This window comes from Marinomonas pontica (genome assembly GCF_036322735.1).
GTDB classification, from domain to species: Bacteria; Pseudomonadota; Gammaproteobacteria; order Pseudomonadales; family Marinomonadaceae; genus Marinomonas; species Marinomonas pontica.
The window spans coordinates 1235686-1466371 of record NZ_AP027271.1; the positions used below are offsets into that span (position 1 = coordinate 1235686).

Here is a 230686-nt window from a genome sequence, read left to right on the forward strand (position 1 = left end):
TGGTGATTGTCGAGCGGATGAATTTAGAGCGGCGCTTAGCTTAATTAAGTAAGTTAATTTATCTTGAAGCATCTGCTTTGTGGTTTAATTCAGTAATGGCTTTTATTGAGACTCAATACTTTTCCCTTTAGGCAGGCAGCATGAACATAGATAAATCTAAAAAGCGTATCGCGAAGAAAGTAAAAATGGGTTTCAAAGGTTATCCGCAGCTTTCCATCGCGTACTTTGGCGAAACAGCAGAAATCGCCACAGAGGTGATTGTGACGTTTACCGCTGAAGAAGGCGCAGAGCCACAAGATCAGCGTTTTGCTGGCCAAAGTGATGTACGCGAAGATGAAGTGATTCAATCCGCCTTGGTGAAGATCATGGAGCGTACCGATGCCAAAACGGTATTAGAAGTAGAAGGTGTTGCCATTAAGGGCTAAGGTTTTTTATTTTTAAGAAATAGGAAACGGATGCTTGACCTTGGAGTATGATCCAAGGTCTACACTCTTGTTATAGATTCATAACAGGAGAGTTGTATGCATCATTCATCAGGTCACCATAAAGAAAATTGCCAATCTCATTCTTCATGTCAGTGTCATCAATCAAAAGATCATTCATCACACGCACCTCAAGATACAAGCGGATCTTGTTGCTCGACATCGAGTGAGGTTTCCTCTTGCTGCGCAAGCGACGACAGCGGCAAGAAAGAAAGTTCGTGCTGTTCTTCTGATGACGAAGACGACGCCAGTTGCTGTGCATCGGCGGAAGCTAATGATATTCCTGCAGCCCAAGTAACCGGAAAACAAAGCTATAGTTGGCGAGTCAGCGGAATGGATTGTGCCAGTTGTGCACGTTCCATTGAGAAGGCGGTTACTTCTGTTGAAGGTGTAATAAGTGCCAATGTGGTTTTCTCTACTGAAAAACTTCGAGTGTCGGCAAATACTGATGTATCTGACAAAATCCAAGCAGCCGTAAAAGGCATTGGTTTTAGTTTGGCTTCTTTGGATAAAAGTGCTTTTAAGCAAGGTTCGAATCAAACCAATTCTGCTCAAACTATTTCAAATCAAAGCACGACCTCATGGTTTTCTCGCCAGCAATTAACGGAATACGGTCCAATTGTTGGATTGGCCTTATTGATGTTATTGAGCTGGGGAATAACGCAATTTAATCCTGTATTGGGCGAAACGGCGTTTATTGTCACTACTTTGGTTGGCTTAGTGCCTATCATGAAAAAGTCATGGCGCATGATACGCAGTGGTTCGCCGTTTGCCATTGAAACCTTAATGAGTGTCGCAGCCGTTGGTGCGTTATTTATTGGCGCTACGGCAGAAGCCGCTATGGTGCTGTTGCTCTTTATGATTGGCGAATGCTTGGAATCCTTTGCGGCAAATCGTGCGCGCAAAGGTGTCAGCGCGTTAATGGCGTTATTGCCAGAAGAGGCCTTGATTATCAAAAAGGGTGAACGTCAAAAAATTGCGATTGCGGATTTGCGTCCAGGGGATGAAATTGAAGTGTCGCCGGGTGAACGTTTGCCTGCGGATGCTGAACTTTTGTCCGAGATGGCAAGCTTCGATGAAAGCGCGTTGACCGGGGAGTCGGTTCCTGTTGAGCGATTGCGTGATGAAAAAGTTCCCGCTGGTAGCTTGTTGGCCGATCGAGTTGTGCGACTTAAAGTCGTGTCGCAGCCAGGGAATAACGCCATAGATCGAATTTTGCATCTTATTGAAGAAGCGGAAGAACGCAGAGCACCGCTTGAGCGTTTCTTAGATAAATTCAGCCGTATTTATACACCAGTGATTATGCTGATTTCTGTCTTGGTGATCTTGATTCCACCCTTGGCCTTTGCTCAGCCTTGGGATACGTGGATATATCGTGGTTTGGCGTTGCTATTGATTGGCTGTCCTTGTGCCTTGGTTATTTCTACGCCAGCCGCTATCACTTCTGGATTGGCCGCAGCGACTCGCCGCGGTGCTTTGATTAAGGGCGGCTTGGCGTTAGAGCAACTGGGTCGAATCAAAACCATCGCCTTTGATAAAACGGGCACACTCACGGAAGGTAAGCCTAGCGTGACGGATGTGGTGACTTTTAATGGCTCTGAGATTAATCATTCATTGGCAGTGGCAGCGTCTGTCGAAATGGGGTCTCATCATCCATTGGCGAAGGCCATTGTGGATTATGCTGAACAGCAAGGCGTTACTCTAGCTCATGCAGATAATCGTAAAACCTTGGCAGGTGTTGGGGTAGAAGGAAACTTTGCGGGTAAGAAAATCAGCATAAGCGCACCAAGTAAGTTAGAGCGAGCGCTGGATAATCGTATTCAACAGCAAGTGACTAACCTTGAAGAAGAGGGAAAAACGGTCGTGGTTGTGCTCGAAGAGGGTGAGCTTATTGCTTTAATCGCATTGCGAGATAAATTGCGTGACGATGCTAAGGCAGCGCTGAAAGACTTAGCCGATTTGGGCATTCATGGTGTAATGCTCACCGGTGATAATGCTCGTGCCGCTGCGGCGATTGCCGCGGAGCTGAACACAGATTACCGCGCGAGTTTGTTGCCGGAAGATAAAGTCACCGCGGTAATTGAATTGAATCAACAGCAAGCCACCGCTATGGTGGGCGATGGTATTAATGACGCACCAGCGATGAAAGCATCTACCATAGGTATTGCGATGGGAAGCGGCACAGACGTGGCGTTAGAAACCGCGGACGCAGCACTGACGCATAACCGCTTGCAAGGCTTGGCAGAGATGATTCGTTTGTCTCGTGCGACCAATGCCAACATTCGTCAAAATATCACCATTGCTTTGGGTTTAAAAGTGGTGTTTCTGGTGACGACTTTGTCGGGTATAACGGGACTATGGTTGGCGGTATTGGCTGACTCTGGTGCGACCGCGTTGGTCACAGCAAATGCTTTGCGGTTATTGCGAAATAAGCCGTCAAATAAAAACAATTAGCAAATATTACAGTGACTTAGGGGGATTAAAATGAACCCTAAGTCATGAATATTTCATTTATGTTAATGAAATGGGTAAGAAAAGATTAATCCACTTACAAAGCGCTAAGTTTTGTTTTGCAAGTGCATTTTTATAGAAAGTTGGTGGTAGGATTTCGCACCTTGTGTTTGATGTTGGTCGTAGAAAGGGCGTTATTGCAGGTTTTAAATCAACCAAGTTAATGCCCAAACTGCGGTTAGCCTATATCAATGTCTGATGATGACGAGGTGTTTTGGTCTGTCTATTCGAGAATAGGTAGTCAGCACGTCTTATCATCCAACTATAAAATAATAGATGTTGTTTGCTTTATGAAAAATCAAAATACAGCTCCTGAAAATTCCCTTTCTGCTCCGTTCGTTTATCCGAACATGAAAATCGCGTTTATTTTATTGATTACCTGTTTCGCTGCATGGGGCGTCGCTGCCAACATGACCGATCCATTGGTAAAAGTGTTTAGTAAAATCTTTACTATGAGCACCTTTGAATCCGCTTTAGTACAGTTTGCTTATTACGGTGCGTATTTCTGTTTGGCGATCCCAGCGGCGTTTATCAATGCTCGTTACTCTTATAAAGCGGGTGTGTTGACAGGCTTGGGCTTAGCTATTTTGGGTGCCTTGGCTTTTTATCCTGCCAGTATTTCGATGACATATGGCTTCTTTTTGGCTGCTTTGTTTATTTTGGCGGCGGGCTTGTCTATTTTAGAAACCTCGGCGAATCCTTTTGTGATGACCATGGGGCCAGAAGGCAGTGCGGCACGTCGTTTAAACTTGGCTCAGGCGTTTAATCCAGTTGGCACCAACATAGGTGTATTTCTTGCTGCGACATTGATTCTTCCTAATCTAAACACAGCTTCAGCCGAAGAAAGAGCTAGCATGGCACCAGAAATGCTACTGAGCATTCGTGCGGATGAATTAAACAGTGTGATGACACCTTATGTCGGCATGGCGTTTGTGTTGATGGTCATCTGGGCGCTTATCTATTTTATGCGTGTGCCTAAATCGGCCAATAAGGTCAATGTTGATGAAGTACAGAAGATTGATTTTGTGGCGACACTGGGACGATTGCTCGCTAGAAAACAATACCGTTGGGGTGTGGTTGCACAGTTTTTTAACGTGGCAGCGCAAACTTGTACTTGGACCTTTACCATTCAATATGTGCAAGAAACTCTAGGTGGCACCGAAGCCAGTGCGTCTGATTATTTACAGTACAGTTTGATCATTTTCTTGGTATCGCGCTTTGTGATGACGTGGTTGATGGGCTTTTTCCGTCCAGCTGTGTTGTTAAGTATCTTGGCTTTATTGGGCAGTGCTTTGTGTCTTTATGCTGTGATGGTGCCAGGAGTAACGGGTGTTTGGGCTATCGTGTCTATTTCTGCCTGTTTGTCTTTGATGTTCCCAACGATTTACAGTATCGCGTTAGATGGACTTGGAAGTGATACGAAATTTGGCTCGGCGGGTTTGGTTATGGCGATCTTGGGTGGCGCGGTTATGCCATTAATCCAAGGGGCAACGATTGATGAATACGGCGCTATCGCGTCATATTTAGTGCCTGCAGTTTGTTTCTTAGTGGTGGCCGCTTACGGTATGTTTTCGGTGAAAAATACAACTGTTTAATAACGGATTGAATGGGTAAGACAAAGCCTCGCGAATGCGGGGCTTTTTTGTAATCTGGGGTTATTGTGGACGTGCGATGCTTGTTTTCTTTGAATGTTCTGTCACTTGGAGAAACAGCAATGTTCCTGATACCGCGCCAACGCTTGCTAGCCCTATCCACACCCAAAAGTGGGGAAGTTGGCTTGAAGATAACAGCCAGCCGGTGCTTATATTGCCAGTAAAAGCATAGAGGCCGCCAATACACGAATACAATCCATAGTGGCTTCCTAGCTCTTTCGCGGAACAGAATTTAGGTACATACGCGCCCAGTAGCGGAAAAACCAACATGGATCCGACACTAAAAAAGAACCCGCAGAGAATAAATGGCAAGGCTGGTAACCAAGACAAGCTAAGGTTTAGCCATAAATAACTGGATCCCATGATGGTCATCCCTAGCCACATTCCTCGCGCTGTACCTAAGCGCGCTTCTACAAAGCGACTGACAGGCATTTGCATAAGAACGCCCGTAATCGAGGACGTCGCAAAGACCCAAGTGATGATGCTGACATCTTGAGTGACAACACGAATTTCATGAGGTACGGCAATGTAGAGTTGGTGGAACAACAGGTGATAAACAGAAGAGCACAACACAAATTGGATAAATGCTTTGTGTGTGAGCATTTGTCCCCACTGGTTCCAAAATCGAGAATGCGTGTGTGTTGTGTTCTGTTGTGACGCCAGTTCAGGAAGGAAACGCCACTGAATAATAAGCAATAAGGTAAATAGGCCCGCAGAAACGACACCGACGAGAGTGAAATCCACGTAAAGCAGAGACAATCCAAGCAATGGGCCAAGTAACATGCCCGCTTCTGATGTCAGGCTTTGCAATGCAAAGACTTTGTCTCGTGATTTTTGCTCTGGGTATTCAGACGCCAAATACGCTTGGCTACTCGGTGTAAAAAGAGCTCCGGCAAAGCCAGAAAAGAAGGCCCCTAGCATTAAAATAGGAACAGTTTGACCAAGGCCCAAGAGCGTAAAGCCGAGTATTCGAACAGCGCACCCTAAAAGAATAAGGCGCTTATAACCGAGCCTGTCCCCCAATGTTCCACCAACCAAAAACATGCCTTGTTGACTTAAGACGCGTAAGCCGATGATGACACCAACATACCAACCGCTAATGCCTAAATTATGTTGCAAATGATCCGCAAGATAGGGAAGCAGCATGAAAAAGCCGAGGTTGAACGTAAAGCCATTGATGACCAATACTCGCCCAGCAGGGGAGAGTATTTGCCAATCTCTTAAAAAATGTTTGGATAGCATGTTAAGAAGGTGTCAACCTTAAATCAGGAATTCAGCAGTCGGATTGAATACGCGTTGTTTTGTATTTTCAACGTGAGTTGATGTTGTCGTGTGGCGTCTGATGGTGCGAACAAATGGCACTCCTGACGCGTCTTTGGTTACGTCGGCATCAACATTGTACACGGCTTTTACCAAAGCAGGGTTGAGTATGTCACTTGGATGGCCACTTGCGATCAGTTGGCCATCTTTTAGCACTAGCAAATTGTCGGCGTATTGGGCTGCTAGATTGAGATCGTGAAGTACCATGACGGTAATCCAATCCTGTTGTTTGGTCTGCGTGTCTAGATGGTCCAGAAGGACATGCTGGAAGTGCAAATCCAACGCACTCACAGGTTCATCAAGCATGAGTATTTTGGGTTTGCGCATTAGTGCTTGTGCGAATAAGATCATTTGGCATTGACCTCCACTGAGCTTGTTTACATCGCGGTTAGCAAGATGCAGTAACCCAATTTTATCAAGCGCAGTTAAAGCTTCCTCAATCACGGTGTCATCTAAGCGAAATCCCAGTGTATTTAGTTGCCCTAGCAAGACCACTTCCAGAACGCTAAGCTCAACATCTAAGCGAATATCTTGTGGCATGTAGCCAAACTGCTTGCGCCATTGTGATAACTGTTTGCGTTGAAGTGTTTGGTTAGCGAAAGATATCTCCCCTGATTTTGCCTGAATATCGCCGAACAAGGTTTTTAATAACGTACTTTTTCCTGTGCCGTTCGGGCCAATAATGACATTAACCTTACCCGGCTCTAAGGTAAAAGACATGTTCTTAGCCAACACTAGTTCGTCTAAAACCACATTCAGATGGGTGACTTGCAACATAATTAACGCCTTTTACCTAAAATCAACCAAAAGAAGAAAGGCACGCCAATGATGGCTGTGACAATACCGATCGGGAAGAGCGCACCAGGAACAATTACCTTGGATAACACCGACGCACTAGATAATAAAAATGCGCCAATAATGAACGACAACGGTAAGAAAAAGCGCTGATCTTCACCAACTAACATTTTTGCAATGTTGGGTGCCACAATGCCGACAAAACCAATGATACCCACAAAACTTGTCACTGTTGCTGTCATTATGGCCACAATTAATAAGGTACGAAGTCTAAGTTGGGTGATGTTAACGCCAAGGCTTTTGGCTCTTTCTTCGCCTAACCTGAGTGCTGTGAGCTTCCACGCATCGCGAATCAAAAAAGCCATGCATACGACGGTTACGCTGATGATAATTATCAGGTTGGTCCATGATGCTTTCGACAGGCTGCCAAATAACCAAAATAAAATTTGTTGGCTCAGTTCAGGGGATGACACAAATTGTACAAGGGATAGCAATGACTGGAAAAGGAACAATAACGCAATGCCTGCCAATATCAGCTGGCCCGAACTGATGTGCCTCATGGTTGCCAATGCGAATAGAAATGTCGCCGCCAGCATACAACACACAAAAGCCCCGAGAGGTACTGCAATGTTGGTGTCTATACCTAGCGAGCCAAAGTACAGCATTAATGCTGCTCCGAACCCGGCGGCGGCAGCCATTCCTAGAGTATAAGGACTTGCCATAGAATTGTTTAATAGCGTCTGCATTTCTGCGCCGCCCACACCTAATACACCACCTACTACCACGGCCATTATCGCGATGGGTAGCCTTAAGCTGGCAACAATTACTTTGGTGGTTGGATCCACCTCGACAGGAAAGCCAATTAGATTCAGTAAGGCATTAGCAACGTTTTTTACGTTGAGCAAAGAAGGGCCTGTTGCCACGTCTAAAATGAAGGAACATACAAGAATGATAAGCAAGATGCCAATAACTGACCAACGACGTTTTTCACTGCGACGTTGGCTCGAAACGGCATCAGAAATTAAGTTTGACTGCATAAGTATGGTTTCATCAGCGCTAAGTGATGAATATTACTCCGTTGTGGTTGCGATGACTCTAGGTTGAAAGCCGTAGGCTCTGTTTAAGCAATGTTTTCCGAATTGGGTGGCAAAAAATAATTGTAAGATTTGAGAATTATTTTCGTTTGGCATATTACGGATGAAGGGGAAATTATCAAGAACTTTGTTGGGATTTAAGGTGTATTTAAGACGCATTATCGTCATTTGTTGCTGGACCACTTCATTTATAAGTTGATGTTTCCATGATGCAGTGATGCTTTTAGAACTATGGCGTCATCCTATTTTTGTCGGGCTAATCCACTTGAGATGAGTCAGCCAGTTCAATAGGTGCTCAGTAAAGTCTGGGTCGTTCCTTAAACAGTAAAACACCAAAAATTGATGCTGTACGGGCTGACAATATTAAGTTTGGACAGTTTAGGGAAATCACCGAGTTTTACCTTGCCCTGCTTGAACCGTGGTTTGATGCCGTTGATGCGTATTTTCTTCGATGTGAGTGAATCGGCGGTGATTTCAAAACGTTTTTTCTTTGATCCAAAGCCATGGCAATTCAAGATCTTTGGTGATGCTGACATATTAATAATCAATAAGGTGCATTTGCCTTCTTTTTTGGCACTGTGGCAGTATATTTGTACAAATGGGTCGTTGCTTTGCACGTCATACACGTCGGTTCCCATCAGTTTTCCCCATAGCCAACTGACCCAATAATCGGGGTTGGGTTTGAGTGTCTGGCGATTAATTAAGGCGTAATCACCGCCAATAAGGCTTTGTCTTACCATGACTTTTTGGCCGATTTTCGCACCGCGGCCTAGCTGGTCTGCCCACCAAAAACAGGACACAAATCGGTCGGACAATTTTGCCTGTCCGCCACACTGAGCCGATCCAGTTTCGCCAGTCCAGAGTTGCGCGGTTGGTTGGTATTGATCGCGTAATTGTTCGAGTTGTTTGGAGTATTTTTCAAAGTCTTTTAATGAATTCGGCGAGAGAATATTGTCCACGCTGGCGACTCGGGTTTTGACTGGAGAGCGTGTGCTTTGAAAGGGGTAATAATGCCAATCAACTATGTCCAGGGGCTCTTCTAAATAGTCTAAAAATGGCGCCGAGATGTTGCTCAGTGGTTTAATGGCTTCGCCAATTCTTGGCCAAAAAGCACTGCCAGGCCCAGCCACTTTGCTGTAAGGACTGTGTTGACGAATGCAACGTATAAAAGTGTCGTAATCTTTTGCCAAGTTTTTGGCGCTCGGCTGGGAAGTGAACCCATGAAAAGCCCAATACGCATTGAGTTCATTACCAAGCTCGCAAACGTCGATGGTTTGATGATTGTCATGGCTGTATTTCAGCAGTGCGATGACGTCATCGGCTTGCCATGAACCTTGCTGTCGTCGTTCAAACAATCCATATTTCATGGTGAACATGAGTGCCAAGTCGTTTCGTTGGCAAAAGTCATGCAGCTGATTCCACATTAACTGTGTCAGTAGTAATGCGTTATCACAGGGAGGTTGTGACTCTGTGCTGGTAAAGTAGCGAACTTTATCCGCTTCTGAACCACCAACGCGAACATAAGCAGGTCCCAATGCTTTGACCAACACATCGAGCTTCTCTTGACAGAGGTCCAATGCTTCGACGCGTTGGGTGCCTAAGCCTCGTTGCGTTCCTGTGCTGCCTTCCCACCAAAAACCACCTGCGAGTACGGAAATATCAATTGAGAAAGATAAGTATCTCGGCGCTATGCTGGCGATTGGGGTTGTACTATTTAATTGCACTACAATGGACTTGTTGTTTCTTTGGAGGTTAAGTCCTCGATTCCACGGACGTATTGATCTGGTACTGAACACGCTGTATTTCCCCACATTTACGGCATTTAGTAGACTGCAATAGAAGTGTGACATTTGTATGATGGCGGGCGGTAAACTATAAAACCTTGTAGGGTATTTGGCAGGATAAGCAAAGGGGTGTGTATGAAAGCGTTAGTTTGGCTAATCATGGTTTTTGTAGCGGGCTGTACCAGCGCTCCGAAAGATATCGATCCGGTGAAGCCGTTTCAAATAGAACGTTATTTGGGAACTTGGTATGAAATTGTTCGACAAGATCATGCCTTCGAAGAAGGGTTGTCGAATGTCACGGCAACTTATTCCATGCGTAAGGACGGTGGTGTTGCGGTATTGAATCGCGGTTATTCAGCAGAAGACAAAGAATGGCGAGAAGCCGAAGGGCGAGCCTATTTTGTCAATTCATCTAATGTTGGTCATTTAAAAGTTTCTTTCTTTGGGCCGTTTTATGGCGCCTATGTGATTTTCGAATTAGATAAAGATAACTATCAATACGCCATGATTTCTGGCCCAAGCCGTGATTATTTTTGGTTGCTATCGCGAACACCAACGATGCCGGAAGACGTGAAACGTCGATTGCTGGCCAAAGCGGAGGCGCTGGATTTTCCAATGGACAAATTAGTCTATGTTTCGCATTCCCGCAATGACTAGAAAAGTGAGCAAGTGATGGACTGCTTTGCACTGACTGTCGAGCAAACAGCGGCATAGGCTTCAGGGTCTTGAATCATAGCGTAATGGGCATTTGAGTCTCGGCACTGGGCGATGAAATTGTCATAACGTTGATTAAACTGTTGTTGGCTGAACTCAAATTCGGTTACGGGATCATCGCCATACCTGCCATCTTCCACTGAGTCTGCTTCGGCAATGTGTATTTGATAGGTTAATTCATTGTAACGGTGGCGAATTTGGTGGCAATAGGCGCTGTTTGGTGTGCTTTCACAGTCGCTCATTGACGTTTCTAGTTGGGCTTTTTGTTCTTTGAGTTGCTGTAGCCGGCCGATGGATGTGCGTGTTTTGCGTTGTGACTGTTCCGAACGGATGGATTTTTTATCGAGCCTTGCCTCTGCTTTGGCCAATGTTTCTTCTTTTTTTAAACAGGCTTTCCCAAAGGTGATTAGATCGTTGCTGTGCGCCATGCTGAAGTAGCTTCCTGCTAATAACAACACGCTGTATTTTATTATCGATGCCGACATACGCTGACTTAACCTATTTATCGTCTTCAATTTATTTTGTGGGTCAGGTGTAAATAAAGCAAGCATGTGGTTCATGATGGTAGAAATATTTATGTCGATACCTTCTCTAATGTGTGTAAGCCGTGATTTTTTTCATTCTGCTGATGGTATGCTTGGGATAGTTAAAAAAGTGGCAAAAACAAAATACTTTTATTCACCCTTAAACATCGGAACAGTACAGTGCACAAGGTCAATAACTCGTATGGATTAGAGGTGCATCCTTTACGTGATGCGCTTTATGCGGAGTTACATTCGCGCCCCTTTCAGGTGCTGCCTAGCCCAGCTAGAATCAGTTACCTCGCGGTCATTGTCGGGCCAGAGCAAAAGCGAGCCGAGTTCGAGCATTTTTACTCACTTTATTCGTCATTTTCAGGAACCGTCCCACAGGAAGATGGTGTGTGTATTGAAGTGGACTTTGGCCACTTTAAAATACGCCGGGATAAGCATTTAGAGTTCACTTCCTACATGATTACCCATAGCCAAGTTGACCATAGTCTTGGATTTTTTGATCAAAATGCGTTGTCTTGTTTGCCCGTGGATTGGTTATCGACGATTCCTGGAACGGTTTTGGCGGCATTTCATGTAGCCGTCGAAGATGCTCGTACTGTTCCTGAACCCGATTTGACCTTGGTAAAAAGCCATTTTGAAGGCATGCGTTTGGTGGGTAGCCGCCCTCAAAATGGTGATGCTCAAGTGTGGACAACTTTCCAATTACACAGTGATGGGTGTGGTCGCTTTTTGATCTACAACAAGAGCATGAGTGACAGTCAACTGGGTCGTATGGTTCAGCGAGTGGTTGAGATAGAAACCTATCGTCTGATGGCCTTGTTAGCCTTGCCTATGGCACGTCAATATAATGCTGAGCTTGTTATCATGGACGAACAGCTTGCCCGTACAACAGCCAGTTTATCGGATTCTAAAGAAACGCTTGATGAGCAAGCCATACTGAGTGAGCTTATTGATATGGCGGCGTGGGTAGAAGCAACGCGAGCCAAAACCTCATTTCGATTCAGCGCAACACGAGCCTATCACGAGCTGGTATTAAAACGGCTTAACGAGTTGAAAGAAGATGAAGTGTCTGGCCATTTAACCGTCACGGAATTCATGACACGCCGTTTAACTCCAGCGGTTAGAACGTGTAACACCGCAGGCACGCACCTGGAAAGCCTTTCAACTCGTATCGACAGAGTGTCAGATATGATGCGCACCCAAGTCGAAATGTCGATCCAATCTCAGAATCAACAACTGCTCACCTCCATGGATCGCCGATCGAAAATACAATTGGCTATGCAACATACGGTCGAAGGTTTGTCTGTTGCTGCGATCAGTTACTACAGCGTGGGCTTGTTGAAGTTCTTGATCGAAGCGGTATACGACAAAGGCGTGAATTTTGATAAAAGCCTAGTGATAGGTTTGTCAGTGCCTCTTGTGGTTGGCAGTGTGTGGTTGGCAACACGGAAAATCCATAAGCGGTTTTTGTTGTTAGCTAAGGCAAAAGAAGAAAAATAGCCGCAGCTTGCTGGCAAATTTGATGTGGATAGATGGCACTATTTTTACATATCACAAATAGTGCTATCTATCCTCGAACATTGTCTATACTATGGCGGCACAAGCTAGAAAGAAGTCTATAGTTATTAACTCTGCAATACGTTGTTTTATTCATAAAATCCTCGTCCTGAAAGTTTCTAAGTACCAGTCTATTTTTTGCACTCTCGGTCCACAAAGGGCCATTTCAAACTCAGGTGATTATTTATGTCTAATACAGTGAAAGGAACCGTTAAGTGGTTCAACGAAACAAAAGGTTTTGGTTTTATTGAACAAGCGTCTGGTCCAGATGTGTTCGCGCATTTTAGTGCTATCGTAAGCGATGGATTCAAAACATTGGCTGAAGGCCAACAAGTGGAATTCGTTGTGACGGCTGGCCAGAAAGGTCCTCAAGCAGAGAATATTACAGTCGTTTAATTCGCTACTCAGTATTGCTAAGAAAGGGTAAGTTCTTCGGAGCTTACCCTTTTTTTTGTTTTATCCTTTTCGTTAAAGTATCCGTTGAAACTTTTCCCCCTTTTTTACCGTACCTCTTTGTATGTGCTGAATTTGCTAACAGGATTCAGCCATTTTTTCTTTGGAGGTTTTGTTATGAATCGTCGACATTTTCTTACTCGAGCGGCCTGCGCAGCAGGTGTTGTTAAGTTTTCAACTATGCCAGCTACGGCTGCAGTATTAGCATCTAACTCACACTTTGAGGTATATCGAACTAAGCAACAGTGGAAAGCAAAGTTAAGTGATTTTGAATACCAAGTAATGCGAGAAGAGAAGACAGAAAGGGCTGGGAGTAGCCCTTTGCTGAATGAAAAGCGAGAAGGCATTTATCTCTGTAAAGGGTGTGATTTTCCTCTTTATCCTAGTAATACAAAATATGAAAGTGGTACTGGCTGGCCAAGTTTTTATGACAGTTTACCCAATGCCATTGGAACCAAGGAAGACAACGGCTTTTTCATGGCAAGAACGGAAGTGCATTGTCGTCGATGTGGCAGTCACTTAGGACATATTTTTGACGATGGTCCAGCCCCAACGGGATTACGCCACTGCTTGAATGGTATTTCTTTAGTGTTTCAACCCGTTTAGAACGGCATTTGAATAAAGGTTAGAAAATGTGAAACCTTTTTGAAACGACCTCGTATCTCTGTATAACCATGGCGAATTGTTATGGAAAAACAAACTGGAGAATAACAATGAAATTACTAAGTCTTATTTCTGCTGCGACCATTGTAACCCTTGCTGGCTGTTCTACGGGTGGGATGAAAAGTGCGGATGAACATACGAATCCAATGGTGGGCGGTGCACCAATGTATGCGAGCAAGAACATCATTGAAAATGCGGTTAACTCGAAAGACCACACAACGTTAGTGGCTGCCGTTAAAGCCGCCGGTTTGGTTGACACTCTACAAGGTCCAGGTCCTTTTACTGTTTTTGCGCCAACCAATGCGGCGTTTGATAAATTACCAGAGGGTGCTGTCGCCGTTTTGTTAAAACCAGAAAACAAAGCCGCTTTAACTAAGGTGTTAGCTTGTCACGTGGTAAAAGCCGACGCCTTATCTGGCGCGATTAAAACCATGATCGATGATGACATGGGCAAACACCCGGTGCCGACCATTGGCGGCTGTACGTTAATGGTCACTTATATGGGCGATAAAATTATGCTTGAAGATGAAAACGGCCGTGTTGCCCACGTCACTATTGCCGATGTTAAGCAATCTAACGGTGTGATCCATGTAATCGATACTGTGCTTTTGCCTAAGCAATAAGCGAGTACTAAAACATAGAGCTAGTCGAAAACCTGTATTTTAACTCATTAAGGTTGGCAGGCTAAACGAAGAAGCCAGTATCATACCCCTTTAGATACTGGCTTCTTCGTTTCTTAAGGTCAGCACTTCATAACCCGTTTCTGTGACTAAGATGGTATGTTCCCATTGCGCCGATAATTTTTTATCAGCCGTCACAACGGTCCAGCCGTCTTTTTTGGTCTTGGTTTTGGCTTTGCCTTGGTTGATCATTGGCTCGATAGTGAAGGTCATGCCCGCTTCCAGCACCATTCCTGTTCCAGTTTTACCGTAATGCAGTACTTGTGGTTCTTCGTGCATTTCTCGACCAATACCATGGCCGCAGTATTCTTTTACGACAGAATAACCTTTGCTTTCCGCTAGGGTTTGGATAGCTGCGCCAATGTCGCCTAGGGTGCCGCCGGGTTTTACTTTTTTGATTCCTGCCCACATGGCTTCGTAGGTGGTTTTTACTAAGCGTTTGGCAATAGGGTTGGCGTCACTCATGACATACATTTTGCTGGAATCGGCGATAAAGCCGTTTTTCTCTAAGGTGATGTCTAGATTGATGATGTCTTTTGCTTTGAGTTTATGACTGTCGTTCGGAACACCATGACAAACGACTTCGTTTATTGAGGAGTTTAAGGAAAAACCATAGTCGTATTGTCCTAAACTGGCCGGTCTTGCGTTCAGTTCATTGCGAATAAAGTCTTCTACTTTATCGTTGATTTCTAAAGTCGATACGCCTTCTTTAACGAAGTCATCGAGCATATGAAATACGCTGGCCAGTAGCTTTCCAGACTCACGCATGAATTCGATTTCAGTTGGTGTCTTGATATGAACGTGCATGCTACTTCACCGCTTTGAGAGGTGTTTCAGCGTTAGCGCTGGCCAGTTCGTTGGCAATTAACTCGGAAAAGGTGAGACTCGGATTAAGCTCGGCTAAGCGCCCCATTTTGATCCAGAATTCGGCTTGTGCATTGATAGAACGCGACATGACCTGGCAGCTTTTGCGAATGTCGTCGTGAAGTTCGTCGGAGATTTTAATAATACCCATGAGATATGATCCATATATAAATTATATATGGATCATATATTCACGGCTTTGGCTTTTCAAGCGCTAATTAGATGTTCGCTTCTCAGTGAAACAAGTCTTTTATCAGTTTAACGCCTGCTTCCTGCCCGCCTTGGTTGTACGCATCTAGTAGAGCAGAACCTAGAATCGCGATGTCAGCTTTGCCGATAAGTTGCTCAATCTGAGTGCGTTCACGCAGGCCAAAACCAACGCCCATTGGTGCGCTGGCGTGTTGTTTTATGTGTGCCAAATAGTCATCAAGTGATGTCTGCTTGGCTTTTCCTTCATGGGCAGAATGCCCCGTCACACCAGAGCGCGCCACGCAATATAAGAAACCGCTGGCTTGGCCTGCTAGCATCGCCAATCGATCAGGTGGCGTTACTGGTGTCACCAACCAAACCGGATCGATACCGCTGGTTTTACAAGCCGCTTGATAGGTCGCTGCTTGTTCAATCGGCAAGTCTGGCAGGATCAAGCCTAGAATGTTTTCTTCAGCCGCTCGCTTGGCTAGCTTATCTAAACCAAAGCGATACATTGGATTGAGATAGCTCATTAACACGATGCGGCTTTCAGGAAAGTCTTTCGCTAGTGTGCCTAATTGAGATAAGCAGGTTTCCACATCCAGCTTTTGTTCCAGTGCTTTATGGCAGGCTGCAACAATACTTGGGCCATCGGCCACAGGATCGGAAAAAGGAAATTGCACTTCGATAAAATCGACGCCTTCCTGCATTAATCTTTTCATCCAGCTTAAGCTTTCCTCAACACTTGGGTAGCCATAAACCACATGGGTCATCGATAAAATCGGCTTTTGCTGACGTTTTTCTGCAATAAAGGTGGCTAACTGGCTCATGCGTTTTGCTCCTCATTGTCGGCGTGATGGGTTGGATAAGCCGCAAGGTAATCGGTTAAGAATTGCGGGAAGGTTTCATCTTGTACGGCTTTCGCCACGTTAAAGATGTCCTTGTCGCCACGGCCAGAAAGATTGATCACAATCTTTGAATCTTTCGGCAAGTTTGGCGCGTCTTTAAAGGCACCAGCTAAAGCATGGGAAGATTCTAGGGCAGGGATGATGCCTTCTTTTTTCAGTAATAACGTACAAGCGGCGATTACATCATCGTCCATGGCATAGGTCATTTTGATGCGACCGATTTCCGCCAAATGAGCAATGATAGGAGAGACACCAACGTAATCTAAACCGGCTGCAATAGAGTGGGTTTCTTGTAGTTGGCCTGCGTCATCTTGCAGGAACATAGTTGCAAAACCTTGGGCAATACCTGGCTGACCAAGGTTATGAGAAAGGCGAATAGAGTGCTCGCCAAGTTCTAAGCCTTTACCGCCTGCTTCGACGCCGACCATTTCCACGTCTTTGTCATCAAGGAAAGGTAGGAATAAACCGCAAGCGTTCGAACCGCCGCCAACACAAGCGTATAGACGATCAGGAAATTGACCGAATTGCGTGACACTTTGCTCGCGAACTTCGTTGCCAATCACAGATTGGAAAAACGCCACCATTTCAGGAAAGGGCGCGCAACCACACGAAGTGCCGATTAGATAATGGCTTTCTTCATGGCTTGATGACCAGTCACGCAAGGCTTCGTCTAAGGCATCGCGTAAAGTTTGTGCGCCAGTGGTAACAGGCACAACGGTTGCGCCAAGCTGTTTCATCCAGAATACGTTCGGGTATTGGCGTTCAATGTCTTTCGCGCCCATGTAAATGGTACATTCCAGTCCTAAACGCGCTGCAACAAGCGCCGTAGCAATACCATGCTGACCCGCACCTGTTTCGGCAATAACGCGTTTTTTGCCCATACGTTTGACCAATAACCCTTGGCCAATCACGTTATTCATCTTGTGCGCGCCACTGTGATTTAAATCTTCACGTTTTAGGTAAATCTGCGCACCACCAAAGTGTTCGGTCAAGTTCGCACAAAACGTCAGAGGAGTAGGGCGACCAGAAAACTGCTGCCATTGTTTGTTCAGCTCAGCGAGAAATTTAGGGTCGTTTTTGGCTTCTTCGAACGCCTGTAAAATTTGCTGTTGGCTCGAATAAAGAATTTCAGGAATATAGCTGCCGCCGTATTGCCCGTAGAAACCGTTCTCGCTTTGCATGACTTGCTCCTAAAAAAGCTATTTATTTAACTATACCGTTTAGTTAATTTAATATAGCGTTTCTAATTCGTCAAGAGTTTGTTTAGGAAGGTTGCGAGGAATTTTTTAGTGCTTTAAATCCATTGATTGCAATGCATTTGCTTGTAGTTAGTGATACTTTACCGTCAACTATCCTGAAATGAATTAGGCGTTGTATGGCAAAGAATCTGGTATCTAAATCGTTGTTTTTAGTGTGTGTTTTACTTTCTTCTGCGGTTGTCTCAGCCCAAGAATGGATTATGCCGACGCCCTTTAGTGACCGAAATCAGCCAACTCAAATTGCCTACCAGTTCGCGGAAGACGTGCAAGCCTTTACAGATGGCGAGGTAAATATTCAGGTGAAATCGAATGGGCATGCATTACCGCATTTAGCAATACCGGGGGCAGTTATGGCTGGTAAAGTGGTGATTGGTGAGTTTCTACTGGGACTATTAGATAAGCAAAACTCGGTATTCCAACACGATATGATCCCCTTTTTGGCCAATAATTATGACGACGCTCAATTATTGTGGCAGGCCTCTAAGGCCGACACACAATATCAATTGCACAAGCTAGGACTGCATTATTTATATGTGGTGCCGTGGACGCCTTACAGCGTCTTCTCGGTTCGCAGAATAGACACTGTTGCCGATTTTGATGGCTTGCCAATCCGTGCATTTAACCAGACAGTCACCACATTGATTCAAAGTCTTGGGGCTTCGCCGGTGAAAATACCGTTAAAAGACGTAAAGTCTGCATTTGAACAGGGTAAACTAGAAGGGCGTTTTGCATCACTGTCTGTTGGTGAGGACAGTCAGATTTGGGATTATGCGCCGTATTTGAACGACTTACGAATTTGGATACCTAAAGAAATCGTTGTCATGAATAAGCGTGCTTATGATCAGTTGGACGAAAAGACCAAAGCCGCGATAGACAAAGCGTCTATAAAAGCCGAGCGTAATGGTTGGATAGAAACGAAAGAGCGTGTTGAGACAGATCTAGCTTCATTAAAAGACGGTGGTATTGTGTATAACCAACCGTCATCTTCACTTTTGAGAGAGCTTGAACGAATTAATCAACGAATGACAAAAGCGTGGGTCGAGCAAGATGAGAAGCAAAATGGCGGTATTTACCGAGCGTACAGAGAAGCACAGCGTCAGTCCCAAACTACTCATTAAGAAGTAAAAATGCACTACGAAGTAAGCAAGACCACACGATAAGTTGAGGCGTTTATGGCAAGAGGAAGACCCAGTAAAAAATCGCATATTGTCGAAGCGGCGTGTGAACTGTTTACCAAGCAAGGCTATCAAAGTACCAGTATTGATCAGGTGGTGTTGACGGCAGCGGTATCCAAGCCAACGGTATACAGTAATTTTCCGACTAAATTGGTGCTGTGGGAAACGGCGTTGTCGGCTTTGACTGAAAGAGCACAGGAGGAAATGGAGCAAGCGTTGTCTTCTCAGAATACGACCGCAGATTCAGACTTTGTTGCTGGGTGGATAGCCCTATGGTCCGAATGGATCGGAAAGCCAGAACGGTTAGCAAGTTACCGTATTTTGTTGGGCGAGCAACATAAAATGGCGCCATCGACCTTTGCTTTATTTGCTGAGTTTGAAGCCGTGCTTGAATCCACTTTATTGGCTTGGATGACCGTTTTCTCAGTCCCTAATGAACGCTTTTTTATTTTAAAAGCCGTGAGTAAAGAGGCTCTTTTGACGCCCGCACTGATGAATCAGACTATTACAGGTAAAGATGAGTTGAGGGCACAACTTGAAACACTTAGTTATTAATGTATTCAAATCGTGTGGTTTTTTTAACAGTTTAGGAGACACAGGTTGCGGTGTCTCCTAACAAAAAAGTGAGATATCTGCTATATCACGAAAACCCGTCACATGGCAGGTGCGTATTATTCGCCTGTTACGATCGTTTCGTATTTATTGAAGAATATATAAACGCTTGTAGACTCATGATACACAGAATGTACCTTTGTTATACCTCCATTTTTGCGTGCAGTGTCTTCTGAACAATCACCCGTTGCGATTAAACCAAGTACTGAAATACAAGAAGAGGTGCCTTTCTTCAAATCGGTAACACTGCTATTTTTAATGCCACCTGTGGACACACCTGAATGAGTGACTCCCGTGTATAAGCCACCGGAAACTGGGGAGTTAGTTGAACAGCCTGATAGCAGTAAAACCAAAGATGATAGAGCAATACCTAGGGATTTTTTCATTTTAAGTCCATTAAAATAGAGGTTAGTTTTTTGAGCGCTTGGATTATACTCAAAAAAACTAACTTCACAACTTCCGCTATTTACCCTCAAATTTTATATTTCATTGACTTCTTCTACTCTGCCTTTCTCTGCCCAGTACATAAGGCATAAGGCCAGCGTTCCCATGATGACAAACCCCCCAGAAATAGGCATTAACGTGTTGTTGTACATCTGGCCTATTACCGTGCCGATGCTCATGGACATAATGGATGAGACGGAACCGATTACCGCAGAAGCAATGCCGGCGACATGTCCCATGGGCTCCATAGCTAGAGAGTTTACGTTGCCAAACAGCAAGCCAAAGCAGAAGAATAAAATGGCAGCGTAGATTAAGAACATCCATAAGCTAATGGTAACAACTGCGTGCAAGGCAAAGAAGGCGATGGACGTAATCACGACCACGCAGATGGCTCTAAAAGCGATGTATTTTGCGCCATGTTTTTCGACAATGCGGGAGTTGATTAAAGACGAAAATCCCAGCACCAGCGCCAATAGCCCAAAGTAAAGTGCAAACAGGTTACCGGTTTTAAACTGCACCTGAAAAATTTGTTGTGATGAGTTTAAGTAACCAATAAAACTGCCAAAAAATAGCCCCATGCAAATGGTGTAACTTGCTGTGATTCTATTCGTTACGACTTCTTTAAAGCCTTCATAAAAGCCTTTTTGTGTAAAAGGAATACGATTAGATTTTGGTAAGGTTTCCTTTAAGCGCCAGCCAATCCAAACAATCAAGCAAGCTGCGTAGACGAGGTACATTTCAAAAATGCCACGCCAGTCTGATACAAACATAATGGCTTGGCCTAGTGTTGGGGCAATCGCTGGAACTAAGACGAAGATCATCATTACCAAAGACATGATGCGTGCCATTTGAGCGCCATGGTACAAGTCTCTAACCAACGAAATAGCCGAAATATAAGGGCCGGCCACACCTAAGCCTTGAATAAAGCGTCCCAACATGAGTAATTCCAAACTATCGGCTTGGTAGCACACAATAGTGCCAACCAAATACAGGGCAAAACCACCAAACAGAATGGGGCGACGGCCCAAAGAGTCCGACAACGGGCCACAAACCAATTGGCCTAATGCCAATCCCAAAAACAACATGCTGATAAGAAGTTGTGGTTGGTTTGCCGTCACCGCACCCAATTCGTTGCCGATAATGCCAAGGGCTGGCAATAAAGCATCAATAGAAATCGCGGTGATAGACATTAACAAGGCGACTAAAAGCGTGAACTCTTTTGACCCCATGCCGGAGGCAGCGGTGCTGTTGTGTGCATTTTCCATATAGCGTTTCCAAGAAAATAGGATGTTTAGAGGGAAGAACTAGGTCGGTCCCTAATAATAGCTGAGTATTATACTCAGGCTTTATATTGCTACGTTTACGAATGTGTGCATGAAATAAGGAAGTGATTGGATAATGTTTAATCTTTGTGATTCGTTTGCGTAATTTATAAGATGGCTTATTTCGTGAGTCGTCTTAGGGAGAAGGAGACAGTTTTATGCATAACAGTGAGCAAGAAAAAATAGAGCTTGAACATCAAGCGGCTAAGCTTTTTATGCGTTGTTATGAAAATAATACCGGCAAGCATATTCGTCATATTTGGCACAATGATCCAATACGTCCTGATGTGTCTTGTATGTTAGAAGGGGAACGCCTAGATCTGGAAATTGCGCATTTGTATGGTTCTGAAGAAGAGGCTATGGAGTTGTTGGGACGTGACTTAAGCCCGGCAACACGCGAAGTGCTTCGAACGCTAAAGAACGAACCTGCGGACGAACGCCTACTGCGAGCGCTCAATAAAATTTTGGAAAACAAAGCCAGTAAACGTTATGAAACCCATCGTGTTTGGTTGGTGATTCGTAATACTCACCCGGCGTGGACTCAATCTGACATTAAAGCGCTGGAGCACTGTATAACCATGCCGATCCCACATGCGTTCGAAAAAGTGTGGATTTTAGGCGACATTGAAGGAAAAAGCGGCATTGTTCGCTTGTACCCGTAGTCATCAATTATTTAGGCTGATTCTGATTGGCATAGGCGCGTTTTTTTGCACGTTCATTGAGTCGTATTTGTTCGGCTTTGTATTTTTTAAGAACGATTAACCCGACGATGAGTGCGGCACAAAAGAAGATAATGGCGAAAGCGCCAAGGGCGACGGTAGCAAGAGAATGCATAATATGAGTGCTCACTATTTGTGCTAAATTGAAAAATAATAGCAGTGATTATATAAAAAAATGACCACGTTCACAGAGATGTAACCTGGTCATTTTTGTATTTGCTAAGTTTACTTTGGATGGCTCTAGCGTTGATGTACGCACTTTCCTGCAGAATACGTCGCTTGGATTGCTCGGTCGTCGCCTATGGTCATGAAAACAAATAGGCTTTCTTCTATGTTTTTAGAAAGAGCTAAGCGTGATTTTAATAATGGCGTGGCTTTTTTATCAAGGAGGATAAAGTCAGCTTCACTGCCCACCGCCAAGTTGCCAATTTTATCTTCTAAGCGAAGCGCTCTCGCACCGCCTAGGGTCGATAAATACAAAGATTTGATTGGGTTGAGGTTTTCGTTTTGCAGCTGAATCACCTTATAGGCTTCATTCAGGGTTTGTAGCATAGAGAAGCTGGTGCCGCCACCGACATCGGTGCCAAGACCCACGTTCACTTTATGCTCTTCTGCTTTGCTTAATTTGAATAAGCCGCTACCAATAAATAAATTGGACGTTGGGCAAAATGAAATCGCTGATCCTGTTTCATGCAATCTATGGTATTCGCTGTCACACAAATGGATGCCATGAGCGAACACAGATCGTTCGCTCAGGAGTTTATGTTGATCATAAACATCCAGATAGTTTGTGCTTTGTGGGAATAGGTCTTGTACCCAAGCGCATTCGTCTTTGTTTTCGGATAAGTGTGTATGCATGTACACATCCTTGTATTCGCCTAACAGTTTACCCGCCAATTGTAACTGCTCGTCGGAGCTTGTTGGTGCGAAACGAGGGGTGATGGCGTAATGCAGTCGGCCTTTATTGTGCCATGTATCGATCAGTTCTTTGCTTTCTTGGTAACTGCTTTCTGGTGTGTCGGTCAGGTAATCTGGCGCGTTTCTGTCCATCATGACTTTGCCGCAAATCATGCGTAAGTTGTGTACTTCGCACGCTTCGAAAAAGGCGTCTACGGACACTTTATGCACGGTGCCAAATACAAGTGCTGTGGTGGTGCCATTGCGAAGTAGTTCGCTAAGGAAACGTTCCGCCACCTCTTTGGCATGAGCTTTGTCACTGAATTTACTTTCTTCTGGAAAAGTATAGGTATTCAACCAAGTTAACAGCTGCTCACCGTAGGAGCCAATCATGTCTGTCTGCGGGTAATGAATGTGAGTGTCTATGAATCCAGGGGTGATGATGGCATCAGGATGATGTTCTACGACGGTGCCTTGAGGAAGTGAAGAAAGTAAGTCTTTGGCGTGACCTAACGCATAGATTTTATCGTCTTCAATGACCAGTAAGCCATCTTCAAAGTATTCATACGCTGCACTGATGCCCACATCTTTTGGGTCGGCAATGCAGTGAACAATGGCGGAGCGCCACGCTTTTAAATGGCTCATATGTCTCTCTTAGCGGTTGTCGTGTGTTTTGAAAAAGATATTTGACCGAGTGGTTATACTTTATCAGGTCTTTTTTAGGCTTTCATCCATCCTTTGCGTCCGTTTCGAAAAAATCCATGCGCCTAGCTTGATGATTACTACTATGAACACGCCAAAAGCGTCGGCGTAAAAGTCCAGCCATTCACCATGTCTGTTCACATAAGGCTGAATTATTTCGACAACACCGCCCAAAAGAATGATCAGCATGGCGAGGCTTAAAAAGCGTTTTAAAGGCCCAAAGGCACACAATAAGGCCCATCCACCAAACCCGATGATGTGGTGAAGTTTGTCTGTACCAGGCACAGGAGGGAGTTGAGCGGCAGGGGTTAGAGTGGCAACAAGTATAATCACTGCACCGATGATAAAACCGACAGCTTGCGCTGTCGGAGTAAACCAGAACGATGTGGGTAAGCGCGTAAACATTAGCGAAGGATTCGAGCGCGAATGTTTTTGCCTTTGATTTTTTTGTTTTCAAATTCTTTAACAACGCTTTTGGCAACGGCGTTATCTATGGACACATAAGCATGAAAATCGAAAATATCGATTTTGCCGACTTGAGATTTGTCCAATCCTAGACCCGCGGTTAATGCACCAAGAATATCGCCTGGGCGAAGCTTGTTTTTTCTACCTGCGTCAAATGAAATGGTGGTTTTCTGTGGTATCAAACGATAGTGCGGATCGAGGGATTCCAATTCAATAAAGTTGGCGGTGATGCCAAACCGAGTTTCAATATCTCGCACTTTGTAGTCGTCTTTTGATGTTACAAGATTGACGGCAATACCTGCTGCGCCTGCACGGCCAGTTCGACCGATACGGTGTGTGTGCACGTCGGTATCACGAGTGGTGTCATAGTTCACGACAAGGTCGATTTCTTTTACGTCGATACCGCGAGCGGCTACGTCAGTGGCCACTAATACACAGCTGCTCTGATTACTGAAACGAACCAATACTTGATCGCGTTGCCTTTGTTCAAGATCACCGTGAATGGCTTGCGCAGCAACTTTGTGTTCCGCTAACCAATCTGCAACGACTTGAGACTCCGCTTTTGTGTTACAGAATACGATCGCTTGACGAGGTTCAAAGTGTTGTAACGCCGCCAAAAGCGTCTCGCATTTGTCTTTGTTTTCGCTGCGAACGAAAAATTGTTCTATATTTGGTTTAAGGTCTTCTTGAACTTCCACTTTGATACTAACAGGGGCATTTTGAAACTCTGTACTAATGGCTTCGATGCCATCGCCGTAGGTAGCCGAAAAAAGCAGGGTTTGGCGGTTATTTGGTGTGAGCTCAACCACTTCACGAATACTATCGACGAATCCCATGTCTAGCATTCGGTCGGCTTCGTCCAATACCAGAGTATTTAACGCGTTTAGCTTGAGAGTGCCTTTGCGTAAATGCTCCATCAAACGCCCAGGTGTCCCAACCACAATGTGCGCACCGTGTTCTAAAGACCCAATTTGTGGTCCAAACGGCATACCACCACATAAGCTAAGTACTTTGATGTTGTCTTGAAAACGAGCCACTTTACGAATTTCTTTAGAGACTTGGTCAGCAAGCTCGCGAGTTGGACACATAACCAGTGCTTGTACGCCAAAGAAACGAGGGTTGATCTTAAGCAACAGGCCAATTGCAAAGGCTAAGGTTTTACCGCTGCCCGTTTGAGCTTGAGCTAGGATGTCTTTACCCTCAATCATCGGCGGTAAACTTTGCTCTTGAATAGGCGTGAACGTAGTGAACCCCATGTCAGAAAGCAAGGCGGTTAATTTAGTTGGAAGTAGTGTATTTAAGGTGTGATTGAATTGGGTCACAAAAGGCCTGTCTATTAGAATAAATAATACGCGAAGAATACCAGAAAACAGCGGTAAATACTTTTCTTCGATAATTATTCCGTGTTGGTTTTATGGTTTTTAGGTAAAGTGACTAGGTAAGGTTCATAGAGGAACCGACGGCTTCATTTGAAACTGGTAAACATCCATAGGTAAACAATGATTTCATTAAGAAACCACGTGAAGAGTAAAAAGGCGCCTGCCAGTGTTTTTAGTGTTGTTTTTTTATGTGGTGTGATCATCAGTTTTGCGATGTATTGGGAAGAGTCTGAGCATGCCTACATCGACCAAAAAGCGCTTGGAACCCATTTCACAGAAAAGCTAAACAATACCTTAACGCAATACAAATCTGAGTTTTCGGCCGTCGTGGCTTTAATCGAGTCGAGTAAAGGAGAGGTGACATCGGAACATTTTGCCCGTTTTGCTCGTAATTTAGTAAGTACTCATGAGATGAGCTTGTACTCTGCTCAATATGTTCCGCTGAGCAAAAAAAATGAGTATGAAATTAAGCAAAGAATTTTGCTGGGTAACAGCGATTTTACGATTCACCCAGAAGGTGACAGAGCCGAATATTTACCCCTGACACTGGGGTACCCAGATAAGCTTGTTTATGGCTATGACCTTTTATACCCAGATTATAAATATGTAGCGTCTATTCAAGCGGTTCGTAATGCGTCGGATGTGGCTCTATCGCAACCCTCGTTATCACCTTTTGCAGAGGATGCGGAAAATTCTTTTCTGGATACCTTTATTTTTAGAGCCCCCATTTATCTTTCTGTTGATGTTCGCCCTTCTAAAATAACCGACAGTATTGGTTTTCACGGTATGGTAGGCGCCTATTTTAACGTGGACGATTTACTCAATCAGATTGCGCCATTGGTGAACAAAACCCTCTTTTACCGAATGGGCGATATCACAGAGGGCCCACCAATTTGGTTTGCTGATTCATCAAACAACGCATGGAAAGAAGGAGAGTACAATTCGTCAACGATTGCAATTGCTGGGCGTAAGTGGCGAGTCGATACACGTTACATTGAAAGCATTCAGAGTCAGTTGCATTGGTGGCTGATTTTAATGCCCGTATTGCTGTTTACCGTATTAGGGTTGTGTTTAGCATTTTATACAAGAAAGCTGGCGCTAACGTATTTTGCCATGTTGGACACCGTAAATAAGCGTATTGAAATTGATGAACTAACCGGGCTTTTCAGTCGTTATCAGATACAACATAGGTTGAGTGAGCTTATTGTTGGTTGTAAAAAGACCGACAAAAAATTAGCCGCTATGATCTTAGATTTGGATCATTTTAAAACCATTAATGACGCATTCGGGCATGGTGTAGGAGATAAGCTTCTCGTCAAAGTGTCTGAACGGTTAACGTCGGTCTTGCCTGAAAATGCCGAAGTGGGCTACCTAGGCGGTGACGCATTTTTGGTGATTTTGGTGCAAAGTGACCATCAAGAAATGCCGCAACTAAATACGCTCTCAAAAGACATTATTCATAAGATCAGTCAGAGTTATTTTGTCGATGGCCTGACATTGGACATCGGTTGCTCTATCGGTGTGGCTTTGTTTCCTGACTTTGGTTTAGATGCAGTGACCTTGATTAAAAATGCAGACATGGCGGTATATCAAGCCAAAACAGCAGGGCGTGCAACGTATCATTTTTACGACGGTGAAATGGGGCAGCGGTTTGCTCGCAATGTGCGGATAGAAACACGTTTGCGACAAGGGTTGCTAAATGAAAAGCTTGAACTTCACTTTCAACCCAAAGTCGATTTGATGAGCGAGCGATGTGTGGGTATGGAAGCCTTGTTACGCTGGGAAGACGAAGAATTAGGTGTTGTTTCTCCGGCTGAATTTGTTCCTATCGCGGAGCGAAGTGGGATTATTTTGCCTTTGGGGGATTGGGTATTTGAACAAGCCTTCCGCCACATTATAGAGTGGCAAGAGCAAGGTATTACTGTGCCACCCATTGCGATTAATTGTTCAGCGGCGCAGCTCAAACGCGTGGATTTCTTACCTAAATTAATGGCCTTGCTAGATAAATATAAGGTGGATCCCAGTTTGTTGGAAATAGAAGTCACCGAGTCTATTTTGATTGAAGATGCTGAAAGTTGTGCCGAACTGTTACGACAGATCAGTCGTCTTGGTATGAAACTGGCGATTGACGATTTTGGAACGGGATATTCCAGCTTGAGCTATTTGAAAAACTTCCCCTTTCATTATGTCAAAATAGATCAGGTATTTATTCGAGATATTATTGAAGATGACAATAACGCCGCATTAACAAAAGCGATTATTAGTCTGAGTCACAGTTTGGGTTTGAAAGTGATTGCAGAAGGTATTGATAGCAACGAACAGTTAGCGTTGTTGCGGGAATACGGTTGCGACATCGGACAGGGCTATCTTTTTAGCAAAGCGTTGGGCGCTCGTTCAATGGGAAGTGATCCAATTATGGTGGCGCTGAACGAGCAAGAACAGCATCTGTAAACCGAGATAATGATGGGTTAAAGTCAGTCGCTCGCGGTGGTTTAAAGTGATCCACTGCGAGCGATTTTGTGTTTTAGCGCTTCCCAAAATTGCGTTAGATTGGGGTTCTGATTGAACTTTGAACGGTACAACCGTATTTCTAAGGGGATGTGCCAGTTTTCTTCGCCCGCCAACGCCACTTTCCCGTAATTTAGGGTGTCTAACATGAGGCGTTTTGGGATCCAACCCACACCGTAACCTTCTTTTACCATGGCTTTGATGCTGACAGAGTGATAATTCTCTGACAGTGTTTGCAGCTGAGGAATGTCTCGTTGCCTTTGTAGGTGGTGGTGAATCACCGGTTGCAGGAATGAATTTTCATAATAGCCAATATAGGGTAATGGCTTACGTTTGGCGCCTGGCAGCGTGAACTTAGGCTCACCCGTTGCGTCGGTCGCGCTACAAGGAATGAGTGTTTCTTCGGCAATCACCAAATGTTCATACTGTTCATCATCAAGCGCACGAATGAAGTTAATCGCCGGATGCCAATAACACAGCATGATGTCGCATTGTTGATCCATTAATGAGTTCACAAAATCAATGCCCAACCAAGAACTCGACTTCATATTGATGTCGAGATCCATGTCGATACTTTGGCAAAAGGGTTCGATCACTTCTTTGTAAAAACTCAGGAATAGAGTTTGCGTTGTGACAAAGCGTACTTGGGATTCTTCCTGTTTGCGGATCTCTTGGCAACGCTCTTTCGTATCCCTTAATTGTCTTGTAATCAGCTCGGCGCTTTGCAGAAACACTTCGCCTGCAGGTGTTAATGACAGAGGCAATGTGTTGCGGTCAATAAGCGTGACGCGCATTTCTTCTTCCAGTAACTTAATGCGTCGACTAAACGTAGGCTGTGTCACGTTTTGTTCGTCCGCGGCCCGCGAAAAATGGCGCGTTTTCGCTAGGGCGATAAAGTCCTCAAGCCATCTTATTTCCATGAGGCCTCCTGACGAGCAGAAGAGAAAAAGGCGAGCATCATAGACGACCCTCCTCAATAGCGTGACATGCCACACTGCTGCCATCACTTTGTAACGTCATAGCGGGTGAGGATTCGTAACACCGCTGATTGGCATAAGGGCATCGCGCTTGAAAAACACATCCGATGGGCTTTTCCGTTGGGGTTGGTACTTCGCCAATGAGTCGAATGGGTTGCGCTGTGTTGCTGTCTAATCGAGGAATCGCCGATAGCAAGGCTTGTGTATATGGGTGTTTTGGTGAGCTGAACAAAGTGGCTGTGGGTGCCAGTTCACAGACTCGCCCTAAATACATGACGGCCACACGAGTGGCAAAGTGCTCTACAACCGCCAAATCATGCGTAATAAACAAGTAGCTCAGATTGCGCTCTTCTTGTTTGTCCATCATTAGATTGAGAACTTGAGCTTGCACGGACACATCCAAAGCCGACAAAGGCTCGTCCGCGACAATAAAATCCGGCTCTACGGACAAAGCGCGAGCCAAGCTAATACGTTGGCGTTGACCGCCCGAGAATTCATGAGGGTAACGGTCGGAACTGGACGCCGAGATGCCCACAGACTCTAGAAGTTCGTCAATTTTTTCATCCACATGAGATTGAGACAGTTGTGGATTATGGAAGGAAATTGGCTCGCTCAGCGTTTGATAGACCGTCATTCTGGGGTTGAGTGACGCGTATGGGTTTTGAAACACCATTTGCATACGACGACGGAAAAACATACGTTGACGATCGTTAAGTAGATCGATGCGTTGGTCAAGATAGTGGATTTCACCGGCGCTGGGTTTGGTTAACCCCATAATGACCCGTGCTAACGTTGATTTTCCGCACCCCGTCTCCCCGACCACACACAGTGTTTCTCCTTGGTTGACTGTAAGGTTCACGCCATTCAGTGCATGAACGCTGTCTTTGTGTCGGGTGAGTTTGCCTTGATGCAGGCGCCATTGTCCCAGCCAGCTTTCCTTGGTGGTAAAGGCTTTTTCGAGGCCGCTAATTTGAATAAGAGGCGTTGCCATTACAATGCCTCCTTTTCATTCTCTGAAAATTCATTCAACATGTCTTCTATAATAAAGCAGGCCACAGTGGACACACCGTTGTAAATAAACTGCGGTTGTTCTTGTCGGCATTTTTGTGTGGCGTAAGGGCATCGAGGATGAAATGCACAGCCGGATGGGCGCTCGGTCAAAGAGGGCATGCTGCCTTGTATTTGGTTGAGGCGTTGGCCAGGTAACGTCATCTGAGGCAAGGCGTTTAGCAATCCTTGGGTATAAGGATGCTGAGGATCATTGATGATTTCCAATGTCGGGCCTTCTTCTACTATATGACCGGCATACATGACTAGGGTTCGTTCAGCCACTTTAGAGACCACGCTAAGATCATGGCTGATCAAAATAAGCGCCACGCCGTTATCTCGGCAAATGGCCAATAACAGCTGGAGAATTTCGGCTTGAATAGTCACATCCAAGGCGGTAGTGGGCTCATCTGCAATAATAATATCTGGGTTCAATAAAAGCACAGACGCTATGATAACCCGTTGTCTCATCCCGCCAGATAATTCGTGAGGGTATTGATCAAAGCGCTTTTCGGGAGATGCAATTTGCACGTTGTGCAGTTTTTCAATGGCAATGTTACGCGCATCTTTGTACGAAATTTTTGTGTGGCTGCGGATGGTTTCCACCAGTTGATCGCCAATGGTCAAGACGGGGTTTAACGTCATCATTGGATCTTGGAAAATCATAGCAATGCGTTTGCCTCGCACTTCCTGAAGCTGGCGAAGGTTCATGGTTGTCAGTTCTTTGTTTTCTAATTTAATTGAACCTGATTCGATGTAACCTGGTTTACCAATCAAGTTGACTATAGAAAAGCCAAGAATGGATTTTCCTGCCCCCGATTCACCCACGATCGCAATTCGCTCACCGCGATTAAGGGTAAAGCTGACGTCAATCAGAGCAGCCAGTTCCTGCTTTTTCATGTGAAAGTTGACGTGTAGATGGCTGACGCTTAATAAATTCATATTAGTCTTTATACGTCCTTGGATTTAGATGGTCGCGCAACCAATCGCCCAGTAAATTCATGGGCAAAATGTGTCGAAACATAATGCGTTTTGAGCTGATTCCCATCACTCGCGCCGCATCGACATACTCTTGCTGCTTCTCCGCTAACACAGAGGCTCGAATGGTACGGGCAAAAAGCGGCCACTCGGTTAAACCAATAACAAGAATCAAGATGACCATGGCCAGTTGTTGGTAACGCGCCATACCAAACAAGGATTGGAAGATGGCTAAAAACACAATGGCCACCATCATATTGGAAAAAGACAGTTGAATGTCTGCACAGCGCATTAAAAAATTGTCGATACGGCCACCTAAATACCCCGCCACCAGACCAATGCAGATGCCTAAGGTGGCCTGAATCAAAACAGCGCAAATGCCGATGGTGAGTGAAAGTCGCGTGCCATATAAAATAACCGACAGTAGGTCGCGACCTTGGGCGTCTGTGCCTAATAGGAATCGGCTGTCTCCACTGATCCAGCTAGGGGCAATCTCGGAATTCATCAAATCCATAAACGCAGGGTCGACAATATCAAAGGGGGCAACCAAGGGAGCCAGTAGGGCAACAAGGCAATAGAAGAGAAAGATAATCAGCGCCAACATGGCCAGTTTGTCGCCAACAAAACCCGATAAAATATGGCTCCAGCGGCTGCCAGAAACCGGATGAATGAGGTCTTTTTTCGAGTACTTCATAGTCCATGGCTCGCTAAACGTACGGTGGGGTTTACTAAGCCGTAGATCAAATCCACTAACGTGTTGGTAATTACAAAAATTCCACCAACAACGATCAAATAGGCCGAAACCAGTGGCGTGTCTACCCGACTTACAGCGTCCATGAATAAGAATCCCATCCCTGGCCATTGAAAAATTGTTTCTGTCAAAATGGTATACGCAACCAGTGTTCCAGCTTGAATGCCACCGACCGTAATGACAGGCAGCATGGTGTTTTTTAAGGCGTGGACAAAATAAATTCGTGGCGCTGACAGCCCCTTTGACCATGCAAACCGAATGTATTCAGACTGCAACACTTCCATCATTTCGGCACGGATTAGGCGAACAAAAATAGGCATTAGGGCAATGGCAAGGGATAAACTTGGTAACAGTAAATGTTTTAAACCGTCTTTGGTGACGAGCCCACTTTCCCATAGGCCGAATACTTCGGTGGTTTGGCCCCGACCAAAGCTGGGCACCATGTTTAATTCTATCGAAAATATGTAGACCATTAGAATGGCGATGATAAAAATAGGCACGGAAAGCCCTATAGAACTGATGACCATCAGCAATCGAGATAGAATGTGTTTGGGCTTTATAGCAGCAAGAACGCCGCATGGAGTGGCCACAAGAATGACAATAATAATGGCGCAAAGTGCCAGTTCTAATGTGGCAGGAAGCTTTTCTAAAATCACATCAAGGGTGGGTTCTTTATAGTAATAGGAAGTGCCAAGATCGCCTTGAACAGCGCCCTTCGCAAACCGCCAATACTGAACAAAGAAGCCGTCATTTAGCCCCAGTTCATTGCGCAGTTTATTGCGTTCTTCTGGCGAGACAGTCATGGCCACCATTTGCTGAACGGGGTCACCTAATTTGTCTTGGATAGAAAAACTGATCACACTGATAATGACCATAACAAAGCAGGCTTGCATGAGGCGACGCAGTAAAAAAATCAGCATAAGGTGAGGGTGCTTCCACTGGTCAATAACGGGTTTTCTATCCGACTAAACACGCTCACAAGTTGACGGTGTTGATTATTCTTCAATGAATAAGTCTCCTATATGAGGGTAGTTTTGATCGTTCACGATGTCTTTGATTTTGACTTTGTCTTTTGCTGCCCATGTCAATGACTGCCAATACAGCGGCACGATGGCGGCATCCTTGTATAAGGTGCGTTCTATTTGCTGCAAAAGTCTAAGGCGCCGTTCGGGGTTCATCTCTCGGTTTGCTTGGCGAATGTCATCGTCAATGTTAGACCTACAATATTCGCTGGCATTATAAGCGCCCATGCCGGTTTTGGCATCTGTGCAGGCAATAATAAATTCAAATAAATTGTTGGAATCCATGGTGTCTGACTGCCAGCCGAGCATCATCATGTCGGCACTGCGGTTATCAAACTCTTTGAAGTATTGAGCTTTCGGTAGGGTTTTAAGGTCGACAACAATGTGGATTTTAGACAGCATGGCGCTGATTGCTTGTGCGACTTTTTCGTCACTCATATAGCGGTTGTTAGGGGCCATCATGCTGATTCTAAAGCCGTCTTCGTATCCGGCTTCTTTCATTAATGCCAAAGCTTCAGTGATGTTATATTCAGGCTCTAAATTGTTGATGTGGCCTAAAAAGCGGTCTGGGCTTAACTGGCCTGCAGGCGTTGCGTAACCTTTTAGTATTTTGTCGACAATAAGGGATTGGTTAATGGCAAGGTTAATGGCTTTTCTGACACGAATGTCTTGAAATTCTTTGCGGCGCTTTTGGTTCATGTGCAACAGTAAAATACGGGTGCTCGGCAGTGTTACTAGCTGGATATTGGGCACCTTTTTTGTGCGTTCGATATCAATGGGAGAAACAGGGAAAATAAAGTCTACGTCCCCTGACAGCAACGCTGCCAGTCGGGTCGAGTCAGTGCGAATGGGGGTTAAAATGACCTTGTCGACGTTACCAGCGGAGTCTTTGTCCCAATAATGCGGGTTGCGGTCTAGCTCCATGCGGCTTCCAAGCTCTCGGTTTACAAGAATAAATGGCCCCGTTCCAGAAACGTGCTGAGAGGCGAAGGTCTCACCGTACTTAATAATTTGATCTTGGTCTTGGTAAAACGTTTTATCCAACGGGAAAACGTAGGTCATGATGTTGAGCAGCAAAGGATTGGTATAGGTGGTGTGCACGTCAATGGTGTAATTGTCTACCATTGAAACCGTGTCTATCGTGTCGAACATGGCTCTAAAATCGGGAGACTTTTTTAAACGCTGTATCGTGTAAATGACGTCTTTGGCTGAAAATGGGTTTCCGGTACGAAAGGTCACGTTTTTACGCAGAAAAAAACGCATAGTATGGTTGTCAATTCTTTCCCATTTTGTGGCGAGTCGGGGTTCAAATTGACCATTTTGATCCCATCGTAATAAAGGGTCGAAAACAAGATGCGAAAATTGCAATGTGCTTTCAGATAGCTGTTCATGTGGGTCTAATGAAACGGGGTCGGTATCGAAAGCAATCTTAAGTGTGGTTGCCATGGCTTGGTTGCCTAAAGCGAATGCCAAGCAGCAGGCTATAATGACCTTTATTCTCATTTTCGTTGGTCTCGCGTTGGGTTTGGCTTTGTCGATGTCATGAATGTCATCCATACGCCGATGATTTTTATAGTGAGAGTATCTCAAGGGGCGTGAATCTTGACCATTAAGATGACAATTGAGCATTTTTACAAAAAATAGACTAAAAAGACAGCCAGTCCGCTGTGCGTTGACGCAATTGGATAACATTGTCTTTTCTCTTTTAACTGAGTTTTAACGATAAAGGCGTCTATGAATTATTTTGCACACCTTCACATTGCTTCACTTACTCACACCTCGTGGGTAGGCAATTTGTTGGGGGATTTTCCGGTCGATGCAGCACAGCTGGATGCGGATCTACTAATGGGGTGGCGTTTGCACCAAAAGGTGGACGTGATGGTGGATCAACATGATGCCAGTGTGCAGTTTCGTTCCATGCCAAGAAAAGGGCGTCGACGTTTTGCAGGAATAGTGCAAGATATCGCGATGGATTACTGGCTTATCCAGTATTGGGAACGCTTTAGCCAAACGCCTTTGGATGTTTTTTGCCATCAGGCGTTGACTGGGTTGGTTCGCGATAAAGAACGTAGCCCAGAGCGCTTGAAAAATATGATCAGTTCTTTAGAAAAGGAGAATTGGCTGTCCAATTTAGGCACTGTTGATGGGGTGGAAAAAGCGTTATTTTCGATTATGCGACGTTGGCGGCACGGTGAGCATTTAAAGGCGTTTGTAGACGATTTGGAGCCAGTGATTGAGCAAGCTAGATTGCCATTTTTGAGCTTATATCCTGATTTGCTGGCGTTCGTTAACGAAGAAATGAAAAAAGCCGAGGCCACACACAGCCTCGGCTAATGGACCTTTCGACTATCGAATCGATCGTCAGTCCAATCGAGAGAACAACCAGACTAAGCGGAGTAAGCTCGGTGCAGATTCCTTGCTTTGCTTAATCTGGAATGGATGAGTATAGAGTGTTTGCTATAGCTTGCCTTGACTTGCGTCAGAGTTGTCTCTCTCAGAAGGTCAAATTCAAAGGCGAAGGTTCGTTTCTTTATAAGCAGAGTATTTTCTCTATCTTGTATGAAGTTGTGGTAGAATCCGCCACCGAAAAAAGCTTGGTTAAAAGGGGAGAGTTAGGGTGAGCGTTCAGTGGTATCCAGGACACATGAATAAAGCGCGTCGTGAAATCGAAGAAGTTATGACGCAAGTTGATATCGTGATTGAAGTGTTGGATTCCCGTATTCCTGACTCCAGCCAAAATCCTATGCTTAATACATTGCGGGGTGATGTACCTGTGCTTCGTCTTTTGAATAAAAAAGACTTGGCAGACAAAGCTCGACTAGACTTATGGTTAGAGCATTGGCGCGGTAGTGAGACCGTTTTAGCGCACCCCTTTTCGACGTTAGACAAAGCCGATGTGGCGAAAATCAGTCAGTGGGTTGGTCAAATGGTGCCTCATAGAGGAAGTGCTGAAAAACCAATCAGAGCCATGATTGCGGGAATTCCCAATGTGGGCAAATCCAGCCTGATGAACGCTTTGTTAGGGCGACGGGTCGCAAAAGTGGGGGATGAGCCCGCAGTGACCAAATCCCAGCAGAAGCTTAAAGTGACGAACGGTTTTCAAATCCTCGATACACCGGGGATTTTATGGCCCAAAATTGAAAACCCCGATGCCAGTTATCGTTTGGCGGTAACGGGCGCGGTGCGAGACACGGCGATTGATTACGAAGACGTGGCGTTGGCCGGGTTGAAGTTTTTTATTGCGGATTATTTGGATGCCTTGGTGACACGTTACAAGTTAAAAGACGTATCTACAGACCCATATGAAGTATTGAAAGTAATTGGTTCTAAGCGCGGTGCGTTGCGCTCAGGTGGTAAAGTTGACATGCACAAAGCGGCGGAGGTTTTTTTAAACGACGTCCGAACGGGGGCAATTGGTCCTTATGTAATGGAAACGCCTGAGATGATTGCGTTGGAAGAACGTATGGTTGAAGAGGCGAAAGCAAAAAAAGAAGCGGAGCGCCAAGCCAGGTTAGCCGCGGCGATTCCACAGCGACAGCAAGCAAGCAACCGAGCTTATCGCGACAACCAAACACAACAGACAGATCAAGCTGGTGTTACTAAGCAAGATGAGAACAAAGATGACAAGCAGTGAGGTTCACGGTCATGGATTATGAAATTGCCTTTGATCAGGACGAGAATGTGTATCGCATCCATACAGGGTATGAGTTTGCCGCCATCGGCGAATGGGTGTCAGAGTACGTTCGTGATAAAGAAAGTATTCAACGAGTGTTGGTTGCTGCTCGACTGGCAGAGACAGAAAAAGAGACCACTGAATTTAAACATGGTCCTTTTGATGTAATATTCAGTGAAGAGGGTGTATCGGTTTCTCGACAAATTGATCTGGCGTCGGCAGAAGAAGAAATCAAAGCCATGTTTGATACCCAGGACAGCTTTTATCAAACGTCGACAGATGGGATTCAAGCCGAATGTGGCTTGGATGATCTGATTAACATGATTGAAAACTGGCACGACGTGCTGCAGTAGTTGTTCCTTGCGCTGGCTAGGTTTACACTAGCGATTGTTTATTTTTTTACGTTTTTTTAGGGAGCCGATATGCTCATCGAATTGGAAAAAGCCCGCACTCGAAACAATGTCGTTCGCATTTTTCGTGAAGAGTTGGACGGACCAGATAGCTGGACCGACGGTTTTGTTGTGGATGCCAACGAAGAAATGGTTTTGCTCCAATTGGTGGATGACAGTGTTCGTCTGAATGGTTATCAGATCCTGTTTTTGGAAGACATCAGCGACTTTGCTCATCCTGCTCCCTTTAATGATTTCCAGAAAAAAGTGTTGTCACTTCGTGGCGAAGAAGTTGTTGATCCTGAAGTAGAGCTCGATGACTTGGCAGTTCTGCTGATCGATATTAGTGAAGAATTTGGTCTTGTTACCCTTCATCGCGAAGAGATTGAGCCAGACAGCTGTGAAATCGGACGCGTCGTTCGTGCTGACGCAGTGACATACGAATTAGAAGAAATTGGTTCGGATGCGCGCTGGTTTGATGAAACCTTTGAATACGATCTTTATGATATCACTCGCATTGAATTTGGTGGGGCTTATGAAGAAGCTCTATTGATGGCCAATGACGATATGGGTGATGATGCTTATGAATTGTCGGATGAGTATCCTGATGACGGCATTGTAGACGACGAGTAAAAAGCCATAGCGTGTTGGTTTGTGTGTAAAATGCTGAAATAAAAAGCGCCGTTAAGGCGTTTTTTATTTTGTGCCTGCTGCTGATGAAACAAATGAATATTTTAATAATGCCGTATTGCGTTCTGTCTTGCTTTTGCGATGTTGCGTTCTAACAGAAAGATGAAATAAAAAAAGAGGATCTTTTTTATGTCTCGATGGCTGACGTTTGTTTGTCTGCTTACTTTGGTTTCTGGCTGTGCGGCTTATGCCACACATCAGTTTGATTCGGTATTCGGCGAACAAAATACAACCAATCGTGTTGTTGCTGTCAGCAATGAAGACGCCGCGTTTTATAATGACCAAGTTAAACCCATTTTGGACAGCCGTTGTGTTTCTTGTCATGCGTGTTATGACGCCCCCTGTCAGCTGAAGTTTACCGCAGTGGGTGGAATAGAAAGAGGGGGCTCCAAAGAACTGGTTTATGATGGAACTCGTTTGTTGGCTTCGTCCCCGACACGATTGTTTATCGATGCCAAAAGCACTGAAGAGTGGCGATCTAAGGGCTTCCACCCGGTATTGAATGAAAGAGAGCAATCTCCCGCTGCCAATTTGCAAGGCAGTTTGTTGTATCGAGCGATAGCATTGCGAGCCAAGCAAGGCGCTTTTGATCAGCCTGTTTTGTCTGAGGGTTATGACTTTTCTTTGGCTCGTGATCAGCAGTGCGTCAGTATCGAAGAATACAAGCAATTTGAACAAGATTACCCAAAATGGGGGATGCCATACGGTCTTCCTGCTTTGAATACGGAAGAGTACGATGTGCTGACCCGCTGGCTGGCAAAAGGTGGAAAAATGCCAGCAATGGCACAGATGCCTAGTGCAATGCAAGACAAGGTGGCGTTATGGGAGTCGCGTTTAAATGGTGACGACTTAAAAACGCAACTTGTCTCCCGTTATATTTATGAACACCTTTATTTATACAGTCTGTATTTAGATGGGGGTGAACAGTATCGTTTTCAGTTGGTGCGTTCTAAAACTCCGCCGGGGGAACCCATTGACCGGATCGCAACACGACGTCCGTATGACGCTCCGGGAGTGGATCACGTTTACTATCGTTTGTGGTTAGACCCTGAAGTGAAGGTTCAAAAAAACCATATTCCTTTGCAACTGGATGAAGCGAGATACGCTCGCTGGACATCGTACTTTTACGATGAACAGTATGAAGTAACCAGAGACCCAGGCTATGACCCAGAAGTGGCCACGAATCCATTTAAAGCGTTTCGGGAAATACCTGCCCATGCGCGATATCGCTTTTTATTAGACCATTCTCAGAAGACCATCATGGCGTTTATTAAAGGGCCAGTGTGTCGTGGTCAAGTGGCAGTGAATGTGATTAATGAGCAGTTTTGGGTTTACTTTATTGACCCTGAAGCGCTGTATGGTAAAGGGTCGACTGACTATTTAGAGACTCAGGTGCAGAATTTGGACTTGCCTGCGGTTGGATCTAGTAATACCTTGCCGCTGGCGTCATGGGTTATTTTCTCAGAGCAACAAAAATCCTATTTGTCTGCTAAGGCGGCGTTAATAGAGGCCGATTCGGGTAAGACACCGCTCAATCTAAAATTGATTTGGGATGGGGATGGGGAAAATGATAATGCCGCATTGACTATTTTTCGCCATTTTGACAACGCGTCCGTGGTTCAAGGGATGGTTGGGCAGCAGCCGAAAACCGCGTGGGTGATCGATTATCCGTTATTGGAGAGAATTCATTATTTGTTGGTGGCTGGCTTCGATGTGTATGGAAATGTTGGGCATCAGTTGGTCACGCGTTTGTACATGGATTTTCTGAGAATGGAAGGTGAGATGAACTTTCTTCTTTTCTTGCCAAAAGAAGACCGAGAGGCTATACGCAAGTATTGGTATCGAGACGCCAATCAGACCATTAAAGATTACATATTCAGTGATTACATTAAGGTCGATCGACAGTCAGAAGTGACATACACAACGGGTGATCACCAATCAGAGTTATATGAAAAGCTTAGAAGTAAGCTGACGGCCGTGTTGAATCATGGTTATGATTTGGATCAGAGTAAGCTACCTGCTGAACAAATAAACGCTTTGCATCATTTGCAAACGGTGCGTGGTGGTGGATTGGTGTATTTGCCTGATGTGGCTACGATATTGGTAACACAGCAAGGCAATCCCTTGGAAGTGATTAGTCTGATACACAATAAAGCACATGCGAATATCTCCAGTTTACTGGATGAAGAAGCGGCAAGGTTGCCGAACGAAGATGGGGTGACCTTGGCTAAAGGCGTGCTTGGAGACTATCCGAATGTCTTAATGCAGGTGGAAGTGTCTGAATTGTCGGATTGGGCAAACCAAGTGGCGGCTCTTAAAACACGAGCCGATTATTCAGCGTTACTTGATAGCTTTGGGATTCGCAGAACGCATCCTAATTTTTGGTTTGTCAGTGATGCTATTGCTAACCTGAATAAACTAGATCGGCCAAGAGAAAGTGGGATTTTGGACTACAACCGTTTGGAAAACAGATAAAAACTACTCTCGTCTTTTAAAGGCGGGTGAGCGCTTCTGCATTTTCTGCATGATTGCGGGCTTGCAGTGATAGAGAGAAGTCCCAAATAGTAGGCATAGTATTTATAGATAGGTAAATTTATGATCCCACTTTCGATTCTCGATTTAGCGCCGGTGGCTGATGGTCATTCGGTTGCTGAATCTTTGGCAATGAGCCGTAGAATGGTGATGGCTGCAGAAGAGCATAATTACGCTCGTTTTTGGCTTGCTGAACATCATGGTATGGCCGGTGTGGCAAGTTCTGCCACGTCCGTTGTGTTGTCTCATCTTGGTGCCGCAACATCAAAGATACGTATTGGTTCGGGTGGTGTTATGCTGCCAAATCATTCGCCTTTGGTCATTGCTGAGCAGTTTGGCACTTTGGCCGAATTATACCCAAATCGTATTGATTTAGGGTTGGGTCGAGCGCCCGGTACGGATATGCAAACGGCAAGAGCGTTGCGTCGCAATATGGATGCCTCCGTTGACAGTTATCCTGATGATGTTTTAGAGCTTCAGCGCTTATTGGGCGATGAGGAGCGAGGTGTCTTGGCTGTTCCTGGTCGAGGCACGCACGTTCCGCTATGGATGTTGGGCTCTAGCTTATACAGCGCCCAAGTCGCGGCTGAATTTGGTTTGCCTTATTCATTTGCTTCCCATTTTGCGCCAGATCAATTGATTCAAGCGCTTACCCTGTATCGTCGAAACTTCAAGCCTTCTGATCAATGTCCTCAACCTCACACCATGGCTGGCGTAATGGCCGTTGTGGCGGATACGGATGAGGAAGCACGTTATTTATTTACTTCCGCTCAACAGCAGTTTGTGAATTTGCGACGTAATCGAAATCGCCCATTTGCCAAACCCGTGGATACGATGGACGGCATTTGGACGCCCAGTGAAAAGCACATGGTTGAACACATGCTGCAATACGCTATGGTTGGATCTAAAGAGTCTGTGGCGTTTCAGTTGTCTAGCTTCATTGAATCAACAAAAGTCGATGAGCTAATCATTTCTATGCCGGTTCATAATGCGGATGCTAGGCTGACATCATTGCGATTGATGGCTGAAGTACGAGACAGTGTCTCTTAGGGGATGACTTAGTATAGGCTAGGATGGCGGAGATTAAGCCACTGAAAGTTTGTCTTTCAGTGGCTTTTCTTTATTTTGAATAAGGGCTTGGTGTGCCGGGGACCACTTGGGTTTTGAAGCGTCGGTGAGACCAAAAATATTGCTCTTTTTTGCTATTAATTTGAGACTCAATCAGTGCATTAATAGTGGTAGCGTCAGTGACTTCGTCGCCGGATGGATAATCTTCTAATTCAGTTAGAGAAAGAAAATAGCCTTTTTCAGTTCGACCATAGTCATACAGCAATATTGCCGCTTGGGTTGTTTTGGCTAACCGGCTGATGTGTGAAATAGTTGCGCAGTCACGCCCATAAAATGGGGCGAAAACTGAGTTTTTGCGGCCGTAATCTTGGTCAACGGCGTACCACACAGCTTTATTTTGTTTTAGTGATTTCATGACTTCTCGAACGTTGCTGCGTTCAATCGTTTTCGAAAAAATAGCTTGGCGCTGGCGCTCCATGACCCAGTTTATAACAGGGTTTCGTTGGAGCTTATAAATAGGGTGGACGTCAATGTATCGCGCCATGTGTGTACCGCAAAGGTCTATTGAAGAAAAGTGCGCGCCAATAATGATGCAGCCTTTTCCTTTGCTGAGGGCTTTTTCAATGACATCTTGGTCGTTAAACGCGACTTTTGAGGCGGTGTTGTTTCTGTCTTGAAACCAAGTCGCAAACATTTCAAATACGCCAATGCCCATGCTTTTGAAATGCGCCTTAGCCAGTTTGGTTCTTTCTTTATCGGTCATGTCTGGAAAGCAAATCTTTAAATTTACATGGCAGATATTTTTGCGGTTTGAACTGAGTGCGTAGTGCACGCTGCCTAAAAGGTTGCCAAGCCATTTTTGACCAAACCAAGGAAGGAAGCTGAGTAAATAGGCGATACCTATGCCGATCCATGTAGGCCAATGCTTTGGGCCCAAAAAGTGAGAAATATTTTTATCGAGAGTGCTTTGTTTAGCCATGGTATCCCTCCAAAAAAGCCAGCCATTGCTTTTCTGATACGCGAAAATTTGAATGTTTATTGGATTCTTTGTCGAGTGAGCGTTTTAAACGGTCTATATTGGATTGCATCCATTCATCTTGCTGGGTTCTCTGCTCACATTTGTCAAAATCGATTACCCAAATTTTATTTTGTTTGTCTATCATGATGTTATGGCAGTTTAGGTCGGAATGGTAAATGCCATTCTCATGAAAGCGTTTGATGACGCTTCCAATGGCTTGCCAATTAACGTGTTCTTGTTGATCGCTCTTTATTATGTCGAAGAGGTCTTTTGCATCGTCGATGGTTTCTGTTAAAAGCTGAGCCTGATAGAAACCGGTTGATACAGAGTATAGCCCTCCAATTGGCCGAGGCACAGGCAGGTTCAGCGCATTCATCTTTTCTAATAAGCTGAGCTCTAACCACGGGCGGGAGTTGCTTTTCCCAGTAAATAAAAAGCGACTTTTATTGAATTTGGCGATCAGTCCGCCTCTTCGGTATCGACGGAGCACAAAGCGACCAAATTCACTGTTGATGAACCATACTTCACCACGTCCATTTCCGGTGCCTGCAAGCGCATTCTTAGACTGCCAAAATGTAGGATCAAACCAACTTTCTGAGATCTGTAAGGCGGGATCGCTTGTTAGTAATACGGTGCTTGGCGATATGTTGATGGTTTGTGGCATGTTGCTCGCTTTGTCGTGGTCTTTAATTCGGCATAGTTTGCGACGTGTTTGCTCTCTAATGCCAATTCGGGGTGTGCCTATAAATTTGGACACATTCAAGAGCGACTATTCTATAATACTTGCCGAGTTTAAGCAGCCCTAGAGGAAGATATGCAGCAAGAGAATATTCAACATTTGGCCGTCGTTCGCTTATCTGCGCTGGGGGATGTGTGTCATGCCATGGCTGTGGTTCAATCTATAATGAAACGGCACCCTGCCATGTGTGTTACTTGGGTAACATCGCCTTTGGAGGCGAACCTAGTCCGTCTGCTTGATGGTGTTGAGGTTGTTGAATACGATAAAAAAACCGGTTTTACAGGTTTGTTGGCGTTGCGTTCTCAGCTAAAAGGACGCGTATTTGATGTGTTGTTGCACATGCAATGGTCTATTAGGGCAAGTCTAGTAACCCGTATGATCCGGGCGAAGAGGCGAGTAGGCTTTGCGCTGTCGCATTCGCGTGAAAAGCAGCATTGGTTTGTGAATGAATTTGCTCCAGAGCCAAAAGGTGATCATGTATTGGACTCCTTTTTGTCTATCGGAAGTGTGCTTGATGTCCATGAGCCGTCTTTACCCTGTGAGTTGGTGCTTCCTAAACCAGATTTGGGTCTACCCAACCGTTATGTGGTGATCAACCCGTCGGCTTCTAAAGCGGAGCGAAATTGGACGGTTGAAGGTTATCAGGCCGTATTAGACTGGTTTTTAAACAAAGAGATTTGTCCTGTCATAACAGGAGGGCCATCGCGCGACGAGCAACATTTTGCTGAGGTGGTTATCGGCGATAGAGGCGACGAAGTGATTAATTTGGTTGGCAAAACGCCGTTAAACAGTATGCTATCGGTGCTAAAAGGGGCGGAATTAGTGGTTTCGCCAGATACAGGGCCGGCGCATATGGCCACTTTGGTTGGAACGCCTGTGGTAGGTTTGTATGCACATTCAAATCCGCAGCGCACAGGTCCGTACCGAGACTTGGATAAGGTGGTCAGTGTTTACGGAGTATTGGCAGAAGAGGAATACCAAAAGCCAGTCTCAGAATTGCCTTGGTCAACCAGAGTGCATGACCCTAAGGCCATGCAACACATTCAGATTGATTCAGTGTTATCAAAGTTAGATGAGCTTATTTAGCCAGGGATTGTTCTGCTAATTTAAGGTCTAATGTCGCCTTGAGCAGTTTGTATAGCTGAATTGAGGCGTCAATTTCTTCTTTTCTATTGGTTAAGCTTTCGATATTCAAGCCAAGAGGAACGCCAAGTGGTAACGCTGTTTCGATAATTTGTTCTAGCGCGTTTCGACAGATTTTAATAGATTCTTCCAATGGTGCAGAAGCATCTAAAATACGGTGTTTGGTTGCGTCTGGTACTGAAATTCCTAACCATTCCATGAATTCAAGTGTTTTTGCACTTCCACATGGGGTGAACGTCAAAATAATACGTTTTGGTGCTTCGCCTTTTTCTTTGCATGCTCTTGCGTAGCGGCTGATTAGATCCGCCGTGGCTTGATGGTTGTAAACAGCCTGAGAAATAAAAAATTCGCATCCTGACTCAGATTTTTTCAATAGGCGTACATGTTCGTCGCCTTTTTTGGCATGACGCTCAGCAATGGTAACGCCACCAAGGTTGAAGTCGTGCGGTGATGCTTTTAGCGTTTCATAAGCTTGTGGTAACGGCAGTTTAATATCACCATTTGAAGAGGGTGAGCCAACCAACACCAAATCACGAATGCCATACTGTTCCCACGCTTCGGTTAACCAGCCAGAAAACTCCTCAGAGCTGCGTGATGAGACGGATTTGTATGTAATGACCGGCTTATCTGATTGCTGATGAAGGCGTTTTGACCATGCGCGTGGGTCGTGAGTTTCCATGAATGGAAACGGGCGAGGCTTGTCAATACGGCTTGTTTCGTCTTGTATGTCGTAGACAATTAAACCGTCTACTTCGATGTTATTAAGACGTTCAATCAGCTTCTGGCTTACTAGGCTTAATTGCTCTTCTTCTAAAGAAGATTTTGGCGGTGTTGTGCCGATGAAGTAGACGCCACGGCTTGGGTCTTGAAACTTAGTTGCTAATTCCGATTTCATAATGTCACACTTCTGAATAAGGTAAAGAGGACAGAGACTTGTTGGCTCTGTCACATTGTTTGTTGTGGCTATTCTAACAGTGAAATGCATTCAAGGCTTTGCCCTCAAGTTGAATAATATTGTAGTTGGTGTGAGGTAAGTTAATTCTGTTAGGTATCAACGCGGTGGCCTGCGAGCTCGGACTCATCATAAAGAGGAGGAAATAATCATGATGGATTTAAAAGGTTTACCAGAAACGACGGCCAGTTTGCCTCCTGTGCATACATGGACGCCGCCATTTTGTGGTGACATGGATCTTGTCATAAAGGCAAATGGTGAATGGATTCATGAAGGTGGCAAAATAAAACGCCCGGCGATGGTAACTATGTTTAGCCGTATTTTGTGGTTTGAAAAGGGCGAGTACTTTTTAGTAACGCCGGTTGAAAAGGTTCGAATTCAGGTTGAAGATGCGCCTTTTTTGGTGGTTGGTTGGCAGTGGGTCGACAGTGAGCTGGGTAAGGCTATTGAATTTGTTACTCATACAGACGACCGCCTGGTGTTGGGTGTTGGTTGTGATTTGTGGATGGCGTTTTTTCAGAATGAAGAGCGTCCCTATGTCTCAATGCGTTACGGATTGAAGGCGTTGGTGGGTAGAAATGTCTTTTATGATCTTGCTGAGTATCTTGAACCGGTAAAAACATCAGAGGGCGAGGGTATTGGCCTTATTAGTGCCGGTAAAAGCTACCTTTTAATGAAAGATGAATAACGAATTTTCACGCTCCTAGGTTATAATAAGTAGATTAAACGCAACGTTTTGTTTGTGCCGTATTTTTGTTTTAAAGGGGTATTTGTTTGTTATTCAAAGAATTTGGTTTTGATAATCGTATTTTAACGTCTATCGGTCATTTAGGGTTTGATGTGGCGACGGAAATTCAAGCTCGCGCTATTCCTGAAGCGATGGCCGGGCGTGATTTATTGGCGTCGTCAAAAACTGGATCTGGAAAAACACTCGCTTATCTTTTGCCTGCTCTGCACCGCGTTTACAAGAAAAAAGCGTTGTCTAAACGTGATCCTCGTGTGGTGATTTTAGTACCAACTCGCGAGTTGGCAAAACAAGTCTATGGTCAGTTGCGACTTTTGCTGGCATCCAGTCGTTTTACTTCCATCCTTATTCAGGGTGGGGAAAATTTTAACGACCAACATAAGTCGCTGCAAAAAGACCCTCATTTTATCGTCGCGACACCAGGACGTTTAGTTGACCATCTAAAGCAACGTCATGTGTTCTTAGAGGGGCTTGAGTTGCTTATTTTGGACGAAGCTGATCGCATGTTGGATCTAGGCTTTGCGGATGCGATGCGAGCCATCAATGATGCCGCTAATCACCGCCAACGTCAGACGCTGTTCTTTTCTGCGACATTAGACAATACCGATGTGAGCGCGATTGCCAATGAACTGCTAAGAGAGCCTTCTCGTGTGGCGGTTGGTCAAGGCTTTGACGAGCACACTGATATTTCCCAACATGTGTTTTTATGTGACCATTTAGATCATAAAGAAGCGCTTTTGAAGCATTTGTTAGTAGGGCAAACGATCAAGCAGGCGATTGTGTTTACTGCAACGAAAAGTGATACGGTACGTTTGTCTGAAATCATTGCAAGCTGGGGGCTGAGTACTCAGGCATTAAACGGTAATCTATCGCAAAGCGCGCGTAATAAAACGATGGAGAGTTTTGCAAAAGGTCAGTTTGATGTTTTGGTCAGTACCGATGTGGCATCACGCGGTTTGGACATTGCTAGTGTTTCGCATGTGTTTAACTTCGATCTGCCTAAGCAAGCGGAAGAGTTTGTCCATAGAACTGGGCGAACTGGTCGTGCCGGGTTTAAAGGTGATGCTTATTCATTGGTTGGTCCAAAGGACTGGGTAAACTTTAAAGCCATTGAAGCGTACTTGCAAAAAACGTTTTCGATTGAGGTGATAGACGGTTTTGAGGCGAAATTTAAAGGGCTGGTGCCGCCAAAGCCTGCTCGCGCCATTAACAATAAACCTAAGGCAAAAACAGCGCCGAAGTCACAGAAGAAATCACCGAAAAAATCGGCTGCTAAAGCACGTTTCCATGATAATCAGCAAGACGGTTTTGACGCCTTCAAGTTGCCTGCTAAGCGTAATACATCTGCCGTCGACTTGGGCGATGAAGACGAGTAACAGGTTAATATTGGACGATTTTTTAGAAGATATGATTTATTAATTGACAGATAAGTCATATTCACGTTATTGGTTAATCTTTCTTATCTATTGGAGATGAGCTTATTAATCGTTTGCCCCCGTTAAATTCATTGAAGTGTTTCGAATCTGCTGCTCGACATGGCAGTTTCAACAAAGCAGCCAAAGAATTGTCTGTAACACCTTCCGCAATCAGTCATCAAATCAAAGGCTTGGAAAGTTTTCTTGGCCTTGAGTTGTTTCGACGCACTAAGCGAAAAGTGATATTAACGGACGCAGGGGAGTCATACTTAAAGCCAATTAAAAGCATTTTCGAGCAATTAGAAAGCGCCACATCGGAGTTAAAGAGCAAACAAAAAAGCGGTTCTTTGCGATTGGCTGTGGCGCCTGCATTCCTAACGCGTTGGTTGATGCCGAGAATGGAGAGTTTCCAAGATCGCTACCCTGACATTCAAATTGAGATTAGCTCGTCTACTGGTTTGATCGACTTTTCGGCCAATGATATTGATATGGCCGTTTACTTTGGTAGTGGCGATTGGGAGGATGTTGAGGCGCATTATTTACGACCTGCACGCCTTGCTCCTGTTTGTAATCCTAGATTGATTAAGCCTGAACAGCCGATTGTTAAGCCAGAAGACATGCGCTTTTATCCATTGCTTCATGTCACCAAACGAAAGGATGAGTGGCATGATTGGCTTCAGCAGCATGATCTTGATCCGAAACTGTTTCGTCGAGGACTGATGTTTTCAAGCGGCTCGTTAACGGCTGGTGCTGCGGCCCAAGGCTTGGGCATATCGCTTACCGACCCAGAATTGATTATGCCGGAAATTGAAGCCGGAACGTTAAAAGTGCTTTTTGATCAGCATTTAATCACCAACCGATCTTTTTACCTTGTTTACGAAAAACGCCGCTCTGTGACCTCCGCCATGTTGGCTTTTAAAGAGTGGATCATCGAACAAATGGCAGGTAATAAGACTCAGTAGAATACGTAATAACGGATTGATCAAACTTGATATTGTACCGAAATTTATAACGAAAATGAGAGTTTATATATGAGTGCAGCGTTAACCGTAAACAGCTATTTTGATGAAAAAGTAAAATCCATTGCGCTAGACAATGCTGAAGGCACATCGACTGTTGGTGTCATGTCTATTGGCGACTATGAGTTTGGCACAAGTCAGAGAGAGTACATGACGGTCGTGTCGGGTGCGCTAACGGTTAAACTGCCAGATCAAAGTGAATGGAAGACATTTGTGAAAGGCGATACGTTTATTGTGGAAGCCAATCAATCTTTTCAGTTAAAAGTGGAAGAAACCACGGCGTACCTTTGCCGATACGAATGATGATTGGTTAGGTCAAACATAATTGTAAAAAAAGGGCTGATTGATCAGCCCTTTTTTGTGTGCGGTTGTGTCTGTGAAGGTGGTTGTTAACCACCAACCACGTTGACTAAGAGTGTGACTTTATCACCTGGTTGAACATATTTTTGGCTGCCAACTTTAGGGTTCCAATCTTTAATGTCATTGATGGATACTTTGAATTTATTGGCCACCACCGCAAGGGATTCGCCTGAACGAATGGTATAAACCACTTTTTTCATGACGCTGCGAGTGCCGCTTTCAGAAGGTTTTGGCTCTAACCACACAACTAATTTTTTGCCTGGCATCAATGGGTCGGCTAATCCCATATTGTTCCAGCGAGCCAGCGTTTTGCTGTCCGTGCCGTATTTATTGGAGATCAACCATAAACTGTCTCCCGCATTCACGGTGTAGTTGATTTTTATTCGATTGCGATTTGGTGCGCGAGACTGTTTCGCGAGCAATCGTTGGTGCGAGCTTAGCGTGTAGCTTTCAATTTTATTGCCCGCCACAGGAATCATAAGTTCTTGGCCAACTCGTATCATGGTGGAGGAAATCTTATTTACATCCTGAAGAACATTGACGGTTGTATTGTGTTGCTTTGCCACTAGCAATAAGTTGTCGCCGGCTTTAACGGTGTATCGAACCCAGGTGACGCGCTCATTACTTGGAATCTCAGCCAATTTTGTTCTAAATTGCTTGGCTTTAGAAATTGGCATTAATAAGCGATGAGGGCCATCTGGTGATGTCGCCCATTGGTTAAACCCAGGGTTCAACAAGTACACTTCATCGATGCTTATTTCAGCCATGTCTGCTGCTTGCGCTAAATCGAGCTGCCCGCCAATATTGACGACATCAAAATACGGCTTATTAGGAATGAAATAGGTCGAATAGTTGTACTTCTCTGGGTTCTTGATGATTTTAGCTAACGCAATCAGCTTGGGTACATAAGCACGCGTTTCTTTTGGTAGATCCAATGACCAGAAATCGGTTGGTTTACCTGCTTTTTTATTCTTTCTGATGGCTCTTAAAACGGTGCCTTCGCCGGAATTGTACGAGGCAAGGGCGTGCAGCCAGTTACCATCAAACATTTTATTAAGTCGCGTTAAGTAGGCAATAGCCGCTTGAGTTGAGCCAATGATGTCTCTGCGTCCGTCATACCACCATGTTTGGTCGAGGCCATACATTTGACCGGTTGACGGAATGAACTGCCACGGACCCGAAGCGCGCCCGTGACTGTAGCCAAATGGATCAAAACCACTTTCTACGATAGGTAACAAGGCTATTTCGGTAGGAATACCGGCTTTTTCTAGTTCATCTACAATATAGTAAAGGTAACGTTCCCCTCGTTTAGACACTCGATCCAAATACGATGGATGGGAGCTGAACCAGCGAAGTTGTGATGACAGACGTGGACGGTCAATATCTAGGTTAAGTTGATATCCGGCACGAATTCTTTCCCAAATGTCTGCTGGCGCTTTAGGCTTGGTGACAGCAACGACAGGTTCTTCTTCTGGAAGTATTTCTTCTTCTGCGCTGTTTACAGGAGGAACGGTATCAATAAAGCCAAGTTGTTCTGTGTCAGCCTCAACGATGTCTGTGTCGTCAGCCGATTCTATAGATTCAATAGGAGCGTCGTTTTTTTCTAATTTTGAGGTGGTTTGACATGCGCTTAGGGCTAGGCTGGCAAGACAAATCCAGAAAATTTTATATATCATGTAGGCCACAAATTTGAGTAAAGTTTGGACATTTTAAAGGTGTGACGAGAGAGGTCAACTAAAACTATCTTTGGCACGCCTTACCTGACTGAATGCCGCGACGTAATCATTGGCTGGAATCTCGTTAAGTTGTTGTGCTGCATGGTTTTTAAGTGACTCGATGTGGGTTCTTAAAAACGGGTTGGTTTTTTTCTCGAGATGCAGTGTGGTAGGCAGTGTTGGTTCGTTATTCGTGCGCTGTGTATGGCTAGTCAGGTTACTTTGAATTAAAGGTTTGTTTTCTGGTTCTAGAGAAAGGGCAAAACGATAATTGGCTAAAGTGTACTCGTGAGTTGCGTAAATGTAGGTGTGATCTGGAAGATTAGCTATCTTTTGCATGGCGTTGAGCATCTGCTCTGGCGTGCCTTCCATTATCCTTCCGCAACCCCCTTTGAATAAGGTATCACCACTAAATAATACAGGCTGATCGCCTTCTGAAAAATAACATAAATGGTCTAGCGTGTGCCCGGGGGTTGCGATGACTTGAAAGTCATTTGAAAATACGGTGATTTTGTCTCCATCTATCACGGGATGTGTCACCAGCTCTTTCAGGTGGCTAGGGCCGTAAACTGGGCAGTTTGTATGGTGTTTTAATACCGCAACGCCACCAGTATGATCTTTGTGGTGATGTGTAATCAAAATGCCTGTTAGTGTTGCGCTGTGCTGGGTGCAAAAATCCAAAACGACCTCGGCATCGCCTGGGTCTACTGCCCAGATGTCTGAACTATCTTTATCTTGGACTATCCAGATATAATTGTCTTGAAAAGCAGGAAGCGGAAAGATGGTCATAGGTTGTCAACTTTGTATAGGTTGTTATATTTCGTATGGCGTGCTTAAAAATAAATACATCGTCATGCCGTTATAAATAGAGAATTCATTGTATGTTGGATGATCAATCAAGACAATTTTTTCAAAATTGGTATAAAACAGACTTGGGTGAGAGTGTCTTAGAGCAGGAGCGAAAAGAGCTTGTTGCTGAGCTTGACTCAGCCGTGGGATATTACTTAGTCACACAGTCGCCACTCAAGGATCTTCCATTACAAAATCATCGCCTTAGAGAAAGTATTATCATTGCGCCAGTACTGGAATTTGGTGCGCCTAGCCATACTGTGGTTGCTAGGGCGAGTGAGCTGCCTTTCGAAGCGGATGGCGTGGATGTGCATATTTTTCATCACACCCTTGATATTTCTGCTACACCTCATGATGACTTGAGAGAAGCAACAAGAACGTTATTGCCAAGCGGTAAACTCATTATTATTGGTTTTAACCCTTGGAGTTTGTGGGGGCTGTGCCGCCTGTTTAGAAAAAAAGTAAAAGCGCCTTGGTGCGGTCAGTTTATTGCGCATCAACGACTTGAGGACTGGTTAAAAGTAGCCGGACTGACGTTAGATACAAAACGCTTTATTTATTACGAGCCGCCATTGCAAAGTGGTAAGTGGCGGTCTCGATTTAATTGGATTGATAAAATGCTAAGGCCGTTGAAGCTGCCATTTAGTGGGGTATATGTAATGACCGCGACTAAACAGGTAAGGCGTTTTATTCCATTGAAACCTCGTTGGTCTGGGGCTCGAGTTCGAGTGCCGCCATTATCGAAGCCAACAGTAAAAGAGATGAAAGAGTGAAAAAGGTTGTAATGTACACAGACGGTGCGTGCAAGGGAAACCCTGGCATTGGTGGTTGGGGCGCTTGGCTGACCTTTGGTGAGCATGAGAAACGATTGTGTGGTGGTGAGCAAGACACAACCAACAATCGTATGGAGTTGATGGGGGCCATTGAAGGGTTGCGTGCATTGAAAGAAAAGTGCTCCGTCACACTTTACACGGACTCCTCCTATGTTCAAAAAGGCATTACCGAATGGCTGGCGGGTTGGAAGCGAAAGGGCTGGATGACGGCTTCTAAGCAGCCGGTTAAGAATAAAGACCTTTGGCAAGCCTTGGATGAGCAATGCCAATATCATGACGTTACTTGGAAGTGGGTAAAAGGTCATGCTGGGATAGAGGGCAATGAAATTGCCGACCAATTGGCAAATCAAGGCATTGATCAATTAAGGGCGGCATCATGAGACAGGTTGTTCTTGATACGGAAACAACGGGCATCGATCCGAAGCAAGGTCATCGTATAATCGAGATAGGTTGTGTGGAGATGATCGGACGTAAATTAACGAAGCGTCACTTTCATGTTTACATCAACCCAGACCGAGAAGTCGAAGAAGAAGCATTCCGAGTACACGGAATCAGTAATGAATTTTTGGCGGATAAACCGCGTTTTCATGAAATTGCGCAAGAGTTCTTTGATTTTATCAAAGGGGCTGAACTGATCATTCATAACGCCCCGTTTGATATTGGCTTTATGGATCACGAGTTTGCTCGTATTGGTGGCTTCCCAAAAACCGCCGAGGTTTGTGGGGTCTTTGATAGTTTGGTGTACGCACGTAAAAAACACCCCGGTCAAAAGAATAACCTAGATATTCTTTGTAAGCGTTATGGTATTGATAACTCCCACCGCGAGCTGCACGGCGCTTTATTGGACTCTGAAATCCTTGCGGATGTGTATTTGCTGATGACGGGCGGTCAAACCAGCTTGGGTTTGGCCAGCAGTTCTGAGTCTGAGTCAAAAGAAGAAGGTGATGTGGAAAAAATACGTCGTCTTGCTGCAAGCAGACCTGCTTTAAAGGTAATTAGAGCCAGCGAAGAAGAGTTAAAAGTCCATGAAGAACGCTTGGATTTGATTGATAAAAAGTCTGGTCAATCGTTGTGGCGGATAAAACATTAGGTACTCAATTTTACAAGTTGAGTAACCCAAATTTAAAAAAGCCTTCAAATAACATGAAGGCTTTTTTTGTGCCTATGGAAGAGGCTACAGTAAGTACGTCACACAAAGGCCACCAACAATACTGAGTACTATTGTGTAAGGCAGAGCCATCCATACCATTTTGCCATAAGACAATCGCAATAAAGGTGCGATGGCAGATGTCAGTAAAAATAGGAACGCGGCCTGTCCATTCGGTGTGGCTACGCTTGGTAGATTGGTGCCGGTATTCACTGCGACCGCTAAGGTATCAAAATGCTCGCGAGTTATGGCGCCTGAATCCAGTGCGGCTTTGATTTCATTAATATAAACCGTTGCAACGAAGACATTATCACTGATCGCAGAGAGCAGTCCGTTTGCGATAAACAACATGAGAGGTTGGCTATCGGTGGGCATATTCAGCACAACATCAATGACTGGTTGAAATAAATGTTGAGAATGAATGACGGATACAACAGTGAAAAATACCACTAATAACGCTGTGAAAGGCAGTGATTCTTCAAATGCGTGACCGATACGATGTTCTTCAATGATGCCATTGAATGAGGTTAATAGGACGATAACCATCAAACCGACTAAACCAACTTCAGCAACATGGAAAGCAAGGGACAGTATCAAAACGATAGCGACAACACCTTGAACAATCAGCTGTGCTTTTGTTTTGTTGGTGTGTTTTTGGCTTTCCTCTTTTTCAAAATTATTTAGAATGTCTCGAACGGTATCTGGTAACTGTGCACCGTAGTCAAACCAAGCTGTTTTCTCTAAAACGATAACGGTTAGTAGTCCACAAATTAGGACCGGTATCGAAACAGGCGCTACATGAAGAAAAAATTCACCGAAGTTCCAGCCTGCGACTTTAGCAATGAGCAAGTTTTGTGGTTCGCCAACTAAGGTTGCGACACCGCCAAGTGCTGTGCCAACGGCTCCGTGCATAAGAAGATCACGTAAAAAAGAACGAAACTCATTTAAGTCCTCAGTGTTCACCGGCAAGATGGAGTCGTCTTTTCCGTGGTCGTGGTTTTTATTGGAGCTTTGGCCGGAAGCGGCCTTGTGATACACCGAATAAAAGCCGACGCCAACACTAATAAGTACGGCTGTGACGGTTAATGCGTCTAGAAAGGCAGAGAGCAGGGCGGCAGAAAAACTAAAGATCAACGAAATAACGATTTTCGATTTAATTTTTACAAGCAGTTTATTAAAGATAAATAGCAGCATGTCTTTCATAAAGTAGATGCCGGCCACCATGAACATCAAAAGCAAAATAACTTCAATGTTATGAGAAACTTCATTGTACACCCCTTCTGGAGAGGTTAGCCCAAGTACAACGGCTTCAATAGCTAACAAGCCGCCAGGTTGTAAGGGGTAGCACTTTAGAGCCATGGCCAGCGTGAAAATAAACTCAATAATTAATAGCCATCCTGCGACGAATGGCCCTAATACGACCAAAACGATAGGGTTGATGATCAAAAAAGCTAGGATTATTTGTTTGTACCAAAGTGGCGAAGCACCGAGGAAGTTTCTTCCAAATGATTGGGACAGTGACGGCGTCATTGATTGCTCCTTTATAGAAAGGCACTTAAATGTGCAAAAAAATTAACAGGATTTTTCTACTTTATTGAGGCAATCAAAAAAAATCTTGTTAGCTTTCTTATAATTATTTTTACTAGGAAGGCTTTTCAAAGTGTGCAGATAATAAGGCAAATACAAAACAGTATCTATAGCGTTATATCATTGAAAGAGATTGTTATTTACAAAAATACCCCCAGTATACCTAGAGCTTATGACTATTTAGGGGAAATAAAAATTGGAATTTTTAGCGGATTACGCGGGTTTTTTATTAAAGCTTTTGAGTGTGGCTTTGGTGATTGGTTTTCTTTTGGCGATGTTATCCAGTGGGAAGCGTAAATCCCAGCCAGGAAGTTTGTCGGTGGTTAAGTTAAATGAGCGTTATGACGCCATGAAAGAGGAGCTTGATCGCCAGTTACTGGACAAAAAGACGCTTAAAAATATTGAGAAAGAAAAGAAGAAAAAGGAAAAAGCAGAAAAAAAATCGCAGAAAAAGTCGTTTAAAAGCCCTGAAGAAGAGTCGAAGAAGCGACTGTATGTTCTGGATTTTGACGGTGATATCAAAGCCTCTGCGGTTGAGTCAATGCGAGAAGAAATTACCGCTGTTTTGAGTGTTGCTAAGCCGCAAGATGAAGTGGTGGTGCGATTAGAAAGTGGTGGCGGTGTAGTGCATGGTTACGGTTTGGCGGCTTCTCAGTTGCAACGTATTCGTGAGGCCAATATCCCGTTGACGATTTGTGTCGATAAAGTGGCGGCCAGTGGTGGTTATATGATGGCCTGTGTTGCCGATAAAATCATTGCAGCCCCTTTTGCAATTCTTGGTTCTATTGGTGTGGTTGCTCAAATCCCCAATGTGCATCGATTGCTTGATAAAAGTTTGATTGATGTTGAGCTGCATACGGCAGGTAAATACAAGCGTACCTTAACGATGCTGGGTGAGAATACCGATGAAGGGCGTGAGAAGTTCAAGCAGGATTTGGAAGACACTCATGGGTTGTTTAAGCGTTTTGTGTCCACTCAGCGCCCGCAACTTGATATTGAAGGTATTGCAACAGGTGATACATGGTATGGCTCTGAAGCGTTAGAAAATAAACTGATAGATCAAGTTATGACAAGTGATGCGTATTTGGTTTCGCATTACGATGCAGCGGAAGTCATACAGGTGGTTTATAAGCAGCCGAAAGGAGTGGCTGAGCGATTGGGCTTGTCATTTTTCTCAGCATTGGAGCAAAAAGCCGTGTCGTGGATTGGTCGATTGACTCAGACTCGAGGTTATTAATTCATCCAAGTTCCCATGAGATGAGAGTGTCGAATACAAAAAAAATGGGAGGTGCTTTGTATCTCCCATTTTTTATTTCTTAGCTGGCCAGCTCTACGGCTGTTTAGTTAGATAGCTCGTTGGTGCTTTCTAACTCTGTGTAATTCAAGCTTGCACCCGTTTCGGGGGCGACTGTTTGTAGGGCGATTTTTTCGATCGCGTCTTCCAGTTCGATCGGCTCAAAATACAGCAATGTGCCAATGGTTGGATGATCAAGATAATTTACTTTTTTGCTGGCGGTTTTGTTGCTTTGGTTCAGGGTTAGTACCAACGCTGGTTCAAACTCTTTAAATTCAGGTGCTGTGTTTGTGTTGGCTACTTGAAATGGTGAGGCACTCATTTCTGACAGTGTGTTGTGTGAGTCTGCTTGTACATAATCTGGAATGGTGAAGCTATCAAATAAATAATGTTGATAATGTATGTCTGATTCCAAATAACGGCCCAATTTGATGGCGATATGGCCTGTTAGCTCTGGGTAGTTGTCTTTTGTTTGTTGGCTGTAAAATTCTTTTTCAATTCGATCGCCGGGGTATTTGAAAATCAACGTCCAGCTTTTGTTTACTAAGATGTTCACATGTCTGCCAATCTTTTCCTCTATGTTGCCAAATGGTGCCGCGTTGTCAGTCTCTTGAGAAGCGTCGTTGGCCGCCACGTCTTCGTCTGTTAGTCTGAGCAACTGCTTCGTTGATAAGACGTTTTTGTAATCGACCTGTTCAGTCGATTGGTTTTCAGGCCAGGTGAATGTCACAAGATAAGCTTGGTAGGCTCTGGCTGTGTCTGGGTTTATTTGCTCTTCTTCTGCGAAAAGCGTGGTACTTATCAGGGAGAGTGATAAGGCGATCGTGAGTAAAGATTTCAATGTAATAGTTCCAATGTCATGGTGGTTTGTTGGAAGCGCTCTTCGGCACTGTTCATTGGTGTTAGGAATTTCAATGTGTCTGATCCGACTAACTTATAACGATCCGGTTTGGTTTGGATCAGTTTTATGAGTTTCATTGGATCAACGGGTGTTTTCGCGCTAAAGAATATTTTACCTTCTTTTGAGTTGGCTTCAATTTTGTTAATACCTAAGCTTTCGGCTTTCAACTTGAGCTCGGTTTGTCGGAAAAGGTTTTTCGTCGCATCAGGCAATAGGCCAAAGCGGTCGATCATTTCGACTTGAAGATCTTTTAATTCTTCGCTGCTCTTTGCGCTGGCTATGCGTTTATACAGGATCAATCGTGAATGCACATCGCCTAGGTAGTCTTCAGGGATCAATGCTGGGACACGCAGGTTGATGTCTGTTTGTGCTGGAGAAGTGATGTCGATGTCGGGCGACTCACCATTTTTAAGCGATTTAACGGCTCTGTCTAACATGTCCATAAACAGTGAAAAGCCTACGTGTTCAATGTGCCCACTTTGGCCGTCACCGAGTAACTCACCTGTTCCCCGAATCTCCAAATCGTGAGTGGCCAGTGTGAAACCAGCGCCCAGTGTATCTGCTAATGTAATGGCCTCTAGGCGTTTCTCAGCATCTCCCGTGACTTTGCGGTCGTTTGGGGTGAGCAGATAAGCGTATGCTTGATGATGAGATCGGCCGACTCGACCCCGCAATTGATGCAGCTGGGCTAAGCCAAACTTATCAGCACGTTCGATAATGATGGTGTTGGCATTTGGTATGTCGATGCCTGTTTCTATAATAGTAGAGCAGACCAGCACGTTGGCTCTTTTGTGGTAAAAGTCGGACATGACTTGCTCTAGCTCTCGCTCACGCATCTGACCATGGCCAACAATGACCCGTGCTTCGGGGATCAACTCTTCTAGTTCTTCAGCCGCTTTTTGGATGGTTTGAACTTCATTGTGTAAGTAGTAAACCTGTCCTCCACGATGCAGCTCTCGCAAAATGGCTTCTTTTATTTGGTGTTCGTCTTTTTGCTTAACGAACGTTTTTACAGACAGGCGTTTCGCTGGCGGTGTGGCAATAATCGACAAATCCCGAATGCCAGACAGTGACATGTTAAGTGTTCTTGGGATGGGGGTGGCGGTCAAGGTGAGAATGTCTACTTCTGCTCTCAGTGCTTTAAATTGCTCTTTTTGTTTGACGCCAAAGCGATGCTCTTCGTCGATGATGACCAGCCCTAAATTAGCGAACTTGACGTCACTTTGGATGAGTTTGTGGGTGCCAACAACAATGTCTGCTTTGCCAGATTCTAGTCGGTCAATTGCTGCGTTAGATTGTTTGCCGGAGCGAAAGCGTGACAAGAGTTCGACTTCAACTGGCCAATCAGCAAATCTGTCGCAAAAATTTTCATAATGTTGCTGAGCCAGCAGTGTGGTTGGCACTAATACTGCCACTTGCTTGCCATCTTGTACGGCGAGGAAGGCGGCGCGCATGGCGACTTCCGTTTTACCAAACCCCACGTCACCACACACCAAGCGGTCCATTGGTTTTTTCGAAGACATGTCTTTCATTACGGCATCAATGGCCATTTGCTGGTCTGGGGTTTCTTCAAATGGAAAGCCCGCAGCAAACAATTCGTATTGGTCATCGGGTTTGGCGAAAGCGTAACCCACACGGGCTTCGCGCTGGGCGTAAATTTCTAATAGCTCTGCGGCGGTATCGCGGGCTTTTTCAGCGGCTTTTTGTTTTGCGACACTCCACTTGTCGGTACCCAGTTTGTGCAGCGGGGCGGTGTCTTCATCTGCGCCTGTGTAACGAGAAATAAGCTGCAAAGACGAAACGGGCACATACAGTTTTGCGTCATTCGCGTAACCTAGAGTCAGTAATTCGGTTTCTTGTCCGTCTATTTCGAGGTTGGTTAGGCCTAAATAGCGACCTACACCATGATCAATGTGCACAACCGGAGCGTTAAGTCTCAGCTCGGTGAGGTTGCGAATAATCGCGTCCTCGCTGATGTTGTTGTGTTTATTCCGTCGGCGATGCTGAGAAACACGCTCGCCCAATATCTCACTTTCCGGAATGAGAACGATCTCGTCACCGATCACAAACCCACGACCTATGTTGCCTTCAGTAATGGCGAGGCCTTTGGTTGACTTTGTAAATGCGGCCCAGTTTTCAACGTGTTTGGGTTTGATGTTGTGCTTTTTTAGCAATTCTAATAGTGCTTCTCGGCGACCGGCTGATTCGGCAACAATCAATACTCTGGCCGTGGTTTGTGCTAAGAAGGTTTGAAGTTTGCTGAGTGGTTGAGCGGCTTTGGAGTCTATTTTGACGTTTTCCAAAGCCTTATAAATCGTGTGCTCGCCTTCGTTTGAGAAAATGACATTGGTATATTGATTTAGCAGCCCGAAAAGCTCGTCTTCTTTTAGGCAGATTTCGTCCGGTTTGAGAATGGGGCGCTCAATGTTGTAGTTCAACGATTCGTGTCGACTGCGGTAATCTAGCTGAATGCTGGCAAATTGATCGTTGAAATTATTGGATCGAATAATCAGGGTGTTATCTGGCAGATAGTCGAAGACACTGGCGGTTTTTTCAAAGAAAAGAGGCAGGTAATATTCAATGCCTGCCGGGATTATCCCGCTGGAGATGTCTTGGTAAAGGGGGCTAGACAGTGGGTCTGCGTCAAAGTGTTCTCGGAAAGCCTGTCTAAAGTGTTGGATGCCCTGAGGTGTGGTCGGAAACTCTTTGGCTGGCAGCATTTTTATTTCAGTGACTTTGCTGATGCTGCGTTGGGTTTCAGGATCGAACCAGCGAATGGACTCTATTTCGTTGTCAAACCAGTCAATTCGTATGGGGCTTTCTGCTCCCATTGGGAAAACGTCCATCAGTGCGCCGCGGATCGCATATTCGCCATGTTCGTGTACGTTGTCTACATTTAAGTAGCCTGCGTTGGTGAGCTTTCTGGAAAGTTGCTCTAAGGGTAATTCTTGTCCTTCACTTAAGTGAAAACGTTGGGCGTCAAGGTGTTGCTTTGGGCAAAGGCGAGTCAGGCATGACGCAACAGTGGTTAATACAATCGGGTTTTTCGTTTCTGTCAGTTTTGCCAGTGTTTCGAGGCGCTGCGAAATGATGTCTTGATGAGGGGAGAAAGCATCATAGGGGAGTGTTTCCCAATCACTAAATCGTAAAATCTCGCTGTTTTTTTGATTTAAAAACTGTATTTCGTCTTCAAGCTCGTTGAGTTCAGCAACGGTGTTTGCCATGAATAGAATAGGTTGTTTGTGTTGCGCCGCAATGGCTAATATTTGCAGCGCTGAACGACTGCCATCTATGCCATGGATTAGATTTTTGAAGCCGGGCTTTTGAGTGATTGAGACAGATTCTGACATGTTAGGCTTGTGGTTCTCTTGTGGCGGACAAGGTTAAGGACACGGAGTCGGCAAAGCGCAAAGCGTGTGGCTTAGCTACTTCGACCTTTGCAAAAGTGACGTGATCGGCAGACATACAAAGTGCGAGTAGGTCGGCGGTTAGCTTTTCGAGTAAAAGAAAGCGGTTGTTTTCAGTGTGCGCTATCATTTCTTTGCAGATGGTTCGATAGTTTACGGCTTTTTCCACGTTGTCGGTGTCGTACGCTTGGGTTGCAGGGTAATGAATCCATGCATTGATGATGACGTCTTGTTTGTTTTCTTTTTCTGATTCATTGAATCCTATATAGGTTCGTAAACGTAAGTTTTTAATGTGGATTTGAGCTTCAGGTTTGATCATCACTTTCTTCCGTGTTCTGGCCTACAAGTATTGAGGCGATATTGTGTCGTTTTAGATTGGGGATGGCAACTCACTATAGTACGAGGTGAAGCGTTGTTTGGATTGATTTACTTGAATTTTATGTATTCATGCTCGATCTAAATCTATTTTCGGGGTGTTTTTCGTAATAAAACAACAAACAAATGGTTTTTTTTGGGCCTGCAAGTACGGTAATAAGGACAAAGTAGTACTTTTAAATAAAAGTTGGTGCTTAAAGACGGCGTCATGAGCTGGTCAATGGCAGGAATGATCTTTATAATACGTCGGTTTTTTGGTGAAGTGAGTTTGCGTTTTACAATGTCTTTAATGTCGTTGTTCGTTCATGCATGATTTCCCGGAGGGGGGTGTGAGCAATTCGCATTACGCTTTTTGTGTTCAATTTATTGTTGGGCAGAACATATGTATAAAATTACAAAAGGCCTAGATCTACCGATCTCAGGTGCTCCCAATCAAGTGATTGAGGCGGCTGCTGTTGCTAAAACGGTTGCTGTTATCGGTCCTGACTATCATGGAATGAAACCCACCATGTTAGTTAAGGAAGGGGATAAGGTTAAAAAAGGTCAAGTTATCTTTACAGATAAGAAAACGGAAGGCGTGAAATACACGGCTCCTGCTTCTGGTACGATAACGGCGATCAACCGTGGCGAAAGACGTGTTTTTCAATCGATTGTCATTAATGTAGAAGGCAACGAGTCTGAAACCTTCGCTTCTTATTCTGGTTCAGAGTTGAAATCTCTAGAGCGCAGCAAAGTCGTAGATAATCTGGTTGACTCTGGATTATGGACCGCATTTCGCACTCGCCCATTCTCTAAAGTGCCTGAAATAGCGTCCGCGCCACGTTCCATTTTTGTTACCGCTATTGACACTAACCCTCTTGCTGCTTCCCCTGAAGTTGTGCTTGCAGATCAAGCCGAAGCATTTGCTGACGGCCTGACTGTATTGACGCGTTTGACGGAAGGTAAGGTGTTTCTATGTAAAGCACCTGGAGCAAAAATTCCCACTACGTCAGATGTGGCAGTAGAAGAATTTGCGGGTGTTCATCCAGCGGGTCTTGCTGGTACACACATTCATTTTCTTGATCCAGTAAGCGATAAAAAAACAGTATGGTCAATTAACTACCAAGATGTGGTAGCGATCGGCAAACTGTTTGTTACGGGTGAATTGAGTGTCGAACGTGTTGTGGCTGTTGCTGGTCCTCAAGTTAAGAAGCCGCGTTTGCTTCGTACTCAAGTTGGTGCCAATTTAGACGGTCTTTTGGCTGGCGAGTTAGCAGAAGGAGATAATCGAGTTATTTCTGGATCTGTGCTTTCTGGTCGTAACGCTAAAGGGCCTTACGCTTTCTTGGGTCGTTACCATAGCCAGGTATCTGTATTGCTAGAAGGTCGTGAGCGTCAAATGATGCATTACCTTCGTGCCGGTGTAGAAAAACATTCTATTATGAATGTGTTCTTGTCAAAACTCACTGGTAAAAAATCATTCGATATGACAACCACTACCAATGGTAGTGATCGTACTATGTTGCCGTTGGGTAATTTTGAGCGCGTTATGCCGCTTGATATTCTGCCAACTCAACTGCTACGAGCGTTGGTTGTGAATGATACAGAGCAGGCTCAAAAGCTTGGTGCGCTTGAGTTGGACGATGAAGATTTGGCTTTGTGTACTTACAGTTGCTCAGGTAAGTTCGAATATGGTCCGATCCTTCGTGATTGCCTAACTCTAATAGAGAAAGAGGGTTAATTCATGGGGCTTAGAAAAGTACTCGATAAAATAGAACCTGAGTTTCACTCAGGTGGTAAATATGAAAAATGGTATGCACTGTTCGAAGCAGTAGATACGATTTTTTATCGTCCAAGTTCTGTTACTAAAAATGGTTCACATGTTCGTGATGCGGTTGATATGAAGCGCATTATGATTTTGGTGTGGATGTGTACCTTCCCTGCGATGTTCTTTGGTATGTATAACATTGGCTTCCAAGCGAATACTGCAATGGAAGCGATGGGAGTGGCACCTGCCGACTCTTGGCGTCATGCCATTATCGGTGGCTTGACCAGCTACAGTGCGTCAAGCATTTGGGACAACATGATTTACGGCGCAATGTACTTCTTGCCTGTGTATCTTGTTACTTTTGTGGTTGGTGGCTTCTGGGAAGTGTTGTTTGCTTCTGTGCGTAAGCATGAAGTTAACGAAGGTTTCTTTGTAACCTCTATCCTATTCTCTCTTTCTTTGCCTGCAACTGTGCCTTTATGGCAGGTCGCTCTTGGTATCACCTTTGGTGTTGTCTTGGCGAAAGAGGTGTTTGGTGGAACAGGTAAAAACTTCCTTAACCCAGCACTAGCGGGTCGTGCTTTCCTATTCTTTGCGTACCCAGCATCTATGTCTGGTGATGCGGTTTGGACAGCTGTAGACGGATTCTCTGGTGCGACAGCGCTAAGTCAACTTGCTGCCGATGGTGTGGCAGGTCTTACCGTTGCTTGGTCTGATGCATTCTTTGGCTTTATTCAGGGCTCAATGGGTGAAACATCGACTTTGGCTATCTTGATCGGTGGCGGCGCATTGCTTGTGATGAGAATCGCTGCATGGCGTATTGTTGCTGGTGTTATGTTGGGCATGATTCTGACCTCTGCATTGTTTAATGTTATTGGTTCTGACAGCAACCCAATGTTTGCAACGCCTTGGTATTGGCACCTTGTTTTGGGTGGTTTTGCCTTTGGTATGATGTACATGGCTACGGATCCAGTATCTGCGTCAATGACGAACCGTGGTAAGTGGTTCTATGGTGCGTTGATTGGTTTGATGGTTGTGCTGATTCGTGTTGTTAACCCTGCATACCCAGAAGGTATGATGTTGGCAATTCTTTTCGCGAATTTGTTTGCGCCATTTATTGACCACTTTGTTGTTCAGGCAAACATTAAACGGAGGATTGCACGCAATGGCTAGCAGTAACGATAGTATTAAAAAGACCATTATAGTTGCTTTATCTTTGTGTTTGGTTTGTTCTATTTTTGTTGCGGCTGCAGCAGTAGGTCTTAAGCCTATTCAGAACACCAATAAAGATTTAGACCGTAAACGCAATATTTTATCGGCTGCTAGCATGCTTGAACCAGGCAAGTCAGTTGATGAGATTTTCAAATCGGTTGAAACTCGTATTGTGAACTTGCAAACAGGTCAGTTTGCGACACAAGAAGAGCTTCAGACTGCAGGGATCAATGTAGCAACATTTGATCAGCAAGCAGCGGCCAAAGATCCAAGTTTATCGGTTTCATTGAAAGGTAATGATCCGGCAGGTATTAAGCGCCGTTCAAACTTTTCTGCGGTTTACCTTGTGAAGTCTGGCGATAATATTGATCGCATCATTCTGCCAGTGCATGGCTACGGCTTATGGTCCACTATGTATGGCTTTATGGCGTTAAAGAATGACTTCAATACCGTGATAGGTTTTGGTTTTTATGACCAAGCCGAAACACCTGGATTGGGTGGTGAGGTTGATAATCCTAACTGGAAAGCCCTGTGGAAAGGCAAGAAAGTCTATGATGACCAAGGTGAGGCTGTTATTCAGCTTGCCAAAGGTGGTGTAGATAGCTCTGATCCTAAAGCCATGTACAAAGTAGATGGTCTATCAGGTGCGACATTGACAAGCCGTGGGGTGACTCATCTTGTTCAGTACTGGTTAGGTCAAGAAGGTTTTGGACCTTTCTTGTCTCAGCTGCGTAGCGAAGGAGTTCAATAATGTCTGATGTGAAAAAAGTCCTTTTTGGGCCGATTCTTGCCAATAATCCTATTGCATTGCAAATATTAGGTATTTGTTCTGCATTGGCGGTGACAAGTAGTTTGAGTGTCAGTTTGGTTATGGCAATCGCCTTAACTCTGGTAACGGCTTTCTCAAGCTTTTTTATTGCGATTATTCGTAGCCATATTCCAAACAGTATTCGTATCATTGTTCAGATGATCATCATTGCTTCTTTGGTAATTGTGGTAGATCAGGTTTTGAAAGCATTTGCTTACGAAATCAGTAAACAGCTTTCTGTATTCGTTGGTCTTATCATTACGAACTGTATCGTAATGGGGCGCGCAGAAGCGTTTGCGATGAAGAATGGTCCTGTCATGAGTTTTGTTGATGGCATTGGTAATGGTTTGGGTTATAGCGCTATGTTGATCATAGTTGCTTTCTTCCGTGAATTGTTGGGTGCTGGCAAACTTTTTGGCGTGGAAATATTTGCTACTGTTCAGAATGGTGGTTGGTATCAGCCAAACGGTTTGATGTTGCTTCCACCTAGCGCATTCTTCGTTATTGGTTTGGTTATTTGGGCTTTGCGTTCTTACAAGAAAGAGCAAGTTGAAGAGCCTGAATTCAAGATTGCAGCGAATTCTCGTTCTCAGGAGGCGCTATAAATGGAACATTTAATAAGTCTATTTGTTAAGGCTGTTTTTGTTGAAAACATGGCGTTAGCTTTCTTCCTTGGTATGTGTACCTTTTTGGCATTGTCCAAAAAAGTAGAAACGGCGATAGGTTTGGGCATAGCGGTTGTTGTTGTTTTGGCAATCACGGTTCCTCTGAACAACTTGTTGTACCAAAATCTATTGGTAGATGGCGCGCTTGAGTGGGCTGGTTTACCAGGTGTTGATCTTAGTTTTCTAGGTCTATTGAGCTACATTGGTGTTATTGCTGCTGTGGTTCAAATTTTGGAAATGACTTTGGATAAATACATGCCAGCGCTGTACAACGCGCTTGGTGTGTTTTTACCACTTATCACAGTAAACTGCGCCATCATGGGTGCGTCACTGTTCATGGTTGAGCGTGATTACAACTTTGGTGAAAGTGTTGTTTACGGTGTGGGTGCTGGTGTTGGTTGGGCGTTGGCAATTGCTGCGCTAGCTGGTATTCGGGAGAAACTTAAATATTCTGATGTTCCTGCAGGTCTACGTGGTCTTGGTATCACGTTCATCACTGTTGGTCTAATGAGTTTAGGTTTTATGTCATTTTCTGGTGTGCAGCTTTAATTGGCTGCGCATACAGGCAACCAAGAATAAGGTTTAACTAACATGGTCAACTTAGAGATTATTCTAGGTGTGGTGATGTTCACAGCTATCGTGCTTGCATTAGTGGCAATTATCCTTGCTGCTCGTGCGCGCTTGGTAAGTACTGGGGACGTAACAATCCGCATCAATGGTGAAAAAGAAGTAACGGCTCCAGCTGGTGGTAAGTTGCTTCAAACTTTGGCGAACAGCGGCATTTTCCTGTCATCAGCTTGTGGTGGTGGTGGTACTTGTGCTCAGTGTAAATGTAAAGTGACTAGTGGTGGTGGCTCTATGCTATCTACAGAGCAGTCGCACTTTACTCGCCGTGATGAAAAAGAAGGTTATCGCTTATCCTGTCAGGTTTCTGTGAAGCAAGACATGGATGTAGAGGTACCTGAAGAGGTGTTCGGTGTTAAAGCTTGGGAGTGTACCGTTCAGTCCAACCCTAACTTGGCCACTTTCATCAAGGAATTAACGTTAAAATTGCCAGAAGGTGAAAACGTAGATTTCCGTGCTGGTGGTTATGTGCAGCTTGAAGCGCCTGCCCACACTGTACATTACAAAGATTTTGATATCGAAGAAGAGTACCGTGGTGATTGGGATAAATTTAACCTTTGGAAGTTTGTTTCTAAGGTAGATGAAACCGTTATCCGTGCTTATTCAATGGCTAACTACCCAGAAGAAAAAGGCATTGTGAAGTTTAATATTCGTATTGCTTCTCCGCCTCCAGGGAAAGACGATTTACCGCCGGGTCAAATGTCGTCTTATGTGTTTAGCTTGAAGCCAGGCGATAAAATCAAAGTGTACGGTCCATTTGGTGAGTTCTTTGCCAAAGATACTGATGCCGAGATGGTGTTCGTTGGTGGTGGTGCTGGTATGGCTCCAATGCGCTCGCACATCTTTGACCAATTGAAACGCCTGAATTCGAAACGTAAGATTTCTTTCTGGTACGGTGCTCGTAGTGTGCGAGAAGCATTCTATACTGAAGAGTACGATAAGCTTCAGGAAGAAAACGAAAACTTTGAATGGCATTTAGCACTGTCTGATCCTCAGCCTGAAGATAATTGGGAAGGGAAGACTGGCTTCATTCACAATGTGTTGTATGAAAGCTACCTGAAAGATCACCCAGCTCCAGAAGATTGTGAGTTCTACATGTGTGGACCTCCAATGATGAACGCTTCTGTGATCAAAATGTTGGAAGATCTTGGTGTTGAAAAAGAAAACATCTTACTTGATGATTTCGGTGGCTAGCACCCAAATAAAGGCCCACCAATTGGTGGGTCTTTGTTTTATTGGCAACTAAAAAGACGATGTATGCGTAAAAAAATACTATTTTTTGCTGTTCTATTTGTAATGGTTGCGGTTGTTTACCGCATGTCTGTGTTCAGCCCTGAACTGGTGAGTTTTTCTGGCCCGACCATGGGTACTACCTACACAGTGAAGTTTTTTTCGACGGAAGAGGTAGACGGTTCTTCCGGTCTAAAAGATGATGTTGATGCTGCCTTGGTTAAGGTGAATAAATTGATGTCTACCTACGATCCGAACTCTGAGCTGTCTTTGTTTAATAAATTGCCTGCGGGCCAATCTGCTACGATTAGTGAAGATATGGCGTACGTTATTGATAAGGCGTTATTAATAAGTGAAATGAGTGGTGGTGAGTACGATGTTACTATAGGCCCGCTGGTGAATTTGTGGGGATTTGGGCCAGGTAAGCGGGAAGATAAAGTGCCTAGCCAAGCTCAAATTGATGAGGCTAAGTCTCTTGTTGGTTACCGACTTTTGTCTCTTGACGGTCGTCGTTTGTCAAAAGATAAAGACATATACGTGGACTTGTCGTCTATTGCGAAAGGGTATGGCGTCGATGTCGTCGCAAAAGTATTAGAAGCACAAGGTGTTGACAGCTATTTGGTAGAGGTCGGCGGTGAGATCGTTTCAAAAGGCATGAAAGCGGATGGTTCTCCTTGGAGGATCGCGATCGAAAGTCCTGCAGGCGGCCACGATATTGCTGAGCGTGTTATTGCGATAACAAACGTAGCGGTTGCAACGTCAGGGGATTATCGCAATTATTTTGAAAAAAATGGTGTGAGATATTCTCATACGATTAGCCCTGTAACTGGGAAGCCGATTACACATAAATTGGTTTCTGTAACGGTTGTCGAAAAGACCACTACTATGGCAGATGGTCTTGCGACAGCAATTACCGTATTAGGGCCTGATAAAGGGCTTGAGTTTGCGCAAAAAAATGGCATTGCAGCTTATTTATTAGTGAAAACGGATTTTGGTTTTGAGGAGCGTTCCTCGGACGCTTTTAAGCCTTATTTAAACTAAAGAAGGCTATTCATTTATTTTGGGGGTGACCTTATGTTAACGATAGTTATGGCGTTTGTTTTAATGCTGTTGTTGGTTACAGCAATGTCTGTTGGTGTGTTAATGGGGAGAAAGCCTATTTCTGGTTCCTGTGGTGGCATGAGTGCCCTAGGAATGGAGGTGGCTTGTGATATTTGTGGTGGCGATAAAGGCAAGTGTGAAAAAGAAACAAAGAAAGGTATGGCGGCTACGGTTTCTGATGACACGTTCTACGACGCATCCAAATAATTGAACAAAGAAGAGGGTATTATGACGACGAGACATTATGATGTTGTGGTGTTAGGCACAGGACCTGCTGGAGAAGGTGCTGCAATGAGTGCAGCAAAAGCAGGTAAACGAGTGGCTGTTATTGAAGCGAGTTCGCAAGTGGGCGGAAGTTGTACGCATTTAGGAACCATTCCATCAAAAGCGTTGCGTCACGCTGTTAAAGAGATTATTGCCTTTAATACAAACCCAATGTTTCGTGATATCGGTGAGCCACGCTGGTTTTCATTTCCTAAAGTGTTGGATCGTGCTAATCGTGTTATTGATAAGCAAGTAATGGGTCGTACTGAGTATTACGCACGCAACCGTATTGACATTTATTTTGGTCGCGGCAAGTTCAAAGATGCGAACACAATCGAAGTGAATACTTATGAAAAGGGTCCAGAGTTGTTGGTTGCCAAAAAAGTGGTAATCGCGACGGGCTCACGCCCATATAGACCTGCAAATATCGATTTTTCTCATCCACGAATTTATTGTTCAGATACAATTCTGAGTTTGAGTCATACGCCTCGCTCTTTGATTATTTATGGTGCTGGTGTTATCGGTTGTGAATACGCATCTATCTTTTGTGGTTTGGGTGTGCGTGTTGAGCTAATCAACCCCGCTAAAAAACTATTGAGCTTCTTGGATGATGAAATCACCGATGCTTTAAGTTATCACCTACGCGATGGCGGTGTTTTGATTCGCCATAATGAGACATATGAATCTGTCGAAACGACCGAGCGTGGTGTTGTTATGCACATGGCGTCAGGTAAGAAGTTACGCGCGGATGCATTGCTATTCTGTAATGGGCGTTCCGGTAATACTGATAATTTGGGATTGGAGTCCATCAATCTTGAAGCGAACGGACGCGGCCAGCTGGCGGTAAACGATACTTACCAAACGCAAGTTGAAAATGTCTACGCAGCAGGAGATGTCATTGGTTGGCCAAGTTTGGCAAGTGCAGCCTACGATCAGGGGCGTGCAGCGGCAGCGAATATGTTTGGTGCTGTTGGCGGCGAATTCATCAGCGAAGTGCCAACAGGGATTTACACGATTCCTGAAATTAGCTCAGTAGGTAAAACAGAAGCGGAATTGACGGCTGAGAAAGTGCCTTACGAAGTTGGGCGTGCATTCTTTAAGAATACAGCTCGAGCTCAAATTACAGGTGAAGCGGTTGGAATGTTGAAAATTTTGTTCCATCGTGAATCTTTGGAGCTGTTGGGTATTCACTGTTTTGGTGACCAAGCCTCTGAGATTGTCCATATCGGGCAGGCGATCATGAAGCAACCTGGTGAGCAGAACACGTTAAAGTATTTCCTGAATACGACATTTAACTATCCGACGATGGCGGAAGCTTATCGTGTTGCTGCCTTGAACGGTTTCAATCGGGTATTTTAGTCCTTTTGAATAGCGCATAAAAAAAGCCCCATTTTGTAATGGGGCTTTTTTGTAAGTGCTCGGTGTTTAGCTGCCTTTAATTGCGTAAATTCCTTTTAGATTTCTAAAGAAGCCTTTGTAGTCCATGCCGTAACCGAATAAAAATCTGTCGGCTACATCTTCACCTACATAATCGGGTGTCATGTCTGTTTTTCTGTCGTGTAGCTTGTTTATGACCGTTGCTGTGTATACAGCGGTTGTTTCTTGAGCTTCCAGCCATTTAGTAATTGCTTGAAGTGTGTGCCCTTGGTCAAAAATATCATCGACTACAAGTACGTGTCTGTTTTTTAGGTTGGTTTGCGGGTAGCTTAACCAGTTAAGTGTTGCGCCTTCTGTTTCCATTCCATAGCGAGTGGCATGAATGTAATCGACTTCAAGTGGGAAGTTTAGTCGTTCTATTAGGGCAGCGGTTGGTATCAATCCACCGTTCATGACGCACAGAACAAGAGGGAGCTTATCTGATAAATCGGTTGTTATTTGTGCGGCCATTTTGTCTAGAGCGTCATTAAGTTGTGCTTCGTCGACTAAGCAATCCGCCTCTTCTAAAATTTTGTTTAGTTCGTTGATTGTATTTGTCATGGTGAGCCCTATCTTAAAAATTTTCGGGATTTTACATTAATCCTGACCAGATGCTAAGTTTTTCTGTTGAGAGGTGCTTTTAATGTTGTGCAGGGTGGCGCACAAGCAAATGGAAGTTAATACGATCAGCCATGAGCTTTGTAACCACACCAGAAAAATAGGAATGGCAGCAAATGCACCATAAACAACCTGGTAGCTTGTAAAGAACTGCGCGAACGAGCCAAAAATAGTATTAAGCAAATATAGACCAATGCTACCAACCAGTGCGGAAATAGCCGCCCATTTTATCGATACGTCAGCGTTTGGCGTTAAGAAGTTGAGCGTTAATAGCATAAAAAAATACAACACGATTGTCGCAAGCTCTAGCAAGTGGTTTATCCATGCATTGACTGGACTGTCGTGTATTTGCATGGAAATTAGTGTGCCGTATAAGCTTAATGATGCTGCAAAAATAATGGGTCCTAGTGTCAATATGGCCCAATAGGTGAGAAGGCGTTCTCTTAGCTTGCGTGGCTTCTTAATCTCCCAAATGGATTGAACGCTGCTTTCAAAACTGTTTAACAGTAGTAATGCAGTTAGAAATAAGGCAATTAAACCTGCTATGGGGAGGTTTTTGGTCTGCGCTGCAAATTTAATGAGATAAGGGAGCATGACCTCACTAGAGCCGGGCGCTAAGTGTTGCTCGATAAGTCCGAATAGTTGAGATTGCATTGCTTCAAGCGCAGGGGTGAAGCTCAGAATGCCAGCAATGATGGTTAAAATTGGGACAGCAGCAAGGAGACTAGATAACGTGAGTTGTGCGGCTTTTTGAGACAGATTGCTGTTTTTGAAACGGCTGATTGTGAGGTGACTATAACGTTTAAATATGAGGTAAAACTGATTTATTCGTTGCGACATCTCGTCTATTGCTCTGGCTGATTTGAGTCTGCTTACGATATCACAGCTTTAAAAAAAATATGAGACTTCTTGTTTGTGCACATTGCACAAACACAGTGCAACGTGGTTTGTTTTGGCGCATTGAGCTTGTTTTTATGTGGATCTAATTGTATTATTTATCTCGTTCCTTTTGTGATATTTGTACTTCGGAGTAGTAGATCAAAGCTATTCTAGGTTCCTTGGTTGCAAATAATCATTTTAGCCCAGTTTTGCTGGGCTTTTTTATGTCTATTGGTTGACGATTGCTATTCCATCCCTATAATAGCCCACCACATGAAATGTAATGAGCTTAGTTCCGTTAGCTCAGTTGGATAGAGCAACCGCCTTCTAAGCGGTAGGTCACTGGTTCGAATCCAGTACGGAGCACCATTTCAGTACATTACTTTAATTAAATATTATTTAGGTTTTGTTGGTTTAAATTAAATGCGCGTCATTGTTAATGACGTAATTGCCAGCAAATTAAAGCAAGTTCCCGAGAGGAAGTTTTATGCAAGTTTCTGTAGAGACAACGTCTCCAATCGAGCGCGTTCTTACTATTAGTGTTCCAGCTGCTCGTGTTGACGAAAAAGTAAATTCTGAAGTGGCGAAAACAGCGAAAACAATTCGCATCGATGGTTTCCGTAAAGGAAAAGTGCCTGTAAGTGTTGTTAAAAAACGTTACGGTCAAGGTATTCGTATTGACGCTGTTGAACAGATTATGCGTGATGCTTACGTTGAAGCGATTCAAAAAGAAGCGATTCAACCTGCTGGAATGCCATCTATTGAACCTAAGAACTTTACTGAAGGTGCTGACCTTGAGTTTGTAGTAAAAGTAGAAGTTTACCCAGAAGTAACTTTGGCTGATAACTCAGCTATTAAAGTTGAGCGTGTAGTGTCTGAAGTAACAGATGCTGATGTTGACACAATGTTGGAAACGTTGCGTAAACAGAACGCTGAATGGACTGCTGTTGAGCGTGCATCTGCGGATGGCGACCAAGTAACAATCGATTTTGTTGGTTACTTAGGTGACGAAGCCTTCGAAGGCGGTGCTGCTGAAGGTCATAAGTTAGTGCTGGGTTCTAACACAATGATTCCTGGTTTTGAATCTGGCATCGTAGGCGCTAGCGCTGGCGAAGAACGCACTATCACTGTAACGTTCCCAGAAGATTACCAAGCTGAAAACTTGAAAGGCAAAGAAGCTACTTTCAAAATCACAGTTTCTGACGTTGCAGAGCAAATTTTGCCTGAATTGAACGATGCTTTTGTTGAAAAATTCGGTTTAGAAAATGCGACCATTGAAGGTTTGCGTGCTGAAGTGCGTAAGAACATGGAACGTGAGTTAAATCAAGCGGTAAAAGCTAAGCTTAAGAATGCATTGTTTGAAGGACTGTCTTCAATCAACGAAGTAGAAGTGCCTTCTGCTCTTGTTGATCAAGAAGTTGATGCACTTCGTAAGCAAGCAGCTCAGCAGTTTGGTGGTCAAGGTTTTGATGCTTCTCAATTGCCTGCAGAGTTATTCCAAGACGAAGCGAAAAAACGCGCTAAGCTTGGTTTGTTAATCTCTGAAGTTATTAAGAAAGATGATTTGAAAGTTGATGATGACCGCGTTCGTGCTTTCTTAGAAGACATGGCTCAAGCCTACCAAGAGCCACAACAGGTTATTGATTTTTACTTAAAGAACAAAGAACAATTAGCGCAAGTTCAATCTGCTGTACTTGAAGAGCAAGTTGTTGATAAACTGTTAGAATCTGCTCAAGTTACTGAAGTAACTTTGGGATATGAAGACGCTATTAAGCCAAATGCCCAAGCTGAAGAGGCTGGGGAAGAAGCATAAGACAAGTCTTATCTTTTTTAATAAGGTCGACATAGCATTTGCTATGTCGACCTTTTTGTTTTAAGGAATGCGATATGAATTTGATGAATCCAACTACTGGCCCTGTAGCAATCACAAGCAATGGTCTTGTTCCGATGGTCATTGAGCAAACTGCTCGTGGTGAAAGATCATTTGATATTTACTCGCGCTTGCTTAAGGAGCGAGTGATTTTTTTAGTTGGTCAGGTTGAAGATCACATGGCTAACTTGGTTGTGGCTCAATTGCTATTTTTAGAGTCTGAAAACCCTGATAAAGACATTCATTTGTATATTAATTCTCCTGGTGGCTCGGTCACCGCAGGGATGTCTATTTATGATACTATGCAATTTATTAAGCCAGATGTAAGCACAATGTGTATTGGGCAGGCTGCTAGTATGGGGGCATTGTTGTTGACGGCTGGTGCCGCAGGTAAGCGTTATTGCTTGCCTAATTCACGAGTAATGATTCACCAGCCATTGGGTGGTTATCAGGGGCAAGCCTCGGATATTGAGATTCACACGCGTGAAATTTTAAGCATTAAACACAAGCTAAATGAAATTATTTCTTTTCATACAGGCAAGCCAATTGAGCAGGTTGCACAGGATACAGATCGTGATAATTTCATGAATCCTGAGACGGCAAAAGAGTACGGCTTGATTGATGAAATATTGCAAAAACGAAAAGTTTAAAAAGGGTGGAATAAATGTCGGATGATAATTTTAGCCGTGGCGACCACTCCGATCGGTTATTGTATTGCTCTTTTTGTGGAAAGAGTCAGGACGAAGTAAAAAAGCTTATTGCAGGTCCTTCGGTTTATATTTGCAACGAATGTGTTGATCTGTGCAATAACATTATTACGCAAGAGCTGTCTCAAATTAATGAAGATGGTGAGGCAACCGATGAGTTGCCAACACCGGCTAAGTTAAGTGCGGCTCTGGATGACTATGTTATTGGTCAAGATAAAGCCAAGCGTGTTTTGGCAGTGGCAGTATATAACCACTACAAACGTTTACGTCATCAAGGCAAGACAGACACAAGTATTGAGCTTGGTAAGAGTAATATTTTGCTCATTGGTCCAACAGGCAGTGGTAAAACATTATTGGCACAAACGTTAGCGCGTGTTTTGGATGTGCCTTTTACTATAGCGGATGCGACCACGTTGACAGAGGCTGGGTACGTTGGTGAAGATGTTGAAAACATCATTCAAAAGCTGCTGCAGAACTGTGATTATGACGTAGAAAAAGCGCAGCGTGGTATCGTTTATATTGATGAAATAGATAAAATTTCTAGAAAATCGGATAACCCATCTATTACTCGTGATGTATCTGGTGAGGGTGTTCAGCAGGCTTTGCTAAAATTGATTGAAGGTACTGTTGCATCTGTTCCACCTCAGGGTGGGCGTAAACATCCTCAGCAAGAATTTTTGCAAGTTGATACGTCAAACATCTTGTTTATTTGTGGTGGTGCTTTCGCCGGTTTGGAGCGTGTTATCACAGACAGAACGGAGAAAAGCAGTATTGGTTTCTCAGCAACGGTAAAAAGCAAAGAAGAGGGTAAGTCTTTTTCTGAGGCTGTTCACCGTGTAGAAACTGAAGACTTGGTTAAATTTGGTTTGATTCCAGAGTTTGTAGGTCGATTGCCGGTTGTGGCAACGTTGTCTGAATTGGATGAAGAAGCATTGATGACTATCTTAAGTCAGCCAAAAAATGCTTTGGTTAAGCAGTATCAGCACTTGTTTGAGCTTGAAGGTGTTGAACTAGAGTTTACTCCTGAATCTTTGCGTGAAGCAGCCAAATTGGCGCTTGAGCGTAAAACGGGTGCACGTGGTTTGCGCAGCATTTTAGAGTCATCATTACTTGATTGTATGTATGAGCTTCCAACGCGAAACGATGTGGCGAAGGTGGTGATGGATGCGGCATCTATTCGTGGTGACTCTGCACCTCTGATGGTGCTTGAAAAAGAAGAGCTTGCTAAAAACGCTTAATTTTTCAAAAAGTGATAGCTATAAAGCCGAAATGAAGCATTGTTGCTGATTTTCGGCTTTTTTTATGGTGTTTCGTTTTAAAACACTGTGTAGACTAAATTCAAATGCTTGTGACGCTTGTAATTTCTGGCTTCGCCCCTATCTCTTTCCTAATCAATGTTTAAATATAAAAGTGCGCTTTTTTCTATGCGCCCGGATTGGAAAAAAATATGACAGATTCTTTGCTACTTCCAATGTTGCCACTTCGTGATGTGGTGGTCTACCCCCATATGGTGTTGCCACTATTCGTTGGCCGCGCTAAGTCCATTTCAGCGTTAGAGTCTGCAATGGAAAATGATAAGCATGTATTTCTTGTGGCCCAGCAAGATGCATCAAAAGACGACCCAGTACTGGGTGACCTATATTCTATCGGTACTACTGCTAAGGTGATGCAGCTGTTGCGCCTACCTGATGGAACCGTGAAGGTCTTAGTGGAGGGTGGTAAGCGTGCTCGTTTGGAAGCAATGGAAGAGTCTGATGGTTTTGTGCTAGGGCGCATTACCGAACTTGATATTCAAGAAGAAGACGACGCAGAACATAATGTCATTCGAAATGCCCTTTTGAAGCAGTTAGATGAATATGTTGCCGGTAGTAAGCGTATTCCTGCCGAGGTTGTGTCATCACTAAAATCCATCGATGATCTTTCTAAACTGATAGACAATATTACGGGTCATATGAGCCTAAAGCTTGAAGATAAGCAAAAGGTATTAGAAATTGATTCTTTGACTGGTCGTGGTGAATATTTAATTGGCTTAATGGATGGAGAGCTAGATATTGCTCACCTTGAGAAAAGCATTCGCAGCCGCGTTAAAAAGCAGATGGAAAAGAGCCAGCGTGAGTACTATTTGAATGAGCAAATGAAAGCCATTCAAAAAGAGCTTGGTGACATGGAAGACAGCGGTAATGAGCTGGATGCGCTTCAGGAAAAAATTTCAGAAGTAGGCATGTCTGATGAGGCGAAAGAAAAAGCAGAAGCTGAATTGAAAAAATTACGTATGATGTCGCCGATGTCTGCGGAAGCAACCGTTGTACGTGGTTATATTGATTGGTTAACGTCTCTTCCCTGGAAAAAGCGCAGTAAAGTGCGTAATGATTTAGCCTATGCTGAAAAAATTCTTAACCAAGACCATTATGGCTTACAGGATGTTAAAGAGCGCATTCTAGAGTTTTTGGCTGTTCAGCAGCGCGTGAAGAAAGTGAAAGGGCCTGTTCTTTGCTTGGTCGGTCCTCCGGGAGTGGGTAAAACATCCTTGGGGCAGTCTATTGCCAAAGCTGTCAATCGTCAGTACGTTCGTATGGCTTTAGGTGGTGTTCGTGATGAAGCGGAGATTCGAGGTCATCGCCGTACTTATATTGGTTCTATGCCAGGTAAGTTGTTGCAGAAATTGGCGAAAGTTAAAGTGAAGAATCCGCTCTTTTTATTGGATGAAATTGACAAAATGGGCATGGATCAGCGTGGAGATCCAGCGTCAGCGTTGTTAGAAGTGCTTGATCCAGAGCAAAACCATACGTTCAACGATCATTACCTTGAAGTGGATTTTGATCTATCTGATGTGATGTTTATTTGTACGTCGAACAGTATGAATATCCCTGGGCCATTGCTTGACCGTATGGAAGTGATTCGTATTCCGGGCTACACCGAAGATGAGAAGCTTAATATTGCAAAACGCTATTTACTGCCTAAACAAGTCAAGCAGGCTGGATTAAAAGAGAAAGAGATTCAGGTGACGGATGATGCCTTAATGGACGTTATTCGTTACTACACTAAAGAAGCTGGTGTGCGTGGTTTGGAACGTGAGTTAAGTAAAATTTGTCGCCGCGTGGTGAAAAAGCAGGCTTTAACTAAGGCAAAAGATACAAAAGCTGTCGAAGTAACGAGTGAAAATTTAGAAGACTTTTCTGGTATTCATAAATTCAGTTACGGAAAAGCAGAAGAAAAAAATCAAATTGGGCAGGTCACGGGCTTGGCTTGGACGTCAGTTGGTGGTGAATTATTGACCATTGAGGCGGCGGGTGTGCCGGGTAAAGGTCGTCATGTTAAGACTGGGTCACTAGGTGATGTGATGCAAGAGTCCATTCAAGCGGCTCTAACTGTAGTGAGAAGTCGAGCGGTCGGTCTTGGGATTGACGAAGACTTTCATGAAAAAACCGACCTTCATCTGCATGTGCCTGAAGGTGCAACACCGAAAGATGGGCCGAGCGCAGGTGTGGCAATGTGTACAGCAATCGTATCTGTCCTAGCTAAGATCCCTGTTAAGGCCTCTGTGGCAATGACTGGCGAGATTACGTTGCGCGGAGAGGTGCTACCTATAGGTGGGCTAAAAGAGAAGCTTCTGGCGGCTCACAGAGGCGGAATAAAAACCGTTATTATTCCGCAAGAAAATGCTCGTGATTTGAAGGAAATTCCTGATAATATCAAGGCAGACATAGAGGTCATCCCTGTCAAATGGATTGATGAGGTTTTGGATATTGCTTTAGAGTACATTCCTTCACCAAAAAAGGTAGAAACCTTACCTTCGAGTGAAAAAACTGTTGATGAACAAGAAACTGTAAGTCATCATTAAGGTCATATCCTGTGTTGACAGGGAGTAGGTCGGGCTTGTATAACTTCTCGCTCGGCCTTGTTGGTAGGTATTTATACTGCGCCGAAAAAATTTAAGGAACCACGAAAATACTGAAGGGGTACAACGTGAACAAATCTGAATTGATTGATGCTATTGCAGCGTCTGCTGATTTATCTAAAGCTTCTGCTAGCAATGCTCTTGACGCTACTTTAAAAGCAATTGAAGCGGCTTTGGCAAAAGGTGACCAGGTTACACTAGTTGGTTTTGGTACTTTTGCAGTAAAAGAACGTGCGGCACGTACAGGCCGTAATCCTCAAACTGGTGAGGAAATCCAAATTAAAGCAGCGAAGGTTCCTGGCTTTAAGGCCGGTAAAGGTCTTAAAGACGCTGTAAACTAATGTTTTTGGAGCAGTAGTTCAGTTGGTTAGAATACCTGCCTGTCACGCAGGGGGTCGCGGGTTCGAGTCCCGTCTGTTCCGCCATTAGACACAAAAGGTGTATTCCATGCGGAATGCACCTTTTTTATTGGTCATTTAATTCATTCATTTGGAGGCAGTAATGCTCCAGGATATAAGAGATAAGTCACAAGGCATTGTGGTAAAGATCATCGTTGGTTTTATCGTTGTGACTTTTGCTCTATTTGGCGTCGATGCCTTGGTTCAAAGTTTTAATTCATCCGATACGGTAGCCGAAGTAGACGGGGTTGATATTACCCGAACTCAAATGCTCCAAGGCGCAGAAACTCAACGTAGACAATTAATTTCTATGATGGGTGGGCAGGTTAATCCAGCGCTGTTAGAAGATAATGTATTGCAACGTCGTGCATTGGATGAGCTTGTGCAGCGAGTTGTTTTGACCAACCAAGCTAAGTCATTAGGGTTGGGAGTGTCTGACGCTCAAGTCAATGCTTATTTGTTGCAAGCAGAGCAGTTCCAAACCAATGGGCAATTTGATGAAAACAAATATCTAAACTTCATCCGTTCATTGGGTTTTACTCCGTTGGCGTTTAAAGAGCGCATCAAACAAGATGTTTTAATTCAGCAATCACGTAATGCTATAGCGGGTTCTGAATTCGTTCTGCCTTATCAAGTAAATGGCGTTTCAAAGTTGCAGTCTCAAACGAGATCTTATGATTACGTTACTTTTTCATTGGCCGACGAGTCTGAAGGAACCAGTGTTTCTGATGATGAGCTAAAAGCCTATTACGATGAAAATAAAGACAGCTTTAAAACACCTGAGCAAGTTAAATTAAACTACGTTGTGATTTCCAGCTCTGACTTTTATAGTAAAGTAAGTGTGTCGGATGCTGAATTACAAGATGCTTATCAGGCTTCTATTTCGAATTTAACTCAAGAAGAAAGATCTGCGTCGCATATCCTGATCGATACCTCGGATAGATCCGATGACGAAGCGGAAAAACGCCTTGCTGAGGTTCAAGCAAAACTAAAAAGTGGTGAAAGTTTTGCTGACTTGGCTGCCGAATTTTCCGATGATATTGGTTCGAAAAATGACGGCGGTAATTTAGGTTATGTTGAAAAAGGCACAATAGATCCGGCCTTTGATGACGCGCTATTTTCTATGAAAAAAGGAGAAATTAAGTCGGTTAAGACCCAGTTTGGTTATCACCTGATTGAATTGAATGATATTACCAAACCAGACGTGCCAAGCTTTGCCTCTAAGAAAGCAGAATTGGAGCAGGCTCTCATTGAAGACAAAGCAAGAGATGCATTGTTAACGGCTCATGAAGACATTACAGATTTAGCTTACGCCAGTGATAAATTGGACGCTATCGCGAAAGAGTATAATGTTGATGTGCTTCAAAGTGCGTACTTTAGTCGAGAGGGTGGAACGGATGATATTACCAGTAACGCCTCTGTTATTGCTGCTGCCTTTGGTCCTGCTGTATTAGAAGATGGTCAAAACAGCAGTTTGATTGAACTAAATGACGACCAAGTTGTTGTCGTACACTTGAATAACCTGCAGCCAGAAGCGTTTCAGACTTATGAAGAAACAAAAGAGCAGGTAACTTCGATTGTTGTACAGAACAAAGCGGTTGAGTCGTTGAAGACTAAAGCTGAACAGGCCAAAGTTTCCAAGACAACTTCTTGGAAGTCTGTGAGCGAAGCGAAGCGTGGTCAAGATGAAGTAACATCACTGGCTTTTTCTCTTCCGCATCCCGAAGCTGGACAACCTGTTGTTGAGATTAAAGGTTTATCTAACGGTGACTTGGCGTTGATTCGTTTGAATAAGGTAGGTAGCAGTGATGCTTCTCTTCCTGATGATCAGAAGCTCGCTTATGAGCGTTATTTGAATCAAACTCAGGCGAGTTTAAGTACGCAAGCCCAGCAAGACTTGTTAAAGAATAAAGCGAAGATAGAAAGATAGCATTGTGTTATTTTTGTTAAAAAGCCACTTCAAATTGAAGTGGCTTTTTTTTGGTATTTTTGTGGGCATTTTAGTGCGGGTTAGCAGATGAAACGTGTTATTTACCTGATCGAGATTCTAGCCATTCGTTAGACGGGACAAAAAATGCCTGTCCGGTGGTGGCTCGAGTGTATTTCATTAAGTGATCTGTATTTCCTTCTTTATCGCCTTTTACCATGCTTTCTAACATCAGGTTAAAAATGGTTGGTGTTTTGCTGTAACTGGCAAACATCAGTCCTTTTTCCGTTAATGACGCAAATGGCATGCTATGGCGTAAGATTTCCATCGAGTTGCCATTTTCATCTTTTAATGAAGTGCGTTTGGTATGGGCGTGTACCGACTTTTCAGAAGAGGGGTATTCTTGGTTGGTATGTTTTGTACGTCCATAAATATCTTCTTGGGTTTTAATGTCTTCTTTTTCCCACTTAGTGAGATCATGAACAAATCTGATGATATTTAGATAAGAGCCGTTTTTAAATTCGGGGTCATCTTCGCCAACAAGAGCTACTTGTTTACGTTGCTCTCCTTCAGGGTTTTCTGTGCCGTCAACAAATCCTGTTAAGTCTCGGTTGTCTAGGTATTTAAAGCAGCTGACTTCATCTACTAAAGTGACGGCATTGCCAAATGTTGCAAACAAGGCGCTGCCTAATAGGTAGGTCGCATCATGACGAGAAGAGCGAATGTGAAGGATCAAATCTACATCCGTAGCGACCATTTCGACCTCTTTGCCAATAATGTGAGGGAATGTAGAGAGGTGTCTTGGTCGCTGGTTGTCTAAATCATCCCATATCAATCGACTAAGTCCGATGGCTGCATGCAGTTGGGCGTCTGGGAATTGCGCTTGATGCTCTTCAATCAGAGCGGGCATAGCGGCGAGTGCGTTTTTAACGGCATTAATATCGGATCTATTCACGTTTAAGGTGATGAAAAGTGCGTCACTGGACGCTTCGGCAATAATGCCAGATTGAAATGAAGTCATCATGTTCGTCCTTTTAGAAATAGCGGTATCTTAAAAATTAGGGTAAAGCGTCTTTAGCTGACTGGCTTTTGACGGTTTGGTTTGGCCGCTGGTGTATTCTTCAAGAGCGTCGGCAAGAGGCTCTCCCTGCCATTCGTGGGCAGGGTTGCTGGAATACAGCATCAGTTCGGCTTCCATTAAAAGCTGAGTTATTTGAACGGTGGTGAGTCGCTTAATGTCGTCAATGCCACGAATTTCATCATCTCCCCAGCGATGTCTTGCCCATTCCAATAAGTGAGAACGCAACGCAGATAAGTTGTCTTGCTGACAGCATTGAATCAAAGAGGCATAAGCCGTTTGCTCATCACTGGTGTTCAAAGGGGCAAAGTCCTGCAATGTCGGAACGTCTAGTTCTGGGTCTTGTTTTGACTTCTTGCGTTTAAACCAAAGAGCCGCCCATGCCACCAGCATCAGCGTTGCCACAATGAGCAATCCGGCAATCAGGTAGTGTCTGAATGATAGATTGTCCTCTGTGTCATTTATAACAATGCGGTTTGAGTCCGTTGATTCTGATGGTTCTGTGGGTTTTTTAGCCAATGAAATTGGTGCAACGGAGCGTGTTTGTGCAGGCAATGGCTCGTTTATTGTTGGTGGATTGCTGGCGGTATTGTCAGGTAGTGTCGCGCCAGTTGGTAGTGGGGCAATACTGATGGTTTTGGTCGTTGCGCTGGCGTTGCTGATCGCTCTCGCTTCCGTATCCCAATAGGCTACATTGATGTCAGGCAAGGTTAATGGGCCTTCGGCCGTTGGTACCACTTCTACGATAATCGTTTGACTGCCAGTCACGCCATTTGCGGTTTTTTGATTATCAAATTTTGGAGGTTTTGGATAAAGTTTGTATTGGCGAGTGCTGTTAAAATCGAGTGTGGGTATTTGCTCTGGTAGGGCGCCTTCCGCTTTGATATTGATCGTCCAAATAAGCGTGTCTCCTACACGTGGTGACTCGCTCGTTTTGCTTAGTGTGGTTGACACTGAGACATTTGCACTAGGCAACCAGGCGTCGCCTGTATAGCTCGCAGGAATGGGAATGACCTGTAAGTTTAATGGCTCACTTTGTACTTTAATCATTCTTCGGCCAGTCGATGTATTGATCATGGCTTGTATGCTTTGCGGTGGAATCGTAAGTACACCGCTGCGCTGTGGAAAGGCCAAGTATTCGCGGGTGATGACTTGGTATTGGGTGCCATTGATGGTTTGGTAGTTCATCTGATCGTCTACCAACCTTTCAACGACAAGGTCTGGGTGAGACGGTACAGAGCGATTTGCATTTTGGAGGGCAACTGAGGTGTAAAGTTTGACGCTTAAGATGACTTCCTGCTGTAGGTATGGTTCCACTTCAGATACGTCTGTTTTGAGCATGACTGGCGGGTTGCCATTATTGTCCAGTAGTTGGGGGGAGCTTTTGACTACCAAACGAATAGGTTGAGATTCGTGATCGCCAATTTTGATGGCGGGAATTTCAACGGTACCAACAGACTTTGGCATTAATGACACGACCCAAAAATTCAGCGCAGTACTGGTGCCAAGGTTAAAACTGAATTGGCTGTTTTGACTTTTGCCTAGAATATCAAAATCGCGCTCTAGTGGGGTTAAGTCAGGACCATTCCCAGTATCGGAAAAATCGGCGCGCAATGTTAGCTGAACCACTTCGTTTTCGGTCGAGACACTTTTGTTAAGCGAGGCTGTGACGCTGGCGGCATAAAGATGACTGGATAAAGTGATAAAAAGCAGTGCTGTCATTAGGCAAGAAAGCAAGCGACTCAGCTTGTCTTGCGGTAGTAATGAAATGAAGTAGTGCTTTTTTACCATGGGTTTTGCCCATCCTCTTGTGAAAATCGATTTTCGTTGCGTTTTTCTTGATGTAAATACCAAAGCTTACGCTGTAATAACAAGCCGGGATCATCCTGAATTTGTCGTAGCCATTGGTTCAGTGCTTGTGTTTTTTCTTTGTCTAATGGCGGTTGTATTGGCTCGTTTTTGCTTTTTTCATCTGAGTGCTTGTCTTGCTTATTATCCTTAGGTGTTTCGTTTTTGTCTTGTTTTTCGTTCTTTTTATTGTCATTTTTTGAATCATTGGGGTCTTTTTCGTCATTTTGATCTTTTGAGTCTGACGGAGTTGACTGTTTATCTTGGTTCTTATCTTGCTGCTGTTGTTGGTTTTTTTTCTGTTCTTTTTGTTGTTGGTCTTTTTTTTGCTGTTCCTGTTGTTGCTTCTTTAAGTAATCAAGATTGTCTTTGGCCGCTTTTAATGAGGGGTCTTGTTCGAGTGCTGTCTCATAAGCTTCTATGGCTTTTTCTGTATCACCAGCTAGGGCTAATGCATTGCCAAGGTTGTAATTATCCGCGGCATTTCTGTTCATGTTCTGTAGTCGGTTAGCCGTTTCTGGGTACTTCTCTAGTGCATACGACGACGCCGCTTTCCATTCAGGCCGCTCGAAGTATTGATCCGCAGTTTGCCAGTCGCCTTGATCTACCGCTTTTTGGCCTTTTTGGTCTTGGGTAAGGAACCAATCTAGAGGTGATGCGTATGTCTTTTCGGAAGGGAAGGATAGCAGGCTCATCAGCAAGAGGAACAGCATGCCTTTACGGAACTGGAACGCCAGCCACAGCAAGAAAGGCAAAGCAAACCACTGACCTTGCTCAATCCAATGAATGCTTTTATTTTGCGCCTTTTGTGTTTGCGCATTGTCCAATGGGGTGTTGGTGATTTGCGCGATCTCTAATGGCGTTAAGCGTCCCTGATGAAACTGGCCGCCGAGTGACGCAGTCAATTTTTGTAATTCTTTTAGAGGCGTAATCGGCATGACATTTCGGCCGTTCTTTCGCAAAATCTGACCGTCTGGCAGTGTAATAGTCGAAGGATTGTCTGTACCGATCGCGACCAAATCCAAGCGAATGTTTCTGTCTTTCAGCAGGGAGGGCAGTTGGGTGGCGTCTTGTCGGCTGACGTCGTCTGTAAAAATAACCAGATGCATTGGCTCGGAAGGGTCTTTGCTCAGTGAAAGAGCGGTTTCAACACCGCTGCTGAGATTGCTGCCATACATCGGCATAATAATAGGGTCCAACGCGAGTAGGAAGTGGGTGATGGTTTCCCTATCTTGGCTAAATGGGCTGATAATAAAACCCTCACCAGCAAAGGCAACCAACGCAACATCGCCTTCTTTACTTTGTTCCAAAATGTCTCGAATAGTCTGCTTTAGTTGCGTTTGTCTGTTGGGTTTGATGTCGGTGGCGTACATCGACAAAGACTGGTCCACGATGAAAACGGTCTTCTGAGTGTTTTCAAACATAGTGGTAGGGGCTTTTGTCCAGCTAATACCAGCTAGGCCAATCCACAACACACACGCTGCAGCAATGCCCACTCTTTTATTCAGGTTACTTGTTGTATTTTTATAGACCAAATGAGGCATTAATGCTGGATCAACCACGTTCTTTAAAGGGCTTTGGCGAGACCGATTACGGCTGAAAAAAAAGGCCAATACTAAGGTGATGGGCAACATGATCAGCCAATAAGGACGTTCAAAATGCATCAAGTCGAACAACATCATGCTTGGTCTCCTTTGCGCGTGACGTCTTTTTTGAATCTATTATTCCATGCAATGTGTTTACTACTAAGCAAGGCAAGTGCGAAAAAAATCATGGAGCCAAGGCCAAGCCAATGGAATAAGCTGTTCAACGGGCGTTGCCAAATGTCTTCCGTAGGGGTGGGTTCTAGAGCATCAAGAGTTTGATAGATGCTTTGTAGATCTTCGGTGCTTTTGGCGCGAAAGTACTCACCCCCCGTTTGTGCGGCAATGTTTTTTAGTAAGGTCTCGTCTAGGTCGCTTGATGGATTGATTGCTTTAGGGCCAAAAAAACTTTGCACCACCATGCTGTCCGCACCGATGCCAATGGTGTGAATTTTTACATTCTGTGAGGCGGCGAATGAAGCTGCTTGTTGTGGTTGAACTCGGCCAGCAGTGTTAGCACCGTCTGTCATTAGGATAAGCACCTTTTTGTCGGATGGTTTGTCTTCTAGCCTTTTTATACCTAATCCAATCGCGTCGCCAATGGCGGTTTGTTCGCCAGCAAAGCCAATTTGGGTTTCTTGGACCAGCTGATTAATGGTCTTTGTGTCAAAGCTGAGCGGAGCTTGAAGATAGGCTTTGGAGCCAAAAACAATGATGCCAATGCGATCACCTCGGCGAGCTTGAATAAAATCGGATAGAACAGACTTTGCCGCTTCCAAACGGTTGGCGGGTTGATCATTGAGCGCCATGTCACTGACTTGCATGCTGCCAGATAAATCGAGAGCGATCAGTAAATCGCGTCCCGATGGTGTTACTTTGGTCGGCTCACCCAGCCAAACAGGTTGAGAAATGGCCAAAACCAGTAATACCCAAGACAGTAAAAGACAGACATAGTGAAGTGTTGGTCTTTTTACTGTTGTTGTCGTGTCATGTTTACTCAGTAGTTCGGTACTGCTTCCCCACCAGATGCCATCGCCTCTGGGCTTGGTCTGTGGCAAAAAATACATAATAAAAGGCAAGGGTAAAAGTAAAAGAAACCAAGGCCAAGATAGCTCAAGCATGATGCGTCCTTATCCAGTAGCAAGTGGTTTTGATCATGGTGAGTCGTTGCTCTTGGGTGAGATCTATGTGGCTTCGATAAGGGCCATCAACAAAATCGCTTCCAAGTGATGAAAACTGGCGCTTTTTAGGCATGGATTGGTCTAATTGTTCCAACAGGGTTTTGCTGGGAAGTGCGGCGGTTTCGCGTCGTCCTTCACTGATCAAACAGCGTCGCAGCACTTCATGGCACAGCAGAATGCAGTCTTTGTCACTGAGTGAGCTGGATGTGTGAGTAATGACAGACAACGCTTCACGTCGATAGCCGCGTTTTTGATGACGGCGGAACCATAAAACAAGCAGAGCAATGATGATGAGAAAAAGGGCCGCGACCAGTAGCCATGTCCACCACACTGGAGGCCACATAGGAACTGCCTGCGGCAACATATACGCTTTGTGCGGCAAGTCCATCGCTTGTTGCGCTGTGTTTGCAGTCGGCATCAGTGTAGCGCTCCTTGAGACAGTAAGTAGCGAGCGATTTTATCGGGTGACTCAGTGAGATCAAACGCTTGATAGCGAATGCCCAGTGAAGACAGTTTTTTGCGCATCTGGGTGTTTTGCGAAAAAAAAGAGTCTTTAGCGCGTTGCATACTCTGTTTGCTAATGGTGACTTGCTTTACGCCCGTTTCATCGGCCATTTGATATTGGCCAGGGGGTAAATTAAAGGCATTGCTGTCGATGATTTGAATCCAGTGAACGCTATTGTGTTGTGCGAGTTGCATTAAGGCACTTTCTTCACTGTCGTCCCAGTATTGTTTGTCGGTCAATATGATCACGTCTTTATTGTGTGTTTTATGTGTTAGTAGGGTGTTTGACCAAACGCTGTTGTTATTATTTGGGTGATTACGATTGTGGATGTAAGACGCATTTTTTAACTGTGTCAGCAGGGTTGGCAAGGTGTTCGATCGGTTACTTGCGTGGTCTTCTTTGCCAAAGGTTAATCGATACGACAAAGTATCGCCTTGTTGTTTGGCGCGCCACGCAATAAGACCTGCGAGCTGAATAAGCCGTGTCGATATAAACGTATGACGAGTGCCAAAATACGCGCTATTTGATAAGTCCATTAGCAATAGTCGCTGATGATCGTTTTCTTGCGCGTACAGCCGCGTGTGTGCCTGCCCAGTTCGAGCGGTGACTCGCCAATCTATGTGTCTTAAATCATCACTGGCTTGATAAGCGCGCAGTTCCAGCATTTCCATGCCATGTCCCTTTTGGCGCGAACGACGCTCACCGGTTTGAGAGGCGAAGCGAATCGCTTTGGGCGCTCGTCCTAGGTGCTTAGCGTAATGACCTAACAGAGCGAAATGGGCATCATCTAGCTCAGGCGAAACGGGAGATAATAATGGACTCATGGTACTCGAAGCCTTGTAATGCAATGCTTTGAATTAAAGGGCGGGAACGTGGCTGATCAACCGCTTGAGCAAATCGTCAACTGACAGCCCAGCCGCTTGCGCTTCAAAAGTGGTAATAATGCGATGGCGTAATACCGGCAGCGCAATGTGGCGGACATCGTCTGGTGTGACAAAATCTCGACCATTTAATAGGGCATTTGCCCGAGCGCAGCGGTCTAACGCGAGTGTGCCACGAGGACTGGCGCCAAACTCAATCAAGTGACTTCCTTTACCTGCGTCTCCAAGATAAAGCTCAGGCTGTCGTGTTGCCATGACCAATTGCACGATATATTGCTCGACGCTTTCGGACATATACAAGGCCAAGGCGTTTTGTTGCAGCTTAAGAATGTCAGAGGGTGTGCAAATGGGTTGTGGTTTGCTAGATGCGGTTTTATGTAAGTCTTGCTGGCGCACTAATCTTAATACGTCCAATTCACTTGCGGCGCTTGGGTAACCAAGATTGATCTTCATCATGAAGCGATCAAGCTGCGCTTCCGGTAGAGGGTAAGTGCCTTCTTGTTCGATAGGGTTCTGTGTTGCAATGACAAAAAAAAGATCAGACAGCGCATAGCTGTGGTTGCCGACTGTGACTTGTCTTTCGCCCATGGCTTCAAGCAATGCCGACTGCACTTTGGCTGGTGCGCGGTTGATTTCATCGGCCAACACAATGTCGTTCATGATGGGGCCGGGGATAAAGCTAAACTGCCCCGTTTCTTGTTGGTAAATGTCAGAACCGGTGACGTCACCAGGGAGTAAATCCGGCGTAAACTGAATGCGTTGAAAGCGACTGTCGATGGCGCTGGCGAGCGCTTTGGCGGCGGTGGTTTTTGCGATACCTGGAGGGCCTTCTAGAAGAACATGGCCATTGGCGATTAAAGCGACGAGTAATTCATGAGTGAGTTCGGGTTGGCCGACAACGGCGCGATTTAGGTGGTCTTTTAATTGCTCAATTACAGTTACCATCGAACCTAGGTTCCTTATACTTCTGTCAAAAAAAGTGTCAACGCAATATAATAGTCTTCATCTTATCGGATTCAAATCTTTACGCACAGAGCGTTCTCTGTAAGGGTAATGTAAGTACAGGACACGAAAATGGCAAAAATTGTATTAAATGTGGCTTTGCCCGCGTTTAAATATGAGGCTATGTATGCGGGAGCCGCTAAAAACCTAGTGGCGAGCAGCCTAGATGGACGTAAAGTTCAGTTGCCCTTAACGGCTTTTCAGCGATTTGTTACCCATCAAGGCATCCACGGGTTGTTTGAAGTCGAGTTTGATGACAAGAATAAATTGATCGCTGTGACTAAACTGACATAGCGTTCGTTTGGAAGACACGCATTAAATAGCACAAATCAGATTGAAAATTAGATAAATAGCACAGCTCAGCGAAAGCATTCACCAGACTTTAATAGCCTAGGAGCCCTAACAATGTACCAACTTGCTCGCTCGTTACTTTTTAAACTAGACCCAGAAGTATCCCACGAATTGTCTTTGGATCTTCTCGCAGCAAGCAGCCGATTGGGCTTAAATAAATTTCTAGGCGGATTGCCGTCCACGAAGCCAGTGGATGTGATGGGCATACGTTTTCCCAACGCAGTAGGTTTGGCGGCGGGGTTGGATAAAAATGCCGATGCGTTTGAAGCATTAGGCGCATTGGGTTTTGGTTTTGTGGAAGTGGGCACGGTAACGCCTAAAGGCCAAGCTGGTAACCCTAAGCCACGTTTGTTTCGTTTGCCAGAACATAACGCCATCATCAATCGCATGGGTTTTAACAACAAAGGCGTTGATCATCTTGTATCGCGCATAAAATCCCATCGTTACCCTGGTGTTTTGGGCGTGAACATCGGCAAAAACCTGACAACATCCGTAGAAGACGCCGCCGCCGATTATTTGGCGTGTCTAACACAAGTCATTCCTTATGCCGATTACATTACTGCCAACATCAGCTCACCGAACACGCCGGGGCTGCGCAGTTTGCAATTTGGAGACAGCCTAGCGCAACTGATAGCGCCGTTGACAGAGGCTCGTGATCGATACGAAGCAGAACATGGCAAGCGCGTACCGTTAGCGGTGAAAATTGCGCCTGATATGACCGATGACGAAATTAAAATGGTGGCCGACACATTGGTTGCCCAAGGGGTTGATGGCATTATTGCCACAAACACCACCTTGTCACGCGATGCGGTGGCGGGACACAAGTTTGAAAAAGAAGCGGGTGGCCTAAGTGGTGCGCCTGTTCGCGATGCGTCAACGCACGTTGTTCGTGTATTGGCGGAGCATCTAAAAGATACGTTGCCGATTATTGGTGTGGGCGGCATTTCCAGCGGTTCCGACGCCGTCGAAAAACTGCAAGCCGGAGCCCGTTTGGTGCAAATTTATTCTGGCTTTATTTACCAAGGTCCAGAATTGGTTAAAGAAGCCATTGCTAGCACAGACGCGTATTACCGAGAACGAGAATTGGGCATTTAATTCCTAACCACAACCCTAATGTGGCTAGCGCATTTTGTAAAAAGCAGGCCGAGACAAATCTCACCTGCTTTTTACCTTGAATATTCATTGAAATCTAAAAAAGTACTTAAAAATGAGCACGATATTACAGACAACTGATTCAGCAAGTCAGGTTTACGCACTAGAGATAACCTGTCCTCTTGGATTGGAAAATGTCTTGGAAAAAGAGTTGCACGCCGAAGGCTTGACGCAAACTCGATTGGGCGAAGCGCAAGTAAAGCTAACAACAGACTTAGAAGGCATGTACAAAGCCTGCCTTTGGTCGCGTGTTGCGACTCGCGTGATGTTGCCCATCGCCAATTTCAAAATGGAATCGGCTGACGATTTATACGATGGTGTAAAAGCGATTCAATGGTCTGACCACATGAAGGTCACAAACACCATGGCGATTGACTGCCACGGCACCAACCACCATATTCGTAATACGCAATTTGGTGCGGTTCGTGCGAAAGACGCGATTGCCGATTATTTTGTCGCCCTAACGGGTGAGCGCCCTAACGTCGAAAAAGAGCAGCCAGAAGTGCGTATCGCGTTACGCATTAAGCGTGATGTGGTTACCGTGAGTATCGATTTATCTGGTGAAAGTATGCACCGCCGTGGTTATCGCCAACATGGTGGTATGGCTCCTCTTAAAGAAAACTTAGCCGCTGGACTTTTGTTGCGGGCAGGCTGGGGAACGGATTGTGGCTTGACGCAATTAATTGATCCTATGTGTGGTTCTGGTACTTTCCTCGTCGAAGCAGCGATGATGTCTTTGGATATCGCGCCGGGCTTACGTCGTCCATATTGGGGATTCAAAGGCTGGAAACAGCACGATCATCGTATGTGGCAACAGCTGATGGATTTCGCTAAGAATCGTAAAAAAGACCCTACGACCTTGGGTATTCGATTCCAAGGTGCGGACCGAGAACAAAAAGCCATCGCGGCCGCGCGTGAAAACATCAAGCGCGCAGGACTATCCGGTGTGATTGATGTGACTATGACGTCTTTCCAAGAGCATGAGTTTGACATTACGCCAGAGATGCCCGGTTTGGTGATTACTAACCCGCCATACGGTGAGCGTATTGGTGACGAAATGGCTTTGATTGCCTTGTATCGTCAATTAGGTGAATGGGTGGTGAATAATGTGCGTGGTTGGCAGTTTATGATGCTGACCAGTAATGACCATTTGGCGCGTCAAATCCCTGTTCGTCCAGAGAAAAGTACACGAGTGATTAACGGTGGCATTGAATGTCGCGCTTACCGATTCCCCTTGTTGGACGGCAGTATTAAAGAAGACGTGGTCGCGCAAGCGGCGATGACACCGGGTGCGCAAATGTTCGCCAACCGTCTACAAAAGAATGCCAAAAAACTAAAAAAATGGGTCGAGAAGAATAAAATCCAATGTTACCGCGTGTACGACGCAGATATGCCAGAATACGCGGTTGCCATCGATATTTATCAGGATTGGGCGCACGTTCAAGAATACCAAGCGCCTAAAAGCGTCGATCCAGAAAAAGCCAAACAGCGTTTGTTTGAAGTCATGTCTGCGATTCCAACGGCATTGAATATTTCAGAATCTAATGTGATCTTGAAACAACGTCAAAGACAGACGGGCAAAGAGCAATACGAAAAATTTGATCAGACGAAACACGAAATGATCGTTGAAGAATACGGCTGCGACTTCATCGTGAATCTAAAAGATTATTTGGACACTGGCTTGTTCCTTGACCACCGTCCTGTACGTAAATTGATTCAAGACAAAGCCAATGGCGCACGATTCCTAAACTTGTTCTGCTACACGGCAACCGCGTCAGTCCATGCCGGCCAAGGCGGTGCTCGCAGCTCTTTAAGTGTCGATATGTCGAACACGTACACAGAGTGGGCGCGTCGTAACATCGAGTTGAACGAGTTCTCGGATTTGCATCATCAGGTAGAGCGTGCTGATTGTATTGAATGGCTAAAACAAAGCCGCGATAAATTTGACTTAATCTTTATGGACCCTCCGACGTTCTCGAATTCGAAAAAAATGGCGGATGTGTTGGACATTCAGCGTGATCACGGTGAATTGGTTCGTTTGGCAATGGCAAGATTGGCGAGAGGCGGGGAGCTGATTTTCTCCAATAACTATCGTCGTTTTGTATTGGATGAAGCGTTAGAGCAAGAATACGATGTGAAAAACATCACTCGTGAAACACTCGATCCAGATTTTGATCGTAACGACAAAATTCATCAGTGTTACATTATTAAGAATAAGTCAGCATAAGTGAGTGAAATCAGTATAATTTGCTGACGTTTTATTCAGGCTAAGCGTGTCGCTTCGCCTTTTTATTTTTAAGCGTTTTTAAGGTTTATAAGTTTTACTATGAGAAAGAAAACATTTCGACTTGTGATTAGTTGTCCCGACAGAGTGGGGATTGTAGCGGCGGTGAGTCAGTTCTTAAACGAACGCAAAGGCTCGATTATCGAAGCGAGTCATCATACGGATTTAGAGCAAAAATGGTTTTTCATGCGTCACGACATTGACGCAGAAAGCCTGAATATTGACGTCGAAACATTCCGCCAAGAATTCGCGCCAATCGCAGAAGAGTTCAACATGCGTTGGTATGTGAAAGACAGCGAAGACCGTCCGAAAGTAGTGTTGTTGGCGACCAAAGAATCCCATTGTCTAAACGACATTATGCATCGCTGGCACACGGGCGAACTGAATTGTGAAATCGTAGGGGTTATCGCTAACCACGAAGACCTGCGTTCTATGGTTGAATGGTACAAAATTCCATACTTCTGCATCCCAGTGCCGAAAGAAAACAAAATGCCAGCGTTTCAAGAGATTGAAGCCTGCATTGATCAGTCTGGTGCTGACACCATTGTACTGGCGCGCTACATGCAGATCTTCCCTGAATACTTGTGCGAAAAATACCGTCACAAAGTAATCAACATTCACCACAGCTTCTTGCCTTCTTTCATCGGTGCTAAGCCTTACCATCAGGCCGCTGTTCGTGGTGTGAAGTTGATTGGTGCAACCTGTCACTATGTGACGGCCGATTTGGATGCTGGTCCGATTATCGAGCAAGACGTGATTCGTGTTCGTCACAGCCACGCAGCAGAAGACATGGTTCGTCTTGGTAAAGACATTGAGAAATTGGTGCTGTCTCGTGGTTTACGCTATCACTTAGAAGATCGTGTCTTGGTGCATGGTAATAAGACCGTAGTGTTTGCTGAGTAACCTGCTCACAGTAATATAGTGGAAAGGGAAGGCGTGATGTCTTCCCTTTTTTTTAGGCATTTTATAAGCATTTTTTTATTTTTTTGTAATCTTGGTGCTGCAAAATTTTCGTTATTGGAAAAAGAGTCTATATTCTATAGTTATGTGTACGATAAATGATCAATTTAAGAGACGGCAAGGTGAGGTGAATTATGAAACTCAAATTAACGCCAACTCAAAACTTGTGCGTTGGGTATTTGGAGTCGGGGTTTAAGCTAATCCAATTAGACGAACAGTTTTACTTTATCAAAGGCGAGCGTCGACAAAAAGTGTTGCCAAAAACACTGGATGCGCTGGTTAATCGTGGCGCATTGGCTCACAACGAGCAAGGCGACTACATGCTGAGCGATGAATTTGTCGAGCACCGCAAACGAATGCGTCAAACCAACGAGCCGAAACAGACTCGTCATTGACAAAGTATCTACGACTACCTTGGCCCCATTTTTTCTACTCAGGTAAATGGGGCCTTTTTTATGGCGTCTTATATTGTAAACGCCACAGACTCTGATTCTTCTGTTTCTCTTCTTTCCTAATCACTCACTGCACCGATCTTGGTGTTTGCGTGAATAGGTGACTGACTGCTTGCGCCAGTGTTGGGCTGGCGTGTCCACTGCGAAGTAATGTCCAAAGCGGTTGTTTGGTTTCTGGGTGTTGGCTGAGTTCGGCGGCGATTTGTTTGAAGGCTATGTAGCCGTCTTCTCGATGTGCCAATTTTTCCATGATGATGCGCAGCAATTGAGGGTTTTGAGCCAACCAATGTGGGCATTTCGCCGCCAAAGCGGCGATGGCATGAAGGTCATCGTCTTTGCATTCTGTCAGGCTGCCCAATAATCCAAACAAGGGGAGCAAAAGTCGGTCGTCTAGGTCTGCTCTGGAAAGGGCGCGCAGATAGCTTGCTTGTAACAAAGGTTCTTGTTCTGTTTGCAGCTTTTCAATCAGGGTGTCTTGTAGGGCTTCCGGTAAATTTTCGTGTTCCAGTGCATGGCATAACGCGCTAACAACAGGATTGGCCGCATGGCGAATGGCATTGTTAATGAGTGCGCTATAGTGGCTGTCGTGCGCTTGGGTGGCCAATTCGGCTATGCCTTGTAACCCCAATGTTTGCCAGCTTTCATCTTGTTCTAGGTCGTTAGAAGAGAGGTATTTCACCACGGCATCGAAGTAATGAGAGGGTGTTTGGCGTAGGTCTTTGCCCAATATAGCATGCAGGCTGGCCATGCGTTCTTGGTCAGGTTTGAAAGCGTAAGGGCTGTCTTCAAGCGCTTCAGATAAACCAGCTTCTTCGCCTTTGTGTAGTATTTTATCGACGATGCTTTTGATGAAGTGATCACGAGTGCCGAGGTTTAGGCAGCCAGCTTCGTCTAAGGGCATTTTTATGAACCAGATTACGCTTTGCTCAGCGGCTTTATCGCTGTTTTGAGTTTGAGCGTTTTTCATTTTTAGTAGGCAAGCAAGCCAAGCGTGTTGACGAAATGGAAAGGGGTAGGCTTGCTGTTTGCGATCGAATTGGATCGCCTGTTGTGGGGTGATTTTGGTGATGTGACGACCGAGGTCGTAATAGTTTACATCACAGCCAACCATGTTGAATAAGTCTGCTAAAGATTCTATTTTGTTCATACTAAAGTTTGGGCTCATGCTGCCGATACAGGTTCAAATGAAGTGCTATCGGTAGGCTTTCATGTGTGAATTAAAGATGCGCTATCTTACCGTTTTTCATAGGAGAAATCAGGTTGAAAAAAACCTTTTCTGCCCATCATGTATTGGCGGATTTACTGATGGACTTGCAAATGGCAATGCAAGACGGTGGTGTTTGGGAATGCGAGACTCCTTCTGAACTAGCCCAGCAAAGCTCAGAACCTTTTTGTGTGGACACCATGGCGTTTGAGCAATGGTTGCGGTTTGTGATGATTGAGCGTTTTAAAAGCATGTTGGAAACGGGGGAGGCGTTGCCGGTGCGTTGTCATATTTCGCCGATGGCGGAAGATGCGTTTAAAGGACTGCCGGCCAATAAAGTAAGCCAAATTGTGGTGTGTTTAAATCGCATCGATCAGCATTTAAGCGGTGCGTTGTGACCTCACTGTCTCAGCGAGTTCAGCATCCTTTGGTTAGGGATCTTGCGTGGCTGGTGGAGGGACATTATATCGAGCGTGATTTTGCGTTGGAAACCTATTGGTTGCCAGATGTGACGGAGCGTGTGTTGGCTCTGGATCAACAGCCATCGTCTTTAGTTGAAGCCATGGCAGCGTGTAAATCGCATTTTCTTGGCAGTTATTTTGAGACGTTGTTTTCGTATGCTATCCGTCATTTGTCGATGCTAACGATTCATCTGGAGCATGTTCAGATTGTCGGCCAAGGCAAAACCTTGGGCGAGGTGGACATGTTGGTGGAAACGCCTGCCGGTGACCTACACCAGTTTGAAATTGCCATTAAGTTTTATTTAGAACGACAGGATTTGTACCCGAATCATTGGATTGGGCCAAATAAAAACGACAGTCTGCTTAAAAAAGTCACAAGAGCCAGAGACCATCAGTTACAAATTTTGCAAACGGAAGAAGGCGTCAGTGCCATTGCGGATGTGGCAAAAGGTCGTGTGCCGCATTCGAATTTATTGATTTTTGGTCGGCTTTATAAGCCTTTAGGCAATAGCCAAGATGGGGGCGAGTGGTTAACGCAAACAGAGTTTGGTGGTTGGGTTCGAGAATCTGAGGCGGCGACGTTGACGGCACAATTTTCGAAGTTTTTAATCTTACAAAAGCCGCATTGGCTGGCTTTTCCAAATGATAATGTGAATTTTTCTTTCAATTTGACGCAATCTGCCTACAATCTCGTAGGTAAAATCCTACATGACTCTCGACCTGAGCATGTTTTTTTATGGTCTTCTTCTGAACAGGAAGAAGCAATAAACAAGCATGTTTTTATTGTGCCTGATTTGTGGTGATGGTTTGACGACCCTTTAGTATGCAAAATGTATTGTAGTAGAACTTAGTAGATGACAGATTTATCGACACTGGTGCATGACAAAATGCCGTTGGCTGCTTGGATTATTGATATAGAGCGCTCAAGTGTGCCTTGGTGTAATGACGCGGCCGCTGAGTTGCTGACAGATTCTTTGAGCGATATAAAGTCAGGCCAACGTTTGATTTCAGAGGCGCTGCAAAAGCGCTTGTCTGTTTACATCGACGCGTTGTCGTTGGGCGATGCTTTGCCGTTTAAATGGCCTTATCTTGCGAAAGACGGTACACAATACACGGTCAGTGGTTCTGTGATTGCATTAGGGGAAGGGCGTCGAGGTTTGTCGGTTGAAGCGCACCCTGTGTCCGTTCTATTCAAACCTACTCCTGCCGTGATGGGCAACATGTTACCAGCGCAAGCGATCACCGCCAGCAGGTTACCTACCCAATTCAAAAGCCTTTCTGTTGCCGCTTTTGATCCTAATGGCGTTTATTTGGAAGCAAGCGACCGCTTTAGCGAACTGTTTGGCGATATTCAACATATTCGAGATCTATTTGCTGTGTCTGGTGCGGCCAATAGTTTTATGCGACGTTTAGAACTGAAAGAGTTGCTTTCCCAAGAAATCCGTTTGTCCAGTAAAAAAGGCGTTCGTTGGCATAAGATTGAAGTCTCTTATCATCCTTTAACAAATGACATTTACTTACTGACCCATGATATTCAAGAAGAACGAGATCATGACGTCGCGCTGTACCGTCTAAATAATTACGACAGCCTGACTCAATTGCCAAATCGCAATTTGCTGTACCAGCAGTTAGAAAGTGCGTTGGTCAATGCACGCAAGCGCCAGCGACATTTTGGTATTTTGTACCTGGATTTGGACGGTTTTAAAGTGATCAATGATAACTTTGGTCATCGTGTGGGTGACGAACTTATCCAACGTGTTGCTGAGCGCATTAAAACCTGTATTCCTTCACGAGCCTGTTTGTATCGCTTGGGTGGGGATGAGTTTGTGGTTGTATTGGAAAACACCGATTCCATTGATGAGCTGGAAGACATTGCAAAGGGCATTATGCAAAATGCCAGCGATACGTATCCGGTGGCCAAAATGGAAATGATGATTACTGCCAGTATTGGTATTGCGAGTTACCCTCAGCACGCGGATGACATTGATAATTTGCTCAAAAATGCCGATGCGGCGATGTACCGTGCGAAGTCCACGGGCCATAACATGTATTTTGTCTACGAAAATGACATGGCAGATAACATTGATGCTCACCTTACTTTGGGTGGTGGACTCAGAAAGGCCATTGAGGAAGAGCAGTTCATTCTGCATTACCAACCTAAGATTCGTCTGTGTGATGAAGTGGTGGTGGGAGCGGAGGCTTTGATCCGTTGGATTCACCCTGAATTGGGGATGATCAGTCCTGATCAATTTATACCTTTAGCAGAAGAAAGCGGTTTGATTCTACCGCTAGGCGAGTGGGTGATTCGACGAGCCTGCCGACAATTACAAGAATGGCGAGAAGCGGGATTTGCGCCGATAAAACTGTCGGTGAATTTGTCCAGCCGACAATTTATGCAGGCTGATCTGGTTGATATGGTGGAACGTGTGTTGGAAGAGACGGGTGTCGATTCTGAATACTTTGAACTTGAGTTAACCGAGAGCATGTTGATGGCGGATGCGCAACAATCTATCGATAAATTGCATGGTTTTCGGAAGCTGGGCTTAACCTTGTCTATTGATGATTTTGGGACAGGGTATTCATCGTTGGCCTATCTGAAAAAATTCCCGATTCAAACGTTAAAGATCGACCGATCATTTATTCATGACTTGGGTTTGGATTGCGATAACGATGCCATCGTTAAGGCCACTATTGCCATGGCCAACAGCTTGAATCTGAAAGTGATTGCCGAAGGGGTTGAAACACGCTCACAAGTGGATGCATTAAACGGCTATGCTTGCGAAGAGGTGCAAGGGTATCTGTTTTCTCGACCTTTATGTGGTGATGACTTTCTGTCCTATGTGAACGGACGCAGCGCCATCGTTTGACCGCTAAAGATAAAATACGCCATCAAATTAAGAAAGCATTATGGCTTTGGCATTTTTGATGTCTTGCGTGTTTGGAATAGGTTATCCTTTTCCTCACGCGAAAATTATTAAACGATGGGAACACTGTGTCGACGCTTGAAAATCTTTCTTGTCCGATAGACTCCACACCGCTAAGCCTTGTTGAACGAAGCTTAAAGTGCGATCAAGGACATACATTCGATCTGGCCAAATCCGGCTATGTAAATCTTCTTCCAGTACAAAATAAGCGTTCTAAAGACCCTGGCGATAGCAAAGAGATGGTGGTATCGCGGCAAGCCTTTCTGTCGCAGCAACATTATTTTCCCATTGTGAGTGCGATTTTATCTTCTTGGCCGGAACGTCATTTATACGACGGCGTGCGTATTCTCGATGCTGGGTGCGGTGAAGGCTATTATCTTGATGAAATTGGTAAGGCTTTGATGGCGCAAGAGACGAGTGCCGAGCGCACTGGGCTTGATATTTCAAAGTGGGCAATAGCGGCCGCGAGCAAACGAGATAAATCGGTCAGTTGGTTGGTGGGCAGCAACGCCAGCTTGCCTGTGCCAGATTCACGCTTTGATGCCGTATTGTGTTTATTTGGGTTTCCTGTTTTTAGCGAGTTTTCTCGAGCATTAAGCGACGACGGTTTGCTGCTTTTGGTTGAATCGGGTCCAGATCACCTAATCGAGCTGAGAAGAATATTGTATCCGACTATTCATGAGTACAAACCGACGTTTGCTGACGGTGTGGCGGGATTTGAGCTAATGCAGGAAAAAACAGAAACCTTTTCATTTACTCTTGGTTCTCAGGAAGACATACAGAATTTATTGAGTATGACGCCTCATATGCATAAAGCGTCTTATGACGGCCGTGAGGCTCTAAAGCAACTCAATTCTATCATTTTAACCGCGGACATTAAGCTTCGTTGGTATCACAAAAAGGCTAAGGAAGTGAATCATGTCTAACTATTTAGATGAACTTTTCAATAAAAATAGAGAGTGGGCCGCCAAAGTAACGGCGGAAGATCCAGAATTTTTTTCCACCTTATCTAAGCAACAACAGCCTGAATATCTATGGATCGGGTGTGCCGATAGCCGTGTTCCAGCAAACCAGATTGTGGATCTTTTGCCAGGTGAAGTCTTTGTTCACCGTAATATCGCCAACGTTGTGGTGCACACCGATTTGAATTGTTTGTCTGTTATCCAGTTCGCGGTGGATGTACTGAAAGTCAAACACATTATGGTTGTTGGTCACTATGGCTGTGGTGGTATCAAAGCGGCTATGGGCAACGAAGAGCACGGTATGATAGACAACTGGCTACGTCATATTAAGGACGTGTATCGTTTGCATAAAGACGAACTGGATGCCATTAGCGACGAACACACACGCTTTGATCGCATGTGTGAGTTGAATGTGGTTGAACAGGTGGCGAACGTTTGTCAGAGCAGCATTGTTCAAAATGCATGGAAAACGGGCCAAGAGTTACACGTTCATGGTTGGTGCTACAGTATTGATAATGGGCACATTACTGATCTGAAAAGAACCGTGTCGAATGCTGAAGAATCCGCTGAACAAATGCTAAACATGTAATGCGTGCTAGTAAGTAAAAGATAACACATAAAAAAACGAGCAAATTTGCTCGTTTTTTTATGTCTGAATGACCCGGGTGAACTACAGGTTGTTGTTTTCTGCAATGGTTTTTGCGCAGCCCGCAATCGTTGATCTCAGCCAAATGTGGCCAGGATCGTGTTGAAGCAATGGGCTCCAGAGCATTTTTAGTTCAACCGGCGGAATATCGAACGGCGGTGGAATCACGACAACGTTGGGGTTGTTCTTCATTAGGCGAGTGGCCAACGAAGGCAGTGTTGCGATCAATCCGAGCTGCTCTGTGGCGCGCATGGCAACGTTGTAATTCCGAGTAAATAAACGGATATTGCGCTTAAAACCAAGGTCAGCCAATGAGCCGTCAACCCAGCCTAGCTTTTGCACTTCTTCTGGCTGAATGCCCACACCCACACCAAAGCCGGTCTTACTGACCCACACATGTGGAGACTCTAGGTACGTCTCTAATGAAAAGTTCTTCGCGATGTCTGAATCCGCAGGCACCAAACAAGAGAAATGGTCGACCCAAACGGATTTCTGATGAAACGACTGAGGCAAAGTGTCAAATCGGTTGATCACCAGATCCACTTTACCCTTTTCCACATCATGAAAGCTCACATCGCTGGGGTTCATAACGTCTAAAATGACGTTGGGAGCTTCATCTTGTAGCTTTTTCATCAGCGGGGGGATGAGGGTGGCTTCCGCGTAGTCGCTGGCCATAATACGAAAAACACGGGAGCTGGATTCTGCTTCGAAACTTTGCCCTAAGTGCAATACTTCATCGACCGATTGTAAAATGCTCTGTACGCGTGGTTGCAGCTGTATTGCTAGGGCGGTTGGCATCATGCCATCACTGGTTCTGACGAGTAATGGGTCATGAAATAGATCTCGTAAACGTCGTAAACCGTTGCTCATTGCGGGTTGGGTGATACCCAGCTGATTGGCGGCGTGGGTCACATTTTGCTCCCGTAATAAGGAGTCTAAATAACGAAGTAAATTGAGATCTATTTTGTCTAACTGCATAAAGAAAGAGGCTCGCGTCCACTAACGTAGGGGGCTGCATCATACTTCATTTTGACAATGAATAGAATGATCCCCCTAAGTTAGTGTGGGATTTAGCCATGTTTGCTTAGCTGCTCGATGACTTCGTAACAGGCGCCCATGGTGTGATAGTCTGTTTTCCCAGCAGGGCTTTTGCAGTCATCATAGGACTGATTATCTTGGGTGAGAATACGAAACCAAGCACCATATTGGTGGTCGATCATGTGCGACCAGCTGTATTCCCAAAGCTGCTGATATTTTTCCCAGTAATGAGGTTGTTTGGTCATCAGTGCAAGCATGGCGGCAGCGGCAAACGATTCAGCCTGTACCCAAAAATATTTGTCACCATCGCATATTTTCCCTTTGGGGTCATAGCCATAGCAAAGCCCACCATGCGGATGGTCCCAAGCTTTTTCCCACGCTTGATCGAATAGGCGTTGCGCTGTTGGAATCAACCAATCCAAAGGCGAGCGTTGATGGATCAACAGAAGGAGTTTCGCCCATTCTGTTTGATGGCCAGGTTGGAAACCCCAAGGTCGAAACAGATGTTTTGGATCGTCTTTGTTGTACTCCCAGTCCACTTGCCAATCTGTGGTGTAATGTTCCCAAATTTCCCCATTGGCAAGACTGGCTTGGCGAATACAAATATTGTGTGCGAGCAAGGTTGCGCGTTCGAGAAAGTGTGCTTCTTTCGTGGCATCGTATGCGGCCAGCAGCGCTTCACAGCTGTGCATGTTGGCATTTTGCCCACGGTAAGGTGAAGCGTCTTGCCAATCATTGGCGATCTCGTCTTTGTATAAACCAAAGTCGGCGTCCCAAAAATGCGTTTCCATTGTTTCAAACGTGTCTTGAATCCATGGTTTGGCTTCTTCTATGCCCGCTTTATAGGCCGTAGCGTACGCCAGCATAACGAATGCAAAGCCATAGCAGTGGTTGGTTTCGTCTAGGTTTTGGTCTTTGTTCAATAACCAGACATACCCACCATTGTCACGGCGATGACGTTCGCGCAGGTAAGCTAGGCCATGACGTGTGGCATCTAAATACGCTTGGTCGCCGGTTGCTTGGTAGGCTTTGGCGTAGTTGAAAACAAAACGGGTACTACTGACAAGGTGACGAGTATCTGCATCGTAAATGTCACCATTGTCTTTGAAAAACTGATAAAAGCCGCCTGTTGAGTCGATACAACGAGGATGGTAAAAGGCCATGGTCGATTGAATGTGGTCGTTTAGAAACTCGGCGGATTGGAACGCTGGAAATGAAGTCATACTTCGTCCTTTGCTGCGGTCACTGTTGTATAATGTGAGCCTTATTATTTTTAGAAGATCCCTTGTCATTGGTTGAGCAATGTTGAGAGCGTTGTTTCATCTTAATGGGATATATATTATTAAATCAATTAGATTTATTAAAGAGCGATAGTTACATGACGTCATCTGGTAGTACCTCTGAACAAAGTCGTATTTATAACGAGAGGATCATTTTGCATTTGGTTCGACAGCAACCTGACATTTCGCGAGTCAGTATTGCAGAGCAAACCGGCCTAAGTGCGCAGACAATTTCGGTGATTACTTCTTCTTTGTTAGAGCGACAACTTTTGCAGGTCGCAGGCAAAGTAAAAGGGCGGCGAGGCCAGCCCTCGATCAAATTGAGCATTCATAAGCAAGGTGCATACGGGCTGGGTATTAACGTCGATCGAGACCATATTAGCGCCGCTTTATTGGATTTTAGCGGAGCGTGTGTGTTGCTGGTGGAGCGCGCGGTCTCATTTCCAACCGAAGAATTGGCCAAACAAATTGCCACCGATTTGATTGAAGAAGTAAAACTCACCTTAGGAGAGGATTGGAGCCGAGTACAAGGCATCGGTTTGGCCCGCCCTGATTATATGGACTCCTGGTTAGAGACCTTGGTGACAGACTCGAATCAGCGATCGAACCTCGATTATTTAAAAGAGTCACTTTCTTACTGGCGATCCAGCGCTTTCGAAGAGTGGTTGGCGCAGGCCACTGGTCTAACGTGCTTTTGTCAGAATGATGCCGTGGCGGCGGCCACCAGTGAATTGTTACTATCCCCCGAAATTCCCCCTAGGGAATTCTTTTATTTGTTTGTCAGCACCGCCTGTGGCGGAAGCTCGGTGACCAATGCGGAATGCCATTTTGGTGCGCATGGTAAGGCGGGCAGTTTTGGTTTGATACCAACGGCAACAGGCAAACATGGGCAATGGATTCTAGAGGCCTTGTCTTTGTCTTCCTTACGCCGTTTTTTATCTGCTAAGCAGCTGGCTTGGCCAGAGACGCAAGCCGCGTGGTATGACGAGCGCTACCATGCCGCCATAAGCGAGTGGTCTGCAGAAGTGGCTGCGGAAGTGGCGCCTGCATTGGTGTCTGTGATTGCCTTACATGACCCTGAAGCGATTCTGGTTGGCGGGCGTTTGCCTGCGGCAGTGCTACCATTGTTTATTCAACATGCTGAACAAATAATACGTTCGCAAAGTATGCTGCCGTTACCGGTAATTCGTCCCGCTCAAACTGGTCATACGGCGGGGGTGTTGGGTGCTGCGGTCTTGCCCTTGTATGAAACCTTTGCCCCACAACAAAACTTGCTACTGTTGAGCTCAAAAGGAAAACAATGAGAGTCGAAATACAATGCGAAGACAGAATCGGGATGGTGCGAGAAGCACTCGATTTGTTTATCCCCCACGGTATTGATATGCGGTTAGTGGAAGTGGATACGAAACGACGTTGTATTTATTGTGGCTTTCCAGATATTCCCTTTTCGAAACTGCAGCAACTGTTGGCCGATTTACGCCGATTAGAAAGTGTAGAAGACGTTAAAATTGTTATGTTTACGCCATCAGAGCGTGAGCACAATGCGCTTTATACTTTGCTTGAAGCCTTGCCTGATGGTGTGATTTCAGTAGATTTAAAGGGCAACATTACGATGGCAACAGAGCTGGCGGCGGAGGATTTGAATGTGTCTGTCACTGAGCTTCTGCATAAGCCGCTTCACCAAGTTATCAAAGGTTTTAACGTCACCAAAGACACATGGGCCAATCCGCGTGAAAGCATGAGTAAGCGGATTCGCATTCGCAACAAAACGCTGTTGCTTGAAATGAAGCCCATTTTTGTTGCGGATGACGATGGCGTGATGAACCCCGCAGGAACGGTGATTTATCTAAAAACCAAGACTCGCTTAGAACGCCAAACAGCCAGTTTAAAACACGCTCCAGATGCAGAATCGCATTTAGAAGCGTACTTTAAACCTGAGGTGATTAAGAGTGATGCAATGAAACACACTTTGGTTCAAGCAAAAGCGTTCGCTGATGTGTCGATGTCCCTTTTGGTTCATGGAGAAGTAGGGACGGGGAAGCGGGATCTTATAGAGGCGTTATTTCAATATTGGTATAAACGTCAAGGCGAGCCCGATGCTCGGTTAATTGCACGCAACGCGGGCGATATTACATGTGAAGAAATGGCTGAGTGGGAGCAGCTTTCGGGGTGGTTGGTCATATACGATATAGAACAACTGACGCCGAAGGTGCAAATCGAATTGGCCAAATGGCTAGTGCGTCAACCCTCCATAGGCACGAGTCTCGATTCAAACCTGAGAATAATTAGTGTGTCTTCTTTGGCACGCTCTCAGTTAGCCGATGGCGTGACGCTGAACAAAGATGTGTATTTCGCTTTAGCGACATTGGTTGTCAATGTCCCTGCATTGCGTGATCGTCGAGAAGACTTAGAAGGGCTGGTTCAGCAAATCATCCAGACCCATTCAGAACGATACCGTCAGCCAGCGGTCACCGTGTCTAAGTCGGCATTGATCAAGCTGTCTTTGTATTCTTGGCCGGGAAATCTGAAAGAGTTGCAAAATGTTTGTCTTCAGACGTTACTGACCGTAAAGCACACGGAATGGCATCCACAAGACATACATTTACCAGCATCGGATAACGTGGTGGGTGGGTTATTAACCTTGAAAGATGGATCGTTGGATAAAACGGTCAAAGAATGGGAAGCGGAGCTGTTAAAGCAGCTATACCCACGTTATCCAAGTACACGGCGATTAGCTAAAGCCGTGGGGATGAGCCACAGTGCTATTGCGAATAAGCTGAAAGAATACGGCATCAGTACCTGAAAAATTAGCCAGACGTCATAATAAACAGTCTGGCTAACAGAGATATTTGGAAAAGTGAATTAATTAATAAGGGCGTCTGTGTCGCGGTGTTGGACGTTGTGTTTTCTCGCGCTCAATTTTAATAGGCTGTAACTTTGTCTTTGGTTGAAAGACAGATTGCTGAACATTGGCGACCAAGAAAGCAATTGCTGCGCAAGCAGCGATGAATAGCAAAAATTCAAACATGGCACTTCTCCAAACTAATTATTCTTGTAACAATCATGGTTCATAATGATTGTTGGGTAAAGGCAATTATGTTGTCTTTTGGTTAAGGAGTGTACATGATGACACTTCAGACCTCGACTAACTCCTTAAATGGCCTTTTCTCAATGGGCTCAAGCCACATCGATCTTCTTATAATGGCGCTCGCTGGGTAAAAATCAACCCTTTCGTTTTCAATCCTTAATGATTGCCTTTTTATGACGTGCCTTGCGCAAATTACAAGTCATATCGTTTTCTAAGGTATCGAGCAACACCATCTTCATCATGATGGCCAATCACTTGTGTTGCGGCGTCTTTAACATGCATCAATGCGTTATCCGTTGCGAATGCTTCATCGGATTGAGAAAACATCGACAGATCATTGTCGCCGTCACCAAACACGATCAACCTTTCGGCACCAATCTCTGCTTTAAGTTCCATCAGTGCAGAACCTTTACAAACATTGCTGTGATGAATGTCTAACCAAAAAGCATCTGGGTTATAAATTCCACCCCCTGAATAGGCGGTTAAATGCTGATGCTTTTGCGTGTCTTGAATGATGTTATCAATAAATTCAGGGTGCCCCATCGCACTGATGTTGGTGATTCTGGCGTGGTGCGATAATTCACTGATTGGGTGCAGGCTCATGTTTTTGTGATTGCCCAATTCATTGGCAATATGATCGCTCAAATGCCCTGTTAACGGGGCGTGATAGACCTTGTGAGAGCCATCCTCATCCAAACAAAAAACAAATGGAGTGATTTGGTTTTCCTCAAAAGACGTGAGCAATTCAGAGATATGGCTTTGAGACAATAAGTTTCTATGACGGTAAAGATTTTGTTGAGGATCCCACCATTCGACGCCGTTTTTGAAAATTTGCCAGTTAGGAAATTGGTGTCCTGCAATGCAAGGCATGGCCGCAAAATGCGTTCGACCGGTGGCAACCGTATAAAAAATGCCAGCGGATTTCAAACGTTCCAATGTGTCGAGTGTGTAATCAGAAAGTCGTTGATGTCGATTGAGTAACGTGCCATCTAAATCAAATGCTACTAATTCCATAACTGCCTCTCATTCTGGGGTATCGACTATCGCATTGACCTAGCAAGGTGTTCAAGTGATATTTTCATTTTTGGGATGGTTTTCTTTCATGTTTTTTAGTCGTTTACTCAGCGCTGGTTGAGAAATTCCGAGCATTCTAGCGGCTAAGGATTGATTGCCACTTGCACGTTTCATTGCTTCTTCGACTAATAAATCTGCCATGTTACTTAACGTTGGCAGTGCTGCATTAGAAGGAAATTGAACGGTGTTTTCTGTAAAAATTAAATGGTTTTCTTTGGCGAAAAGGGGCTCGAAAGGAGCACAGTTGAGTTCATTTGATGTGCTTTGGCTGACAGCATCATATACCAGTGCCTTTAACTCACGAGCATTACCGGGAAAAGAGTACTGATATAAACGGATGGATAGGTTTTTGGGCACAGCTAAAGCTGCTTTATTCATCTCTGCGCACGCTAATTTCATGAAATGATCAATTAGCAAAGGAAGATCCCCTAAGCGTTCTCTCAGCGGTGGGATATTGATCATGTGAGTTTTTAATCGAAAGAACAGATCCTTGCGGAACTTACCTTCAGCTTGTAGCTCTTCTAATTTTTGGTGTGTAGCGACGACAATTCTAGCTTCCATTCTTTTTGGTTTATCACTTCCGACTGGATAATATTCGCCTTCTTGTAGCAGTCGTAGAAGCTTGATCTGAGACGCTAAACTGAGATCACCAATCTCATCAAGAAATAGCGTTCCGCCAGCAGCTTTTTCAACGAGCCCTAATCGTGTTTTGTCTGCGCCAGTGAAAGCGCCACGAGAATGACCAAAAAGTGTATCTGCAAAGACGTTGTCATCGACACCTGCCACGTTGACGCTCACAAGTGGACCTGAACAACTGCTTAACTCGTGAATAACATTTGCGATCAGTTCTTTACCGACACCACTTTCTCCTGAAATTAAAACCGGTTGGCGTGTACTGGCGATTGACTCAATGTAACGAAAGGCTGACCACATAGCTTGGTCTGAGGTAATTATATTCGCAAAGCTATCGGGCCTTTCGAGTTGATTAGACAGAATTTGTGAACGTAAGGCTTGGTTTTCTATTGTGAGCTCTTGAGTGCGTATCGCTCGTTTTAAGCCATCTATAATTTGGTTTTGATCCGAGGTTTTGACAAAGTAATCAAAGGCGCCTTGTTTGACACATTCCACAGCCGAATCAACTTGGTTTACACCGCTAATAATGATGACGCATACATTGGGGTATTCTTCTTTTAGCCATGACAGTACTTTCTGGCCTGATATTCTTGGCATGGTGAGATCTAATAGAACTAAGCCAATGTCTTCATTTTCCATTAAAGATGGAACTAGGCTTGGATCAGAACAGGTCGTCAGATTGTTATACCCCTGTCTTTCTAATGTTAATGACATGCTCCGAAGAAAAGCGACTTCATCATCAACTAATAAAATCTTAAATTGAGGGTATAGGTTGTGCTTCATGAAAGGCTCTTATTTTTTTATATATGATTCTAAATAGTCAGTATTAGTAAAAGTGCCTTCCATTGCATTGCTAGGTTTATAAACAGGGAAAGAAACGGTAACGTAAGTGCCTTTGCCCAATTCTGAATCAAAAGCTAATTTCCCATGGTGTGCTTTTATAATAGCAGAAGAAACTGACAGTCCTAAGCCCGTACCGCCTTGCTCTCGCTTTGTTGTAAAGAATGGGTCTGTTAAGCGAAGCATGTTGGCAGGATCGATACCTCGACCTTTATCTTCTATCACTATGAGTACGTCTTTTTCATCGAGGCTTTGGGTTGTTGTGATGCGGATGGTATTGCTACGATTTTCCAAAGCATCGCAAGCGTTGATGATCAAGTTAATAATTACTTGTTCCACCCGTTGTGCGCTCCCAATAATAATTGCGTTACGTTTATCTAAGTGAATCTCAAAATCATCGGTAACGTTTCGAATGGAGGTGTCGACTAACCGAATGGCCGTTGAAACCACTTCATTGATGTTAACCTCTTGGGTTATTTCATTTGGCTCTTCACGGGCAAAGTCTTTTAAATCATTCACAATGTTTCGAATTCGTAGTGTACTTTGATCCATTTCGTCCAATAAGTAAGGCAATTCCTGACTCAAACGATCAAACCTAAGCCCCGCTAAAGAAAAGTTAGGGTCGTCTTTTGCATGTTCAGCTAAATAGGGTAGGGCATCTTCCCACGCAGATTTTAGAATAGGAAGATTGAGCATCAGTAAGCCTGTTGGGTTGTTGATTTCGTGAGCAACACCCGACACAAGTACTCCCAATGAGGCCATTTTATCCGCTTGAATCAGTTGTTCCTGCTGCGCTTTTAATTGATATGATCGCTTTTCCACTTCTTTGCGTAACATAGAGTTCCATATTCCGATGACGCTGATAGCCAATAATAAAGCAATAATAATAGAGGCCGCATACAGCCCTAATTTTTTCCATGGAAAAGGAGCGGATTCTAATGTCCCAAACCATTTTTCGTGAATTTTTTGTTGTTTTCCTGTGTTTTTGAGAATGGCTAAGCCTTCATTGAAAAGGGCAATGAGCTCTTCATTTTTTGGCAATGCGCCATAGCCTAATCGTTGACCTGCAATAGGACTGGCTATGGCATGAATATTATTGAGTTTCATCTCTTTGCTAAGGTAAAGACTAGGGGAATTTGCGGTTAATGCGTAATCATGTTGGCCTGAAGCTAGTAAGCGCAACGCTTCAGCATGGGTTTTAACGGGAACTATGATGGCTTGGATATTATTATCAAGTAGGTACTCATGCATGATACTTGCATTTTGGATCATGACTTCTTTGTTTTTTAGCTGAGAGACCTTATCAACAGAAGGGGAGTTTTTTCGCGCAAATATAGAGTAATTAACAATTGAATGTGGAGAGGAAAAAAGAATGTTTTGCGCCCGCTCATCCGAATAAGCAATTCCTTGAAGTATATCAAGACGACCAGAATATAACCCTTCTAGTACACTTTGCCAATTTCCCATTTCGAACCTGACATGAACACCCATCACTTCTGCAATGGCTTTTGTTAGCTCTACTGTGTATCCCGTTGGCTCGCCATTTTCTCCTGCAAATTCGTAGGGTGGGAAATTATAGTCGGCTCCTACCACAATCACTCTTTTTCCAGAATACTCTTCAGAGCGATCTCCTGCAGATGACGTACCTGAAAGCGTACTTAGGCTTAAAAAAAGGCAAAGAATACACGTCAGAGTACGTAGGTGAAAAGAGCTCGACATCTAGGGGGAATCTTCTTTTGTTAATGTTATTAAGGCGAATACTAACGGTATCGGTCGAATAAAAAAAGCACGCTAACTGGAATTAAAATAAGGCTGAGTTGTTTGTTTTTTTGATCGCCATAACAAAAGTTATAGATATAGCTTTTGTTATTAAATGCACTGAGTGCGCTTGTATTACTGGGGTTTGCTGACAATTTCCTTACGCTTTTTGTTTTTCTATAACTTAAGTTATGGTTTTTGGTTGTGAATGATTCGGTGTTTTATTCAAATAATTTCAATAAATATCAATGTCTTAGGTTTTTATTTAGAACTTGGCATCTAATTTGCAATTACGCACCTGCTACATGACATTATTTTAAATACCGGAATGCTTGAGGATTCTATGATAATTAAAAAAACACTATTTAAAGCGTTGCTTGTACCTGCTTTTGCAGGCGCGTCCATGTTGTCTATGGCAGACACTCAATTTGTATCGATTGGTACTGGTGGTGTAACTGGCGTTTACTACCCAGCAGGCGGTTCTATATGTCGTATGTTGAACAAAGATCGCAAAGAGCACGGAATTCGTTGTTCAGTTGAATCAACGGGTGGTTCTGGTTACAACGTAAACAGTATTCGTTCAGGCGAGCTTGAGTTCGGTGTTGCCCAATCGGATGTTCAAACAGCGGCGTTAGATGGGACAGGTCAGTTTGAGGGCAATCCATATCCTGAATTGCGTTCTGTTTTTTCTTTACATCCAGAGCCTATTCACCTCATGGCGCGTGCAGATTCAGGCATTAAAACTTTTGACGATCTTGCGGGCAAGCGTGTGAATATAGGTAACCCTGGTTCAGGGAACCGTTCAATGATGGAACTGTTGATGGCTGAAAAAGGTTGGACGAAGGAAGACTTTGCTATTGCCGCAGAACTAAAAGCATCGGAACAAGCGCAAGGTATTTGTGATGATAAATTTGATGTGACCATTTATGTGTCTGGTCTTCCAAATGGTGTTGCACAAGAAGCAACAACTACTTGTGATATCAATGTAATCACAATGAATGATCCATCATCACTTGCTGTTATGCAGAAAAACACTGCATTTTCACAAGCGATTATTCCTGCAGGTATGTACACCGGAAATGATCAAGATATCCTGACGTTCGGTCCTAAAGCAACGATCGTTACGTCGGCAAAGGTATCTTATATGGTCCACCCCGCGATGCAAGATAAAGTTACTGGTGTGACAGAAAGATATTGCTTCCATATATCCGGCCTTTAGCTGAGGTTTTATAACCTCTGGCCCTGATGGAATTCGCTCGCCCCTACCTCATCAGATGATCGGCCTCTATGAGCCCTAGACCCTAGCAGGTTTTAGGAACGCAGGTCTTACCTTTTATGCCATCACTTGTACTTTATCCACGCAACTCGTTGCTGATTTACTTTGTTAACCGCTTTTCTATTTAACTTTTCTTTGAATCTCATACCCAGCACGGTCAGGATCAAGCTGCTGCCTGATAAGATTCTTTTTTACTTAATACTGCCCAGGCAATACGCGCATTTTTATTGGCAACCGCAACGGCTGAAACATTCTTGCCTCGGCGGTTATCAAGCTCCTTTACCCAACGATTGCGGCGATCATCATGTTTGTCAGCTACCCTGACAACTGTCCTGCCACCATGGATCATCAGGGTTCTCAGGTAGGTATCCCCGCGCTTACTGATGCCGAGCAAGGTGGGTTTTCCACCAGTGGAATACTGTCTGGGCACCAGCCCAAGCCAGGCGGCCAGCTCACGGCCGTTTTTGAACACGGCCACATCACTAATCGCCGCGATCAGTGCGGTGGCGGTCAGCAGGCCGACACCAGGAATGGTGAGTAAGCGTTGGCAATCTTCATGGTTTCTAGCGATGGTTGCCAGTTGTAACTCAAGTGCCTCAATCCGATCATCCAAGTGAACCATTTCATCGCTGAGTGTACTGAGCAACGCCCGGAATACGTCACTTAGGCCACTTTCGGCCTCTTCGAGGATAAGGGGGATGTGCTTTCGAACATAGGAGACTCCCTTGGGAATGGTAATGCCGTACTCCATCAGTAGTCCCCTAATCTGATTGGCTTGCGCCGTTCTTCGGGCAACCGCTTGGCTACGCACTCGGTGAATGCTCTGGATGTCTTGTTGCTCAATGCTTTTCGTAGGCACAAATCGCATACTTGGGCGTTGGATTGCTTCACAAATAGCCTCTGCATCCGCAGCATCATTCTTGTTCGATTTGACATAGGGTTTGACAAATTGAGGGGCAATAATACGAACAGAATGCCCCAAGGCCGTAAATTGACGACACCAATAATGTGCACCGCCACAGGCTTCAATACCAATGACGCAAGGTGGAAGATTAGCGATGCAAGGCAACAACTTACTACGGCTGAGCTTTTTTCTGATAACCGTTTGCCCGTGGCTGTCTACGCCGTGTAGTTGAAAGCTGGTTTTGCTCAAATCGACTCCGAGAGTACATACCTGACCTTTTTTGCTATGCTCGTTCATGGTTCGCTCCGTTTCTTTTGATGAATGACATTGTTTACACAACTCACTTCATCATGGCTCATTTGAAGCCGATATGGGGGCGGGGTGGACCATTCCATTAGATGAAGTGGTTTATCAACTGACTAAATCCGTTTTTGAAAACTTAGATTCTTTCAAACGACTACATCCTGCATTTGCTCGTCTAGAACCAATTGAAATGGTTCATACCTCACTTGTCGCGCCCTTGCACCCAGGTGCTATCCGTTACTACCGTGAGAAAGGTTACATCAAGTAAGCGTCCTTTTGCATGAAGCATCATGCACTTTGAATGAAGCACCAGTTCTTGACTGGTGCTTTTTGAGTTTTGTTATGAGTCGTCACTGTGAAGTGTGTGACTAGGAGTCTGTATGTCTATTAATACAACTACCCCAGCTTCACCAGATAAGTTAGAAGAGCTTGTCGCGGAAGCCGATACGGGTAAGCGCAACCCGGCAGGGAAGATTTCCATCGGTTTGCTTTTTTTAGTACCGCTAATGTGGTCATTGTTTCAGCTATGGACTGGCTCGCCGCTGCCCTCACAATTTGGCATAGGTTTTTTAAACGATACTCAATCTCGTGCAATTCATTTGGCTTTTGCTGTTTTTTTAGCGTTTTTAGCGTTTCCTGCTTTTAGCAAAAGCCCCACTCGTCATATTCCATGGCTAGACTATGCTTTGGCTTTTCTTGTGGCAGGTTGCGCTTCCTATTTGTTTGTTTTTTATGATCAATTGGCCATGCGACCGGGTTTGCCCACTACGACAGATCTTATTGTGTCTGCTGTCGGTTTGATTTTAACGCTTGAAGCCGCTCGTCGGTCTCTTGGTCCAGCATTGATGCTGGTCGCTTTGTTTTTTCTATTGTATGTGTTTTTTGGTGATAGTCCGGCTTTGCCTGAGATACTTCGTTGGAAAGGCGCTTCTTTTGAAAAAGCCATGAATCATATGTGGCTTACTACTGAGGGCGTATTTGGTATTGCCTTGGGGGTGTCCTCGGGTTTTGTGTTCTTGTTTGTCTTGTTTGGTGCCTTATTAAATCAAGCCGGTGCAGGAAATTATTTTATTAAAGTGGCATTTGCGCTGCTTGGGCACATGCGTGGCGGCCCAGCCAAAGCGGCTGTTTTGTCCTCTGCGATGACAGGGCTTATTTCAGGCTCTTCTATCGCCAATGTTGTAACAACCGGTACTTTTACCATTCCTTTGATGAAAAAAGTGGGCTTTAGTGCGGAAAAAGCTGGCGCGGTTGAGGTGTCTTCCTCCGTCAACGGTGTGATTATGCCGCCAGTGATGGGGGCTGTCGCTTTCTTGATGGTGGAGTACGTCGGTATTCCATATATTGATGTGGTAAAGCACGCTTTTTTACCTGCAACGATTTCGTATATTGCTTTGCTGTATATCGTGCATTTGGAAGCGCTTAAAGCTGATATGAAAGGTCTGCCTCGTTCTACACCAGCACGTACTTGGACGGCGCAATTGATTCGTTCAGGCATTGTTATTACCAGTATGCTGATTTTAGCGGGTATGTTGTATTACATAGTGTCGGCTTTGAAGTGGTTATTAGGTGATTTTTCGAATATCGGCTTATTAGTGTTTGTGGTCATTGGTTACTTTGGTTTGCTGTACATTTCTTCAAAAGCGGAAGATCTAGAAATTGACGCGAGCGATGAAGCAATTATTAAATTACCAGTATTCGCTGAGGTGTATAAAGCGGGTTTATATTACCTAGTGCCTTTGGTGGTGTTAGTGTGGTTTTTGATGGTAGAGCGCAAGTCGCCAGGTCTATCGGCATTTTGGGCTTGTATGCTAATGGCGTTTATCTTACTTACACAGAAGCCTCTCAAAGCGTGGTTCCGTAAACAAGATCAAGTTGTACATCAGGCGAAGTCTGGTTTTATTGATCTGATTGAAGGTTTAAACACGGGTGCCCGTAACATGATAGGCATTGGTGTGGCGACGGCTACGGCAGGGATCATCGTTGGTACCGTTACTTTAACAGGCATTGGTCAAGTCATGGCTGAGTTTGTCGAGCTCGTGTCTGGTGGCGTGTTAATTATTATGCTGTTGATGGTAGCCCTGATTTCTTTGGTACTCGGCATGGGGTTGCCAACCACGGCTAATTACATTGTTGTATCGTCTCTAATGGCAAGTGTTGTTGTTGAGTTGGGTGCTCAATCTGGTCTGATTGTACCTATGATCGCAATTCACATGTTTGTATTTTATTTTGGCATCATGGCTGATGTCACGCCCCCGGTAGGCTTAGCTTCTTTTGCAGCAGCGGCTGTTTCTGGTGGTGACCCAATTAAGACTGGCTTTACAGCATTTTTCTACTCAATGAGAACGGCCTTGTTGCCATTCTTGTTTATATTTAATACAGACTTGTTATTAATCGATGTGACCTTTGTTGAAGGGGTTGTTGTCTTTATTGTTTCTTTGGCTGCCATGTTGATTTTTGCGGCGGGCACACAAGGGTACTTTATGGACCGAAGTAGATGGTATGAAAGTGGGGCGCTGCTGTTGATTGCTTTCACTCTTTTCCGTCCTGGTTTTTGGCTTGATATGACGCAAGCTCCTTATCAAGAACGTCCAAGCCATGAAATGTACCGTTACATTGACCAGCATCCGAAATTAGATATGTTACGAGTATCAGTCGAAGGCGAGAATTTGGATGGTCGTTGGATTTCAAAAACGGTCCACATGCCTGTATCTTCGCAAGGAGATGCGGCAACGAGATTGTATCAAGGAGCCGGTATCGAGCTGCGAGAAGAAGAAGGCAAATATCTCATTGATAATTTATCGTTTGGCAGTTATGCCGAGCAGCAAAAGCTGGATTTTGATTGGGAAATAACGCAGTTTGAAACAGAAACAGATCGCCCTGCAAAAGAATGGTTCTATGTGCCTGCTTTCGTATTGGCTGTTTTAGTGGCTTGGCGCCAGCGAAAACGTAAAGCGAATCGCTTGTAATTGAGCATTCTCTCACTTTAATTTTTTCTAGCGTGATTGTTGGGCCGGTTGCTACAAAGCATCCGGCCTTTTTTACTATAGAGTGTCTTTTTTAACCAAAGCTGTTGTTTCGAAATAAATGCCATCCCAACCATGTTTAATAAACTGACGAATATTTTGGTGGTCTTCGGCTGTTGGGTTTTCCAATACATCTACACGGTAGAAGTCGCCAAATAACTGTAAGGTTTCGGCTTCGCTCAGTTGATGAATGGACGCAAAAGAGAAAATTTTGCATGAGCCATTGTTTTCATTGATGCCGTTATTTTGGCTACCGTTTGTAAACGCCATTGGTGTGAAGTCGTATTCGCGCTCGATTACATCAATGACTTCCTTGAACTGTACTTGTTCAGGTGAAAGTTTGATTTTTTCAATGAGCGTTTGTGTGCTTAGCATGAGAGCCTCTTATGGTCGATTGAGTGTAAAAATTTATTGTTCTGACAAGGATTCGCTGTAACGAACGGTCAGTTTGAAGCAGATGAAAGCAACAATACCACATGTGGCAATGGTGCCAAGCATTGGGACGAACGTGCCATTATGTAAAACACTGACGACGACACCGCCTAACGCGCCCATGGCAAAGCGGGATGTGCCGGCTAATGCGGTGACACTGCCATTATGATTGCCTGCATTTTTAAGAGCGCCAGCCATAAACCCACTGCCAAGAATTCCCATCGGGCCCATAAATAACATGCTCGAAACGATAATCAGCCACAACGGTGGGTGATTGAAAAACGTCAGGGTGATCATTAACAGGGACGCAAACAATGGGATAAAAATCGCGTATTTAGACAACACTTCCGTGCCAAGCTTCTCAACGTAACGTCCATTGATCGTCGAAGCGAGCATCATAGAAATGACGTTTAACCCCACTAAAAAGCCAAATTTTGCGGGGTCTACGCCATATACTTCGATATAAACAAACGATGAGCCCGTAATAAAGCTCATCATGCCTGCAAAGTAAAATGCCGATGCGACAACGTAGCCCATAACGGCTCGATTCTTCAGCAGCATGATGTAATTTCTGATGGCGTTTAACAACGAAAATGGCGTTCTTTTGTCAGCGGGCAGAGTTTCTGGAATGGTGCGCAAAAATAAGATCATGGCGAGAATGGCCAAAATACCTAAAAATACAAAAATGTAATGCCAATTAAGAATGGTCAAAATCGCCCCCCCAATAATGGGTGCAGCCAACGGCGCGAGTGCCATAACGAGCATGACCATCGACATAGCTTTGGCGAATTGATTGATCGACATGCCATCCTTTACCAGCGCAGGGACACAAACCGCCACGGCGGCACCACCAAATGCTTGAATGGCACGACCAACCAATAACATCTCATAGCTTTGTGTGATGGCACACAGAAAGCTACCAAGCGCAAACACCGTTAAGCCGCCAACAATGACTTTGCGCCGACCAATAGCGTCTGAAATCGGGCCAAAGACTATTTGTAATAACGCAAAAACCAGCAAATACATACTGAGTGTCATCTGGACCAAACCGATGTCTGTATTTAGGCTTTTTGAAATAGTAGGGATACTAGGAAGATAGGCGTCAATCGCCAAAGGGGTTAGCCCTGACAACAGACCAAGGACTAAAATAATAGGGAAAGTGAGTTTCATATAATCAGGTTTCAAGTGGGTTAGCCTGCTGTCATTCAGCAGAAATATTTTCATTTTATAAAGGGTGAGCAAATTATAATCGGTTTGCGTGATGTGAGAGAATTTAATTGTGCAAACAGTAAGTAAAGCTCAGGGGCATTGAATTTCAGGGTTGGATCTTTTCTGGTCTTACCTTATAGATCGTGGTTCAATTTCATCCCCTTTTGTCATCAAAATGCTGTTGGCCTAGTCTGGCTTTGTTTTTGGCGTTTTATTTTTCTAGCAAGTCAGCTCGAACGGTTTAATAAGGAACTTCATGTTACGTTTTTTTGAAAAATGGGTGCCTGCCTACCCAGATATCGAAGCCAAACAAGCACCTAATACGCTGTTTGCTTTTTGTCGCTATTATTCAAAAGGGGTTGAATTACCGCTTTTCCTAATGTCATTTCTCACCGCTGCTATCGCCATCTTAGAAGTGACCTTGTTTAGTTTTATGGGGCAGCTGGTTGATTGGTTGATCAATAAAGACCCCGAGACATTTTTTGCGGAAGAAGGCACGCATTTGCTGTGGATGTCATTGATGATTTTGGTGGCGATGCCATTAGTGACGTTTTTGCATTCCGCGATTATTCATCAGACGCTGTTGGGGAATTACCCCATGCGAATTCGTTGGCTGTCTCATCACTATATTTTGCGGCAGAGCATGTCATTTTTTCAGGATGAATTTGCTGGTCGGATTTCCACAAAAGTGATGCAAACATCGCTGGCAGTCCGTGAAACGGTGATGAAACTGCTCGATGTGTTGGTGTACATCGGCGTGTACTTTATTTCCATGGTGGTGTTGATCGCAAAAGCCGATTATCGATTGATGATCCCGATGCTCGGCTGGCTGGTATGTTATGTTTTATTGCAGATGTATTTTGTACCCAAACTGAAAAAAGTATCGGCAGAACAAGCGGACGCGCGCTCCACAATGACGGGTCGAGTCGTGGACAGTTACAGCAATATTTCGACGGTGAAACTGTTTTCCCATCATCAGCGCGAAGCCGATTACGCCAAAGACGGCATGGATGGGTTTTTGCAAACGGTGTACAAGCAAATGCGTTTGGTTACCTTACTGAATGTAGGGGTTCAAACGTGCAATTATGTGTTGGCGTTTTCTGTTGCCGCCTTATCTATTTGGTTGTGGACTGGCAGCATTATTAGCGTTGGTGCCATTGCCATTGCTGTCAGTTTGGCCTTGCGGTTAAACGGGATGTCGCAATGGATCATGTGGGAAATCAGTGCCTTGTTTGAGAACATCGGTATGGTGAACGACGGCATGAAAACCTTGTCTCGTCCTATCGAGATTGAAGACAAGTCAGGAGCGAGCTCGTTGAGCGTTCCAAATGGCATGATCGAATACGATTCCGTAAATTTCCATTATGGTAAACAAGACAGCAAGGTCATCGAGAACCTCGTTTTATCCATCAAGGCGGGTGAAAAGGTCGGGCTGGTGGGGCGTTCTGGTGCCGGTAAATCAACGATTGTGAATCTGTTGATGCGTTTCCATGACGTGGAATCGGGTCAAATTCGCATTGATGGGCAAAACATCAGCGACGTTAAGCAAGATTCATTGCGCGCTCAGATCGGCATGGTGACACAAGACACATCATTGCTGCATCGAACGGTTCGTGAAAACTTGCTTTACGGTCGTCCAGATGCGACGGAAGAAGAGATGATCGCCGCTGCGAAAAAAGCCGAAGCCCATGACTTTATACAAACGTTAACCGACCCCTATGGCAATGTCGGTTACGATGCCATGGTTGGAGAGCGCGGCATCAAACTGTCTGGTGGTCAACGTCAGCGAATTGCCATCGCGCGAGTACTGCTAAAAGACGCGCCTTTGTTGATTCTAGATGAAGCCACGTCGGCGTTAGATTCCGAGGTGGAGGCGGCGATTCAGGAAAGCCTGTACAAATTGATGCAAGGCAAAACCGTCATTGCGATTGCTCATCGTCTGTCCACCATCGCGGCAATGGATCGATTGATTGTATTGGACAAAGGCAATATCGTTGAGCAGGGCAGTCATGATGAATTGATTCAGCATTCCGGTATTTACGCCTCGCTTTGGGCGCATCAAACGGGCGGCTTTTTGGCTGAAGACATTGATCTAGAAAAGACATTGATCTAGAACGAAGACTGAAACGAGTGCAGTGAAATAAAAGGTCACTACGAACAGACGAGGGTGATGGCAAATAAGCCACGAATTAGGAGCGTGTTATGACGTATTTTTTATTGTTTTTGGCCATCTTGTCGGAAGTGGTGGCCACCACAGCGTTAAAGGCGTCGGACTCGTTTACTAAATTGGGTCCGAGCATTGTGCTAGTGGTCGGGTATGCCCTGTCGTTTTATTTATTGTCCGTGGTGATGCGCTCTATGCCAACAGGCGTAACCTATGCGATTTGGGCGGGATTGGGTATTGTATTGATCTCGGTATTTGGCTATTTATTCAACAATGAAAAGCTGGATCTAGCCGCCTGTATTGGTATGTCCTTGATCGTCACAGGTGTTGTGGTCATTAACGTATTTTCTAAAACCGTCCATCATTAGATTGTTTATGCTATTTGCTATGCCAATAAAAAACGCGACGTTATAGGTCGCGTTTTTTATTGGGGAACATTAGCTACTTTTCACTTTGCCCTTCTTATTCGCCAGCCAAACAAACTGATAAGGCATCAGGGTGACTTTGCCCAAGTGATCTTCATGTACTTGCCCTGAGACCAAGTCTGTCCAGTCGTCGGTGGCGATCAAGTTGAGTTCCGATAAATTGAAGCTTTGTGGTTGATCGGTCATGTTGTACACCGCAAACAGACTCTGCCTTCTGTCCAAACTTTGGCGCCAAAACGCAAACAGATTCTCACCCATGTGCAAGATGTATTGTGTCGCGTTGGGATGGAAGGCCGGTTGCGCACGGCGGATCTTGGTGAGCCTTGTGATATTTTGGAACACTTTTTGGTGATGGGTTGGCGTGTTTAACACATGATCCAAGTCCTCCATGTCCCAAATATGTCGGTTGATAGAACGAAACTGACCCGTGTTATCGACGCGATCTAAATCGTTTTCGGTGCCAAACAAACTGTGAATATAAAACGCTGGTACGCCTTCGAGTGCCATCATGACGCCTGCCGCGCACAGGAAGCGAGCAAATTGCCACTGATCTGGACCATGCAGTGCTGACCCCGAAAATGCATTCCATAGGCTGATGTTGATTTCGTAAGGTTTGGCTTCGCCTTGCGGTGTGGTGCGTGAACTTATTTTGCCGCCAAAGCGCTTCATGGTATTGATCAGGGTGTCTAGTTCCCATTCAGACAGTAATCCTTCTGTTGGGCGCAAGCCAATGCCATCGTGCGAGGCGAGGAAGTTCAAATATGTGGTGCCCTGCTGAGCAGGAGGCATGCTCATCAGCCATTGTTTTAAATGGCTGCAATTGCCTGTGACTAGGCTGTTTATCAGCAACGGAGGCAAAGAAAAATTGTAGATTAAATGCGCTTCGTTGGCGTTACCGAAATAGGTTAGGTTTTCTTGGTTTGGAATATTGGTTTCGGTAATGATGACAGAATCGGGCGCGTAATGTTCGATCATGAGTCGCAGCAAACGGATGATTTCATGGGTCTGCGGCAAGTTAATACAGGTAGTACCGGGGATTTTCCAAAGGAAGGCAACCGCGTCCAAGCGGAACCAGCGAATGCCTTTTTTCAGGTATAAATGAATAATGCGTAAAAACTCAAGCAGCACTTCTGGCTTTTCAAAATTCAGGTCAATTTGGTCGTGGCTAAAGGTACACCAAACGTGCTTTTCCCCGTTTTTGGTTTGTACTTCACGCAACAATGGCGACGTTCTGGGACGTACCACGGCGCTCAAATCGGCATTCGGGTCGGCTTCGTAAAAGAAATTCGCACCGGGGTCGACACCGGCTTTGAAGTTCTCAAACCAAAGGCTACGACTAGAACAGTGGTTAATCACCAAATCGCCCATGACTTTGAAATCTTGCGATAGATTCACTATGTGTTCCCAACGACCACACGACGGATTCACCGTGGTGTAATCCATGACACTAAACCCATCGTCCGAACTGTAGGGAAAAAATGGCAACAAATGCACCGCAGAAATGCAGTCAGACAGGGTATTTTTGACAAATTTATGCAAGGTTTCTAGCGGCGCCTCTTCTTCTTGTCGTAATGTATCGGCATAGGTAATTAACATAATGTCGGACTGATCCCATAGATTTCTATGGGGCCGAGGGGATTCCGTCATCGGATCTAACTGAAACGTAGCGAGGCATTTTTCCGCTAGATCTTTGTTGTCTAGGCTTGGGTAAATGACTTGGAGATGAGCAATAAGCCGTTGCTCTAAGTGCGACAAAGGGGCATTTTCCATTTTTACCTACCTATCTTTTTCGTAAGTGGGTGAAAGCAATGTGGCAATGCCTCTATATGACTCTCGTTGTAAAGAAAACCAGTAACAGAGGCATCGCCGATAACACAGTTTGCAGTGCTGTTATTTTGGACCAAATTCCGCCATGTCTAATTCAACCGCCTGAGTGAGTTGTGACATAACGCCAGGGAAGGCACTGAGTACGCGGTTCCAACTAGGAATAAAAGGAGTTTCCATTGGGTTGTCCAAATAATGGTTGCCCGCTTTCATGATGTTGCTCGCGAACAGTTCCACCGCTTGCTCTTCGGAATGTACGTCTAATTTTAAACCATTAATTTCTGCGTCGTTTTTGTAAGTTTCAATGAAATCCAATGCGACGCGGTAATACGTGGCTTTAATGGTGCGGAACGTTTCCTGATTAAAGATAGTGCCGTTTGTCGCCAGTTTCCGAAAAATGGCTTTGGTAATATCAATCGACATTTTAGACAAACCGCCATCGTCATTGTCTGCAGACAAGTCTTGGTGTTTGTGATCGTAAATGTCGGCGATGTCCACTTGGCAAAGGCGATTGGTCGAGTAATTGCGGTACATTTCACTCAATACGCCGATCTCCAATCCCCAATCGCTAGGGATGCGCAAGTCGGTCATGACATCGCGGCGGAAGGAAAATTCACCCGCCAACGGATAACGGTAGCTGTCCAAGTAATCCAAGTAATCCAAATGACCGAATACTTTCTTCAAAGAGCACAGTAATGGCGTGACTAATAAACGACTCACACGTCCGTTCATCTTGCCATTGGCGGCGCGCGCGTAAAATCCTTTACAGAATTCGTAGTTGAAATTTGGATTGGCGACAGGGTAAATCAGGCGAGCCAGCAATTCGCGGTCGTAAGTCACAATGTCGCAGTCGTGCATGGCGATGGATTCGGCTTTGCCGGCGGCTAAGTTGTAGCCCATGCAAAACCACACATTTCGGCCTTTACCCGGATCAGAAGGGGAAAGGTGTTCGCCTTTTAAAACCCCATCGATTTCTCTTAAACGAGGGCCGTCATTCCACAGCACTTTGACGTTTTGCGGTAAAACGCTGAAAAATTCCAACGCATGGCGATATTGGTCTTCAGTCGCACGGTCTAAGCCAATGATGATTTCCGATAAATAAGGTACTTTTTTCAAGTGTTCCAAAATATTCGGCATGGCATCGGTTTCGAGTTCCGAATACAAACATGGCAGAATAAGAGACATTGGGCGCGTTTTAGCAAACTCACACAGTTCTTTTTCCATTTCTTCTAACGGGCGGTGTGCCAAATTGTGAAGTGTGGTGATGATACCGTTCTGGTGAAAGTCGCCCATAATAATTCTCCTAAATAATCGAATGGTTCGTTTTATTGTTCTTCTCGCGTGTTACAAAATACCTTGTTTGGTGAGCAGTAAATTAATCGCTTGTGCCCAGCCTTCTGGACCATAACCGTCGCTTAACCAAGCGTCGCTACGGTTGGGTACTTCTGGTGGTGCATGAACCGGAGAGCGAATGACCACTGGAATGTCTGCTTTGCTCAACATGCCAATGTCATTTTCCCCATCGCCCAATGCCATGGTCGTTAACGCATCGTCGCTTTGCATGGCATAGACCTCAGCCAGCCACAGCATTGCGTTTGCTTTGTCACAGTGTTGTCCCATCAAATGCGCAAAACGGCCGCCTTTCTGTATTTGTACGTCAAAAGGCGCTAAATATTCGCGAAAGGCATTCAGTGCCGTGTTCGAATCCGTCCACACCATGGGCTCGGTAAACTCACGTTGCATAGACAGCTTGGCGTTTGCTTCGCTTAACCCTGTTATGGACATGAGTTCTTGGTGCGTCATGTCGCTGTAACGTTTGAACGTGTAATGGTCTAATTGGCTGTCGGTCAGTTCGATTAAGCGTTGACGTTTTGGGCCAAATGACTTGCGCCAATAGTCGCCGCAGTCTTCTAATATTTCGTCGACAAACAGCGTGCTGTGTTTTGGGATATATACCGCAGAGCCGTTTTCGACGATAAAAGGATCTTGGTGATGTAACTCTTTTCTAAGGGAAGCAAGCTCGGCAAAGGTCTTGCTGGTATTGATAACGCAAGGAATAGAAACGGTTTTTAGTGACTGTAGAGCGGCTTGCGCAGGCTTGAAACTGTACGTGTGATGGTCAAGCAAGGTGCCATCTAAATCGGTAAAAATTAAAAACGATGTCATGTAGGTTCCTTTTTAGGTCCATCAAAAACCGCAGCTGGACGTTAATATGAGTCTTGCAAATCTGGTGCCAGTGCGTAAAAGTGAGCGTTTATCGAAGAGGTATCGGCCTAAGGTTAACTGGGCTGTTGAACAAAATAATGACAAGTTTGCTACGTTTGTGTGTCTATGTGATGTTTGCGTTATTGGCGTTCGCCGCGAACTCGGTACTGTGTCGTTTGGCGCTGAACGACGGTCTGATCGACTCAGCTCAATTCACTACCTGGCGCTTGCTAAGTGGCGCAGTTACCTTGGTCTTCCTTTGCGCATGTCAATCCGTAAAACTCCAGCGCAACGATCTAAAAGCAACATGGCGCGAAGGCAGCTGGCTATCGGCGGTTGCGCTCTTTGTGTATGCGCTGGGCTTTTCGTATGCCTATGTCACATTAGAAACCGGCACAGGCGCTTTAATACTGTTTGGCGCCGTCCAACTGACATTGGTCGTATTGGCGGTGAGGGCAGGTCAACAACTGGTTGGGTTGGAATGGCTTGGGTTGGCCATCGCCTTTGCAGGCTTTGTTTATTTGGTGCTGCCGACCTTATCGTCTCCTTCTTTATTGGGCTTTGTATTAATGACCTTAGCAGGCATGGCGTGGGGCTTGTACACATGGCGAGGCAAAATTTCAGCTAAACCTTTATTTGCCACGACGTCTAACTTCGTTCGAACTATTCCCATGTTATTGGTCGCACTGGTAGTCGTTTATCTTAATAGTGAGCAAGCACCGAGTGCACAACTTGAAGGCATTATTCTCGCTGTCACCTCTGGCGCTATGATGTCTGGACTCGGTTACGCCATCTGGTACGCCGTCTTGCCTTATCTTAGTGCTTCCATCGCTGCTGTGTTGCAGCTACTCGTTCCTATTATTGCCACCATCGGCGGCGTAGTTTTTGCCAATGAATCCATCACTTTACATCTTATAATCGCAACGCTAAGCGTCCTAGGTGGTGTATTGCTTGTCATAATCGCGAGAAAACGAACATCTAAAAACGCCTAGTTTTGGTGCGTTTTTATCTTGCTGCGCCATAATTGACAGCTTTATTGATTGAAAATCGATCGCTGTTTTGTCCAATATATAGGGTAGGTCGCGGCTTCAGCCCGACACTGTATTTATTTCCTCCCCCTTATGTCTTTCAAAGTGAGGGCGAGGGAGGGGTTATTACTTTGGCTTTTCAGAGCCTTGACCCTGACTTCCACCTTGGCGCTTAGAGCAAACCAAACACCACCGCTCGACACTGTCGTTTGACCTCGCTCTTGGTGTTTGCTTTGCCCCTCGCTGCTGAACATAAACACTTTTACTTGTAGGGCACGATGAGCGCAGCGTGATCTGCCGTTGTTCGTAAACGCATAACATATTAAATACTGCTGCCAAGTCTCTTCCCCTTTCTTCAAGGGGAAGACGGAAGATGGGGTTATTAGTCTTGAGTGTCTTCAATTCCCTAAAACTCTTATGGTTTTACCTAGGCCTTCATTGTATTGTCAGGATATTGTAATGGATTAATTGGTATGGATTGCTTGGCTGATATTGGTACGAGATCAAAAATATCAGGCTCAAACGGTCTAAATTTAAAAGAGTGACACACTAAATTTTGCTTAGTAAAAAAGAGTGATGACAAGATAGGTAGGACCGTGACTTGGAAATTCTGGCACTAACATCGTTTCGTTGAAAACGCCAAAATGATTAGAACCAAGTCAGCGCTGTTTTTCGCAGGAATAGCATCAGGGATAAAAGCTAAAAAGGCTTTACTAAAAACCCGAATAGATGGCGGCAAAACGCTTCTTGCTATATCTTGATTTTGCTTGCGAAAATCGGGGTGTCCATAGATTTTATAAACCTTAGTAGTACTATGGAAATCACAGAGTTACAAGTAATCGATACAGCCATCAAAATTGGGTTAGGGAACATACGAACAAGTAAGACAATTTTTAGCTGACATTCAGCTTGTGACAGTATTTCCTCAGAAGCGACATTTAATCACCACTTAACCCACTTGTAAGGTACTTCAAGCACCTTACAACCGTTATTTGGACGGATTAACCCCGTGCAGAACGTATCATCTGATCTACTCGTAACAAATTTCCAAGTGCAAACAGCACGGCGAGTTTGTTGTCATTTTTAGACAGGCCTTTGTAGACGACTTTGCGGAACCCAAACTGGCATTTCAGTATTCTAAACGGGTGCTCGACTTTCGCTCGGATACTCGCCTTTAAGTATTCCGTTCGGATCAGCTGCTTGTTGAGGCGGGGGTGCTTTTTCCAAGCACGTATCTTGCTGGGCATCTCAGCTACTAACCAATCGACATTCTTATCTTTTGTTTCTGTGCGCTTTTCTACGCCACGGTAGCCAGAGTCCGCCGATACAAATGACTCATTGCCATGAAGAAGTTCCGTCAACTGGTTTAAATCGTGATCATTGGCAGGCGTCGTGGTGAAGCTGTGAACTAACCCACGCTTTGCATCAACACCGATGTGAGCTTTCATGCCAAAGAACCATTGTTTTCCCTTTTGCGTTTGGTGCATTTCGGGATCGCGTGCATTAGATTTATTTTTGGTGGAACTTGCTGCCTCAATAATCGTCGCATCAACGATTGTCCCTTCTTTAAAGTAGGTGCCAGAATCAGACAGCCATTTGTTTACTTCTTTGAAGAGTTTACGACCCAGCTTATGCTTCTCAAGCAGGTGACGGAAATTCATGATGGTCGTGTGGTCTGGGATCGCACCTTCTAATGATAGGCCAGCAAACAGCCGCATAGAGGTGATCTCGTAAAGGGCATCTTCCATCGCTGGATCACTCATGTTGTACCAGTTCTGCATAAAGTGAATGCGCAGCATGGTAGCGAGAGGGTATGGACGCCGACCATTGCCAGCTTTTGGGTAAAACGGCTCAATCTGAGCTTCGAGCTGTAGCCATGGAATCAGCTCATTCATCCGACCAAGGAAGAGCTCTTTGCGAGTCTTGCGGCGTTTGCTGGTAAATTCGGTATCGGCGAAGGAAAGCTGATTCATGTCATTCGGTCTTGAGGTAATGGTCAGATCGGCATTGTCTCATATTGGGGACTTAATCGCAGTTTCCTTAATGGATAAGGGAGTAATTAAAAACTTTAGAGACCCAAAAAAACCTACAATAAAGCAGTACAAGATTTGTGAGAGTTATAAATCGGTAGTCGACTACATTGAGCAAGGTAGCCCTTCAAATGAGCTCCAAGCACTAATCCAAGAGTTTATTTAAATTGCACATAACAAGGTTGTCAATTTTACAGTTCTTCTGCTACGCCTTTTTTGCTTCGAAATAGCACAAAAGTCTTCACTTTAAAGCTGCAAAATATGGCAACGATATAAATCATCAGGAGTGGCAGAGGCCTTGGAACAACAGCTTGATATTGGCAGATTCAGGAATTTATGGTCAGATGAAAAGTAGTATTTGGGGCATGCTTGGAAGCAAGTTGATTGGAGTATAACCAATAGATTGCATGAGAAGGGTTATCTTCATAATCCAGTTGGTAAATCTAAATCGGTGACATTAACCGAGGAAGGGCTGGCGAAATCAGAGGCGTTGTTTAAAGCGCTTTTCACTAAGGCCGATGAAAGTGAAAAATAATTCAGACACAAAAAAACGGACTCCATTCAACGGAGTCCGTTTTTTTATTGCGAAATCTTACTACTTACGCTTCTGGAATGTGTTCTGACAGTGCAGCGTACGCCACAGTGAAAGCACCTTCTTGGAATGCACGCAAGCCAGTTGCTTTGAAGGGAATTGGCATTGGGTTGTGTTGCAAGATGTCTTTTACTTTGGCGCCGCTGAATAAATCCACTTCTACGGTATTTATCAATTGGATCGCCGCTTCTATTTTAAAGCCAACTGCGCCGCCAGCGAATTTGCCTTTTGTTGGACGTTCACGAATGACCGCTCGTTTCACTTTGTAATCTTCAAACAGTTTTTTCAGCATGAATTGAAATTTGCGTACGCTTTCGCTGTCGTTTGGGTTGTTGAGGGTGTGTCGAGTTTGGCGACAGTCGGCGATTTGAAACAGTCCGTCTTGTTTGGACAGTAGGCAAAGAATGACTTCGCTGCCTTTAATTTCGATACCACAAGTAATCATAGGGTGATCCTGAATAGGGAATTTCGCGCATTATCGCACAGTTGTCGGTGATCTCGCACAGTTAACCTGCTTCTTACGAAGTAAAAAATACTGCCGCTGGAAAAGGATACCATTCAGATCTAAGGCGAAATGAAGCGCTTGTGGTTTATTACACTCTTTTCATTTTACTGCCTCTTATTATTGATAAGGATATTGTACTATTCCAAAATAATATTTTGTTAAAATGCAAAACACGACATTTTCTACTGTAAAAGTGAAAAATTAGGCTTTTTATCGTGAAGGTGTTTTTTTAAATTCTGACCAATAGGCTGTATAAAATGACTGCTTCATCGCCAATGGGCATTCCTCGACCCCAGGTGAAATCTTTAGACGAAATTCTTCCTCACGAACCTTTGTTAATGATGGGTGCAGGCCCTGTTCCTATTCCTGAGCGTGTGGCCAAGGCCAATTCGGTGGTGATCAACCACCTTGGTGGTGTCATGGCGCAAGTAATCGGGCAAGTCAAAACGATGGCGCGTTACGTGTTTCAAACCGAGTCTAAATGGGTGTTGGGTGTGGCGGGGCCGGCGTCTGCTGCGATGGAAATGGCGGTTGCCAATTTGTTGCAACCGGGCGAGCGTATTTTATGCATTAACAATGGTTTCTTTAGTCATCGTATGGCGGAAATGGCGACACGTATTGGTGCGGATGTTCATGAGTTCCATGTTGGGGTTCATGAAGCCGCGGACCCAGAACGTGTTCGTAAAGCCATCGAAGAGACTCGTCCAAAAGTGCTCACCTTAGTACAAGGCGAAACATCCAATACGGTGTTTAATCATTCATTGGAAGAAATTACCAAGATTGCTAAGTCTTATGGCTGTTTAGTGGTGGTGGATGCGGTTTGTACGCTTAGCACTATGCCGCTGAAAATGGACGCGTGGCAAGTGGACGTGGTGATCACGGGCGGACAAAAAGGCTTGTCGTCTATTCCCGGTGTGTCTTTGTTGGTGTTTTCTAATGAGGCGTGGGCAGCGGTAAAAAATCGCACTAAGCCAACCGCTCAGTGGTGTTTTGATGCTCAGTTGGCTGAAAATTTTTGGCACAACGATGGCTACCATTACACCGCGCCTGTGTCTGGCATTATGGCGTTGCATGAAGCGTTAAAATTGGTCTGTGACGAGACATTGGAGAATCGTTTTGCTCGCCATTTGCGTTGTTCTAAGGCGTTGCAAGCGGGTATTGAGGGTATGGGGTTGACGTTGTTTATTCCACCCGCCTCTCGTTTGAACTCTGTGGTGGGGATTAACATTCCGGAAGGTCTAACCGCTGGGCAGATTTGTCGTCATATTTCTGAGATGTATCGTGTTGAAATTGCGGGTTCATTTGGTCAGCCTATCGTGCGTATCGGCCAAATGGGGGAGCAATGCCGCGAGCATAACTTGTTCCGTACTTTGCACGCGTTGGGCAGCACGATGCGCGATTTGGGCGTAAAAGTGGATCAGCCTAATGGCATGGCGGAAATGGAAGCGTACTTGCAGAAGATTCCGCGTACGCTTTATCAAGTGGCTTAGTGTTTCAATATAGGTGATCTATCCAATACCCTTGGTTTCCACGGCCAAGGGTATTTTTTTGTTCGGCATTAAGCTAGCGAACAACGCACCTGCTGTAATTAAGAGGCAGGCAATGATTTGTCCTGTGGTGAGTTGCGCGTCTGTAAAAAGTCCAAGCCATGCAGTCGATAACGCGGGGGCGGTGTAAGACAGCACGCCGAGTAAGGACAAATTGCCTTTTTTCACGCCAAAGTCCCAACAAAAAAACGCAATGCCCACAGGGCCAAATCCCAGTCCTAATATGGCAATCCATGTGCTGGCTGGAAATTGCCAGTTTGGTGGCTCGATGGCAAGGTGCGATAAGCCAGCAAGCAGGGTGGTGATTAGGCAATACCAGAGAACCGCACTGGATGGCACTGTCTGAAAGCGTCGGTTGGCCACCGAGTAACTCGACCAGATCAATGCGCAGGCAAACGCCGCTGCGTAACCTGTCCAGTTATACGCTGAATTTAACGCAACGTCGGTTATTTTTCCTTTAGATTGCAGCATGACGCTGGTGCCTATAAAGGCGATGACGGCTCCCACTAAATGCGTCCACGATAAATGATTTCCCTTCGTCATGCCTGCCATGAGCACAATGAGCAGCGGCCATAGATACGCGATTAGTCCCGCTTCTACCGGTGGCGCATGCTGAAACGCATAAAAATAACAAAAATGATAAAAAAAGAAGCCCAGTCCACCCATCGCCATGGCGCGTTTGGGCGTTTTTTGCCATGAAGTGCGCAGTTCCCCTTTGAATAAATAGACAATAAAAAACAACAGCGTCGCAACACCAAAGGTTAAGGTGAGCAGCAGCATTGGCGGGACTAAGTTCGCTTGGGTGGTGAAAAGCGCCAACGCGCTCCAGAGCAAAATAGCGATGCTGCCAATCAATGTGGCTTGTGGATTTTGTGCACTCATGTTGTTGTTTCCTAAAAGCTGTTCTAGTCTGATTGAGTGGCAGATTAACGGTTTTTTGTCGTTTAGGCATTGTTAAAAATGCGCGAATTAATTTGTCAAAAATGAGTTTTTTACTGCAAATAAGTAAAAAATATTGACCTCTGACAGGGTAGTGACAGGTTTGAGGGGTAAGGTTTAACGACTCAGGTTGATTGGAATGTCTATTTTCAACACTTGATTCGCTAACAACAAAAAAAATAACAAGCAGGAGATAACCATGCTTAATACCATTTCTTTGAAGTCTGTTCTTGTTTCTGGTGCGGTAGCACTTTCTATTGCTGGACAGGCTTACGCCTTCGAACCAGCTCGCAGTGGTGAATGTATTGCCCCAGCGAACCCAGGTGGTGGATGGGACTTTACATGCCGTAGCGTAGGTAAAGTATTGGTCGATGAAGGTTACTTCAAAGGTAACGTACAGACTGTCAACATGACGGGTGCTGGTGGTGGTGTTGCTTTCGCTCACACAATCAGTAAACGCGACAAAGACGAAAACCTGATTGTTGCCGCTAGTACAGCAACAACAACTCGCCTTGCTCAAGGCCAATTCCCTGGTATGAATGCTGACCAAGTTAAATGGGTTGGTACATTGGGCGCAGACTACGGCATCATCGCGGTAGGCAAAGATTCTAAATACACTTCTCTTACTCAAGTTATCGATGCGTTGAAAAAAGACCCAGGCGCGGTGAAATTCGCTGGTGGTAGTGCTTCAGGCGGTTGGGATCACTTGAAAGTATTGATGACGGCACAAAAAGCAAACGTCGAAAACCTACCTAAAGTTCGTTACCTAGCATTCAGCGGTGGTTCTGAAGCTTTGGTTCAAGTGGTTGGTGGTCACGTAGATGCGTTTACTGGTGATATCTCTGAAGTAAAAGGCTTCATGGATTCTGGTGATTTGCGCGTGCTAGCGGTACTTTCTGAAGAGCGTCTACCAGCGCCTTTCGATTCTATCCCAACAGCAATGGAGCAGGGCATTGATTCTGTTGCGCCAAACTGGCGTGGATTTTACGTACCAGGAAATGCGAGCAAAGATTCGTACGATTGGTGGGTAAAAACAATGAACGAGCTTTACACTACGAAAGAATGGAAAGACATCATGACGAAAAACGGTTTGATGCCATTCCACAAATCTGGTGCTGAATTTACTCAATTCGTAAAAAATCAAACGCTAGACATCAAAATCTTGTCTCAGGACATCGGTCTAATTAAATAACCTCAGACCGCTATTTGGAGGGGCATTTGTTATGACAAATCGTTCCCTCCTGTTTTACCTATTCACCCCTTAATTAACTTACATGGAGCAGAAACATGCGTATAAACGATCGTGTGTTTGGCATGCTGATGCTGATTCTTGCCGTCGCGTACGGATGGGAAGCAACACAGTTCCCTATTCCTTTTGGTGGACACGAAAGTGTTGGACCAGAAACGTTTCCTATCATGCTGTCTATCATTTTAGGTATTAGTTCAATTTATATGATAGTTCGCCCTGACCCTGATGAGAAATGGGCACCGACCGCAATGTTAATTGAGTTGAGTGTTGTGGTGCTTTCTATGTTGGCCTTTGCCTGGGCAATTGAGCCTATCGGATTTATGCCTGCGGCGGCGCTGGTGGTGAGTTTCCTCAGCTGGCGTATGGGAGCAAGTATGACAAAGAGTATTATCACGGGTGTGACAAGCTCTGTTGTGATCTTCTTCCTTTTCAATAATGTGCTTGAATTAGCACTGCCTCTAGGTCTGTTGGAGTTTTAATATGGATACTATGAGCTTATTAATGCAAGGCTTTGCGGTGGCGTTAACGCCGGAAAGTATTATGTTTGCGGTTATTGGTGCCATATTAGGTACATTAATTGGTGCATTGCCGGGTCTTGGCCCTGCAAACGGTGTTGCGATTCTTATTCCATTGGCATTCAGTTTGGGCTTGTCTCCAACGTCCTCTTTGATTTTGCTAACGTCTGTTTACGCGGGTGCCATGTACGGCGGTCGTATTTCGTCAATCCTGTTAAACATTCCAGGTGACGAGCCGGCTATGATGACTTGTTTAGACGGTTATCCTATGGCTGTAAAAGGCAAAGCAGCTGAAGCCTTGGCGATTTCTGCTATTGCGTCTTTTATAGGGAGTTTTATTGCGACCATCGGTTTGGTGATTTTAGCGCCAATTCTAGCGAAGTTTGCATTGAAATTTGGCCCTTCTGAATACTTTGCTCTGTTTGCGCTTGCGTTTGCCACTTTGGGCGGTATTACGGGTAAGAACCAATTCAAAACCTTGATGGCGGCGGCAATTGGTCTGATGATCGCGACAGTGGGGATCGACATTTCTACGGGCGTTCAGCGTTTCACTTTTAATACGCTTGAGTTGTTTGAAGGTGTGGACTTCATTATTGCGATCGTGGGTTTGTTTGCGATCAGTGAGTTGTTGTTCTTCCTAGAGCGCCACGCGGGTGATGGTTTGAAGCAAGTTGCCATCAACAAACTTCAATTATCTGCAAAAGACATTATCAAAGTGTTACCTGCGTCTTTCCGTGGTGCAGTACTGGGTTTTGTTGCCGGTGTTCTTCCTGGTGCGGGTGCGTCTTTGGGTAGCTTTATTAGTTACACATTGGAAAAGCGCGTTTCCGATAAAGGTGAATTTGGTAAAGGTGATCCTCGTGGTGTCGCGGCTCCTGAAGCGGGTAACAACGGTGCAGCGTCTGGTGCTCTTGTACCTATGTTGACATTGGGTGTGCCTGGCAGTGGTACAACAGCGGTGTTGTTGGCGATGTTGATTTCTTTGAACATCTCTCCGGGCCCTATGTTGTTCCAGCAAAACGCGGATCTTGTTTGGGGTGTTATCGCTGCGATGTTCGTGGGTAACTTGGTGTTGCTTTTATTGAACATTCCAATGGTTGGCATCTTCGTTAAGCTGTTGAGCATTCCACCTAAATACCTAATGCCGATCGTGACTCTGATCGCGTCTGTGGGCATCTACTCTGTTAGCCACAGTGCGTTGGATTTGTATTTCATGGTTGGTTTTGGTGTGGCGGGTTATATCTTCCGTAAAGTGGATATTCCTCTTGTGCCTATTATCTTGGGTATGTTGCTTGGGCCAGAAATGGAGAAGAGCCTTCGTCATGCATTGGTGCTTTCTGATGGTGATTGGAGTGTGCTTTTCAATAGTGGTTTGAGTATTGGCCTATGGACGGTAGCGATTCTTGGCTTGATTTTACCTATCGTTGTTGGCCCAATTGTTCGCGCCAAAATGAAGCGATCAAAAGAGTCTGTTAAAGACGCTTAAGCCCTGTAATACTAAAGGCATTGTGATAACAAAATTCGAGTGACTCACGTTGCTCGAATTTTGTTGTTTTTATAATAAAAAAGACGATGGCTAACGGTTATGCGAATTCTGGTGGTAGAAGATACACAAGTGCTGGGTCAGGCAATTTGCGAGCGACTAACCAGCCTTGGGCACGGTGTTGATCTGATTGGCGATGGTAAGCGCGCTGACGAACTTTTGAAATATCAGTCGGTGGATTTAATACTGTTAGATCTTAATTTGCCCGGTTTGTCAGGGTTGCAGTTGCTGCAAAAACTGCGACAACGCGATGATGATACGCCTGTGTTGATTTTAACTGCACGAGACCAAATAGAAGACCGCATTCGTTTATTAGACGAAGGTGCGGACGATTATCTGACCAAACCCTTTGATTTTGGTGAGTTAGAAGCCCGTTGTCGGGCATTGCTGCGTCGCAAGCAGGGTTATGCCGCCAACACCACGGAACACGGGAACATTCTAGTGAATCGTGATAGCCGTCAGGTGTTTATTGACGGTGAGTTAACCGCGATTACTAACCGTGAATTTCGCTTGCTTGAGATTTTTCTCGGCCATTTAGGGCGTGTGTTAAGCAAGGATGAAATCACCGATCATTTATTCAATTTTAATGAAACGCCGGGGCCAAATGCCATTGAGTTGTACGTAGGGCGCTTAAGGAAAAAAATGGTCAAAGGCGATTTGGCAATAAATACCTTAAGAGGAATTGGTTATGTGGCAGAAATCACTAAATCACCAAAACCTCAGTAAAGAAGAGGAAGAAAACGCTTTAAAAAAAGCCCCATCGTTGCGTTTTCGCTTTATTTTAGCGGGGATGTTGGTCATCGGTATTATCGCTGGATTAGCGATTAACTTGATTTTTGACTACAGCCAAAAGCTGGCGGATTTATCATACGATCGTTTGCTGCGCAGCGCCTTGCTGCAAATGGATGAAAACGTCGGTTTAATGCGCAATGAAGTGAGTATTGATATTCCTTGGTCGGCGTTTGCTACCTTGGCGCAGGCCGATGAAGATCGGGTTTTTTATAAGGTCGAAAGCCTTGAGCAAGGCTTCATCACAGGCTATCAAGATCTAAACAGCGAACCACCGCAACCTCCTAAGATCGATCAAATTCAATTTTATAATCAAGAATACTCTGGCGAGATGGTGCGTTTTGCTTGGATTCAGCGTCATTTAACCGACCCAGAAACCGCGCAAACCGTGCGTATTGTGCTGGGGCAAACTCGATTGTCCCGTGAAGAAATGGCAGCGGCCGTCACGCAAAAAGCCGTTGAGGTGGTGGTGTTTATTGCCTTGGTGGCGATCACTCTTATTATTATTGGTAGTCATCTTGTGTTGAGGCCATTGCACCGTATTGAGCGCGCTTTGGAAGAGCGGGCGATGGGCGACCTTACTCCTATTGTGATCAACACGCCGAAAGAAACGCATCACCTGAAGGTGGCCATTAACCACTTTATGGCGCGTCTCCAGACGAACTTAGAGCAGTTGGAAAATTACACCGCTGATGCCGCACATCAGTTGCGTACGCCATTGGCGAGCCTAAAAGCGTTGGCAGAAAACGCTCGGGATATCACGTCTTTCGGGGATCATTCTGTGGATGGTACGGCCTCCGAGCGACAGCGTCAGGCGTTAGATAACATTGTGCGACAGTGCGATGCTTTGAGCCAGACGGTGACCTTGCTGTTGAACCAAGCGGTGGTATCGCATCGTTTACAAACGCACCGATTAGAGCCGATGGATTTGCTGATTCCAATCGCAGCGTCTTGTCGCGAACAGGCGGTAACGGCTTTGCATCAAGGTGTGCATTTGTCACTGGATTGCGACCTGAAAGAGACGTTGATTTTAGGCGACAGTTTTTCGATTCAGCAGATGATGCAAAACCTCATTGAAAATGCGGTGCGATACAGTGGTTCAAACGCGCAAAAAGCGACGGAAGTGATTGTGCAGGTGAATGCGTTTGAACGTTTCTATCGCATTAAGGTGATTGATTATGGTGACGGCATTCCTGATGACGAAAAAGAGCGTGTGTTCGAACGTTTTTATCGAGGCCGTTATGATATTGCTGGCAGTGGTGTGGGGCTGGCGATGGTAAAAGACATTGTGGATCACCATTCTGCGCGCCTCCAAATACTGGACACCGAGCCTAAGGGCACGACGTTTCAGGTGGATTTTGCCAAGTTTCGATTTGATGAGGGGGTCTTATGAAGCCGGTGTCTATTTGGGTGATGTTTCTGCTGATTCCGTTTATGTCAAAGGCATGGGCAACGGATCCTGTTTGGTTTGGCGATAGCAATGCACCGAGGGTGTTGTATATCAATTCGGCGATGGATTTGGCGTCGTTTGAGCCAATCTTGAGAGCGTTCGTTGTGCAACATCCGATGATTAAGGTGGCCTATCGAGATGTGAATACGCTGGAATTGTATTACCTCACGATCAAAGAGCAGCAAAAGCCTGAGGCGAGTTTGGTGATCAGCAGTGCGATGGATTTGCATCTTAAATTGGTCAATGACGGCTATGCGCAAAGTTATCAGTCGAGTTTTACGGACCGCTTACCGGATAACTTTAAATGGCGGAATCAGCTGTTTGCTTTTTCCCTTGAGCCTATTGTGATGTTGGTGAATAAAAAGGCGTTCCCCGGCGATTTACCGGAAGACCGTCAATCTTTATTGCAAACCATTCGTCAAAATGAAAAAACCATGACTAAGCGAATCGGTACGTATGATATTCGACAAAGTGGCGTGGGGTATTTATTAGCCAGTCAAGACGCTCGCCAAGCAGATGTAACATGGGGGCGTTTGTTGGAAGCATTTGGCAGTCATGATGTGCAAACCTATTGCTGTACGCACGATATTATTGACGATGTCGCGTCGGGTAAATTGGTCTTGGGCTACAACTTGTTGGGTTCTTATGCCTCGCAAAGGGCGCAGGAAGACGATCGGTTAAAAATGATCTTGCCTAAGGATTATACGCTGATGTTGATGCGCGCAGCGTTGATCCCGAAAGGAGCGCCTAACTCAGAAGATGCTGGTGTGTTTTTGGATTTTTTGTTGTCGGATAGCGCACAAAAAATGATGCAGACGCAAGGCTTATTGTTTCCCATTTGGCCAGACTCGAGTACCCCAAATGATCCCTATGTGGTGAATGCTCCGGGCCCAACTGGTGTGATTGAATTGGATCAGCAGTTGTTGGTGGGGCGTGATTATGCCAAGCAAAAACGCTTTATTCGTAACTGGGAAATGGCATTAGAAATCAGTGAGGACGATTAATTTATCGAGCTTCGCTGCGATAACGTCCAGGGGTGATGTTGTAGTGCTTAGTAAACAGTCTGACTAGGGCGCTGGCGTCGCTGATGCCGACTTTATGAGCAATGTCTTCTAGGCTTTTGTTGCTGGAATCTAACCACATCTTGGCCTCGGTTAGTCTTCGTTGCAGTAAATATTGTTTTGGCGTCATACCAAGGTGACGTTTGAACAGTACCGTGAGCTGGCTGCTGCTTAGGTGTATGTCGTTGGCTAATTCGTCTAGGCTCCAGCTGTGTTGGAAATGGTGGTCTAAACGGTGTTTTGCTTTGGCCAATCGAGTGTCGGCTTTGACAATGTTTGCTTGTGGAATGGGCAGTAAATGTTCCAATAAGTTCAACGCTTGGCGAGTGGTAATGTGGTCGCTCTTGCTTGCTGCTAAGCTGGACAAAAATGGTAAATAGGCTTGAGTTTGTGGAGACAGCTCGACGAAATTGTGTTCGCTTTCAATGGTTTCGTCCCAGAGTGGGAGCGAGTTCAGAACTAAACAATGGTTGTCTTGTTGTGCCAAATGGGTGTGTGATTGGCTGGCGGATATCATGCAAGCTTGTCCAAATTGTACTGTCTGTTGGCGGTGCTCAACGTCGAGTACAAGCTGCCCAGACAGAGGCAATACAATCTGAGTGTGACCGTGCGAATGCGCCTTGGCGGTATTTTTGTAAGAAATAACCTCGATGAGTTCGCGCATTTATTTCATTCCTTGTTGTCTATCTTTACTCTTACGAGCACTGGATAACAGAAAATATAGTGATTCGGCTCGTGCTTTGCTGTTTCATGGAATAAGTTACCTTAAACAATGCGCGATTACAGACATGGTACTGCTTAATCGAATAAAACCAAAAGGAAATAAAATGCGTTATATATTGATTCTTATGTGTTCATTCGCTTTGCAAAATGCGTGGGCCGAGTTGACTTTGACCATCTTGGATCAAGATAACATGCCGGTGCAAGATGCCGTTGTGATTGTAGCGAATAGCTCAGTTGTGACGCCAGACACGGTTGCTATCATGGACCAAATCGATGAGTCGTTTGTGCCAAGAGTGCTGGTTGTTCAAAAAGGTCAGTCGGTTGCTTTTCCAAACAGTGACGATATTCGACACCATGTTTACAGTTTTTCTAAACCGAAAGTGTTTGAAATTAAGCTTTATAAAGGCACAGAAATTGATCCTATTCTGTTTGATAAACCCGGTTTGATTGTGCTGGGCTGTAATATTCATGATGACATGATCGGCTATATTATTGTTGCCGATAATACATTTGCGGTGAAAACGGACAAAGAAGGAAAGGCTCGTTTACCCGTGAAGCAGGGTGACACTGTGTCTGTATGGAGTGAAAGAATGCTGGATGGCGTTAGTGCCACTCTGGATTTAGAAATCACAGATGATTCACAACAAACCGTCGCGTTAGAGCTTTTGCCTCCGATTGAACCGATGGGGTCAATGTACAGCGGTTTTGGAAAGAGTAAATGGTCGAAGTAAACCGATCGACGATGACCTTAGGAATTCGAAGTGATGAATAACAGGATATTGAAAATATTGAGTGTGGGCTGTTGTTTTTTTGCAACGGCTCCAAGCATGGCGGCAGACGGTAAAATTTTAGCAACGGCTGGGCTTTCCCAAGTGGAAGGCAGTGGTGGCGGTGGCTTGGTGCCATGGGCGACCTTGGCGGGTTACGACAGTCAAGACGAAACAGCGGCGTCATTTTTTATGTCCGATGTGAATGTCAGTGACTTTCGTATGACCTCCATCGGAGTGGCGACGAGTTTTTATGACAGAGTCGAACTAAGCTATGCCCAGCAGACGTTTGTTTTACCAGCGTCTCTGATTACTGGATTGAGCTTAACGTCAGAGCAAATCAAGCAAGACATTGTCGGGTTGAAGGTTCGTTTGTATGGTGATGCTGTGTATTCTGCGTATCCACAAGTGAGCGCTGGAGTACAGTATAAGCAGCTGGACAGCGACACCGTCGCATTAAAAGTGGGGGCAAAAACTGACAGCGGTACGGATTTTTATGTGGCGGCCACGAAAGTGCATTTGGGCGCGGTTGCGGGTTATAACCTAGTATGGAATGTGGCGGCGCGTGCAACAAAAGCCAACGAAATGGGTTTATTAGGGTATGGTGGCTCAGAAAATAACAGCTACCAAGTAATGATGGAAGGCAGTGTTGGTTTGCTGCTTTCGCCCAACTGGGTAGTGGGTATGGAATATCGTCAAAAACCAAACAATCTATCCATTGTTGAAGACGATTGGACGGATGTGTTTGTGAGTTACCTGCCGAACAAGAACGTCAACATCACAGCAGCGTATGTTGATTTAGGCACAGTAGCGACGAAGAAAGACCAAAAAGGCATTTATTTATCCATGACGGGGTACTTATGGTAAACCTAGTAAAAGCATCATTCATTGCGCTCAGTGTATTTTTGGTTGCTTGCGCAGCGCCAAACAAAGCGCCACAAAGTCTGTATGACGAAATCGGCGGTAAGCCGACGGTCGAGGCGATTACGGATAATTTTATTGACGAAATTAGCTTCAACAAAGACATTTATCGTTATTTTGAAAAAACCAATATCACGCGATTTCGTGAGAAATTTATCGAACACCTTTGTGTGAATACAGGGGGACCTTGTACTTACACGGGTGATACCATGCTGAAAGTGCATCAAGGACAAAAGATAAACGAAACCGATTTCAACTTAACTGTCGATTTGTTGGTAAGTGCAATGAAACGCGCTGGCTTAACCTACCCGCAACAAAATCGTGTTTTAAAGGTGCTTGCTCCAATGCGTGGTGAGATGCTGTATAAATAAAGCGATTATTCACGGCTAACCTCATTTCTTGCTTTAGGTCATTTTCTGTTGGGAATGGCCTTTTTTATTGTCTTTTCATTTTATATATTAGGTTTATCTTATTTATGGAGGCTGACATGAAAAACTACAATGAAATAAACAAAGAGCAAAATACTTTTTCACGAGAATACCGCAAGGCATCCCCCGAGATTTTGGATGGCTTTATGACCATGTACAAAGCGTCTATGCGTGAAGGGGCACTTTCAAACAAGGTAAAAGAATTGATGGCGCTGAGTATCGGCATTGCCGCACGATGCGACGGCTGCATTGCTTCTCATGCCAAGGCATCGATCCGAGCCGGTGCCTCAAGACAAGAGCTAATAGAAACCATCGACGTTGCTGTCATGATGGGTGGCGGCCCTTCGGTAATCTATGGGACGCAAGCGCTGGCTGCCGTTGATGAGTTTTTGGCGGGGTGATTTTATCGATGAAGAGAATGAAAACTTGAACTTCAGCGGGATAAAAGGCGACCCATCAGTCGCCTTTTGTATGGCTAGTGTGTTTGTTTAGTAAGCGTGAATATCGCCACGCTTCATCTGCATTCGGCGTAGGAATTCCGACATGATTTGCATATAAAGTTCGTCTCCTAGGTATTTGTCTTCTACTCCGCGGTCAATACTTGGGTTGTCGTTTACTTCGATAACGTAGCCGCGACCGTTTATTTCTTTTACGTCGACGCCGTATAGGCCTTCACCAATTGGTTTGGTGGCAGCGATGGCGGCTTGTAGCACGCGTCGTGGCACTTCGAAGGTTGGTAACGTATCAAATCCGCCGCTTTGGCTTTTGCTACCTGTATGTTGGTAAATCTGCCAATGGTTTTTCACCATGTAGTAGCGACAAGCAAAGATCGGTTTGTTGTTCAGTACGCCGATACGCCAGTCGAATTCGGTGTAAAGGTATTCTTGAACCAATAGCAAAGACGATTTTTTAAACAAGGTGTTCAAACTTTCAGTCAAAGCTTCGCGGTTTTCAGCTTTTATAACGCCTTTAGAAAATGCACCGTCTGGGATTTTTACCACCATAGGGTAGCTGATAACGGCTTCCAATGCGTCTTCTACGTTGCTTTCACCTTTGTGTACTATGCGTGTTTTTGGGCAAGGTACTTTGTGAGTGTTGAACAAATCTGCTAAGTACACTTTATTGGTACAACGCATGATGGATTGTGGGTCGTCCATAACAACCAAGCCTAAGCCTTCGGCTTTTTTAGCGAAGCGATAGGTGTGGTGGTCGATGTTGGTGGTTTCACGAATGAACAAGCCATCGTATTCTGGTAGACGCATGATGTCTTTTGGACCAATGGTATCGACGTGTATACCAAGTTGTTTACCGGCTTGGATAAACTTTTTAATTGCTTGGTCATCACTAGGCGGCATGGCTTCTTCTGGGTTAACCAAAATGGCCATGTCGAATTTCGCCGCACGTTGAATGCGGCCTTTGCTCCATACTTTATTGCTAAAAGCTTCTAAGGATTCGGCGAACAGGGTTTCTTCTGCGTCGTTCAGTTTACTTTGTGATGTAGAGAAGAGGGCGGTGACTTGCCATTCTTTGCGGAATTTCAAAGTCACTTCCAATACAGGGCTTGGGAAGCTTTCGAATAATTTGCGTGCAAATTCCTTCATTTCTGGATGAATGGTTTTGCCGAATACACAGTGGAATTTCATTTCCATTGGTGCGTCTGGTTTGGCCAGTTTTTTTGCAAGTAAAGGCAGCCATTGTGAGATCTCCAGCTCATAAAGGTCTTTTTTACTTAGGTCGTTTAGCACGCGCACAGACGGCATAACGTGATGGCCGCGGCTTTCTGCCAACAGAGAGCAGTAATATCCATCGGAGAGATATTTACTGCTTTTACAAAGGTTGATGATGCGAGTGCGGCCTTGGCTTTTGGTAGCCGCCAAGTTTAGGTATTGCGTGAAAGTGATAACACGGTCGCTTGGTAGAAATGCGGACCAATCTTTGGCCTGATCAACAACTATGTAAGTCTGTGACATTGGGTATGCTTTTCCTTTTGCTTAAAAAATCATTATGAGTGTTTAAAAGTTTTATCAAAAATGGGGGGTAAAAAATACCCTCAATTTGTGCGGATGGTGCGCTTGTTTTACTAATTTAACAATAGTCTAAAATGAAAAAATAAAATGTTTTTTTGATGAAAAAATAGACTATCTTTTAGATAGGTTTCGCCCTAGAATGCGCGAAAATTTTCATCGTTAAACTGTCAGTAGTTCGACGATCCTAGCGACCTTTTGCCCTTTAGAGGCGATGTAATGATCACAAGCTCGGTCACCTGTTCTTTCCCAAATATTGATATACGTTTAGCTAGTATAGATGATTTAAAAGCATTGCTCGTTTTGGAGGGCAAAGCCTTTACTGGTGACCGTTTGAGTCGCCGTAGTTTTCGTCATGCAATTACGAGTTCTGGTTCAGCGCTATTTGTTGCAATGAAGGAAGACGGTGAACTGCTGGGTTATGCCTTGCTGCATCTTCGCCAAGGTACTCACTTGGCTCGTTTGTATTCGCTAGCGGTATCACCTGAAGCACGGGGCCTTGGTATCGGAAAATTGTTGATCCAAGCCTGTGAGAAAAAAGCCCTCAAAAAAGGCAAGATGTTGCTGCGTTTGGAAGTTAGTGATGTGAATCACAATGCCATCGCCTTGTATCAAAAAATGGGTTACAAGGAGTTTGGTCATTACGATGCTTATTACGAAGACCAAACCGATGCGATTCGTATGCAGAAACGTTTGCGTCATGCGGGTGATGAACAAACCACGCGCGCGATTCCTTGGTTAGCGCAAGGTACGCCATTTACTTGTGGTCCTGCATCATTGCAAATGGTGCTGTCTTCCATGCACCCAGATTATCTGGCAACGCCGAACGATGAGTTAGAAATTTGGCGTGAAGCGACGACGATTTTTATGACGTCTGGTCATGGCGGTTGTCACCCTATGGGGCTGGCGTTGGCAGCGAAAAAGCGTGGCTTGTCAGCAGACGTTTGGTTAAGCGAAGAAGGTCCTTTGTTCGTCGACAGCGTGCGTAACGAGCTAAAGAAAGAGGTCATTACTCGCGTGCATGACAGTTTTGTTGAGCAATGCGAATATGTCGGTGTGCCATTGCATTATACGGCGATGCCGCTAGAACAATTAATAGAAGCCTTTGACGAGGGCGGCTTGGCGATTATCTTGATCAGCACCTTTCGCATGGACGGGAAAAAATCGCCCCATTGGGTGGTGATGTCGGGCTACGACGAACATTGTATTTTGGTGCATGACCCCGATTTAGACGACGATAAAAAATTGCCTGACGATCCACCAAGCCCACTGGATTGTCAGTTTGTGCCGATTGCCCGGGATGAGTTTGAAAAAATGTCGCGCTTTGGGCAGAGTCGTCTTCAGGCTACTGTCGTACTAAAAAGGCTGTAGTACTGCAAAGATTGTAGCGCTGAAAACGGCTTAGTTTTTGTTGTCTGCTTATTTATATTGGAAAGCCGCAGAGTTTGGCTGCGTTTTCCCAGAAAAACTTTGCTCGTACCCTAGTATCGGGAAATTGCTTCTCAGCAAGGGTGAGCAAGGTGCCATAATCCATTCTATGTTGTGCTTTTAAAAACGGCCAATCTGATCCCCAAATAATGAAATCTTCTCCGAAATTTTCGACAATCGCCTCGACATAAGGTTTTGTATCTGTATAAGGAAAGGCGCCTTGCGTGAATTTGGCAAAGCCAGAGATTTTAATATAAGCACGTTGTGTTTTGGCTAACGCTAAGATGGCTTGAAAGCCCGCGTTGTTTACACCGTGTTCAAGGTTTGGGCGCCCACAATGATCAATCAAAATGGTTGCTTTGGTTTGCATCAGTAGCGGTGCTAATCGGAGCATTTGCTCATTTTCAACCTGAACTTGCACGATCATCTCTAAATCTGCCAATCGATCCATCAAGGGCAAAGATCGAGCGAAATGCTCAAATCCGTAATAGGCTACATTAAACGTCACGCCAACAATGCCTTGGGATTTTAGCGTTGCCAATTCCTCTGAAAGCGTATCTTGTTTAACGACAGCCATACCTTTGAAGCGACCGTTAGAGCGAGCTATCGCATCCAATAAAGCACGATTGTCATTTTCGCCGTAGGCGGAATTTGGGCCAATTAATAAGGCATGTGAAACGCCATAGGTTTCTAAAACTTGCAGAAAATAATCTGCCGTGGCGACTTCATGGCCTTCTGGCGCGTAAGGAGAATCGGCTTGATAGGGAAATTGTTGCGGGTCAAAAATATGATTATGACAATCGATTTTGCGCTCAGTAAATACCGACATAATGGCTCCTTTTATAATGTGTCATCACAGTAATGAAAGCGCTTCGTTTAGGCTATTTGGTTTTTGACTTCTGGTATTGGAAAAACGGAGGGCGATTGCTTGGTTTTCATTGCGAGCATGGTATGGTTCATGGATACGAAATAAATGAATGGAGGAGTAGTTCAATGAGGGTTGCGTTTACCAGTGATAATGTTGCCGGTGCATCGGATTCTGTTTTTAAGGCCATGATGGAAGCTGCTCAAGGCGATGCTATGCCGTACGGTAATGATGATGGCTCGGCGCAAGTCACGCGTATGTTGTCGGAACTGTTTGAGTGTGATGTGGATGTGTTTTTGGTGTCCACCGGTACGGCCGCGAATGTATTGAGTATCAGCGCGTTAACGCCACCTTGGGGGAGTGTATTGTGCCACCAAGAAAGTCATTTGCTAAACGACGAAAGTACCGCACCGGAGTTTTACACTAGTGGTGCGCGATTTGTTGGCATTGGTGGTGCGGATGCGAAGATGGATCCTGCTCAGTTGCAAAAACTGGTTAATCAGAAAATCGAAGATGTGCACTCCTGTCAGCCTTCTGTGATCAGTCTGTCACAAGTGACCGAAGTGGGCAGTGTGTATTCTTTGGATGAAATTCGAGCCATTACTGATGTGGCTAAAACGGCAGGCTTGCCAGTTCACATGGATGGCGCTCGTTTTGCCAATGCTTTGTTGGCTTTGGGTTGTACACCCGCTGAAATGACATGGAAAGCGGGTGTGGATATTGTGTCTTTTGGCGCGACAAAAAATGGTGTGATGGCGTCTGAAGCCATCGTATTGTTTAAGCGGTCTTTAGAAGATAAAGGCTTCTCTAGCGAGAAAGTAGCCAAAGAGCTGGGTTATCGTCGTAAGCGTGGCGGCCATTTGCATTCGAAAATGCGTTTGTTATCCGCTCAGATGATTTCTTACTTAACGGATGATTTGTGGCGTATTAACGCGACACACGCCAATGCCATGATGGCGTTGTTGCAAGATGGTTTGAAAACCGTTCCAGGCGTAAAAATTAACACACCAGCTCAGGCAAATATGCTGTTTTGCACCTTGCCATTGCCAATGATTGATCATTTGCAAGCCGAAGGTTTTGGCTTTTATGGCGGTCGTTGGGAAGAGGGTGTGATTCGATTGGTGACGTCTTTTAGAACGCCAAAAGAAGGTGTTGAGGCGTTCATCGCATCCGCTAAGACGTTTGCTGCTCAACAATAGGATTGGATGTTTTATTGATATGGCTTGTGTTTAAAAAAATCGACATCGTCGACGATGTCGGTTTTTTCTACTGGATGGCTTTCTGTGGTAACCAGAACGAAATAACGCTGGCAAGAATAAGAAACCCACAAGACACCCACAAGCAAGCTGTCAAACCAAAGTCCTGATAAACCCAACCCGACAACATGGTGCCGATTAGTCGTCCCATGGCGTTTGCCATGTAATAAAACCCTACGTCCATCGACACGCCATCTTCACTGGCGTAGTGCACGATTAAATAACTGTGTAGTGAGGAGTTAATGGCGAATACCACGCCAAACACTATGAGCCCACTCAGTAATATCCATAAGGTTTGATCGGATGTTTGTATGTCAACGGCAATGGCTGCTGGAATGATGCTGAGCAGTATGGCCCAGATATTTGCTTGGCGGCCTGTTGGCGCTTCTTGTTGCGCTTTTCCGGTTAGGTGAGGGGCGAGGCTTTGTACTATGCCATAACCTATAACCTATAACCTATAACCCATAAGGCAAGAAAGCTGCCGACACGCCAATGATCCCAGTCAAATTGGCTGGATAAATACACCGGAACGGCGATCACAAACCAAACATCCCGAGCGCCGAACAGAAACAGTCGCGCCGCAGATAGAATATTGATCTCGCGGCTCTTAGAGAACATTTTTGAGAATTTAGGTTTATTTTTGGATTTGTCTAGGTCTTCTCTAAGTAAGTACAGGCTGGCGAGCCAGACCAGCCCAAGTGCGATGGCCATCACCAAGATAGCATCATGAAAGCCGATACTGCTTAATAGAAAGCCGCCTAAGAAAAAGCCAACGCCCTTGAGTGCATTTTTAGAGCCCGTTAGCAACGCAACTCATTGATACAATGTGCCACTGGCGTTTTTGGGTACTAGGGTTTTGATGGCGCTTTTGGCACTCATCTTGTTGAGATCTTTTGCAATGCCCGATAAGGCTTGGGCTGCCATGCCCCATGGAATAGACAGTGTGCTGGCTGGCAATAAAAGCATCGATAGGGCGATGATTTGCATGGCGAGGCCAATGTTCATCGTGCGGTTGAGTCCCCATTTTGCGCCTAGCCAACCGCCGAATAGATTGGTAATAACGCCGAAAAACTCGTAAAACAAGAAGAGCAAAGCGATGTCCAGTGCGCCATAACCTAGCTGGTAAAAATAGAGCACAACTAACATACGCAACGCGCCGTCGGTTAGCGTAAAATTCCAATAATTGCCTGTCACTATGAGGTACTGCCGTACGTTTTTAGAAGGCTGTTGCAGCATAAGGGCTCGCTTTGTCACTTTGTTGAATTGTGTTGAGTTTATTTGTCCATTAATCCGACTTTGCGCATGAGTTCTGCGGTTCGATTTGCGTAACCCCATTTAGCTTTCCTTTGAGTTCAGGAAAGATGTGAGTGATTGCCGTCGCAGATCCTGTTGTGGTTGGTATTAGACTAGTGCCGCAGGCGCATGCACGACGCAAATCTTTGTGCGGGGCGTCGATGATGGTTTGTGTGTTAGTAATGTCATGAATGGTGGTCATGGAGCCGTGCTTAATGCCAATGGACTCATGTAAGACTTTTTGTGTAATCAATAGAAGGCTGCGTAGGCGAGTGTCGTCTGCGAGGGCTTTGTAAAAAATATCCGGTGTCATTGTGTGTCCGTCATGGCGAAATAATGCGGGGATTGTATGTGAAATAATATATATATGAAAATTCATATATTTTGTTTTAAATAAAGTTTAATGAGGATGTCACATTGTGTGAGGTGCTATGGCTTGTCGGTGGCAATAACAAAAGGGCGAATCTTGATACGTTCGCCCTTTATGGATTGGTAATCGGAAGGCGTAATCTAACGTAAAATTAGCAGTGGAATGGTGCTTTCGATGATCATTTTACTGGTATTACTACCAACAAAAAATTGACGTACCTTGGAATGAGCGTACGCGCCCATCGCCATTAGCTCGATTTGGTGTTCTTCTCGATATTGGGTGAGCACAGGGTAAATCTTACCTGGGATGATTGAAGCGGTGACTTGAAAGCCCTCATCTTCAAGGCGTTTTTGTGCTTGAGTGATTTTTTCTTGTCGTTCAGGTGTTGATTCACCAGCCATGACCAAGTGGCAAGGTAGGCCAAGCAGTAATGGGCTTTTTGCGATACGAGCAATGGCGTTGTCGGCGGCTTCTCGTCCGTCGTACGCGATCATAAAATTACTCGGTGCGGTGAATTGCCCCACGCTGATTAAAATTGGACGGTGTGACGTGCGAGCGACACGTTCGATATGCGAGCCAATGGTGTGGGCATTCTGAGTATGGTTACTACCAAGGCGACCAAGAATAATAAGGCGCGTTGACTCTTCTAGGTCGGTTAGGTTTTCGACTAAATCCCCGTGGCGTTGCACTAAATCGATTTGCTTGGCGCCGGCTTTGAGAGCAAACTCTTTGGCGTTCTCTAAAACAAGTTTGCCATGTTCAAGAGCAAGCTTGGCGCGCTTTGCGTCCAACGCGACCAGCTCGTCTAGAAGGTGCTCTCGGCTACCAAAACCAATGGAGCCCGATAGGTCATCATCGGTTCTGATGGCTTCTTTTTCTAAGGAGTGCAGCAGGGTGATTGGTGTGTCCATTTGTTTTGCGGCCCACACTGACGCGGTGGTAACACACTCAGATAATGATGATCCATCAATACAAGCTATTACATTCATCATGTTGCACTCCTTCTTATTGTTAGGGCTAGTGACCACCCATTACTTTTTCGACTTCTTCGGGGTTGTTATGAACGCCAAATTTGTCGACAACGGTTGCACTGGCTTCGTTCATTCCTATCAGTTCCACGTCTGCGCCTTCGCGGCGGAATTTGATCACCACTTTGTCTAGCGCGGATACGGCTGTGATGTCCCAAAAATGCGCATCACTCAGATCGATCGTAACCTTTTCTACGGCCTCTTTAAAATCAAAAGACGCATTAAATTGATTTGACGACGCAAAAAACACTTGACCAATAACTTTGTAAGTACGGTGTCCTGCTTGCGCACTTTGTTCGCTTTTTACCACCATAAAACGACCAATTTTATGAGCGAAGAATAAAGATGCCAGTAACACACCAACAAAAACACCGATGGCCAAATTGTGAGTGGCTACCACGATGGAGACTGTGGCTAACATAACAATGTTAGTCGAAAGTGGGTGTTTTTTCAGGTTGATTATGGATTCCCAAGAGAAAGTACCAATGGACACCATGATCATAACAGCGACCAATGCCGCCATTGGGATCTGGCCGATCAAATCATCGAGGAACACCACCATGATTAGTAATAAAAAGCCCGCAATAAACGTGGATAAACGACCACGACCACCGGATTTCACGTTGATAACCGATTGACCAATCATGGCACAACCCGCCATGCCACCTAATAAGCTAGACGCAATATTGGCAACACCTTGGCCTTTGCATTCACGGTTCTTATCGCTGGTGGTGTCAGTAAACTCATCTACGATGGTGGCCGTCATCATGGACTCTAATAAACCAACAACCGCAAGCCCCAATGAATAAGGCAGAATGATCAGTAGCGTTTCTAGGTTTAAAGGCACATCCGGCCATAGGAAAATAGGCAGTGTGTCAGGCAGTTCACCCATGTCGCCAACGGTGCGGATGTCTAGGCCATAACTGATGGCAAAAATAGTCAACAAAACAATGCACACCAATGGAGAAGGTACCGCTTTGCCAATCACTGGAATCAATGGGAACAAATAAATAATGCCCAAGCCCACTGCTGTCATGGCATAAACGTGCCAAGTGACATTTGTTAGTTCGGGCAGTTGTGCCATGAAAATGAGAATAGCCAATGCATTGACGAAGCCAGTCACCACTGATCTCGAGACAAATCGCATCAAGGTTCCGAGTTTTAAATACCCCGCAAAGATTTGAAAAACACCCGTTAGCAAACTGGCCGCTAGCAAGTATTGCAAGCCATGCTCTTTTACAAGTGTCACCATTAATAGCGCCATCGCACCGGTTGCTGCTGAAATCATGCCGGGGCGGCCACCCACAAACGCAATGACCACGGCAATACAAAATGACGCGTATAAACCGACTTTAGGGTCAACACCTGCAATGATAGAGAAGGCAATGGCTTCTGGGATAAGTGCCAGCGCAACGACTGTGCCGGCGAGAGAGTCGCCTTTTATATTCGAGAGCCAATCTCTCTTTATCGTATCGATCATGTATTACCTTCTGAAAGTATTTGGGCAAATAATATTGACGCTGATGACTTCAGCCTTCGACTTATTTGTTTAATTTATCGTGCTTGGAATATTGCGCCATGGCTAGAGTGCAAATTGCGCTTCTATTTAGGCTCGTAGAATGAGTGAGTCATTCAGAATAGACAACGGACAACATAGTCTGGACGTATTAACAATATCACTGTCCGAAAGTGGGAAAATTATAAAGATTTGATTTCTTTATGGCAATGACAGTCTGAACTGATGCGCAGGCAGAACAAATGATCAGTGCAATCAGCGCCTAAAATGACTCAATAAGCAGAAAAATCCCTCGACTGTACCAAGGTACAATAGCGAGCAGGCTTTTAATCTCCTATCTTGGTAGTAATTATAAAATTATTCTGACTTTTACATAGAGTCTCTTTATTTAGGGAAAGCATCATGAGCGACAGTCAAGTACCATTTGCCACATTAGGTAACGCGATCGGTTTTATATCTAAGCTAAGCGGTTCGGTAACGATTCAGTCAATCGACGGGCAAGAGCGCGTTGTCAAAATCGGTGATCCTATATTCTTCGGTGAGACGGTTGTGACAGGCGCTAACAGCAGTGTCACCATTGCCTTTATTGACGGAACAGAAGTCGTAATTGGTGGAGACTCTGTTGTAGAAATAACAGATGAAATTTACAACTCGGGTGATAACCAAGACCTTGTTGCTGACTCATCAACGGATATTGATGCGTTGCAAAATGCTATTCTTGCAGGTGATGACCCTACTTTAGTTCAAGACGCGCCTGCCGCAGGTGAAACACAAGGCGAACAGCAGCGAGTGGATGTTGATGTTCAACGTACAGGTGCTCTTGGCGGAATTAGCGGCGGTAATGACACTGATTACTCATCTTCCCTGCCAGGCTTTGGCTATGATACGAACGGTCAAGGCAGTTATGGTTCTAGACAAGAAAATGTGACAACAACACAGCAGAATACTACCCGTAATTCTTCTTCAGACACGACGACATCCGATACAAGCGTTTCCACCCCTACAATCAGTTTAGCTACTAGTAGCGATACAGGTGAGTCTAACTCAGATCTGCTCACTAATGACACTACAGCTACGTTCACATTAAGCAACATTGATAGCGATGTTGTCTTGGTGCAAATCTATAACGGCGACACGCTGATAAACAGCACAACAGCAGTGGACGGCTTGCAAACCTTTACCGCGGAAGTGGGTGATTTAACGGAAGGCACAAACAGCCTTACGATCAAAGTGACCGACTCTTCTGGTAATACGTCAACTTCTTCTCCTGTCGTCGTTACTTTGGATACAGTGGCCAATGAAGGCACGGTGACAGTGAATGCGATCACGTCTGATGACGTGATTAACGCGAATGAAGCGGCAGGCACAGTGACCGTAACAGGTACGGCGACAGGTGGCGACATCGCAGAAGGCGATGCAGTTACGATGACCATCAACGGCAACGTTTATAACACAACGGTCGATGCTTCAGGAAACTGGTCTGTCGATGTGGCGGGTTCTGATCTTGCGGCAGACACAGAGTTCGATGTGGTTGTGACGTCTTCTGATGATGCTGGTAACACGGTTAATAGTGTTGGTACTTCGACTCATACGGTTGATGTTGATATTAATGGACGAATGTCTATATCAGATGTTACATCGGATGACATTATTTCTGCTGCTGAAGCTCAAGGTACTGTAGCTATTACTGGGATTGTTTCTGGGGATGTGAAAAATGGCGATATAGTTACTCTTACTGTAAATGGTAAAGAGTATTCTGGCTCCGTTACTAATCGTTTGTTTAGCATAGATGTTGCTGGTAGTGATCTTGCCCAAGATTCAGATAGACGTATCGATGCAACAATTACTCTGAGCGACAATGCAGGAAATATTCTTGTTGTAACTGCTAACTCAAATTACCAAGTTGATACCACAGCAGCGAGCGCGCCAACGGTTAGTATCGTTGACGATACGAATGACGATGGTTTGATCAGCAAAGACGAGTTGGGCAATAACAACGTCCAAGTGAGTGTGGCGGTGAATGCGGCGGATCTTGCGGCAGGCGGATCAGTGACGTTGAGCATCGGTAATGGCGATAGCGATAACACCGTGACGTTGACAGCAGGCGATCTGACTGACAATGCCACTTACAGCTACGACGCAGAGACGGGCACGATCACGTGGACAGAAAGCGTGGCGGAAGGTGCGCAGATCACAGTCACGGCGACACAAACGGATGCGGCGGGCAACGAGTCTGGTACAGGTTCAGACAGTGCGACGTTGGATACGACGGCAGCGAGTGCGCCAGGCGTGACTATCACAGAAGATGTGAACGACAACGGCTACATCAGCGCAGCCGAGCTAGATGGTGACGTGAACGTGACCATCTCTCTAACGGGCACCAATGCGGTTGAAGGCGACAAGTTGACGGTGAACGGCGAGACCATCACGTTAACAGCGGCTCAAATCGAAGCGGGCGAAGTGTTGACGACGGTAGCGGCGCCAGCAGAAGGCGCGACGTTGACCGTTGAAACAACGATTACCGACAAAGCTGGCAACGTGTCAGAGAAAGGCTCTGACAGTGCTATCATGGATACCTCTGTGAGCGGCTTGACGTCGGACATCACGGATGCGACGAACAGTGGTTCGAACGACGACACGATTACGAACGATGCGACGCCAGACATTAGTGGTGTGACAGAAGCGGGTGCGACCGTGACGATCACGTACACGGATGCAGAGGGTCAACCTCAGACTGCGACAGGCACGGCGGATGCCAATGGTAATTACACCATCGCGATCGAGAATGCGTTGCCGGAAGGTTCAAACAGCTTGAGCATCAAAGCGGTCGATGTTGCGGGCAACGAAAGCACGACCACGCAAAACGTGACAGTGGATACCTCTGTGAGCGGCTTGACGTCGGACATCACGGATGCGACGAACAGTGGTTCGAACGACGACACGATTACGAACGATGCGACGCCAGACATTAGTGGTGTGACAGAAGCGGGTGCGACCGTGACGATCACGTACACGGATGCAGAGGGTCAACCTCAGACTGCGACAGGCACGGCGGATGCCAATGGTAATTACACCATCGCGATCGAGAATGCGTTGCCGGAAGGTTCAAACAGCTTGAGCATCAAAGCGGTCGATGTTGCGGGCAACGAAAGCACGACCACGCAAAACGTGACAGTGGATACCTCTGTGAGCGGCTTGACGTCGGACATCACGGATGCGACGAACAGTGGTTCGAACGACGACACGATTACGAACGATGCGACGCCAGACATTAGTGGTGTGACAGAAGCGGGTGCGACCGTGACGATCACGTACACGGATGCAGAGGGTCAACCTCAGACTGCGACAGGCACGGCGGATGCCAATGGTAATTACACCATCGCGATCGAGAATGCGTTGCCGGAAGGTTCAAACAGCTTGAGCATCAAAGCGGTCGATGTTGCGGGCAACGAAAGCACGACCACGCAAAACGTGACAGTGGATACCTCTGTGAGCGGCTTGACGTCGGACATCACGGATGCGACGAACAGTGGTTCGAACGACGACACGATTACGAACGATGCGACGCCAGACATTAGTGGTGTGACAGAAGCGGGTGCGACCGTGACGATCACGTACACGGATGCAGAGGGTCAACCTCAGACTGCGACAGGCACGGCGGATGCCAATGGTAATTACACCATCGCGATCGAGAATGCGTTGCCGGAAGGTTCAAACAGCTTGAGCATCAAAGCGGTCGATGTTGCGGGCAACGAAAGCACGACCACGCAAAACGTGACAGTGGATACCTCTGTGAGCGGCTTGACGTCGGACATCACGGATGCGACGAACAGTGGTTCGAACGACGACACGATTACGAACGATGCGACGCCAGACATTAGTGGTGTGACAGAAGCGGGTGCGACCGTGACGATCACGTACACGGATGCAGAGGGTCAACCTCAGACTGCGACAGGCACGGCGGATGCCAATGGTAATTACACCATCGCGATCGAGAATGCGTTGCCGGAAGGTTCAAACAGCTTGAGCATCAAAGCGGTCGATGTTGCGGGCAACGAAAGCACGACCACGCAAAACGTGACAGTGGATACCTCTGTGAGCGGCTTGACGTCGGACATCACGGATGCGACGAACAGTGGTTCGAACGACGACACGATTACGAACGATGCGACGCCAGACATTAGTGGTGTGACAGAAGCGGGTGCGACCGTGACGATCACGTACACGGATGCAGAGGGTCAACCTCAGACTGCGACAGGCACGGCGGATGCCAATGGTAATTACACCATCGCGATCGAGAATGCGTTGCCGGAAGGTTCAAACAGCTTGAGCATCAAAGCGGTCGATGTTGCGGGCAACGAAAGCACGACCACGCAAAACGTGACAGTGGATAACACGGCTCCAGTAGATGGAGATGGTGTTAATACAATTACATTCGAGACTAATGGTGATATCTATTTAAACAAAACTGAAAGTGGAGCTACAAATTTGGCTGGTAAGGTTGAGTTAGGAGCTACAGTAGTTGGTATTGTGATCACGGATAGTGCGAATCCAGCTAATGCATTATCGGTTTCTGTTGATGCTATATCTGTGGATAGCGAAGGTAATGTATCTGTCGAATGGCTTGATTTAGCTAGTTTGGTTGATGGCTCATTAACCGTTTCAATGTCTGTTGTTGATTCAGCAGGAAATGAAGGGAATGTTACTAATTCTGCTATTTTAGACACAACTATAACTGCTGTTTTGTATTTTGATGACGTTACAGAGGATGACATCGTTAATGCTATTGAGTCTCAGGGAACGGTTACTTTAACTGGCATCTTTGCTGTTGAAGATGACACTAATGCTAAGGATATTGTCGTTACGGTCAATGGTCATGAATACACTGTTAAAGCTGAAGACATTCAGAGCGATGGAGGTTTTTCTTTAGACGTTACTGGTTCCGATTTAGCTAGTGATTCTGATCATAAATTACAGGTAACAGCAGAGTTTGAAGATGATGCTGGTAATACCATTATCATTGAAACTGGTGGAGGTCTTAACTACTCAGTCGATCTAAATGTAGCACTCCCTGTCATCACAAATATCACTGATGACTCTGCATCATCTGATTACTCTAAGGTGACTTTGCACGGTACTGGTGAGGTTGGTGCTGTTATTACATTGTGGGTTATTGCTAACTCAACAACGGCTGGTAACGATACTCAAACAGGTGAATACACAGAGTTAACCAGTGTTACCACGACGGTATCTAGTGATGGGACTTGGTCGTTGGATGTTTCAAGTCTTTCTGAAACACCAGTGAACGACAATGAGTTCTTCAAAGTGACTCAAACGGACACTGCGGGTAATGTCAGCGGAGATTCTAATATTGTTCATTACTGGCATGGTGATTGGACAAGTGTGAGTACAGAAACCGGTGATGATTTTGTGTTGCTAGGTAGTGGCAACGATACCGTCACAGTTGATGTCAATGACGACTCTGACTCTCTCACGGTTGATGGTGGTGCAGGTAATGATAAAGCTGTGTTCTCTTCTGCGCTTTCAGAAATGCAATCTATAACATTAGATGATGCTGGTAATGTCGTTATTGTTGACGATCAAGGTGATACCAATACCTTCATTGACTTCGAATCGTTCTCGTTTGATGGGGTTGTTTATTCTAAAGAAGCCTTGTTTGCTCCACATGCTCATGATGATGAGGCAACAACTGACGAGGACAGTGCCGCGATTACTATTGATGTACTTGCTAATGATGTGGATTTCGACAGTCCAACTTTAACCATAACGGGTGCAGACGTGTCAGCGTCACAGGGTACGGTCACGATTGTTGACGGTAAGCTAGAGTTTACACCTGCAGCAAATTTCAATGGTGAGGCCACGATTACCTATTCGGTTAGTGATGGTACAACGACTGACACAGCAACGGTCAGTGTGACCGTGAATGCAGTGGATGATGCGGTTGACGCGGTAAATGACTCTGTGACGGTTGCCGAAGACGGCAGCATTACGCTGAATCTAATCGATAATGACAGTGCGCCAGATGGAGGATTGGAAGTTACGGCGATCAACGGCGTTGAATTAACCGGCGAAGCGCAAACGATCAGTGTTAACAATGGCAGTGTCGTGATCGCGGCCACGGGTGAAATGACGTTCGAGCCAGCAGCTGACTTCAGTGGTGATATCAATTTTGACTACGATGTAAAAGACACCGATGGTTCCACAGATACTGCGACGGTTAGTGTTACTGTGAATGCCGTGGCGGATGCTCCAATTATTACTGAGTCTAGTAATAGTAGCTCTCCAGGTATTGCCTACTCTTTCTGGAGTGGTGTTTATGCGGGGGATGCAAATGGTGACGGTGTGGCAGACTTTGATGGTAATGGTGCAAGTGTTGAGCAGCTGACTGCATTGCTAGAATCAACGCAGAATACTAAATCATCTGATTACAGTGGCGTTATTGGGGAAGTCTCTTCAATTAACGGTATTCAACAGGGAACGCTTGCTGTTGCGACAACGTATGTCTATTTAGAAGCCGGTTCATCATATAGCTTCTCAGGAAATGCTGATGATAGTTTTTATGTGAAAGTCGGTGGTGATTTGGTTGCGGAGGCTCAGTGGGATAATGGAAATACAGCAATTGAATCCAGTGTATTAACGGTCTCTGAGTCAGGTTATTACCCTGTTGAAATTGCTTACCATAATCAAAATGGTGATGGTTTTATTAATCTCGCTGTGAGTATTAATGGCGGTGATTCCCAAGTATTTGGCACAGACTCTTTTTCTATGTACCCAACGTCTGGACTTCCCAGAGTTTGCTAGACAGTAGGAACTTCTAAAAAATACTTTTCTTCGAACTTAGCAGGTGACACGCCACCGGTATGCGAATGTCGTTTTATCGGATTGTAGAACATCTCAATAAAATTAAATATTTCACCTTTCGCTTCCTCTCGTGTCGAGTAGATCTTTCGTTTTGTCACCCTCTTCTTGAAAGTCGCAAAAAAGCTTTCTGCCACCGCATTATCATGACAATTTCCTCGACGGCTCATTGATGGTGCTAAATTATGAGCCTTCATAAAAGCAAGATAGTCAGAGCTCGCATATTGGCTCCCCTGATCGCTGTGAACCAACACTTCACCTTTAGGTTTACGCTGCCAGATGGCCATTAGTAGAGCATTAATGACCAGATGACGATCCATCATTTTATCCATTGACCATCCAACAACACGTCGGGAAAATAAGTCGATAACAGTCGCGACGTACAAAAAACCTTCATGGGTCCTAACGTAGGTGATATCACTTACCCACGCTTTATTAGGGGCATCAGGGTTAAACTGACGCTTCAATATGTTGTCAGCAATCTTGCCTACTTTACCGCCTTGAATATGGCGACGTTTATAGCCAATCTGGGCCTTAATCTTGTTATTACGCATGATCTTGGCAACACGATGTACGCTACAGGATTCTCCCTCATCACGAAGATCTCGATGTATCCATGGACTTCCATAGGTGCCACCACTTGCAATGTGGCATTCTCGAATCTTCTCTAAAAGTCTTAGATCTTCAATGGCCCGATCAGACAGTGGCTTTTTCAACCAAGCATAATAACCGCTTCGATGAATTTTAAAGACGTGACACATCAATTGAACAGAATGCTCTTTTTGGTGATCTCGAACAAAGGCGTACTTTACTCTGGGTTGTTGGCAAAGTACCTTGCGGCCTTTTTTAGAATGTCACGCTCCTCCGTGATTCGTCTCAGTTCAGACTTGAGTCGAGCGTTCTCAGAGGCTAAATCAATGTTTTCGGATGGTTGAGACTGTGGCTCTCCATACTTTTTGATCCAAGCGTATAAACTATGGGTGGTTGTATCGAGCCGTTGAGCGACTTCAACAACAGAATAACCACGCTCTGTCACTTGTTTAACCGCTTCTCTTTTAAATTCTTCGGGGTAACGTTTGGACTTCATAAAACACCTCTTATTTAACTAGATTTTAACGTTAATAGATGTCTAGTAAAGTCTGGGAAGTCCAGTCCACTATTCCAAATGTTGGCGAAGCGGTTTATGAAGAAGATGGGGTCACCGTTGACCATTACTTAATGTTGAATTCTGGTTATGAAGACTCCTCAGTTCAATTAGAGGCCTTCACCATCAGTTTGGCAGATCAAGATGGATCGGAAACATTAAATACCGTTCTTTCTGGCGCGCCTGAAGGAACGATTATTACCATTGACGGTAAAGAATACGTATTTGACGAAAATGAAACGGTTGATGTTGGTAATGAGACAGACTTCACCAATGTTACTTTGCAGGCGCCAGAAAATTACAATGGAACCTTCACTGTTAGTTTGACTGCCACAGCTACTGAGACGAGTAATGCGGATACGGCAGAGATTTCGAAAGATATCCTTGTGACTGTGTACGCTGTGAATGACGCCCCTGTCATATCAATCACTTCTGGTGATTCTGAGTTTGTAACCGTGTCAGAAGAAGGGCTTGAAAACGGTAACAGTGATTCTGAACAGCCAGTTGAGGCATCTGGTACTGTTTCGATTTCGGATATTGATTCAGCTACGTTTAGTATGTCGCTGGTTGCTCCTACAGCTGTTTACACATCTAATGGCGTTGAAATAACTTGGGCAATCAATGGTGATGGTGATTTGGTCGGTAGTGCTGGCGACGACACTATTGTCACCATCAGTATTACGGATGTGGTTGATGGTAAGGCAACGTATACAGCGACATTGACTGGCTCGGTAGATCATGCTGATCCTACAAGTGAAGATTCGCTTTCTATTGATTTTGGTATTGTTGCTACGGATGGTTCAGGGGCGGTGTCTACTCAGCAGAATGTTTCTGTTGTTGTAGAGGATGATGCGCCTGAAAGTTCGGCGGATTTGTATTATTCAACCATTTTAGGGGAAGGGAATGATGCAACGGTCAATGGAACTTTTAATCTTGCAACCAATGAAGGTTATAAGAACTCTATTTGCCTTTCTGATTCAAGCACTGGTGGCACTATAACTATTACTGCTAAAGGTGTTGCAGGCAGTGATCAGGCTTGGGTTTACAGTGATGACAATGGTATTGGTGTGGCTTCTTATGATGTCAATCATTCTAAAGATCATGGAACCACTTACCATCAAGAAGCCCGATATGATGGTGAAATTGATTATGTCTACAATGATGGTCAATGGTCATCTGAGCAAATCATCGTTTCATTAGGTGAGGGCGAGGTTGCTTATTCCGCTAGTGTTGAATTCACAGATATGTATGGCGGTGAACTCGAATCGGGCGTTGCGTATTTCTACCGCGATGGTGAGCTAATTGCGACTCAGACTTTTAGCTCTGACCAAAATAGTGGAGATTATGCGACTAATTTTTCTGTTTCAGAGGGTGGGTTTGATAAGATCGTATTCGAAGCAACCGCCAATGGAAACAGTGCTGGTAGTGATAATAGTGACTTTTCAATTAAGTCTATTACCCTGGGTGGTAGCTCAAGCAGTGAGCCTATCTCTACTGCATCAGGTAAGATTGTTGGAGATTTTGGTGCAGATGGATTGGGATCTATTAGTCTTACATCTGGTGAAGCTGGCACATCAAACGGTAGGGCTGTTACAGTTAATGTATCTACAGATGGTAATACTATTACAGCGATAGATTCTAATGGCACTGTCGTGTATGAAGTTCACCTTACTCCAGCAACAGGCCTTTGGGAATTTTATCAATACGAGGAGTTTGACGCTGGCAATGGAGTCATTGATTTTACCTACACTGTCACCGATGCTGACGGTGACTCGGCAGTAAGTACATTGCATTTGAATATGAGTACTTTCTTCGAAAACGTAGCGTCCAATTTAGACTCTAATCTTGCATGGTTTGAATCTAATACAGGCATTGAAGATGCAACGCCAGACTCGCTTCAGGCAAACAATACAACGACATGGAATGATGGTGATGATGGATCAGATATAACAGGGACGAGTAATAGTGACACCATAGATGGTAATGCTGGTGATGATCATATTAAAGGTATGAATTCACAAGATACGCTAATTGGTGGCAGTGGATCTGATTGGCTTGAAGGTGGGGATGGCGACGATAAACTATATGGGGGTGAGCAAACCACTTCTAATAGTTCTGGTAGTTCTTCTGATCGATTAGACGGTGGTGCAGGCCAAGACAAACTATATGGCGGTGGCGGCGACGACTTCTTACTTGGTGGCGACGGTACAGATACATTATTTGGTGGTGATGGTAACGACGTGCTTATTGGAGGACAGGGTCAAGACACGATGACGGGTGGTGCCGGTCAAGATTTGTTTATTTTGACTGATGATGGTGTGGATACCATTACGGACTTCAATTCCTCTGAAGATGCATTGGATATAAGCGATTTGCTGACACTGCCTAGTGATGTGAATAGTGCAGACCAAGACGCTGTAACGGCTTATTTGAATCAACATGTTGAAATCAAGGATGGTAAGATGAAAGTTGATGGCGATGATGTTGTTAGTTTTGGAACAAGCTCGGATCTTGACTCCAATGACAGTGGTAGCGTCACCACTGCAGACTCCATCAAGGTCATCTACAACGACCAAGAGTACAACATCAATATCGATGGTTAATCTGGGTCTAAATAGACGTTACTAAAAAAGGCCGAATCGTTTTGCGATTCGGCCTTTTTTTCGTTTTTGTAACTTGTTCTGTTTAGAAAGTGATTTTCCTATTACTTAAACATTACACGCCTAAGCCGATAGGGCAGCTCACCCCCGTTCCTGCTAGTCCGCAGTAACCGTTCGGGTTCTTGTGAAGATATTGTTGGTGATACTCTTCAGCAAAGTAGTAGGTATCGAGTGGCTCAATTTCGGTGGTGATCATACCGTGGCCTGCACCGAGTAGTTCTTTTTGAAAGGCGGCTTTGCTGGCTTCCACGATTTCTATATCTTTATCATTGGTTGTGTAAATGACTGATCGATATTGGCTACCTATGTCGTTGCCTTGTCGCATGCCTTGTGTCGGATCGTGATTTTCCCAGAATACCTTGAGCACGCCTTCTAGAGAGATAATAGAAGTATCAAACACAACTTGCACGACTTCGCTGTGTCCTGTTTGGCCTGAACACACTTCTTCGTAGGTTGGATTGGGTGTAAAGCCGCCAGCATAGCCAACCGAGGTGACGATAACGCCAGGAGTGTTCCATAGCTTGCGTTCGGCACCCCAGAAACATCCCATGCCTAAAGTGACGTCGGATTCATTAGGGTTTTCTGCTCGTACAAAAGGTTCGCTGTTAACGGCGTGTACCCCTGAGATTGTTAAAGGTGTGCTTCTGCCAGGTAGGGCGTCGGCTTCAGCGGGAATCGCTGATTTTTTAAGAATAGCTTCAATGTTGCTGGGCATGAATGCCTCCTAACGTATTAGTCTTATCTGTATCTTGATCTTCAGTTACGATTGTCGTCACAAAAAGGATTGATTAACGCACTCTGCATAGTGTTTGCTAGACGAGCTTAGTTACACTACATAATGAGGGGGAAAGATTTATTTTCAACTATTATCGTGTTGTTCTCTTGCAGGGCTTGACTCTTATATTAATGTGCCTATAATACGCACCTCGTTAGCAAGGGTTGCAGGTTTCAATTAACTGCAAAGCGTTTTTTTGGTAACGAAGATTAGTCGCGGGATGGAGCAGTCTGGTAGCTCGTCGGGCTCATAACCCGAAGGTCGTTGGTTCGAATCCGGCTCCCGCAACCAACTAATCAAACGAAATTGTTAGTGATTTTTGAAAGAATTAATTTGTCGCGGGATGGAGCAGTCTGGTAGCTCGTCGGGCTCATAACCCGAAGGTCGTTGGTTCGAATCCGGCTCCCGCAACCATTCAATTTAATTTAGTCACAACATTTGAAAGTTAAAGAAGATAAAGTCTAAGCTAAATCTATAGTTTAGTATGTCGCGGGATGGAGCAGTCTGGTAGCTCGTCGGGCTCATAACCCGAAGGTCGTTGGTTCGAATCCGGCTCCCGCAACCAATTAGAGCCACTCTATTTTGGTTACGTATTTTATCTTTCATTTCTTTAAATAAGTTATTTATATCAATAGCTTATCATGTCGCGGGATGGAGCAGTCTGGTAGCTCGTCGGGCTCATAACCCGAAGGTCGTTGGTTCGAATCCGGCTCCCGCAACCAATTAGAACCACTCTATTTTGGTTACATATTTCATCTTTCATTTCTTTAAATAAGTTATTTATATCAATAGCTTACCATGTCGCGGTATGGAGCAGTCTGGTAGTTCGTCGGGCTCATAACCCGAAGTTCAAAGAAAGCGGCTCCCGCAACCAACTAAAATCAGTCTAGTTTGGCCACAGTGTTGTGTTCATAGAGTCGATAAAAACCCAGTTGGGCGATGTTATTGTCTTCATCAATTAATCCAAGTGAAAGCAAAGCCAGTTGATGTGCGCCTATTGCTGCTCCCGCTAACGACGCGTTATCCGGAGCCTGACTTAATTGAATGCTTATGTTTGGTAGAGCAATGTTAAGTTGCGCGGCAATGGCAAAATAATTTGCCGGATCAACGGCAATTGGTCCTCCTAGTATCAACGTTTCGGGATGTGTTATTTGGCACGTTAAACGAATCGCTTCAGTTATTTCTTCAATCAGCTGTCTGTCTATATTTCCCGGTTTTAATAGGGCGTTATTGATTGTCGTCCCCTGATAGCAACTTTCTAATAAATGCTTGCCGTTTTTTAGCGTTACATAGCCAATTTCCCCTGCCATGCCGTTGTGTCCTCGAATTAGTTTGCGTTCAAAAAACAGTCCGCAGCCAATGCCTCGTCCAAGAAATACGTAGATGAAATTGTCCAATTGGGTTATCTCCCGTTCAAACAGGGTTGCCCAATTTACATCGTTGTCGATTACAACGGAGCAATGAAATGCATCTTCAAGTTGTTGGATAAAATGGATGTCTTGGGCAACTGGAAATGGAGAGTTGGGCATTCTCACGACACTGCCATCTTTTGGGTGAATAGGGTCGGCAACAGATAGGCCAATAGATAATAAAGGCGGTGTTGTATTTATCATTATTCCTTTAATGGCGGTCAGTAAATCCTTTGTATATTCGGCTGAAGTTCGTCCTTCAGAGTAGGTTAAGTGACGAGACTGACATTCATTTCCTTGTAAGTCGGACAGTGTCAATTGTATGGAAACATCGTCGAGCACAATGGCGAGTGATGCACCACGTTGTTTATTTATTTCGTACAGCACTGAGGGTCTTTTTGATGACTTGGTGTCCTTTTTGTGGCATTCGACAATCACTTGGCGTGCCAGAAGCCGTTGAGCTGACTCTGAAATGGTGGGCTTAGATATTCCTGTTTGACTAGCAATTGCCGCTCTGGACAGTACGCCTTGATGGCGAAGACAGTCAATAAAGGCGCGGTCGGTATTCATCGCTAAACTGCTAGGTTTATGCGCAATTGTTTTTGGCAATGAGGTTGTCCTTGATGTTGATAGAAAGATTTTACTTTACTTGAAGGTTGCTCAAGGTTAATCTGATTTAACAAGTTAGGAAACTTTACTTATTTATTTTGAGGTGTGCCTTGACAACAATTAAAAAGCTCCCATATTCCTCGCATAGCGTATTACCAAGTGATGTGCAGCGGTCCATACGAGAAATGAAAGTCAAATGGCGAGAGTCAATCGGAGACGTGCCTGCGTTGATGGCGACAATTATGGCGGACTTAGAAAATGAGATTGAAGACATCGAACGCAGTCAGGCTCAAGGAAAGAGTGTTTGGCCAGAAATAACCTACGAACAAATTCACAGGCAAACGGTGCCAGAGTCAATAACAGCGTTGATCAAAAAACGGGGATGCGCAGTTATTCGGGGGCATTTTTCACCTGAACAAGCTCAGCAGTGGGACGAGGCTTTGGTGGAGTACGTAGATAGAAATGATTTCGACAACCAATATCGTGGCCCAGGCGATGATTTTTTTGGAACATTGAGTGCGTCGAGACCAGAGATTTTTCCTATTTATTGGTCATCTTCGCAAATGGAGGCTCGACAAAGTCATCGCATGCATGAAGTGCAACACTTTTTGAATGGCTTTTGGAAAGTGGAATCCGAAGGGCGGCGATGGTTCGATCCAACGGTGAGCTATATTTATCCTGATCGTGTACGTCGCCGTCCACCAGGGACAACGTCAAATGGTCTTGGGCCTCATACCGACTCTGGAGCGTTGGAACGTTGGTTATTGCCAGCTTATCAGCAGGTATTTCGTCACATTTTGGCTGGTCAATACGAATTGTATGACCCTTGGGATGCAGCGTATCGCCCTGATGTTAACGAGTACGAAGGAGGGACAACAAAGTGTTCTGCGTTTCGCACTTTTCAAGGTTGGACAGCATTGTGTGACATAAAGCACGATCAAGGGGTTTTGTTTACTATTCCACTGCCTGCCGCGATGGCGTATTTACTGGTACGACCTTTACTGGAAGACGTGGCAGAAGATGAGTTATGTGGTGTCTCACCACGTCGAGTTCTTCCTGTTGATGAAAAATGGCACAGTTTACTATTGCGGGCTAAAGCGCTAATTCCGGATCTGACAGCGGGAGATTCGGTGTGGTGGCATTGTGACTTGATTCATGGTGTTGCCCCGGTTAAGAATCAGCAAGGTTGGGGAAATGTTATGTACATACCTGCAGCACCAGGTTGCGAAAAGAATCGTCGCTACGCTCAGCAGTGTGCGGAAAATTTTAAAAAAGGGCGTTCACCGGATGATTTTCCAGAAGAGCATTACGAAGCGAATTGGCAAGGTCGTTTTCAATGGGAGGAGTTGAGTGAATTCGGCAAAGAGGGTTTTGGTGAAGTTTGATCCATAGCTAAGTAAGTGGTTCAATGAGGCGAGGGTGTTTTACTGACGCCCTATCTTTGCCAACCTTTTTCTAAAACAACAGTGATAAAAGATTAAGGCCATCGTATTAATGATGTACTTCATATTTGTCTTGTTGTTTTTCTTAAAACCAGAGTGTTATCACGCCAAATACCATGACGCCAATGAGTATTGGCCAGCCCATAGATCGAGTTCTTGTCCACACGAGAAAAGTGGTCAATGTCCCGACGGCGGTGGCAACCCAAGATAATGTGTCAGGATGCGCTGGCACCAGTGATGTACCAAACATGGCAGCAATCATTGTCGGCCCTAAAACGGTTAGCCAAGTTGGCATGTTACTGATTGCTCCGTTGTTTTGGCTTTTCGCGAGTTTTTGTTTCATCCAAAGGTACGGCAGTACCCGAATGAAATACGTACCCAAAGTAATACAGACTAAAGCGATCCATAGAGAAGTATTCATATTAGTAACCTGTCGCAATGCGTTGATTTTTTAGAGCATAGAACACAACAGCGCCGCAAATGGCCGCAGCGGGAATGGCAATGTTTGGGAAGCCTAGTACTTTCAAAGTGAGGGCGCCTATGGCCGATGCCGCTATAGTCAAAGCCCAAAGTGGGTTATTGCATCGTGGAATAATAAGCACCAAAAAAAGCGCAGGTAAGGCAAATGGTAAAATGTCATTTATCATTGGCCAACGTTGCGTTAATTCGCCGCCTGCGATCGCACCCAGTGCGGTACCGCCGATCCAGCTAAACCAAGCCAATACCGCCGCTCCTGTATACCAGCCAATTCGTGCTTCGCTGGGTAATTGTGGTAAGCGTGCGTGCGCCAGCGCAAAAATTTGGTCGGTCAATCCATGCATAAGTAGGACCCATCTGCTGTCTTTATCAAGATAAGGGGCGATATTCGGGCCATACACCACGTGTCGAGCGTTGATGAGCAGTGTCATGACCACAACTAGCCATAAAGGCGCGCCAGAAGCGACCATGGCGACAAATAAAAATTGTGATGCTCCTGCATAGATAAAGGTAGAGATCAGTATGGTTTCTAGCACACTAAAGCCAGACTGCATGGAAATGAGTCCGAACGATATCGCGACGGGAATATAGCCTCCCAATAGAGGGATGGCGTCTTTGATTCCTTGTACCCAAGGTGAGCGGAATAAGGGTTGAATAGTCGTGCTCATATTTATGATTCCTGCTTTGGGTAGGTAATGACCATCAGGAGCGTGGCCCATAGGTCGCCCGTTTGATAACAATGAGGTTTGTCTGCTGAAAAGGTAAGTGTTTCCCCAGCGGCAAGCTGCTGCAACCGATCACTTTCTCCTGCTTGAATCGCCCCACTGATGATCGTGATGGATTCCTTTGTGCCTGTTAAGTGCGGTTCGGACTGCTTTATTGTGTTGGGTGCGCAAGAGACCCAATACACGTCTACTCTCGGGTTATCGCTACCTTGGTCAATGAGTTTCACTTGCACGCCATTTTCACCCAATGGAGACTGGACTCTGGCGACAAGATCTCCAAAGGGGACTTGTAACTGAACGGCAAGGCGCCAAATGGTTTCTAGCGTAGGATTGCCGTCACCTTGTTCTATTTTGGATAAGTTCGACTTTGCTATACCGGCGTCTTGGGCGAGTTTGGACAGCGATAGACCTTGTGCTAGGCGCAGATTTTGTAGATTGCGGCCTAGAGAATTGAGGATGGGCTTGTTCATTTTGGCTCTCAAACTGTTCTATATAATGAACGTTCTATATATAGAACAGTGAGTTGTCAATTGATTTCAAAAAAAAGTGTGTATCAGTGGGCGTTTTCATTGTCAAAAACCGTGTTATAAAAAAATCTTTCTAAAATATTCAGGTTTCATTGGTTTGCCAAATAAGTACCCCTGACCATAGTCTATGCCTAATTTTATTAATGCCGCTTGTTGTTCTCCGTACTCTATTCCTTCAGCGACAATGGCAACATCGATCATCTTAGAGATGCCAACGATGTGGGGAATGAGGCTGGATCTAATTGCACCATCTTCCATTTCTGAGACAAAGGTTTTGTCTATTTTGAGAATGTGACACGGAAATTCTTTGAGCTCTCTGAGGTTTGAATAACCGGTTCCGAAGTCGTCAATAGCAATCAAATAGCCATTTGATCTGAGTTTATTTAAAACTTCTACACTGGATAAGTTGGATAGTTTTTCATCTTCGGTGACTTCGATGACAAAGGTGAAATGCTCATTTTTCAGCCAATTTTTCTCTAGGATTTCTAATATAATTCCTGAGTCTATGTCTTGGGCGAAAAAGTTAAAACTGACTTTTAAGTTGTCTCCGCTTCTTTTTAAATGAGGAGCATCCAGTGAAAACTGGTTTATGATCTTTTTCGTGAAGTTCCAAGTCCTTCCTCTTTTTATAATGATTGGAATAAAGTCTGCAGGGGACAGCTCGCCTTTATCGTCTCTAAATCGTGCTAGTACTTCACAGCCTACTACTTTTCTGCTCTCTAATGCGACAATGGGCTGATATAGACAATAAAAGCAATTTTTTCGAATGCCACGGATGACTCTAGACTCGATAGAACGATACCTTTCAAAGAACACCAACAACAAGATAAAAGAAATGATGAAGATGAGAAATGAGCAAATAAACCAGATGAAAATCATGGTGCTGGATGTTTTGTAAAACAGCTTCTTGGTTGAAGAGATTGCAAAACAGTAGCTGATGCTGTCAGAACACTTTAATGCGTTGATGTCATTAGCATGTCGTCCTAACTCGACTTCCTTAAACAAATTAGGGGTGCCTTCAATGTGCCTCTTGGTGTCTTTCTCAAGAAAAATGAGTTCCCAACTAGCATCAATAGCCGTGAGATGTTTTAAAAATACTTCTGAAATAACCGCGGTAAATTTATCTTGTTCGATGGTTATAGCATTTTTCTCGAAGTCAAAAATGGAAAGTGGTGTATTAAGCCACACACTGATTTTTTTTGGTCCGATAAAGTCAGGCGATGTTTTTTTCGTTGTCCGTGTATTCTGGATTCCCACATTACAAATTGAGTTAGCGCTTTCTTTGAAGCTGATTCCTTTGATGTATTGAGAATCAAACAACGTCTTTTGCATTTCTTTTAGGGTTATTGGGCCGCAACCTACAACATTCAGAGAGTTCAGATACAATAAGGTGACTTGTGCTTCTTTTACTACATCTTGTATTTTGGTTAATGCTTGATCGACTTGTTGGTCTAGTTCCTTTCTGAATTGGTTTTGTAACGCGAACAAACCTAAACTAAAAAAAACTGACATCATAAGGGTGCTAATGATTATCACTAACGCCCAATCTTTAATAGAAAGGTTATATTCTTTCATAGTCGCTCTTTAATAAGGATACAGAAAAGACCATTGTTACTATAGTGATAGACATTCAAATGAGCCAATTTCTTTTCAACTACCGATATAGATTTTAGGTAAAATGTTTATCAGCATATTATGCACCTAAACCTATCCAGTTAACGGCGCTGCAAAGTAGCCACATGAAAATCGCGTAGTGCAAGCTATTAGAAACAATGGTTTTCGTGGGAATGTCATAACGACTGGTCATTAATAGCCCTAAACCTGTTAACCCACTGCTGCCAGCCGAAATAGCCCATGCACTTAAAAACAAAAAGCCCAATTGAGTTGGGTCAGGGTTCAACGGTAACAACATTGGGCTAGCAATTGCGATGCTTACCACTGGATGTACGCCAATGATGCCGACTAAAATCATGCCAGCTAGAACAAATGAAAATAACAACGGACTAAAGGTAAAACTGTCTAAATTGAAAACCGCTGGATAACACAAAATAATCGCACTGATGCCACTAGAAAAAATGCCAGCGGCTAAAAATAAAGCAAATTGGCTGCCTATTTGAGGGAGTTTGTGGTTTACAAAATGGAGTAAACTCTGTTTTCGAGAGGCCGTTTTCATGAGCAAAATAGTGGCGCTGGGTGCCAGTAGGCAAATTAAAACCAGTATGCTGATGCTGGGCCAAATAAAATGAAAAAGTATTACGGAAGAAGCGAGAAATATGGGAATAACAAGACTCTCCCGTTGGATTGGGTAGCCATTAAACTCGCCTTTCGTCCGTCGGTAGGCCTCGATGCTAGAAAAAATGATAGCGACTAAACCCATAGCCAAACCAGGAATAAGGGTCTTCTGCCATTGCATACCAGGGGCGTAGATTAACGCCACACCGGTTGCGACGAAAAAGGGCGACCACCAGGCTGCTGCAGAAAAATTGCGCGTTAGGATGAATTGTTGTACCGGTGTTAATTTGATGGCCGCTTTCATGCGGTCTGCAAACACCAGTATGACCGATAAGTTTATGACGGCTCCCAATATTTGTACGCCTAGGGCTGTGTTGAGTATGGCGCTAAAACCTGTAGGTAATTGACGTTTTTTATCTACTGAGTTGGTGAGATCTAAAAAAGATACGGCGACAAACATCGCGAGCATGGGCAAATTCACCGCAAAAACTTGTTGCCAAGTCATCCATATGCCTTGTGAACCTGCAAAAAGTAATGAAGCGCTGCCAATAACCATTAGCCAAGAGACTTGACGTTTCGCGCTGGCAGCCAAGGTGTGCCACATTGCAAAATTAGCTCCCCAAGCAAGTAAAGTGGGAAGTAATACAGATATAAGCTGAGTGACGGATAATAAGTAAAACAATAATGTGCTAAGAACCAGCCAGCCTGTATATTGTTTTAATAACATCATTTTTCGTCTGTCCTTGTGTCTTGCTAGATTCGAGATCTGTTCGAAAGGGATATTCAGTGGTTTCTAGGGTGTTTATTGTTTTTAAATAGTGCGGTATCTAGAAGCGGCGAGCAAGTGAAAGGGACACAAATGGGGGATATTTCACGCTGCTGCAGAGCAGATAATAAACCTGTCATTAAACCGCTTTAAAGTGGGATTGTTGGGCGAATCATCTCTTGTGGTGTATTTGAATGGATTACTTTAAAAAACCATCAAAAAAAGCTAGAGTGTTTGATTAATTAAAATCATATTATTTCCTTTATTTTGTAAGAGTTGAGTCATATCTTGAAGAGATTGCGCCGTTCTATTTTTAGTTTAATCACTGCATTTTGCCTTGTTTTGGGTGTTTTATCCTCTTCATTGCTGTTTGCTCAAGATGTTGCTTTGGACTCTGGCTGGGAATACGCATGGGGCGATTCACCATTTGATTCGAATGGTGTGCCATTATGGGCGCAAGAAAACAGTAACGTGGAATGGTTGCCAATTGACTATCCTGCTAACCCTCAAGGTCGTGGTGCGTTTGAGAATATTTGGTTTCGTGTGACCTTGCCTGATGTGCCGCTAAGAGACCCTGTTTTTTATGCGTCTAGCATCGATTTATTGGTCGAAGCGTACATTGATGGGAAGAAGATTTATCAGCATGGTGAATTTGATCATCATGGGGCTGGCGAATTTGCAGGCTGGCCTTGGCATATGATTATTTTGCCTGAGGATTTCGCTGGAAAAACACTCTATTTTCGGGTGTATTCAGATTATTTCAGTATCGGGTTCTGGGGTGAGCAAAAACTCAGTGAGCGAGTGGACGTCTTATCCCAAGTGGTTAAATCGTCGTACTCCGGGATTATTGTGGTTGGTGTCTCGATATTTATTGCGTTGATGGCGTGCGTATTCGCTATATTTCGAGCTCAGCGTTGGCAGTTTCTGAGTGTAGGATTTTTCTCCTTGGCCGCCGCAGGGCTGATGTTGGGTGACACACCTGTGACGAAACTTATTTGGAATAAGCCGCTTATGTGGGACTACATTGGTGCTTATGCGTATTTCCTACTGCCCATTCCGATGTTTATGCTGTTGGCTGAATGGCTATCCAAAGCGGATTTAGAGGTTCGACATTTTCAATGGCTGTGGAAATTTCATCTGGTTTTCTTAGTGGTTGCTGGGCTGGGCAGCTTGTTAGGTGTGGTTACGGTGACTCAGTTATACCCTGTTTTTGATGGTATCTTTATTATCACGTTGCTGATGTTGATCGTATCTGTTTTGTTTGTTTTTCATCGCGTTAGTGTGGAACAAAAAGTGCTGATCTTGGCCTATTTTGGTTTTTGTGCGGTCATGTTGCTAGACATGGCGGTCGCTCACGCTTGGATTTCGTGGATTAGTGTGCCAGTGTCTAACGGCGCTATCTTTTTCTCGGTTGTGATTATCGGGTTATCATTTAATCATTATTTATCCTCTCAGCGCCGTTTGACGACATTAAATGCTTCTCTAGAATCAGAGGTCGTTATAAGGACTGAGCAGCTGATCCAGCTTGCGGACAAGGAAAAGTCTCGAGCGGAAGGCTTGCTGTTTCAACAAACTAAGTTAGAGCTTGCCAGCGATATTATTTTGGCACTTGAAAGCTCTCGTACATTAGACGTGGGTATTGAAAAAATTGGAAATGCGATCGCTGAGCTTTGCCAACCGTTTTCTGGGGTGTTTAGTATTGCTAAGGACGATGGTTGGCAACAGGTACAATGTTGGGGGCGTGACATGGCCATGTTTGTTCCCAGTGAGACTGAAGTAACGAAAGTCCAGTTTGACGATGAACACGGTGTTTTTCCCTTTAAAATAGCAAACCAGCAAGGTGTTGTGAGCTATGTTGCTTTACTGCAAGTCAGGGTGACGGATGAGCCAAATGGGTATTCAGTTGAACGCTTTATGAAACTGGTGCAGAGGGCAGTGGAAAAAATCAGTATCACTTTGGCTAACATCGCGTTACGGGAAGAGTTACAACGCTTTTCATACGAAGACATGCTCACCAATTTGAAGAACAGACGATTTTTTTCAGAAGTGATGGAGTATGAAATCGCTTCAGCTGAGCGCAATAAAGAGCCATTGTCCTTGCTTATTTGTGACATTGATCACTTCAAAAAATTTAATGATACATACGGACATCCGGCCGGAGATGAAGCGTTAAAAGCCCTTGCCGGTTTGCTGAGTGGTTTCTTTCGTCAGGCGGATATTGTCTGTCGCTTAGGTGGGGAAGAGTTCGTGGTCATCATGCCAAGAGCCAGAGGCGGTGACTGCTTGCGTCGTGCTGAAGAGCTAAAAATAGCCGTTGAGAATACCCAGATACTTTACGAAGGGCAAACGTTGGAAAGCGTGACTATTTCAATTGGTATTGCCAGCTGGCCAGAATTAACAGAAGACCCGCAGCAACTCTTTCAGCAAGCAGATCTTGCGCTATACGAAGCAAAAGAGAGTGGCCGGAACTGTATTCGTATGGCAAAACTGAATTAAAGAATGGGTCTGATTAAAACGCCTGTGCTTAGGGAACATGCGATTAAGTCGGTAACATGAGATAATCTCGCCGACTTAAGACAACTACGACGCCTACCGATCATGAACCAGCTTTCCTTCGCCGACACCGAATTTACCAGCAAACGCCGCAAGACTCGCAAAGAACTCTTTCTTGGTCGAATGGATGAATTGATTCCTTGGCAGCAGCTTGAAGCCCAAATTGAACCCTTCTATCCAAAAGCAGGTAATGGACGTCGCCCATATCCTTTGTCTACCATGTTGCGCATTCACTTTATGCAGAACTGGTACAACATGGGAGACCCTGCAATGGAAGACGCTCTTTATGAGATTACCTCTATGCGGCTTTTTGCTGGGTTATCCTTAGAAGGTGCGATACCTGATCACACAACTATTATGAATTTCAGGCACTTACTGGAAAAGCATAAGCTTGGACGAAAACTATTTAAAGAAGTCCATAAATGGCTATCAGACTCAGGTATTTACTTCAAAGAAGGCACCATCGTTGACGCGACTATTATTGAAGCCGCTAGCTCGACCAAAAATAAAGCCAAATCACGTGATCCAGAAATGCACCAAACTAAGAAGGGAAACCAATGGTTCTTCGGATTAAAAGCACATATTGGAGTCGATGCTAAACGTGGCTTGGTGCATAGTTTCACCACCACTTCTGCCAATGAACACGACCTAAACCAAATCACTGAGCTCATGCATGGCGATGAGACGTTTGTCTCTGCTGACTCGGGCTACCGTGGCGTGGAAAAACGTGAGGAAACAAAAGATAAGACGTTGGAGTGGTTGATTGCGGAGATGCCAAGCAAGGTTCGGGAATGGAAAAAGCATCCCCGTATTAATAAAATCCCCATCAATACTGAGTACATAAAAGCGAGCATCAGAGCAAAAGTAGAGCACCCGTTTCGGATACTGAAGTGCCAGTTTGGCTTCCGCAAAGTGGTCTATAAAGGTCTATCAAAAAATGACAACAAGCTCGCGGTGTTGTTTGCACTGGGAAACATACTGCGAGTGGATCAGATGATAAGGTCTGCACGGGGTTAATCCGTCTTGATGGTGGTAGTTGGAGCTTTTAAGCCTCCAACTAGGGAATAAGACACACTAAAAACCGAGGTTTTTAGTAAATTAAAGAGCGAATCAGGCCAGCTGCGACTTAGTGCTAATAATCTGACTTAATCGCACGTTCCTTAGGAGTCGCTGTTTATCAGGACGACCTGATCTTCTTCCGTTTCCAAATCTTCAATGTCTAGGCTGCTGAGTTTGTCGTGGATGTCGGGCTCAGCGACATTGTCGGAAGGATGAGTGACGCCCATAAACTTACCTCCCGCTTCGATACTTAAATTGTCGCTGTAAAGGGTGCCACTGACACGACCGCAACTTAGTATTTCGATATAGGTTGCACGACCAATGCCTTCAAAACCGCCGTTGATGATTAGGCGCTCAGTGATTATTTCACCTAGGACATTACCCGATACGCTTATTTTTACTTGGCTTTTGACTTCGATCTGTCCTTCGACATTGCCATCTATTTGTAGCTGATTGGCGACGTTTAGTTTTCCGTTTATTGTGCAACCTTCTGCGATGAGAGTTGTAGTTGCTGACTGACTCTTAACTCTATTTTGTCCACCAAAGATTCCCATCGTATGCCTCTTACGCTGTCGAAAATTGTTTCAAAATTGTCCACGTTCCAATTGATGAAGGGCTTTGGGTCTAATGCTCGCCCTATGAAGCGTATTTCATAATGCAGGTGTGGCCCTGAGGTTAGTCCACTGTTGCCAGAATAGCCGATTAAGTCGCCCATTTTGACAAAATCACCTTTATTTACCGCAAACTTACTGAGGTGTGAATAGGAACTCGAAAAACCATAACCGTGTAATAGTTTTAGAAAGTTCCCTGAGCCTTGGTTGCTTGGGCGGGTCACTTCTACCGTGCCGTCGGCAGGCGCATAAATTGGCGTTCCTGTGTTGACGGCAAAGTCCTGTCCACGATGAAATTTCATATTGCCGGTGACAGGGTGTTGTCGTTGACCGTAACCAGACGATGTTCGCGCGTTTTTTACTGGTGGCCCACTGGGTATTTGAGTCAGCATAGCGATGCGCAATGATGAGTTCATTGCTGCGGTGTCTAAACGTGACTCAATTTCCATGCTGTTCTGATCATCAATGCCTAACACTTTTTCTAAGTCATTCAATCGATCGGAAACAACAAGCATCCGTTCTTCGCGCTCGGATAGATCCTGCTCTAAGCTTTGCTTCAGTGCGGTGAGCGAGGCTATCTCTTTATTCAAAGAAGAGGATTTATTTTCCAGCTCAAGCAGCTTTAATTTTGAATGTTCTGCGTCGTTTACTAGGTAATAAATGATTCCAGCCGTGACCAAAACCCCAAGGAATATAACGTAGCTAACAAACTTGAATGTATGACGTGTACGTTTTCCGAAACTAAAATGTTTTGTTCCATCTACTGAAGAAATAGAGACCGTTATATTGTCTTTCATCGTTTTGCTTGTTTACCAACATCATCATTCATTCGTTAGATATACAGCATAATATCTATCTTTGTAAACTTTTGTATATCAGGAAGCCCATTTTAAAATGGATAAAGTAATTTTACCTAAACAGCAGGCCATAAATGGGGCGGTATGTGTGAGCCCGCCGGCTTATTTCAGCCATTGGGCCTGGATGTAAGAAGCGAATTTTTCGATCGTTAAAAGCTTAACGATCTTTTTTGCGCACATAGTTTAAGATGGAAATCGGAACGACTTTTCGAACGGGGAAGCCTGCTATTTCTTTGCGATCAATGATTTGTTTTAATCGGCTTTCAATGGCGCAAAGGTTTTTAAAATCCCCCATAGCAACAAAGGATATGGCTTCTCCAGAGGCGCCAGCGCGACCAGTTCGGCCAATGCGATGGATGTATTCTTCTGGTTTGAACGGCAAGTCGTAATTGACCACGCGGCTTAATTCACCGATGTCCAAACCGCGAGCAGCAACGCCGGTTGCGACGAGGTATTTTAGTTCGCCAGATTTAAATTGCGCCAAAATCTTTTCGCGCATGGCTTGGCTTCTATCGCCGTGAATACAGTCCGCCACGATGCCGCGTTTGGCTAGCTGATCGACGAGTTTAGCAGCACCGTGTTTTTTCTCGATAAAGATAAGTGCCTGATCCCATTTTTGCTCGTTGATTAAATGGCTCAACAAAGCCGACTTGGTGTCTTTATCGACAGTAATTAACCATTGTTTGATATTGGCAGCAGCACGCATGTTAGGAGAAATAGAAATTTCAGCCGCTAGGTCGGTCATCTTGCGGTCTGAAAAGTCATAAGCAAGGGCGCGAACATCGTCTGTCATGGTGGCTGAAAACAATAAGTTTTGACGGTTTTCAGGTAAGCGATCCATGATCTTATTGATGTCGTCAACAAAGCCCATGTCGACCATTCTGTCCGCTTCGTCTAATACCATGACTTTCAGCTCATCAAAATGCAGCGCACGCTGATGCGCCAAGTCGAGCAACCTGCCCGGCGTCGCAACCAGAATATCAACACCTTCGATCAGTCGTTCTTTTTGCGCTTCAGTATCGACACCGCCATAAACGGCCATAGACGTTAACTTTGTGTGCTTAGCGTATTGAGCAACACTGGATTCAACTTGAACCGCTAACTCTCGTGTCGGCACAAGAATCAATACTCGAATGCGTTTGCCACGAAGGTTTCCTGCTTTAGTGAATCGTTCTAGTAATGGCAGAACAAACGCAGCCGTTTTACCTGTGCCCGTTTGTGCGGTGGCGATGAGGTCTTTACCTGAAAGGACGACGGGAATTGCTTGTTTTTGTATTGGTGTAGGGGTTTTGTAACCCAGTTCCGTAATCGCTTGAACAAGAGGGCTGGATAATCCTAGTTTTGCAAATGGCATAAAGTGCTCTGACAGATTGTCGTAAGGGGTGTCGAAAAGAGTGTGGAGTATAGCGTAAATTGAGCGGTTTATCGCAGTTGGAGAGTCTGGAAAGCCCAACGTGTCCTGCGTAAAAATACGCTACTATTTAGATTCAATCCCAATTTACTTCCGCCAGTGATTCAAAGCTTGGTCGAGCAAAATAGTAACCTTGGAAAAGATGAATCCCCATGTCTTGTAAAGCATGGTATTCGGCTTTTGTTTCGACACCTTCTGCCACAATAATCATGTTAAGTTCATTAAATAGATTGACCAGATTACGTACAATAATCTGGCGTTTTTTGTCTTGGTCGATATTTTTAATCAGCGCGATGTCTATTTTTGTGATGTCGGTTTTTAGCTCTGCTAACTGGCCTAGGCCATTAAACCCTGAACCAAAGTCGTCGGTAGCGGTTAAAAAGCCTTGTTGTTGATAGTGCTGGATGATCGATTCTAGATGTTTGCTGTCTGAAATTTGCTCATTTTCGGTGAACTCGAAAATGATTTTTTCTTTCGGGAATTGGTATTCTTCAGCGGCATTGAGTGTGGTTCGAATGCAAAGCTCTGGTTTGTATACCGCGTTTGGTAAAAAGTTGATGCTAAGAAAACTGTGTTTATGAATGCCCAGTTCTGCCGCCAGCTTAATGGCTTTTACGCGACAACTCTGATCAAAACGATAGCGATTGGTATCATTGACGTTTTGAAAAACCTGAAAAGCACTTTCTTGGTTTAAGCCTCGCACCAGCGCTTCTTGGGCGAACACTGTTTTGTTATGGCTGTTAATGATTGGCTGAAACGCCATGGTAAAATCGAAATCTAAATCGCATCCTGTTGAACATTCTGCGCAGCCCAGCTTTCGAAAGTCCTTTTGATGCATATGACACTCTCGTTAAATACTATTGAGTTAAAGCAAGGTCGCACACACTACGAACAGGGCTTTACGACACTAATTTCGTCTATTATCAAACAATAGGGTGGTTAATGCGAATTTTCCAGCACCATCGATGTGATAATCCTTAAAAATGTGCGTTTTTCCGTTTTTGTAAGCAATAAAAAAGGATCAGCCGCTAATGCGAGCCGATCCTTTTTGATATCAAAGCATGCTGCTTTAAATAGAGTGAACTATTTATCAGCGGCTTTTTCAGCTTGTTGTTTGTCGTAACGTTTTTCCCAGAACTCAGCGCCTTTGATGCCAAGTGCTTTCGGGTTAAATGTGTACTCTTTTACACCCGCGGCTTTTTGATCTTCATAATCGCGCAGGGCCTTCATGGTGGGTTTTGCCATGAAGAAGATGGTAATAATACCAACGATGTTTAGCCATGCCATTAAGCCCACACCCACATCACCTAGGTTCCAGATGTAACCTGCGGTGTTAACCGTACCGTAAGCCACCATAAACATGATAAGCAGTTTTACGAAGGTTAGTGACACGTTGATATTCAACGCACGACGCAAATAAGCTACGTTGGTTTCAGCGATGTAGTAATACGCCAAAATAGTCGTAAAGGCGAAGAAGAACAAAGCAATACCAACAAAAATTGGACCTGAACTGCCAAACACGCTAGCCAGTGCCATTTGAGTAAAGGCAGGAGACGCAATGATAGTTGAAGGATCAACGTTTTGTACGATGAATTGACCGTCCGCCAAAGTACCTTGTACGTTGTATTGTTGCGTGATCAAAATCATCAACGCCGTCGCGGTACAGATAAATAGTGTATCAACGTAAACAGAGAAAGCTTGTACAAGACCTTGTTGTGCAGGGTGTTGAACTTCTGCGGCAGCAGCGGCATGAGGTCCAGTGCCTTGACCGGCTTCGTTAGAGTAAACGCCACGTTTTACACCCCAACCAATGGCGGCACCAAAACCCGCCTGAGCGGTAAATGCATCCGTGAAGATTAGGTGAAAAATGCCAGGTACTTTGTCTAGGTTTAAGAAGACAACGATCAGTGCCATCACAATGTAACCAAGCGCCATAAATGGCACGATGATTTGAGTGAAGTTCGCGATGCGTTTGATGCCACCAAAAATGATGAATGCCAAGACAACCAAGATAACCGCTAAAGCGACTAATTTAGTCGAGCCAACGTCACCAAATGAACTAGATACAATAACGCCTTCACCGAAGATTTGTGTAACCGCATTACCTACAGAGTTTGCTTGAATGCCAGGTAGGAAAACGCCACAAGCAATGATAGAAGATAGCGCGAATAATACGCCTAACCAACGCCAGCCTAGACAGCGTTCGAAGTAGTACGCTGGGCCACCGCGGTATTGACCGTTTTCACTCACTTTATAAAGTTGACCTAGGGTGGATTCTGCATACGCTGTGCTTGCGCCTAAGAAAGCCACAACCCACATCCAAAATACCGCGCCAGGACCACCAAAACCAATGGCCGCCGCAACCCCTGCGATGTTGCCTGTGCCCACTCGGCCAGACAATGAAACAGCCAGTGCTTGGAAAGAAGAAATGCCTTTATCTGAATCATTAGAATTGAGCAAAAGAGAGCACATTTCTTTAAAATGGCGAACTTGAGCAAAGCGTGTAAGTATTGAGTAGAACAAGCCTGCACCTAAACATAGGTAAATTAAGGCAGGGCTCCAAATGACTCCGTTTAAGAAATCAATGAATGCTTGCATAGATAATCCTCGATTATGAATAGCTCTGAGAGCTTTATTAATTGTTATCTTGATTACTAAAGTGCTGCGGTTGTGGGGAAAGCCGTTGAGTATTTTTGTGGATATTTAACGTAAAACGGTAAATATCCACAAAAATGCACCTTAGTGGTGCGAATTTACCACGAAAAAGAAATGAGATCTATTTCAAAGTCATCAGCAAAACTTAGTTTCATTGATAAAGGCCTTCAATCTTAGTTTTTGTAAGGTTGAAGGCCTTATGTTTGCGGTCAAGCTGTGTCGATAATGCTTGAGTTGAGCGAGGAGTAAGCCGACTCGAGAGACGTTAATTGGTTTTCAATACGTCGTATTTTTTCTCGTTGTATAGCCAAGTACCCAACAGCGGATGCGCAATGGCTTGATCGATTAGGCGACTTTCGACCTTATCACTAGGTGTTAATGTCGCATTGTCAAACGTGAATGTTTTGGGTTGCTTCTTGGGTTGCAGTATCACGACTTGATCCCCTTTCATGTAAGCCTGGTTTTCGTTGAATTGCATGATGGCTCTTCCGATGTAATCGTCACCGACTTTTGTCATATCTTGCCCAATCATGGGGTGGATCGAATCGACGCCTATTAATGAAAGGAGTGTCGGTGCTAAATCGATTTGACTGGCAATGCGATTGTCTTGTTTCGGTTGAATGCTGTCACCTAAGATCAGTGCGGGTATGTGGAAGCTTGGAATCGGCACCAAATCAGACCGCGTGGTGCGTGCATCATGGTCGGCAACCACTAAGAACACCGTGTCTTTCCAATATTCTTCTTGTTTCGCCAATTTGAAAAAGTGGCCAATGGCGTGGTCTGCATATTTCACCGCATTTTCACGGGTATTTTTTGGTGTGTTATATTGCTCTATTTTGTTGTCTGGAAACTCATATGGATCGTGATTTGAAGAGCTGAAAACCAAACTAAAAAAGGGTTTGCCTGTTTTTGATTTACTCACAAAATCTTGGTTGGCTTTCGTGAAAAGGTCTTCATCACTGACTCCCCAAGAGCCAACAAACTCTGGGTTGGTAAAATCCTTCTCTTCAATGATGGCGTCGAAACCATTGCCAAGGAAAAAAGTTTTCATATTGTCGAAGTGAGCCCCGCCACCGTAAATAAAATTGGTGTCGTAACCGTGTTGCCCTAAAAGTTTTGCGATTGTAAAGAAACCTGTTTGCGAATTGGGGAGTTTAACCGTGCTGCGCGCTGGAGTTGGGACAAAACCCGTTACAACGGCCTCTATGCCTCGCACTGAACGGGTTCCTGTTGCATAAAGGTTATTAAATGCCCAGCCTTGAGGCGCTAATTTGTCGTATTCTGGGCTTAATGGCAGTCCACCTAAACTACCAATAAATTGCGCTCCTAAACTCTCTTCTAGAATAATCACCAGATTTTTAGAGCGATCATAATGTCGAGAGGCGGTGTGTTTGTGAAGTGTAGGAAATTGGTCGGACACAAATTGCGATGGATCCATTCCCATGGCGTTGTGAATTTCAGCAAGCACCTTGTCTTGTTTCATTTTAGGATAAAGCTCAAAGGAGCTGACTTCATCCGCCATTTGGCTAACCGCATACAAAAGTGAATAGGTTGAGTTAAGTGTCAAACTGTTAACCAGTGGGTCATTCGTGAATGCCGTATAACTTGGGTTTATGGCACGGTGTTGTAAGCTAGAGCGAGCGCCTATAAATACCAAGCCAAAAACAATGACTATTAAAACAGGGCGTTCAAACCATTTAGGTTGTGGCTTACTGAGTAAAGTGAATCCACGAAAGGCCTTGTAAGCCAAGATGACCGTAATAGTAGTGATTAAGGATGTGAGAAGGAGGGTGACTTTGTGCCCTTCCATCAACATGGAAAAGACTTCTTTTGGGTATATTAAATATTCTACAAAAAGGCGATTGGGTCTTAAACTGTATTCTTCAATAAAAGCCGGTGTTGATGCTTCCATAAAAATGAATAAGACAAAGGCGCTGGTTAGCCAAAGACGCGTCAAGATGTCCCAAGTGCGATTTAGATAAGGTATGCCAGAGATCAGCAAACTAATGACAGCGGGTATACCAATAATGAAGGAAATTGATGAGATATCAATGCGTAAGCCATACCCTAGTAACGTCAGCCAGTCTGATAAGCTGTCAATTCGGTCATGTTTCCAAACCATTAACAGCAGTCGACTGATCGTTAAGCATGTCAGTGTCAGAGCAAAGAAAAACAGATACGGTTTAATGGGTGAGAGCTGGCGCGTGATCAACTCTTTTACTTTTTTCATAGTCGGTCTCTAAATTAGTGATATGGTCTAATTTAGAGGGGGGACAGTATAAAAAGAGTAAACGACATTTTTTTCACATTGTTATGATGCTCTATCTCACTGTCTTGACTATTAATAATGAATTTGGTTTAGAGAAAAGTGTCATTACTTCCACTAAAAAATGGCTCGCTCTACGGATTGCATGCTTTGCAGGCAGATTGAGTAAAGACAAGCCAATTGGGGAAATGGTGAGGGTTAATCTTTCTTTTCTATGGTGACTTCCAGAGTTTTGGTGTTTCCAGCGTACCATTTTTGTACATACAGTGTTCCCATGATAGGCGCTTTTCCCGCTTCAGGCACTTCCTGATAGCGTACGCTGTTCTTGGTTTCTTTTTCGTATTCAAAAGTAAGAGTTGTTTTAGACATGGTCTTCTCCTTGTATCGTGTTCGGTTGTTTTTTGAATATGAGTGCCTTTAGGCCGCTTTCTATATCTATATCCATGAATTCTGCTGGGTTATCCAGTCGATATTGGTAGGTAAGCGTTGGAGCTTCTTCTTTCATACCGTTGATAAGAAATTGTGACGGGATGGTTGGGTCATTAACACACGCAAGTACTTCGCCGTGCTCGGTCAATAGCTCTGGCAAGCGTCGTAGTATTTTTTGATAGTCTTTGGTTAATGCGAAGCTGCCGCGCTGAAAAGTGGGTGGGTCTATGATGATAAGGTCGTACTCGCCATACTTTTTAATTTTTCCCCACGATTTGAATATGTCATGCGCAAAAAATTTGATGTTATGTAGATCATGTTGGTTTAGGCGGTGATTGTCTCTTCCTCGGCTTAGAACGGCTTTTGCCATGTCTAGGTTAATGACAAAATCGGCTCCGCCTGAAATGGCAGCCACGGAAAAACCACAGGTGTAGGCAAAGAGGTTTAGTACGCGTTTGCCGTGGCTGTGTTCCTTCACCCAACGACGCCCATGACGCATGTCTAGAAAAAGCCCAGAGTTTTGATTTTTTCCAAGATCAAGTTGGAATAAGAGACCCTCTTCATCCACAACCTGATGTTCTTGATATTCCCCCCAAATGCATTCAGTAGGGCTTCTTTCGCGACTTCTGTGCTGAAGTAACAGCGATTTAGCGTTACAGGCGCGCCATTCGTTGGAATGAGTCCAATTAATAAATTCGTTATGTAATTTATTTAATTCGTCAGAAGTGGGCTCTTTAAAAAGACATACCAATATTTGGCCTTCTAACCAATCGACTGTGACTTGTTCGAGTCCAGAAAAGCATCGACCCCGACCGTGAAACAGGCGCCGTGCCCCTTGTGGTTTTTGGGCTAGCTGGGTGAAAACGTGTTCGGTGAGCATTGCGAGTGCTTGAGGGTTCATAAATTTGTGTTTTTGCGATAGTGAAGTAGGGGCATATTTTACTGATAACAGAACCAGAGGCCAGAGGAATGAGGCGTTGATGATGGTTTAATAGAGTTTGAAAGACGCAGAGTCAAAAGGTAAGGGGGGCACTGAAGGAAAGCGTAAGAATGACGCCGGTTTGTCAGTCATGACTGGTAAACCGGCGTCTAGCTTGTTTTATTGACGCTTCCAGCGATACGCATCTATCAGCAAAAAGACGATAAGACTCACGCCCATTACGGGCAGGCTAATGCTCAGTGCAGCGGCGATGAGTAGGATGATTGTTTTTTGTATTCCAGACAATCTTCCCCAAGCCTGTAATAAGGGTTTTGATGTTGACCCAGCCTGTGGGCGGCGGATCCACCACATTCGGTAGCCCCAAATAATCATGAAGCACAAAGACAGACCAAACGCAGTCAATATTATTTGGTTAACAACGCCAAACAAAATCCCCATATGGGCATCAATGCCCCAGCGAATTAACTTAGCAACAAGTGGGAAAGTAGCGAAATCGGCACGGCTGGTAACGGTCATTGTGCTCGCATCAACAGCGACACTATCGACTTGAGTTGGCCAAGAGCGATCAATTTCACGAACAAACCAAGCTTTATCGTTAGTGGTAGAGGGTTTTATTTCTATTTTGTTTGCATCAATGCCGGCGTCTCTAGCGGCTTTTACAACGCCATCAAATAGAAGATCAATGTTTTCAAATTTTTCTGCTGGTGGCTTCATCGCAGCCATATCATGGTGATTGGCATGATCTAAATGATCGGCATGCTCAGCAGATACCATTGTGTTATGGGAAGCGGTATGAAGATTTCTATCGACCGAAGGAGTAACCCAACCGATATTAGATCGCAGTGTGCCAATATTGCTGCCCGCCCATTTTGACCAAGTTAGTCCCGTGATAGAGACAAAGATCAGACCAACAAAAAGACAGAGGCCGACTTGATAGTGGCGGCGACGCTTACGCAGATGTTCTGTTTTATTGGCAAACTCTGCTTTGTTTTTCTTGCCCCCTTTGTACCATAAGAAAAGTCCACCGAGTGCTGCAATCCACAACCAAGAGGCTGCCAGTTCACTGTAGTAACGCCCAACTTCTCCTAAAAGGAGCTGGCGATGCATAAAGTCGATGGTGGTTCTAAGAGGCAACACACCGCTCGTACCATAAACAGGTAAGTTGCCTTTGACGTCAAGTGTGACAGGATCAACAAATATGGCTCTTGCGCCTGTTAGCTGCGCATCTTGGTCAAGAAACATCACTCTTGTGGTGTCGCCTTGTTCTGGGGCCGGACGAACAGCAAACAAGGTAAGATCACTTGTTAGTTGCGATTTTGCAGCGGCTATCTGGTTTGATAGAGGCTGGTTTTCGCCCACACTTTGCGTTGTTAGCACATCTTTATAAATGGCGTTTTCAAGTTGTGGCGTAATCACATAGAGGGTTCCCGTGAGTGCTGCTACAAAGATGAACGGGCCAATGAAAAGGCCAATATAGAAATGCAGTCGTGTCATTAATAGTAGTATGGCATTTGAAGATGATTCAGATGCTTTGTTATTCGATTTTGTCGACATAATACTTTCTCGTCTTATAGAAAAGGGCAAAGCAACGCCTCTGAGTAAAAACTCACTTTTCTATCATTAGGTATGGCGCACACAAATACATCTGTTCATGTATGAATCAGATTGTTTTGTGTCAATTTTTATCATGGTTTCTATGAGTTAGAGCGCGATGGTAGGTGGTGCTCTGGGGAGAATGGAGGTGAGGGGCACATGGTATTTGTGCGAAATGGTCGTCGTTACCATGTTTGGGTAACGATCCTGAGTCAGGGGAATGAGTTCGAAGGTTTTGGTATCGATCCAGTTTAAATGAAAGAGCAGTGAGCAATAGCCGCAGGCCTCCAAGAGATTGGCGCTTTCGCCGTGCCCTTGATGTCCTTGGTGTTGATGGTGGCTGCCATGTGCAGAGTTAGCCGATTTACGGTTTGCCTGCTCGGAAAGCATGTTTGCATGGTCATGATTGCTCATTGTCATGCTTTCGCTTGTCATGCCAGCCATCGATATTTGCATCGACATAGTGCTTGGCTGGGATGAAAGCGCATTGCTTACTTGAGAGAACAGAGGCCCAAAATAAATAAGAAAAACAGCAAAAAAGGAAACGCACGCCGCAAAGTGAGCGTGTCTGCTTCTGAATCTTTTTGGTTTTGGGCTACAGAGTGTCAGGAGCAAGGCGTGCGTATCTTCACTAAAAAATTGGGTTTAGCTTTGTAAGTCAGCAGCGTGTTCTTCAGCAGAAGAGACAATGCATTCGCCAGCAAGGTTAGGAGCAACGCCCACAGAGAAACCATCGTTTTGCATGCCTGGAAGCCATTTTTCGGCCCAATCAACAGCATTGATTTCTAAGCTATTAAATCCTTGATAATCTTTCTTGCCCCATGCCGCTGCTAATGCTTCTGCTGGCCAAATAGGCAATACTTTGTCGCTGCCCAGGTCGATTATCAAACAACCTTCAGCGTCAGCCAGTGTCCAGATAGACGCGCCTTTTTTAACAAGGTTTAACACGTGGTCGTAACGTTCACTGCTAGGCAAACGGTAAAAAGTATCATCAAGAAGGATAGGGCTAGACATTGGTTTGGCTCAGTTCGGTAAGATAAAAAACGCGATCTTATCACATTGATTAAAAGGAATGACCTATTCCGTTCCGCTTTAATCAATGTAACAAGCAAAAAAGAGGTTTAAGCGAACAGCGTATTCAAATGTTTTAAATGCATTGCTTTAGTGTCTTCTGCCATCCAGCTGCCTGTGATGCCATTTTTGGCCAGTTGAAATAACTCCTCTTTGCTGATGTTGGTGTTGCGAATCAACGACGTGTAATTGTCGTTCATGTAGCCACCGAAATAAGCCGGGTCATCCGAATTCACTGTGGCGTGTAGGCCTAAGGCAAGCATCTGCTTGATGGGATGGTCTTTCATGTCATTGACAACGCACAGCTTTAGATTGGAAAGTGGGCAAACAGTCAGTGTCAAATTACGCTGTTTGATGGTCTGAATAAGTTTGTCGTCTTCAAGTGCTCTATTGCCGTGATCAATGCGTTCTACTCCGACTTGATCGATGGCTTGCCATACATAGTCTGGTGGCCCTTCTTCTCCTGCGTGAGCGGTGACTTTTAGACCAAGGCTTTTAGAGCTCTCAAAAACGCGTAAGAATTTTTCAGGCGGGTGACCCACTTCGGAACTGTCTAATCCAACGCCATCAATCCAAGCCAAATAGGGCTTAGCCAGTTCTAATGTCTCAAAAGCACTTTCTTCGCTTAGGTGTCTCAGGAAGGACATAATAAGTTTGGATGTCATGCCCCATTTTTTTTCCGCGTCTTGGAGCGCGTTATGGATGCCTTTTATTTGAACGTCAAACGCAACACCACGAGACAAGTGACCTTGTGGGTCAAAGAAAATCTCGACGTGCACGACGTTTTCGCTGTGAACTTTTTCTAAATACGCCATGGTTAGGTCGTAAAAATCGACTTCATGAAGAAGCACTGACATGCCTTGATAATAAAGGTCTAGAAAGTCTTGTAGGTTGGTGAACTGGTAGGCTGCTTTTAAAGCTTCAACGGTTGAGTATTTCAGTTCAACGTTATTGCGTTGCGCGATAGCAAACATCTGCTCAGGCTCAAAGGTACCTTCAATGTGCAAATGAAGCTCGGTCTTTGGCATTGCCTTTGATAACTCGATCAGTGTGTTTGTTGTGTTCATTAGGTTACCTTTTATTTGGCTGTAACGACTTTGTTTTACTTGGCGTTTAATTCTTAAATATAGCGAGAAAAACGGAGAAAAGGGTATTGATTGCGTCACTTGTAAAAAAGCAGGGGAATATACAGCCAGTGTCGCTGGCTGTATATAGGTCTATTCGGTTTAGCGAGGAATTTCGTCAGTGATGCCTTCGACATACCAGTTAACCTGAGCCAGCTCGACATCCGTTAATGAATGATTGGCAGGAACCGCAACGTTGCCTTTGTTGTCTTTGATCGGGCCTGTGCACGGTTTGAATTCACCAGATTTGATAGACGCTAAAGTTGCATCAATTTTAGCGCGAACATCTTTAGGGAGGTTCGGGTTAATAGAGGCAAGTGTTAGCATGTCGTCTTGGAATCCACCCCAGAAATCTTTAGATTCCCATGTGCCATCCATAACCGCTTGAACTTGTTTGATGTAATAAGGCGCCCAGTCATCACGTACTGAGAAGATGTGAGCGTTAGGGGCAAATTTGCTCTGGTCGGATGCTTGACCGATCGCACGTAAGCCACGCTTTTCGGCGGCAATTAGAGGAGCTGGGCTATCAGTATGTTGTAGCATAACGTCTACACCCTGATCCATTAAGGCGTTAGCAGCATCCGTTTCTTTACCTGGATCATACCAAGTGTTCGCCCAAACGATTTTCATTTTCACGTCTGGATTGACGCTTTTCGCACCCATATAAGCGGCATTGATGTCGCGAATAACTTCAGGGATTGGGAATGAGCCAATGTAGCCAATGGTGTTGGTTTTGGTCATCATGCCCGCGGTTACGCCCGAAATATAACGTCCTTCATAAGTACGCAAAACATACGTACCTAGGTTTTTAGACAGTTTGTACCCTGTTGCGTGTTCGAAGGTAACTTTAGGGAAGCGCTTCGCAACTTTTACTGTTGGGTTCATGAATCCAAAAGACGTGGTGAAGATCAGATCGTTGCCCGCTTTTGCCAACTGTGTAATAACTCGTTCAGCGTCCGCGCCTTCTGGCACGTTTTCTACGTAAGTGGTTTTTACTTTGTCACCAAAATATTCTTCTAAGCCTTTTCGACCCATGTCATGTTCGTAGCTCCAGCCTAAATCACCCACTGGGCCAACATAAACAAAGCCCACTTTATAACGGCTCTGCAGCTTGTATTGCACTTGCTCCAGCCAAAAGCCCCAGACTAACCAGTAAACTTTTCAGTTTCATTTTTTGCTCCTTTTATGCCTTCCGGCGTTTTTTATGTAATAACTCATAAACAAAATGCAAAAACGAATGCCTCGTTTACGCCATTTGTCTTGGATCAAACGGCTTGCCCAGTGATCGAGGGGCGAGCAGTTTTTCTTTAAATTGATCTGCGCTGATAATAACCATGACGATAACCGTCGCAACATAAGGCAACATGGCGAGCAAATTGGGAGATATAGACCAGCCCAAACCTTGAAGAACCAAATGCATAATGCTCGCCAACCCAAATAAATACGCCCCTAGCATAATTCTACCAACGCGCCATGAGGCGAACACCACTAACGCAAGCGCAATCCAGCCGCGCCCCGCTGTCATGTTTTCTACCCACATTGGTGTATAAACGAGTGACATGTAGGCGCCGGCCATTCCTGCCATTACGCCGCCAAACATCACGGATAAATAACGAACGCGCAACACTTTAATGCCGATCGCATTGGCGGCATGGGGGTTCTCACCAACGGCTTTAAGGGTTAAGCCGATTCTGGTTTTATTGACCACATAAAGAAGGGTGAAAGTGATGGCAAAAGAGGAATAGACCAGTATGTCGTGATTGAACAAGATCTTCCCTATAAAAGGGATGTCACTTAACAACGGAATAGCAATAGGCTGAAAGCCTTGGATGGTTTGTCCAACAACGCCAGAGCCGACAAAGGCGCTCAATCCGGTGCCAAAGATGGTTAGTGCCAGTCCAGTTGCCACTTGATTGGCGCCTAAGTGCAGTACAAGAGCGGCAAATATCAGGCTCATAAGGCAACCCATAAGCATCGCGGCAAGCACGCCTAAACCGGCGCTGCCAGTGCCGTAAGCGGCCAGAAACCCGACAACAGCGCCCATTAGCATCATGCCTTCTTGGCCAAGATTCAACACGCCAGATTTCTCACAGATGAGTTCGCCTAATGCGATAAACAGAAGCGGGGTGCCGGTTTTGATGGCGGCAAACAAAATTTGTACGATTAGATCCGAGTCCATAAGTGGCTCCTAGTTTGTCGCATGATTTGAAAAGGCGAGGCGATTATTAATGAAAAAATCACAAGCCAGAAGAAAGAACAATAAAACGCCTTGAAACATACTGACGACGGCGACAGGGATACCCATTTCGATTTGCGCTAAGTCTCCGCCCATATAAAGTACCGCCATAAAGATCGCGGCCAAAATGGCTCCAATAGGGTGAAGCCTGCCGAGATAAGCGACGATGATGGCAGAATAACCATAGCCGGGGGAAACGTTTGGAACCAATTGGCCAATGGGGCCTGTGGTTTCACTCACTCCTGCTAAGCCAGCTAGCGCGCCAGCAAATAGCATGACCAGCCAGCTGAGTTTTTTGCTGCTAAAGCCGGCGTATCTTGCGGCGGGCTCGTCAGCACCAAATACTCGTATTTGAAAACCCAAATGCGTTTTGCTTAGGATAAACCAGCCGACCACACCTGACAGGATGGCGAAGACAATCCCAAGATGGATTCGGCTGCTGTCAAAGAGTGTGGGCAATAGCGTCGAATCAGAAAACATAGCCGATTCGGGGAAGCCAAAACCTTTTGGATCACGAAGCGGACCATGAACCGCCCATATCAAAAGATACAAAGCAATATAGTTAAACATGATGGTGGTTAAGATGAGATTCGAGTTAAATTTCAGCTTCAAGAATGTCGGAATCGCGGCCCAAATCATTCCAGATGCGATGCCCGCCAGTAACGTGATCGGCAATGCAAAGGCAGATTCTGAATCGACAAAGTAAAGTGCCATCGCAGATCCACCCAATGCGCCTGCCAGCAGTTGCCCCTCCGCACCGATGTTCCACATGTTGGCTCGATAGCAGAGTGATAGGCCAACGGCGCACAGTAATAAAGGCCCCATCTTGACGAACATTTCGCCAATGTTGTAGCTGTCGGCCAATGGCGCTATCAATAAAACGTGCAATGCTTGAGTAGGCGACTTTCCAATGGCTGAGAAAAGAATGCCGCCAAATATTAAGGTTAAAACGATGGCGAGCAGCGGCGAAGCGATTTTCATCATTGAGCTTGGCTCAGTGCGAGCTTGAATGCGGATCATGACTTGGCCCCTTTAAAGTCGTTATTGCTGTTGATAAAAGTGCCAGCCATCCATTGTCCTATTTGATCAATATTGGTGGATTCTGTTTTTACTACTGGCGAAAGATGTCCGTCACACACGGCGGCCATACGATCAGCTAATAAAAACAGTTCATCTATGTCTTCGGAAATCAGCAAAATGGCCGCGCCTTGATCTCGCAGCGCCAGTAACGCTTGGTGGATGGCAAGAGCGGCACCAACATCCACACCCCAGGTTGGGTGGGCGCAGATCAATACTTTGGGGTTTTGGCCGATTTCACGTCCCATGATAAATTTTTGTAAATTACCGCCGCTTAGGCTTTTAGCTTCGGAAAACTCACCGTGACACTTTACTTTGTATTTGGCGATGAGCGTTTCGGTGTATTTTTGGATGCTTGGCCAGTCAACCAATCCCTTTTTAATAAAGCCATCGCTGTGGGTTAGTAGCGTGTTTTCCGTCAGGCTCATGTCTGGCACAGCACCGCGGCCTAAGCGTTCTTCTGGCACGTACGCCATGCCCAATTTTCTTCTGTCCCCCGCATGTAGGTGGCCAATTGCTTTGTCTTCAAGGATCAGGCTGTTTTTTACATCCCGTTCGTCTTCGCCGCTAATAATGGCCATTAGTTCGTCTTGGCCATTGCCTGCAACCCCCGCGATCCCTAATATTTCGCCGGATTTTAGTTCGAAACTGATGTCTTTTAATGATGTGCCGAAAGGCTGTTTTGCAGGCAGAGATAAGCAGTTGACATTGAAGAGAGACTTTGTGCCTATCTTTTTAGCGTAACCTGCGTCCTGTTCTGCCAAGTCGCCTACCATCATTTTTGCGATGGAGGCGGGCGTTTCTTCCTGTGGAACACAGGTTTCAACGACTCTACCGCCCCGCAAGATGGTGGCTTTATGGCAAATCTCAGTGACTTCATGAAGCTTGTGGCTGATAAATAAAATGCTGCAGCCTTCTTTTGACAGTGTGCGCAATACGTCAAACAATCCAGCGACTTCTTGTGGTGTGAGCACTGAGGTAGGTTCGTCAAGTATCAGCAGTTTTACGGATTGGACAAGACAACGCATGATCTCCACTCGTTGTCTTTCACCAATAGAAAGCGAATGAACATAACGGTCAGGGTTCACGTTTAAGCCGTATTCTTTAGAAAGTTGTACGATTCGTTCGGCCAAATTTCCAATGGCATTGAGTTGAGTTTTGCTTAGGCACAGCTCAATGTTTTGGCTGACGGTGAGTGTCTCAAACAAGGAGAAATGTTGGAACACCATGCCGATACCCAAATCCCGTGCAATCGAAGGGGACTTGATGCTGACTTCACGACCATCCCATATGATGTCGCCTTTGTCGGGCGAAACGACACCATAAATGGTTTTTACCAGGGTGCTTTTACCTGCACCATTTTCCCCCAATAGCGCGTGAATTTCTCCAGGCATTAGGCTGATGCTGATGTCATCATTAGCAAGGCAGCCTGGATATTGTTTGGTAATACTCACAAGCTCTAAGCGTGATACCAAGTTGCTTCTTTTCAATGTTCTGGCACCTTATTTAATGTAATGGACATCTATACATAGTATCCAGTATGAAATATACGACAGTTTTCAATTTGACGCGCACCGTTTTGGGTTTGCTTGTGTTTTGTTTTGGTGCGCAATGTCGCGTTTTTTTGTATATTTGACCGATTAGTTAATGTTTTGTGTTTTTAGTTGTTTGCGTGTCTGTTACTAATCAAATTCCATGCCAATGAGCTGACTCAATCTATACGCCCTATTTGTGACTAAGGTGGCAATGGCGCCATGATATTGTGCTGATTATTCTTTGCTTCCAAGCGGATTGGTCTAAACTTTATGACCTGTCGGTATTACTCGCCATAATGAATAGAAATAGGGGCGGCTTTTCTGTAAAGTACGTGCTTTCGCCTGCACATTATAGAAGCCTGTTTTCGCATATAATAGTTGGTAAGCATAACAACATAAGCTTGATTGTTTTTAATACAGATAAATGAATGCGGGGTATTGTGTTTTCTTCGATAAAGCAACTCATTAAAACGCTTTTGAACCTTGGCTTTGACGATGAGTTCGGCAATGACCTCAATCAAAAGCACGTGGTGAACTTCTCTTACATGATGTTTTGTTTGAGCTGTTTATTTATGATTGCTGTGTTTTCGTTCCGCCAAATGTATTCCGTCTCTTTATTTTCTGCCTTCGGCTTGTTCATTGGTGTTATTGGCCTTCGCTATAATTACATTGGTTATTTCTCTAGGGCGCAGTTATTGATGCCCATCATTAAAATTTCTCAAATCACTGTGCTGAGTTTGTTTTATTTTGGTACGAGCAGTGGTTTCCATTGGTTTTTTGTGAATGTTATTGCGTATTCATTTGTTGTTTTTCGTGCAGATCAACGAGCAACGAAAGGCTGGATTGTTGGTGCGTCTGTTGCGTTATTTTTGTTGTGTGAGCTCGTTAATACGGGTGGCTTATATCTGAGCACGGTGGATCAAGAAATTGCCATCATATTGGTCTTTTTAGCTGTGGCATTTAATTTTGCCATGGTGATTAATTTGGTGATGAATCGATTAAAAGCAGTCAATCATCACCTTAGAACATTGGCGGAAAAAGACGAGCTAACCGGTTTGTCAAACCGCCGTAAAGTGCTGGCGGATGCGGTCAATATTTTTGCCGACTCGGTTATCAATAGAGAGTCTTGTGTTTTCTCTATCGTGGATTTGGATCACTTCAAGAAGATCAATGATACATTCGGTCACGAAGCTGGGGATTTGGTGCTGGCCAAAGTGTCCGCTATGATGGCGTCGGTGATTCGTTCTCAGGATGAAATTGGCCGATATGGCGGTGAGGAATTCATTGTCATTATGCGTGATACCAGTCTGAAAAAAGCCGCCGCTATGATGGAGCATATGAGGCAGTCAGTTGAAGATATGTTAATCGAAACAGAACATGGCATTGTGATTCCAGTGACGATTAGTATTGGGTTGGCTGCGATTGACCCTAGCGTGTCTCGCTACGAAGAAATCTCGGCGCAGGCGGATAAAGGCTTGTATGCGGCTAAGCGAAGCGGTCGAAATCGTCTTTCTGTGCAATCGGATTATCAGAACTAGATATTATTTGCTTCCTTGTATTGACATATGAGTTGTCCACTTTCTCTGTGGATAAACTTGTTGGCTAATCTATTTTTTCTTTATTTATTCGTAACGAGGCGCATTTGCTCCCTATATTGTTTCGCTGTGATGATTACTGGGTGGTTGAAAAGCCAGCAGGCATGAGCTTTCATGCTGAGTCTGAAGACTTAGGGGTAATGCAATCGCTGGCGTTGTCTTATCCGGATCACACTTTTTATCCAGTGCATCGGCTGGATAAAATGACCTCTGGTTTGCTGGTGGTGGCGTGTCACGCAAACGCGGCGGCGGAGTTTGGTCGTTTGTTTGAGCAGCATGATATTGAAAAGCGTTATTTGGCTTTGTCAAACCGTAAGCCTAAGAAAAAGCAAGGTACGGTGTCTGGTGGCATGATACCGAGCCGAAGAGGGCAGTGGAAATTGACTAAGGACAGTGAAAACTTCGCTGTAACTCAGTTTTTTTCGTCTTCTTTTCAGGGGGTTAGGGTTTTTTACCTTAGACCTTTAACGGGTAAAACACACCAAATTCGTGTCGCATTAAAGAGTGTCGGTTCTCCTATATTGGGGGACATGAGGTACGCTGGTGAGGCGTCCGATAGGGGGTATTTACATGCTTACTCTCTGCAGTTTGAGTGGCGTGGAGAGCGGCGACATTATGTTTGTGCACCCAATGTAGGGGGGTTCTTTTCCACAGGACTGGCTGAATTTGTGGCTATGCAGTTTGATGAATCTTTACTGACGTGGCCCTCTAGAAAATAATTGATACAACTTAGCAGAAAGTCTCTGACTAAGAAGGAATTTGAATGAAAAATGTTTTGGTTTATTGCCGACAAGGTTTTGAGAAAGATTGTGCTGCAGAGCTGTCGGAAGTAGCAAGTAGTAAAGGGTTTTATGGCTACGCTAAGGTGGTTCCTGATGCGGGCTACATTGTGTATAACTTTGATCAAGCGGACGCTGGTGAAACATTGATCCAGCAATTGACGTTTAATCGGTTGATTTTTGCTCGCCAAATTATTGCTGTAAATGATGTTATTGAGTTAGAGCAAGGTGGTCGGGTTGAATCGTTGCTTGAGGCGGCACGCGAATTGCCATTAGCCGAAGAGATATGGATAGAGACAGCCGATACCAATGAGGCAAAGTCGTTATCTGGCTTGATTAAAAAACTAGAGAAGCCGTTGCGCGAAGGTTGGAAAAAATCAGGGGTATTGAGAAACAAAGCGGTTGGTGTCCGTCATCATGTTTTTATGTTGGATGGTGAGGCGGCGTATTTGGGTGTGTCCTACGCGGCTTGTCGTAGTGAGTTTCCGATGGGAATTCGTCGATTACGCTTTCCTGCGGCTGGGCCAAGTCGTTCAACGTTGAAACTGGAAGAAGCGTTCTTGCAGTTTGTGCCTGAGCAAACGCGAGAAACCGATTTGACCGAAGGAATGACGGCGGTTGATCTTGGTGCTGCGCCAGGTGGGTGGACTTATCAGTTTGTAAAGAAAGGCATTCATGTGATTGCGATTGATAATGGCCCTATGCAGAAAGAGTTGATGTCGACAGGTTTGGTTCAGCATGAAAAAGCAGACGGTTTTAAATATGAGCCTCCTTATACCGTGGATTGGCTGGTGTGCGATATGGTAGAGCGTCCCATCAAAGTCGCAGAGTTGATGGCTCAATGGTTGGCGAGTGGCTGGACCAGAAGGGCGATTTTTAATCTTAAATTGCCAATGAAGAAGCGATACCAAGAAGTGGCCTTGTGCATGCAAACGATTGAATCTTTGCTGAGAAAAGCGGGAGTCGGTTACCATTATCAGATAAAACATCTCTACCATGATCGTGAAGAAGTCACGGTATGCATTATGGTGCGATGAAGCGATCGCCATTTATAAAAAACACCCCATAGAAATCGGCTTTCTATGGGGTGTTTTTTTATCTGGGTGGGACAGCTTAGATGGAGTCCCCAGCACTAAATGGCGAATAGCCCATGGCTTCTTCCATTAAAGTGTCTCTGTCGTATACGTCGCTACGGAACTCAAGCATGCCGTTTGCGTTGGGGACAACGGTAAAGTACACCAAGTAAACGGGGATATACGTTGGCAATGTAATAACCGTATTGCTGTCATTCTTAAGAGAGTTGTTCATGTCGTTGTATTGCTTGCTGCCTTTGGTGATCTCGCGGGCAAATTCAACCGGATTTTCCAAGCGGACACAGCCTGAGCTAAACGCTCTGTTTTCTTCGCGAAATAAGTGTTTTGCTGGTGTGTCGTGCAGGTAAATTTCATTTTTATTCGGGAACATGAATTTGTATTGGCCTAGTGCGTTCCCTTCATCTGGTTCCTGTTCAAAGCGGTAAGCCAATTTGTCTTCGTCTATGGCTTTCCAATTGATTTGTGTTGAATCCAGTTCTTTGGCGCCAATTCCCCAGCTTGAATATACCTTGTAGCCATGTTTGATAAGGTAGTTTGGATCGGCTTGCAGCTTAGGCAGCAAGTTTTCTCTGGCAATGCGATGCGGTACTCGCCACGTTGGGTTTGTTACCATGTAGGTCATTAGGCCTTTGAAAACCGGCGTTTTTCTGTCTGGCTTGCCTATGACGGCTTTCATTGAAGTGAGTTCGCCGTTTAAATGTAAGTTGACTGTGTAGTCTGTAAGGTCAACCCAAATGCGATTGGCCTCTAGTTCGCTTGGAAGCCAACGCCATCTTTCTAGATTGTAGCTGATCTGTTTGGCTCGGGTTTCAAGTGGTACGTTGAGCATTTCGATGGTTTTGGAGCCCGCCGCACCGTCGGCCATGATGTGATGGCGATATTGGAAGCGCATAAGTGCTTCTTTTAAGCGCGAGTCGAACTCTTCTTCATTTACTTTTCGGGTTGAAAAGCGAATGTCTCCTAATTGAACCAGTCTGGCTCTTAGTTGGGCTACGCGGGGGCCTGAGTCACCAAGTGATAATGGAACACCAGCGCTAACAAATATGTCTTTCTCCTTTTTGGCGAGGTCTTGGTAGTACACCAGCCATTTTTGCAGTACTTGATATTGTGGGCTGCGAGGAGAAAGTAGTTGCAATGAGTTTACCATGTCGGTGGCAGAGTCAAGGAAAAGCAAGTCTTTCCAGTTGTTGCTTGGCGCGTCTAGCTGCCAATTTGGATCGATTAATTGGGGTTCATAGCGCCCGTTGCTGATGTCGTGGGCGTAGCTGGTTAGGGCGATGGTGCTGATGACATCCATTTCGGCCAATTGTTGTGGCGTGGGCTTTTTAATAGCCAAATATTCTTTGATGATGCTCGTGTGGTAATGGATGGGGTTGAGCCCATGAGCATGAGATTGTTCGAGAATGTCGACAAGCTTGTAAAGCGACATGTTGATCTTTTTATCTTTGATCCAAATAGGTTCATAACCGCGAGATTCGTAAGCTTCTAAAACGCTGTGATTTGGGATGGCTTGCCCTGCAACAGGTGTAAAGGCGTTGAGCGTCAATGAAACTTGCTCTTTTACGCTGTTCTCGATTTGCGATTCGCTAGGAGGTACAACAACAAATTGTTTGTTACTGCTGGTGGTCGAGCAGGCGCTAAGCAATAAGCTGACACAAAGTACAGGCAAAATGTGTTTCGCTGAGGTCATTGAGATATCCTTTTTAGTAAGCCGGTTTGATTGGGGCTGGTTTCATCTTCCAAATGGATCAAAATAGTAAGCGCTTCTTCTCTATTGCGGCCGCAAGTGTATTCGGCAGCATGAAAATCCGCACACACCTTAGGTCGAGACGGGTTGCCGAATAATGCGCAACGGTAATCGTCTAACAATTGGATGCAAGGTTCGCCTGCGGCTTTTCCGTTTGGCATGCCTGGTATGGGCGAGCTTATAGAGGGTGCCGTACAGCAAGCTCCACAATTGGATCGGCATTGCATAAGAAACAACCTTGCATGTAAACAGAGTGATGTTAATGTAAAGTCTTGTCGATTTTTTTACAAAACAATACTCGAGAAAGTTATTTTAGAGTATCGGAATCATGGGTCATAGGGGATAATTTAAAAATATTATCAAAAAGTAAAGATGTTGCTTTTCTAGTTGGAGTCCACACATGACGGTGCAGAGAAAAATATTAGTAATTGAAGACAGTCCTGTTGTGTTGAAGGTGTTGCACCATCTCCTGTCTCAGATTTCGTTTTTTACGCCAGTATTGTGTGCGTGTTACAAAGAGGCTGAAGATAAGCTAAAACAGTCTGGCGGTGATTACTTTGCGGCGATTGTCGATTTGAATTTGCCCGATGCTGAGAACGGTGAAATTGTTGATCTTATCCTGTCTTATAAGATTCCCTGTGTTGTGTTGACGGGTACTTTTGATGATAACTTACGACTTAGTTTGCTAAATAAAGGTGTCTTGGATTACATCACCAAAGACAGTCGATATTCTTTTAATCATGTTATTAAAGTTATCGAGCGGTTAAATCGCAATCAGGGCATTAAGGTTTTGGTTGCGGAGGATTCTTCCACGAGTCGTCTTTTTATTAAGATCTTGCTTGAGCAGTATCGGTTTAATGTCATCGAAGCGGAAAATGGTCAGGTGGCATTGGCCAAGCTAGAAGAAGATCCAGACATTCGGATGTTAATCACCGATCATAATATGCCATTGGTAAATGGTTATGATTTGGTGCGGATGCTTCGATACAACTCTCGATTTCAAGATTTGGTCATTATTGGATTGTCTGCTGAAGGCGACAACGCCTTATCGGCTAAATTTATCAAAGCGGGCGCCAATGATTTCCTTAAAAAGCCTTTCTATCATGAGGAATTTCATTGTCGAGTGATTCACAGCTTAGAAGCTCAGGAAATGCTAGAGACAATTCGAGATTTGGCGAACGTGGATCCATTGACGAAATTAAAAAATAGACGCTATTTGTTTGAAGAAGGCGAGCGTTTATTTAGAGAGTCACCGGAAGCGATTTCACTGGCAATGCTAGACATTGACCACTTTAAAAGCATCAATGATACCTATGGCTATATAGTAGGTGATAACTTGCTTGAGGCGGTTGGGCGAGAGATATTGGAGACCTTTCCGGGTATGTTAGTGTGCCGCTTTGGTGGCGAAGAATTCTGTGTAATGGCAAAAGTGGACGGACAGGATTTACTGGATTCGTTGAATGTCTTTTTGACGCGATTGCGATTAAAAGAGTTTACTGAGGCGAAAATTTCACTGACGTGCAGTGTGGGTATGTGTTGCCAAGCCGTGGATTCGCTTGAAGAGTTGATTCGAATCGCAGATCATAACTTGTATGAAGCAAAGCGTTTAGGGCGAGATCGTATTGTTTCGACCGCGTGAACTTGATTGAGCGTTGGTTTTCAGATTGAAAAAAAACCGCACAATTTGTGCGGTTTTGGTTTTTGTATTTTGAAGGGGTCGATTAACCTTTTAGCATTTTGATCAAAATAGGGTTTACTAGACCCGGATTGGCTTTACCTTGGGAGGCTTTCATTACTTGCCCTACAAAGAAGCCGATCATTTTCTTCTGCTTGTCTTCATCAGCGGCGCGGTATTGCTCTACTTGAGCTGTATTGGCGTCTAAAATGGTTTGGATCATGGCTTCAATGGCGCCGGTATCTGTTACCTGTTTTAGGCCTTTCGCGTCGATAATGGCGTCCGCCGATCCTTCTCCGTTCCACATGGCTTGAAGTACGTCTTTTGCCGTCTTGCCATTGATGGTGTTGTCTTTGATTCGAACCAGTAATTCGCCAAACGCTTCAGCACTAACGGGTGAATTTTCGATGTCCAACTGTTCTTGGTTTAAGAGTTTGCTCAGTTCTCCCATTACCCAGTTGGCTGTTAATTTTGCATCTTTGGCGACATTGTTGGCATTTTCAAAGAAATCGGCCATGGCGCGAGAAGAGGACAGGACGTTTGCGTCGTATTCGCTTAGAGCGTGTTCGCTTTGGAAGCGCGCGGCTTTCTGGCTTGGTAACTCTGGTAGCGTGGCTTTAATGTCATCAACGTATTCCTGGGTTAATACCACTGGCAATAGGTCTGGACATGGGAAGTAACGATAGTCGTTAGCGTCTTCTTTAGAGCGCATGCTGCGAGTTTCGTTTTTCTCTGGGTCGTAAAGGCGAGTTTCCTGAACGATACGGCCGCCATCTTCTAGGATATCAGCTTGGCGTTCGATTTCGGTGTAGATGGCTTTTTCAATAAAGCGGAACGAGTTGACGTTTTTGATTTCTGTGCGCGTGCCGTATTCTTTTTGGCCTTTAGGGCGCAGGGACAAGTTGATGTCGCAACGCATTGAGCCTTCAGCCATGTTGCCATCACAAATGCCAAGGTAAGTCACAATGGAGTGGATCATTTTGACGTAAGCAACGGCTTCTTTTGCAGAGCGAATGTCTGGTTCAGAGACGATCTCAAGCAATGGTGTGCTGGAGCGGTTTAAATCGATTCCAGTCATGCCTTGGAAATCTTCATGCAGAGATTTGCCCGCGTCTTCTTCAAGGTGGGCGCGAGTGATGCCAACGCGCGAAGTGGTGCCGTCTTCTAGCATCACATCAAGGTAGCCTTTACCGACAATTGGGTGATCCATTTGGCTGGTTTGGTAGCCTTTTGGAAGGTCTGGGTAAAAGTAGTTTTTACGCGCAAAGACGGACGTCATGCCAATTTCAGCGTTGATAGCGTGGCCGAACATAACGGCCATGCGCAATGCTTCCTTGTTGAAAACCGGCAGTGCGCCAGGCATGCCCAAGTCGACAAGGGTAGTTTGTGTGTTTGGCTCTGCGCCAAAGCCAACCGCGGCGCCAGAAAATAGCTTAGATTTGGTAGAGAGCTGAGTATGAATCTCAAGGCCAATAACAACTTCCCAGTTCATGCTTATGCTCCTTTTGCCATAGTGGGTGTTTGTAGGTGCCAGTCAGTGTGTTGCTGATACTGATGCGCTACGTTCAATAGCTTGGCTTCGGCAAAATAGTTACCCATTACTTGCAGCCCGACTGGCATGCCGTTGGCAAAGCCCGCTGGGACAGACATGGCCGGGATGCCGGCAAGGTTAACGGATAATGTGTAAATGTCTTCGAGGTACATGGCCACTGGGTCGCTGGTTTTGCTACCAAGACCGAAGGCTGTTGTTGGTGCAACAGGTCCCATGATGACGTCGACTTCTTCTAGTGCTTTAACAAAGTCTTCTTTAATAAGGCGACGAATTTTTTGTGCCTTCAAATAGTACGCGTCGTAGTAGCCTTCAGAGAGTGCGTAAGTGCCAACCATAATACGCTTTTGCACTTCGGTGCCAAAACCTTCTGCGCGTGAGCGCATATACATGTCTAACAAGTCTTTTGGGTCGTCACAGCGGTGGCCGAAACGAACACCGTCAAAGCGAGATAGATTTGAAGAGGCTTCAGATGGCGCAATCACGTAGTAAGAAGGGATGCTTAGCTGTAAGTTTGGTAGAGAAATTTCTTTTACGGTCGCGCCCAGTTTTTCGAACTCTTTTACAGCGGTCATGATGACGTCAGCAACGGCTGAATCAAGGCCTTCACCGAAGTATTCTTTTGGAAGTCCTATCTTTAATCCTGTCAAAGGTGCGTTCAGGTTGGCCACATAATCGTCGACGGCTTGCTCAGCAGACGTGGAGTCTTTGTCATCAAACCCAGCCATGGCTTGCATTAGGTGTGCGCAATCTTCGGCACTTTTTGCCATTGGGCCGCCTTGGTCCAGGCTAGATGCATAGGCAATCATGCCAAAGCGAGACACGCGTCCGTAAGTGGGTTTCAGACCTGTGATGCCGCAAAATGAAGCGGGCTGGCGAATGGATCCGCCCGTGTCTGTTCCTGTTGCTGCTACTGCTAGACCGGCCGCTACCGCTGCTGCTGAGCCACCAGATGAGCCGCCAGGAACCATGTCTAGGTTCCAAGGGTTTTTCACTGCGCCATAAAAGCTATTTTCATTGGAGGAACCCATGGCAAATTCGTCCATGTTGGTTTTTCCTAGCATGACGGCGCCAGCTTGTTGAAAGCGGCTTGTCACAGTGGATTCATAGGGCGGGGTAAAGTTATTCAGCATTTTGGAGCCGCAGGTGGTGAGCGTTCCTTGGGTGCAGAACAGGTCTTTGTGGGCAATTGGAATACCGGTTAAGCTTGAGCCTTTGCCGCTCTGAAGTAGTGTGTCGGCCGCGGCTGCTTGTTCTAGGGCGCGTTGCTCACTCACGGTAATGTAGCTGTTTAGTTGAGGGTCGAGTTTGGCGATTCGCGCTAGAAAGTGACGAGTTAGCTCGACACTGGAGATGTCTTTGTTGCGCAATTTTTGCGCTAATGTTGAGATGCTTTGTTCAAACATGCTTGTCTCTCTTAATCGATCACTTTTGGTACAAGGAAAAGGCCGGCTTCAGTTTGCGGCGCGTTCGCTAGAAATGCATCACGGCGATTTTCTTCTGTGACCAAGTCTTCTCTCAATCTTTGTGTCATTTCAAGCGGATTCGACAAAGGTTCAACCCCATCAGTGTCAATGGATTGCATTTGCTCGACGAGCGATAAAATGCTCGAAAGAGAGTGCTGGTATTGATCGGCGTCTTCCTCAGTAAGGGCGAGGCGAGCCAAGTGCGCAATTTTTTGCACGTCTTGTTTGTCTATGGACATGTTCCACCTAATATTTTGATTTATCGTAAATGCCTGCCATTGTATCCCTTAGTGGTATTGCTATAAAGCGGACGACATGAAAAAGAAGGCATATTTTCTATTTATTAATTTTTTTTGTTAAACAATGAAATACATGGGAACTTTTTTAATATTTACGCGGAATCAACTTGCCCAATGGACGCGTCGTTGTTACATTTTGACGCTGTTCGTATCGTATTATCAGGGTGTAAGAATTCATGTTTAAGAAAATCAGGGGAATGTTTTCAAGTGATTTGTCAATTGACTTAGGAACGGCAAATACCCTTATCTACGTTCGTGATCGCGGGATTGTGCTGGATGAGCCATCTGTTGTTGCGATTCGTCATAATGGAAACCAAAAAACAGTTGCATCAGTTGGTACCGATGCGAAGCGCATGTTAGGTCGTACACCGGGTAATATCACAGCTATTCGACCAATGAAAGATGGCGTTATTGCTGACTTTCACGTTACAGAAAAAATGCTGCAATACTTTATTTCCAAAGTTCATGAAAATAGTTTTTTGAAACCAAGTCCACGCGTTTTGGTGTGTGTTCCTTGTAAATCGACACAAGTTGAGCGTCGTGCCATTAAAGAATCTGCATTGGGCGCGGGCGCACGTGAAGTGTACATTATTGAAGAACCTATGGCGGCTGCGATTGGTGCGGGTCTGCCTGTTGCTGAGGCTTCTGGTTCCATGGTTATTGATATCGGTGGTGGTACTACTGAGATCGCTATTATTTCTTTAAACGGTATTGTGACTTCTGAATCCATTCGCGTTGGTGGTGACCGTTTTGACGAGGCGATTACGACTTATGTTCGTCGTCAATATGGTAGCCTGATTGGTGATGCAACGGCTGAGCGAATCAAAACAGAAATTGGTATGGCCTACCACACGGGTGAAGAGCTGCAAATTGATGTTCGTGGACGCAATTTAGCGGAAGGTATTCCTCGTTCTTTCACTCTTACTAGCACAGAAATTCTAGATGCTCTGCAAGAGCCGTTGGCTCAGATCGTGCAAGCAATCAAGGGTGTTCTTGAGCAATCTCCACCAGAATTGGCGGCAGATATTGGTGAGACGGGTCTTGTTTTGACTGGTGGTGGTGCGTTGCTACGTGAAATTGACCGCCTTATCAGTGAAGAGACAGGGCTTCCGGTTATTATCGCTGACGATCCACTAACGTGTGTGGCACGTGGTGGTGGTATGGCTTTAGAGTTAATGGACAAACATGCTTCTGAACTGTTTACGGCAGATAACGAGTAAGCGTTAGGAGCGTACCATTAATAATTCGCTTCATTTTAGTGGCAAAGTTTCCAGTACGAGATTTATCGTGCTGGTTATTTTGTCTATGGCGATGATTGTTGCAGATGTCCGCTATGCTGTCTTTTCGCAAGTAAGGCCTTATTTGACCTTGCTTGTTACGCCAATCCAAGTTGTTGTAAATACCCCTCAGAAAATGCTCAACTGGGCTGGAGAGCATCTTGCCAGTAGAGAAGGTCTGGTTAAAGAAAACCAATCCTTACACGCTGAAATTCTTATTCTACGCAGTCGCCAGCAACGCTTGGAGTCTTTGCAAGCTGAAAACGTTCGTTTGCGTGAGTTATTGGATGCTTCACAGCGTGTGGATGAAAAGATTGTTATGGCTGAGGTGATCGGCTTTGATCAAAATGCTTACAGTCACAAGCTTATGATTGATAAAGGCTTTTCATCTGGTGCTTACATAGGGCAGCCGGTTTTGGATGCGACGGGTGTATTAGGGCAGGTGGTAGAAACCGCAGCTTACAGTAGTCGAGTCTTGTTGATTGCTGACGCCAGTCATTTTGTGCCGGTTCAGCTTTCTCGCACTGGGTTCAGAGGGATTTTACGTGGTACTGGCAGCTTAACCAGCATGGAGCTAATGAGCGTCCCTCGTTCGGTAGATATTAAAAAGGGTGATGTACTGACCACTTCAGGTTTGGATAAGCGTTTTCCAAGTGGTTACCCTGTGGGCGTCGTAAGAAGTGTGAAGTATACACAGGGCAAAGCGTATGCGGATGTGGATGTTGTTCCATTGGCGCAATTGGGTCGCAGTCGTCATGTTATGCTTATTGAAAAGCCTAAGGTAGGACGGTAGTGAAGCCAATTTTTGTGTTTTGTATTACTTTGCTGACAGCGCTTATGCTGGAGGCCGTTCCTTTCCCTGAAGAGCTGGTTTGGTTTCGTCCTGAATGGGCCTTATTGGTGATTTTGTACTGGGTTATAGCGCTTCCATTTCGTGTGGGTGTTGGTCTTGCTTGGTTTTTAGGTCTAATGGTTGACCTACTGCAAGGTGGGATTATTGGGCAGCATTCTCTAACCTACGTCATTATTTCCTATACCTGCGCCGTTTTTTATAAGCGTTTAAGAATGTACCATCGTTGGCAGCAAGGCTTTTTTATCTGCCTTTTGGTGAGCGTAAATCAATTGGTGGACTTTTGGGTTGACCATTATCTTGGGCACGCGGAGCCAACGCTAATGATTTTTATGCCTGCGGTGATTACTGGGGTGTTATGGCCTTGGTCTTTTATTATTTTACGCAGTGTTCGTCGTATTTATGCTATTCGATAAATTGTTGTTTTAGGGATTATTTATGCTTGTTTTGGCTTCAGCGTCGCCAAGAAGAAAAGAGTTATTGGGCCTTTTGGTCAAAGAGTTTTTGGTGCTGCCTGCTGATATTGATGAAACGCCTCACGAGCATGAAGACGCCAAAGAGTATGTTATTCGTATGGCGGTTGAGAAGGCGAGAGCGTCTGCCTTGATGTATTCGCATCAGTCTCAACAAGACGTAAACGCAATTTTTATTGCTTCCGACACCAGTGTGGTCGTCGATGGTAAAGTTTTAGGTAAACCTTCCTCATTAAGTGAATCAAAGTCTATGCTTAGACTTTTGTCTGGGCGATCCCATCAGGTCATCACTTCTTTGTGTGTTTGTAATTTGGCCTTTGAGCATGTCGCCACTGAGTGTGTGACTAGCAATGTCTCATTTCGATCAATTTCAGACGTTGAAATGGATCAATATTGGAAAACAAATGAGCCTCAAGATAAGGCGGGTTCTTATGCTATTCAAGGGCTAGGCTCTGTTTTTGTGAGTTCTATGTCAGGTTCATACTCTGCGGTGGTGGGTCTTCCACTTTATGAAACGGCGCAATTATTAGCGCAGTTTGGTATACATTCTTTGGAGGAAATGTCTCATGAGTGAAGATGTACTCATTAATGTTACTCCTATGGAGATTCGTGTTGCTCTTGTAGAGAACGGTGTATTGCAAGAGGTTTATATTGAGCGCTCCAGTCGCAAAGGCATTGTAGGAAATATCTACCAGGGTAAGGTGGTTCGGGTTTTGCCTGGTATGCAGGCCGCTTTTGTGGATATTGGTTTGGAACGGGCCGCGTTTATTCATGTTTCTGAGGTGGTCAATAGGGATGCGGTTAATCCCAGTGATCAAATTGGAGATTATTTGCGTGAGGGTCAGTCTTTGGTTGTTCAGGTAACGAAAGACCCTATTAGCTCAAAGGGCGCTCGACTCACCACGCACCTTTCTATTCCTTCCCGTTATTTGGTCTACATGCCGGATCAGGCGCACGTTGGTGTCAGTCAGAGAATTGAAGATGAAGTAGAGCGTGAGCGACTAAAGTCTCTTGTTTCTGAGGCGCTTACAGACGCGGATGAAAACAGTGGTTATATTTTAAGAACCGCCGCGGAAAGAGCGGGTGAAGAAGAAATTTTGTCAGACATTAAGTTTTTGACACGTCTCTGGCAATCGGTAAAGCGCAGAATGCAGAACGCAAAAGCCCCTTCTATTATTTATGAAGACTTGCCTCTACATTTGCGCACAATGCGTGATTTGGTGGGATTAACCACAGAGAAGATTCGTATTGATTCAAAGGAGAATTACGCTAAGTTGCGTGCCTTTGCCGAAGACTTTATTCCTGAGCTACGAGACCGTATTGAGTATTACCCTGGCGAGCGTCCTATTTTTGACCTTTACAGTGTGGAGGACGAAATTCACAAGGCGTTGGATCGCAAGGTGCAATTGAAGTCGGGTGGTTATTTGTTGGTTGAGCAAACGGAATCGATGACGACCATTGATGTCAACACAGGGGCTTTTGTTGGCAGTCGAAATTTAGAAGAGACCATTTATAAGACCAACCTAGAGGCGGCCACAGCAATTGGCCGCCAATTGAGGCTAAGAAATCTCGGTGGGATTATCATTATTGATTTTATCGACATGGAAGACGAAGAGCATAAGCGTCAAGTATTGCGAATGCTTGAGAAAATATTGGATACGGATCACGCTAAGACGAAAATTACAGGTGTTTCTGAGCTGGGCTTGGTTGAGATGACCAGAAAAAGAACCCGCGAAAGTCTTGGTCAGACTTTATGTGAGCCGTGTCGATCTTGTCGAGGAAGCGGTCTAGTGAAAACGCCTGAAACCGTGTGTTATGAAGTTTTTCGCGAGATTTTGAGGGCTGACAGGGCCTATAACTCACAAACTTATACCGTATTGGCTGCCAGTTCTGTTGTTGAGCGATTTCTTGATGAAGAAAGTGCCGCTGTCGCCGAGTTGGAGGCGTTTATTGGAAAAACCATTCGATTCCAAGTGGACTCTGTTTACACACAAGATCAATATGACGTTGTTTTACGCTAGCCAAAGTAGGGCCTATCAATGTATTGGTTACTGCGAAAGCTGATTCTTGTTGTTTTTTGGGGGGCGGTTACTTTTTCAGCGCTGCTTGCTGTATTTGCTTTGGGTGTCGGGCAGCTATTTCCTTACCTTGACCATTATCGTCCCCAAATAGAGAAGAATTTAGGGCAAATTGTGGGTTACCCAGTCACTCTTGCTGGCATTGATGGCCGTCTTGAGGGAGTTGATCCTACGGTCTCTGTAAGTGGGTTTGAGCTGTCGGCTGGTGGCCAGTCAGCGATAGTTATTGATGAAATGCGGGTGCGTCTTGACACCGTAAAATCATTACTAACATTGAGCCCTCAGTTTACCTATATTCGATTCGTTCGACCTTATGTTGGGTTGCAAGAAGCAGAGGGGCAGTGGCGGCTAAAAGGCGCTACTCCTTCACGCAACGTACGTAACGAGGTAGGTGTCGAACGTGTTTTAGACTACTTGTCAGCTCAGCGTAATTTTTCAATTTATGATGCCAAAATAGCGCTGGATAGCGAACAATTTGGTGAGCATTCATTACGCATTCCTCATATCTACATCTTTCAAAAAGCCTATGAATCCCTTTTAACATCGACTCTGTTTCTAGACGATGGGGCTTCGCCTTTCCAAATAAGTGCTCGTATTGATCAGGGACGCAGTTTGCTTGGTAATTATCGGGTCAAAGCGTCTTTAAATGCCCCTTTTATGACTTTGCCTGTCAGTCGTTACCTTGCAACCAATGACTATAACTTGGAATCAATAAGCTTCGGTGGTGATGTCTGGTTGGATGCATTTATTGGTAAAGAAGTGGAGGTGCGAGCTGAGTCTGCACGTTTCGCTTTTACGTTTGCAGACGGAGAACGATACGACGCAACCTCTTCTATAAAGTTACGCTATTCTCAACAGCGTCCTAGTGTGCGGATGGATGTTCACAACATGACTATTGCGGATGAAGTAGGCACTCAGTCAGCCATTAATTGGGTGTTTGATTGGTCATCTGTAACAAATCGCTCGGTGGTCCGTTTTGATCAAGCTGACCTTGGGTTGGCGCACAAAATTGCTAACCATTTTTTGCCTGAAGACTCTAATGCGAGTCGCATATTGAATGGATTGAACCCTACTGGAGCCGCAAAAAATGGCAGTGTTCAATTAACGAATAGCAGTGACGGTCTTTCTTTTCAGTTTTTAAGCAATTTGTATGGGGCCGCCATTGATGATTATAACGGAATCCCTAAAGCCGATAATATTAATGGTGTGTTTAGTTTGTCGGATGACGCTGGTTATATCGATTTTCGAGGCAGCCACAGTCAGTTGGGCTTTGCGACGGTATATGACGAGTCGTGGTTAACGGACGCGCTGTCTGGTTATGTTAGTTGGCAGCAGCAACAGGATATCTTTTTGGTTAGTGGTCGTGATTTGTCAGTGCGTCGTAATAATGCAGACATTAGTGCTGGCTTTCGTTTGGAAGTGAGGAAGGACGCACCAGATTGGCTGGCTTTGGATTTGCATGGGCAAAACCTGTCTGTCGATGAGCGTATGACGTATTTACCACCTAGGGCACTTGATGATTCAATAATGTCTTGGCTGGCGGGGGCTTTTCCTAATTCTGGCGACATAACTGAAGTGGATGTCTTGGTTCAAAGTGAATTGTCTGAAGGTGCTTCGCCGCATGTTCGCGTAAAAATGGCGCTGCAAAATACAGATGTATCTTTTGATAAAGATTGGCCGGTTGCACAAAGCGTCAATGGTGAGTTTGCTTTGGATGACTCCGGTGTCAGAGTGGTTGTGGATTCGGCGCTTTGGGAAGACGTATCGGTCAATAATTTAACGGTGGCTGTTCCCATTACAGGCGGAGTGGCTAACTGGTTGAACATCACTGGTGGAATTGATGATGACGCCTCCAAAATACTGTCGACATTAAAATCGACACCACTTGTAGATTCCGTGCTTTCTCCTTTTACGAACTGGACGTTAGGAGGAAAAGTGAGTGGGGATTTTGATCTTACCATTCCTTTCTCTTCAGGCATGCAGCCTAAGGTTCGGTTGCTTGTTAACTTCAATGATAATCCATTGCAGATAGGCGATCTGGATCTAAATGGTCAAATCAATGACGGGCGTTTGCAATTTAGTTCTGGGCAGGGAATTACCAACACCGAATTTGACATTCAGGCATTAGGAGGGGCGTCTCATTTGGCGCTGACTTCTTCTGTGACCTCAGATGGTGGTATGGCGATTCAAGGGGAACTTGCAGGAAAGGTAGGGCTGAAAGAAACCTTAGCATGGCGGCAAGCAGGCAATGAGGCCGTAGCCCGTGTGTCTGGTTTGGTGGAATACACAGGCTCACTTGCTGTCAACCAGTCACAAAGTGGTCAGGTTGATCTGATCATCAACAGTGATTTGTTAGGTGGGCAAATAGATTTACCTGAGCCCATTGGTAAAGGACCTGCTGAGCAAAAAGACCTGCAAGTTAAAGTTAGGCAGCATGAAAAAGATATCGTTATTGATGCAGATTATGGGACCTTTTCTAAAGCCAGATTGTTGTTGCAAAATAGTGCTTTTGTTGGGGGCGAGCTTGTATTAAGTGCCAGTCAAGACAAAAACTTGAATGCCACTATTCCAAATGGCTTGGTTGTCAGTGGAGACTTTGATCGTATTCTTGTCCAAAATTTGCAGTCAGTTATCGCTGATTTTTCAAATGCATCAAATGCTTCTGACGCTGTGGAGATTCCCTCCTTACCAGCTTGGTTGAGTAAGGTCGACCTAATCGTTGATGAGGTTGTCGTTAACCCTAGTAACACCTGGCATAACTTCAAAGTATCCTACAGTGCGGCAACGGATAAGCCGCTGTTTGTTAGCTCAGATGAAGTCAATTTTTCATTCTCAAATGACGCTGGTGTTCCTAATCTTCATTTTGGCTTCTTAAGTTGGAATACAGATTCTTCTGAGGACCAAGAAGAGACCAAGGGAAAGGGCGCGCCAATTTCAGCCAAGCAAATTCCGAGTATGACATTGGCTATAGACCAGCTTTATTTTAATGGAAAGCCCTACGGTGACTGGTTGTTATCTGTCGCTAGAGAGGGTGATGTCGTTAGAATTGATCCAATTTCATCTAAATTAAAAACAGGTGATTTTAAGGGGAGTTTGTTTTGGCAAGACAGAGGGGATGCTTCTAGTGTGGAATTGACTATTGCGGCCAGTGGTGCTGATCTTGCTGAATTGACAAAAAAATTTACTAACGACGACGCTTTTGTGTCCTCCAAGAAGTATAAAATTGATGTGGGTTTAAGCTGGAAGGGGCATCCGTTTTATTTTGATCGCGAATCTGTATCGGGTCGGATTGGCTTCTCTGCTACCAATGGTAATTTCAGAAAAGTCGATGAATTACCTGCTTTCTTAAAAGCGTTGGGGATATTTAATATTGGTGCTTTGAGTCGTCGACTTTTGTTGGATTTTTCAGATGTTTATGAGCCTGGGTTGACATACGACGAATTCAAAGGTGTGTTGACGCTAGGTGATGGCATTCTGAAAACGGTTTCGCCTATAACCATTATCTCCCCTAGTGCTGAGCTTGTTGTTGCGGGTGAAGCCGATATTGTCAATGAAACACTCAATGAAAAATTGACCGCCACGTTTCCTTTGACCGGTACTTTGCCGTTGGCTGGGCTAATTTGGGGGACACCACAGTTGGCTGGGCTGCTGTTTATTACCGATAAATTGATTGGTGATCAGCTGTCGAAAGTCACCAGTGTTCAATACAAAGTGGAAGGTTCGTTCAACGATCCATTGATGACGCCAGTGCGTTACCAACCAGTGGAGAAGTCGAAATAATGGATTCTTTGAAAATAGCCGCAATACAATTGACGAGTACTCAAGATTGGTTGGTCAATATTAATGAAGTGGAGCGGTTGGTTGGTTTGGCTGTCAGGGACGGCGCGCGTTTGGTTGTTTTGCCTGAGAATGTCTTTCTTTTTGATGGGAAGCGCATGCGAACGTTAGCGGAATCGGATGATCAGTCAACGATTTTTGAAAGGGTGTCTGTTTTAGCAAAAAAATACGGTATTTATCTTGTGGTTGGCTCTCATCCGTCAGCTTTTCGTCCAGATGGACGTTTGGTCCCAGATGGACGGGTAAGGCAAAGTTGTTGGGTAATTGATCCAGTAGGGCAGATCGTAGAGAGGTATGACAAAATTCACCTTTTTGATGTCACTGTGGATGACAAAGCAGCCTCTTATAAAGAGTCGGATGTGATCGAAAAGGGAGAGTTGGCGTTAAAAACGGTGGATGTTGACGGTTTTAAGGTGGGTTTAAGTGTCTGCTATGATTTAAGATTTCCTGAACTATATCGAGCGCTGACTGAGTTAGGTGCAGAAGTCCTACTCGTTCCTGCTGCGTTTACTTATGTGACAGGACGAGCTCATTGGCACACACTTTTAGCGGCGCGTGCAATAGAAAATCAATGCTATGTTCTGGGGGTGGGGCAATGTGGTTGGCACAATTCAACTCGTCACACCTATGGCAATAGTGCTCTCTATTCACCTTTTGGGGAGTCTCTTGATAGACTACAAGAAGAGTCTGGGTATTTTGTGCATGAAATGAAAAAGCAGGCTATTGAAGATTGTCGGACAAAAATGCCCTGTTTTTCCCATCGTAGATTACTTTAATAAAAACCCTTGTTTACAACATATAGCTAAACAAGGGCTTCATAACGGGTTATTTTGGATTGAGTTAGTCTTTTAGCCCGAGTCTTTTTTCTTCTACTTCACGCAAAAAGCGAAACAGTTTTTTGCGGTTTGTTGTATTTGCGCCTTGGGATACTTCTTTTTGAGATTGACGAATCAGCTGTCTGAGCAATTGAATGTCTTCAATCTCTGGGTTTTCATCTAGGTATTGAGACAAAACTTCTTTGCTGTTTTCGCCAATCAATGCATCACGTTTAAGTTCTAGCTGATGGAACAGTTTGTTGTAAGCGGCAGAGGTGGTGTCAAAAAGTGCAACACGGTGCGCGATGGCTTCGTGATCTTCGGTGCGCATTACTTTGCCAATGTATTGCAAATGTCTTCTCATTGCTTCGTGCTGCTTTATGCGGCCAGCTTCAACAAATGCTTCACGTAATGTGTCAGACATTTCTACTTTTTTAAGTTGGTTTTTGCTCAAGCCTAGTAGCTTTTTGCCAAGATCTTGTAAGGCTTCCATTTCACGCTTGATCTGGGTTTTGCTTTTAGGGATATCTTCTTCGTTTTCAAATTGATCAAAGTCTGTCATGGGAACCTATATTAAAAAAATAGTAGCTAGACCAAGGAAGGAAAGAAATCCAATAACATCGGTCACGGTTGTTAAAATAACGCTGCCAGCAAGGGCAGGGTCGATACCAATCTTTTTCAAAAAAATTGGCAGGAGTGTACCAGTGGTTGCTGCAAATAGCAGGTTTATTATGGTGGCGCCTGCAATGATATAGGCAATCTTTATGTTGTCAAACCAAAGTGCGGTGAGTGCGGCAATCACTGTTGCCCACAATAGTCCATTTAAAAGCCCTACAATCAGCTCTCTATTAAGCAGCCAGCGCGTGTTTGTGGAGCCTATCTGGTTAAGGGCAATGCCTCGGATGACAAGGGTCAATACCTGAGATCCAGCAATTCCTCCCATGCTGGCAACGATGGGCATTAGGATAGCGAGCGCGACCACTTGGTCAAGCGTGTTCTGGAATAATCCAATGACATAAGAGGCGATGAACGCGGTAATAAGGTTAATTCCAAGCCAAACGGCCCGGCGTTTGGTGGTTTTCATTATTGGGGAAAAGGTGTCTTCATCGTCATCAAGCCCCGCCATGCTTAACATAGAATGTTCGGCTTCATCACGAATTACGTCAACCACGTCATCGATGGTAATGCGCCCTAGCAGTTTTCTGCTTGCTCCGTCGATAACGGGAGCGGAGACAAGGTCCATTTTTTCAAAAAGCTGCGCCACTTCGCTCGCAGAGGTTTCCGCATTGATAACCGTGAATTCGGTTTCCATAATGTCGCGTACGGTTGCGTTTACATCAGAAACTAACAATTTTGTCAGCGGCAGTGTGCCTAAAAGTTTGTCCGAACGACTCACAACCAGTAGGTTGTCGGTCATATCAGGCAAGGTTGAGTGTCTGCGTAGGTAGCGAAAGACGAGATCGACAGTGATGTTTGGACGAATCGTAATCGTGTCCGTATTCATCAGGCCGCCGGCAGAATCTTCTGAGTAGCTTAGAAGCGCTTCTACTCTGGTTCTGTCTTGCGTTGTCATGGAGGCAAGAACTTCTTTTACAACTTTTTCAGGTAGGTGCTGTAAAAGGTCAGCGAGGTCATCGCTTTCAAAGTGTTCAGAGACGGCAATAAGGCGCTCAGTGTCCATATTTTTCATGAACTGAACACCAATATCTTCACTAAGATATTGTAATACTTCGCCTTCGTTTTTTGCTTCTATGAGCTCCCAGAGCAGTTTACGCTCTTTGGGAGGGGAGGATTCTAGTAAGCGAGCGACATCTTGTGCAGGTAAAGCACCGTTAAGCAGATAACGGATTTGCATGGTAGCGCCCGATTCGAGGGATTCGGTCACTGTTTGCAAATGATTTAGGGTGCTTTGTTCTGGCATCTGAACGTTACTCGTCTTCACCAAAGCGATTATTAATCAGCTCAATGATGGCTTCAATGGCTTCTTTTTCGTCGTCACCATTGGTTTTAATGCGTATTTCTGTGCCTTTTCCCGCCGCAAGCATCATCATTGCCATGATGCTTTTTCCATCTACGTTGCGACCATCTTTTTCGATGGTGATGTCGCAAGAAAAGCGTGTAGTGGTTTCGATGAGTTTGCCGGCGGCACGAGCATGCAAGCCCAGCTTATTTATTATGACGATAGACTCTTCCTGCATACGCCGTACCTATATTAGTGTGTTAAAAATAGTAAATAACTCTTCGTTATTGTTTGCAGTTCGCAATTTGTCTAGCGCCTCTGAAGACTGTGCTAATTCGGCAATTTGCGCCAGAGTAGCAAGGTGTTGGTCGCATTCATGAGGAGGAACGATAAGCGCAAAGATCAGATCAACCGCTCTTTTGTCGATGGCATCGAAGTCGACTGGCGTTTGCAGTGACATCACGACGATGGCAGTGTGATTGGCTGACTCTAGTCGACAATGGGGAATCGCTATGCCATTGCCAATACCTGTGCTTCCGAGTTTTTCACGGCCAAGTAAGGCATCGTAGACAGCTTCGTTGTTGCAATGTAGACGATTTGAAGCGACTTCGGCAATGCTTTCTAAAACGCGTTTTTTACTAACGATATCTTGTTTAGCAAGAACTAGGTCTGCTTTTAATAATGATTTCAATGACATGATAAAATGGTTTCCGTTTAGATCAGTCGTTTTCGTTCATTGGAAGGAGGGATATTCATCGCCTCACGATATTTGGCTACCGTTCGTCTGGCAACCTGTATGCCTTGGTCTGCCAAAATGGCAGCGAGTTTATTGTCGCTTAATGGTTTTTTCGCCGGTTCGTCTGAAACAAGCTTTTTGATCATGGCGCGAATGGCGGTAGAGGAACACTCTCCACCTGATGCTGTGTTTACATGGCTTGAGAAAAAGTATTTTAGTTCAAAAATGCCTTTTGGGGTGTGCATGTATTTCTGAGTTGTCACCCTTGAAATGGTCGATTCATGCATTCCCACTTCTTCGGCCACATCGTGAAGTACCATGGGTTTCATGGCTTCTTCACCCAGTTCAAAGAAATCTATTTGTCTACTAACGATGCAGCTGGCCACTTTTAACAACGTTTCGTTTCGGCTTTGAAGGCTTTTCATGAACCACTTGGCTTCTTGAAGCGATGTTTTTATGTAAGTCGCATCTTCCGTTGTGGTGGCTGTACTCGCCATTGCAGAATACGTTTCGTTGATTTTTATGGGGGGGAGAGCGTCGTTGTTTAGCTCTACTTGCCAGACATCATTGCGTTTTTTGACGGACACATCAGGGATGACATAGTCTGTGTCATCAGCGTCAATAACTGAGCCAGGTCTGGGGTTTAGCTGTTGAATTAAATGAATAACTTCTTTTAACGCTTCGTCTTTTAGTTTTGTCTTTCGGCTCAGCTGAGCGAAATCACGATTGCCTAAAAGTGGTAGGTAATGATCGATTAAATTGTAAGTGCTTTTGAATAATGGATGGCTGTGAAAGGCTTCCAATTGAACAAGTAAGCAATCTCGTAAATCGATAGAGCAAACGCCAACAGGGTCGAAGCGCTGAAGTCGGTGCTGCACAGCAATAACTTCGTCAATTTCCAGCTCTTCTAGCTCTGTACTGAGTGATTCGCAAATGTCCTCGGGTGTAATGCTTAAATACCCATCAGGCTGCACACACTCAATAATCGCGTAAGCAATTTCAATGTCTCTGTCCGACATATGGGTCAGATTCAATTGCCAAATAAGGTGGTCTTGGATGCTTTCAGCGGGTGCGTTACGGCTTTCAAAATCGCTTTCACTTTCAAAGCTATTGCTGTCGCTAACGGCAGCAGAACTTTGGTAAGTGTCATCCCAGTTACTGTCTATTGATAACTCTTCTGGGATGCTTTCTGTCCACTCAGATTCTAAACGCGCTTCTTCGCTGTTTGTTTCTATTGGTGTTTCTGTTGCAATTTTGGATTCGATGCTTGCTTGAGTATCACTGTTCGTATGTTCTTCGTCATCGAGCTCAAGAAGTGGATTGGACTCTAAAAATTCATGGATTTCTTGCTTTAAATCCAACGTAGAAAGCTGCAGCAAGCGAATGGCTTGTTGCAGTTGAGGCGTCATGGTCAGCTGTTGACCGAGTTTTAATTGCAAAGACTGCTTCATAGAGCAACTCTTTTTGTTTGAATGAATTGGAACGAGTTGTGCATACTACTCCCTTTCTACAGCAATGATAAGGGGTTACAGGCGGAAGTCGTCGCCTAAATAGACCTTTTTTACCTGTTCATTGTTGATGACCGTACTCGCGTCACCAGAAGCAATGATGTAGCCATTGCCGACAATGTAGGCTTTATCGCAGATGTCGAGTGTTTCTCTGACGTTGTGATCTGTGATTAGAACGCCAATTCCACTCTCTTGTAGGTGTTTTATTATGAGCTTGATGTCGCCAACTGAAATAGGGTCTACACCAGCAAAAGGTTCATCAAGCAGTATGAATTTTGGGTTCATGGCAAGTGCTCTGGCAATCTCCACCCGACGTCTTTCGCCACCGGAGAGCGCCATCCCAAGGTTGGTGCGGATGTGGGTGATGTGAAACTCTTCGAGAAGTTCTTCAAGCCTTGCTTTTTGATCGTCTTTACTTAGCTCTTTGCGCGTTTCAAGGATGGCCAAAATGTTGTCTTCAACAGACATTTTACGAAAAATGGACGCTTCTTGAGGTAAGTAGCCAATGCCTTTTTGGGCACGAGTGTGCATGGCATCGTGGGTGATGTCGTGGCCATCGATAAAGATACCACCCGCATCATTAGCCACCATGCCAACGATCATGTAAAAGCATGTGGTTTTTCCTGCGCCATTGGGGCCGAGCAAGCCGACGGCTTGGCCGGACTCTACTGAGATAGAAACGTCTTTTACGACTTTTCTTTTTTTGTAGCTTTTAGCAAGGTGCTTTGCTTCTAGTAAGGCCATCTATTGTTTTGCCTCAGGCGCTTGTGGTTGTAATGTCATGGATACGCGTCCCGAATCTTTTTTCTCTGCGCTGAATGTGCCGTCTTGAATCATGTACAGAATGTAGTCTGCGGTGATGGAGTTTTGAATGCGGCTTAAATAACCATCGCCAATGATTTCTAATTTAGATTCGTCTGTTTGATAGTGTATTTCATTGCCTTTACTGATCACAATGTTGCCACTCCAGTCCACTTGCTGGCTGAATTTGGCTGGTGAACCTGACGCTTCGAGGCTGCTAAATTTACGCGTATTTGCGTCTGTCGAAACTTTCAGGTATTCGGCTTGGATTTCAATAGAACCTTGTTTTACAAAGACGTTGCCTTTGTAAATGGCTTGACCTGAATTTTGATCGAACGATGCTTCATCCGCTTGAATCTCTAGTGGTTTGTTGATGTCATCAGGCAGTGCGTACGTATATTGGCCAATAAGGGCAGTGGTGAGCAACATGCTGGCGTTAATGAATCGTTTCATATTTTCCTCGTACAGATCCTGTCATCACGACTTCTTCTGAATTTATATAAGTGGTAATCGTACCAGCGGAGGTCTCGCCTTGTGTAGAGGTCAGTGTCGCCGCTCCATAACTGGTAATTGATTTGTCGCTGTCTTTGTAATGCATGTTGTTTGAACTAAGCTGAATGTCTTCCGACTTTAGAAATGTCTTAGTTGCAATGACATTATCGGTTAATAGAATATCATTACTTCCATCATCGATAACCCCTTTATCTGCTTTTGCGTGCCATTGTCCTGAATTAGAGTAGCGTTCAATACTGGGGTTTTCGAGTAGCGTCTTGGATTCAGTCACAAAGTGCAGTGTTTGCTGGGCGTTCAGTGTTTCTATCAATTCACCATTTTGATCAAACTCTTTGACTTTTACTTTGGTAATAAAGTAATCGGGAGAGTTGCGCAATGAATCTGTCTGAACCAGATTTTTTATGGGGGTTGTGCTATACCAGCCTAGCAGGCCGGCACCAATAATAATCGCTGCCGCAACAAAAATGAGTTTTGGTCGAATCTGATCCGTTAAATACGACATTACATTGAGCCGTTGGTGCTAAGTATGAATAAATACACGCCATAGCAAGCGATGAGAGGAAGTCCAACCCATCTTGGGATCGCGTTCTTCTTGGTTTTCTTGAAAATGTAAATGGCAAGCGCCAATGCCAGTGTTAAACCAAGAACCCAGGGAAAGTCTCTGTGAGTGACGCTTGAATCAATGACTCCAGGTGCAAGCAATGCGGGCAATGGAAGTACGGTGGCTAAATTGAAAATGTTAGAACCCAGTACGTTACCAATTGCGATGTCGTGATGACCCTTTCTGACACTGCTTACAGAGGCAGCGAGTTCAGGAAGGCTTGTTCCAATAGCAACTATGGTTAAACCAATGACAAGCTCGCTTACCCCAAGTGCGGTCGCAATGCCTATTGCTCCCCAAACAAGCAGTTTGGAACTACCAATCAAAACAGCCAATCCAATTAAAGCAATGATTAAAGACTTTCCTATAGAGGTGTCTTCATGCTCCGACAGTTCATCTAGCTCGTCTTCTAGATCTTTGCTGCCTCGCAATAACAGGATTAATACAATCAAAAAAGCGGCAATCAGGATAATGCCATCCCAAGCTTCAAGTGTTTGATCGAATAATAAGAAGCCCGTTAGTAGTGTAATAGTAAGCACTAAAGGTACTTCTTTCGTTGAAAGGCCTTGGGCGATTGGAATGGCTGAAAATAACAGGGTGATACCAAGGACCAAAGCAATGTTGGCAATATTGGAGCCCAGCACATTGCCGATGGCAATTTCAGGTGCATTATCAAGTGCAGCAATGGCAGAAACCACCATTTCTGGTGCGGATGTTCCAAATGCTACTAGTGTGATACCAATCACCATTGGGTTGACGTTTAGTTTTTTTGCAACCAGAGCTGAGTGCTCTATGAATTTATCGGAACTCAAAACCAGTAAAATTAAGCCTGCAACAAGGGCGATGGAAAACAGCAACATATCGTTGATAATACTCGTAGAAAAGGAAAGCACCATTTAATGAGGTTTGACGATGAAATTCAAGGCTTGATCTTGCAAACAAATTAGATTTGCCCTTGCTGCGATTCTAATTGTTAAGGGGCAGTGATAGTATCAGGCGATATTTAGAAAGGATGATAAAGGTGTACTCGTGGCTGATGCTTATATAGAAGTCCAAGATTTGAGCTTTTCGAGAGGGGATCGTGTCATTTATGAAAATGTTTCTCTTACTATCCCAAGAGGTAAAATCACCGCGGTTATGGGGCCAAGTGGTACGGGTAAAACCACGTTATTGCGTTTAATTGCGGCTCAATTGTCACCAGATTCGGGTTTGGTGCTCGTGGACGGTAAAAATGTTCATACGTTATCCAGGTCTGAACTTTATAAAGTGCGAAAGAAAATGGGGATGTTATTTCAAAGTGGTGCTTTGTTCAGTGACATGTCTGTGGCTGAAAATATCGCTTTCCCAATGGAAGAACACACTAAGCTTGATGCAAAAGCCATCAACGAAAAAGTGTTGGAAAAACTTCATAGTGTCGGTTTGCGTGGTGCGGCTCGACTAAAGCCTTCTGAACTTTCTGGTGGTATGGCACGACGAGTAGCATTGGCTAGAGCGATCGCGTTGGACCCCGAGTTAGTCATGTATGATGAGCCTTTTACCGGGCAAGACCCGATTTCTAAAGGTGTGCTGGTGAAGCTGATTCGTCAGTTAAATGAATCTGCGAATATGACGTCTGTATTGGTCTCCCATGATGTTGAAGAGTCTCTTTCTATCGCCGATCATGTTTGTATCTTGGCTGGTGGTCGAGTGATTGCAGAAGGGTCGCCAGAAGATATTAGGATGTCGGATGACGCTGAAGTGAAGCAATTTTTAAATGGCGAGCCAGATGGCCCTGTGCCGTTTCATTACCCCGAAAAAGATCGGGCTGGTGTCGAGGTGACGGTATGAAAATGGTTGCATTACTGGGCGGTGCGTTACTTGACTGGATTGAGTCGGTTGGTCGAGCGGGCATATTTTTGGCGCAAAGTATTTTTAGATTGCCGGTACGTTTTAAAGAATCGATTAATCTGCTGATTAAGCAACTGTATTCTGTTGGTGTGTTGTCGCTGGTGATTGTCGTTGTTTCGGGTGCGTTTATTGGTATGGTGTTGGCCTTGCAAGGTTACAGCATCTTGGCCAAATTTGGTTCCGAAGAGGCGGTGGGGCAATTGCTGGCATTGGCGTTACTTCGAGAGCTTGGGCCTGTGGTAACGGCGTTGTTGTTTGCTGGGCGTGCGGGGTCTTCCTTAACGGCTGAGATTGGTCTAATGAAAGCGACAGAGCAGTTGTCTAGCTTTGAAATGATGGGGGTTGATCCGTTACGTCGGGTTATTGCTCCTAGGTTTATTGCTGGCGTTATCTGTCTGCCATTGCTGAGTTTGATTTTTTCCACCACCGGTATTATCGGTGGTCTGGTGGTTTCTGTGAATTGGTTGGGTGTTCATGATGGCGCTTTTTGGTCTCTGATGCAGCAATCAGTTTATTTTGACACTGACATCGTAAATGGCTTTATTAAAGCTGTGTGTTTTTCAATTGCCGTTACTTGGATTGCGGTATATCAAGGGTATGAGTGTGTGCCAACTTCCGAAGGGATTGGTAAAGCCACGACCCGCACTGTTGTTTTAGGTTCATTGGCTATTTTGGCGTTGGACTTTGTATTAACCGCCGCCATGTTTGGAGATTTTTAAAATGAGAAGTAAGCGCACGGAATTGTTTGTTGGGTCTTTTATTTTATTGGGTATTTTGGCGTTTGTTTATCTGGCGGTGCAGGTAAGTGGGTTGGCTTTTACTGACAAAAAGGACACTTACCAGATTGTGGCGAGATTTGATGACATAGGTGGTTTAAGTAATCGTGCCAAGGTAACCATTGCGGGTGTGACCATCGGCAGTGTGGAGTCCATTACTCTTGATAAAGAGCTTTATATGGGGCTTGTTACAATGAATATTGACTCTGATGTGAACAATATTCCTACTGATAGTTCGATTGCTATTTTGACTAGCGGCCTATTGGGTGAGAAATACTTGGGGCTGTCTATCGGTGCTGATGATGAAATGCTGACTGACGGCGGTGAAATATTCGACACGCAGTCCGCGTTGGTGTTAGAGACGTTAATTAGTCAGTTTTTATTTAAAGCCGGTGATTCGGAGAAGTAATATGTTGAAATTGTTGTCACGTGCTTTTTTAATTTTTTCTGTCGTTGGTGCCAGTTTAGCTTGGTCGAATGAAGAAGCGGCTAGAGAGGCCGTCATTGAGGTGGTGGATGCTTTTCGTACACAGATTGTTGCGGATAAAGACGTTTTGTCAAAGGACCCAGCTCTGCTTGAAGAAAGGGTAAACGCCATTTTGGAGAATGTTGTTGATTTTGATGACTTCTCTAAAAAAGTGATGGGGAAATACTACCGTCGTGCCTCACCTGAACAGCGAGTGCGTTTTGCAACCGTCACAAAAGATACGTTGCTAAAAACCTATGGGGCATCGTTGCTTGAGTTGGATGCTGATCGTATTGAGGTGCTGCCTTTGGGGCCTCAAGGTCGTGGTAAAGAAACGAAAGTGGATGTTGACTTTCAAATGGAAGCGGGTGGCTTGTTAAATATTTCCTTTTATATGGAAGAGTCTAAGCAGGGGCGTTGGTTATTGAGTAATATTGTGATTAATAACATTAATTTTGGCTTAACGTTCCGTAAGCAGTTTGGCGTGATGATGGAGCAAAATAAGAACAATATTGAATTGGCGATTAATGCTTGGCGTGAGTCTTTGGCAAAAAAATCATAGTCTAAATTTCCGCAATTTCATTTCTTAAAATCCGAGTCCATTTTGTGGATTCGGATTTTTTTGTCTGGCAGATTGTCAGCCTTGAATAAAATCTAAGAAAACAGCCAGTTTTTTCTTCAGAGTTCGCCTAAGAGGTGTTATGTAGTTGGCTGTACTAAGGTAGAATAAACCAAATTAAGTATATTTATCTATTGGAGCGACTGTGAACGCAGCTGAAGTTAAAGCACTTTTAGAATCCTCTATCCCTAACTGTGATGTGGTTGCAGAGGGCGAAGGTTGTAATTTTCAAGTAGTGGTAGTGACGAGTGAATTTGAAGGTTTGTCGACCGTTAAGAGACAGCAACTTGTATATTCTCACCTCCAAGAAGCCATTTCTAGTGGCGCGATTCATGCCGTAACCATGAAAACCTACACGCCAGAACAAGCAAATAAGCTATAAAATAGCGTTTATAAGAGATTAATAATATGGACAAGCTTCTGATTACCGGTGGTACTCGGCTTAATGGTGTGGTTCGTGCGTCTGGCGCGAAAAATGCTGCGTTGCCAATTTTAGCGGCAACTTTGTTAACGAAAGAACTGATCACCATTAAAAATCTTCCGCATTTACATGATATCACTACCATGCTGGAGCTCCTGGGCTCGATGGGGTGTGGCGTTGTCGTGGATGAGAAAATGAGCGTTCAGTTGGACGTTTCTACATTGAATAACTGCGAAGCTCCTTATGAGCTTGTAAAAACCATGCGCGCCTCCATTTTGGTGCTCGGTCCTTTGGTGAGTCATTTTGGTAAAGCGATCGTATCTCTTCCTGGTGGCTGTGCGATTGGTAGTCGCCCTGTGGATCTGCATTTGCGCGGATTAGAAGCGATGGGTGCAACGATTAGTGTAGAAGGTGGCGATATTGTCGCCAGTGTCGATGGTCGTCTGAAAGGTGCGCGTATCTTTTTTGACAAAGTGACCGTGACAGGCACTGAGAACCTTCTGATGGCAGCAACATTGGCAGATGGTCAAACTATTCTAGAAAACGCCGCACGTGAACCTGAAGTTGTTGATTTGGCCGAGTGTCTTATTGCGATGGGGGCTAAAATCACTGGTCATGGCACCGACACTATCGTCATTGAGGGTGTTGAGGCCTTGCATGGTACAAGCTATCCAGTCATGCCTGATCGAATTGAAACGGGAACCTTCTTGGTTGCGGCTGCGATTACTGGCGGAAAGGTCAGAGTGATCGACACAAACGTTAAATCTCTTGAGGCAGTGTTGTCCAAACTAGAAGAAGCTGGTGCAAAAGTCTCCAGCGGGGAAGACTGGATTGAAGTGGATATGGAAGGTCGACGTCCAGACGCAGTTAATATCAGTACAGCGCCTTATCCTGCTTTCCCAACTGACATGCAAGCTCAATTTGTGGCACTAAACTCCGTTGCAAACGGGGTGGGCCGAGTGATCGAAAATATTTTCGAAAACCGCTTTATGCACGTGGATGAAATGCTACGTATGGGTGCCGACATTGAGGTAACAGGTAACACAGCGATTGTCCGAGGTTGCGAGCGCCTTAAGGGTGCGCCGGTAATGGCGACTGACTTGCGAGCTTCGGCGAGTTTGGTGTTGTCTGCTTTGGTTGCTGAAGGTGATACTAAGATTGACCGTATTTACCACATCGATCGTGGTTACGAATGTATTGAAGAAAAATTCGGTGCGTTGGGTGCGAAAATTTCACGGGTTTTAAATTAATATGAGCAAAACGTTGACGATTGCGCTATCGAAAGGGCGCATCCTTGGTGAAACTTTACCGCTTTTAGAAAAGGCGAATATCGTTCCGCTTGAAGATATTAGCAAAAGTCGAAAGCTGATTTTTGACACTAACCATGACCATATTAAACTGGTTATTTTACGAGCGACGGATGTACCCACTTATGTTGATCATGGTGTGGCGGACTTTGGAGTTGCTGGTAAAGATGTTTTGATGGAAGCTTCTACCAAAAATCTATATGAATTGCTGGATCTAAAAATCGCAAAATGCCGATTGATGACCGCTGGCGTGGTGGGGCAGCCTTTGCCAAATCGACGTTTGAAGGTAGCGTCTAAATTCATTAAAACGGCAAAAGCGTATTTTGCCGAGCAGGGTATTCAGGCCGATGTTATCAAGCTCTATGGTGCGATGGAGTTGGCGCCTATTATGGGGTTAGCGGATTTGATCGTTGATATCGTTGATACGGGTAATACGCTCAAAGCTAACGGCCTTGAAGCTCGTGAATTGATTGCTCCGATTAGTACGCGTCTGGTTGTAAATAAAGCGGCTTATAAAACAAAGTATTCAGAAATTGAACCTATTTTGGAAATGATAAGACGCGCTGTTGACAATAATGAGGGTAAGTAATTGAACCTTAATATTCGTGAATTTACGTCTAGTTCAGATGATTTTCGTAGTGAGCTAGAGGCTCTGCTTGCTTGGGACTCTGTCTCTGATGATGGAGTTCAAAGCGCAGTAGCAAACATTGTAGAGCAAGTTCGTCTTCGTGGTGACGCGGCGGTGATTGAGTTTACTAACCGATTTGATCGTCGTCAGGTTGCAGTGTCATCCGAATTGGAAATCTCCCGTGAAGCACTGGCTTTAGCAAAAGAGCGCGTCAGTGCAGAATTGGTCGCAAGTCTAGAGGCTGCTGCCAAGCGCGTTCGTGATTACCATGAGCGTCAAAAACAGCCTTCTTGGCAGTATCAAGAAGAAGACGGTACTGTGTTGGGGCAAAAAGTCACGCCATTAGATCGAGTGGGTGTGTATGTGCCAGGGGGTAAAGCTGCTTATCCTTCTTCTGTCTTAATGAATGTCATGCCGGCCAAAGTGGCGGGAGTTGGTGAAATTATTATGGTGGTGCCAACGCCTGATGGCTTGGTGAATGATATCGTTTTGGCGGCTGCTTATATTGCCGGCGTTGATCGTGTGTTTACTATTGGCGGTGCTCAAGCGGTTGCTGCATTAGCTTATGGTACCGAAACTATTCCTAAAGTGGATAAGATTGTTGGGCCTGGTAACATCTACGTCGCAACGGCGAAAAAAATGGTGTTTGGTGTCGTGGGTATCGACATGATTGCTGGGCCTTCCGAAATTCTGGTGGTTTGCGATGGTAAGACAGATCCAGATTGGATCGCTATGGATTTGTTTTCTCAAGCAGAACATGATGAAGACGCTCAATCTATTTTGATTTCTCCTGATCTGGCTTTCATTAAGGCTGTAAAAGCCTCCATGGAGCGTTTAATAGACAATCAGAGCCGTAAAGAGATTATTAAAGCTTCGTTAGAAGGGCGTGGTGCGTTTATCCATGTTGAAAATATGGATGAAGCGATGGACATCGCAAATATAGTGGCTGCGGAACACCTTGAATTGTCAATTGATGATCCAGAAAAGTGGGTCGAGAAAATTCGACATGCGGGCGCTATCTTTATGGGTCGTCACACTCCTGAGGCTTTAGGGGATTACTGTGCTGGGCCGAACCATGTTTTGCCTACGTCAGGAACCGCTCGTTTTTCATCACCTTTGGGTGTTTATGATTTTCAAAAGCGCAGCTCGTTGATCTATTGTTCACCTGAAGGGGCAAGTGAATTGGCGAAAATTGCTTCGCCACTTGCTCGTGGTGAATCGTTAGAGGCTCATGCCATGTCAGCAGAGTATCGTATTTTAAAGGATGCTTGATCGTGACTAAATCGTCATCGTCGCATCCAGCAGCACTGTATCAGCTGAGGAAAATAACGCGTATTTTGGCGCTGATTATTTTGCTTTTGGTGTTTGTTGGGTTCTTTTTGCCTACGGCATATCGAGTGGAGCGAAGTGTGTTTATTGGCGTTCCCAGTGATCGAGTTTACAGTGTAATGCTCAGTGGTGACCGTCTGCCAGAGTGGATGTTTATTCAGGGTGGTCATGTTGTTCAATCAGAAGGCGTTTTAAAGCAAGGTGACTCTGTCGCTTTGCAATATAACGATGTGGTTGAACAAGGAGTGTTGTCGTTTACTGATGTGTCTGCGGATCTGATTCGTTTCGATGTTCGCCCTAAGCCGAAAGTGAACCTTGTACACAATGAAATTGCATTGCAATCCAGTAATGGCGGCACTGTAGTTAAGTGGGTAATAGAAGGTGACTTGAGCGCCGGTTTACTAAGTCCATACCTTGCCTTGTTTGCTAATGACATTGCAGGTGCGAACTTCGAGCGCAGTCTTCAGCTGTTAAAAGAGCAGGTTGAACATGTTCGTTAGTCTTTAAGGGCTAATAGGTGATGCGTTGCATTGTGGGTTGTTTTTCTAGCGTGACGTTTGTTTGATAGGATTGCTGCCCACGAATACCCACTAGTGAAATGTGTGTCCCTGGTTTTAATGACGCAATCAGTCGTCTTACTTTAAAGGGGTCTTCACTCGGATTGTTGTTAATTTCTAATATAATATCTCCCACTTCTATCCCCGCTTTTTCAGCTGGACTTTCCTTGGTTATATCACTTACGAGTAGTCCGTGAGTGGCGGGCAGTGCCAAATTCTCTGCTAAGGTTTGTGTGATTTTTTGGGCGTCCATCCCAAGGTATCCGCGCACTACTTCGCCATGTTTGATAATGCTCTCCATGACGTCGAGTGCATCGTTTACTGGGGTGGCAAAACCAATGCCTTGTGATCCGCCTGTGCTAGAGTAAATAGCGGAACTAATGCCGATAAGCTCACCCTTTAAATTCACCAATGCGCCACCAGAATTGCCTGGGTTGATAGCGGCATCGGTTTGTAAAAAATTTTCATAGGTGTTGAGGCCTATGCTGTTGCGGCCCTTTGCGCTGATGATGCCTGCGGTGACGGTTTGCCCAATACCAAATGGATTGCCAATTGCTAGAATGCGATCTCCAACAGAGACTTTGTTGCTGTCCCCCATGGTAATGCTATCTAAATTTGGTAAATCGATTTTCAAAATGGCCAGATCTGTTGAGGGGTCGGACCCAATCAATTTGGCCTCTATGCGTCTGTCATCGTGCAATGCAATGACGATGCTTTGCGCATTTTGAATAACATGATGGTTGGTTAAAATGTACCCATCTCTTGTGGCGATAACCCCTGAGCCTAAGTTGACGCTGTGTTTAACGTCATTATTAGTATTCAGCTTTTTCCGCTGGCTAACCTGAGTGAAAATGTTGACGACTGATGGTGTGGCGACAAGAACAGAGTTTGAATAACTGAAGTCAGCGATTTTTTGCTTCTCTTGTATGAGCAGTGTGGTAAGGCCTATACAAGTGCCCGCAAGAATGGAGATAATGACAGGTGTCCAGTAGTTTTTTTGGTTCATATTTTTAAGGAGTTGCTTTGCTACGCAGTGAATTTGAGTTATTGCTAAACAAGACGTTGAATCCGAGTCGTTTCAAAGATTATGCGCCCAATGGGTTGCAGGTGGAAGGGAAAAAAGACATTCAACGAGTTGTTACTGGTGTTACCGCGAGTCAGGCGTTGATTGATGCGGCGGTCGAGTATCAAGCCGATGCGATTTTTGTTCATCATGGCTATTTCTGGAAAAATGAAGACCCTAGAATTATTGGGATGAAACATCGACGTATTGCGGCTTTGATCAAAAATGACATTAACTTATACGGCTACCATTTACCATTAGATGCGCATCCTAAATTGGGTAATAACGCTGGGCTAGCGAATGCCATTGGGCTTTTGAATCGATCTGCTTTACAGCTTGGTGTGCCTATTGAAGAGTCCATTGGTATCGTCGGCGAATTGAATGAGTCAGTTTCGGCCGCTGTATTTCAAAAAAATGTTGAGTGTGCCGTGGGTCGAGACATTCTGTTTGAGTGTGTTAATGACCGTGCAATTCATCGTGTTGCGTTGTGTACTGGGGGGGCTCAAGGCTATATAGAGCAGGCGATTGAGGCTGATGCCGACGTATTTATTACTGGAGAGGTGTCTGAGCAAACAATTCATGTCGCAAGAGAGATGGGGATTCATTTTATTGCGGCTGGGCATCATGCTACAGAACGATTTGGAGCAAAGGCAATGTCAGCGTTCTTGTCCAGTCATGGGCTGGACTCTGTTTTTATTGATATAGATAACCCAGCTTGATGGCGTGATTCTTGTCATAAAAAAAACGGGCGTAAAGCCCGTTTTTTTATATGGTTCGTTTGGGTTCTAGATCCAAATTTCTGTCGTCTAGACCAAAACTCTCACTCAGCATGCCTGGTTCTTTGTCTTTTTTTAGAGCGTAATCACGTGGTGGTTCGGTGATTGACGTTTCCTCTGTGTTGTTTGTGTTTGGAGTAGAAGGCGCAGCTTCAATGGTTACGCTGCTTAATTGGCTTGCGTTGCTGGCAAGGCAATTTCTTAATTCTGTTAAGCGCTTTTCAACGAAAGTAAGTTGCTCGTTACTGTCTGTAAAGAAGTTATCAATGATGACTTGTTTGTTGTCTAGTTCTTGTTGTAGCGATTTGATGGTAATGATATTTGAATTCGACGCTGTTTGTTTGCTTTGCTGTTTAGTGCTAAAGCTTTTAACAGCCAGCGTGGCAACGCAACCAACAATAATGCCAGTAATAAAGATAATAATATTGAATTCTTCTAAGTTCATGACTTTCTCCAAAAAACAGATGATCCATTATAGCGAAATCACCCCTACGATAACAGCTTGATAGGTGTTGTTTAAGTTGCAATTTGTTAGAATGAATGCAATTCACTCAATTGAACGAAAGAGCGGCGATGACACCCATTACACGTTACAAGCAAGATTTAACAAGAGAAGACTTTCATTATGATCCAGCTCAAGAAGAAGCGGTAGAGGCTCTTCAAGAATTATTTGATCGTTTAGTGGCAAGTCAGTCCAATAAACCTGCAGAAGGTATTTTTGGTCGCTTTCTTAAGAAAAAAGCCCCAGAAGTGGAACAGGGGCTGTATTTTTGGGGTGGTGTTGGGCGAGGAAAAACGTATTTGATGGATACGTTTTTTGATTGCTTACCGACGGAAAAGAAAATGCGTTTGCACTTTCATCGTTTTATGCAAATGGTTCATCAGGAACTGCGTAAATTGAATGATGTCAAAAACCCGCTGGAAATTGTGGGTAAGCAAATTTCTGCGAAAGCGCAAGTGTTGTGCTTTGACGAATTCTTTGTAACAGACATTACCGATGCAATGATTTTGGCTGGGCTGTTGGATGTGTTGTTTAAAAATGGCACGACTTTGGTTGCGACGTCCAATATTGAGCCAGATGGGCTTTATAAAAATGGATTGCAACGTGCGCGCTTCTTGCCAGCCATTGATCTGGTTAAAAAGCACACAAAAGTTATGAATGTTGATGGCGGTGTGGATTACCGATTGCGTACTTTGAAACAAGCTAAGCTTTATCATTTCCCACTAAGTGACGAGGCAGACGAGGCGTTGCATGAGCGGTTCATGAGCTTGATTTCGGATGCATCGCACATTGTTGAAGGTGGCTCTGCAGAAGTTGAAGGGCGTGATATCCCCTTACTGCGTAGTTGTGAAGGTCTTGCTTGGTTTGATATTAAGGCATTGTGTGATGGGCCAAGAAGTCAGGTTGACTACATTGAGCTTGCTCGCGTCTACAGTACGGTGATTATTTCCAATTTACCTCAAATGGATGCGTCACGAGATGACTTAGCGAGACGTTTTATTAACTTGGTGGATGAGTTCTATGATCGCCATGTGAAAGTGATTTTCTCTGCTGAAGTGGCGATTCCAGATATTTATACCGGTACACGCTTGGCCTTTGAATACGATCGAACGGTGAGTCGATTGCTGGAAATGCAGTCCGAAGAATACTTGTCTTTGGAGCATCGTCCGTAACACCTTTTGACTTTCAAAACAGATTGTCTTGTTGTATACTTCGCTCGCCTTTTTAAAGGTAAGTGTACGTTGATCTGATGTTTTGCATCAGGCCAACCAATAATAATAGGTATAGCGTGCCATTGAGCATGCATATTGATAGGGTTTTTTGATGAAAACTTTTACAGCTAAACCTGCTGAAGTTCGCCGCGACTGGTTCGTGGTTGATGCTGAAGGCAAAACTCTAGGTCGCTTGGCTACTGAAATTGCTCGCCGTCTACGCGGTAAGCATAAAGCGGAATACACTCCACACGTTGACACTGGTGATTACATCGTTGTTATCAATGCAGAGAAAATTCACGTTACTGGTAACAAAGCAGCTGCGAAACAATACTACCGCCACACTGGTTACCCAGGCGGCTTGCGTTCTATGAATTTCGAGAAGTTGATTGATCACGCTCCTGAGCGCGTTCTTGAAATCGCCGTAAAAGGTATGTTGCCAAAAGGTCCTTTGGGCCGTGCAATGCACAAGAAAATGAAAGTGTACGCTGGTACTGAGCATCCACATGCTGCTCAACAGCCTCAAGCCCTTAACATTTAATACGGAAGATCATTATGTCAGCTACTCAATACTACGGTACAGGTCGTCGTAAAACGTCTACCGCTCGTGTGTTCCTAAAAGCCGGTTCTGGTAACCTAGTTATCAACAACCGTTCAATTGATCAGTACTTTGGTCGTGAAACTGCTCGCATGGTTGTTCGTCAGCCTCTTGAGCTTGTTGAAGCAACTGAAAAGTTTGATGTTTACATCACTGTTAAAGGTGGTGGTATCTCTGGTCAAGCTGGTGCGATCCGTCACGGTATCACACGTGCATTGATGCAATACGATGAAACTCTACGTCGTACTCTACGTTCTGCTGGATTCGTTACTCGCGACTCTCGTGAAGTTGAACGTAAGAAAGTTGGTCTACGCAAAGCACGTCGTCGTCCTCAGTTCTCTAAGCGTTAATTTTCGCTTTGGAATTATTATCAAAACGCTTGGTGTTTTCGCCAAGCGTTTTTTTTGCTTCAAATACATACAGTGTTACTATCATTCAAATCGAATTTTCTAAGAAAAAGCGTTTGAAAAAATGTTAGAATATCGGCTTTATAAAACAAGAGTTTTATGGTTTGTATGAATCTTTTGTTTTCTAGAGCTGCGCGCTTTGTTAAAGCGTAGAAGAATTTTGAGTGTGATGAAGTTATGTAATATTTTTGTTACTTCATCTCCATATTATAGCTTGTCCTCTTTTTCGAAGAGGGCGTTGATGTTTTCAATATAGGGGTTAGACATGGGTGTTATTGCAAAGCGCTCCTCAATGACGTTCTTCTCAGATGGAGAAGATCATTACAGCCATAGAGTTCGTATTGTATTGGCTGAAAAAGCCGTCACAGTGGACATCATAGATGTAGACCCATTTAACAAGCCAGATGAATTGGCTGATGTTAATCCATACAACGAGCTTCCAGCTTTGGTTGACCGTGACTTGGTTTTGTATGAGCCAAATGTCATGATGGAATATTTGGACGAGCGTTTCCCTCATCCTCCGTTGCTTCCTGTTTACCCAGTAGCGCGTGCTGAAAGTCGTTTGTTTATGTACCGAATTCAGCGCGATTGGGCTAAATTAGTTGATCTGATTTTGACGAGTAAAGACAAAGAAGCCGTAGCTCAAGCGCAAAAAGAATTGCGTGAAGGTCTGTTAAACGTCGCGCCAATTTTTGAAGAAAAACCCTATTTCATGAGTGACGAGTTCACTATCGTGGATTGTTGTTTGGCTCCGATCTTATGGCGTCTTCCTGTGTTGGGTGTTGAGATTCCTAAAGAGCAAGCAAGAGCGCTGTATAAGTATATGGATCTTGTTTTTGCTCGCGAATCATTCCAAGAAAGCTTGTCTGAAGCTGAGCAAGAAATGCGTTTAGACTAAACCTTGATGTTTGTTGAGTTTAGTTGAGTTGCAAAAATAGGAGCCTAACCGCTCCTTTTTTTATGAAAATAATTGTGGGTGGAAATGACAATGTTACCGAAACGATCTTATTTATTGAATGCGGCTTATTCTTGGGTTGCGGATAACGATATGACGCCTTACCTTTTGGTGGATGCTGAGCAGGAAGGGGTCGTGGTGCCAACGGAGTTTATTAATGATGGGCAAATAGTGCTAAATATTAGCATGTCTGCGGTGCGTCATTTGATCATGGACAAAGATGCAGTGTCTTTCGAGGCGCGCTTTAGTGGCCGACCTATGCAGGTCTATGTTCCTATTTCTGCTGCATTAGCGCTTTATGCAAAAGAGAATGGTGATGGTCTTGTTTTTCCTGAAGAAGACTTTGATTTAGAGCCAACTCCAACTCCGACGCCGCCTGAACCTAAAAAAGGCTTTCAATTGAAAGTGGTTAAATAGTTTAACAATACAAAAAACCGCTCTTGAAGTGATCCCCAGTAATTGGATAGTCCAACTTTATGGGGGCACTTCATATGCGGTTTTTTTATATTCAATATTTCTCGTATTTCTCTTGGGCTAGTCTTCATAGCCAAATAATTGGCGCTCCAGCAAATCCACTAAAATATGAATGACTGTGAGCTGGCATTCGTGTGTTCGGGCTGTGCCCAGTAAGTTGATTTTAATCTCGGTGTCATCTTGAGAGGTGAGTGAGGAGACATTTTTGGCTTCTGGGCTGGTGAGCGCCACTATGCTCATTTTGCGCTCGTGTGCCGCTTGAATGGCCTGAATGATGGGGGATGTATTGCCTTTGTTGGCTACCACAAACAAAATATCGCCAGGGTTTCCTAGTGCGGTTATTTGTTTAGAGAACACATCGTGATAGCTGTCATTATGCGTAATGGCCAGTAAAGCAGACCCTTCTCCGCTTAGGTTGATGGCGGGTAGTCCTGGACGTTCTCTGTCCATTCTATCCAGCATCAGGGTGCTAAAATATTGGGAGAGGTGGGATCCGGTGCTATTGCCAATGCATATGACTTTGCCCCCAGAAGCGATGCTGGTAAAGATAACCTTAGCGGCATGCTCTATATAGGGTGGTAAGCTTTCGAGTGCTTGCTGTTGTGCCTCAAAGCTTTGGGCAAATTGTGTATAGATTGCTTCTTGAAAATCCATAGTGATTAAAATACTGCTTTTAGCCAAGTTAAGTGTTGTGAGTCTATTTTTTCATCAAATAATATTGCATCGAATCGACTTGCATGGTGTTCTTTGCTGTTTTTCTGCAGCCATAATGCCGCACTGTTGCGCACTTTTTTTAGTTTGGCAGTGCTTAAGCTCTCTGCTGCGCTACCATGCATGGCGTTTGCTCTGTAACGTACTTCGATAAAGACATAAGTGTCTTTGTCTAAGAAAATTAAATCAATTTCACCCATGCGGCAGAAAAAATTTCTTTCAATAAAGCGAAGGCCTTCTTTGAGTAAATGCTTTTCAGCGACTTGCTCGGCTTTTTGGCCATTATTTTTCGATACTTTCCTTTTGTTCAAAAAATTGCTGACTGTTCGCATATACCAAATTTCCTTTTCGGTAAGTCATGATTTCAGGTCGTTTATGAAAAATGCCATTTTCATCAATGGTGATAATGCCTGTGTTTGCTGAAATTTTAGTGCTTGGCAATAGTGTAAACAGTGGGTATTTATTAGCCAGTAAATAGGAATCAGCACCAAGCGCTTGCAGTCTGCGTAAAATGTTTGAGTTTTGATTTTTGAGTACTGAGCTTAATGTGACGTTTTTGGGAGTTAGAGCGGGTAGCTCAGTAAATAAAATTCGTTCAATGTCTTCTGACTTCGTAGATTTTTCGGGAGCGCTGTCGTTCAAGGTGCTGCTGGCTAGCATTGGGATTTTGTCAGCAAAATAGAAATCCAAAAGAGGGCGGATTTGTTTTGCGTCATTTAGTTTGCCAACGTAGTAGACATAATCCAAATCTTCTCGTGATCTTGCGATGCTTTCTACGTTTGTCCCCGTCCAT

General features: G+C 44.8%; 208 protein-coding genes, 7 tRNA genes and 3 pseudogenes (2 of these 218 running past the window's edge). 113 read left to right on the forward strand and 105 right to left on the reverse strand.

Features of this window, described 5'->3' with window-relative positions; translation table 11 throughout:
* From AABA11_RS05775 to fucP, 4 genes are all read left to right on the forward strand, one after another.
* Positions 1–52, forward strand: the 3' portion of a protein-coding gene (locus tag AABA11_RS05775; RefSeq protein ID WP_338266190.1) for a hydrolase. The gene continues 488 nt to the left of window position 1, outside the view; only the last 52 of its 540 coding nucleotides appear in the window; its start codon lies beyond the left edge, outside the window; the stop codon is at positions 50–52.
* An 88-nt stretch (positions 53–140) separates the two neighbouring features.
* The gene (locus tag AABA11_RS05780; protein WP_265727523.1) at positions 141–425 is read left to right on the forward strand and encodes a hypothetical protein; all 285 of its coding nucleotides are present in this window, start codon (positions 141–143) and stop codon (positions 423–425) included.
* Positions 426–521: 96 nt separating this feature from the next.
* Complete coding sequence (locus tag AABA11_RS05785; protein ID WP_338266192.1) at positions 522–2936, forward strand: zinc/cadmium/mercury/lead-transporting ATPase; 2415 nt, start codon at positions 522–524, stop codon at positions 2934–2936.
* Between the two features lie 347 nt (positions 2937–3283).
* The gene (fucP, locus tag AABA11_RS05790; RefSeq protein WP_338266195.1) at positions 3284–4588 is read left to right on the forward strand and encodes an L-fucose:H+ symporter permease; all 1305 of its coding nucleotides are present in this window, start codon (positions 3284–3286) and stop codon (positions 4586–4588) included.
* Positions 4589–4648: 60 nt separating this feature from the next.
* On the opposite strand, the gene AABA11_RS05795 is transcribed toward fucP, so the two are convergent.
* The 4 genes from AABA11_RS05795 to AABA11_RS05810 form a co-directional block, all read right to left on the reverse strand.
* Entirely contained in the window at positions 4649–5887 is a 1239-nt protein-coding gene (locus AABA11_RS05795; RefSeq protein ID WP_338266197.1) for an MFS transporter, read from the reverse strand.
* Positions 5888–5905: 18 nt separating this feature from the next.
* Entirely contained in the window at positions 5906–6742 is an 837-nt protein-coding gene (locus AABA11_RS05800; RefSeq protein WP_265727519.1) for an ABC transporter ATP-binding protein, read from the reverse strand.
* Positions 6743–6744: 2 nt separating this feature from the next.
* Positions 6745–7797: a FecCD family ABC transporter permease gene (locus AABA11_RS05805; RefSeq protein WP_265727518.1), complete on the reverse strand. Its 1053-nt coding sequence runs from the start codon at positions 7795–7797 to the stop codon at positions 6745–6747.
* Between the two features lie 374 nt (positions 7798–8171).
* Positions 8172–9578, reverse strand: a complete 1407-nt coding sequence (locus AABA11_RS05810) for a glycosyl hydrolase family 79 N-terminal domain-containing protein (protein WP_338266201.1) — start codon at positions 9576–9578, stop codon at positions 8172–8174.
* A 195-nt stretch (positions 9579–9773) separates the two neighbouring features.
* On the opposite strand from AABA11_RS05810, the gene AABA11_RS05815 reads away from it, so the two are divergent.
* Positions 9774–10295 carry a lipocalin family protein gene (locus AABA11_RS05815; RefSeq protein ID WP_338266203.1) on the forward strand — a complete coding sequence of 174 codons (522 nt, stop codon included), beginning with the start codon at positions 9774–9776 and terminating at the stop codon, positions 10293–10295.
* Here AABA11_RS05815 and AABA11_RS05820 read toward each other — a convergent pair.
* Positions 10292–10837 (reverse strand): hypothetical protein, encoded by a 546-nt coding sequence (locus tag AABA11_RS05820; RefSeq protein WP_338266205.1) that lies wholly within the window; start codon positions 10835–10837, stop codon positions 10292–10294. The genes AABA11_RS05815 and AABA11_RS05820 overlap by 4 nt on opposite strands.
* Positions 10838–11089: 252 nt before the next feature.
* Between AABA11_RS05820 and AABA11_RS05825 the strand changes: the two genes are divergently transcribed.
* The 4 genes from AABA11_RS05825 (at position 11090) to AABA11_RS05840 (ending at position 14181) form a co-directional block, all read left to right on the forward strand.
* The gene (locus AABA11_RS05825; RefSeq protein WP_338266207.1) at positions 11090–12385 is read left to right on the forward strand and encodes a DUF3422 family protein; all 1296 of its coding nucleotides are present in this window, start codon (positions 11090–11092) and stop codon (positions 12383–12385) included.
* A gap of 243 nt (positions 12386–12628) precedes the next feature.
* Positions 12629–12838 carry a cold-shock protein gene (locus AABA11_RS05830; RefSeq protein WP_265727505.1) on the forward strand — a complete coding sequence of 70 codons (210 nt, stop codon included), beginning with the start codon at positions 12629–12631 and terminating at the stop codon, positions 12836–12838.
* Positions 12839–13012: 174 nt separating this feature from the next.
* Positions 13013–13501 carry a peptide-methionine (R)-S-oxide reductase MsrB gene (msrB, locus tag AABA11_RS05835; protein WP_338266210.1) on the forward strand — a complete coding sequence of 163 codons (489 nt, stop codon included), beginning with the start codon at positions 13013–13015 and terminating at the stop codon, positions 13499–13501.
* A gap of 107 nt (positions 13502–13608) precedes the next feature.
* Complete coding sequence (locus AABA11_RS05840) at positions 13609–14181, forward strand: fasciclin domain-containing protein (RefSeq protein WP_338266212.1); 573 nt, start codon at positions 13609–13611, stop codon at positions 14179–14181.
* Positions 14182–14271: 90 nt separating this feature from the next.
* Here AABA11_RS05840 and map read toward each other — a convergent pair whose 3' ends face one another.
* The 4 genes from map to trpB all read right to left on the reverse strand — a co-directional run bounded on the left by map (position 14272) and on the right by trpB (position 17380).
* Positions 14272–15045, reverse strand: a complete 774-nt coding sequence (map, locus tag AABA11_RS05845) for a type I methionyl aminopeptidase (protein ID WP_265727502.1) — start codon at positions 15043–15045, stop codon at positions 14272–14274.
* 1 nt (position 15046) lies between these two features.
* Positions 15047–15253 carry a ParD-like family protein gene (locus AABA11_RS05850; RefSeq protein ID WP_265727501.1) on the reverse strand — a complete coding sequence of 69 codons (207 nt, stop codon included), beginning with the start codon at positions 15251–15253 and terminating at the stop codon, positions 15047–15049.
* A gap of 82 nt (positions 15254–15335) precedes the next feature.
* The gene (gene trpA / locus AABA11_RS05855) at positions 15336–16121 is read right to left on the reverse strand and encodes a tryptophan synthase subunit alpha (RefSeq protein ID WP_338266216.1); all 786 of its coding nucleotides are present in this window, start codon (positions 16119–16121) and stop codon (positions 15336–15338) included.
* Complete coding sequence (trpB, locus tag AABA11_RS05860) at positions 16118–17380, reverse strand: tryptophan synthase subunit beta (protein ID WP_338266218.1); 1263 nt, start codon at positions 17378–17380, stop codon at positions 16118–16120. Before trpB ends, trpA begins: the two co-directional genes overlap by 4 nt.
* A gap of 194 nt (positions 17381–17574) precedes the next feature.
* Here trpB and dctP point away from each other — a divergent pair, with 194 nt between their 5' ends.
* Positions 17575–18576: a TRAP transporter substrate-binding protein DctP gene (gene dctP, locus AABA11_RS05865; RefSeq protein WP_338266219.1), complete on the forward strand. Its 1002-nt coding sequence runs from the start codon at positions 17575–17577 to the stop codon at positions 18574–18576.
* 54 nt (positions 18577–18630) lie between these two features.
* The gene (locus AABA11_RS05870; protein ID WP_338266221.1) at positions 18631–19188 is read left to right on the forward strand and encodes a TetR/AcrR family transcriptional regulator; all 558 of its coding nucleotides are present in this window, start codon (positions 18631–18633) and stop codon (positions 19186–19188) included.
* A gap of 116 nt (positions 19189–19304) precedes the next feature.
* Here the strand turns inward: AABA11_RS05870 and AABA11_RS05875 are convergent, their stop codons facing one another.
* Positions 19305–19631: a TRL-like family protein gene (locus AABA11_RS05875; protein WP_338266223.1), complete on the reverse strand. Its 327-nt coding sequence runs from the start codon at positions 19629–19631 to the stop codon at positions 19305–19307.
* Positions 19632–19724: 93 nt separating this feature from the next.
* On the reverse strand, positions 19725–20954 hold the full coding sequence (locus tag AABA11_RS05880) for a multidrug effflux MFS transporter (protein WP_265729161.1): 1230 nt from the start codon (positions 20952–20954) through the stop codon (positions 19725–19727).
* A gap of 215 nt (positions 20955–21169) precedes the next feature.
* Between AABA11_RS05880 and AABA11_RS05885 the strand changes: the two genes are divergently transcribed.
* Positions 21170–21673, forward strand: a complete 504-nt coding sequence (locus AABA11_RS05885; protein WP_265729162.1) for a hypothetical protein — start codon at positions 21170–21172, stop codon at positions 21671–21673.
* 7 nt (positions 21674–21680) lie between these two features.
* On the opposite strand, the gene AABA11_RS05890 is transcribed toward AABA11_RS05885, so the two are convergent.
* From AABA11_RS05890 to dbpA, 4 genes are all read right to left on the reverse strand, one after another.
* Positions 21681–21860 carry a hypothetical protein gene (locus tag AABA11_RS05890; RefSeq protein ID WP_265729163.1) on the reverse strand — a complete coding sequence of 60 codons (180 nt, stop codon included), beginning with the start codon at positions 21858–21860 and terminating at the stop codon, positions 21681–21683.
* A gap of 110 nt (positions 21861–21970) precedes the next feature.
* Positions 21971–23272, reverse strand: coding sequence for a guanine deaminase (guaD, locus tag AABA11_RS05895; protein ID WP_265729164.1), 1302 nt, complete (start codon positions 23270–23272; stop codon positions 21971–21973).
* A gap of 63 nt (positions 23273–23335) precedes the next feature.
* Complete coding sequence (locus AABA11_RS05900) at positions 23336–23734, reverse strand: VanZ family protein (protein ID WP_265729165.1); 399 nt, start codon at positions 23732–23734, stop codon at positions 23336–23338.
* Positions 23734–25116, reverse strand: coding sequence for an ATP-dependent RNA helicase DbpA (gene dbpA / locus AABA11_RS05905; protein WP_265729166.1), 1383 nt, complete (start codon positions 25114–25116; stop codon positions 23734–23736). Before dbpA ends, AABA11_RS05900 begins: the two co-directional genes overlap by 1 nt.
* Before the next feature lie 198 nt (positions 25117–25314).
* Between dbpA and AABA11_RS05910 the strand changes: the two genes are divergently transcribed.
* Positions 25315–27624 (forward strand): bifunctional diguanylate cyclase/phosphodiesterase, encoded by a 2310-nt coding sequence (locus AABA11_RS05910; RefSeq protein ID WP_338266229.1) that lies wholly within the window; start codon positions 25315–25317, stop codon positions 27622–27624.
* Positions 27625–27665: 41 nt separating this feature from the next.
* Here AABA11_RS05910 and AABA11_RS05915 read toward each other — a convergent pair whose 3' ends face one another.
* The 6 genes from AABA11_RS05915 to AABA11_RS05940 form a co-directional block, all read right to left on the reverse strand.
* The gene (locus AABA11_RS05915) at positions 27666–28601 is read right to left on the reverse strand and encodes a LysR family transcriptional regulator (RefSeq protein WP_265729167.1); all 936 of its coding nucleotides are present in this window, start codon (positions 28599–28601) and stop codon (positions 27666–27668) included.
* 37 nt (positions 28602–28638) lie between these two features.
* A complete protein-coding gene (locus tag AABA11_RS05920; RefSeq protein ID WP_338266231.1) occupies positions 28639–29649 on the reverse strand; it encodes an ABC transporter ATP-binding protein in 1011 nt (336 codons plus the stop codon).
* Complete coding sequence (locus AABA11_RS05925; RefSeq protein ID WP_338266234.1) at positions 29649–30647, reverse strand: ABC transporter ATP-binding protein; 999 nt, start codon at positions 30645–30647, stop codon at positions 29649–29651. Before AABA11_RS05925 ends, AABA11_RS05920 begins: the two co-directional genes overlap by 1 nt.
* A 1-nt stretch (position 30648) precedes the next feature.
* On the reverse strand, positions 30649–31377 hold the full coding sequence (locus AABA11_RS05930; RefSeq protein WP_338266236.1) for an ABC transporter permease: 729 nt from the start codon (positions 31375–31377) through the stop codon (positions 30649–30651).
* Positions 31374–32354, reverse strand: a complete 981-nt coding sequence (locus tag AABA11_RS05935; protein WP_338266239.1) for an ABC transporter permease — start codon at positions 32352–32354, stop codon at positions 31374–31376. Before AABA11_RS05935 ends, AABA11_RS05930 begins: the two co-directional genes overlap by 4 nt.
* A 75-nt stretch (positions 32355–32429) precedes the next feature.
* Positions 32430–34013, reverse strand: coding sequence for an ABC transporter substrate-binding protein (locus AABA11_RS05940; RefSeq protein WP_420915690.1), 1584 nt, complete (start codon positions 34011–34013; stop codon positions 32430–32432).
* A gap of 177 nt (positions 34014–34190) precedes the next feature.
* On the opposite strand from AABA11_RS05940, the gene AABA11_RS05945 reads away from it, so the two are divergent.
* The 6 genes from AABA11_RS05945 to AABA11_RS05970 all read left to right on the forward strand — a co-directional run bounded on the left by AABA11_RS05945 (position 34191) and on the right by AABA11_RS05970 (position 40790).
* A complete protein-coding gene (locus tag AABA11_RS05945; protein ID WP_338266241.1) occupies positions 34191–34790 on the forward strand; it encodes an acyl carrier protein phosphodiesterase in 600 nt (199 codons plus the stop codon).
* A gap of 283 nt (positions 34791–35073) precedes the next feature.
* Positions 35074–36090, forward strand: a complete 1017-nt coding sequence (ylqF, locus tag AABA11_RS05950; RefSeq protein WP_338266243.1) for a ribosome biogenesis GTPase YlqF — start codon at positions 35074–35076, stop codon at positions 36088–36090.
* An 11-nt stretch (positions 36091–36101) separates the two neighbouring features.
* Positions 36102–36482: a YacL family protein gene (locus AABA11_RS05955; RefSeq protein WP_338266245.1), complete on the forward strand. Its 381-nt coding sequence runs from the start codon at positions 36102–36104 to the stop codon at positions 36480–36482.
* A 69-nt stretch (positions 36483–36551) separates the two neighbouring features.
* On the forward strand, positions 36552–37151 hold the full coding sequence (locus AABA11_RS05960; RefSeq protein WP_338266246.1) for a hypothetical protein: 600 nt from the start codon (positions 36552–36554) through the stop codon (positions 37149–37151).
* Positions 37152–37337: 186 nt separating this feature from the next.
* Positions 37338–39683, forward strand: coding sequence for a fatty acid cis/trans isomerase (locus AABA11_RS05965; protein WP_338266248.1), 2346 nt, complete (start codon positions 37338–37340; stop codon positions 39681–39683).
* 120 nt (positions 39684–39803) lie between these two features.
* Positions 39804–40790, forward strand: a complete 987-nt coding sequence (locus AABA11_RS05970) for an LLM class flavin-dependent oxidoreductase (protein WP_265729178.1) — start codon at positions 39804–39806, stop codon at positions 40788–40790.
* Positions 40791–40860: 70 nt separating this feature from the next.
* Here the strand turns inward: AABA11_RS05970 and AABA11_RS05975 are convergent, their stop codons facing one another.
* Together AABA11_RS05975 and AABA11_RS05980 are read right to left on the reverse strand one after the other, a co-directional pair.
* Positions 40861–41787 carry a lysophospholipid acyltransferase family protein gene (locus AABA11_RS05975; protein WP_338266251.1) on the reverse strand — a complete coding sequence of 309 codons (927 nt, stop codon included), beginning with the start codon at positions 41785–41787 and terminating at the stop codon, positions 40861–40863.
* The gene (locus AABA11_RS05980) at positions 41780–42583 is read right to left on the reverse strand and encodes a 3-deoxy-D-manno-octulosonic acid kinase (protein ID WP_338266253.1); all 804 of its coding nucleotides are present in this window, start codon (positions 42581–42583) and stop codon (positions 41780–41782) included. Before AABA11_RS05980 ends, AABA11_RS05975 begins: the two co-directional genes overlap by 8 nt.
* A gap of 57 nt (positions 42584–42640) precedes the next feature.
* Between AABA11_RS05980 and AABA11_RS05985 the strand changes: the two genes are divergently transcribed.
* The gene (locus tag AABA11_RS05985; protein WP_338266254.1) at positions 42641–43651 is read left to right on the forward strand and encodes a glycosyltransferase family 9 protein; all 1011 of its coding nucleotides are present in this window, start codon (positions 42641–42643) and stop codon (positions 43649–43651) included.
* On the opposite strand, the gene AABA11_RS05990 is transcribed toward AABA11_RS05985, so the two are convergent.
* Positions 43644–44603, reverse strand: coding sequence for a methylenetetrahydrofolate reductase (locus AABA11_RS05990; protein ID WP_338266256.1), 960 nt, complete (start codon positions 44601–44603; stop codon positions 43644–43646). The two genes, AABA11_RS05985 and AABA11_RS05990, sit on opposite strands and share 8 nt — an antisense overlap.
* 208 nt (positions 44604–44811) lie before the next feature.
* Between AABA11_RS05990 and AABA11_RS05995 the strand changes: the two genes are divergently transcribed.
* The 4 genes from AABA11_RS05995 (at position 44812) to ppnP (ending at position 48142) form a co-directional block, all read left to right on the forward strand.
* Positions 44812–45348 carry a DUF1285 domain-containing protein gene (locus AABA11_RS05995; protein ID WP_338266258.1) on the forward strand — a complete coding sequence of 179 codons (537 nt, stop codon included), beginning with the start codon at positions 44812–44814 and terminating at the stop codon, positions 45346–45348.
* An 86-nt stretch (positions 45349–45434) separates the two neighbouring features.
* On the forward strand, positions 45435–46781 hold the full coding sequence (locus tag AABA11_RS06000; RefSeq protein WP_265729184.1) for a DEAD/DEAH box helicase: 1347 nt from the start codon (positions 45435–45437) through the stop codon (positions 46779–46781).
* Positions 46782–46885: 104 nt separating this feature from the next.
* Positions 46886–47782 carry a transcriptional regulator GcvA gene (gene gcvA / locus AABA11_RS06005; protein ID WP_265729269.1) on the forward strand — a complete coding sequence of 299 codons (897 nt, stop codon included), beginning with the start codon at positions 46886–46888 and terminating at the stop codon, positions 47780–47782.
* A gap of 69 nt (positions 47783–47851) precedes the next feature.
* Positions 47852–48142 (forward strand): pyrimidine/purine nucleoside phosphorylase, encoded by a 291-nt coding sequence (ppnP, locus tag AABA11_RS06010; RefSeq protein WP_265729185.1) that lies wholly within the window; start codon positions 47852–47854, stop codon positions 48140–48142.
* An 86-nt stretch (positions 48143–48228) separates the two neighbouring features.
* Here the strand turns inward: ppnP and AABA11_RS06015 are convergent, their stop codons facing one another.
* Both AABA11_RS06015 and gloB read right to left on the reverse strand, forming a co-directional pair.
* Positions 48229–49875 (reverse strand): lytic transglycosylase, encoded by a 1647-nt coding sequence (locus AABA11_RS06015; protein ID WP_338266263.1) that lies wholly within the window; start codon positions 49873–49875, stop codon positions 48229–48231.
* 54 nt (positions 49876–49929) lie between these two features.
* Complete coding sequence (gene gloB / locus AABA11_RS06020) at positions 49930–50703, reverse strand: hydroxyacylglutathione hydrolase (RefSeq protein WP_338266265.1); 774 nt, start codon at positions 50701–50703, stop codon at positions 49930–49932.
* 92 nt (positions 50704–50795) lie between these two features.
* Here gloB and AABA11_RS06025 point away from each other — a divergent pair, with 92 nt between their 5' ends.
* From AABA11_RS06025 to dnaQ, 3 genes are read left to right on the forward strand one after another with little or no spacing between them, the layout of a single operon-like run.
* Positions 50796–51536 (forward strand): class I SAM-dependent methyltransferase, encoded by a 741-nt coding sequence (locus AABA11_RS06025; protein ID WP_338266267.1) that lies wholly within the window; start codon positions 50796–50798, stop codon positions 51534–51536.
* Positions 51533–51976, forward strand: coding sequence for a ribonuclease HI (rnhA, locus tag AABA11_RS06030; protein ID WP_479481448.1), 444 nt, complete (start codon positions 51533–51535; stop codon positions 51974–51976). Before AABA11_RS06025 ends, rnhA begins: the two co-directional genes overlap by 4 nt.
* The gene (gene dnaQ, locus AABA11_RS06035; protein ID WP_265729189.1) at positions 51973–52686 is read left to right on the forward strand and encodes a DNA polymerase III subunit epsilon; all 714 of its coding nucleotides are present in this window, start codon (positions 51973–51975) and stop codon (positions 52684–52686) included. The genes rnhA and dnaQ overlap by 4 nt, the downstream gene beginning before the upstream one ends.
* 84 nt (positions 52687–52770) lie before the next feature.
* On the opposite strand, the gene nhaB is transcribed toward dnaQ, so the two are convergent.
* On the reverse strand, positions 52771–54273 hold the full coding sequence (nhaB, locus tag AABA11_RS06040; protein ID WP_265729190.1) for a sodium/proton antiporter NhaB: 1503 nt from the start codon (positions 54271–54273) through the stop codon (positions 52771–52773).
* A gap of 253 nt (positions 54274–54526) precedes the next feature.
* Between nhaB and sohB the strand changes: the two genes are divergently transcribed.
* On the forward strand, positions 54527–55567 hold the full coding sequence (gene sohB / locus AABA11_RS06045; protein ID WP_338266272.1) for a protease SohB: 1041 nt from the start codon (positions 54527–54529) through the stop codon (positions 55565–55567).
* Positions 55568–55670: 103 nt separating this feature from the next.
* On the opposite strand, the gene AABA11_RS06050 is transcribed toward sohB, so the two are convergent.
* From AABA11_RS06050 to folX, 3 genes are read right to left on the reverse strand one after another with little or no spacing between them, the layout of a single operon-like run.
* Entirely contained in the window at positions 55671–56465 is a 795-nt protein-coding gene (locus tag AABA11_RS06050; protein ID WP_338266276.1) for a CsiV family protein, read from the reverse strand.
* Positions 56462–59875: a transcription-repair coupling factor gene (gene mfd / locus AABA11_RS06055; RefSeq protein WP_338266278.1), complete on the reverse strand. Its 3414-nt coding sequence runs from the start codon at positions 59873–59875 to the stop codon at positions 56462–56464. Before mfd ends, AABA11_RS06050 begins: the two co-directional genes overlap by 4 nt.
* A 1-nt stretch (position 59876) precedes the next feature.
* Positions 59877–60251, reverse strand: a complete 375-nt coding sequence (gene folX, locus AABA11_RS06060) for a dihydroneopterin triphosphate 2'-epimerase (RefSeq protein ID WP_265729195.1) — start codon at positions 60249–60251, stop codon at positions 59877–59879.
* A gap of 438 nt (positions 60252–60689) precedes the next feature.
* On the opposite strand from folX, the gene AABA11_RS06065 reads away from it, so the two are divergent.
* From AABA11_RS06065 to sthA, 9 genes are all read left to right on the forward strand, one after another.
* On the forward strand, positions 60690–62027 hold the full coding sequence (locus AABA11_RS06065) for a Na(+)-translocating NADH-quinone reductase subunit A (RefSeq protein ID WP_338266280.1): 1338 nt from the start codon (positions 60690–60692) through the stop codon (positions 62025–62027).
* A 3-nt stretch (positions 62028–62030) separates the two neighbouring features.
* Positions 62031–63227, forward strand: a complete 1197-nt coding sequence (locus AABA11_RS06070; protein WP_265729197.1) for an NADH:ubiquinone reductase (Na(+)-transporting) subunit B — start codon at positions 62031–62033, stop codon at positions 63225–63227.
* Positions 63220–64017, forward strand: a complete 798-nt coding sequence (locus tag AABA11_RS06075; RefSeq protein WP_265729198.1) for a Na(+)-translocating NADH-quinone reductase subunit C — start codon at positions 63220–63222, stop codon at positions 64015–64017. Before AABA11_RS06070 ends, AABA11_RS06075 begins: the two co-directional genes overlap by 8 nt.
* The gene (locus tag AABA11_RS06080; RefSeq protein WP_265729199.1) at positions 64017–64679 is read left to right on the forward strand and encodes an NADH:ubiquinone reductase (Na(+)-transporting) subunit D; all 663 of its coding nucleotides are present in this window, start codon (positions 64017–64019) and stop codon (positions 64677–64679) included. Before AABA11_RS06075 ends, AABA11_RS06080 begins: the two co-directional genes overlap by 1 nt.
* Positions 64680–65288 carry an NADH:ubiquinone reductase (Na(+)-transporting) subunit E gene (nqrE, locus tag AABA11_RS06085; protein WP_255825250.1) on the forward strand — a complete coding sequence of 203 codons (609 nt, stop codon included), beginning with the start codon at positions 64680–64682 and terminating at the stop codon, positions 65286–65288.
* Positions 65289–65330: 42 nt separating this feature from the next.
* Positions 65331–66557, forward strand: coding sequence for an NADH:ubiquinone reductase (Na(+)-transporting) subunit F (nqrF, locus tag AABA11_RS06090; protein ID WP_265729200.1), 1227 nt, complete (start codon positions 65331–65333; stop codon positions 66555–66557).
* Between the two features lie 63 nt (positions 66558–66620).
* Positions 66621–67634, forward strand: coding sequence for an FAD:protein FMN transferase (locus AABA11_RS06095; RefSeq protein ID WP_265729201.1), 1014 nt, complete (start codon positions 66621–66623; stop codon positions 67632–67634).
* Positions 67635–67667: 33 nt separating this feature from the next.
* Positions 67668–67901: a (Na+)-NQR maturation NqrM gene (gene nqrM, locus AABA11_RS06100; protein ID WP_265729202.1), complete on the forward strand. Its 234-nt coding sequence runs from the start codon at positions 67668–67670 to the stop codon at positions 67899–67901.
* A 21-nt stretch (positions 67902–67922) separates the two neighbouring features.
* Positions 67923–69317 carry a Si-specific NAD(P)(+) transhydrogenase gene (sthA, locus tag AABA11_RS06105; RefSeq protein ID WP_265729203.1) on the forward strand — a complete coding sequence of 465 codons (1395 nt, stop codon included), beginning with the start codon at positions 67923–67925 and terminating at the stop codon, positions 69315–69317.
* A gap of 66 nt (positions 69318–69383) precedes the next feature.
* On the opposite strand, the gene AABA11_RS06110 is transcribed toward sthA, so the two are convergent.
* Positions 69384–69935: a hypoxanthine-guanine phosphoribosyltransferase gene (locus AABA11_RS06110; protein ID WP_265729204.1), complete on the reverse strand. Its 552-nt coding sequence runs from the start codon at positions 69933–69935 to the stop codon at positions 69384–69386.
* Between the two features lie 36 nt (positions 69936–69971).
* Positions 69972–70832: a YihY family inner membrane protein gene (locus AABA11_RS06115; RefSeq protein WP_265729205.1), complete on the reverse strand. Its 861-nt coding sequence runs from the start codon at positions 70830–70832 to the stop codon at positions 69972–69974.
* Positions 70833–71163: 331 nt separating this feature from the next.
* Between AABA11_RS06115 and AABA11_RS06120 the strand changes: the two genes are divergently transcribed.
* The 8 genes from AABA11_RS06120 (at position 71164) to AABA11_RS06155 (ending at position 79674) form a co-directional block, all read left to right on the forward strand.
* Positions 71164–71240: transfer RNA gene (locus AABA11_RS06120), tRNA-Arg, on the forward strand.
* 118 nt (positions 71241–71358) lie between these two features.
* Positions 71359–72684 (forward strand): trigger factor, encoded by a 1326-nt coding sequence (gene tig, locus AABA11_RS06125; RefSeq protein ID WP_265729206.1) that lies wholly within the window; start codon positions 71359–71361, stop codon positions 72682–72684.
* Positions 72685–72758: 74 nt separating this feature from the next.
* On the forward strand, positions 72759–73391 hold the full coding sequence (gene clpP / locus AABA11_RS06130; RefSeq protein WP_265729207.1) for an ATP-dependent Clp endopeptidase proteolytic subunit ClpP: 633 nt from the start codon (positions 72759–72761) through the stop codon (positions 73389–73391).
* Positions 73392–73405: 14 nt separating this feature from the next.
* Positions 73406–74686: an ATP-dependent protease ATP-binding subunit ClpX gene (gene clpX / locus AABA11_RS06135; protein ID WP_338266289.1), complete on the forward strand. Its 1281-nt coding sequence runs from the start codon at positions 73406–73408 to the stop codon at positions 74684–74686.
* Between the two features lie 209 nt (positions 74687–74895).
* Positions 74896–77289 (forward strand): endopeptidase La, encoded by a 2394-nt coding sequence (gene lon / locus AABA11_RS06140; RefSeq protein ID WP_265729209.1) that lies wholly within the window; start codon positions 74896–74898, stop codon positions 77287–77289.
* 125 nt (positions 77290–77414) lie between these two features.
* Complete coding sequence (locus AABA11_RS06145; RefSeq protein ID WP_012069435.1) at positions 77415–77687, forward strand: HU family DNA-binding protein; 273 nt, start codon at positions 77415–77417, stop codon at positions 77685–77687.
* Positions 77688–77694: 7 nt separating this feature from the next.
* Positions 77695–77771: transfer RNA gene (locus AABA11_RS06150), tRNA-Asp, on the forward strand.
* Positions 77772–77847: 76 nt separating this feature from the next.
* Complete coding sequence (locus AABA11_RS06155; protein ID WP_265729210.1) at positions 77848–79674, forward strand: SurA N-terminal domain-containing protein; 1827 nt, start codon at positions 77848–77850, stop codon at positions 79672–79674.
* Between the two features lie 97 nt (positions 79675–79771).
* Here the strand turns inward: AABA11_RS06155 and AABA11_RS06160 are convergent, their stop codons facing one another.
* The 7 genes from AABA11_RS06160 to AABA11_RS06190 are packed head-to-tail and all read right to left on the reverse strand — an operon-like array spanning position 79772 to position 87692.
* Positions 79772–80695, reverse strand: a complete 924-nt coding sequence (locus tag AABA11_RS06160; protein WP_338266297.1) for a Dyp-type peroxidase — start codon at positions 80693–80695, stop codon at positions 79772–79774.
* Between the two features lie 27 nt (positions 80696–80722).
* Positions 80723–82540, reverse strand: coding sequence for a BatD family protein (locus AABA11_RS06165; RefSeq protein ID WP_338266299.1), 1818 nt, complete (start codon positions 82538–82540; stop codon positions 80723–80725).
* Entirely contained in the window at positions 82534–84279 is a 1746-nt protein-coding gene (locus AABA11_RS06170) for a VWA domain-containing protein (protein ID WP_338266301.1), read from the reverse strand. Before AABA11_RS06170 ends, AABA11_RS06165 begins: the two co-directional genes overlap by 7 nt.
* The gene (locus AABA11_RS06175) at positions 84276–85301 is read right to left on the reverse strand and encodes a VWA domain-containing protein (protein ID WP_338266303.1); all 1026 of its coding nucleotides are present in this window, start codon (positions 85299–85301) and stop codon (positions 84276–84278) included. Before AABA11_RS06175 ends, AABA11_RS06170 begins: the two co-directional genes overlap by 4 nt.
* On the reverse strand, positions 85294–85779 hold the full coding sequence (locus AABA11_RS06180) for a DUF4381 domain-containing protein (RefSeq protein ID WP_265729215.1): 486 nt from the start codon (positions 85777–85779) through the stop codon (positions 85294–85296). Before AABA11_RS06180 ends, AABA11_RS06175 begins: the two co-directional genes overlap by 8 nt.
* Positions 85779–86690, reverse strand: a complete 912-nt coding sequence (locus AABA11_RS06185; RefSeq protein WP_265729216.1) for a DUF58 domain-containing protein — start codon at positions 86688–86690, stop codon at positions 85779–85781. The genes AABA11_RS06180 and AABA11_RS06185 overlap by 1 nt, the downstream gene beginning before the upstream one ends.
* A 33-nt stretch (positions 86691–86723) precedes the next feature.
* Positions 86724–87692 carry an AAA family ATPase gene (locus AABA11_RS06190; RefSeq protein WP_338266306.1) on the reverse strand — a complete coding sequence of 323 codons (969 nt, stop codon included), beginning with the start codon at positions 87690–87692 and terminating at the stop codon, positions 86724–86726.
* A gap of 129 nt (positions 87693–87821) precedes the next feature.
* On the opposite strand from AABA11_RS06190, the gene AABA11_RS06195 reads away from it, so the two are divergent.
* From AABA11_RS06195 to AABA11_RS06215, 5 genes are all read left to right on the forward strand, one after another.
* On the forward strand, positions 87822–88043 hold the full coding sequence (locus tag AABA11_RS06195) for a DUF2835 domain-containing protein (protein WP_265729218.1): 222 nt from the start codon (positions 87822–87824) through the stop codon (positions 88041–88043).
* Between the two features lie 111 nt (positions 88044–88154).
* On the forward strand, positions 88155–89195 hold the full coding sequence (locus tag AABA11_RS06200; RefSeq protein WP_338266309.1) for a quinone-dependent dihydroorotate dehydrogenase: 1041 nt from the start codon (positions 88155–88157) through the stop codon (positions 89193–89195).
* A 112-nt stretch (positions 89196–89307) separates the two neighbouring features.
* Positions 89308–91479, forward strand: a complete 2172-nt coding sequence (gene rlmKL, locus AABA11_RS06205; RefSeq protein ID WP_338266312.1) for a bifunctional 23S rRNA (guanine(2069)-N(7))-methyltransferase RlmK/23S rRNA (guanine(2445)-N(2))-methyltransferase RlmL — start codon at positions 89308–89310, stop codon at positions 91477–91479.
* Between the two features lie 99 nt (positions 91480–91578).
* Positions 91579–92439: a formyltetrahydrofolate deformylase gene (gene purU / locus AABA11_RS06210; protein ID WP_265729221.1), complete on the forward strand. Its 861-nt coding sequence runs from the start codon at positions 91579–91581 to the stop codon at positions 92437–92439.
* 191 nt (positions 92440–92630) lie between these two features.
* Positions 92631–92891, forward strand: coding sequence for a formyltetrahydrofolate deformylase (locus AABA11_RS06215; protein WP_265729222.1), 261 nt, complete (start codon positions 92631–92633; stop codon positions 92889–92891).
* Between the two features lie 124 nt (positions 92892–93015).
* Here the strand turns inward: AABA11_RS06215 and AABA11_RS06220 are convergent, their stop codons facing one another.
* Positions 93016–94095, reverse strand: coding sequence for a DUF3549 family protein (locus AABA11_RS06220; RefSeq protein WP_338266316.1), 1080 nt, complete (start codon positions 94093–94095; stop codon positions 93016–93018).
* 113 nt (positions 94096–94208) lie between these two features.
* Here AABA11_RS06220 and AABA11_RS06225 point away from each other — a divergent pair, with 113 nt between their 5' ends.
* From AABA11_RS06225 to can, 5 genes are all read left to right on the forward strand, one after another.
* On the forward strand, positions 94209–94550 hold the full coding sequence (locus AABA11_RS06225) for a YqcC family protein (protein WP_265729224.1): 342 nt from the start codon (positions 94209–94211) through the stop codon (positions 94548–94550).
* Positions 94547–95416 carry a DUF1853 family protein gene (locus AABA11_RS06230; RefSeq protein ID WP_265729225.1) on the forward strand — a complete coding sequence of 290 codons (870 nt, stop codon included), beginning with the start codon at positions 94547–94549 and terminating at the stop codon, positions 95414–95416. Before AABA11_RS06225 ends, AABA11_RS06230 begins: the two co-directional genes overlap by 4 nt.
* 51 nt (positions 95417–95467) lie before the next feature.
* A complete protein-coding gene (locus AABA11_RS06235) occupies positions 95468–97480 on the forward strand; it encodes a putative bifunctional diguanylate cyclase/phosphodiesterase (protein ID WP_338266320.1) in 2013 nt (670 codons plus the stop codon).
* 125 nt (positions 97481–97605) lie between these two features.
* Positions 97606–98463, forward strand: coding sequence for a putative RNA methyltransferase (locus tag AABA11_RS06240; protein WP_338266322.1), 858 nt, complete (start codon positions 97606–97608; stop codon positions 98461–98463).
* Entirely contained in the window at positions 98456–99088 is a 633-nt protein-coding gene (gene can / locus AABA11_RS06245; RefSeq protein ID WP_265729228.1) for a carbonate dehydratase, read from the forward strand. Before AABA11_RS06240 ends, can begins: the two co-directional genes overlap by 8 nt.
* An 81-nt stretch (positions 99089–99169) precedes the next feature.
* Here can and AABA11_RS06250 read toward each other — a convergent pair whose 3' ends face one another.
* Positions 99170–100123 carry a LysR family transcriptional regulator gene (locus AABA11_RS06250; RefSeq protein WP_265729229.1) on the reverse strand — a complete coding sequence of 318 codons (954 nt, stop codon included), beginning with the start codon at positions 100121–100123 and terminating at the stop codon, positions 99170–99172.
* A gap of 92 nt (positions 100124–100215) precedes the next feature.
* Positions 100216–101406 carry an AGE family epimerase/isomerase gene (locus AABA11_RS06255; protein WP_338266326.1) on the reverse strand — a complete coding sequence of 397 codons (1191 nt, stop codon included), beginning with the start codon at positions 101404–101406 and terminating at the stop codon, positions 100216–100218.
* A gap of 155 nt (positions 101407–101561) precedes the next feature.
* Between AABA11_RS06255 and AABA11_RS06260 the strand changes: the two genes are divergently transcribed.
* Positions 101562–102767, forward strand: coding sequence for an ROK family protein (locus AABA11_RS06260; protein ID WP_338266329.1), 1206 nt, complete (start codon positions 101562–101564; stop codon positions 102765–102767).
* Complete coding sequence (locus tag AABA11_RS06265; protein WP_338266331.1) at positions 102764–104266, forward strand: TyrR/PhhR family helix-turn-helix DNA-binding protein; 1503 nt, start codon at positions 102764–102766, stop codon at positions 104264–104266. The genes AABA11_RS06260 and AABA11_RS06265 overlap by 4 nt, the downstream gene beginning before the upstream one ends.
* A 63-nt stretch (positions 104267–104329) precedes the next feature.
* On the opposite strand, the gene AABA11_RS06270 is transcribed toward AABA11_RS06265, so the two are convergent.
* From AABA11_RS06270 to AABA11_RS06285, 4 genes are all read right to left on the reverse strand, one after another.
* Positions 104330–104491 carry a hypothetical protein gene (locus tag AABA11_RS06270; protein WP_265729233.1) on the reverse strand — a complete coding sequence of 54 codons (162 nt, stop codon included), beginning with the start codon at positions 104489–104491 and terminating at the stop codon, positions 104330–104332.
* Between the two features lie 252 nt (positions 104492–104743).
* Positions 104744–105565: an HAD-IIB family hydrolase gene (locus AABA11_RS06275; protein ID WP_338266334.1), complete on the reverse strand. Its 822-nt coding sequence runs from the start codon at positions 105563–105565 to the stop codon at positions 104744–104746.
* A 51-nt stretch (positions 105566–105616) separates the two neighbouring features.
* The gene (locus AABA11_RS06280; RefSeq protein ID WP_338266335.1) at positions 105617–107041 is read right to left on the reverse strand and encodes a sigma-54-dependent transcriptional regulator; all 1425 of its coding nucleotides are present in this window, start codon (positions 107039–107041) and stop codon (positions 105617–105619) included.
* A 9-nt stretch (positions 107042–107050) separates the two neighbouring features.
* On the reverse strand, positions 107051–108691 hold the full coding sequence (locus tag AABA11_RS06285) for a transporter substrate-binding domain-containing protein (RefSeq protein ID WP_338266336.1): 1641 nt from the start codon (positions 108689–108691) through the stop codon (positions 107051–107053).
* 508 nt (positions 108692–109199) lie between these two features.
* Between AABA11_RS06285 and AABA11_RS06290 the strand changes: the two genes are divergently transcribed.
* Positions 109200–110075 (forward strand): TAXI family TRAP transporter solute-binding subunit, encoded by an 876-nt coding sequence (locus AABA11_RS06290; protein WP_338266338.1) that lies wholly within the window; start codon positions 109200–109202, stop codon positions 110073–110075.
* A 220-nt stretch (positions 110076–110295) separates the two neighbouring features.
* On the opposite strand, the gene AABA11_RS06295 is transcribed toward AABA11_RS06290, so the two are convergent.
* Complete coding sequence (locus AABA11_RS06295; protein ID WP_338264851.1) at positions 110296–111333, reverse strand: IS110 family RNA-guided transposase; 1038 nt, start codon at positions 111331–111333, stop codon at positions 110296–110298.
* A gap of 73 nt (positions 111334–111406) precedes the next feature.
* Between AABA11_RS06295 and AABA11_RS06300 the strand changes: the two genes are divergently transcribed.
* A complete protein-coding gene (locus AABA11_RS06300; protein ID WP_420915691.1) occupies positions 111407–111607 on the forward strand; it encodes a TAXI family TRAP transporter solute-binding subunit in 201 nt (66 codons plus the stop codon).
* A gap of 112 nt (positions 111608–111719) precedes the next feature.
* Positions 111720–114308, forward strand: coding sequence for a TRAP transporter permease (locus tag AABA11_RS06305; protein ID WP_338266340.1), 2589 nt, complete (start codon positions 111720–111722; stop codon positions 114306–114308).
* A gap of 75 nt (positions 114309–114383) precedes the next feature.
* On the opposite strand, the gene AABA11_RS06310 is transcribed toward AABA11_RS06305, so the two are convergent.
* Both AABA11_RS06310 and AABA11_RS06315 read right to left on the reverse strand, forming a co-directional pair.
* Entirely contained in the window at positions 114384–114740 is a 357-nt protein-coding gene (locus AABA11_RS06310) for a HopJ type III effector protein (RefSeq protein WP_338266342.1), read from the reverse strand.
* A 33-nt stretch (positions 114741–114773) separates the two neighbouring features.
* A complete protein-coding gene (locus AABA11_RS06315) occupies positions 114774–115982 on the reverse strand; it encodes a Bcr/CflA family multidrug efflux MFS transporter (RefSeq protein ID WP_265729236.1) in 1209 nt (402 codons plus the stop codon).
* A gap of 280 nt (positions 115983–116262) precedes the next feature.
* On the opposite strand from AABA11_RS06315, the gene AABA11_RS06320 reads away from it, so the two are divergent.
* On the forward strand, positions 116263–118119 hold the full coding sequence (locus AABA11_RS06320) for an ABC transporter ATP-binding protein (protein WP_338266345.1): 1857 nt from the start codon (positions 116263–116265) through the stop codon (positions 118117–118119).
* Between the two features lie 89 nt (positions 118120–118208).
* Positions 118209–118538: a DMT family transporter gene (locus AABA11_RS06325; protein WP_338266348.1), complete on the forward strand. Its 330-nt coding sequence runs from the start codon at positions 118209–118211 to the stop codon at positions 118536–118538.
* A 69-nt stretch (positions 118539–118607) separates the two neighbouring features.
* Here AABA11_RS06325 and AABA11_RS06330 read toward each other — a convergent pair whose 3' ends face one another.
* From AABA11_RS06330 to AABA11_RS06340, 3 genes are all read right to left on the reverse strand, one after another.
* Positions 118608–120365 carry an alpha-amylase family glycosyl hydrolase gene (locus AABA11_RS06330; RefSeq protein WP_338266349.1) on the reverse strand — a complete coding sequence of 586 codons (1758 nt, stop codon included), beginning with the start codon at positions 120363–120365 and terminating at the stop codon, positions 118608–118610.
* A gap of 120 nt (positions 120366–120485) precedes the next feature.
* Positions 120486–121712 carry a glycosyltransferase family protein gene (locus tag AABA11_RS06335; protein ID WP_265729239.1) on the reverse strand — a complete coding sequence of 409 codons (1227 nt, stop codon included), beginning with the start codon at positions 121710–121712 and terminating at the stop codon, positions 120486–120488.
* A 51-nt stretch (positions 121713–121763) separates the two neighbouring features.
* On the reverse strand, positions 121764–122585 hold the full coding sequence (locus tag AABA11_RS06340) for an HAD-IIB family hydrolase (protein WP_338266352.1): 822 nt from the start codon (positions 122583–122585) through the stop codon (positions 121764–121766).
* Positions 122586–122722: 137 nt separating this feature from the next.
* On the opposite strand from AABA11_RS06340, the gene AABA11_RS06345 reads away from it, so the two are divergent.
* Positions 122723–123616, forward strand: coding sequence for a DMT family transporter (locus AABA11_RS06345; RefSeq protein ID WP_338266353.1), 894 nt, complete (start codon positions 122723–122725; stop codon positions 123614–123616).
* Positions 123617–124653: 1037 nt separating this feature from the next.
* Here the strand turns inward: AABA11_RS06345 and AABA11_RS06350 are convergent.
* Positions 124654–125625, reverse strand: a complete 972-nt coding sequence (locus tag AABA11_RS06350) for an IS5 family transposase (protein WP_067038543.1) — start codon at positions 125623–125625, stop codon at positions 124654–124656.
* 415 nt (positions 125626–126040) lie between these two features.
* Between AABA11_RS06350 and AABA11_RS06355 the strand changes: the two genes are divergently transcribed.
* On the forward strand, positions 126041–126217 hold the full coding sequence (locus tag AABA11_RS06355) for a DUF6429 family protein (RefSeq protein WP_338266354.1): 177 nt from the start codon (positions 126041–126043) through the stop codon (positions 126215–126217).
* Between the two features lie 64 nt (positions 126218–126281).
* Here AABA11_RS06355 and AABA11_RS06360 read toward each other — a convergent pair whose 3' ends face one another.
* A complete protein-coding gene (locus AABA11_RS06360; RefSeq protein WP_110573400.1) occupies positions 126282–126719 on the reverse strand; it encodes a DUF3010 family protein in 438 nt (145 codons plus the stop codon).
* A gap of 317 nt (positions 126720–127036) precedes the next feature.
* Between AABA11_RS06360 and AABA11_RS06365 the strand changes: the two genes are divergently transcribed.
* On the forward strand, positions 127037–128269 hold the full coding sequence (locus tag AABA11_RS06365; RefSeq protein WP_338266360.1) for a pyridoxal-phosphate-dependent aminotransferase family protein: 1233 nt from the start codon (positions 127037–127039) through the stop codon (positions 128267–128269).
* 18 nt (positions 128270–128287) lie between these two features.
* Here the strand turns inward: AABA11_RS06365 and yddG are convergent, their stop codons facing one another.
* On the reverse strand, positions 128288–129208 hold the full coding sequence (gene yddG, locus AABA11_RS06370) for an aromatic amino acid exporter YddG (protein WP_338266362.1): 921 nt from the start codon (positions 129206–129208) through the stop codon (positions 128288–128290).
* A 256-nt stretch (positions 129209–129464) separates the two neighbouring features.
* Between yddG and AABA11_RS06375 the strand changes: the two genes are divergently transcribed.
* From AABA11_RS06375 to AABA11_RS06400, 6 genes are all read left to right on the forward strand, one after another.
* Entirely contained in the window at positions 129465–130457 is a 993-nt protein-coding gene (locus tag AABA11_RS06375; RefSeq protein ID WP_265729246.1) for a Bug family tripartite tricarboxylate transporter substrate binding protein, read from the forward strand.
* A 95-nt stretch (positions 130458–130552) separates the two neighbouring features.
* Positions 130553–130993 (forward strand): tripartite tricarboxylate transporter TctB family protein, encoded by a 441-nt coding sequence (locus AABA11_RS06380; protein ID WP_265729247.1) that lies wholly within the window; start codon positions 130553–130555, stop codon positions 130991–130993.
* Between the two features lies 1 nt (position 130994).
* Positions 130995–132515, forward strand: a complete 1521-nt coding sequence (locus AABA11_RS06385) for a tripartite tricarboxylate transporter permease (RefSeq protein ID WP_338266365.1) — start codon at positions 130995–130997, stop codon at positions 132513–132515.
* A 99-nt stretch (positions 132516–132614) separates the two neighbouring features.
* The gene (locus AABA11_RS06390; RefSeq protein WP_265729249.1) at positions 132615–133298 is read left to right on the forward strand and encodes a response regulator transcription factor; all 684 of its coding nucleotides are present in this window, start codon (positions 132615–132617) and stop codon (positions 133296–133298) included.
* Positions 133261–134754, forward strand: coding sequence for a sensor histidine kinase (locus tag AABA11_RS06395; RefSeq protein WP_338266368.1), 1494 nt, complete (start codon positions 133261–133263; stop codon positions 134752–134754). Before AABA11_RS06390 ends, AABA11_RS06395 begins: the two co-directional genes overlap by 38 nt.
* The gene (locus AABA11_RS06400; RefSeq protein ID WP_338266370.1) at positions 134751–135815 is read left to right on the forward strand and encodes an ABC transporter substrate-binding protein; all 1065 of its coding nucleotides are present in this window, start codon (positions 134751–134753) and stop codon (positions 135813–135815) included. Before AABA11_RS06395 ends, AABA11_RS06400 begins: the two co-directional genes overlap by 4 nt.
* Before the next feature lies 1 nt (position 135816).
* Here the strand turns inward: AABA11_RS06400 and AABA11_RS06405 are convergent, their stop codons facing one another.
* Complete coding sequence (locus AABA11_RS06405; protein WP_338266372.1) at positions 135817–136536, reverse strand: AraC family transcriptional regulator; 720 nt, start codon at positions 136534–136536, stop codon at positions 135817–135819.
* A gap of 163 nt (positions 136537–136699) precedes the next feature.
* Between AABA11_RS06405 and AABA11_RS06410 the strand changes: the two genes are divergently transcribed.
* The 4 genes from AABA11_RS06410 to AABA11_RS06425 all read left to right on the forward strand — a co-directional run bounded on the left by AABA11_RS06410 (position 136700) and on the right by AABA11_RS06425 (position 139112).
* Positions 136700–137326 (forward strand): methylamine utilization protein, encoded by a 627-nt coding sequence (locus AABA11_RS06410; protein ID WP_338266375.1) that lies wholly within the window; start codon positions 136700–136702, stop codon positions 137324–137326.
* Positions 137327–137359: 33 nt separating this feature from the next.
* Positions 137360–138229, forward strand: coding sequence for a DUF3034 family protein (locus tag AABA11_RS06415; protein WP_338266377.1), 870 nt, complete (start codon positions 137360–137362; stop codon positions 138227–138229).
* Complete coding sequence (locus AABA11_RS06420; protein ID WP_265729254.1) at positions 138223–138654, forward strand: group I truncated hemoglobin; 432 nt, start codon at positions 138223–138225, stop codon at positions 138652–138654. Before AABA11_RS06415 ends, AABA11_RS06420 begins: the two co-directional genes overlap by 7 nt.
* A 116-nt stretch (positions 138655–138770) precedes the next feature.
* Positions 138771–139112, forward strand: a complete 342-nt coding sequence (locus AABA11_RS06425) for a carboxymuconolactone decarboxylase family protein (protein WP_265729255.1) — start codon at positions 138771–138773, stop codon at positions 139110–139112.
* A gap of 87 nt (positions 139113–139199) precedes the next feature.
* On the opposite strand, the gene AABA11_RS06430 is transcribed toward AABA11_RS06425, so the two are convergent.
* A complete protein-coding gene (locus AABA11_RS06430; protein WP_265729256.1) occupies positions 139200–140681 on the reverse strand; it encodes a RimK family protein in 1482 nt (493 codons plus the stop codon).
* 273 nt (positions 140682–140954) lie between these two features.
* Here AABA11_RS06430 and AABA11_RS06435 point away from each other — a divergent pair, with 273 nt between their 5' ends.
* Entirely contained in the window at positions 140955–142106 is a 1152-nt protein-coding gene (locus AABA11_RS06435; protein ID WP_265729257.1) for a peptidase C39 family protein, read from the forward strand.
* 52 nt (positions 142107–142158) lie between these two features.
* Here the strand turns inward: AABA11_RS06435 and AABA11_RS06440 are convergent, their stop codons facing one another.
* Positions 142159–142992 (reverse strand): amidohydrolase family protein, encoded by an 834-nt coding sequence (locus tag AABA11_RS06440; RefSeq protein ID WP_265729258.1) that lies wholly within the window; start codon positions 142990–142992, stop codon positions 142159–142161.
* A gap of 164 nt (positions 142993–143156) precedes the next feature.
* On the opposite strand from AABA11_RS06440, the gene AABA11_RS06445 reads away from it, so the two are divergent.
* Positions 143157–144227: a threonine aldolase family protein gene (locus tag AABA11_RS06445; protein WP_338266383.1), complete on the forward strand. Its 1071-nt coding sequence runs from the start codon at positions 143157–143159 to the stop codon at positions 144225–144227.
* A 67-nt stretch (positions 144228–144294) separates the two neighbouring features.
* Here AABA11_RS06445 and arsJ read toward each other — a convergent pair.
* The 4 genes and pseudogenes from arsJ to AABA11_RS06465 all read right to left on the reverse strand — a co-directional run bounded on the left by arsJ (position 144295) and on the right by AABA11_RS06465 (position 148455).
* Positions 144295–145520 (reverse strand): annotated as a pseudogene (gene arsJ, locus AABA11_RS06450) (organoarsenical effux MFS transporter ArsJ).
* A 94-nt stretch (positions 145521–145614) separates the two neighbouring features.
* Positions 145615–145818 (reverse strand): annotated as a pseudogene (locus AABA11_RS06455) (type I glyceraldehyde-3-phosphate dehydrogenase); the annotation flags it as partial.
* Between the two features lie 269 nt (positions 145819–146087).
* Positions 146088–146939 carry a universal stress protein gene (locus tag AABA11_RS06460; protein ID WP_265729259.1) on the reverse strand — a complete coding sequence of 284 codons (852 nt, stop codon included), beginning with the start codon at positions 146937–146939 and terminating at the stop codon, positions 146088–146090.
* 25 nt (positions 146940–146964) lie between these two features.
* Positions 146965–148455 (reverse strand): SulP family inorganic anion transporter, encoded by a 1491-nt coding sequence (locus AABA11_RS06465; RefSeq protein ID WP_338266386.1) that lies wholly within the window; start codon positions 148453–148455, stop codon positions 146965–146967.
* 438 nt (positions 148456–148893) lie between these two features.
* Between AABA11_RS06465 and AABA11_RS06470 the strand changes: the two genes are divergently transcribed.
* Positions 148894–155313, forward strand: coding sequence for an Ig-like domain-containing protein (locus AABA11_RS06470; RefSeq protein WP_338266388.1), 6420 nt, complete (start codon positions 148894–148896; stop codon positions 155311–155313).
* Here the strand turns inward: AABA11_RS06470 and AABA11_RS06475 are convergent.
* A protein-coding gene (locus tag AABA11_RS06475) for an IS3 family transposase (RefSeq protein WP_338266390.1) occupies positions 155310–156457 on the reverse strand; the annotation gives its coding sequence in 2 pieces (ribosomal slippage) (positions 155310–156220 and positions 156220–156457; 1149 coding nt in all). The two genes, AABA11_RS06470 and AABA11_RS06475, sit on opposite strands and share 4 nt — an antisense overlap.
* Positions 156458–156495: 38 nt before the next feature.
* Between AABA11_RS06475 and AABA11_RS06480 the strand changes: the two genes are divergently transcribed.
* On the forward strand, positions 156496–159117 hold the full coding sequence (locus AABA11_RS06480) for a hypothetical protein (RefSeq protein WP_338266392.1): 2622 nt from the start codon (positions 156496–156498) through the stop codon (positions 159115–159117).
* A gap of 112 nt (positions 159118–159229) precedes the next feature.
* Here the strand turns inward: AABA11_RS06480 and msrA are convergent, their stop codons facing one another.
* On the reverse strand, positions 159230–159889 hold the full coding sequence (msrA, locus tag AABA11_RS06485; RefSeq protein ID WP_338266394.1) for a peptide-methionine (S)-S-oxide reductase MsrA: 660 nt from the start codon (positions 159887–159889) through the stop codon (positions 159230–159232).
* Positions 159890–160163: 274 nt separating this feature from the next.
* On the opposite strand from msrA, the gene AABA11_RS06490 reads away from it, so the two are divergent.
* From AABA11_RS06490 to AABA11_RS06510, 5 genes are all read left to right on the forward strand, one after another.
* Positions 160164–160240, forward strand: a tRNA-Met gene (locus AABA11_RS06490).
* Positions 160241–160286: 46 nt separating this feature from the next.
* A tRNA-Met gene (locus tag AABA11_RS06495) sits at positions 160287–160363 on the forward strand.
* A gap of 74 nt (positions 160364–160437) precedes the next feature.
* Positions 160438–160514: transfer RNA gene (locus tag AABA11_RS06500), tRNA-Met, on the forward strand.
* An 80-nt stretch (positions 160515–160594) separates the two neighbouring features.
* Positions 160595–160671 (forward strand) — tRNA-Met (locus AABA11_RS06505).
* Between the two features lie 80 nt (positions 160672–160751).
* A tRNA-Met gene (locus AABA11_RS06510) sits at positions 160752–160823 on the forward strand.
* A 7-nt stretch (positions 160824–160830) separates the two neighbouring features.
* On the opposite strand, the gene AABA11_RS06515 is transcribed toward AABA11_RS06510, so the two are convergent.
* Positions 160831–161967 carry an ROK family protein gene (locus tag AABA11_RS06515; protein WP_338266396.1) on the reverse strand — a complete coding sequence of 379 codons (1137 nt, stop codon included), beginning with the start codon at positions 161965–161967 and terminating at the stop codon, positions 160831–160833.
* Between the two features lie 164 nt (positions 161968–162131).
* On the opposite strand from AABA11_RS06515, the gene AABA11_RS06520 reads away from it, so the two are divergent.
* Positions 162132–163352, forward strand: a complete 1221-nt coding sequence (locus AABA11_RS06520; RefSeq protein ID WP_338269636.1) for a YbiU family protein — start codon at positions 162132–162134, stop codon at positions 163350–163352.
* Between the two features lie 142 nt (positions 163353–163494).
* On the opposite strand, the gene AABA11_RS06525 is transcribed toward AABA11_RS06520, so the two are convergent.
* The 5 genes from AABA11_RS06525 to AABA11_RS06545 form a co-directional block, all read right to left on the reverse strand.
* Positions 163495–163830 carry an AzlD domain-containing protein gene (locus AABA11_RS06525; protein WP_338266398.1) on the reverse strand — a complete coding sequence of 112 codons (336 nt, stop codon included), beginning with the start codon at positions 163828–163830 and terminating at the stop codon, positions 163495–163497.
* 1 nt (position 163831) lies between these two features.
* Positions 163832–164554: an AzlC family ABC transporter permease gene (locus AABA11_RS06530; RefSeq protein WP_265729287.1), complete on the reverse strand. Its 723-nt coding sequence runs from the start codon at positions 164552–164554 to the stop codon at positions 163832–163834.
* A gap of 2 nt (positions 164555–164556) precedes the next feature.
* A complete protein-coding gene (locus tag AABA11_RS06535) occupies positions 164557–165081 on the reverse strand; it encodes a helix-turn-helix domain-containing protein (protein ID WP_338266400.1) in 525 nt (174 codons plus the stop codon).
* A gap of 114 nt (positions 165082–165195) precedes the next feature.
* On the reverse strand, positions 165196–166713 hold the full coding sequence (locus AABA11_RS06540) for an EAL domain-containing protein (protein ID WP_338266402.1): 1518 nt from the start codon (positions 166711–166713) through the stop codon (positions 165196–165198).
* Between the two features lie 118 nt (positions 166714–166831).
* Positions 166832–168100, reverse strand: coding sequence for a hypothetical protein (locus AABA11_RS06545; RefSeq protein ID WP_265729290.1), 1269 nt, complete (start codon positions 168098–168100; stop codon positions 166832–166834).
* A 324-nt stretch (positions 168101–168424) separates the two neighbouring features.
* Between AABA11_RS06545 and AABA11_RS06550 the strand changes: the two genes are divergently transcribed.
* Entirely contained in the window at positions 168425–170632 is a 2208-nt protein-coding gene (locus AABA11_RS06550) for a sensor domain-containing diguanylate cyclase (protein ID WP_338266405.1), read from the forward strand.
* A gap of 99 nt (positions 170633–170731) precedes the next feature.
* Positions 170732–171706 (forward strand): IS5 family transposase, encoded by a 975-nt coding sequence (locus AABA11_RS06555; RefSeq protein ID WP_338269637.1) that lies wholly within the window; start codon positions 170732–170734, stop codon positions 171704–171706.
* Between the two features lie 143 nt (positions 171707–171849).
* Here the strand turns inward: AABA11_RS06555 and AABA11_RS06560 are convergent, their stop codons facing one another.
* From AABA11_RS06560 to AABA11_RS06635, 16 genes and pseudogenes are all read right to left on the reverse strand, one after another.
* On the reverse strand, positions 171850–172302 hold the full coding sequence (locus tag AABA11_RS06560) for a bactofilin family protein (protein WP_338266407.1): 453 nt from the start codon (positions 172300–172302) through the stop codon (positions 171850–171852).
* A complete protein-coding gene (locus AABA11_RS06565; protein WP_265729293.1) occupies positions 172224–173156 on the reverse strand; it encodes a M23 family metallopeptidase in 933 nt (310 codons plus the stop codon). The genes AABA11_RS06560 and AABA11_RS06565 overlap by 79 nt, the downstream gene beginning before the upstream one ends.
* A 217-nt stretch (positions 173157–173373) precedes the next feature.
* Positions 173374–174570 (reverse strand): DEAD/DEAH box helicase, encoded by a 1197-nt coding sequence (locus AABA11_RS06570; protein ID WP_338266409.1) that lies wholly within the window; start codon positions 174568–174570, stop codon positions 173374–173376.
* A gap of 133 nt (positions 174571–174703) precedes the next feature.
* Complete coding sequence (locus AABA11_RS06575) at positions 174704–175465, reverse strand: EAL domain-containing protein (RefSeq protein ID WP_338266411.1); 762 nt, start codon at positions 175463–175465, stop codon at positions 174704–174706.
* A 245-nt stretch (positions 175466–175710) separates the two neighbouring features.
* Positions 175711–177225 (reverse strand): alanine/glycine:cation symporter family protein, encoded by a 1515-nt coding sequence (locus tag AABA11_RS06580; RefSeq protein WP_265729296.1) that lies wholly within the window; start codon positions 177223–177225, stop codon positions 175711–175713.
* Between the two features lie 322 nt (positions 177226–177547).
* A complete protein-coding gene (locus AABA11_RS06585) occupies positions 177548–179512 on the reverse strand; it encodes an LTA synthase family protein (protein ID WP_338266414.1) in 1965 nt (654 codons plus the stop codon).
* Between the two features lie 234 nt (positions 179513–179746).
* Positions 179747–179917 carry a hypothetical protein gene (locus AABA11_RS06590; protein ID WP_265729298.1) on the reverse strand — a complete coding sequence of 57 codons (171 nt, stop codon included), beginning with the start codon at positions 179915–179917 and terminating at the stop codon, positions 179747–179749.
* Entirely contained in the window at positions 179910–180878 is a 969-nt protein-coding gene (locus AABA11_RS06595) for a class I SAM-dependent methyltransferase (protein WP_338266419.1), read from the reverse strand. The genes AABA11_RS06590 and AABA11_RS06595 overlap by 8 nt, the downstream gene beginning before the upstream one ends.
* A gap of 198 nt (positions 180879–181076) precedes the next feature.
* Entirely contained in the window at positions 181077–182471 is a 1395-nt protein-coding gene (locus AABA11_RS06600; RefSeq protein WP_338266421.1) for a PepSY-associated TM helix domain-containing protein, read from the reverse strand.
* A gap of 147 nt (positions 182472–182618) precedes the next feature.
* Positions 182619–183125: a DUF2946 family protein gene (locus tag AABA11_RS06605; RefSeq protein ID WP_338266423.1), complete on the reverse strand. Its 507-nt coding sequence runs from the start codon at positions 183123–183125 to the stop codon at positions 182619–182621.
* Positions 183126–183155: 30 nt separating this feature from the next.
* On the reverse strand, positions 183156–183524 hold the full coding sequence (locus AABA11_RS06610) for a DUF2750 domain-containing protein (RefSeq protein ID WP_265729301.1): 369 nt from the start codon (positions 183522–183524) through the stop codon (positions 183156–183158).
* Positions 183525–183631: 107 nt separating this feature from the next.
* Complete coding sequence (locus AABA11_RS06615) at positions 183632–184648, reverse strand: adenosine deaminase (protein WP_338266426.1); 1017 nt, start codon at positions 184646–184648, stop codon at positions 183632–183634.
* 159 nt (positions 184649–184807) lie between these two features.
* Positions 184808–185876: pseudogene (locus AABA11_RS06620) on the reverse strand (BMP family ABC transporter substrate-binding protein).
* Between the two features lie 75 nt (positions 185877–185951).
* Positions 185952–186884, reverse strand: a complete 933-nt coding sequence (locus AABA11_RS06625) for an ABC transporter permease (RefSeq protein ID WP_338266428.1) — start codon at positions 186882–186884, stop codon at positions 185952–185954.
* Positions 186885–186893: 9 nt separating this feature from the next.
* Positions 186894–187961, reverse strand: a complete 1068-nt coding sequence (locus AABA11_RS06630) for an ABC transporter permease (protein ID WP_338266429.1) — start codon at positions 187959–187961, stop codon at positions 186894–186896.
* Positions 187958–189508, reverse strand: coding sequence for an ABC transporter ATP-binding protein (locus tag AABA11_RS06635; RefSeq protein ID WP_338266431.1), 1551 nt, complete (start codon positions 189506–189508; stop codon positions 187958–187960). The genes AABA11_RS06630 and AABA11_RS06635 overlap by 4 nt, the downstream gene beginning before the upstream one ends.
* Before the next feature lie 485 nt (positions 189509–189993).
* Between AABA11_RS06635 and AABA11_RS06640 the strand changes: the two genes are divergently transcribed.
* The 3 genes from AABA11_RS06640 to rlmM all read left to right on the forward strand — a co-directional run bounded on the left by AABA11_RS06640 (position 189994) and on the right by rlmM (position 192964).
* Positions 189994–191091: a GGDEF domain-containing protein gene (locus AABA11_RS06640; RefSeq protein WP_338266434.1), complete on the forward strand. Its 1098-nt coding sequence runs from the start codon at positions 189994–189996 to the stop codon at positions 191089–191091.
* A gap of 104 nt (positions 191092–191195) precedes the next feature.
* Positions 191196–191867, forward strand: coding sequence for a TIGR01621 family pseudouridine synthase (locus AABA11_RS06645; protein ID WP_338266436.1), 672 nt, complete (start codon positions 191196–191198; stop codon positions 191865–191867).
* Between the two features lie 44 nt (positions 191868–191911).
* Positions 191912–192964 carry a 23S rRNA (cytidine(2498)-2'-O)-methyltransferase RlmM gene (gene rlmM / locus AABA11_RS06650; RefSeq protein ID WP_265729309.1) on the forward strand — a complete coding sequence of 351 codons (1053 nt, stop codon included), beginning with the start codon at positions 191912–191914 and terminating at the stop codon, positions 192962–192964.
* A gap of 76 nt (positions 192965–193040) precedes the next feature.
* Here rlmM and AABA11_RS06655 read toward each other — a convergent pair whose 3' ends face one another.
* Together AABA11_RS06655 and AABA11_RS06660 are read right to left on the reverse strand one after the other, a co-directional pair.
* Entirely contained in the window at positions 193041–194711 is a 1671-nt protein-coding gene (locus tag AABA11_RS06655; protein WP_338266438.1) for a L,D-transpeptidase family protein, read from the reverse strand.
* The gene (locus AABA11_RS06660) at positions 194708–194995 is read right to left on the reverse strand and encodes a YkgJ family cysteine cluster protein (protein ID WP_265729311.1); all 288 of its coding nucleotides are present in this window, start codon (positions 194993–194995) and stop codon (positions 194708–194710) included. Before AABA11_RS06660 ends, AABA11_RS06655 begins: the two co-directional genes overlap by 4 nt.
* Positions 194996–195168: 173 nt before the next feature.
* On the opposite strand from AABA11_RS06660, the gene AABA11_RS06665 reads away from it, so the two are divergent.
* The gene (locus AABA11_RS06665; protein ID WP_338266442.1) at positions 195169–196407 is read left to right on the forward strand and encodes a GGDEF domain-containing response regulator; all 1239 of its coding nucleotides are present in this window, start codon (positions 195169–195171) and stop codon (positions 196405–196407) included.
* Between the two features lie 82 nt (positions 196408–196489).
* Here AABA11_RS06665 and gatB read toward each other — a convergent pair whose 3' ends face one another.
* From gatB to gatC, 3 genes are read right to left on the reverse strand one after another with little or no spacing between them, the layout of a single operon-like run.
* Entirely contained in the window at positions 196490–197935 is a 1446-nt protein-coding gene (gene gatB / locus AABA11_RS06670; RefSeq protein ID WP_338266443.1) for an Asp-tRNA(Asn)/Glu-tRNA(Gln) amidotransferase subunit GatB, read from the reverse strand.
* A 2-nt stretch (positions 197936–197937) separates the two neighbouring features.
* Positions 197938–199398: an Asp-tRNA(Asn)/Glu-tRNA(Gln) amidotransferase subunit GatA gene (gatA, locus tag AABA11_RS06675; protein WP_338266446.1), complete on the reverse strand. Its 1461-nt coding sequence runs from the start codon at positions 199396–199398 to the stop codon at positions 197938–197940.
* A gap of 11 nt (positions 199399–199409) precedes the next feature.
* Positions 199410–199697, reverse strand: coding sequence for an Asp-tRNA(Asn)/Glu-tRNA(Gln) amidotransferase subunit GatC (gene gatC / locus AABA11_RS06680; RefSeq protein ID WP_265729315.1), 288 nt, complete (start codon positions 199695–199697; stop codon positions 199410–199412).
* Between the two features lie 236 nt (positions 199698–199933).
* Between gatC and AABA11_RS06685 the strand changes: the two genes are divergently transcribed.
* The 7 genes from AABA11_RS06685 (at position 199934) to AABA11_RS06715 (ending at position 209048) form a co-directional block, all read left to right on the forward strand.
* Entirely contained in the window at positions 199934–200977 is a 1044-nt protein-coding gene (locus tag AABA11_RS06685; RefSeq protein ID WP_338266448.1) for a rod shape-determining protein, read from the forward strand.
* Positions 200978–201044: 67 nt separating this feature from the next.
* A complete protein-coding gene (gene mreC / locus AABA11_RS06690; RefSeq protein WP_265729317.1) occupies positions 201045–201827 on the forward strand; it encodes a rod shape-determining protein MreC in 783 nt (260 codons plus the stop codon).
* Complete coding sequence (mreD, locus tag AABA11_RS06695) at positions 201827–202300, forward strand: rod shape-determining protein MreD (protein ID WP_265729318.1); 474 nt, start codon at positions 201827–201829, stop codon at positions 202298–202300. Before mreC ends, mreD begins: the two co-directional genes overlap by 1 nt.
* 22 nt (positions 202301–202322) lie before the next feature.
* Entirely contained in the window at positions 202323–202931 is a 609-nt protein-coding gene (locus AABA11_RS06700) for a Maf family protein (RefSeq protein WP_265729319.1), read from the forward strand.
* A complete protein-coding gene (gene rng, locus AABA11_RS06705) occupies positions 202924–204378 on the forward strand; it encodes a ribonuclease G (protein WP_265729320.1) in 1455 nt (484 codons plus the stop codon). The genes AABA11_RS06700 and rng overlap by 8 nt, the downstream gene beginning before the upstream one ends.
* 18 nt (positions 204379–204396) lie before the next feature.
* Positions 204397–208215: a YhdP family phospholipid transporter gene (locus AABA11_RS06710; RefSeq protein ID WP_338266450.1), complete on the forward strand. Its 3819-nt coding sequence runs from the start codon at positions 204397–204399 to the stop codon at positions 208213–208215.
* On the forward strand, positions 208215–209048 hold the full coding sequence (locus tag AABA11_RS06715) for a carbon-nitrogen hydrolase family protein (protein WP_265729322.1): 834 nt from the start codon (positions 208215–208217) through the stop codon (positions 209046–209048). The genes AABA11_RS06710 and AABA11_RS06715 overlap by 1 nt, the downstream gene beginning before the upstream one ends.
* Before the next feature lie 64 nt (positions 209049–209112).
* On the opposite strand, the gene yjgA is transcribed toward AABA11_RS06715, so the two are convergent.
* The 9 genes from yjgA to AABA11_RS06760 form a co-directional block, all read right to left on the reverse strand.
* Positions 209113–209649 (reverse strand): ribosome biogenesis factor YjgA, encoded by a 537-nt coding sequence (gene yjgA / locus AABA11_RS06720; protein ID WP_265729323.1) that lies wholly within the window; start codon positions 209647–209649, stop codon positions 209113–209115.
* Positions 209650–209655: 6 nt separating this feature from the next.
* Entirely contained in the window at positions 209656–211008 is a 1353-nt protein-coding gene (mgtE, locus tag AABA11_RS06725; protein WP_338266454.1) for a magnesium transporter, read from the reverse strand.
* A gap of 7 nt (positions 211009–211015) precedes the next feature.
* Positions 211016–211285: an HPr family phosphocarrier protein gene (locus AABA11_RS06730; protein ID WP_265729325.1), complete on the reverse strand. Its 270-nt coding sequence runs from the start codon at positions 211283–211285 to the stop codon at positions 211016–211018.
* A gap of 9 nt (positions 211286–211294) precedes the next feature.
* Positions 211295–211744 (reverse strand): PTS IIA-like nitrogen regulatory protein PtsN, encoded by a 450-nt coding sequence (gene ptsN / locus AABA11_RS06735; RefSeq protein ID WP_265729326.1) that lies wholly within the window; start codon positions 211742–211744, stop codon positions 211295–211297.
* 17 nt (positions 211745–211761) lie between these two features.
* The gene (locus tag AABA11_RS06740) at positions 211762–213234 is read right to left on the reverse strand and encodes an RNA polymerase factor sigma-54 (RefSeq protein ID WP_338266457.1); all 1473 of its coding nucleotides are present in this window, start codon (positions 213232–213234) and stop codon (positions 211762–211764) included.
* Between the two features lie 75 nt (positions 213235–213309).
* Positions 213310–214035: an LPS export ABC transporter ATP-binding protein gene (gene lptB, locus AABA11_RS06745; RefSeq protein WP_338266459.1), complete on the reverse strand. Its 726-nt coding sequence runs from the start codon at positions 214033–214035 to the stop codon at positions 213310–213312.
* Positions 214036–214545 carry a lipopolysaccharide transport periplasmic protein LptA gene (gene lptA / locus AABA11_RS06750; RefSeq protein ID WP_265729327.1) on the reverse strand — a complete coding sequence of 170 codons (510 nt, stop codon included), beginning with the start codon at positions 214543–214545 and terminating at the stop codon, positions 214036–214038. It abuts the gene before it with no gap.
* Positions 214529–215107: an LPS export ABC transporter periplasmic protein LptC gene (lptC, locus tag AABA11_RS06755; protein ID WP_338266462.1), complete on the reverse strand. Its 579-nt coding sequence runs from the start codon at positions 215105–215107 to the stop codon at positions 214529–214531. Before lptC ends, lptA begins: the two co-directional genes overlap by 17 nt.
* On the reverse strand, positions 215107–216066 hold the full coding sequence (locus AABA11_RS06760) for a calcium/sodium antiporter (protein WP_338266464.1): 960 nt from the start codon (positions 216064–216066) through the stop codon (positions 215107–215109). The genes lptC and AABA11_RS06760 overlap by 1 nt, the downstream gene beginning before the upstream one ends.
* Before the next feature lie 169 nt (positions 216067–216235).
* On the opposite strand from AABA11_RS06760, the gene AABA11_RS06765 reads away from it, so the two are divergent.
* The 9 genes from AABA11_RS06765 (at position 216236) to AABA11_RS06805 (ending at position 223139) form a co-directional block, all read left to right on the forward strand.
* A complete protein-coding gene (locus tag AABA11_RS06765; protein WP_338266467.1) occupies positions 216236–217033 on the forward strand; it encodes an ABC transporter ATP-binding protein in 798 nt (265 codons plus the stop codon).
* On the forward strand, positions 217030–217812 hold the full coding sequence (gene mlaE, locus AABA11_RS06770; protein ID WP_265729331.1) for a lipid asymmetry maintenance ABC transporter permease subunit MlaE: 783 nt from the start codon (positions 217030–217032) through the stop codon (positions 217810–217812). The genes AABA11_RS06765 and mlaE overlap by 4 nt, the downstream gene beginning before the upstream one ends.
* A gap of 1 nt (position 217813) precedes the next feature.
* Positions 217814–218278 (forward strand): outer membrane lipid asymmetry maintenance protein MlaD, encoded by a 465-nt coding sequence (gene mlaD / locus AABA11_RS06775; protein WP_265729332.1) that lies wholly within the window; start codon positions 217814–217816, stop codon positions 218276–218278.
* 1 nt (position 218279) lies between these two features.
* A complete protein-coding gene (locus tag AABA11_RS06780; RefSeq protein ID WP_265729333.1) occupies positions 218280–218897 on the forward strand; it encodes an MlaC/ttg2D family ABC transporter substrate-binding protein in 618 nt (205 codons plus the stop codon).
* A 202-nt stretch (positions 218898–219099) separates the two neighbouring features.
* On the forward strand, positions 219100–219336 hold the full coding sequence (locus AABA11_RS06785; RefSeq protein WP_265729334.1) for a BolA family protein: 237 nt from the start codon (positions 219100–219102) through the stop codon (positions 219334–219336).
* 26 nt (positions 219337–219362) lie between these two features.
* Positions 219363–220625 carry a UDP-N-acetylglucosamine 1-carboxyvinyltransferase gene (gene murA, locus AABA11_RS06790; RefSeq protein WP_265729335.1) on the forward strand — a complete coding sequence of 421 codons (1263 nt, stop codon included), beginning with the start codon at positions 219363–219365 and terminating at the stop codon, positions 220623–220625.
* A 1-nt stretch (position 220626) separates the two neighbouring features.
* A complete protein-coding gene (gene hisG / locus AABA11_RS06795) occupies positions 220627–221271 on the forward strand; it encodes an ATP phosphoribosyltransferase (RefSeq protein WP_265729336.1) in 645 nt (214 codons plus the stop codon).
* Entirely contained in the window at positions 221272–222582 is a 1311-nt protein-coding gene (gene hisD / locus AABA11_RS06800) for a histidinol dehydrogenase (protein WP_338266473.1), read from the forward strand.
* Between the two features lie 2 nt (positions 222583–222584).
* Positions 222585–223139, forward strand: a complete 555-nt coding sequence (locus tag AABA11_RS06805) for an SRPBCC family protein (protein ID WP_338266475.1) — start codon at positions 222585–222587, stop codon at positions 223137–223139.
* A 10-nt stretch (positions 223140–223149) separates the two neighbouring features.
* Here the strand turns inward: AABA11_RS06805 and AABA11_RS06810 are convergent, their stop codons facing one another.
* Positions 223150–224202: a S1C family serine protease gene (locus AABA11_RS06810; RefSeq protein ID WP_265729339.1), complete on the reverse strand. Its 1053-nt coding sequence runs from the start codon at positions 224200–224202 to the stop codon at positions 223150–223152.
* A gap of 17 nt (positions 224203–224219) precedes the next feature.
* Here AABA11_RS06810 and AABA11_RS06815 point away from each other — a divergent pair, with 17 nt between their 5' ends.
* Positions 224220–224978: a Nif3-like dinuclear metal center hexameric protein gene (locus AABA11_RS06815; RefSeq protein ID WP_265729340.1), complete on the forward strand. Its 759-nt coding sequence runs from the start codon at positions 224220–224222 to the stop codon at positions 224976–224978.
* A gap of 46 nt (positions 224979–225024) precedes the next feature.
* Here the strand turns inward: AABA11_RS06815 and AABA11_RS06820 are convergent, their stop codons facing one another.
* The gene (locus AABA11_RS06820) at positions 225025–225480 is read right to left on the reverse strand and encodes a ZapG family protein (RefSeq protein ID WP_265729341.1); all 456 of its coding nucleotides are present in this window, start codon (positions 225478–225480) and stop codon (positions 225025–225027) included.
* Between the two features lie 128 nt (positions 225481–225608).
* Here AABA11_RS06820 and zapE point away from each other — a divergent pair, with 128 nt between their 5' ends.
* From zapE to AABA11_RS06845, 5 genes are all read left to right on the forward strand, one after another.
* A complete protein-coding gene (gene zapE, locus AABA11_RS06825) occupies positions 225609–226709 on the forward strand; it encodes a cell division protein ZapE (RefSeq protein WP_265729342.1) in 1101 nt (366 codons plus the stop codon).
* A 151-nt stretch (positions 226710–226860) separates the two neighbouring features.
* Positions 226861–227289, forward strand: coding sequence for a 50S ribosomal protein L13 (gene rplM / locus AABA11_RS06830; protein WP_012070101.1), 429 nt, complete (start codon positions 226861–226863; stop codon positions 227287–227289).
* 14 nt (positions 227290–227303) lie between these two features.
* Entirely contained in the window at positions 227304–227696 is a 393-nt protein-coding gene (gene rpsI / locus AABA11_RS06835) for a 30S ribosomal protein S9 (protein WP_265729343.1), read from the forward strand.
* Positions 227697–228018: 322 nt separating this feature from the next.
* Positions 228019–228651, forward strand: coding sequence for a glutathione S-transferase N-terminal domain-containing protein (locus AABA11_RS06840; RefSeq protein WP_110572968.1), 633 nt, complete (start codon positions 228019–228021; stop codon positions 228649–228651).
* A 90-nt stretch (positions 228652–228741) separates the two neighbouring features.
* A complete protein-coding gene (locus AABA11_RS06845) occupies positions 228742–229125 on the forward strand; it encodes a ClpXP protease specificity-enhancing factor (RefSeq protein ID WP_265729344.1) in 384 nt (127 codons plus the stop codon).
* Between the two features lie 117 nt (positions 229126–229242).
* On the opposite strand, the gene AABA11_RS06850 is transcribed toward AABA11_RS06845, so the two are convergent.
* The 3 genes in view from AABA11_RS06850 to AABA11_RS06860 are tightly spaced (at most 5 nt apart) and all read right to left on the reverse strand, a layout consistent with a single transcriptional unit that may run on beyond the window.
* Positions 229243–229836, reverse strand: a complete 594-nt coding sequence (locus AABA11_RS06850; RefSeq protein WP_265729345.1) for an SIS domain-containing protein — start codon at positions 229834–229836, stop codon at positions 229243–229245.
* 5 nt (positions 229837–229841) lie between these two features.
* Positions 229842–230225 carry a YraN family protein gene (locus AABA11_RS06855; protein WP_265729346.1) on the reverse strand — a complete coding sequence of 128 codons (384 nt, stop codon included), beginning with the start codon at positions 230223–230225 and terminating at the stop codon, positions 229842–229844.
* Positions 230176–230686 carry the final stretch of a penicillin-binding protein activator gene (locus tag AABA11_RS06860; RefSeq protein WP_338266489.1) on the reverse strand. The gene runs 1277 nt beyond the window's last position, so 511 of the gene's 1788 nt are visible here — the last part of the coding sequence; the start codon falls outside the window, past its right edge; its stop codon occupies positions 230176–230178. The genes AABA11_RS06855 and AABA11_RS06860 overlap by 50 nt, the downstream gene beginning before the upstream one ends.

What these genes read in the sequence shown, in the direction of transcription:
- AABA11_RS06810 (WP_265729339.1), bottom strand. Translation starts at nt 224,202, where the DNA reads ATGAACCAAAAAAACTACTGGACACCTGTCATTATCTCCATTCTTGCG.
- AABA11_RS06525 (WP_338266398.1), bottom strand. Translation starts at nt 163,830, where the DNA reads ATGAATACTTCTCTATGGATCGCTTTAGTCTGTATTACTTTGGGTACG.
- AABA11_RS06480 (WP_338266392.1), top strand. Translation starts at nt 156,496, where the DNA reads ATGTCTAGTAAAGTCTGGGAAGTCCAGTCCACTATTCCAAATGTTGGC.
- rlmM (WP_265729309.1), top strand. Translation starts at nt 191,912, where the DNA reads ATGAAAAATGTTTTGGTTTATTGCCGACAAGGTTTTGAGAAAGATTGT.
- AABA11_RS06110 (WP_265729204.1), bottom strand. Translation starts at nt 69,935, where the DNA reads ATGACAAATACAATCAACGAACTAAACAAAATTTTAGAAGAGGCGGAT.
- AABA11_RS05945 (WP_338266241.1), top strand. Translation starts at nt 34,191, where the DNA reads ATGAATTATTTTGCACACCTTCACATTGCTTCACTTACTCACACCTCG.
- yjgA (WP_265729323.1), bottom strand. Translation starts at nt 209,649, where the DNA reads ATGACAGACTTTGATCAATTTGAAAACGAAGAAGATATCCCTAAAAGC.
- lptC (WP_338266462.1), bottom strand. Translation starts at nt 215,107, where the DNA reads ATGTCGTATTTAACGGATCAGATTCGACCAAAACTCATTTTTGTTGCG.
- AABA11_RS06440 (WP_265729258.1), bottom strand. Translation starts at nt 142,992, where the DNA reads ATGTCGGTATTTACTGAGCGCAAAATCGATTGTCATAATCATATTTTT.
- AABA11_RS06600 (WP_338266421.1), bottom strand. Translation starts at nt 182,471, where the DNA reads ATGTCGACAAAATCGAATAACAAAGCATCTGAATCATCTTCAAATGCC.
- AABA11_RS06855 (WP_265729346.1), bottom strand. Translation starts at nt 230,225, where the DNA reads ATGCGAACAGTCAGCAATTTTTTGAACAAAAGGAAAGTATCGAAAAAT.
- clpP (WP_265729207.1), top strand. Translation starts at nt 72,759, where the DNA reads ATGAATTTGATGAATCCAACTACTGGCCCTGTAGCAATCACAAGCAAT.
- AABA11_RS06275 (WP_338266334.1), bottom strand. Translation starts at nt 105,565, where the DNA reads ATGGAATTAGTAGCATTTGATTTAGATGGCACGTTACTCAATCGACAT.
- AABA11_RS06080 (WP_265729199.1), top strand. Translation starts at nt 64,017, where the DNA reads ATGTCTGATGTGAAAAAAGTCCTTTTTGGGCCGATTCTTGCCAATAAT.
- AABA11_RS06185 (WP_265729216.1), bottom strand. Translation starts at nt 86,690, where the DNA reads ATGAGTCCATTATTATCTCCCGTTTCGCCTGAGCTAGATGATGCCCAT.
- AABA11_RS06170 (WP_338266301.1), bottom strand. Translation starts at nt 84,279, where the DNA reads ATGATGTTGTTCGACTTGATGCATTTTGAACGTCCTTATTGGCTGATC.
- lptB (WP_338266459.1), bottom strand. Translation starts at nt 214,035, where the DNA reads ATGGCCTTACTAGAAGCAAAGCACCTTGCTAAAAGCTACAAAAAAAGA.
- AABA11_RS06075 (WP_265729198.1), top strand. Translation starts at nt 63,220, where the DNA reads ATGGCTAGCAGTAACGATAGTATTAAAAAGACCATTATAGTTGCTTTA.
- rpsI (WP_265729343.1), top strand. Translation starts at nt 227,304, where the DNA reads ATGTCAGCTACTCAATACTACGGTACAGGTCGTCGTAAAACGTCTACC.
- AABA11_RS05820 (WP_338266205.1), bottom strand. Translation starts at nt 10,837, where the DNA reads ATGTCGGCATCGATAATAAAATACAGCGTGTTGTTATTAGCAGGAAGC.
- AABA11_RS05920 (WP_338266231.1), bottom strand. Translation starts at nt 29,649, where the DNA reads ATGGCAACGCCTCTTATTCAAATTAGCGGCCTCGAAAAAGCCTTTACC.
- AABA11_RS06220 (WP_338266316.1), bottom strand. Translation starts at nt 94,095, where the DNA reads ATGAACAAAATAGAATCTTTAGCAGACTTATTCAACATGGTTGGCTGT.
- fucP (WP_338266195.1), top strand. Translation starts at nt 3,284, where the DNA reads ATGAAAAATCAAAATACAGCTCCTGAAAATTCCCTTTCTGCTCCGTTC.
- AABA11_RS06530 (WP_265729287.1), bottom strand. Translation starts at nt 164,554, where the DNA reads ATGAGCACGACTATTCAACCCTTATTCCGCTCACCTTGGGTACAAGGA.
- mfd (WP_338266278.1), bottom strand. Translation starts at nt 59,875, where the DNA reads ATGTCAGAATCTGTCTCAATCACTCAAAAGCCCGGCTTCAAAAATCTA.
- AABA11_RS06560 (WP_338266407.1), bottom strand. Translation starts at nt 172,302, where the DNA reads ATGGGAATCTTTGGTGGACAAAATAGAGTTAAGAGTCAGTCAGCAACT.
- AABA11_RS06395 (WP_338266368.1), top strand. Translation starts at nt 133,261, where the DNA reads ATGTGGCAGAAATCACTAAATCACCAAAACCTCAGTAAAGAAGAGGAA.
- AABA11_RS05930 (WP_338266236.1), bottom strand. Translation starts at nt 31,377, where the DNA reads ATGAAGTACTCGAAAAAAGACCTCATTCATCCGGTTTCTGGCAGCCGC.
- gatC (WP_265729315.1), bottom strand. Translation starts at nt 199,697, where the DNA reads ATGTCCATAGACAAACAAGACGTGCAAAAAATTGCGCACTTGGCTCGC.
- AABA11_RS05805 (WP_265727518.1), bottom strand. Translation starts at nt 7,797, where the DNA reads ATGCAGTCAAACTTAATTTCTGATGCCGTTTCGAGCCAACGTCGCAGT.
- AABA11_RS06365 (WP_338266360.1), top strand. Translation starts at nt 127,037, where the DNA reads ATGACTGCTTCATCGCCAATGGGCATTCCTCGACCCCAGGTGAAATCT.
- ptsN (WP_265729326.1), bottom strand. Translation starts at nt 211,744, where the DNA reads ATGTCATTGAAATCATTATTAAAAGCAGACCTAGTTCTTGCTAAACAA.
- AABA11_RS06175 (WP_338266303.1), bottom strand. Translation starts at nt 85,301, where the DNA reads ATGCTTGAGCTATCTTGGCCTTGGTTTCTTTTACTTTTACCCTTGCCT.
- rng (WP_265729320.1), top strand. Translation starts at nt 202,924, where the DNA reads ATGAGTGAAGATGTACTCATTAATGTTACTCCTATGGAGATTCGTGTT.
- AABA11_RS06280 (WP_338266335.1), bottom strand. Translation starts at nt 107,041, where the DNA reads ATGAAGCACAACCTATACCCTCAATTTAAGATTTTATTAGTTGATGAT.
- AABA11_RS06840 (WP_110572968.1), top strand. Translation starts at nt 228,019, where the DNA reads ATGGGTGTTATTGCAAAGCGCTCCTCAATGACGTTCTTCTCAGATGGA.
- AABA11_RS06610 (WP_265729301.1), bottom strand. Translation starts at nt 183,524, where the DNA reads ATGTCTAGCCCTATCCTTCTTGATGATACTTTTTACCGTTTGCCTAGC.
- nqrE (WP_255825250.1), top strand. Translation starts at nt 64,680, where the DNA reads ATGGAACATTTAATAAGTCTATTTGTTAAGGCTGTTTTTGTTGAAAAC.
- guaD (WP_265729164.1), bottom strand. Translation starts at nt 23,272, where the DNA reads ATGAGCCATTTAAAAGCGTGGCGCTCCGCCATTGTTCACTGCATTGCC.
- AABA11_RS06310 (WP_338266342.1), bottom strand. Translation starts at nt 114,740, where the DNA reads ATGCTAAGCACACAAACGCTCATTGAAAAAATCAAACTTTCACCTGAA.
- AABA11_RS06255 (WP_338266326.1), bottom strand. Translation starts at nt 101,406, where the DNA reads ATGACTTCATTTCCAGCGTTCCAATCCGCCGAGTTTCTAAACGACCAC.
- dnaQ (WP_265729189.1), top strand. Translation starts at nt 51,973, where the DNA reads ATGAGACAGGTTGTTCTTGATACGGAAACAACGGGCATCGATCCGAAG.
- AABA11_RS06415 (WP_338266377.1), top strand. Translation starts at nt 137,360, where the DNA reads ATGAATAACAGGATATTGAAAATATTGAGTGTGGGCTGTTGTTTTTTT.
- AABA11_RS06070 (WP_265729197.1), top strand. Translation starts at nt 62,031, where the DNA reads ATGGGGCTTAGAAAAGTACTCGATAAAATAGAACCTGAGTTTCACTCA.
- AABA11_RS06580 (WP_265729296.1), bottom strand. Translation starts at nt 177,225, where the DNA reads ATGCAAGCATTCATTGATTTCTTAAACGGAGTCATTTGGAGCCCTGCC.
- AABA11_RS05915 (WP_265729167.1), bottom strand. Translation starts at nt 28,601, where the DNA reads ATGGAAATAAGATGGCTTGAGGACTTTATCGCCCTAGCGAAAACGCGC.
- AABA11_RS06215 (WP_265729222.1), top strand. Translation starts at nt 92,631, where the DNA reads ATGAAACTCAAATTAACGCCAACTCAAAACTTGTGCGTTGGGTATTTG.
- AABA11_RS06300 (WP_420915691.1), top strand. Translation starts at nt 111,407, where the DNA reads ATGGGGGCGGGGTGGACCATTCCATTAGATGAAGTGGTTTATCAACTG.
- AABA11_RS06350 (WP_067038543.1), bottom strand. Translation starts at nt 125,625, where the DNA reads ATGAATCAGCTTTCCTTCGCCGATACCGAATTTACCAGCAAACGCCGC.
- mlaD (WP_265729332.1), top strand. Translation starts at nt 217,814, where the DNA reads ATGAGAAGTAAGCGCACGGAATTGTTTGTTGGGTCTTTTATTTTATTG.
- gatB (WP_338266443.1), bottom strand. Translation starts at nt 197,935, where the DNA reads ATGAACTGGGAAGTTGTTATTGGCCTTGAGATTCATACTCAGCTCTCT.
- gloB (WP_338266265.1), bottom strand. Translation starts at nt 50,703, where the DNA reads ATGACCATCTTTCCGCTTCCTGCTTTTCAAGACAATTATATCTGGATA.
- AABA11_RS06570 (WP_338266409.1), bottom strand. Translation starts at nt 174,570, where the DNA reads ATGCCATTTGCAAAACTAGGATTATCCAGCCCTCTTGTTCAAGCGATT.
- AABA11_RS06590 (WP_265729298.1), bottom strand. Translation starts at nt 179,917, where the DNA reads ATGTCTAAAACAACTCTTACTTTTGAATACGAAAAAGAAACCAAGAAC.
- AABA11_RS06295 (WP_338264851.1), bottom strand. Translation starts at nt 111,333, where the DNA reads ATGAACGAGCATAGCAAAAAAGGTCAGGTATGTACTCTCGGAGTCGAT.
- AABA11_RS06095 (WP_265729201.1), top strand. Translation starts at nt 66,621, where the DNA reads ATGCGTAAAAAAATACTATTTTTTGCTGTTCTATTTGTAATGGTTGCG.
- purU (WP_265729221.1), top strand. Translation starts at nt 91,579, where the DNA reads ATGAGAAAGAAAACATTTCGACTTGTGATTAGTTGTCCCGACAGAGTG.
- AABA11_RS06330 (WP_338266349.1), bottom strand. Translation starts at nt 120,365, where the DNA reads ATGGAAAATGCCCCTTTGTCGCACTTAGAGCAACGGCTTATTGCTCAT.
- hisG (WP_265729336.1), top strand. Translation starts at nt 220,627, where the DNA reads ATGAGCAAAACGTTGACGATTGCGCTATCGAAAGGGCGCATCCTTGGT.
- AABA11_RS06390 (WP_265729249.1), top strand. Translation starts at nt 132,615, where the DNA reads ATGCGAATTCTGGTGGTAGAAGATACACAAGTGCTGGGTCAGGCAATT.
- msrB (WP_338266210.1), top strand. Translation starts at nt 13,013, where the DNA reads ATGAATCGTCGACATTTTCTTACTCGAGCGGCCTGCGCAGCAGGTGTT.
- AABA11_RS06235 (WP_338266320.1), top strand. Translation starts at nt 95,468, where the DNA reads ATGACAGATTTATCGACACTGGTGCATGACAAAATGCCGTTGGCTGCT.
- AABA11_RS05940 (WP_420915690.1), bottom strand. Translation starts at nt 34,013, where the DNA reads ATGGATGACATTCATGACATCGACAAAGCCAAACCCAACGCGAGACCA.
- folX (WP_265729195.1), bottom strand. Translation starts at nt 60,251, where the DNA reads ATGATCAAACCTGAAGCTCAAATCCACATTAAAAACTTACGTTTACGA.
- AABA11_RS05830 (WP_265727505.1), top strand. Translation starts at nt 12,629, where the DNA reads ATGTCTAATACAGTGAAAGGAACCGTTAAGTGGTTCAACGAAACAAAA.
- AABA11_RS06320 (WP_338266345.1), top strand. Translation starts at nt 116,263, where the DNA reads ATGTTACGTTTTTTTGAAAAATGGGTGCCTGCCTACCCAGATATCGAA.
- AABA11_RS06165 (WP_338266299.1), bottom strand. Translation starts at nt 82,540, where the DNA reads ATGGTAAAAAAGCACTACTTCATTTCATTACTACCGCAAGACAAGCTG.
- clpX (WP_338266289.1), top strand. Translation starts at nt 73,406, where the DNA reads ATGTCGGATGATAATTTTAGCCGTGGCGACCACTCCGATCGGTTATTG.
- AABA11_RS06405 (WP_338266372.1), bottom strand. Translation starts at nt 136,536, where the DNA reads ATGCGCGAACTCATCGAGGTTATTTCTTACAAAAATACCGCCAAGGCG.
- AABA11_RS05885 (WP_265729162.1), top strand. Translation starts at nt 21,170, where the DNA reads ATGCATAACAGTGAGCAAGAAAAAATAGAGCTTGAACATCAAGCGGCT.
- lon (WP_265729209.1), top strand. Translation starts at nt 74,896, where the DNA reads ATGACAGATTCTTTGCTACTTCCAATGTTGCCACTTCGTGATGTGGTG.
- AABA11_RS06615 (WP_338266426.1), bottom strand. Translation starts at nt 184,648, where the DNA reads ATGAACACAACAAACACACTGATCGAGTTATCAAAGGCAATGCCAAAG.
- AABA11_RS06545 (WP_265729290.1), bottom strand. Translation starts at nt 168,100, where the DNA reads ATGATGTTATTAAAACAATATACAGGCTGGCTGGTTCTTAGCACATTA.
- zapE (WP_265729342.1), top strand. Translation starts at nt 225,609, where the DNA reads ATGACACCCATTACACGTTACAAGCAAGATTTAACAAGAGAAGACTTT.
- AABA11_RS06430 (WP_265729256.1), bottom strand. Translation starts at nt 140,681, where the DNA reads ATGTCACAGACTTACATAGTTGTTGATCAGGCCAAAGATTGGTCCGCA.
- AABA11_RS05815 (WP_338266203.1), top strand. Translation starts at nt 9,774, where the DNA reads ATGAAAGCGTTAGTTTGGCTAATCATGGTTTTTGTAGCGGGCTGTACC.
- AABA11_RS06160 (WP_338266297.1), bottom strand. Translation starts at nt 80,695, where the DNA reads ATGATGACTTCATTTCAATCTGGCATTATTGCCGAAGCGTCCAGTGAC.
- AABA11_RS06190 (WP_338266306.1), bottom strand. Translation starts at nt 87,692, where the DNA reads ATGGTAACTGTAATTGAGCAATTAAAAGACCACCTAAATCGCGCCGTT.
- nqrM (WP_265729202.1), top strand. Translation starts at nt 67,668, where the DNA reads ATGTTAACGATAGTTATGGCGTTTGTTTTAATGCTGTTGTTGGTTACA.
- AABA11_RS05995 (WP_338266258.1), top strand. Translation starts at nt 44,812, where the DNA reads ATGATGGATTTAAAAGGTTTACCAGAAACGACGGCCAGTTTGCCTCCT.
- AABA11_RS06780 (WP_265729333.1), top strand. Translation starts at nt 218,280, where the DNA reads ATGTTGAAATTGTTGTCACGTGCTTTTTTAATTTTTTCTGTCGTTGGT.
- AABA11_RS06425 (WP_265729255.1), top strand. Translation starts at nt 138,771, where the DNA reads ATGAAAAACTACAATGAAATAAACAAAGAGCAAAATACTTTTTCACGA.
- dctP (WP_338266219.1), top strand. Translation starts at nt 17,575, where the DNA reads ATGGCAAAGAATCTGGTATCTAAATCGTTGTTTTTAGTGTGTGTTTTA.
- AABA11_RS06290 (WP_338266338.1), top strand. Translation starts at nt 109,200, where the DNA reads ATGATAATTAAAAAAACACTATTTAAAGCGTTGCTTGTACCTGCTTTT.
- gatA (WP_338266446.1), bottom strand. Translation starts at nt 199,398, where the DNA reads ATGTTTGAACAAAGCATCTCAACATTAGCGCAAAAATTGCGCAACAAA.
- AABA11_RS05960 (WP_338266246.1), top strand. Translation starts at nt 36,552, where the DNA reads ATGCTCATCGAATTGGAAAAAGCCCGCACTCGAAACAATGTCGTTCGC.
- AABA11_RS06200 (WP_338266309.1), top strand. Translation starts at nt 88,155, where the DNA reads ATGTACCAACTTGCTCGCTCGTTACTTTTTAAACTAGACCCAGAAGTA.
- AABA11_RS05900 (WP_265729165.1), bottom strand. Translation starts at nt 23,734, where the DNA reads ATGTTTACGCGCTTACCCACATCGTTCTGGTTTACTCCGACAGCGCAA.
- AABA11_RS06025 (WP_338266267.1), top strand. Translation starts at nt 50,796, where the DNA reads ATGTTGGATGATCAATCAAGACAATTTTTTCAAAATTGGTATAAAACA.
- AABA11_RS06410 (WP_338266375.1), top strand. Translation starts at nt 136,700, where the DNA reads ATGCGTTATATATTGATTCTTATGTGTTCATTCGCTTTGCAAAATGCG.
- AABA11_RS06360 (WP_110573400.1), bottom strand. Translation starts at nt 126,719, where the DNA reads ATGATTACTTGTGGTATCGAAATTAAAGGCAGCGAAGTCATTCTTTGC.
- AABA11_RS06325 (WP_338266348.1), top strand. Translation starts at nt 118,209, where the DNA reads ATGACGTATTTTTTATTGTTTTTGGCCATCTTGTCGGAAGTGGTGGCC.
- AABA11_RS06180 (WP_265729215.1), bottom strand. Translation starts at nt 85,779, where the DNA reads ATGCCGACTGCAAACACAGCGCAACAAGCGATGGACTTGCCGCACAAA.
- AABA11_RS05850 (WP_265727501.1), bottom strand. Translation starts at nt 15,253, where the DNA reads ATGGGTATTATTAAAATCTCCGACGAACTTCACGACGACATTCGCAAA.
- AABA11_RS06305 (WP_338266340.1), top strand. Translation starts at nt 111,720, where the DNA reads ATGTCTATTAATACAACTACCCCAGCTTCACCAGATAAGTTAGAAGAG.
- mgtE (WP_338266454.1), bottom strand. Translation starts at nt 211,008, where the DNA reads ATGCCAGAACAAAGCACCCTAAATCATTTGCAAACAGTGACCGAATCC.
- AABA11_RS06850 (WP_265729345.1), bottom strand. Translation starts at nt 229,836, where the DNA reads ATGGATTTTCAAGAAGCAATCTATACACAATTTGCCCAAAGCTTTGAG.
- AABA11_RS06710 (WP_338266450.1), top strand. Translation starts at nt 204,397, where the DNA reads ATGTATTGGTTACTGCGAAAGCTGATTCTTGTTGTTTTTTGGGGGGCG.
- AABA11_RS05785 (WP_338266192.1), top strand. Translation starts at nt 522, where the DNA reads ATGCATCATTCATCAGGTCACCATAAAGAAAATTGCCAATCTCATTCT.
- rplM (WP_012070101.1), top strand. Translation starts at nt 226,861, where the DNA reads ATGAAAACTTTTACAGCTAAACCTGCTGAAGTTCGCCGCGACTGGTTC.
- AABA11_RS06655 (WP_338266438.1), bottom strand. Translation starts at nt 194,711, where the DNA reads ATGACCTCAGCGAAACACATTTTGCCTGTACTTTGTGTCAGCTTATTG.
- AABA11_RS06400 (WP_338266370.1), top strand. Translation starts at nt 134,751, where the DNA reads ATGAAGCCGGTGTCTATTTGGGTGATGTTTCTGCTGATTCCGTTTATG.
- rlmKL (WP_338266312.1), top strand. Translation starts at nt 89,308, where the DNA reads ATGAGCACGATATTACAGACAACTGATTCAGCAAGTCAGGTTTACGCA.
- AABA11_RS06685 (WP_338266448.1), top strand. Translation starts at nt 199,934, where the DNA reads ATGTTTAAGAAAATCAGGGGAATGTTTTCAAGTGATTTGTCAATTGAC.
- AABA11_RS06250 (WP_265729229.1), bottom strand. Translation starts at nt 100,123, where the DNA reads ATGCAGTTAGACAAAATAGATCTCAATTTACTTCGTTATTTAGACTCC.
- AABA11_RS06435 (WP_265729257.1), top strand. Translation starts at nt 140,955, where the DNA reads ATGATCACAAGCTCGGTCACCTGTTCTTTCCCAAATATTGATATACGT.
- AABA11_RS06155 (WP_265729210.1), top strand. Translation starts at nt 77,848, where the DNA reads ATGCTCCAGGATATAAGAGATAAGTCACAAGGCATTGTGGTAAAGATC.
- AABA11_RS06730 (WP_265729325.1), bottom strand. Translation starts at nt 211,285, where the DNA reads ATGCAGGAAGAGTCTATCGTCATAATAAATAAGCTGGGCTTGCATGCT.
- ppnP (WP_265729185.1), top strand. Translation starts at nt 47,852, where the DNA reads ATGAGTGCAGCGTTAACCGTAAACAGCTATTTTGATGAAAAAGTAAAA.
- AABA11_RS05965 (WP_338266248.1), top strand. Translation starts at nt 37,338, where the DNA reads ATGTCTCGATGGCTGACGTTTGTTTGTCTGCTTACTTTGGTTTCTGGC.
- AABA11_RS06465 (WP_338266386.1), bottom strand. Translation starts at nt 148,455, where the DNA reads ATGATCGATACGATAAAGAGAGATTGGCTCTCGAATATAAAAGGCGAC.
- AABA11_RS06585 (WP_338266414.1), bottom strand. Translation starts at nt 179,512, where the DNA reads ATGAAAAAAGTAAAAGAGTTGATCACGCGCCAGCTCTCACCCATTAAA.
- AABA11_RS05795 (WP_338266197.1), bottom strand. Translation starts at nt 5,887, where the DNA reads ATGCTATCCAAACATTTTTTAAGAGATTGGCAAATACTCTCCCCTGCT.
- AABA11_RS06715 (WP_265729322.1), top strand. Translation starts at nt 208,215, where the DNA reads ATGGATTCTTTGAAAATAGCCGCAATACAATTGACGAGTACTCAAGAT.
- AABA11_RS06195 (WP_265729218.1), top strand. Translation starts at nt 87,822, where the DNA reads ATGGCAAAAATTGTATTAAATGTGGCTTTGCCCGCGTTTAAATATGAG.
- AABA11_RS06445 (WP_338266383.1), top strand. Translation starts at nt 143,157, where the DNA reads ATGAGGGTTGCGTTTACCAGTGATAATGTTGCCGGTGCATCGGATTCT.
- AABA11_RS06845 (WP_265729344.1), top strand. Translation starts at nt 228,742, where the DNA reads ATGTTACCGAAACGATCTTATTTATTGAATGCGGCTTATTCTTGGGTT.
- map (WP_265727502.1), bottom strand. Translation starts at nt 15,045, where the DNA reads ATGCACGTTCATATCAAGACACCAACTGAAATCGAATTCATGCGTGAG.
- AABA11_RS06015 (WP_338266263.1), bottom strand. Translation starts at nt 49,875, where the DNA reads ATGATATATAAAATTTTCTGGATTTGTCTTGCCAGCCTAGCCCTAAGC.
- AABA11_RS06380 (WP_265729247.1), top strand. Translation starts at nt 130,553, where the DNA reads ATGCGTATAAACGATCGTGTGTTTGGCATGCTGATGCTGATTCTTGCC.
- AABA11_RS06470 (WP_338266388.1), top strand. Translation starts at nt 148,894, where the DNA reads ATGAGCGACAGTCAAGTACCATTTGCCACATTAGGTAACGCGATCGGT.
- trpA (WP_338266216.1), bottom strand. Translation starts at nt 16,121, where the DNA reads ATGAGCCAGTTAGCCACCTTTATTGCAGAAAAACGTCAGCAAAAGCCG.
- AABA11_RS05875 (WP_338266223.1), bottom strand. Translation starts at nt 19,631, where the DNA reads ATGAAAAAATCCCTAGGTATTGCTCTATCATCTTTGGTTTTACTGCTA.
- AABA11_RS06820 (WP_265729341.1), bottom strand. Translation starts at nt 225,480, where the DNA reads ATGAACTTAGAAGAATTCAATATTATTATCTTTATTACTGGCATTATT.
- AABA11_RS05925 (WP_338266234.1), bottom strand. Translation starts at nt 30,647, where the DNA reads ATGAATTTATTAAGCGTCAGCCATCTACACGTCAACTTTCACATGAAA.
- AABA11_RS06665 (WP_338266442.1), top strand. Translation starts at nt 195,169, where the DNA reads ATGACGGTGCAGAGAAAAATATTAGTAATTGAAGACAGTCCTGTTGTG.
- AABA11_RS05970 (WP_265729178.1), top strand. Translation starts at nt 39,804, where the DNA reads ATGATCCCACTTTCGATTCTCGATTTAGCGCCGGTGGCTGATGGTCAT.
- AABA11_RS05975 (WP_338266251.1), bottom strand. Translation starts at nt 41,787, where the DNA reads ATGGCTAAACAAAGCACTCTCGATAAAAATATTTCTCACTTTTTGGGC.
- nhaB (WP_265729190.1), bottom strand. Translation starts at nt 54,273, where the DNA reads ATGACGCCGTCACTGTCCCAATCATTTGGAAGAAACTTCCTCGGTGCT.
- trpB (WP_338266218.1), bottom strand. Translation starts at nt 17,380, where the DNA reads ATGCAAAGCGAGAACGGTTTCTACGGGCAATACGGCGGCAGCTATATT.
- AABA11_RS06595 (WP_338266419.1), bottom strand. Translation starts at nt 180,878, where the DNA reads ATGAACCCTCAAGCACTCGCAATGCTCACCGAACACGTTTTCACCCAG.
- AABA11_RS06630 (WP_338266429.1), bottom strand. Translation starts at nt 187,961, where the DNA reads ATGATCCGCATTCAAGCTCGCACTGAGCCAAGCTCAATGATGAAAATC.
- AABA11_RS06340 (WP_338266352.1), bottom strand. Translation starts at nt 122,585, where the DNA reads ATGACATCGTTTTTAATTTTTACCGATTTAGATGGCACCTTGCTTGAC.
- AABA11_RS06540 (WP_338266402.1), bottom strand. Translation starts at nt 166,713, where the DNA reads ATGAAAGAATATAACCTTTCTATTAAAGATTGGGCGTTAGTGATAATC.
- can (WP_265729228.1), top strand. Translation starts at nt 98,456, where the DNA reads ATGTCTAACTATTTAGATGAACTTTTCAATAAAAATAGAGAGTGGGCC.
- AABA11_RS06660 (WP_265729311.1), bottom strand. Translation starts at nt 194,995, where the DNA reads ATGCAATGCCGATCCAATTGTGGAGCTTGCTGTACGGCACCCTCTATA.
- AABA11_RS05955 (WP_338266245.1), top strand. Translation starts at nt 36,102, where the DNA reads ATGGATTATGAAATTGCCTTTGATCAGGACGAGAATGTGTATCGCATC.
- nqrF (WP_265729200.1), top strand. Translation starts at nt 65,331, where the DNA reads ATGGTCAACTTAGAGATTATTCTAGGTGTGGTGATGTTCACAGCTATC.
- AABA11_RS05935 (WP_338266239.1), bottom strand. Translation starts at nt 32,354, where the DNA reads ATGCTGATTTTTTTACTGCGTCGCCTCATGCAAGCCTGCTTTGTTATG.
- AABA11_RS06270 (WP_265729233.1), bottom strand. Translation starts at nt 104,491, where the DNA reads ATGTTTGAATTTTTGCTATTCATCGCTGCTTGCGCAGCAATTGCTTTC.
- tig (WP_265729206.1), top strand. Translation starts at nt 71,359, where the DNA reads ATGCAAGTTTCTGTAGAGACAACGTCTCCAATCGAGCGCGTTCTTACT.
- AABA11_RS06375 (WP_265729246.1), top strand. Translation starts at nt 129,465, where the DNA reads ATGCTTAATACCATTTCTTTGAAGTCTGTTCTTGTTTCTGGTGCGGTA.
- AABA11_RS05880 (WP_265729161.1), bottom strand. Translation starts at nt 20,954, where the DNA reads ATGGAAAATGCACACAACAGCACCGCTGCCTCCGGCATGGGGTCAAAA.
- AABA11_RS05800 (WP_265727519.1), bottom strand. Translation starts at nt 6,742, where the DNA reads ATGTTGCAAGTCACCCATCTGAATGTGGTTTTAGACGAACTAGTGTTG.
- AABA11_RS05870 (WP_338266221.1), top strand. Translation starts at nt 18,631, where the DNA reads ATGGCAAGAGGAAGACCCAGTAAAAAATCGCATATTGTCGAAGCGGCG.
- sthA (WP_265729203.1), top strand. Translation starts at nt 67,923, where the DNA reads ATGACGACGAGACATTATGATGTTGTGGTGTTAGGCACAGGACCTGCT.
- AABA11_RS06385 (WP_338266365.1), top strand. Translation starts at nt 130,995, where the DNA reads ATGGATACTATGAGCTTATTAATGCAAGGCTTTGCGGTGGCGTTAACG.
- AABA11_RS06335 (WP_265729239.1), bottom strand. Translation starts at nt 121,712, where the DNA reads ATGGGCGACTTTCACCAGAACGGTATCATCACCACACTTCACAATTTG.
- AABA11_RS06065 (WP_338266280.1), top strand. Translation starts at nt 60,690, where the DNA reads ATGTATAAAATTACAAAAGGCCTAGATCTACCGATCTCAGGTGCTCCC.
- AABA11_RS06345 (WP_338266353.1), top strand. Translation starts at nt 122,723, where the DNA reads ATGACAAGTTTGCTACGTTTGTGTGTCTATGTGATGTTTGCGTTATTG.
- mlaE (WP_265729331.1), top strand. Translation starts at nt 217,030, where the DNA reads ATGAAAATGGTTGCATTACTGGGCGGTGCGTTACTTGACTGGATTGAG.
- AABA11_RS05780 (WP_265727523.1), top strand. Translation starts at nt 141, where the DNA reads ATGAACATAGATAAATCTAAAAAGCGTATCGCGAAGAAAGTAAAAATG.
- msrA (WP_338266394.1), bottom strand. Translation starts at nt 159,889, where the DNA reads ATGCCCAGCAACATTGAAGCTATTCTTAAAAAATCAGCGATTCCCGCT.
- lptA (WP_265729327.1), bottom strand. Translation starts at nt 214,545, where the DNA reads ATGAAACGATTCATTAACGCCAGCATGTTGCTCACCACTGCCCTTATT.
- murA (WP_265729335.1), top strand. Translation starts at nt 219,363, where the DNA reads ATGGACAAGCTTCTGATTACCGGTGGTACTCGGCTTAATGGTGTGGTT.
- yddG (WP_338266362.1), bottom strand. Translation starts at nt 129,208, where the DNA reads ATGAGTGCACAAAATCCACAAGCCACATTGATTGGCAGCATCGCTATT.
- AABA11_RS06260 (WP_338266329.1), top strand. Translation starts at nt 101,562, where the DNA reads ATGACGTCATCTGGTAGTACCTCTGAACAAAGTCGTATTTATAACGAG.
- AABA11_RS06740 (WP_338266457.1), bottom strand. Translation starts at nt 213,234, where the DNA reads ATGAAGCAGTCTTTGCAATTAAAACTCGGTCAACAGCTGACCATGACG.
- AABA11_RS06760 (WP_338266464.1), bottom strand. Translation starts at nt 216,066, where the DNA reads ATGTTGCTGTTTTCCATCGCCCTTGTTGCAGGCTTAATTTTACTGGTT.
- AABA11_RS06420 (WP_265729254.1), top strand. Translation starts at nt 138,223, where the DNA reads ATGGTAAACCTAGTAAAAGCATCATTCATTGCGCTCAGTGTATTTTTG.
- AABA11_RS06565 (WP_265729293.1), bottom strand. Translation starts at nt 173,156, where the DNA reads ATGAAAGACAATATAACGGTCTCTATTTCTTCAGTAGATGGAACAAAA.
- AABA11_RS05840 (WP_338266212.1), top strand. Translation starts at nt 13,609, where the DNA reads ATGAAATTACTAAGTCTTATTTCTGCTGCGACCATTGTAACCCTTGCT.
- AABA11_RS06575 (WP_338266411.1), bottom strand. Translation starts at nt 175,465, where the DNA reads ATGCATCAAAAGGACTTTCGAAAGCTGGGCTGCGCAGAATGTTCAACA.
- AABA11_RS05990 (WP_338266256.1), bottom strand. Translation starts at nt 44,603, where the DNA reads ATGAAATCGGAATTAGCAACTAAGTTTCAAGACCCAAGCCGTGGCGTC.
- AABA11_RS06460 (WP_265729259.1), bottom strand. Translation starts at nt 146,939, where the DNA reads ATGATGAATGTAATAGCTTGTATTGATGGATCATCATTATCTGAGTGT.
- AABA11_RS06700 (WP_265729319.1), top strand. Translation starts at nt 202,323, where the DNA reads ATGCTTGTTTTGGCTTCAGCGTCGCCAAGAAGAAAAGAGTTATTGGGC.
- AABA11_RS06115 (WP_265729205.1), bottom strand. Translation starts at nt 70,832, where the DNA reads ATGTCGCAACGAATAAATCAGTTTTACCTCATATTTAAACGTTATAGT.
- AABA11_RS05985 (WP_338266254.1), top strand. Translation starts at nt 42,641, where the DNA reads ATGCAGCAAGAGAATATTCAACATTTGGCCGTCGTTCGCTTATCTGCG.
- AABA11_RS06535 (WP_338266400.1), bottom strand. Translation starts at nt 165,081, where the DNA reads ATGAACAAGCCCATCCTCAATTCTCTAGGCCGCAATCTACAAAATCTG.
- AABA11_RS06625 (WP_338266428.1), bottom strand. Translation starts at nt 186,884, where the DNA reads ATGGACTCGGATCTAATCGTACAAATTTTGTTTGCCGCCATCAAAACC.
- AABA11_RS06265 (WP_338266331.1), top strand. Translation starts at nt 102,764, where the DNA reads ATGAGAGTCGAAATACAATGCGAAGACAGAATCGGGATGGTGCGAGAA.